General features: G+C 67.3%; 223 protein-coding genes, 4 tRNA genes and 1 pseudogene. 116 read left to right on the top strand and 112 right to left on the bottom strand.

Going from position 1 to position 221,511, the window contains the following annotated elements; translation table 11 throughout:
• Positions 1–87 precede the first annotated feature (87 nt).
• On the bottom strand, positions 88–387 hold the full coding sequence (locus BZF61_RS06880; RefSeq protein ID WP_086618288.1) for a DUF6471 domain-containing protein: 300 nt from the start codon (positions 385–387) through the stop codon (positions 88–90).
• Between the two features lie 162 nt (positions 388–549).
• Between BZF61_RS06880 and BZF61_RS06875 the strand changes: the two genes are divergently transcribed.
• Positions 550–1,629: an IS1595 family transposase gene (locus BZF61_RS06875; protein ID WP_086617977.1), complete on the top strand. Its 1,080-nt coding sequence runs from the start codon at positions 550–552 to the stop codon at positions 1,627–1,629.
• Here the strand turns inward: BZF61_RS06875 and BZF61_RS06870 are convergent.
• Together BZF61_RS06870 and BZF61_RS06865 are read right to left on the bottom strand one after the other, a co-directional pair.
• Positions 1,607–2,119, bottom strand: coding sequence for a hypothetical protein (locus tag BZF61_RS06870; protein ID WP_086617976.1), 513 nt, complete (start codon positions 2,117–2,119; stop codon positions 1,607–1,609). The two genes, BZF61_RS06875 and BZF61_RS06870, sit on opposite strands and share 23 nt — an antisense overlap.
• Positions 2,120–2,242: 123 nt before the next feature.
• Positions 2,243–2,316, bottom strand: a tRNA-Gln gene (locus BZF61_RS06865).
• 178 nt (positions 2,317–2,494) lie between these two features.
• On the opposite strand from BZF61_RS06865, the gene BZF61_RS06860 reads away from it, so the two are divergent.
• Both BZF61_RS06860 and BZF61_RS06855 read left to right on the top strand, forming a co-directional pair.
• Positions 2,495–3,745: a Ppx/GppA phosphatase family protein gene (locus BZF61_RS06860; protein ID WP_086617974.1), complete on the top strand. Its 1,251-nt coding sequence runs from the start codon at positions 2,495–2,497 to the stop codon at positions 3,743–3,745.
• On the top strand, positions 3,742–4,407 hold the full coding sequence (locus tag BZF61_RS06855; protein WP_086617972.1) for an RlmE family RNA methyltransferase: 666 nt from the start codon (positions 3,742–3,744) through the stop codon (positions 4,405–4,407). The genes BZF61_RS06860 and BZF61_RS06855 overlap by 4 nt, the downstream gene beginning before the upstream one ends.
• 131 nt (positions 4,408–4,538) lie before the next feature.
• On the opposite strand, the gene BZF61_RS06850 is transcribed toward BZF61_RS06855, so the two are convergent.
• Positions 4,539–5,231 (bottom strand): c-type cytochrome, encoded by a 693-nt coding sequence (locus BZF61_RS06850; RefSeq protein WP_086617971.1) that lies wholly within the window; start codon positions 5,229–5,231, stop codon positions 4,539–4,541.
• Between the two features lie 119 nt (positions 5,232–5,350).
• Between BZF61_RS06850 and BZF61_RS06845 the strand changes: the two genes are divergently transcribed.
• The 8 genes from BZF61_RS06845 to bla all read left to right on the top strand — a co-directional run bounded on the left by BZF61_RS06845 (position 5,351) and on the right by bla (position 13,554).
• Complete coding sequence (locus BZF61_RS06845; RefSeq protein WP_086617969.1) at positions 5,351–6,256, top strand: prephenate dehydratase; 906 nt, start codon at positions 5,351–5,353, stop codon at positions 6,254–6,256.
• 181 nt (positions 6,257–6,437) lie between these two features.
• Positions 6,438–7,022: a hypothetical protein gene (locus tag BZF61_RS06840; RefSeq protein ID WP_245804533.1), complete on the top strand. Its 585-nt coding sequence runs from the start codon at positions 6,438–6,440 to the stop codon at positions 7,020–7,022.
• On the top strand, positions 7,019–8,287 hold the full coding sequence (locus BZF61_RS06835) for a DUF4350 domain-containing protein (protein WP_086617966.1): 1,269 nt from the start codon (positions 7,019–7,021) through the stop codon (positions 8,285–8,287). The genes BZF61_RS06840 and BZF61_RS06835 overlap by 4 nt, the downstream gene beginning before the upstream one ends.
• A gap of 5 nt (positions 8,288–8,292) precedes the next feature.
• Positions 8,293–9,255, top strand: coding sequence for an AAA family ATPase (locus tag BZF61_RS06830; RefSeq protein ID WP_211276727.1), 963 nt, complete (start codon positions 8,293–8,295; stop codon positions 9,253–9,255).
• Positions 9,256–9,270: 15 nt separating this feature from the next.
• Entirely contained in the window at positions 9,271–10,644 is a 1,374-nt protein-coding gene (locus BZF61_RS06825) for a DUF58 domain-containing protein (RefSeq protein WP_086617965.1), read from the top strand.
• Complete coding sequence (locus tag BZF61_RS06820; RefSeq protein ID WP_086617963.1) at positions 10,641–11,708, top strand: stage II sporulation protein M; 1,068 nt, start codon at positions 10,641–10,643, stop codon at positions 11,706–11,708. Before BZF61_RS06825 ends, BZF61_RS06820 begins: the two co-directional genes overlap by 4 nt.
• A complete protein-coding gene (locus tag BZF61_RS06815; RefSeq protein WP_086617961.1) occupies positions 11,705–12,622 on the top strand; it encodes an RDD family protein in 918 nt (305 codons plus the stop codon). Before BZF61_RS06820 ends, BZF61_RS06815 begins: the two co-directional genes overlap by 4 nt.
• Entirely contained in the window at positions 12,619–13,554 is a 936-nt protein-coding gene (gene bla / locus BZF61_RS06810) for a class A beta-lactamase (RefSeq protein ID WP_086617960.1), read from the top strand. Before BZF61_RS06815 ends, bla begins: the two co-directional genes overlap by 4 nt.
• On the opposite strand, the gene BZF61_RS06805 is transcribed toward bla, so the two are convergent.
• Positions 13,555–14,619 (bottom strand): isoaspartyl peptidase/L-asparaginase family protein, encoded by a 1,065-nt coding sequence (locus BZF61_RS06805; protein WP_086617958.1) that lies wholly within the window; start codon positions 14,617–14,619, stop codon positions 13,555–13,557. It abuts the gene before it with no gap.
• Positions 14,620–14,693: 74 nt separating this feature from the next.
• Here BZF61_RS06805 and BZF61_RS06800 point away from each other — a divergent pair, with 74 nt between their 5' ends.
• Positions 14,694–15,206, top strand: a complete 513-nt coding sequence (locus BZF61_RS06800) for a GNAT family N-acetyltransferase (protein WP_086617957.1) — start codon at positions 14,694–14,696, stop codon at positions 15,204–15,206.
• Positions 15,207–15,222: 16 nt separating this feature from the next.
• Positions 15,223–16,170: an SDR family NAD(P)-dependent oxidoreductase gene (locus BZF61_RS06795; RefSeq protein WP_086617955.1), complete on the top strand. Its 948-nt coding sequence runs from the start codon at positions 15,223–15,225 to the stop codon at positions 16,168–16,170.
• Here the strand turns inward: BZF61_RS06795 and BZF61_RS06790 are convergent.
• Entirely contained in the window at positions 16,167–17,105 is a 939-nt protein-coding gene (locus tag BZF61_RS06790; RefSeq protein WP_086617954.1) for an alpha/beta hydrolase fold domain-containing protein, read from the bottom strand. The genes BZF61_RS06795 and BZF61_RS06790 overlap by 4 nt on opposite strands.
• A 212-nt stretch (positions 17,106–17,317) precedes the next feature.
• Here BZF61_RS06790 and ispG point away from each other — a divergent pair, with 212 nt between their 5' ends.
• Genes ispG through BZF61_RS06770 form a run of 4 tightly spaced genes read left to right on the top strand, consistent with a single transcriptional unit; the run spans position 17,318 to position 20,508 of the window.
• Positions 17,318–18,466 carry a flavodoxin-dependent (E)-4-hydroxy-3-methylbut-2-enyl-diphosphate synthase gene (gene ispG / locus BZF61_RS06785; RefSeq protein WP_086618021.1) on the top strand — a complete coding sequence of 383 codons (1,149 nt, stop codon included), beginning with the start codon at positions 17,318–17,320 and terminating at the stop codon, positions 18,464–18,466.
• A complete protein-coding gene (locus BZF61_RS06780; protein WP_086617952.1) occupies positions 18,463–18,966 on the top strand; it encodes a thioredoxin family protein in 504 nt (167 codons plus the stop codon). Before ispG ends, BZF61_RS06780 begins: the two co-directional genes overlap by 4 nt.
• Positions 18,963–19,508: a manganese efflux pump MntP gene (locus BZF61_RS06775; protein WP_086617950.1), complete on the top strand. Its 546-nt coding sequence runs from the start codon at positions 18,963–18,965 to the stop codon at positions 19,506–19,508. The genes BZF61_RS06780 and BZF61_RS06775 overlap by 4 nt, the downstream gene beginning before the upstream one ends.
• A gap of 37 nt (positions 19,509–19,545) precedes the next feature.
• Positions 19,546–20,508, top strand: a complete 963-nt coding sequence (locus tag BZF61_RS06770) for a histone deacetylase family protein (RefSeq protein ID WP_086618019.1) — start codon at positions 19,546–19,548, stop codon at positions 20,506–20,508.
• 119 nt (positions 20,509–20,627) lie between these two features.
• Here the strand turns inward: BZF61_RS06770 and BZF61_RS06765 are convergent, their stop codons facing one another.
• Positions 20,628–21,809 (bottom strand): acyl-CoA dehydrogenase family protein, encoded by a 1,182-nt coding sequence (locus tag BZF61_RS06765; protein WP_086617949.1) that lies wholly within the window; start codon positions 21,807–21,809, stop codon positions 20,628–20,630.
• A 150-nt stretch (positions 21,810–21,959) separates the two neighbouring features.
• Between BZF61_RS06765 and BZF61_RS06760 the strand changes: the two genes are divergently transcribed.
• Positions 21,960–22,766, top strand: coding sequence for an enoyl-CoA hydratase/isomerase family protein (locus BZF61_RS06760; RefSeq protein WP_086618018.1), 807 nt, complete (start codon positions 21,960–21,962; stop codon positions 22,764–22,766).
• Positions 22,767–22,928: 162 nt separating this feature from the next.
• Here the strand turns inward: BZF61_RS06760 and BZF61_RS06755 are convergent, their stop codons facing one another.
• Entirely contained in the window at positions 22,929–23,759 is an 831-nt protein-coding gene (locus BZF61_RS06755; protein ID WP_086617941.1) for a helix-turn-helix transcriptional regulator, read from the bottom strand.
• Between the two features lie 143 nt (positions 23,760–23,902).
• Here BZF61_RS06755 and BZF61_RS06750 point away from each other — a divergent pair, with 143 nt between their 5' ends.
• The 3 genes from BZF61_RS06750 to BZF61_RS06740 all read left to right on the top strand — a co-directional run bounded on the left by BZF61_RS06750 (position 23,903) and on the right by BZF61_RS06740 (position 28,686).
• Entirely contained in the window at positions 23,903–25,312 is a 1,410-nt protein-coding gene (locus BZF61_RS06750; protein WP_086617939.1) for a helix-turn-helix domain-containing protein, read from the top strand.
• Between the two features lie 49 nt (positions 25,313–25,361).
• Complete coding sequence (locus BZF61_RS06745; protein WP_086617938.1) at positions 25,362–26,360, top strand: protochlorophyllide reductase; 999 nt, start codon at positions 25,362–25,364, stop codon at positions 26,358–26,360.
• Between the two features lie 142 nt (positions 26,361–26,502).
• The gene (locus BZF61_RS06740; RefSeq protein ID WP_086617936.1) at positions 26,503–28,686 is read left to right on the top strand and encodes a putative bifunctional diguanylate cyclase/phosphodiesterase; all 2,184 of its coding nucleotides are present in this window, start codon (positions 26,503–26,505) and stop codon (positions 28,684–28,686) included.
• On the opposite strand, the gene BZF61_RS06735 is transcribed toward BZF61_RS06740, so the two are convergent.
• Together BZF61_RS06735 and BZF61_RS06730 are read right to left on the bottom strand one after the other, a co-directional pair.
• Positions 28,676–29,179, bottom strand: coding sequence for a DUF6702 family protein (locus tag BZF61_RS06735; protein WP_086617935.1), 504 nt, complete (start codon positions 29,177–29,179; stop codon positions 28,676–28,678). The genes BZF61_RS06740 and BZF61_RS06735 overlap by 11 nt on opposite strands.
• A complete protein-coding gene (locus tag BZF61_RS06730) occupies positions 29,176–31,608 on the bottom strand; it encodes a M1 family metallopeptidase (RefSeq protein ID WP_086617933.1) in 2,433 nt (810 codons plus the stop codon). The genes BZF61_RS06735 and BZF61_RS06730 overlap by 4 nt, the downstream gene beginning before the upstream one ends.
• A 177-nt stretch (positions 31,609–31,785) precedes the next feature.
• On the opposite strand from BZF61_RS06730, the gene BZF61_RS06725 reads away from it, so the two are divergent.
• From BZF61_RS06725 to BZF61_RS06705, 5 genes are all read left to right on the top strand, one after another.
• Positions 31,786–31,971 (top strand): C1orf53 family protein, encoded by a 186-nt coding sequence (locus BZF61_RS06725; RefSeq protein WP_086617932.1) that lies wholly within the window; start codon positions 31,786–31,788, stop codon positions 31,969–31,971.
• Between the two features lie 56 nt (positions 31,972–32,027).
• Positions 32,028–33,140 (top strand): S-(hydroxymethyl)glutathione dehydrogenase/class III alcohol dehydrogenase, encoded by a 1,113-nt coding sequence (locus BZF61_RS06720; protein ID WP_086617931.1) that lies wholly within the window; start codon positions 32,028–32,030, stop codon positions 33,138–33,140.
• A 100-nt stretch (positions 33,141–33,240) separates the two neighbouring features.
• Positions 33,241–33,465 (top strand): hypothetical protein, encoded by a 225-nt coding sequence (locus BZF61_RS06715; RefSeq protein ID WP_086617929.1) that lies wholly within the window; start codon positions 33,241–33,243, stop codon positions 33,463–33,465.
• Positions 33,458–34,954: a lipopolysaccharide biosynthesis protein gene (locus tag BZF61_RS06710; RefSeq protein WP_086617928.1), complete on the top strand. Its 1,497-nt coding sequence runs from the start codon at positions 33,458–33,460 to the stop codon at positions 34,952–34,954. The genes BZF61_RS06715 and BZF61_RS06710 overlap by 8 nt, the downstream gene beginning before the upstream one ends.
• A 64-nt stretch (positions 34,955–35,018) precedes the next feature.
• Positions 35,019–35,900, top strand: coding sequence for an alpha/beta hydrolase (locus tag BZF61_RS06705; RefSeq protein WP_086618016.1), 882 nt, complete (start codon positions 35,019–35,021; stop codon positions 35,898–35,900).
• On the opposite strand, the gene BZF61_RS06700 is transcribed toward BZF61_RS06705, so the two are convergent.
• Genes BZF61_RS06700 through BZF61_RS06615 form a run of 18 tightly spaced genes read right to left on the bottom strand, consistent with a single transcriptional unit; the run spans position 35,897 to position 51,137 of the window.
• The gene (locus tag BZF61_RS06700) at positions 35,897–36,265 is read right to left on the bottom strand and encodes a flagellar protein FliS (RefSeq protein WP_086617927.1); all 369 of its coding nucleotides are present in this window, start codon (positions 36,263–36,265) and stop codon (positions 35,897–35,899) included. The two genes, BZF61_RS06705 and BZF61_RS06700, sit on opposite strands and share 4 nt — an antisense overlap.
• 13 nt (positions 36,266–36,278) lie before the next feature.
• Positions 36,279–37,712 carry a flagellar filament capping protein FliD gene (fliD, locus tag BZF61_RS06695; protein WP_086617925.1) on the bottom strand — a complete coding sequence of 478 codons (1,434 nt, stop codon included), beginning with the start codon at positions 37,710–37,712 and terminating at the stop codon, positions 36,279–36,281.
• A 30-nt stretch (positions 37,713–37,742) separates the two neighbouring features.
• The gene (locus tag BZF61_RS06690; protein WP_086617924.1) at positions 37,743–38,879 is read right to left on the bottom strand and encodes an EscU/YscU/HrcU family type III secretion system export apparatus switch protein; all 1,137 of its coding nucleotides are present in this window, start codon (positions 38,877–38,879) and stop codon (positions 37,743–37,745) included.
• Positions 38,879–39,670 carry a flagellar biosynthetic protein FliR gene (locus BZF61_RS06685; RefSeq protein WP_086617923.1) on the bottom strand — a complete coding sequence of 264 codons (792 nt, stop codon included), beginning with the start codon at positions 39,668–39,670 and terminating at the stop codon, positions 38,879–38,881. The genes BZF61_RS06690 and BZF61_RS06685 overlap by 1 nt, the downstream gene beginning before the upstream one ends.
• A gap of 9 nt (positions 39,671–39,679) precedes the next feature.
• Positions 39,680–39,952, bottom strand: a complete 273-nt coding sequence (locus BZF61_RS06680; RefSeq protein WP_086617921.1) for a flagellar biosynthetic protein FliQ — start codon at positions 39,950–39,952, stop codon at positions 39,680–39,682.
• Positions 39,949–40,785 carry a flagellar type III secretion system pore protein FliP gene (gene fliP, locus BZF61_RS06675; RefSeq protein WP_086617920.1) on the bottom strand — a complete coding sequence of 279 codons (837 nt, stop codon included), beginning with the start codon at positions 40,783–40,785 and terminating at the stop codon, positions 39,949–39,951. Before fliP ends, BZF61_RS06680 begins: the two co-directional genes overlap by 4 nt.
• The gene (locus BZF61_RS06670) at positions 40,785–41,063 is read right to left on the bottom strand and encodes a flagellar biosynthetic protein FliO (RefSeq protein WP_086617919.1); all 279 of its coding nucleotides are present in this window, start codon (positions 41,061–41,063) and stop codon (positions 40,785–40,787) included. Before BZF61_RS06670 ends, fliP begins: the two co-directional genes overlap by 1 nt.
• Positions 41,064–41,079: 16 nt before the next feature.
• A complete protein-coding gene (locus tag BZF61_RS06665; protein WP_086617917.1) occupies positions 41,080–41,403 on the bottom strand; it encodes a FliM/FliN family flagellar motor switch protein in 324 nt (107 codons plus the stop codon).
• Positions 41,400–42,350: a FliM/FliN family flagellar motor switch protein gene (locus BZF61_RS06660; protein ID WP_086617916.1), complete on the bottom strand. Its 951-nt coding sequence runs from the start codon at positions 42,348–42,350 to the stop codon at positions 41,400–41,402. The genes BZF61_RS06665 and BZF61_RS06660 overlap by 4 nt, the downstream gene beginning before the upstream one ends.
• Positions 42,347–42,949 carry a flagellar basal body-associated FliL family protein gene (locus BZF61_RS06655; protein ID WP_086617915.1) on the bottom strand — a complete coding sequence of 201 codons (603 nt, stop codon included), beginning with the start codon at positions 42,947–42,949 and terminating at the stop codon, positions 42,347–42,349. The genes BZF61_RS06660 and BZF61_RS06655 overlap by 4 nt, the downstream gene beginning before the upstream one ends.
• Before the next feature lie 35 nt (positions 42,950–42,984).
• Positions 42,985–44,310, bottom strand: coding sequence for a hypothetical protein (locus BZF61_RS06650; RefSeq protein ID WP_086617913.1), 1,326 nt, complete (start codon positions 44,308–44,310; stop codon positions 42,985–42,987).
• Positions 44,311–44,348: 38 nt separating this feature from the next.
• Positions 44,349–44,774, bottom strand: a complete 426-nt coding sequence (locus tag BZF61_RS06645) for a hypothetical protein (protein WP_086617912.1) — start codon at positions 44,772–44,774, stop codon at positions 44,349–44,351.
• A complete protein-coding gene (locus BZF61_RS06640; protein WP_086617910.1) occupies positions 44,767–46,101 on the bottom strand; it encodes a FliI/YscN family ATPase in 1,335 nt (444 codons plus the stop codon). Before BZF61_RS06640 ends, BZF61_RS06645 begins: the two co-directional genes overlap by 8 nt.
• Positions 46,098–46,739 (bottom strand): FliH/SctL family protein, encoded by a 642-nt coding sequence (locus BZF61_RS06635; protein ID WP_086617909.1) that lies wholly within the window; start codon positions 46,737–46,739, stop codon positions 46,098–46,100. Before BZF61_RS06635 ends, BZF61_RS06640 begins: the two co-directional genes overlap by 4 nt.
• Complete coding sequence (gene fliG, locus BZF61_RS06630; RefSeq protein WP_086617907.1) at positions 46,723–47,766, bottom strand: flagellar motor switch protein FliG; 1,044 nt, start codon at positions 47,764–47,766, stop codon at positions 46,723–46,725. The genes BZF61_RS06635 and fliG overlap by 17 nt, the downstream gene beginning before the upstream one ends.
• Complete coding sequence (gene fliF, locus BZF61_RS06625) at positions 47,763–49,484, bottom strand: flagellar basal-body MS-ring/collar protein FliF (protein ID WP_086617905.1); 1,722 nt, start codon at positions 49,482–49,484, stop codon at positions 47,763–47,765. Before fliF ends, fliG begins: the two co-directional genes overlap by 4 nt.
• A gap of 4 nt (positions 49,485–49,488) precedes the next feature.
• A complete protein-coding gene (gene fliE, locus BZF61_RS06620) occupies positions 49,489–49,848 on the bottom strand; it encodes a flagellar hook-basal body complex protein FliE (RefSeq protein ID WP_086617904.1) in 360 nt (119 codons plus the stop codon).
• Positions 49,845–51,137, bottom strand: coding sequence for a sigma-54 interaction domain-containing protein (locus BZF61_RS06615; RefSeq protein WP_086617902.1), 1,293 nt, complete (start codon positions 51,135–51,137; stop codon positions 49,845–49,847). The genes fliE and BZF61_RS06615 overlap by 4 nt, the downstream gene beginning before the upstream one ends.
• 273 nt (positions 51,138–51,410) lie before the next feature.
• On the opposite strand from BZF61_RS06615, the gene BZF61_RS06610 reads away from it, so the two are divergent.
• The 3 genes from BZF61_RS06610 (at position 51,411) to BZF61_RS06595 (ending at position 54,033) form a co-directional block, all read left to right on the top strand.
• The gene (locus BZF61_RS06610; protein WP_086617901.1) at positions 51,411–52,241 is read left to right on the top strand and encodes a flagellin N-terminal helical domain-containing protein; all 831 of its coding nucleotides are present in this window, start codon (positions 51,411–51,413) and stop codon (positions 52,239–52,241) included.
• Between the two features lie 147 nt (positions 52,242–52,388).
• The gene (locus tag BZF61_RS06600; RefSeq protein ID WP_143736947.1) at positions 52,389–52,742 is read left to right on the top strand and encodes a hypothetical protein; all 354 of its coding nucleotides are present in this window, start codon (positions 52,389–52,391) and stop codon (positions 52,740–52,742) included.
• An 82-nt stretch (positions 52,743–52,824) separates the two neighbouring features.
• Positions 52,825–54,033 (top strand): hypothetical protein, encoded by a 1,209-nt coding sequence (locus tag BZF61_RS06595; protein ID WP_245804532.1) that lies wholly within the window; start codon positions 52,825–52,827, stop codon positions 54,031–54,033.
• A 3-nt stretch (positions 54,034–54,036) separates the two neighbouring features.
• Here the strand turns inward: BZF61_RS06595 and BZF61_RS06590 are convergent, their stop codons facing one another.
• Positions 54,037–54,324 carry a YciI family protein gene (locus BZF61_RS06590; RefSeq protein ID WP_245804531.1) on the bottom strand — a complete coding sequence of 96 codons (288 nt, stop codon included), beginning with the start codon at positions 54,322–54,324 and terminating at the stop codon, positions 54,037–54,039.
• Positions 54,325–54,480: 156 nt separating this feature from the next.
• Between BZF61_RS06590 and putA the strand changes: the two genes are divergently transcribed.
• From putA to BZF61_RS06570, 4 genes are all read left to right on the top strand, one after another.
• Positions 54,481–57,627: a bifunctional proline dehydrogenase/L-glutamate gamma-semialdehyde dehydrogenase PutA gene (putA, locus tag BZF61_RS06585; RefSeq protein WP_086617894.1), complete on the top strand. Its 3,147-nt coding sequence runs from the start codon at positions 54,481–54,483 to the stop codon at positions 57,625–57,627.
• A 146-nt stretch (positions 57,628–57,773) separates the two neighbouring features.
• Positions 57,774–58,313: a hypothetical protein gene (locus BZF61_RS06580; protein ID WP_086617892.1), complete on the top strand. Its 540-nt coding sequence runs from the start codon at positions 57,774–57,776 to the stop codon at positions 58,311–58,313.
• 65 nt (positions 58,314–58,378) lie between these two features.
• Entirely contained in the window at positions 58,379–58,933 is a 555-nt protein-coding gene (gene dcd / locus BZF61_RS06575) for a dCTP deaminase (RefSeq protein WP_086618015.1), read from the top strand.
• 71 nt (positions 58,934–59,004) lie between these two features.
• The gene (locus BZF61_RS06570) at positions 59,005–60,180 is read left to right on the top strand and encodes a saccharopine dehydrogenase family protein (RefSeq protein WP_086617890.1); all 1,176 of its coding nucleotides are present in this window, start codon (positions 59,005–59,007) and stop codon (positions 60,178–60,180) included.
• 70 nt (positions 60,181–60,250) lie between these two features.
• Here the strand turns inward: BZF61_RS06570 and BZF61_RS06565 are convergent, their stop codons facing one another.
• From BZF61_RS06565 to BZF61_RS06550, 4 genes are all read right to left on the bottom strand, one after another.
• Positions 60,251–62,425, bottom strand: a complete 2,175-nt coding sequence (locus BZF61_RS06565; RefSeq protein WP_086617889.1) for a TonB-dependent receptor — start codon at positions 62,423–62,425, stop codon at positions 60,251–60,253.
• Positions 62,426–62,663: 238 nt separating this feature from the next.
• Positions 62,664–63,893, bottom strand: a complete 1,230-nt coding sequence (locus BZF61_RS06560; RefSeq protein ID WP_086617887.1) for a TolC family protein — start codon at positions 63,891–63,893, stop codon at positions 62,664–62,666.
• Positions 63,890–67,000: an efflux RND transporter permease subunit gene (locus BZF61_RS06555; RefSeq protein WP_086617886.1), complete on the bottom strand. Its 3,111-nt coding sequence runs from the start codon at positions 66,998–67,000 to the stop codon at positions 63,890–63,892. Before BZF61_RS06555 ends, BZF61_RS06560 begins: the two co-directional genes overlap by 4 nt.
• A 9-nt stretch (positions 67,001–67,009) precedes the next feature.
• Positions 67,010–68,083, bottom strand: coding sequence for an efflux RND transporter periplasmic adaptor subunit (locus BZF61_RS06550; protein WP_086617884.1), 1,074 nt, complete (start codon positions 68,081–68,083; stop codon positions 67,010–67,012).
• 102 nt (positions 68,084–68,185) lie between these two features.
• Between BZF61_RS06550 and BZF61_RS06545 the strand changes: the two genes are divergently transcribed.
• On the top strand, positions 68,186–68,842 hold the full coding sequence (locus BZF61_RS06545; protein WP_086617883.1) for a response regulator transcription factor: 657 nt from the start codon (positions 68,186–68,188) through the stop codon (positions 68,840–68,842).
• A gap of 95 nt (positions 68,843–68,937) precedes the next feature.
• Complete coding sequence (locus tag BZF61_RS06540) at positions 68,938–70,200, top strand: sensor histidine kinase (RefSeq protein WP_158094070.1); 1,263 nt, start codon at positions 68,938–68,940, stop codon at positions 70,198–70,200.
• A gap of 121 nt (positions 70,201–70,321) precedes the next feature.
• Here BZF61_RS06540 and BZF61_RS06535 read toward each other — a convergent pair.
• Positions 70,322–70,408 (bottom strand) — tRNA-Leu (locus tag BZF61_RS06535).
• Between the two features lie 142 nt (positions 70,409–70,550).
• Positions 70,551–71,486 carry a zinc-ribbon domain-containing protein gene (locus BZF61_RS06530; protein WP_086617880.1) on the bottom strand — a complete coding sequence of 312 codons (936 nt, stop codon included), beginning with the start codon at positions 71,484–71,486 and terminating at the stop codon, positions 70,551–70,553.
• A gap of 168 nt (positions 71,487–71,654) precedes the next feature.
• Between BZF61_RS06530 and ftsE the strand changes: the two genes are divergently transcribed.
• The 4 genes from ftsE to BZF61_RS06510 are packed head-to-tail and all read left to right on the top strand — an operon-like array spanning position 71,655 to position 74,564.
• The gene (ftsE, locus tag BZF61_RS06525; protein WP_086617878.1) at positions 71,655–72,392 is read left to right on the top strand and encodes a cell division ATP-binding protein FtsE; all 738 of its coding nucleotides are present in this window, start codon (positions 71,655–71,657) and stop codon (positions 72,390–72,392) included.
• Positions 72,389–73,333: a cell division protein FtsX gene (locus BZF61_RS06520; protein WP_245804530.1), complete on the top strand. Its 945-nt coding sequence runs from the start codon at positions 72,389–72,391 to the stop codon at positions 73,331–73,333. Before ftsE ends, BZF61_RS06520 begins: the two co-directional genes overlap by 4 nt.
• An 8-nt stretch (positions 73,334–73,341) precedes the next feature.
• The gene (locus BZF61_RS06515; RefSeq protein WP_086617876.1) at positions 73,342–73,875 is read left to right on the top strand and encodes a YdcF family protein; all 534 of its coding nucleotides are present in this window, start codon (positions 73,342–73,344) and stop codon (positions 73,873–73,875) included.
• Entirely contained in the window at positions 73,872–74,564 is a 693-nt protein-coding gene (locus BZF61_RS06510; protein WP_245804529.1) for a lysophospholipid acyltransferase family protein, read from the top strand. Before BZF61_RS06515 ends, BZF61_RS06510 begins: the two co-directional genes overlap by 4 nt.
• A gap of 55 nt (positions 74,565–74,619) precedes the next feature.
• Here the strand turns inward: BZF61_RS06510 and BZF61_RS06505 are convergent, their stop codons facing one another.
• Together BZF61_RS06505 and BZF61_RS06500 are read right to left on the bottom strand one after the other, a co-directional pair.
• Positions 74,620–75,528 carry a prephenate/arogenate dehydrogenase family protein gene (locus BZF61_RS06505; RefSeq protein ID WP_086617875.1) on the bottom strand — a complete coding sequence of 303 codons (909 nt, stop codon included), beginning with the start codon at positions 75,526–75,528 and terminating at the stop codon, positions 74,620–74,622.
• Positions 75,525–76,622 (bottom strand): pyridoxal phosphate-dependent aminotransferase, encoded by a 1,098-nt coding sequence (locus BZF61_RS06500; protein WP_086617873.1) that lies wholly within the window; start codon positions 76,620–76,622, stop codon positions 75,525–75,527. The genes BZF61_RS06505 and BZF61_RS06500 overlap by 4 nt, the downstream gene beginning before the upstream one ends.
• A gap of 108 nt (positions 76,623–76,730) precedes the next feature.
• Between BZF61_RS06500 and metX the strand changes: the two genes are divergently transcribed.
• Positions 76,731–77,831, top strand: coding sequence for a homoserine O-acetyltransferase MetX (gene metX / locus BZF61_RS06495; RefSeq protein WP_086617871.1), 1,101 nt, complete (start codon positions 76,731–76,733; stop codon positions 77,829–77,831).
• On the top strand, positions 77,828–78,415 hold the full coding sequence (gene metW, locus BZF61_RS06490; RefSeq protein ID WP_086617870.1) for a methionine biosynthesis protein MetW: 588 nt from the start codon (positions 77,828–77,830) through the stop codon (positions 78,413–78,415). The genes metX and metW overlap by 4 nt, the downstream gene beginning before the upstream one ends.
• A 67-nt stretch (positions 78,416–78,482) precedes the next feature.
• Here metW and BZF61_RS06485 read toward each other — a convergent pair whose 3' ends face one another.
• A complete protein-coding gene (locus BZF61_RS06485; protein ID WP_086617868.1) occupies positions 78,483–78,872 on the bottom strand; it encodes a VOC family protein in 390 nt (129 codons plus the stop codon).
• 110 nt (positions 78,873–78,982) lie between these two features.
• On the opposite strand from BZF61_RS06485, the gene BZF61_RS06480 reads away from it, so the two are divergent.
• The 4 genes from BZF61_RS06480 to BZF61_RS06465 all read left to right on the top strand — a co-directional run bounded on the left by BZF61_RS06480 (position 78,983) and on the right by BZF61_RS06465 (position 82,897).
• On the top strand, positions 78,983–79,330 hold the full coding sequence (locus BZF61_RS06480; RefSeq protein WP_086617867.1) for a hypothetical protein: 348 nt from the start codon (positions 78,983–78,985) through the stop codon (positions 79,328–79,330).
• Positions 79,331–79,397: 67 nt separating this feature from the next.
• Positions 79,398–80,066, top strand: coding sequence for a glutathione S-transferase family protein (locus BZF61_RS06475; protein WP_086617866.1), 669 nt, complete (start codon positions 79,398–79,400; stop codon positions 80,064–80,066).
• Positions 80,067–80,195: 129 nt separating this feature from the next.
• The gene (msrB, locus tag BZF61_RS06470; protein ID WP_086617864.1) at positions 80,196–80,603 is read left to right on the top strand and encodes a peptide-methionine (R)-S-oxide reductase MsrB; all 408 of its coding nucleotides are present in this window, start codon (positions 80,196–80,198) and stop codon (positions 80,601–80,603) included.
• A gap of 122 nt (positions 80,604–80,725) precedes the next feature.
• On the top strand, positions 80,726–82,897 hold the full coding sequence (locus tag BZF61_RS06465) for a transglycosylase domain-containing protein (protein WP_086617863.1): 2,172 nt from the start codon (positions 80,726–80,728) through the stop codon (positions 82,895–82,897).
• A gap of 72 nt (positions 82,898–82,969) precedes the next feature.
• On the opposite strand, the gene BZF61_RS06460 is transcribed toward BZF61_RS06465, so the two are convergent.
• From BZF61_RS06460 to hflK, 3 genes are all read right to left on the bottom strand, one after another.
• Complete coding sequence (locus tag BZF61_RS06460) at positions 82,970–84,499, bottom strand: Do family serine endopeptidase (protein ID WP_086617861.1); 1,530 nt, start codon at positions 84,497–84,499, stop codon at positions 82,970–82,972.
• A gap of 176 nt (positions 84,500–84,675) precedes the next feature.
• Complete coding sequence (gene hflC, locus BZF61_RS06455) at positions 84,676–85,521, bottom strand: protease modulator HflC (protein WP_086617859.1); 846 nt, start codon at positions 85,519–85,521, stop codon at positions 84,676–84,678.
• Between the two features lie 4 nt (positions 85,522–85,525).
• Positions 85,526–86,638 (bottom strand): protease modulator HflK, encoded by a 1,113-nt coding sequence (hflK, locus tag BZF61_RS06450; protein WP_086617858.1) that lies wholly within the window; start codon positions 86,636–86,638, stop codon positions 85,526–85,528.
• A gap of 130 nt (positions 86,639–86,768) precedes the next feature.
• Here hflK and BZF61_RS06445 point away from each other — a divergent pair, with 130 nt between their 5' ends.
• The 4 genes from BZF61_RS06445 (at position 86,769) to BZF61_RS06430 (ending at position 92,671) form a co-directional block, all read left to right on the top strand.
• A complete protein-coding gene (locus tag BZF61_RS06445; protein WP_211276726.1) occupies positions 86,769–87,788 on the top strand; it encodes an Mrp/NBP35 family ATP-binding protein in 1,020 nt (339 codons plus the stop codon).
• A gap of 3 nt (positions 87,789–87,791) precedes the next feature.
• Positions 87,792–90,065, top strand: a complete 2,274-nt coding sequence (locus tag BZF61_RS06440) for a xanthine dehydrogenase family protein molybdopterin-binding subunit (RefSeq protein ID WP_086617856.1) — start codon at positions 87,792–87,794, stop codon at positions 90,063–90,065.
• 79 nt (positions 90,066–90,144) lie between these two features.
• Positions 90,145–91,179 carry a ferrochelatase gene (gene hemH / locus BZF61_RS06435; RefSeq protein ID WP_086617855.1) on the top strand — a complete coding sequence of 345 codons (1,035 nt, stop codon included), beginning with the start codon at positions 90,145–90,147 and terminating at the stop codon, positions 91,177–91,179.
• A gap of 64 nt (positions 91,180–91,243) precedes the next feature.
• Positions 91,244–92,671 (top strand): cytochrome P450, encoded by a 1,428-nt coding sequence (locus BZF61_RS06430; RefSeq protein ID WP_086617853.1) that lies wholly within the window; start codon positions 91,244–91,246, stop codon positions 92,669–92,671.
• 162 nt (positions 92,672–92,833) lie between these two features.
• Here the strand turns inward: BZF61_RS06430 and BZF61_RS06425 are convergent, their stop codons facing one another.
• Positions 92,834–92,992: a DUF1674 domain-containing protein gene (locus tag BZF61_RS06425; protein ID WP_211276725.1), complete on the bottom strand. Its 159-nt coding sequence runs from the start codon at positions 92,990–92,992 to the stop codon at positions 92,834–92,836.
• Positions 92,993–93,116: 124 nt separating this feature from the next.
• Between BZF61_RS06425 and BZF61_RS06420 the strand changes: the two genes are divergently transcribed.
• Complete coding sequence (locus BZF61_RS06420) at positions 93,117–94,367, top strand: RsmB/NOP family class I SAM-dependent RNA methyltransferase (RefSeq protein ID WP_086617850.1); 1,251 nt, start codon at positions 93,117–93,119, stop codon at positions 94,365–94,367.
• Positions 94,368–94,417: 50 nt separating this feature from the next.
• Here BZF61_RS06420 and msrA read toward each other — a convergent pair whose 3' ends face one another.
• A complete protein-coding gene (msrA, locus tag BZF61_RS06415; RefSeq protein WP_086618009.1) occupies positions 94,418–94,963 on the bottom strand; it encodes a peptide-methionine (S)-S-oxide reductase MsrA in 546 nt (181 codons plus the stop codon).
• Between the two features lie 105 nt (positions 94,964–95,068).
• Between msrA and BZF61_RS06410 the strand changes: the two genes are divergently transcribed.
• The 4 genes from BZF61_RS06410 to BZF61_RS06395 all read left to right on the top strand — a co-directional run bounded on the left by BZF61_RS06410 (position 95,069) and on the right by BZF61_RS06395 (position 97,500).
• Positions 95,069–95,959: a class I SAM-dependent methyltransferase gene (locus BZF61_RS06410; RefSeq protein WP_086617848.1), complete on the top strand. Its 891-nt coding sequence runs from the start codon at positions 95,069–95,071 to the stop codon at positions 95,957–95,959.
• A gap of 76 nt (positions 95,960–96,035) precedes the next feature.
• Positions 96,036–96,902, top strand: coding sequence for an N-carbamoylputrescine amidase (gene aguB / locus BZF61_RS06405; RefSeq protein ID WP_086617847.1), 867 nt, complete (start codon positions 96,036–96,038; stop codon positions 96,900–96,902).
• Position 96,903: 1 nt separating this feature from the next.
• Positions 96,904–97,392 carry a 2-amino-4-hydroxy-6-hydroxymethyldihydropteridine diphosphokinase gene (gene folK / locus BZF61_RS06400; RefSeq protein WP_245804528.1) on the top strand — a complete coding sequence of 163 codons (489 nt, stop codon included), beginning with the start codon at positions 96,904–96,906 and terminating at the stop codon, positions 97,390–97,392.
• 32 nt (positions 97,393–97,424) lie between these two features.
• Positions 97,425–97,500: transfer RNA gene (locus tag BZF61_RS06395), tRNA-Lys, on the top strand.
• A 77-nt stretch (positions 97,501–97,577) separates the two neighbouring features.
• Here BZF61_RS06395 and BZF61_RS06390 read toward each other — a convergent pair.
• Positions 97,578–97,955 (bottom strand): protein-tyrosine phosphatase family protein, encoded by a 378-nt coding sequence (locus BZF61_RS06390; RefSeq protein WP_086617844.1) that lies wholly within the window; start codon positions 97,953–97,955, stop codon positions 97,578–97,580.
• Positions 97,956–98,038: 83 nt separating this feature from the next.
• Between BZF61_RS06390 and BZF61_RS06385 the strand changes: the two genes are divergently transcribed.
• Entirely contained in the window at positions 98,039–98,401 is a 363-nt protein-coding gene (locus BZF61_RS06385) for a hypothetical protein (RefSeq protein ID WP_143736945.1), read from the top strand.
• A gap of 265 nt (positions 98,402–98,666) precedes the next feature.
• Here the strand turns inward: BZF61_RS06385 and BZF61_RS06380 are convergent, their stop codons facing one another.
• Positions 98,667–99,419, bottom strand: a complete 753-nt coding sequence (locus BZF61_RS06380) for a metallophosphoesterase family protein (protein WP_086617841.1) — start codon at positions 99,417–99,419, stop codon at positions 98,667–98,669.
• 10 nt (positions 99,420–99,429) lie between these two features.
• Positions 99,430–99,702, bottom strand: coding sequence for a hypothetical protein (locus BZF61_RS06375; protein ID WP_086617839.1), 273 nt, complete (start codon positions 99,700–99,702; stop codon positions 99,430–99,432).
• 226 nt (positions 99,703–99,928) lie between these two features.
• Here BZF61_RS06375 and BZF61_RS06370 point away from each other — a divergent pair, with 226 nt between their 5' ends.
• Positions 99,929–100,237: a UrcA family protein gene (locus BZF61_RS06370; RefSeq protein ID WP_086618007.1), complete on the top strand. Its 309-nt coding sequence runs from the start codon at positions 99,929–99,931 to the stop codon at positions 100,235–100,237.
• Between the two features lie 130 nt (positions 100,238–100,367).
• On the opposite strand, the pseudogene BZF61_RS06365 reads toward BZF61_RS06370, so the two are convergent.
• The 3 genes and pseudogenes from BZF61_RS06365 to fumC all read right to left on the bottom strand — a co-directional run.
• Positions 100,368–101,120 (bottom strand): annotated as a pseudogene (locus BZF61_RS06365) (LytR/AlgR family response regulator transcription factor); the annotation flags it as partial.
• Positions 101,113–102,375: a sensor histidine kinase gene (locus BZF61_RS06360; protein ID WP_086617837.1), complete on the bottom strand. Its 1,263-nt coding sequence runs from the start codon at positions 102,373–102,375 to the stop codon at positions 101,113–101,115. The pseudogene BZF61_RS06365 and the gene BZF61_RS06360, both read right to left, overlap by 8 nt.
• Positions 102,376–102,514: 139 nt before the next feature.
• Entirely contained in the window at positions 102,515–103,921 is a 1,407-nt protein-coding gene (gene fumC, locus BZF61_RS06355; RefSeq protein WP_086618006.1) for a class II fumarate hydratase, read from the bottom strand.
• Between the two features lie 229 nt (positions 103,922–104,150).
• On the opposite strand from fumC, the gene BZF61_RS06350 reads away from it, so the two are divergent.
• Genes BZF61_RS06350 through BZF61_RS06330 form a run of 5 tightly spaced genes read left to right on the top strand, consistent with a single transcriptional unit; the run spans position 104,151 to position 109,409 of the window.
• Positions 104,151–104,759 carry a protein-L-isoaspartate O-methyltransferase family protein gene (locus BZF61_RS06350; protein WP_245804527.1) on the top strand — a complete coding sequence of 203 codons (609 nt, stop codon included), beginning with the start codon at positions 104,151–104,153 and terminating at the stop codon, positions 104,757–104,759.
• A complete protein-coding gene (locus tag BZF61_RS06345; protein WP_086617835.1) occupies positions 104,756–106,231 on the top strand; it encodes a TolC family outer membrane protein in 1,476 nt (491 codons plus the stop codon). The genes BZF61_RS06350 and BZF61_RS06345 overlap by 4 nt, the downstream gene beginning before the upstream one ends.
• Before the next feature lie 42 nt (positions 106,232–106,273).
• Positions 106,274–106,792 (top strand): DUF2497 domain-containing protein, encoded by a 519-nt coding sequence (locus BZF61_RS06340; protein WP_086617834.1) that lies wholly within the window; start codon positions 106,274–106,276, stop codon positions 106,790–106,792.
• Between the two features lie 56 nt (positions 106,793–106,848).
• A complete protein-coding gene (locus BZF61_RS06335) occupies positions 106,849–108,999 on the top strand; it encodes a S9 family peptidase (protein WP_086617832.1) in 2,151 nt (716 codons plus the stop codon).
• Positions 108,996–109,409, top strand: a complete 414-nt coding sequence (locus tag BZF61_RS06330) for a (2Fe-2S) ferredoxin domain-containing protein (protein WP_086617831.1) — start codon at positions 108,996–108,998, stop codon at positions 109,407–109,409. The genes BZF61_RS06335 and BZF61_RS06330 overlap by 4 nt, the downstream gene beginning before the upstream one ends.
• On the opposite strand, the gene BZF61_RS06325 is transcribed toward BZF61_RS06330, so the two are convergent.
• Positions 109,406–109,717 carry a hypothetical protein gene (locus tag BZF61_RS06325; protein WP_086617829.1) on the bottom strand — a complete coding sequence of 104 codons (312 nt, stop codon included), beginning with the start codon at positions 109,715–109,717 and terminating at the stop codon, positions 109,406–109,408. The genes BZF61_RS06330 and BZF61_RS06325 overlap by 4 nt on opposite strands.
• A gap of 137 nt (positions 109,718–109,854) precedes the next feature.
• On the opposite strand from BZF61_RS06325, the gene BZF61_RS06320 reads away from it, so the two are divergent.
• The 3 genes from BZF61_RS06320 to xth are packed head-to-tail and all read left to right on the top strand — an operon-like array spanning position 109,855 to position 111,488.
• Positions 109,855–110,286 (top strand): CBS domain-containing protein, encoded by a 432-nt coding sequence (locus BZF61_RS06320; RefSeq protein WP_086617828.1) that lies wholly within the window; start codon positions 109,855–109,857, stop codon positions 110,284–110,286.
• A 39-nt stretch (positions 110,287–110,325) separates the two neighbouring features.
• On the top strand, positions 110,326–110,658 hold the full coding sequence (locus BZF61_RS06315; protein ID WP_086617826.1) for a HesB/IscA family protein: 333 nt from the start codon (positions 110,326–110,328) through the stop codon (positions 110,656–110,658).
• A 38-nt stretch (positions 110,659–110,696) separates the two neighbouring features.
• On the top strand, positions 110,697–111,488 hold the full coding sequence (xth, locus tag BZF61_RS06310; RefSeq protein WP_086617825.1) for an exodeoxyribonuclease III: 792 nt from the start codon (positions 110,697–110,699) through the stop codon (positions 111,486–111,488).
• Positions 111,489–111,558: 70 nt separating this feature from the next.
• Here xth and BZF61_RS06305 read toward each other — a convergent pair whose 3' ends face one another.
• The 10 genes from BZF61_RS06305 to BZF61_RS06260 form a co-directional block, all read right to left on the bottom strand.
• Positions 111,559–112,200 carry a cell wall hydrolase gene (locus BZF61_RS06305; RefSeq protein ID WP_086617823.1) on the bottom strand — a complete coding sequence of 214 codons (642 nt, stop codon included), beginning with the start codon at positions 112,198–112,200 and terminating at the stop codon, positions 111,559–111,561.
• Between the two features lie 197 nt (positions 112,201–112,397).
• A complete protein-coding gene (locus BZF61_RS06300) occupies positions 112,398–112,733 on the bottom strand; it encodes a DUF1491 family protein (protein ID WP_086617821.1) in 336 nt (111 codons plus the stop codon).
• A gap of 9 nt (positions 112,734–112,742) precedes the next feature.
• Positions 112,743–113,219, bottom strand: a complete 477-nt coding sequence (locus tag BZF61_RS06295) for a PaaI family thioesterase (RefSeq protein ID WP_086617820.1) — start codon at positions 113,217–113,219, stop codon at positions 112,743–112,745.
• Positions 113,220–113,241: 22 nt separating this feature from the next.
• Positions 113,242–113,703, bottom strand: a complete 462-nt coding sequence (locus tag BZF61_RS06290) for a PTS sugar transporter subunit IIA (protein ID WP_086617818.1) — start codon at positions 113,701–113,703, stop codon at positions 113,242–113,244.
• Between the two features lie 176 nt (positions 113,704–113,879).
• Entirely contained in the window at positions 113,880–114,446 is a 567-nt protein-coding gene (hpf, locus tag BZF61_RS06285) for a ribosome hibernation-promoting factor, HPF/YfiA family (protein ID WP_086617817.1), read from the bottom strand.
• 68 nt (positions 114,447–114,514) lie between these two features.
• Positions 114,515–115,213: a DNA polymerase III subunit epsilon gene (dnaQ, locus tag BZF61_RS06280; RefSeq protein ID WP_086617815.1), complete on the bottom strand. Its 699-nt coding sequence runs from the start codon at positions 115,211–115,213 to the stop codon at positions 114,515–114,517.
• Between the two features lie 49 nt (positions 115,214–115,262).
• Positions 115,263–115,847 carry a dephospho-CoA kinase gene (gene coaE / locus BZF61_RS06275; RefSeq protein ID WP_086617814.1) on the bottom strand — a complete coding sequence of 195 codons (585 nt, stop codon included), beginning with the start codon at positions 115,845–115,847 and terminating at the stop codon, positions 115,263–115,265.
• Positions 115,844–116,698 (bottom strand): shikimate dehydrogenase, encoded by an 855-nt coding sequence (aroE, locus tag BZF61_RS06270; protein WP_086617812.1) that lies wholly within the window; start codon positions 116,696–116,698, stop codon positions 115,844–115,846. The genes coaE and aroE overlap by 4 nt, the downstream gene beginning before the upstream one ends.
• Complete coding sequence (locus tag BZF61_RS06265; RefSeq protein WP_425429606.1) at positions 116,695–117,240, bottom strand: Maf family protein; 546 nt, start codon at positions 117,238–117,240, stop codon at positions 116,695–116,697. Before BZF61_RS06265 ends, aroE begins: the two co-directional genes overlap by 4 nt.
• Positions 117,241–117,284: 44 nt before the next feature.
• A complete protein-coding gene (locus BZF61_RS06260; RefSeq protein ID WP_086617809.1) occupies positions 117,285–118,130 on the bottom strand; it encodes a pyruvate, water dikinase regulatory protein in 846 nt (281 codons plus the stop codon).
• 326 nt (positions 118,131–118,456) lie between these two features.
• On the opposite strand from BZF61_RS06260, the gene hemE reads away from it, so the two are divergent.
• The 4 genes from hemE (at position 118,457) to BZF61_RS06240 (ending at position 121,849) form a co-directional block, all read left to right on the top strand.
• A complete protein-coding gene (hemE, locus tag BZF61_RS06255) occupies positions 118,457–119,473 on the top strand; it encodes a uroporphyrinogen decarboxylase (protein WP_086617808.1) in 1,017 nt (338 codons plus the stop codon).
• Positions 119,474–119,480: 7 nt separating this feature from the next.
• Positions 119,481–119,924 carry a CopD family protein gene (locus tag BZF61_RS06250; RefSeq protein ID WP_086617806.1) on the top strand — a complete coding sequence of 148 codons (444 nt, stop codon included), beginning with the start codon at positions 119,481–119,483 and terminating at the stop codon, positions 119,922–119,924.
• Positions 119,925–120,128: 204 nt separating this feature from the next.
• Positions 120,129–121,394, top strand: a complete 1,266-nt coding sequence (gene rho / locus BZF61_RS06245; protein WP_086617805.1) for a transcription termination factor Rho — start codon at positions 120,129–120,131, stop codon at positions 121,392–121,394.
• 62 nt (positions 121,395–121,456) lie between these two features.
• A complete protein-coding gene (locus BZF61_RS06240; RefSeq protein WP_086617803.1) occupies positions 121,457–121,849 on the top strand; it encodes a BLUF domain-containing protein in 393 nt (130 codons plus the stop codon).
• Here the strand turns inward: BZF61_RS06240 and BZF61_RS06235 are convergent.
• Both BZF61_RS06235 and BZF61_RS06230 read right to left on the bottom strand, forming a co-directional pair.
• Complete coding sequence (locus BZF61_RS06235; RefSeq protein WP_086618003.1) at positions 121,846–122,214, bottom strand: nuclear transport factor 2 family protein; 369 nt, start codon at positions 122,212–122,214, stop codon at positions 121,846–121,848. The genes BZF61_RS06240 and BZF61_RS06235 overlap by 4 nt on opposite strands.
• A 35-nt stretch (positions 122,215–122,249) precedes the next feature.
• Positions 122,250–122,948 carry a dienelactone hydrolase family protein gene (locus BZF61_RS06230; RefSeq protein WP_086617802.1) on the bottom strand — a complete coding sequence of 233 codons (699 nt, stop codon included), beginning with the start codon at positions 122,946–122,948 and terminating at the stop codon, positions 122,250–122,252.
• A 112-nt stretch (positions 122,949–123,060) separates the two neighbouring features.
• On the opposite strand from BZF61_RS06230, the gene BZF61_RS06225 reads away from it, so the two are divergent.
• The 6 genes from BZF61_RS06225 (at position 123,061) to BZF61_RS06200 (ending at position 129,029) form a co-directional block, all read left to right on the top strand.
• Positions 123,061–123,333, top strand: coding sequence for a DUF6489 family protein (locus BZF61_RS06225; protein ID WP_086617800.1), 273 nt, complete (start codon positions 123,061–123,063; stop codon positions 123,331–123,333).
• Between the two features lie 6 nt (positions 123,334–123,339).
• Positions 123,340–124,626 (top strand): tRNA uridine-5-carboxymethylaminomethyl(34) synthesis GTPase MnmE, encoded by a 1,287-nt coding sequence (mnmE, locus tag BZF61_RS06220; protein WP_086617799.1) that lies wholly within the window; start codon positions 123,340–123,342, stop codon positions 124,624–124,626.
• A gap of 141 nt (positions 124,627–124,767) precedes the next feature.
• Complete coding sequence (mnmG, locus tag BZF61_RS06215; protein ID WP_086617797.1) at positions 124,768–126,618, top strand: tRNA uridine-5-carboxymethylaminomethyl(34) synthesis enzyme MnmG; 1,851 nt, start codon at positions 124,768–124,770, stop codon at positions 126,616–126,618.
• Positions 126,615–127,241 (top strand): 16S rRNA (guanine(527)-N(7))-methyltransferase RsmG, encoded by a 627-nt coding sequence (rsmG, locus tag BZF61_RS06210; RefSeq protein ID WP_086617796.1) that lies wholly within the window; start codon positions 126,615–126,617, stop codon positions 127,239–127,241. Before mnmG ends, rsmG begins: the two co-directional genes overlap by 4 nt.
• Before the next feature lie 49 nt (positions 127,242–127,290).
• Positions 127,291–128,067: a ParA family protein gene (locus BZF61_RS06205; protein WP_086617794.1), complete on the top strand. Its 777-nt coding sequence runs from the start codon at positions 127,291–127,293 to the stop codon at positions 128,065–128,067.
• The gene (locus BZF61_RS06200; protein ID WP_086617793.1) at positions 128,064–129,029 is read left to right on the top strand and encodes a ParB/RepB/Spo0J family partition protein; all 966 of its coding nucleotides are present in this window, start codon (positions 128,064–128,066) and stop codon (positions 129,027–129,029) included. Before BZF61_RS06205 ends, BZF61_RS06200 begins: the two co-directional genes overlap by 4 nt.
• A gap of 95 nt (positions 129,030–129,124) precedes the next feature.
• On the opposite strand, the gene BZF61_RS06195 is transcribed toward BZF61_RS06200, so the two are convergent.
• Positions 129,125–129,961 (bottom strand): hypothetical protein, encoded by an 837-nt coding sequence (locus BZF61_RS06195; RefSeq protein ID WP_086617791.1) that lies wholly within the window; start codon positions 129,959–129,961, stop codon positions 129,125–129,127.
• 126 nt (positions 129,962–130,087) lie between these two features.
• Positions 130,088–130,585 (bottom strand): GAF domain-containing protein, encoded by a 498-nt coding sequence (locus BZF61_RS06190; protein ID WP_086617790.1) that lies wholly within the window; start codon positions 130,583–130,585, stop codon positions 130,088–130,090.
• A gap of 63 nt (positions 130,586–130,648) precedes the next feature.
• Between BZF61_RS06190 and BZF61_RS06185 the strand changes: the two genes are divergently transcribed.
• The gene (locus BZF61_RS06185; RefSeq protein WP_086617788.1) at positions 130,649–132,130 is read left to right on the top strand and encodes a PQQ-dependent sugar dehydrogenase; all 1,482 of its coding nucleotides are present in this window, start codon (positions 130,649–130,651) and stop codon (positions 132,128–132,130) included.
• Here BZF61_RS06185 and BZF61_RS06180 read toward each other — a convergent pair.
• Both BZF61_RS06180 and BZF61_RS06175 read right to left on the bottom strand, forming a co-directional pair.
• On the bottom strand, positions 132,127–132,942 hold the full coding sequence (locus BZF61_RS06180) for a DUF815 domain-containing protein (protein WP_086617787.1): 816 nt from the start codon (positions 132,940–132,942) through the stop codon (positions 132,127–132,129). The two genes, BZF61_RS06185 and BZF61_RS06180, sit on opposite strands and share 4 nt — an antisense overlap.
• Before the next feature lies 1 nt (position 132,943).
• On the bottom strand, positions 132,944–134,686 hold the full coding sequence (locus BZF61_RS06175) for an acyl-CoA dehydrogenase family protein (protein ID WP_086618002.1): 1,743 nt from the start codon (positions 134,684–134,686) through the stop codon (positions 132,944–132,946).
• A gap of 73 nt (positions 134,687–134,759) precedes the next feature.
• Here BZF61_RS06175 and BZF61_RS06170 point away from each other — a divergent pair, with 73 nt between their 5' ends.
• Positions 134,760–135,677: an L-threonylcarbamoyladenylate synthase gene (locus tag BZF61_RS06170; RefSeq protein ID WP_086617785.1), complete on the top strand. Its 918-nt coding sequence runs from the start codon at positions 134,760–134,762 to the stop codon at positions 135,675–135,677.
• Here BZF61_RS06170 and BZF61_RS06165 read toward each other — a convergent pair.
• The 6 genes from BZF61_RS06165 to BZF61_RS06140 all read right to left on the bottom strand — a co-directional run bounded on the left by BZF61_RS06165 (position 135,674) and on the right by BZF61_RS06140 (position 141,111).
• Complete coding sequence (locus tag BZF61_RS06165; RefSeq protein WP_086617784.1) at positions 135,674–136,006, bottom strand: hypothetical protein; 333 nt, start codon at positions 136,004–136,006, stop codon at positions 135,674–135,676. The two genes, BZF61_RS06170 and BZF61_RS06165, sit on opposite strands and share 4 nt — an antisense overlap.
• A gap of 39 nt (positions 136,007–136,045) precedes the next feature.
• On the bottom strand, positions 136,046–136,825 hold the full coding sequence (locus tag BZF61_RS06160; protein ID WP_158094069.1) for a GIN domain-containing protein: 780 nt from the start codon (positions 136,823–136,825) through the stop codon (positions 136,046–136,048).
• Between the two features lie 137 nt (positions 136,826–136,962).
• Positions 136,963–137,496, bottom strand: coding sequence for a CarD family transcriptional regulator (locus tag BZF61_RS06155; RefSeq protein ID WP_086617781.1), 534 nt, complete (start codon positions 137,494–137,496; stop codon positions 136,963–136,965).
• Between the two features lie 270 nt (positions 137,497–137,766).
• Positions 137,767–138,105: a ferredoxin FdxA gene (gene fdxA / locus BZF61_RS06150; protein WP_086617779.1), complete on the bottom strand. Its 339-nt coding sequence runs from the start codon at positions 138,103–138,105 to the stop codon at positions 137,767–137,769.
• A 10-nt stretch (positions 138,106–138,115) separates the two neighbouring features.
• A complete protein-coding gene (locus tag BZF61_RS06145; RefSeq protein WP_245804526.1) occupies positions 138,116–138,490 on the bottom strand; it encodes an RNA-binding S4 domain-containing protein in 375 nt (124 codons plus the stop codon).
• Entirely contained in the window at positions 138,487–141,111 is a 2,625-nt protein-coding gene (locus BZF61_RS06140) for a helicase-related protein (protein WP_086617999.1), read from the bottom strand. The genes BZF61_RS06145 and BZF61_RS06140 overlap by 4 nt, the downstream gene beginning before the upstream one ends.
• A gap of 292 nt (positions 141,112–141,403) precedes the next feature.
• Here BZF61_RS06140 and BZF61_RS06135 point away from each other — a divergent pair, with 292 nt between their 5' ends.
• Genes BZF61_RS06135 through BZF61_RS06115 form a run of 5 tightly spaced genes read left to right on the top strand, consistent with a single transcriptional unit; the run spans position 141,404 to position 145,613 of the window.
• Entirely contained in the window at positions 141,404–143,185 is a 1,782-nt protein-coding gene (locus BZF61_RS06135; protein ID WP_086617778.1) for a peptidoglycan DD-metalloendopeptidase family protein, read from the top strand.
• Between the two features lie 44 nt (positions 143,186–143,229).
• The gene (hemB, locus tag BZF61_RS06130) at positions 143,230–144,225 is read left to right on the top strand and encodes a porphobilinogen synthase (protein WP_086617776.1); all 996 of its coding nucleotides are present in this window, start codon (positions 143,230–143,232) and stop codon (positions 144,223–144,225) included.
• Entirely contained in the window at positions 144,218–144,769 is a 552-nt protein-coding gene (locus tag BZF61_RS06125; protein ID WP_086617775.1) for a GNAT family N-acetyltransferase, read from the top strand. The genes hemB and BZF61_RS06125 overlap by 8 nt, the downstream gene beginning before the upstream one ends.
• Positions 144,766–145,332: a gamma carbonic anhydrase family protein gene (locus BZF61_RS06120; protein WP_086617774.1), complete on the top strand. Its 567-nt coding sequence runs from the start codon at positions 144,766–144,768 to the stop codon at positions 145,330–145,332. The genes BZF61_RS06125 and BZF61_RS06120 overlap by 4 nt, the downstream gene beginning before the upstream one ends.
• A complete protein-coding gene (locus BZF61_RS06115) occupies positions 145,332–145,613 on the top strand; it encodes a DUF167 domain-containing protein (RefSeq protein ID WP_086617772.1) in 282 nt (93 codons plus the stop codon). Before BZF61_RS06120 ends, BZF61_RS06115 begins: the two co-directional genes overlap by 1 nt.
• On the opposite strand, the gene BZF61_RS06110 is transcribed toward BZF61_RS06115, so the two are convergent.
• The 3 genes from BZF61_RS06110 to BZF61_RS06100 are packed head-to-tail and all read right to left on the bottom strand — an operon-like array spanning position 145,610 to position 149,073.
• Positions 145,610–146,872, bottom strand: a complete 1,263-nt coding sequence (locus tag BZF61_RS06110; protein ID WP_086617770.1) for a SulP family inorganic anion transporter — start codon at positions 146,870–146,872, stop codon at positions 145,610–145,612. The genes BZF61_RS06115 and BZF61_RS06110 overlap by 4 nt on opposite strands.
• A gap of 47 nt (positions 146,873–146,919) precedes the next feature.
• A complete protein-coding gene (locus BZF61_RS06105) occupies positions 146,920–147,435 on the bottom strand; it encodes a DUF1993 domain-containing protein (RefSeq protein WP_086617768.1) in 516 nt (171 codons plus the stop codon).
• 39 nt (positions 147,436–147,474) lie between these two features.
• Positions 147,475–149,073, bottom strand: coding sequence for a cisplatin damage response ATP-dependent DNA ligase (locus BZF61_RS06100; RefSeq protein WP_086617767.1), 1,599 nt, complete (start codon positions 149,071–149,073; stop codon positions 147,475–147,477).
• Between the two features lie 110 nt (positions 149,074–149,183).
• On the opposite strand from BZF61_RS06100, the gene BZF61_RS06095 reads away from it, so the two are divergent.
• On the top strand, positions 149,184–149,498 hold the full coding sequence (locus BZF61_RS06095) for a hypothetical protein (RefSeq protein WP_086617765.1): 315 nt from the start codon (positions 149,184–149,186) through the stop codon (positions 149,496–149,498).
• Between the two features lie 25 nt (positions 149,499–149,523).
• Here BZF61_RS06095 and BZF61_RS06090 read toward each other — a convergent pair whose 3' ends face one another.
• The 3 genes from BZF61_RS06090 to BZF61_RS06080 form a co-directional block, all read right to left on the bottom strand.
• Positions 149,524–150,534, bottom strand: a complete 1,011-nt coding sequence (locus BZF61_RS06090) for a ligase-associated DNA damage response exonuclease (RefSeq protein WP_086617764.1) — start codon at positions 150,532–150,534, stop codon at positions 149,524–149,526.
• A gap of 111 nt (positions 150,535–150,645) precedes the next feature.
• Positions 150,646–153,000, bottom strand: a complete 2,355-nt coding sequence (gene clpA, locus BZF61_RS06085) for an ATP-dependent Clp protease ATP-binding subunit ClpA (protein ID WP_086617762.1) — start codon at positions 152,998–153,000, stop codon at positions 150,646–150,648.
• A 131-nt stretch (positions 153,001–153,131) separates the two neighbouring features.
• On the bottom strand, positions 153,132–153,335 hold the full coding sequence (locus BZF61_RS06080; RefSeq protein ID WP_086617760.1) for a DUF1192 family protein: 204 nt from the start codon (positions 153,333–153,335) through the stop codon (positions 153,132–153,134).
• Positions 153,336–153,470: 135 nt separating this feature from the next.
• Here BZF61_RS06080 and BZF61_RS06075 point away from each other — a divergent pair, with 135 nt between their 5' ends.
• From BZF61_RS06075 to BZF61_RS06050, 6 genes are all read left to right on the top strand, one after another.
• Positions 153,471–154,457: an NAD(P)H-quinone oxidoreductase gene (locus BZF61_RS06075; protein ID WP_086617997.1), complete on the top strand. Its 987-nt coding sequence runs from the start codon at positions 153,471–153,473 to the stop codon at positions 154,455–154,457.
• Positions 154,450–155,079, top strand: a complete 630-nt coding sequence (locus tag BZF61_RS06070) for a glutathione S-transferase family protein (protein ID WP_086617759.1) — start codon at positions 154,450–154,452, stop codon at positions 155,077–155,079. Before BZF61_RS06075 ends, BZF61_RS06070 begins: the two co-directional genes overlap by 8 nt.
• 109 nt (positions 155,080–155,188) lie before the next feature.
• Positions 155,189–156,103 (top strand): UDP-2,3-diacylglucosamine diphosphatase, encoded by a 915-nt coding sequence (locus BZF61_RS06065; RefSeq protein WP_086617757.1) that lies wholly within the window; start codon positions 155,189–155,191, stop codon positions 156,101–156,103.
• A 17-nt stretch (positions 156,104–156,120) separates the two neighbouring features.
• Positions 156,121–157,212 carry a glycosyltransferase family 4 protein gene (locus BZF61_RS06060; RefSeq protein ID WP_086617996.1) on the top strand — a complete coding sequence of 364 codons (1,092 nt, stop codon included), beginning with the start codon at positions 156,121–156,123 and terminating at the stop codon, positions 157,210–157,212.
• 98 nt (positions 157,213–157,310) lie between these two features.
• A complete protein-coding gene (locus BZF61_RS06055; protein ID WP_086617756.1) occupies positions 157,311–158,054 on the top strand; it encodes a DUF1013 domain-containing protein in 744 nt (247 codons plus the stop codon).
• Between the two features lie 116 nt (positions 158,055–158,170).
• On the top strand, positions 158,171–159,832 hold the full coding sequence (locus BZF61_RS06050) for an AMP-binding protein (RefSeq protein ID WP_086617754.1): 1,662 nt from the start codon (positions 158,171–158,173) through the stop codon (positions 159,830–159,832).
• A gap of 6 nt (positions 159,833–159,838) precedes the next feature.
• Here BZF61_RS06050 and BZF61_RS06045 read toward each other — a convergent pair whose 3' ends face one another.
• The gene (locus BZF61_RS06045) at positions 159,839–160,210 is read right to left on the bottom strand and encodes a bactofilin family protein (protein ID WP_425429605.1); all 372 of its coding nucleotides are present in this window, start codon (positions 160,208–160,210) and stop codon (positions 159,839–159,841) included.
• A 7-nt stretch (positions 160,211–160,217) separates the two neighbouring features.
• Positions 160,218–161,390, bottom strand: coding sequence for a peptidoglycan DD-metalloendopeptidase family protein (locus BZF61_RS06040; protein ID WP_342742795.1), 1,173 nt, complete (start codon positions 161,388–161,390; stop codon positions 160,218–160,220).
• A 255-nt stretch (positions 161,391–161,645) separates the two neighbouring features.
• On the opposite strand from BZF61_RS06040, the gene BZF61_RS06035 reads away from it, so the two are divergent.
• The 8 genes from BZF61_RS06035 (at position 161,646) to BZF61_RS06000 (ending at position 168,398) form a co-directional block, all read left to right on the top strand.
• Positions 161,646–162,935, top strand: a complete 1,290-nt coding sequence (locus tag BZF61_RS06035; RefSeq protein ID WP_086617753.1) for a glutamate-5-semialdehyde dehydrogenase — start codon at positions 161,646–161,648, stop codon at positions 162,933–162,935.
• A gap of 4 nt (positions 162,936–162,939) precedes the next feature.
• A complete protein-coding gene (locus tag BZF61_RS06030; protein WP_425429604.1) occupies positions 162,940–163,608 on the top strand; it encodes a nicotinate-nucleotide adenylyltransferase in 669 nt (222 codons plus the stop codon).
• Between the two features lie 174 nt (positions 163,609–163,782).
• Positions 163,783–164,136, top strand: coding sequence for a ribosome silencing factor (gene rsfS, locus BZF61_RS06025; protein WP_086617990.1), 354 nt, complete (start codon positions 163,783–163,785; stop codon positions 164,134–164,136).
• 132 nt (positions 164,137–164,268) lie between these two features.
• On the top strand, positions 164,269–164,691 hold the full coding sequence (locus BZF61_RS06020) for a 23S rRNA (pseudouridine(1915)-N(3))-methyltransferase RlmH (protein ID WP_086617989.1): 423 nt from the start codon (positions 164,269–164,271) through the stop codon (positions 164,689–164,691).
• Positions 164,692–164,698: 7 nt separating this feature from the next.
• Positions 164,699–165,937 carry a murein hydrolase activator EnvC family protein gene (locus tag BZF61_RS06015; RefSeq protein ID WP_086617751.1) on the top strand — a complete coding sequence of 413 codons (1,239 nt, stop codon included), beginning with the start codon at positions 164,699–164,701 and terminating at the stop codon, positions 165,935–165,937.
• 113 nt (positions 165,938–166,050) lie between these two features.
• Complete coding sequence (locus BZF61_RS06010) at positions 166,051–167,397, top strand: S41 family peptidase (protein WP_086617749.1); 1,347 nt, start codon at positions 166,051–166,053, stop codon at positions 167,395–167,397.
• Positions 167,398–167,408: 11 nt separating this feature from the next.
• Positions 167,409–167,852: a disulfide bond formation protein B gene (locus BZF61_RS06005; RefSeq protein WP_086617747.1), complete on the top strand. Its 444-nt coding sequence runs from the start codon at positions 167,409–167,411 to the stop codon at positions 167,850–167,852.
• Positions 167,853–167,873: 21 nt separating this feature from the next.
• Positions 167,874–168,398: a demethoxyubiquinone hydroxylase family protein gene (locus tag BZF61_RS06000; RefSeq protein ID WP_086617744.1), complete on the top strand. Its 525-nt coding sequence runs from the start codon at positions 167,874–167,876 to the stop codon at positions 168,396–168,398.
• Positions 168,399–168,473: 75 nt separating this feature from the next.
• Here BZF61_RS06000 and BZF61_RS05995 read toward each other — a convergent pair whose 3' ends face one another.
• Positions 168,474–169,760, bottom strand: coding sequence for a nucleotide sugar dehydrogenase (locus tag BZF61_RS05995; protein WP_086617741.1), 1,287 nt, complete (start codon positions 169,758–169,760; stop codon positions 168,474–168,476).
• A 166-nt stretch (positions 169,761–169,926) separates the two neighbouring features.
• Between BZF61_RS05995 and BZF61_RS05990 the strand changes: the two genes are divergently transcribed.
• The gene (locus BZF61_RS05990) at positions 169,927–170,508 is read left to right on the top strand and encodes a hypothetical protein (RefSeq protein WP_086617740.1); all 582 of its coding nucleotides are present in this window, start codon (positions 169,927–169,929) and stop codon (positions 170,506–170,508) included.
• A gap of 8 nt (positions 170,509–170,516) precedes the next feature.
• Here BZF61_RS05990 and BZF61_RS05985 read toward each other — a convergent pair whose 3' ends face one another.
• The 12 genes from BZF61_RS05985 to BZF61_RS05930 all read right to left on the bottom strand — a co-directional run bounded on the left by BZF61_RS05985 (position 170,517) and on the right by BZF61_RS05930 (position 185,465).
• Entirely contained in the window at positions 170,517–171,530 is a 1,014-nt protein-coding gene (locus BZF61_RS05985) for an NAD-dependent epimerase/dehydratase family protein (RefSeq protein WP_086617738.1), read from the bottom strand.
• 60 nt (positions 171,531–171,590) lie between these two features.
• Positions 171,591–172,772: a polysaccharide biosynthesis/export family protein gene (locus tag BZF61_RS05980; protein WP_086617737.1), complete on the bottom strand. Its 1,182-nt coding sequence runs from the start codon at positions 172,770–172,772 to the stop codon at positions 171,591–171,593.
• The gene (locus BZF61_RS05975) at positions 172,769–174,142 is read right to left on the bottom strand and encodes a glycosyltransferase family 4 protein (RefSeq protein WP_086617736.1); all 1,374 of its coding nucleotides are present in this window, start codon (positions 174,140–174,142) and stop codon (positions 172,769–172,771) included. The genes BZF61_RS05980 and BZF61_RS05975 overlap by 4 nt, the downstream gene beginning before the upstream one ends.
• A gap of 59 nt (positions 174,143–174,201) precedes the next feature.
• A complete protein-coding gene (locus BZF61_RS05970; protein WP_158094068.1) occupies positions 174,202–174,807 on the bottom strand; it encodes a class I SAM-dependent methyltransferase in 606 nt (201 codons plus the stop codon).
• 247 nt (positions 174,808–175,054) lie between these two features.
• The gene (locus tag BZF61_RS05965; protein ID WP_143736941.1) at positions 175,055–177,991 is read right to left on the bottom strand and encodes a glycosyltransferase family protein; all 2,937 of its coding nucleotides are present in this window, start codon (positions 177,989–177,991) and stop codon (positions 175,055–175,057) included.
• A complete protein-coding gene (locus tag BZF61_RS05960; RefSeq protein ID WP_086617731.1) occupies positions 177,981–178,913 on the bottom strand; it encodes an FkbM family methyltransferase in 933 nt (310 codons plus the stop codon). Before BZF61_RS05960 ends, BZF61_RS05965 begins: the two co-directional genes overlap by 11 nt.
• Positions 178,910–180,328, bottom strand: coding sequence for an ATP-binding cassette domain-containing protein (locus tag BZF61_RS16085; protein WP_086617730.1), 1,419 nt, complete (start codon positions 180,326–180,328; stop codon positions 178,910–178,912). The genes BZF61_RS05960 and BZF61_RS16085 overlap by 4 nt, the downstream gene beginning before the upstream one ends.
• Positions 180,325–181,122 carry an ABC transporter permease gene (locus BZF61_RS05950; protein ID WP_086617729.1) on the bottom strand — a complete coding sequence of 266 codons (798 nt, stop codon included), beginning with the start codon at positions 181,120–181,122 and terminating at the stop codon, positions 180,325–180,327. The genes BZF61_RS16085 and BZF61_RS05950 overlap by 4 nt, the downstream gene beginning before the upstream one ends.
• A gap of 2 nt (positions 181,123–181,124) precedes the next feature.
• Positions 181,125–182,297 (bottom strand): KpsE/RkpR family capsule polysaccharide export protein, encoded by a 1,173-nt coding sequence (locus BZF61_RS05945; RefSeq protein ID WP_245804525.1) that lies wholly within the window; start codon positions 182,295–182,297, stop codon positions 181,125–181,127.
• Complete coding sequence (locus tag BZF61_RS05940) at positions 182,294–183,544, bottom strand: glycosyltransferase family 4 protein (protein ID WP_086617728.1); 1,251 nt, start codon at positions 183,542–183,544, stop codon at positions 182,294–182,296. The genes BZF61_RS05945 and BZF61_RS05940 overlap by 4 nt, the downstream gene beginning before the upstream one ends.
• Positions 183,541–184,302, bottom strand: a complete 762-nt coding sequence (locus BZF61_RS05935; RefSeq protein ID WP_086617727.1) for a phosphocholine cytidylyltransferase family protein — start codon at positions 184,300–184,302, stop codon at positions 183,541–183,543. Before BZF61_RS05935 ends, BZF61_RS05940 begins: the two co-directional genes overlap by 4 nt.
• A 62-nt stretch (positions 184,303–184,364) precedes the next feature.
• Positions 184,365–185,465, bottom strand: a complete 1,101-nt coding sequence (locus BZF61_RS05930) for an inositol-3-phosphate synthase (protein WP_086617726.1) — start codon at positions 185,463–185,465, stop codon at positions 184,365–184,367.
• Between the two features lie 303 nt (positions 185,466–185,768).
• Between BZF61_RS05930 and BZF61_RS05925 the strand changes: the two genes are divergently transcribed.
• Positions 185,769–186,923: a glycosyltransferase family 4 protein gene (locus tag BZF61_RS05925; protein ID WP_086617725.1), complete on the top strand. Its 1,155-nt coding sequence runs from the start codon at positions 185,769–185,771 to the stop codon at positions 186,921–186,923.
• On the opposite strand, the gene BZF61_RS05920 is transcribed toward BZF61_RS05925, so the two are convergent.
• Positions 186,893–187,771, bottom strand: coding sequence for a CDP-alcohol phosphatidyltransferase family protein (locus tag BZF61_RS05920; RefSeq protein WP_245804524.1), 879 nt, complete (start codon positions 187,769–187,771; stop codon positions 186,893–186,895). The two genes, BZF61_RS05925 and BZF61_RS05920, sit on opposite strands and share 31 nt — an antisense overlap.
• Before the next feature lie 101 nt (positions 187,772–187,872).
• Here BZF61_RS05920 and BZF61_RS05915 point away from each other — a divergent pair, with 101 nt between their 5' ends.
• Positions 187,873–188,886: a CDP-alcohol phosphatidyltransferase family protein gene (locus tag BZF61_RS05915; protein WP_086617724.1), complete on the top strand. Its 1,014-nt coding sequence runs from the start codon at positions 187,873–187,875 to the stop codon at positions 188,884–188,886.
• On the opposite strand, the gene fabI is transcribed toward BZF61_RS05915, so the two are convergent.
• From fabI to BZF61_RS05900, 3 genes are read right to left on the bottom strand one after another with little or no spacing between them, the layout of a single operon-like run.
• A complete protein-coding gene (fabI, locus tag BZF61_RS05910) occupies positions 188,883–189,689 on the bottom strand; it encodes an enoyl-ACP reductase FabI (RefSeq protein WP_086617723.1) in 807 nt (268 codons plus the stop codon). The two genes, BZF61_RS05915 and fabI, sit on opposite strands and share 4 nt — an antisense overlap.
• A gap of 1 nt (position 189,690) precedes the next feature.
• Positions 189,691–190,563 (bottom strand): YihY/virulence factor BrkB family protein, encoded by an 873-nt coding sequence (locus tag BZF61_RS05905; RefSeq protein ID WP_086617722.1) that lies wholly within the window; start codon positions 190,561–190,563, stop codon positions 189,691–189,693.
• A gap of 23 nt (positions 190,564–190,586) precedes the next feature.
• On the bottom strand, positions 190,587–191,573 hold the full coding sequence (locus BZF61_RS05900; RefSeq protein WP_086617721.1) for a DnaJ C-terminal domain-containing protein: 987 nt from the start codon (positions 191,571–191,573) through the stop codon (positions 190,587–190,589).
• A 253-nt stretch (positions 191,574–191,826) separates the two neighbouring features.
• On the opposite strand from BZF61_RS05900, the gene pdxH reads away from it, so the two are divergent.
• Together pdxH and BZF61_RS05890 are read left to right on the top strand one after the other, a co-directional pair.
• Positions 191,827–192,489, top strand: a complete 663-nt coding sequence (pdxH, locus tag BZF61_RS05895; RefSeq protein WP_086617720.1) for a pyridoxamine 5'-phosphate oxidase — start codon at positions 191,827–191,829, stop codon at positions 192,487–192,489.
• Complete coding sequence (locus BZF61_RS05890; protein WP_169711947.1) at positions 192,489–193,304, top strand: PhzF family phenazine biosynthesis protein; 816 nt, start codon at positions 192,489–192,491, stop codon at positions 193,302–193,304. Before pdxH ends, BZF61_RS05890 begins: the two co-directional genes overlap by 1 nt.
• A 4-nt stretch (positions 193,305–193,308) precedes the next feature.
• Here BZF61_RS05890 and BZF61_RS05885 read toward each other — a convergent pair whose 3' ends face one another.
• A complete protein-coding gene (locus tag BZF61_RS05885; RefSeq protein WP_086617719.1) occupies positions 193,309–194,448 on the bottom strand; it encodes a serine hydrolase domain-containing protein in 1,140 nt (379 codons plus the stop codon).
• 35 nt (positions 194,449–194,483) lie between these two features.
• On the opposite strand from BZF61_RS05885, the gene BZF61_RS05880 reads away from it, so the two are divergent.
• A complete protein-coding gene (locus tag BZF61_RS05880) occupies positions 194,484–194,834 on the top strand; it encodes a hypothetical protein (RefSeq protein ID WP_086617718.1) in 351 nt (116 codons plus the stop codon).
• On the opposite strand, the gene mnmA is transcribed toward BZF61_RS05880, so the two are convergent.
• Positions 194,831–196,000 carry a tRNA 2-thiouridine(34) synthase MnmA gene (gene mnmA / locus BZF61_RS05875; protein WP_086617717.1) on the bottom strand — a complete coding sequence of 390 codons (1,170 nt, stop codon included), beginning with the start codon at positions 195,998–196,000 and terminating at the stop codon, positions 194,831–194,833. The genes BZF61_RS05880 and mnmA overlap by 4 nt on opposite strands.
• A 100-nt stretch (positions 196,001–196,100) precedes the next feature.
• Between mnmA and BZF61_RS05870 the strand changes: the two genes are divergently transcribed.
• The 7 genes from BZF61_RS05870 (at position 196,101) to BZF61_RS05840 (ending at position 203,990) form a co-directional block, all read left to right on the top strand.
• Entirely contained in the window at positions 196,101–196,604 is a 504-nt protein-coding gene (locus tag BZF61_RS05870; RefSeq protein WP_143736939.1) for a hypothetical protein, read from the top strand.
• On the top strand, positions 196,601–196,900 hold the full coding sequence (sciP, locus tag BZF61_RS05865; RefSeq protein WP_086617715.1) for a CtrA inhibitor SciP: 300 nt from the start codon (positions 196,601–196,603) through the stop codon (positions 196,898–196,900). The genes BZF61_RS05870 and sciP overlap by 4 nt, the downstream gene beginning before the upstream one ends.
• Before the next feature lie 119 nt (positions 196,901–197,019).
• Complete coding sequence (locus BZF61_RS05860) at positions 197,020–197,286, top strand: GlsB/YeaQ/YmgE family stress response membrane protein (RefSeq protein ID WP_086617714.1); 267 nt, start codon at positions 197,020–197,022, stop codon at positions 197,284–197,286.
• Between the two features lie 201 nt (positions 197,287–197,487).
• Positions 197,488–198,678: an efflux RND transporter periplasmic adaptor subunit gene (locus BZF61_RS05855; RefSeq protein WP_086617713.1), complete on the top strand. Its 1,191-nt coding sequence runs from the start codon at positions 197,488–197,490 to the stop codon at positions 198,676–198,678.
• A gap of 63 nt (positions 198,679–198,741) precedes the next feature.
• Positions 198,742–202,308 carry an efflux RND transporter permease subunit gene (locus tag BZF61_RS05850; protein ID WP_086617712.1) on the top strand — a complete coding sequence of 1,189 codons (3,567 nt, stop codon included), beginning with the start codon at positions 198,742–198,744 and terminating at the stop codon, positions 202,306–202,308.
• Between the two features lie 48 nt (positions 202,309–202,356).
• Positions 202,357–203,664: a DUF445 domain-containing protein gene (locus BZF61_RS05845; protein ID WP_086617711.1), complete on the top strand. Its 1,308-nt coding sequence runs from the start codon at positions 202,357–202,359 to the stop codon at positions 203,662–203,664.
• A 110-nt stretch (positions 203,665–203,774) separates the two neighbouring features.
• Positions 203,775–203,990 (top strand): hypothetical protein, encoded by a 216-nt coding sequence (locus tag BZF61_RS05840; RefSeq protein WP_086617710.1) that lies wholly within the window; start codon positions 203,775–203,777, stop codon positions 203,988–203,990.
• A 56-nt stretch (positions 203,991–204,046) separates the two neighbouring features.
• Here the strand turns inward: BZF61_RS05840 and BZF61_RS05835 are convergent, their stop codons facing one another.
• Together BZF61_RS05835 and BZF61_RS05830 are read right to left on the bottom strand one after the other, a co-directional pair.
• On the bottom strand, positions 204,047–204,976 hold the full coding sequence (locus BZF61_RS05835; protein ID WP_086617709.1) for an electron transfer flavoprotein subunit alpha/FixB family protein: 930 nt from the start codon (positions 204,974–204,976) through the stop codon (positions 204,047–204,049).
• Between the two features lie 34 nt (positions 204,977–205,010).
• The gene (locus BZF61_RS05830; RefSeq protein ID WP_086617708.1) at positions 205,011–205,757 is read right to left on the bottom strand and encodes an electron transfer flavoprotein subunit beta/FixA family protein; all 747 of its coding nucleotides are present in this window, start codon (positions 205,755–205,757) and stop codon (positions 205,011–205,013) included.
• A gap of 210 nt (positions 205,758–205,967) precedes the next feature.
• On the opposite strand from BZF61_RS05830, the gene BZF61_RS05825 reads away from it, so the two are divergent.
• The gene (locus tag BZF61_RS05825; protein WP_086617707.1) at positions 205,968–206,483 is read left to right on the top strand and encodes a DUF6265 family protein; all 516 of its coding nucleotides are present in this window, start codon (positions 205,968–205,970) and stop codon (positions 206,481–206,483) included.
• Positions 206,484–206,589: 106 nt separating this feature from the next.
• On the opposite strand, the gene sucC is transcribed toward BZF61_RS05825, so the two are convergent.
• Positions 206,590–207,789 (bottom strand): ADP-forming succinate--CoA ligase subunit beta, encoded by a 1,200-nt coding sequence (sucC, locus tag BZF61_RS05820; protein WP_086617706.1) that lies wholly within the window; start codon positions 207,787–207,789, stop codon positions 206,590–206,592.
• Between the two features lie 113 nt (positions 207,790–207,902).
• Here sucC and BZF61_RS05815 point away from each other — a divergent pair, with 113 nt between their 5' ends.
• A complete protein-coding gene (locus BZF61_RS05815) occupies positions 207,903–208,679 on the top strand; it encodes a 3'(2'),5'-bisphosphate nucleotidase CysQ (RefSeq protein WP_086617705.1) in 777 nt (258 codons plus the stop codon).
• A 175-nt stretch (positions 208,680–208,854) separates the two neighbouring features.
• Here the strand turns inward: BZF61_RS05815 and BZF61_RS05810 are convergent, their stop codons facing one another.
• Positions 208,855–209,550, bottom strand: coding sequence for a YiaD family glycine zipper/OmpA-like lipoprotein (locus BZF61_RS05810; protein WP_086617704.1), 696 nt, complete (start codon positions 209,548–209,550; stop codon positions 208,855–208,857).
• Between the two features lie 184 nt (positions 209,551–209,734).
• Here BZF61_RS05810 and BZF61_RS05805 point away from each other — a divergent pair, with 184 nt between their 5' ends.
• Positions 209,735–211,042 (top strand): hemolysin family protein, encoded by a 1,308-nt coding sequence (locus tag BZF61_RS05805; RefSeq protein WP_086617983.1) that lies wholly within the window; start codon positions 209,735–209,737, stop codon positions 211,040–211,042.
• A gap of 140 nt (positions 211,043–211,182) precedes the next feature.
• Here BZF61_RS05805 and BZF61_RS05800 read toward each other — a convergent pair whose 3' ends face one another.
• From BZF61_RS05800 to BZF61_RS05760, 9 genes are read right to left on the bottom strand one after another with little or no spacing between them, the layout of a single operon-like run.
• Positions 211,183–211,596 carry a DUF3035 domain-containing protein gene (locus BZF61_RS05800; RefSeq protein ID WP_086617703.1) on the bottom strand — a complete coding sequence of 138 codons (414 nt, stop codon included), beginning with the start codon at positions 211,594–211,596 and terminating at the stop codon, positions 211,183–211,185.
• Between the two features lies 1 nt (position 211,597).
• Positions 211,598–212,125, bottom strand: a complete 528-nt coding sequence (gene lspA / locus BZF61_RS05795; protein ID WP_086617702.1) for a signal peptidase II — start codon at positions 212,123–212,125, stop codon at positions 211,598–211,600.
• Complete coding sequence (gene ileS / locus BZF61_RS05790) at positions 212,122–215,106, bottom strand: isoleucine--tRNA ligase (protein ID WP_086617701.1); 2,985 nt, start codon at positions 215,104–215,106, stop codon at positions 212,122–212,124. Before ileS ends, lspA begins: the two co-directional genes overlap by 4 nt.
• Positions 215,099–216,040, bottom strand: a complete 942-nt coding sequence (locus BZF61_RS05785; RefSeq protein ID WP_086617700.1) for a bifunctional riboflavin kinase/FAD synthetase — start codon at positions 216,038–216,040, stop codon at positions 215,099–215,101. The genes ileS and BZF61_RS05785 overlap by 8 nt, the downstream gene beginning before the upstream one ends.
• Positions 216,040–216,546 carry a dihydrofolate reductase gene (locus tag BZF61_RS05780; protein WP_245804534.1) on the bottom strand — a complete coding sequence of 169 codons (507 nt, stop codon included), beginning with the start codon at positions 216,544–216,546 and terminating at the stop codon, positions 216,040–216,042. The genes BZF61_RS05785 and BZF61_RS05780 overlap by 1 nt, the downstream gene beginning before the upstream one ends.
• Positions 216,547–216,551: 5 nt before the next feature.
• On the bottom strand, positions 216,552–217,619 hold the full coding sequence (locus tag BZF61_RS05775; protein WP_086617699.1) for a 5-(carboxyamino)imidazole ribonucleotide synthase: 1,068 nt from the start codon (positions 217,617–217,619) through the stop codon (positions 216,552–216,554).
• Entirely contained in the window at positions 217,619–218,110 is a 492-nt protein-coding gene (gene purE / locus BZF61_RS05770; RefSeq protein ID WP_086617698.1) for a 5-(carboxyamino)imidazole ribonucleotide mutase, read from the bottom strand. The genes BZF61_RS05775 and purE overlap by 1 nt, the downstream gene beginning before the upstream one ends.
• Complete coding sequence (gene gpmA / locus BZF61_RS05765; protein ID WP_086617697.1) at positions 218,110–218,796, bottom strand: 2,3-diphosphoglycerate-dependent phosphoglycerate mutase; 687 nt, start codon at positions 218,794–218,796, stop codon at positions 218,110–218,112. The genes purE and gpmA overlap by 1 nt, the downstream gene beginning before the upstream one ends.
• Before the next feature lie 34 nt (positions 218,797–218,830).
• Positions 218,831–219,037 carry a hypothetical protein gene (locus BZF61_RS05760; RefSeq protein ID WP_086617696.1) on the bottom strand — a complete coding sequence of 69 codons (207 nt, stop codon included), beginning with the start codon at positions 219,035–219,037 and terminating at the stop codon, positions 218,831–218,833.
• A 74-nt stretch (positions 219,038–219,111) separates the two neighbouring features.
• Here BZF61_RS05760 and BZF61_RS05755 point away from each other — a divergent pair.
• From BZF61_RS05755 to tnpC, 4 genes are all read left to right on the top strand, one after another.
• Positions 219,112–219,186: transfer RNA gene (locus BZF61_RS05755), tRNA-Thr, on the top strand.
• A gap of 451 nt (positions 219,187–219,637) precedes the next feature.
• On the top strand, positions 219,638–220,015 hold the full coding sequence (tnpA, locus tag BZF61_RS05750) for an IS66-like element accessory protein TnpA (protein WP_086616937.1): 378 nt from the start codon (positions 219,638–219,640) through the stop codon (positions 220,013–220,015).
• On the top strand, positions 220,012–220,353 hold the full coding sequence (gene tnpB, locus BZF61_RS05745; protein ID WP_086616938.1) for an IS66 family insertion sequence element accessory protein TnpB: 342 nt from the start codon (positions 220,012–220,014) through the stop codon (positions 220,351–220,353). The genes tnpA and tnpB overlap by 4 nt, the downstream gene beginning before the upstream one ends.
• 60 nt (positions 220,354–220,413) lie before the next feature.
• On the top strand, positions 220,414–221,511 hold a 1,098-nt coding region (gene tnpC, locus BZF61_RS05740; protein ID WP_086617424.1), incomplete at its 3' end, for an IS66 family transposase.

The raw sequence follows: 221,511 nt of genomic DNA, 5'->3' as shown, positions 1-221,511 counted from the left end.
AAATTTAGCGTGTTGAGCGATATATATATCATTATAGTGATTATTTTGCCATGGAGAATAGCAGCCCTATTGGAATGCAATGGAATTCTAGATGGAGGTCGGCGGCGCCTTCTTTGCCAAGGACTGCGCGCCGTGCTTGCCGGCACCGTCTTCAAGATTCTTGGGGAGATGGATCCACTCTGCCCCGAGCACGTGAAGGCATTGCATTAGGAACACAGCAGTGAACCTGCCCCGGCTGACCTTGTTGCGCAGGTTGAGCTCGTTGTCCTCGACGCCAATCGCCGACAGGCGCTCTGCCAGAGCGGCATAGGATACGCCTTTGCTCATCATGGCACCCCGCAGGGTGTTCTTTGACAGCTCTTCCCAGATCTTCTCGTCACTCGACACTCTGCGCACTCCAAGCTGACTCTCTGCCTCTTGTAGGAGAGCCGACCAGAATCGCAAAGGACGCCGTCACGCAAAACGATGGCGGGCATCATCAAATTTGGATATTTCCACTGGACAAATGATTAACATCATCATATGTGATGACGTAGAGCATCACATTTCATGGCGCAGCACTTTCTCCTTTCTCCACAGGCGCGATCGGTCAGTATCCTGTCCGTTGCCTCGATGTCGGAGAAGCGCGCCTACGCCAAGCTCAAGCGGATCATGTGGGATGCGAATGGCGGCAAGCCGATCTGCCCTCACTGCGGCGGCCTCGATCACTGGGAACTCGAAGATGACAGGAAGTGGCGCTGTAAGGGATGCCGCAAGTCCTTTTCGCTCACGAGCGAGACCATTTTCAAAGATCGCAAGCTCTCCTTCCGCAAGATCCTGGCGGCCTGCGTAATCTTCGCGAATGGTGTGATGGGCGTGTCAGCCTGTCGGCTCTCTCGCGAGCTGGACATCAGCTACAAATCCGCCTGGGTGCTTTTGCAGAAGGTCAGAGACGCTCTGGGTCAGAACGAGGAAACGGCTCAGCTTGCGGGTGTCGTAGAGATCGATGGCGCGGTGTTTGGCGGCAGCATGCCGAGGCTCCCGAACAGCAAGAAATTGTGGGAGGAGTTCAAGAGGAAAAACAAGGCGGCGGCCAAGAAGCGGCAGAAGCTCATCGTCGTCATGCGCGAGAGGGATGACCCGGAGACCGGCAAGACCGGCAAACTGCGCACGTTCCTGCTCCCGAAGGAGGGAGACGCAATCCCGATCGCTCGCGACATCCTCCTGCCAGATACGATCGTCCACGCTGATATGAGCCCTCAATGGGAGCCGCTTCAGCTGCTGTTCGAGACCAAGCGGATCAACCATTCGGAGCATTTCTCGCACGATGGTGCCTGCACCAACATGGCGGAGAGCTTCTTCGAGCGGATGCGCAGCGCTGAGCGCGGCGTCCACAAACATATCTCGGGAGCGCATTTGCACCGCTACGCGATGGAACTTGCCTGGAAGGAACAGAACCGGCGTGTCTCGAATGGCGAACAGGCTGCCATGATGATTAGCGCAGTCGGAAAGGCCCCACCTTCGAAGACGCTTGTTGGCTACTGGCAGGGACGCAAGGGCAAGCCTTCAGGCAATGGCAATTCGTCAGGACCAGCAAACGACCAGGATGACGATGCGATCGCATACCTCACTGGCCGGACGGCGGTGTAGGCCGGCCATCCTGAATGATGAACCAGGTTCGGCTGTATCGCTCACCATGGTGATCGACATACTCGCCCTTCTTGGTTTTCAGGCTTGCATCGACCGCGATCTTGACCTGATCGACCAGCATTCGATCCGAAGGATCAAGACCCTTTTCTGCAACCACCAGCTCCGAAATCTCCCTCGACCCCATCGGCCGAGCTTCTCGCCGCATGACGTCGAATGCCATGCGCGTCACTTCACCTGGCTTGAAAGGTAGCTTCATCGCGTTCCTGCGGCTCGGCCGGACCGATTCCGGCCGCCAGTGTGGAGCGATTTCCTTCATGATCACCTTGGTGCTCGCGAGAAGGGCTTCGACCGTCTCAAGCCGCTCGCGCTTATCGCCCAGCGCCTCATAGGCTGCCGTCACATCTGCGATGTGCTTTTCGAGATCCTTCTGCTCGCCAAGCCAGTCGGCGAACTTTCGCTGAAGGTTTTCTTTGAGATTTGTCAGACCCATAGCCCGAGCTTAGGCGCCTAGTGTTTCCCGGATCAATCGTCCGGCCTCAGGAAAACTCCACAGATCATAGGTTCTTGTGGAAACAGGCAGAGTTAGTTCCTCAGCGCCATAATACCGAATGGCTGGATGCCCCGCAAGGATTCGAACCTTGATTGACGGAGTCAGAGTCCGCTCTCTTACCATTAGAGGACGGGGCAAGGGCCATTGCGCGGGCGGTGCCCGGGGTGTTGGCGTGGGCGCTCCCTAGTTTCATGCGCGCGCAAGGTCAAGCGCGTCTTGCGTGGCCAGCTTGCTCTGTCGCCCCGCTTGGGTTAGCTTGGCCTCAGGTGCCCTGCGCCGCTTTGCGCGCAGTGGTGATTTGGATGAACACGGAATATGGCGGAAACCACGCCGCCGGACAGAAATGCCAGGGCTGACAAGAAACGGGGCGCAAAGTCCGGCAAGGTAGCCGATTTCCGCTACACGCGCCCCCCTCAGCCCGATCCGCGCAAGCCCGGCCGCGACGGCCGGAACAATGGCGCGCGGCCTGCCCCGGCCAAGGCGCCCGTGCGGCGCGGGCAGGATCTCGACGCCATCGGCGCGCTGCGCCAGAGCCATCCGGGCGAGGCCTATGCCGCGCTCGATCTCGGCACCAACAATTGCCGGCTGCTGATCGCCCGCCCTTCGGGCCACGACTTCACCGTGATCGACGCTTTCAGCCGGGTGGTGAAGCTGGGTGAAGGGCTGGCGACGACCGGGCGATTGTCCGACAAGGCGATGGACCGCACGCTCGCCGCGCTCTCCATCTGCGCCGAAAAGCTCCAGCGCCGCAATGTCCGCCTCGCCCGCTCGGTTGCGACCGAGGCCTGCCGCCGCGCCGCCAATGGCCCTGCCTTCATCGAGCGCGTGCGCCGCGAGACCGGTATCGTGCTCGACATCATCAGCGCCGAGGAGGAAGCCCGCCTCGCGGTGCTGGGCTGCCACATCCTGCTCGAAGCCGGCGACGGCCCGGCGATGATCTTCGATATTGGCGGCGGTTCGACCGAACTGGTGCTGGTCGAAGCCGGCGGGCCCGAAGCAAGCCGCGTGCCACGCATTCTTGATTGGCAGTCGGTACCCTGGGGAGTGGTCTCGCTGACCGACACCGTCGCCGAGAGCGAGGAAGGCGAGGACGCGCGCCTCGCCCGCTATGTCAGGATGCGCGAGCTGGTGAGCAGCAGCTTTGCCCCCTTTGCCGCGCGCGTCGCCGAGGCTGCGGCGATGGACGATATCCGCCTGCTCGGCACCAGCGGCACGGTGACGACGCTTGCCAGCCTCTATCTCGAACTGCCGAGCTATGATCGGCGCGCTGTCGACGGGCTGATCGTGCCTGCGCCGGCGATGCGCGAGATTTCCGCGCGGCTCTCCGTGATGACCCCCTACGAACGCGCCAGCCTGCCCTGCATCGGGCAGGACCGCGCCGATCTGGTGGTGGCGGGCTGCGCGATCCTCGAATCGATTCTCGACCTGTGGCCCGCGCGGCGGTTGGGCGTGGCCGATCGCGGCATCCGCGAGGGTATCCTCAGAAGCCTGATGGCCGCCGAACGCCGCTCCGAGCGCAGCTTGCGCACGCTCCAGCAGCAGCGTTCCCGAAAGTCCGCCAGATGAGCCGTGCAGGCAAGACCATCTCCAGGCGCGTCAAGACCGCAAAGGGCCGCACCGCGAGCCAGGTGCGCTGGCTCGAACGCCAGCTCAACGATCCCTATGTCCGGCGGGCCAAGGCCGAGGGCTATCGCAGCCGTGCGGCCTACAAGCTGATCGAACTGGACGCAAAGTTCGGCCTGCTCAAGGGCGCCGTGCGGGTGGTCGATCTCGGCATCGCGCCGGGCGGCTGGACGCAGGTGGTGCGCGCCAAAAAGCCGGGCGCCGAAGTGGTGGGGATTGACCTGCTGCCGGTCGACCCGATCGAGGGCGTGACGATCCTGCAGATGGATTTCATGGACGACAAGGCCCCGGCCCTGCTCACCGCAGCCCTCGGCGGGCCGCCCGATCTCGTCCTGTCGGACATGGCCGCCAATACCGTCGGCCACAAGCAGACCGATCACCTGCGCACCATGGCTTTGGTCGAGGCGGCGGCGTGGTTCGCGGTGGAAAATCTCGGCGAAGGCGGGGCCTTCGTCGCCAAGGTGCTCGCGGGCGGGACCGATACCGCGCTGCTTGCCCTGCTCAAGCAGCACTTCGCTTCGGTCAAGCACGCCAAGCCACCGGCCAGCCGCAAGGATTCCTCGGAATGGTATGTGGTGGCGCAGAAATTCAAGGGGCGCGGATAGCCGCGTGCTTCAGGCTTTGCCGAGGGCCTCGCCCATGCGCGGCCGGCTGCACTGTCACCCGCTGCGGCGCTTGCGCGAGTCCGGCGCGCGGCGTGTGTGCGTCGCGGCGCGCCGGGATTGCTCCGCTCCGGTTATTCGGCGGCTACTGCCGGATCGGTGCCCGCTTGTGCCTCTGCGACCGCCTCGGCCTCGCCCTCGGCGGCGGCCGCTTCGCCTTCGGCCGCAGCAGCAGGGGCCGCTGCTGCCGGGAAGGGCAGGTTGGCGCCGATCGAGTTGAGATAGGCTGCGATCGCCGCGCGATCCTCAACCTTCGAGAGGCCTGCAAAGCTCATCTTGGTGCCCGAGACCATGGCCTTGGGGTTCTTGAGCCAGGTGTTCATCTTGTCCCAGTCCCAGGTGCCGCCCACCGCCTTGAGTTCGGGGCTGTAGGCAAAGCCGCCCTTGGCCGCGACCGGGCCGCCCATCACACCGGCCAGATTCGGACCGATGCCGTTGGCGCCGCCGGGATCGACGGTGTGGCAGCTCTGGCACTTGGAAAAGGCCTTCTGCCCGGCCGCAATCAGATCGGCCGCCGGCATGGCGTTGAGCGCATCGGCAATCGACATTTCCGCCGGGCCTGAGGATTCATCGACCGCGCCTTCGATCACGTAGCCGAGTTTTTCCGGCCGCTGCGGCTTGTCGCCGTGGAAAAACTTGCCGGAGAGGATCATGAGACCCAGCCCGAGGCCGGCCGAGAACAGCACCCAGCCCGCGGCGGTGTTGAACAGATCGCCGCCACCACTCCGGACGCCGGCTTGCCCCTGTGAAGAATTGTCCTGTGTCATCGAGCGAGGCCCATAGTGTCGCGCTCGCGGGCGCGCAAGTCACAAGGTGGCACGAATTCTTGCCCCTTTTGCAAGCGGGCTTGTGCGCCCGTGCGCCGGCCTTTAGCAGGCAGGCCGTCATGCGCTCCTTTCCCGCTCCTGCGCTCGCCATCGTCGACCGGATGCGTGCGGCTGCCGCCGCCGATCCCGCGCGCGCGATTGCCTTCCAGGGCTCGCCCGGCGCCAATTCGCACCGGGCCGCAACCGAGGCCCGCCCCGATCTCATGCCGCTGCCCTGCTTCAGCTTCGAGGATGCGCTCGACGCGGTGAAGGACGGGCGCGCCGGTCACGCGATCATCCCGATCGAGAATTCGCAACACGGGCGGGTGGCGGATATCCACTTCCTGCTGCCCGAAAGCGGGCTGAGCATCGTCGGCGAATATTTCATGCCGATCCACCATGCTCTGATGGCGCTGGGGGAGAACACGCCGGGACGCCGGTTCGAGGCGGCCTACAGCCACCCGCAGGCGCTTGGCCAATCGCGCCGCTTCCTGCGCGAACGCGGGATCGTGCCGCTCAGCCATGCCGATACCGCGGGCGCGGCGGCCTATGTCGCCGAACGCGGCGACCCGGCAGTGGCGGCGATCGCCCCCGCGATCGCGGCGGAACTCTATGGTCTCACCATCATCGAGGACAATGTCGAGGACAGCGCCGATAACATGACGCGCTTCGTGATTCTCGCGCAGGAGCCGCTCGCACCATCGGCCCTCGCGGGCAAGCCGGTGATAACCACCTTCATCTTCGAGGTGAAGAACATCCCCGCCGCGCTGTACAAGGCGCTGGGCGGCTTCGCCACCAACGGGGTCAACATGACCAAGCTGGAAAGCTACCAGCAGGGCGCAAGCTTTGCCGCGACCACCTTCTATGCCGACATCATCGGCGCGCCGGGCGATCCGGCGGTGGACCGGGCGCTGGAGGAATGCGCGTTCCATTCCAAGGAATTGCGCCTGCTGGGCACCTACGAACAGGCCCGCGCGCGCGGTTAGCGCCAAGGGCCAGCGTTTCCTGGTTGCGCGCGCACGCGCGCCATGCCACCACCGTCGCAGCATGAGTGCAGCGGTGCACAACCCTCGCATCGGATCCGCAGGGGATTCAGGCGCATCACCCGCCCCGGGCGCCGATGCGTGGCAAGCGCTGCGGGAGGATGGCGATCTCCAGTTCGCCCCGGTGGACATTCCCCCAATCAAGCCGCCCGAACCGACCTGGTTCGAGCGCATGCTGGCCGAGATGTTCGGCGCGCTGGCCGAACTGTTCGCCCCCCTCGGGCGGGTGCTGGGCGGCGCGTGGTGGTGGCTGCAATGGGTGCTGCTGGCCGCGCTGGCCGGCTTCGTGGCGCTGCTGCTGTGGCGGATGTTCGGCCCCGGCTTCCAGCGGCAGCGCAAGGCCGAGGACGCGATGGCGGAGGAATGGCGGCCCGAGACCGCCGCCGGCCTCGCGCTGCTGGAAGATGCAGACCGGCTCGCGGCCGAGGGTCGCTTCGACGAGGCGACCCGCCTGCTGCTTCAGCGCTCGGTCGGCCAGCTCGCCACTGCCCGGCCCGACTGGGTCGAACCCTCGAGCACCGCGCGCGAACTCGCCGCGCTGCCGGCCCTGCCCGACGGCGCGCGCACCGCCTTGCGCATCATCGCCGAGCGGGTCGAGCGCAGCCTGTTCGCCTTGCGCGCGCTCGACCGGGCGGATTGGGAAGCCGCTCGCGCGGCCTATGCCGATTTCGCGCTCGCCCGGCTCGACGGGCAGGGGCGCCCGGCATGAGCGGCGATCCGGCCTTCTCGCGCGGCGGCGCCTTCGGGCTGATCTTTGGCGGCTTCGCGCTGTTCCTTGCGCTGATCTGGCTGATCGGCGCGGGCGAGGGGGTCGGCGGTGGCAACAACGGCGAGGCCCATGCCGCCGCCAAGGGGTTGAACGGCTATGCCGGGCTGGTGCGGCTGGTCGCGGCGAGCGGCTATGACGCGGTCCGCTCGCGCAGCCCGGCGGGGCTGGAAACCGACGGCCTCTTGGTGCTTACCCCGCCGCCTGACGCCGATGCGCAGCAGATCGGCGCGATTCTCGAAAAGCGCGAGAACATCGGCCCGACGCTGGTGATCCTGCCGAAATGGAGCGCGCTTGGCCCGCCGCAAGTCCTGCCAAGCGCAGTGCGCGAGAGGTTCAAGCCGGGCTGGGTGATCCTCGATGACGCCTTCGCCACCGACTGGCCGAAGCTGCTGCCTGGGCCCTATGGCTTCACCCACAAGCTCGACATCCTCGATCACGATCGCCGCGCGCGCTGGAACGGGCTGGGCCTTACCGGCAGCCTGCCGACCGCAAAGGTGGCGCACGCCGTGATCGGGCAAGGCCAGACACAGCTTGTGGGCGATGGCTCGGGGCGGGTGCTGGCGATGCGGGTGGGGAACGAGGAGGGCACCGATGTCCGCGCGAACACCCATTGGACGGTGTTCCTCGCCGAACCCGATCTCGCCAATAATTACGGCCTTGCCGACAGGCAGCGCGCCGCTGCCGCGCTGGCGCTGATCGATGCCGCGACCCAAGGCGGCGCGATCGATCAGATCACCTTCGATCTCACCCTCAACGGCTTCGGACCATCCGAGAACTTGCTGACACTGGCCTTGCGCCCGCCCTTCCTCGCCGCGACCCTGTGCCTGCTGCTGGCGCTGGTCATCATCGGCTGGCGCGCCTTCAAGCGGTTTGGCGGGGCGGCGGCTGAGGGCGGTCCGGCGATTGCTTTCGGCAAAGCGCGGCTGATCGCCAATGGCGCGGGGTTGATTCTGCGCGCGCGGCGCTTCCACCTGCTGGGCGCGCCCTATGCCGCGCTCTCGGCGCGCCGGCTGGCCGAGCGGCTGGGGCTGGCGCGGCCCGATCCGGACGCGCTCGACCAAGCGCTCGCCCGCCGCCTGCCGCTGGTGGAGCCGTTCAGCCGCCGCGCCGCGCGGCTCGAAGCGGCCGGAAAGCCGGCCGACATCCTTGCCGCCGCGCAGGCGCTCGACGATCTTGTCACCAAGCTATCGCACCAGGGAAAGTGACCCCGATGACCATCAGCCTCTCCGACGTTCGCACCCTTGCCGACGCCATTCGCGCCGAAATCGCCAAGGCGATCGTCGGGCAGGACGGCATGGTCGACATGCTGCTGGTGGCGCTGCTGACGCAAGGCCATGTGCTGATCGAAGGCCCGCCGGGCACCGCCAAGACCTTCCTCGCGCAGAGCTTCGCCACCGCGCTGGGCCTCGATTTCGGACGCATCCAGTTCACCCCCGATCTGCTGCCGGGCGATATTCTCGGATCCAACCTGTTCAACTTCCAGACCAGCCAGTTCACCCTCACCCGCGGGCCGATCTTTTGCGATCTGCTGCTGGCCGACGAAATCAACCGCACCCCGCCCAAGACCCAGGCCGCGCTGCTCGAAGCGATGCAGGAACGCCGCGTGACGCTCGACGGGGAGACCTATCCGCTCGCCGACAGCTTCATGGTGGTGGCGACTCAGAACCCGATCGAGAACCAAGGCGTCTATCCCCTGCCCGAGGCCCAGCTCGACCGTTTCCTGTTCAAGCTGCTGGCGCCCTATCCGGACGAGACGGAGGAAGTGCGGATCGTGGCGCGCTACGGCCAGCGCTCCGGCCCGCAGCGCCCCGCCGATCTCGGGGTGCAGGCGGTCACCAACGCCGCCGGGATCAACGCCGCCAGCGCCGCGCTGGCGCAGGTCACAGTGGCCGACGAAATCACCGCCTATGTCGTGCGGCTGGTGCGCGCGACCCGCGATCATGCCGAGCTTGGCGTAGGCGCATCCCCGCGCGCCGCTGTGCTGCTGGCCGGAGCCGCGCGTGCCCGCGCCGCGCTGGAGGGGCGCGATTACGTCATTCCCGACGATGTGAAGGCGCTCGCCGTGCCGGTGCTGCGGCACCGCTTGACGCTTTCGCCCGCCGCCGAGATCGAAGGGCGCGACCTGGAGGCGCTGGTCGCCGAACTGGTCGAGAGCACCGAGGCGCCCAGGTAACGGCGGGCCAGCAAGATGGCCGCGCCCTTTCGCCTGCTGGCGACGCTCCTCTCGCCGCTTGCCCGCCTGGTGACGCTCGTGCCGACCGAGCGCGCGGCCTGGCTCGCCGCTGCGCTCGCCCCGGTGGCGCTGGTGATCGCGGCGACGGCGCCGGGGGCATGGGTCGCCGCGCCGGTGCTGGGCGGCGTGCTGCTGGTGCTGGTGATGGGGGATGCGCTGCTGGCCGGGCGCAATCAGGGCTGGGCGATCCATGCGCCCGCCGATGTCGAGGTCGGCCAGCCGGCCCCGCTTGCGGTGAGCGCGCAGTTTGCCGGCGGGCGGCGGCGGGTGGTCGGCGCCGCGCTCGCGACCGATCCGCGGCTGGCACCGGGCGGGCAGGTGAGCCTGACGCTCGCGCCGCAGACCGACGCCCCCGGCTGGCGCGGCGCGACGCCGATCACCGCCACCCGCCGCGGCACGGCCCGCCTGACCAAGGCGTGGCTGCGCTGGGAGGGACCGCTCGGCCTCGGCGCGCGGCAGGTGTCCTATCCGCTCGATCAGGTGGTGCGGGTATGGCCTGATCTTTCGCCGGTGCGTTCCAAGGATTTGCAATCCTTCCTGCGCAACGCCCAGACCGGCCTCATCGCGCGGCGCATCCGGGGCGAGGGCACGCAGTTCGAGGCCCTGTCCGAATACGAGCCCGGCATGGATCGCCGCCGGATCGACTGGAAGGCGAGCGCGCGTCACACCCGGCTCTACGCCCGCGAGAACGAGAGCGAGCGCAACAACCAGATCGTCTTCGCCTTCGATTGCGGGCAGGCGATGTGCGAGCCGGTGGACGGCTTGCCGCGCATCGACCGCGCCGTCAGTGCTGCGCTCACCTGCGCCTATGTCGCCTTGAAGGGCGGGGACAAGTGCGCGCTGTTCGGCTTTGCCCGCCACCCGCAGCTCTTTACCCCCTTCATCACCGATACGCGCGCCTTCCACCGCTTGCAGAGCGCCGCTGCGGGCCTCGACTACGAAGCCGCCGAGCCCAATTTCACCCTTGCCCTGGCGACCCTCACCGCCAAGCTGAAACGCCGTTCGCTGGTGGTGGTGTTTTCCGATTTCACCGATCCCACCGCGGCCGAACTGATGGTCGAAAGCCTCGGGCGGCTGGCGAACAAGCACCTGGTGCTGTTCGTCACCATGGCCGATGCCGAGATCGAGGCGCAGATCGCTGCCCCGCCCATAGATATCGCCACGCTCGCCCAAGCGGTGACTGCCGACAGCCTCAGCCAGCAGCGCCGGTTGGTGCTCCAGCGGCTGCGGCGCATGGGGATCGACGTGATCGAGGCGCCATGGGAGAAGATCGGCCCGCAGCTGATCGACCGCTATGTCCTGATCAAGAACAGCGAGGCGATCGGATGAAGGCCCCGATCCTCGCGTCATGGTTCGGCCGCGGCGCGATTGCCGCGCCGCCCGACATCGCCAGCGCCACGCTGCGTTCCGACCGCTTCCGGCTGGAGCGCGAGGGCGAATGGCGCAGGCTGGAAAAAATCGTCGCGCGGATGGAGAAAGGCGGGCTGAGGCGCATCGCCGACGCGGATCTGCTCGCCCTGCCGACGCTCTATCGCACTGCGGTATCGAGCCTTGCGGTGGCGCGCGAGACCTCGCTCGATGCCGCCACCCTCGCCTATCTCGAAGCGCTGGTGCAGCGCGCCTGGTTTCAGGTCTATGGCCCGCGGCGCGGCTTTGCCGGCTGGCTGCGCGACTTCCTGCTGGGCGGCTGGAGCCGGGCAGTGCGCGCGATCTGGCTCGACATCTGCATCGCCCTGTTCGTGATGGTGGCGGGCAGCGTGGTGGGCTGGCTGCTCGTGGCCCAGGACGAGGCGTGGTATTACCGGCTTGTCCCCGGCAGTTTCATCGACACCCGCGTGCCCGGCGCCAGCCGCGAGGAGCTGCTGCAATCGCTCGCCACCGAGGACAGCACGGCCGGCCTTTCCACCTTCGCCGCGCAGCTGTTCAGCAACAATTCGGCGGTGTGCATCCTGGCCTTCGCGCTGGGTTTTGCCTTCGGCGTCCCCACGCTGATGCTGCTGGTGCACAACATGGCGTTGCTGGGCGCGATGCTGTGGCTGTTCAACGGGCAGGGCTTGACCCTGGAACTGGCCGCGTGGCTGAGCGTGCACGGCACCACCGAGATCTTCGGCATCCTGCTCTCGGGCGCGGCGGGCCTGCATATCGGGCGCAACATGGCGTTTCCGGGCGCGCGTCCGGTGCTCGCCGCCGCTTCCGAGGCGGGGCAACGCGGGGCGGTGGTGATGGTCGGCGTGGTGATCATGATGATCATCGCCGCGCTGCTCGAAGCCTTCCCGCGCCAGCTGGTCGAGGGGGCCGGCGCGCGCTTGATGATCGGGGGGATGATGCTGACCTTCTGGCTGGCCTATTTCTTCCTCTACCGCCCGGCCCGCCAGCCCGGAGACGGCGGATGAACGCCACCGACAAGCGCGCCCGCGTGATCCTCACCCCCGAAGGTCTCGCCCTTCCGGTAAGGCTCGCCTCGCGCGGGAGCCGGGCGGGGGCGCTGATGCTCGATCTGATGCTTCTCGGCTTCGGCATGGCTTTGTTCCAGCTGCTGGTGCAAGGGATCGCGGGCGGGCTGCTCGATGGCACCGCGCTCGATCCCTCTGCCGCGCCGCGCGGGGCGCAGGAATTTCTGCTGATCGTGCTGGTGATCGTCTATTTCGCCGCGTGGTACGGCTATTTCCTGGTGCAGGAACTCGGCCCGCGCGGCGCGACGCTGGGCAAGCGCATCGTCGGCATCCGCATCGCGGCGCGCAGCGGCGGGTCGCTCGCGCCCGAAGCGGTGATCGCGCGCAACCTGATCCGCGACATCGAGCTGTTCTATCCGATCGTGCTGATCCTCACCTTGCTGGTGATGAATGCCGGCGATGAGGATATCGGCCCGCTGCCATGGGTGGCGACCGGGTGGTTCGCGCTGTTCCTGCTGCTGCCCTTTTTCAACCGCGATGCCCTGCGTGCGGGCGACATCGTCGCCGGGACATGGGTGATCGAGCGCCCCCGCGCCAAGCTCGCCGCGGCGCTCTCGGCACAGGGCGCGGCCGCCGCGCAGGGGGCGAGCGCGGTCACAGGGGCGCGCTACGCTTTCGGCGAGGCCGAGCTGTCGATCTATGGCGAGAAGGAATTGCAGACGCTCGAGCAGATGCTGCGCGATGCCCCGCCAGAGGCGCTCGCAGCCGTGCATGCGACGATCTGCCGCAAGATCGGCTGGAACCCGGGCGCGGGCGATGAAAGGGCTTTCCTCGAAGCCTTCTATGCGCAACTGCGCGCCAAGCTCGAAGGCGACATGCGCTTCGGCAAACGCAAGGCGGACAAGTTCTCATGAGAATGGATCGGCGGTTTTTCCTCGGCGGCAGCCTCGCGCTCGGCGCATCGGCCTGCATCCCGCCCGATCAGAGCCCGGCCGGGCGGCTGGCGGCGGAACTCATGATCATCGAGGCGGCGGGTAATGGCACGCTCGGGGTCGCGCTGTTCAACACCGTCACCGGCGCCTCGGTTGGCCTCAATCAGGACCGCCGCTTCGGCCATGCCTCCTCGTTCAAGTTCAGCCTCGCCGCGCTGCTGCTCCAGCGCCATGCGGCGGGCCTGATCGATGCCGACCGCGACGTGATGTGGAGCGAGGCGGATATGCTTCCCTACGCCCCCTTCACCCGCGAGCGCATGGCAAGCGGGGCCACCTTGCGCGAATTGGCGCGGGCGGCGCAGACCACTTCGGACAATCCGGCGGCCAACATCCTGCTGCGCGAACTCGGCGGTCCGGTGGCGCTGACCGCCTTCTGGCGCTCCATCGGCGACGAGGTGAGCCGGGCCGATCGCTACGAGCCGGCGCTCAACAACGTGCCCACCGGCGAGTTCCGCGACACCACCACCCCTGCCGCGATGGCGCGCAATGTCGCCCGGATCATCTATGGCGACGTGCTGCCGGAAAAGGAGCGGGCCGAGCTGAAAGGCTGGATGATCGAGACCCGGACCGGCGCACGGCGGGTGCGCGCCGGGCTGCCGCAAGGCTGGATCGCCGGCGACAAGACCGGCACCAGCGGCCTCCTCGGCACCAGCGAATACAACTATATCGACATCGGCTTTGCCGAGGGGCCGAAGGGCGAGCCGCCGATCACCTTCGCCTGCTATTTCCGCGCGCGCCAGCGTGAGGACGAGATGCTCGCCAGCGGCGAGACGACGCTGGCCCGCGTGGGCCGGGTGATCAAGGAATTCGCCGAACGCGAGCGCGGCCTGCCGCTGGTGGGCAAGCTTTACTGATCAATGATCGGGCGTGTTCGACGCCCTCTCCTCGCCCCCGAAGATCGCCACTTCTTTGACGCCCGCACTGGTTGCGCGGCCGCGATACATGCCGGTGGTGTTGAAGCTGAAGAGCGCATGACCTTCGGGCGTGACGAGGATCACCCCGCCATCGCCGCCCAGCTGCTTGACGTCGGCCATCACCGCATCGGCGATGTATTGCGCCACCTCGGCCGGCATGGCGTCATCGGCTGCGGCCGGATCGGCCATCAGCGCATCGACCTCTCTGGTCGCCCTCAGCCGCGCGCAGATCTCGTGTGCCACGCCGACGCGCAGGAAATATTCGCCCCAGCCCGTCGCCGAGACCGCGCAGGCGCGGTTGTCCGCATAGGTCCCCGCGCCGATCACCGGCGCATCGCCGACGCGGCCCCAGCGCTTGCCGGTCATCCCCCCGGTCGAGGTGCCCGCGGCAAGGTTGCCGTTCTGGTCCAATGCCACCGCGCCCACCGTGCCGAACTTCAAATCGACATCGAGCGCCGAGAGCTTCTCCGCCTTCATCCGCTCCAGCGCCTCGCGCCGCGCTGGCGTGGCGAAATATTCGGGCGGGGTGACGGCAAAGCCCTTTTCCAGCGCAAAGGCCTCGGCGCCCGCGCCGATCAGGAACACGTGCTCGCTATCGGTGCGGACCGTGTCGGCAAGCAGGATCGGGTTCTTGACCGTCTTCACCCCAGCGACTGCGCCCGCGCTGCGATCGCGCCCGTCCATGATCGAGGCGTCGAGTTCGTTGGTCCCCTCCCAGGTGAATACTGCACCTCGCCCGGCGTTGAACAGCGGCGAATCCTCCAGCGGGATGATCGCGGCCTTGACCGCATCGATCGCGCTGCCGCCCTCGGCCAGCACCTTGGCCCCGGCATCGAGCGCCTGCTGGAGCGCGGCCTCGTATTCGGCGCGGCGCTCGGGCGTCATCTGCACGGGATCGAGCGTGCCCGCGCCGCCATGGATCGCGATCGACCATTTGGGCGCTTCCCCGGCAAGGGCTGACTGGGACATGAGGGCGAGCGCGAGTGCGGCGATGGGTTTCTTCATGGGTCAAGCTGTAACGCGGCGCTGACCGTTTCGCCAGCTTAACAGCACGCACCCGAAGGACTAAGGATGGGGACATGATCTATCGCCCCGCCACGCTCGCCGATGCCCCCGCGCTTGCCGCGCTCGGCGCGCAAACCTTCATCGCCGCCTTCGGCCACCTCTACACGCCCGAAAACCTCGCCGCCTTCCTCGCGCAGGTGCACTCTCCCCGCCCCGTTGCCGAAGAGATTGCGGGTAATGAATGCACCCATCGCCTCGTCGAGCACGAAGGCAAACTCGTCGCCTATTGCAAGCTGCGCTACCCGAGCCAATACGCCGCGCTCAGCGATGCGCGGAACCCGCTCGAACTCGGCCAGCTCTATGCCCTGCCAAGCCATACCGGCCAGGGCATCGGCGCGAAGCTGATGGATTGGGCGCTGGAACAGGCGCGCGCGGGCGGGCATGATGCGATGCTGCTCAGCGTCTATTCGGAAAACTACGGCGCGCAGCGCTTCTACGAGCGCTACGGCTTCGGCAAGATCGCCGACATCACCTTCCGGGTGGGTGAGCATTACGATCCGGAATTCCTCTACGAACGGAAACTGTAAAGCGGGGCACACAGACATGGGCGCCTTCGGCTGGAGCAGCACCACCGACGAGGTGCTCGCGGACAAGGACCTGACGGGCCTGACGGTGTTCGTCACCGGGGCCAATTCGGGGCTGGGGCAGGAGACCGCGCGCGCCATGGCGGCCAAGGGCGCGCAGGTGATGATGGCGGGGCGGGATCAGGCCAAGCTCGATGCCGCACTGGCGACGATCCGCGCCCGCGTGCCCGACGCGCAGATCGACACCATCATCTGCGATCTCGGCAATCTGGCGCAGCTGCGCGCCTGCGGGGCCGAAGCCCGCGCGCGGCTGGCGAAGATCGACCTGCTCATCAACAATGCCGGGGTGATGGCCTGCCCGTTCACCCGCACCGCCGATGGGTTCGAGATGCAGCTGGGCACCAACCATCTCGGCCATTTCGCGCTGACCGCGGAGCTGCTGCCGCTAATCGAGGCGGGCAGCGCAAGACGCATCGTCAATCTCTCAAGCCGCGGCCACTTCTTTGCCCCGGTCAACCTCGATGATCCGCATTTCGAGGCCCGCCCCTATGATCCATGGGAAGGCTACGGCCGTTCCAAGACCGCCAATATCCTGTTCACGGTCGGCCTCGAAGCGCGGCTTGGGGCGCGCGGCATCCATGCCTATGCGGTGCATCCGGGCGGCATCCAGACCAATCTCGGCCGCCACTTGAGCGAGGACATGGCGGCCGCGCTGATGGCGCGGGTCACCAGCGGCGACCGTGGATTTGCCTGGAAAACCATCCCGCAGGGCGCGGCAACCAGCTGCTGGGCCGCGACCGCGCCGCAGATCGAAGGCAAGGGCGGGGTCTATTGCGAGGACTGCCACGTGGCCGAGGTTGACGACGTTTCGACCAACAGCGGAGTGCGCTCCTACGCGCTCGATCCCGTCACCGCCGACAAGCTGTGGACGCTGAGCGAGGAACTCACCGGGGCACGCTACGCCTAGCTGGCGAGAAATGCCTTCAGCAGCGCGAAAACGTCTTTCGCCTCGCGGGTCAGGGTGATCGCCATGAACACGTGCGGCGCGCCCTCGTATTCGTAGAGTTTCGCGTCGGCTCCGGCGGCGTGCAGCCTTGCGGCGAAGGTGCGCGAATCGACGATGAACAGGTCGTGCCGCCCGGTCCAGATGCGCGTGGCCGGCAGCTGTGCCAATTCGGCAAGCGGGGCGTAGAGCGGGCTGAGCTCGGCACTGGCCGGATCGCGCGGGCCCGCCACCAGCGCCCCGCAGGCGCGCAGCGTGCCGATCTTGAGCATCGGGTCATGCGGCTCGATCGCGGCAATCGCCGGATCGGCCAGCGTCAGATCGAGCCACGGGGCGAACAGCGCGAGCTTGCCCGGCAGCGGGCCACCCGAACGCACCAGCCGCAGCGCCAGCGCCAGCGCCATGTGACCGCCCGCTGAATCCCCGTTGAGGATGATCCGCGCCGGATCGTGCTTCGCGGCAAGCCCGGCATAGACCGCGTCGGCCAGTGCCTCCTGCGCGCTGTGCGGGCTTTCGGGTGCCACCGCATAAAGCGGCACGGTGACGCTGATGCCGCAGCGCGCGATCATCGCGGCGATCAGGGGCCAGTGCACCGCGAACATCGGCTGGACGAAGCCGCCGCCGTGGAAATAGAGCATGTGCCAGGGCGCGGGGCCCGATCTGGGGTGGAGCGTCACCACCTTCTGGCCTTGCACCGCCTGTTCCTCGACGATGAAGCGGCGGCGGAAACGCGCAGGCATCGGCGCGTCTTCGGGCAGTGCGCGGCCCGTCATCGCCTTGGCAAAGCCCTCGGCATCATGCGGGAACACCGGCGGGCGCTTGCCGATCAGCCATTTGACCGCCCGCAGCGCGAGGCTCGGGCTGGGGCTGCGCAGTTCGGCGGTGTTGTCGGTCAGCATGATCTTTCCCTCTTGACCGGCAGACTGGCGCGCGGCTCGGGCAAGTCAAGCCTTTCGCCAAGGGACCTGCTGCGTCCCGGCTGGCAGCGCCCAAAGCCGGCCAGCGTGGTCTTGGCCCGCTCTGCCCGACGCGCGATTCGGCAGATACAGGGTTACATCTTCCGCCGCGCGGGTGATTGCTCCGCTCCGGCCGCGCGGCTATATGCATGGCCATGTCCAGCATCCGTCCTTGGCGCAATATCGAACGCCGCAAATGCCGCCAGATCATGGTCGGCAATGTTCCGGTCGGCGGTGATGCCCCGATCACCGTCCAGACCATGACGAACACGCCGACCGAGGACGTGAAGGCGACGATCGACCAGATCCGCCGCTGCGAGGAGGTGGGGGCGGACATCATCCGCGTGTCCTGCCCGACCGAGGAGTCGACCAGGAACTTCAGGCAGATCACCCGCGCCGCGCGGATCCCGGTGGTCGCCGACATCCATTTCCACTACAAGCGCGCGCTCGAAGCGGCCGACGCGGGCGCGGCCTGCCTGCGCATCAACCCGGGCAATATCGGCTCGGCCGACCGCGTCGCCGAAGTGGTGCGCGCGGCCAAGGCCAATGGCTGCGCGATCCGCATCGGGGTCAACGCCGGCAGCCTCGAGAAGGACCTGCTGGAGAAATATGGCGAGCCCTGCCCCGAAGCGCTGATCGAAAGCGCGTTGGATCATATCAAGCTGCTGCAGGATCACGATTTTCACGAGTTCAAGGTGGCGGTGAAGGCTTCCGACGTGTTCCTTGCGGTCGCGGCCTATATGGGCCTTGCCGAAGCGGTCGATTGCCCGCTGCATCTGGGGATTACCGAGGCCGGTGGGCTGATCGGCGGCACGGTCAAGTCCTCGATCGGCATCGGCTCGCTGCTGTGGGCCGGGATCGGTGACACGATCCGCGTCAGCCTTTCCGCCGAGCCGGAGCAGGAGGTCAAGGTCGGCTTCGAGATGCTCAAGGCACTGGGCCTGAGAACCCGCGGTGTGCGGGTGGTATCCTGCCCTTCCTGCTCGCGTCAGGGCTTCGATGTGATCCGCACGGTCGAGATTCTCGAAAAGCGGCTCGAACACATCAAAACGCCGATGAGCCTCTCGGTGCTCGGCTGTGTCGTCAATGGCCCGGGCGAAGCGCGCGAGACCGATATCGGCCTCACCGGCGGCGGCAACGGCAAGCACATGGTTTACCTGTCGGGTGTGAAGGCCCACGCCATCGACGACGAGGCGATGCTCGAACACATCGTCAAACTGGTCGAGGAAAAGGCCGCAGCGATCGAGCGCGGCGAGGCAACCGCCTTCGATCCCCATGCGACCCCCGCCGAAGCAGCCGAGTGATCCGCGCCTGTCTCGCCCTGTGTCTGGCGCTTGCGCTGGCCGGCTGCGCGACGGGCGCGCCCGTGCTCAAGGCGCACGGGCCGCAGGCGCTGCGCTTTGATGCCGCGGCCAATGCCGGCGGCGAGGTCGATGCCGCCCTTGCGCGCGCTGCGGCCGAGGGCAAGCGGGTGCTGCTGGTGTTGGGCGCCAACTGGTGCCATGACAGCACCGCGCTCGCCGGATGGCTCACAACGGCGCGCTTTGCCGCGCTGGTGGCGGAAAATTATGAACTCGTCTTCGTCAATGTCGGCGTGCCGCAGACCGGCGAGGGCGTGAATCTCGACATCGCCCGCCGCTTCGGCCTTGCCGAGCTGAGGGGCACCCCGGCGCTACTGGTGCTTACGGCCGAGGGCAAGCCGGTCAACCTCGATACGGCGGCCAGCTGGCGCAACGCCGCCAGCCGCAGCGAGGAGGCGATCTACGCCGAGCTTGCCGCGCTGGCCCGGCGGCCGACGCCATGATCGAAGCGCTCCTGCTCGCACTCGCGCTGGCGATGGACGCCCTTGCCGTGGCGCTCACGCAGGGCGCCAAGTTCCGGCCCGGCTGGCGCGGCGGGCTGGCGATTGCGCTCACTTTCGGGGGGTTTCAGGCGCTGATGCCGCTCGCTGGATGGGTGGTCGGCGCGGCGGCGCAGATCTATATCGAGGCGGTCGATCACTGGATCGCCTTCGGCTTGCTGACTTTCCTCGGGGTGCGGATGCTGGGCGGCCATGGCGAGGAGGAAGAAGCCGCGCACGCCCTGACGGGCCGGGCGCTGCTGCTGGCCGGCGTCGCCACCAGCATCGATGCGCTGGCGGCGGGGATCACCCTGCCGACGCTCGCGGTGAAGCCGCTGCTGGCCGCGGCGCTGATCGGCCTCATCACCGCCGCCATGAGCGGTGCGGGGGTGGCGCTGGGTCGGATTGCAGGCGACCGCTTGGGCGAATGGGCCGAGCGCGCGGGCGGGGTGATCCTGATCGCGCTGGGCTGCAAGATCCTTGGCCAGCACACCGGATACCTCTGACGCGGCGATGCTCCACGTCGTCCACCACGCCGACTACATGGCGCCGAGGCCGGAGCGCGGCACCTTCCGCTTCGACAAATACTATCTCGTCATGGAGGAGCTGCGCCGGAGCGGAGCGCCGATCACCGAATACGCTCCCGAGCCGATGCCGCGGCAATGGCTCGAAGCGGTGCATTGCCCCGACTATGTCGATCAGGTGCTGCGCGCCGCCGTCCCGCGCGAAAAGGAGCGGCGGATCGGCTTTCCCGTCAGCCCCGCGATCGCCTCGCGCGTGCGCCATACCAATGGCGGCACATGGCTCGCCGCGCAGCTTGCCCGCGCGCACGGCTATGCCGCCAACTCCGCCGCCGGGAGCCACCATGCGCTCTACGATACCGGCGCGGGTTACTGCGTGTTCAACGATCTTGCCGTCACCGCCAATCGCCTGATCGCCGAAGGCCAGGCGGCCCGCGTGTTGATCGTCGATCTCGACGTGCATCAGGGCGACGGCACCGCCAGCCTCACCGCCGGGCGCGAGGAGATCTTTACCCTCTCGCTCCATGCCGAGAAGAATTTTCCGGTGAGGAAGGCGCGATCGAGCCGCGATGTCGGCCTGCCGGACGGGGTCGATGATGACGGCTACATGGAAGCCCTCACCCGCCACCTGCCGGAGGTTCTCGCCGATTTCGCCCCCGACTTCGTGCTCTATCAGGCGGGGGTCGATCCGCACGCCGAGGACAAGCTCGGGCGGCTGGGCCTGAGCGATGCCGGGCTGGCGCTGCGCGATCGCTTCGTCATCGCTTCGTGCCGGGCGCGTCAGCTGCCCGTCGCCAGCGCCCTGGGGGGCGGCTATGGCGATGATCCGCGCGTCGTCGCCGCACGCCATGCCGCCTCGATGCTAACGATGGCGGACGAAAATGGGCGCTGGCCTTTGCCGCAAGCATGCCGGGCCACCGCAGGTGCCAGACTCCAGCCGGCCGCGGGCGGCGGGTCGGGTACGGCGGCTTTCGACAGGCCATAGGGGTCGTCCCGGAGGCAGGCCATGCTTGCCGCCCAGGCCCGCGCAGGAAAGGCGAAGGCCCGACCGTCACATCCCCTCGCGCCATTGCCCCGGCCTCGCTGGCGGCGGAATGGCGGAGCCTATTGCCCCGCCCTCCAGTCGCGGCGCAGCTTCTTGGCGAGGCTCCACTTGTGGACCTCGGTCGGGCCATCGTAGATGCGGAAGGCGCGGATTTCGCGGAACATCGTCTCGACGATGGTCTTGTCGGTCACGCCCGTGCCGCCCATCACCTGCACGCATTTGTCGGCGACGCGCATCAGCGCCTCGGACACGGCGACCTTGGTCATCGAGCTTTCGACCGTGCCCAGCGAGCCCGTATCGAGCACGCCCGCGCACCAGTCGATCATCAGCTCGCATTGCTTGAGGTCAATCATGTTCTCGGCGAGCATGAAGCCCACGCCCTCGTGATCGATCAATTGCTTGCCAAAGGCCATGCGGCGGTTGGCGTAATCGACCGCGATCTCCTGTGCGCGGATGCAGCCGCCTAGCCAGCGCATGCAGTGCGACAGGCGCGCCGGCGACAGGCGGATCTGGGCATATTTGAACCCCTCGCCCGCCTCGCCCAGCATCTGGTCGGCGGGCACGCGCAGATTGTCGATGGTGATTTCGGCATGGCCGCCGGGCATCGAGCTGTCGATGGTGTTGGGCACGGCGGTGATCCGGATTGCGGGATCGGGCAGATCGACAAGGAACATGCAGGCCCCGCCCGCGCTGTCGGGGTCTTCGGACTTGGCCATCACGATCCCGACCTTGGCGCCCTCGGCCCCGGTGATGAAGCACTTCCTGCCGTTGATCACCCAGTGGTTGCCGTCCTTGCGGCAGGTGGTGATCATCATCGAAGGATCCGCGCCTGCGCCGTTCAGTTGCGCCGGCTCGGTCATGAAGAAGGCCGAGCGCGCGCGGCCCGCGACCAGCGGTTCGAGGAAGCGTTCCTTGAGCTCGGGACTGCCGACCTTGCCGATGAGATACATGTTGCCCTCGTCAGGGGCCTGGGTGTTGCAGGCCAGCATCCCCAAGGGCGTTAGCCCGGATTTTGTAAGGATGACCGCCGTCTCGCGCTGGTTGAAGTGGCTGCCGTCGGGGCGGATATGCGGGGTGAGCACGCCGGCCGCGCGCGCCAATTCCCGCATTTCCATCACCAGCTCGTCGGTTGGCGCGCCGTGATGATCGCGGCGGGGATCCTGTTCGTAGGGGAAGATCTTCTCCCGCACGAAAGCTTCCACCCTTGCGGCCATTTCCAGCGCCTCGGTGCTGATCGTCATTGCAATTCCGGCTCCCTTCTCGCCCTTTTGCCGACGCCGGCTAAAGCGCCTTGCCCCCGCAGATGCACCTGCGCGAATTGCTAGAGCAAGTTGTCCTTTCCTCCCGCTACAAGCACTGCAAAACAAGACCGGATCGTGGCGGAGAACAGCATGGCAGGGCAGTACAAGACGATTGCAGTGGAAAAGCGCGAGGCGGTCGACTGGCTGACGCTCAACCGGCCTGAGGCGCTCAATGCGATCACCACCGAAATGGCGGTTGAGCTCAACGACTATTTCGGCGCGCTCTATCACGACCGCGCCACCCGGATCGTGGTGATGCGCGGCGCGGGGCGGGCGTTTTGCGCGGGGCTCGACATCAAGGAGCATGGCAGCCGCGATCCGGCGGCGATCCCGTTCGGCGGGGGCTTCGGCTTTCAGGGCCTGCTGGCCGATGTCTATATCAAGATGCGCCGCTGCCCGCAGCCGATCATCGCAGCCGTGCAGGGCGCGGCCTGCGGCGGGGGTTTTGCCTTTGCGCTCGCCTCCGACATCCGCATCGCCGGGGAGAGCGCACGGATGAACGCCGCTTTCATCCGCCTCGGCCTGTCCGCCTGCGACATGGGAGTGAGCTATTTCCTGCCGCGGCTGGTGGGCGTGTCGCTCGCCTCGGAGCTGATGCTGACGGGGCGCTTCATCACCGCCCCGCGCGCGCTCGCCACGGGTCTCGTCAGCGAGGTGGTGCCGGACGACCAGCTCGAAGCCGCCGCGCAGTCCTATGTCGAGGATATGCTGCTCGCCTCGCCGATGGGCCTGAGGATGACCAAGGAAGGGCTGAACATGGCGGTCGATGCCGCCAGTCTCGAAGCCGCCATGGCGATCGAGAACCGCAACCAGCTGATGACCGCCGCCAGCCCCAATTTCGCCGAAGGGATGCGCGCTTTCCTCGAAAAGCGCCGTCCCGACTACCTTGCCGACTGAAGCCCGAAGCCGCCCATCACCCGCCGCGGCGGGCCATCGGCGCCGGCAAGGCGCGAATCTGCGCCACGTGCAGGCGGGTGATAGGCGGCGGGTGAGCGCCGCCGCAGGCCGTGCCGGAGCGGCAAGGCATACTGTCGGGCACAGCGGCGGGTGTCGGGCAGGTCAGTCCTGCCGCGCCGGGCGCGCCGCCGTCGGCCCGAGATAGCCCAGCTGGCACGCGCGGAATACCGATTGCGCCCGGTTCACCGCACCCAGCTTCGCGCAGGCGCGCGTGACATGGTAGCGCACCCCGGCGTGGCTGCAGCCAAGGATGATGCTGATCTCGAAATCGGTCTTGCCGTGGGCGACCCAGCTCAGGCACTCGATCTCGCGGCTGGTGAGCAGGCTGTCGGTGGGCAGGTAGCGCAGGTCGCGGCTGACCGCGACATAGCCCGACACAAAGCGCAAGATGGCCGCGGCCAGCGCCGCCTCGACGCGGGCGAATTCGGCCGCGAGATCGGTGCGGCCCGGATCGGTGCTGACAAGGATCGCGGTGCCGATCTGGCCGAAAGGCAGATGCACCGGCACGACGATCGCGGCGGCAAAGGGCGCGGATTCGGCGAAGTCATCAAGCGCGAACCGTTCGAGCGTGCGATCCATCAGAGGCGCATGGATGCCGTGACGATTGATCCACACGGGCCCGCCCGCAAGCCGCGCCACGCGCAGCAGGGGCGAGCGCAGCGCGCGATCGAAATTGCGCCAGCCGGTCAGTTCCGCTTCGGTCCAGCCGAACAAGCCGCTGTCGAGCGGCTGTCCCTCGGCATCGACCATCGGCTCTAGCGTGGCCAGATCGTGCCAGACCAGCATCCGCAGTCCGAGGCCGCGCGCGGCGCGTTCCAGCGCCAGCGCCGCCCCGCGAACGTCGTGTCGGTCGTGAATCCGGACCGCGTCTTCGAGCCGGTCGGGCGCGATATGTCGTTGGGGCCTGCGAAGTTCCAGAACATTGGTGGCCAAGGGCGTTCTCCCTGCACGCGATCGCTGGGACGGGCGCGGCGGCGACTCCTGCGCCCCATCAGCAGACTTGCGCAGCGGGCGCGGCCAGTCCAATGTTAATTTGCAAATTTGCAAAGATGAACTTTGCAAACAGGAGGTGGCCGATGGGCAAACGTCAAAGGATGTTCGCGGGCGCACAGCTACGCACCTTGCGCGAGCGGCGCCAGCTCCGGCAGGCCGATCTGGCGCGGCAGCTTGGGATCAGCCCGTCCTATCTCAGCCAGCTCGAACACGACGACCGCCCGCTCACGCCGCGCCTGATCGAGCAGATCGCAAGCCTGTTCCCGCTCGACTGGCAGGACTTCCCCGGCGAGGATGCCGAGCAGCTGACACTGGCCCTGCGCGAGGCCGCGAACGACCCGCTGTTCGATACCCCCCTGCCGCCCGACGCGATCGCGCGGCTCGCCGAACACCAACCCGCCTTCGCGCGGCGCTTTGTCGAACTGCATGAAGCCTACCGCCGCGCCAGCCAGCGCCTTGAGATGGTCGATGAGGCGCTGACAGTCGAGACTGGCCAGGGGGCACGGCTGCCTTGGGAGGAGGTGCGCGACTGGTTCCACCTGTCGAACAACTATGTCGATGGGATCGACCGCGCTGCCGAACGCCTTGCTCGCCTGATCGCGGGCCCGGATGCGGTGCCGACCACCGAGGCGCTGCAACGGCACCTGACCCAGGTGCACGGCATTGCCGTCGAGATCCGCCCGCTCGAAGAACTGCGCAACTTCGATGCGAAAGAGCGGGTGCTGCGGATCGATTCCGGCCAGCCGGCGAGCGGGATCCGCTTCCAGATCGCCTATCATGTCGCCGCGACCACGCTGGGCCCGGTGATCCGCGCGATTGCCGAGGGTGCCGCGCTGCGCAGCGCGGCTGCGCGCGAGCTGCTGACCATCGGGCTTGCCAATTATGCCGCCGGTGCGGTGCTGATGCCCTACGGCGCGTTCCGCACCTCGGCCCGGGCCTTCCGCCACGATGTCGATCGGCTGGCGCTGCATTACCAGACCAGCTTCGAACAGACCTGCCACCGGCTTTCGACCATGCAGCGCGAGGGCGAGCGCGGCCTGCCGATCTTCTTCTGCCGGGTCGACATGGCCGGCAACATCACCAAGCGCCACAGCGCCACCCGCCTGCAGTTCGCGCGCTTCGGCGGGGCCTGCCCGCTGTGGATCGTGCATGAAGCCGCCGCGATCCCCGACCGCATCCTCGTCCAGCTTGCCGAAACACCCGACGGGGTGCGCTACGTCTCGATCGCCAAGGGGCTGGTCAAGACGGCGGGTCGGTTCGATCGCAATCCGCGACGCTATGCCGTGGCGCTGGGGTGCGAGGCGCAGCATGCGGGCGATTTCATCTATGCCGACGGCCTCGATCTTCAATCCGAACGGGCAGTGACGCCGATCGGGGTGTCATGCCGCATTTGCCCGCGAACCGATTGCGAGCAGCGCGCCTACCCGCCAAGCGACCGGACCATCGCGGTCGATCTGTTCCGCCGCGGGGTGGTGCCCTACCAGATGCGCTGAGCGCCCGCCCTGTTGAAACCGGCATGGCCTTGCGGCAAGTCTCGCAGCCATGCGCACGACGGCACAACCGACCGCTCTGATTACCGGAGCCTCCTCGGGCGTGGGATTGTGGACCGCACAAGCCCTGGTCGCACGGGGCTGGCAGGTGATCATGGCCTGCCGCGATCTCGCCAAGGCGCAAGACGCTGCAAGCGCGGTCGGCATTGCGCCCGGCAATTGCACCTTGATGCACCTTGACCTGGCCGATTTCGACTCGGTCCGCGCCCTCGCCATCGCTGCGCGCGAACATCTGCGCGCCCGCGGCGGGGCGCTCGACGCGCTGGTGCTCAACGCCGCGGTGTACCTGCCGCGGGTCGCAGCACCGCTGCGCAACCCCGACGGCTTCGAGCTGTCGGTGGCGACCAACTACCTCGGCCATTTCCTGTTGGCCAACCTGCTGCTGCCCGACCTTCAGGCCGCCCCAGCCCCGCGGCTGGTCGCGCTCGGCACTGTCACCGCCAATTCGGAGGAGTTCGGCGGCAGGGTCCCCATCCCCGCGCCGGCCGATCTGGGCGATTTCGAAGGGCTGGAAGCCGGTTTCCGCGCACCTATTGCGATGATCGACGGCAAGCCGTTCAAACCGGGCAAGGCCTACAAGGATTCCAAGCTCGCGCTGATGATGATGAGCCGCGAGTTGCACGCGCGCTTCCACGCGGCAACGGGCATCGTCTTTGCCACTGTCTATCCCGGCTGCGTCGCCGACACGCCGCTGTTCCGCCATGCCCCGCGCGCCTTTCAGGCGATCTTCCCGTGGTTCCAGAAGAACATCACCAAGGGTTATGTCTCGCAGCCGCTTTCGGGTGAGCGCGTGGCGCAGGTGGTGGCCGATCCGGCCTTCACCGCCTCGGGCGTGCACTGGAGCTGGGGCAACCGCCAGAAGCCGGGGGCCAAGGCCTTTGCCCAGCCGCTGTCGGCCAAGGCCGAGAACCAGCGCCGCGCGGCGCGGCTATGGGATCTCAGCGCGGCGCTGGTCGGTCTGGCACAGCCCGCTCACCGCGAACCGGCCTGAGCGACCCCTTGCTTTTGGCCGGAACCGCGCAGGCGACGCGGCCGCGTCGCTTGGTGGCCGCGGTGCAGACCGGCACCGGCGGCAGGCTATACCTGGCGGACAAGATAAGACTTTTTCAGGAAACCAAGTCTATGCTGGGACGGTGAGCGATTCCGCACGCCTCGATGCCCTTCGCAGTCTCGATCTCGAGACCAGCGCCGACCGGGCGCTGTTCTCGCGCATCACGTTGCTGGCCACCACCATGCTGGGCTGCCCGATCGCGCTGCTCTCGATCGTCGAGGCGGAGCGTCAGTGGTTCCTCGGCAGCACCGGGCTGGACCTTACCGAAACCCCGCGCGATGTCTCGTTCTGCGCGATCTGCATTGCCGGCGAAGGGCCGCTGCTGGTGGCGGATGCGCGCGCCGATCCGCGGTTCCGTGACAATCCGCTGGTGACCGGTGCGCCCTTCGTCCGCTCCTATCTCGGCGTGCCGATCCGTAACGAGGGCGCAGTGACGCTGGGCGCGCTGTGCGCGATTTCGCCCGAACCCCATGCCTTCAGCGAAGCCCAGATCGCGCCGCTCGCGATGCTGGCCGAACTCGCCGAACAAAGCATCGCGCTGGGCGTGCGCACGCGCGCGCTGAGCATGGCCAATACGGCGCTCAAGCAAAGCTCGCAGATCTTCCGCCAGGCCGAGCGCGCCGCCAATGTCGGCAGCTGGCGGGTCGATCTTGCCACCAATCAGCTCCACTGGTCGGACCAGGTCTATGCCATCAACGGGATCGAGCTCGGGCGCCCGATGACCGTCGAGGAAGCGATTGCGCTTTACGAGCCCGAAGACCGGGAGATGGTGACCGCCAAGCTCCAGCAGACCATTGCCGATGGCCGACCGTTCATGTTCGAGACCGGCATCCGCAGCCGCGACGGCCGGCCGCGCCGCGTCCGGGTGGTGGGCGAGCGGGTCGATGTCGACGGCAAGCCCGACAGTGTCGCGGGGATCATCCTCGACTGCACCGAAGAACACCTGCGCAACCTCGCGCTCAAACGGGCCGCCGAGCACGACCGCCTCACCGGCCTGTTCAACCGGGCCAGCTTCGACCGCAGGTTGTCCAGAGCGATGCAGCACGCCGACCGCGAGACGGTGATGGTGGCGCTGCTGGATCTGGACGGATTCAAGGATATCAACGACACGCTCGGCCATTTGGTCGGCGACCGCGTGCTGGTGGCGATCGCGGCGCATTTCCACCAGCGTCTGGGGCAGGGGATGTTCCTGGCTCGCTGGGGCGGCGACGAATTCGCGCTGCTGTTCCCGCCGTCGATGACGCTGGCGGAGGCGCGCGCCTTTCTCGAACGGCTGATCGGCGAGCTTGATGCGGTGGTCGCGCTCGACGGCAGCGCACTCAGCGTCGGCGCAACCTGCGGTCTGGCGCGAGCCGAGCAACCCGGAAGCGCTGCGGAGATCATGCGCCGTGCCGATCTGGCGCTGTATCACGGCAAGCAACAGGGGCGCGGCCACGTGGTATGCTGGGACGCGCAGATCGAGGCGCGCCAGAGCGAGCGCCAGCGCGCCAGCGCCCGCCTGCGCACCGCGCTCAACCAGAGTCGAGCGGTGGTCGCCTACCAGCCGATCGTGGCGCTCGAAACCGGCCAGATCGTCTCGCTCGAGGCGCTCCTGCGACTGCGCGACGCGGACGGGACCCTGGTCACCGCGAGCGAGATCTTTGCCGCGCTGCTCGATCCCGAATTGTCGCGGCGGGTCTCACGCGTCATGCTCGATGCCGTGATCGCCGACGCCCCGGCGATCCTCGCGCTGCTCGGGCCGGAGATCCGGATTGCCATCAACCTGTCGGAAGCGGATCTGCGCAAGGACGATTTCGTGCGTCACCTGATCGAGGTGGTTGACGACAGCCCGCTGATGCCGCGCAACTTCACCATCGAGGTGACTGAGACCATGCTGCTCGATGCCAGCGGCCATCTGCGCGATTCGCTGGCGATGCTCGATGCCTGCGGCTTCACCATCTGCCTCGACGATTTCGGCAGCGGCTTCTCCTCGCTCACCCACTTGCGCCAGTTCCCGATCAAGAAGGTCAAGATCGACCGCGACTTCATCGCCGGGATCGCCGAGGACCATCAGTCGCGCCTGATCATCCAGGCGATCGTGCAGATGGGCCACAGCCTCGGCCTGAGGGTGGTGGTCGAAGGGGTCGAAACCGAGGAGCAGGAAACCTTCCTGCGCGCGATCGGCTGTCGCCACGTGCAGGGCTACCGCTATGGCCGGCCGATGCTGATCGATGAATTGCAAGCGTGGCTCGGCCCCGTCACCGCAGCGCTGCGCCTCAGCGCTTGAGCACACCTTCCTGCGCGCCGTCTCCGGCGGTGAAGATGAAGGTCGTCACGCGTGTGCCGCGACCGAGATTGACCCGGTTTTCCTGCCGCGCCCAGACATCGGTAAGCACCTGCGAATTGACCCGCACTCTGACATCCCCCTCGGGCGCGGGGGCTTCCTGATAGACCATCAGGCTGCCGCCCGAGATCTCGCTGCCGACATAGGCCAGCGCGAGCGGCGCGCCCTCCACCTCCAGCACGAAGCGGCTGGTGACGTAGCGGGCAAAGTCCTCGCGGCTTTTCGCGCTGCCGATGATGTCGGGCAGGCGCACGCCCTGCATTGTCAGTGCGTGTTCGGCATCATGCACCGGCACCTGATGCACGACCTCGATCATCCCGGTGCGCGGATTGACCGAGACCGAGGTGATCGTGATCTTCTGCTGGTGCGCCAGCAGCGGCCCGGCCGGATGGGCCAACAGCAGCAAGCACAACGCGAGCAGGCGCCGCAGCATCATTTGCGTCCGTCAGGCTCCGTCCCGGCGGTCTCGGCCATCAGGTCGCGATTGACGCGGGATTTCGCTTGCTCGTCCTTGAAAGCCTCGATCCGGCTCGGGATGATGCGGCGCGGATAGTGGTTGTTCTCGATATCGGCATCGCCGGTTTCCCAGTCGGGATCGATCACCACCTCGACCAGCTCCTTGCCCTTGGGAAACACCAACAGCTTGGCCACCTCGCGCGCGTTGCGGCGCCAGATTTCGGCCGGGATCTTGAGCTTTTCGGTGCTGCCGTCCTTGAACGTCAGGCCGAGAATGATCGGCATCACCAGCCCGCCCTTGTTCGAGAAATTGAGGACATAGTAGTTCGCATCCTCCTTCACCGCGCGGTCGAACACGCGCCGCTCCCAAGGCTCGAGCCCTTCGAGGAAGCTGGTGTAGTCCCTGCGGTCCTTGGGGGTGACGGTGAATTCGTCATTACGGTCGTAGAAGTCGCGCAGGCCCGGATTTTCCAGCACCCACACCGGCAGCTTCTGATCACGGTTGAGGCCGATGCCGACCGGTTCGGGTTCGACCTGGCGCTCGGCCCGGCGGCGCGGCAGATCGATGTCGGGATCCTTGGTGTCGATCCTCAGCCGGTAGATCGAATCGAGGCTGATATCGACATGATCGGTGGTGTAGAACCACCCGCGCCAGAACCAGTCGAGGTCAGTGCCGCTGGCTTCCTCGATGGTACGGAAGAAATCCGCCGGGGTCGGACGCTTGAATTTCCAGCGCCGGGCATATTCCCTGAGCGCGAAGTCGAAGCGCTCCCGCCCGATGATGGTGTCGCGCAGCAGGTGATAGGCCGCCGAGGGCTTGCCATAGGCATTGGCGCCGAGGTTGGTGACCGAATCCGACTGGGTCATGATCGGTTCCTGCTGGCTCGAGACCATGTAGGAGACCATGTCGCGCGGCAGGCTGCGGGTCCACGGCAGGGTCGGGTCCCATTCATAGCCGGCAACCGAATCCAGGAAGGAGTTGAGGCCCTCGTCCATCCACGTCCACTGACGTTCGTCCGAGTTCACCGTCATCGGGAAGTAGATGTGCCCGATCTCGTGGATCACCACACCGACGAGGAACATCTTCTCGGCCAGCGAATAGGTGCGCGTGCCGTCCTTGTTGAGCGTGGTCCGGGGTCCGTTGAAGGTGATCATCGGATATTCCATCCCGCCCACCGGCCCGTTGACGGACTGCGCAGTGGGATAGGGATAATCGAAGCTGAAGCGCGAATAGACCTTGAGCGTGTGGACCACCGCGGCGGTCGAATATTTGCGCCACAATTCCCCGCCTTCCTTGGGCCAGAAGCTCATGGCGAGCACGGTCTTATGCTCGGCACCAGGCTGCTTGACCCCTTGCGCATCCCACATGAACTTGCGGCTGGAAGCCCAGGCGAAATCGCGCACGTTCTGCGCCGAGAACCGCCAGGTCTTCTTGCCTTTGGGATTGCCCGCTTCGGCAGCCGCGGCTTCCTGGGGGGTGACGATGAACACCGGCGCGGCAGCGTTCTTCGCCGTCTCCAGCCGCTGGCGCTGGGCCGGGGTGAGCACCTGTTCCGGGTTCTGGAGCACCCCGGTCGCGGCGACGATGTGATCGTCGGGCACGGTCATCGCGACTTCATAGTCCCCGAATTCGAGCGTGAACTCGCCGCGCCCGAGGAACTCCTTGTTGTGCCAGCCTTCATAGTCCGAATAGGCGACCATGCGCGGGAGCCATTGGGCGAGGAGGAAAATGTCGTTGCCGCCCTTGCGCGGATCGTCAGGAAAATGTTCGTAGCCCGAACGCGCCACCACCGCGTCTTCCTCAACGATGTTGAAGGCCCAAGCGATGGTGAATTCAACAGTTGCTCCCGGCGCGAGCGGCTCGGGCAGGTCGATCCGCATCAGCGTGCCGACGATGGTGTGCGGCAGATCGGCCCCGGCCAGCGTCTTCACCGCACTGATTTCATAGCCATAGTCATTGTCCGCCATCGCCTGCTGGCGGCGCAGCTCGTCGAGCGAGAGCTTGGTCGGCTCGGTCGCCGAGCCGAGGCTGACCTTCGGCCCGCGCCGGCCCGGGCCACCAAAGGCATCGGTGAGTTCGGCCAGCGAATCGCGCTTGAAGATGTTCTGATCGAGCTGCATCCACAGCCATGGTAGGGTGTCGGGCGAATTGTTGGTGTAGCGCACCGTGGCACGGCCGGTCAGGCGGCGCCTGGGCTCGTCGAGCTCGGCTTGGATCCGGTAATCGACCTTCTGCTGCCAATATTCATGCCCGGGTGCGCCGCTGGCATTGCGATAGGTGTTGGGGGTGGGCAGGACTTCATCGAGCTGGCGGAACTTGTCCTCGAAACTGCCCTTGGTCTGTTGCACGCCCTGTGCGGCGGCGGGGACAGCGAAAAGCAGGGCAAGGACAAACAGAACGAAACGCAAGGGCGTTCTCCGGCAAGGCAGCTACACGGGTTCGGGTTGCGGTCACAGCGCAAAAGCCGCGCCGAGACAAGGGGCCAATCCGCCACCGCGATGATGATTTGGATCCTCATGGCAATCTTGCCAGGCGGTGCGCGCGGCGCTTGGCCTTGGCGGCGAGGCCGATTATTGCCCCGGGCCATGACGCTTCCCCCGTGGCACGCCCTGCACGAAGCCGCCTGCGCGCGAGGAGAAAGCACCTATCGCGATCCGGCCACGGGCTACATCGTGTTCACCCGCATCGCCCACCTTGCGCGCGGCAAGTGCTGCGGATCTGGCTGCCGCCATTGCCCCTATGACCACGCGGCGGTGCCCAAGCCACGCTGAGGCTTGCCATCGGGCAAGCCTGCGGGAATAGCCAGGGGACGCAAGGAGATCCGCCGATGAAAACCCGCGCCGCCGTTGCCTTCGAAGCCAAGCAGCCGCTCGAAATCGTCGAGCTTGATCTCGAAGGCCCCAAGGCCGGCGAGGTGCTGGTCGAGATCATGGCGACGGGCATTTGCCATACCGATGCCTACACGCTCGGCGGATTCGACAGCGAGGGGATTTTCCCCAGCGTGCTCGGCCATGAAGGCGCCGGAATCGTGCGCGAGGTCGGCGCGGGGGTGACCAGCGTGAAGCCGGGCGATCACGTGATCCCGCTCTACACCCCGGAATGCCGCCAGTGCAAAAGCTGCCTTTCCGGCAAGACCAACCTGTGCACCGCGATCCGCGCAACGCAGGGCAAGGGGCTGATGCCCGACGGCACGACGCGCTTTTCCTACAAGGGCAAGCCGATCTATCACTACATGGGCTGCTCGACCTTCTCGAACTTCACCGTCCTGCCCGAGATCGCCGTGGCGAAGATCCGCGAGGACGCGCCGTTCCAGTCCGCCTGCTATATCGGCTGCGGGGTTACCACCGGCATCGGCGCGGTCATCAACACGGCCAAGGTACAGGTCGGCGACAACGTGGTGGTGTTCGGCCTCGGCGGCATCGGCCTCAACGTCATTCAGGGCGCGCGGCTGGCAGGCGCGAACCTGATCATCGGGCTCGACATCAACCCGGCGCGCGAGGAATGGGGCCGGCGTTTCGGCATGACCCACTTCGTCAATCCGTCCGGCATGAGCCGCGAAGAAATCGTCGCCAGGATCGTCGAAATGACCGATGGCGGGGCGGATTACACCTTCGATGCCACCGGCAACACCGAAGTGATGCGCACCGCGCTGGAAGCCTGCCACCGCGGCTGGGGCACCAGCGTGATCATCGGTGTGGCTGAAGCGGGTAAGGAGATCGCCACCCGTCCGTTCCAGCTCGTCACCGGCCGCAACTGGCGCGGCACCGCCTTCGGCGGGGCCAAGGGCCGCACTGACGTGCCCAAGATCGTCGACATGTACATGACCGGCAAGATCGAGATCGACCCGATGATCACCCATGTCATGGGCCTCGAGGAGATCAACACCGGCTTCGAACTGATGCACCAGGGCAAGTCGATCCGTTCGGTGGTGGTATTCTGAATCCACCGCCCCGGCGCGGTGACCCGTGGTTAACCGCGTGGTTACGCCGGGCGCGCTATGGCCGCCGCGCCACATCACCCCGTGGCGCGAATGGTGAGCAATGGACGAGAGCAGGAATGCAGCCGGCCAGCTGAAGGTCACGGCGCCGCGGGGCTTCCGGCCCGAGACCGACGCGCTCGCCCGCCGCAGCCTGGCGCAGCCCGGCCGCCTGCAACGCGCGCGGCATCCGGGCGGGGCCAATCGGGTCGGCGCGGGCGAGAGCAGCCGCGGGTCGAAAACGGCACACGCGAGCGAACCGGCGAAGGGGACGCGCGCCCATGGCTGAAGCCGATCCCGCCACAGCTCGCTCCTCGCTCGCGGCGCAGGTGCGCACCGCGGTGATCTGGCGTTCGGGCAGCCAGGTCCTGACCCAGATCGTGTCCTGGTGCTCGACCCTGATCGTCATCCGCCTGCTCGCGCCGCAGGATTACGGGCTTTTCGCGATGACGCAGGTCATGTTGATGTTCCTCAGCACGATGAACGGCTGGGGGCTTGCCTCCGCGCTGATCCGCGAGGAGCATGTCAGCAAGGAACGGCTGCGCCAGACGCTGGGGATGCTGATCCTGCTCAACTGCGGCTTGGCGCTGGCCCAGTGGCTCGCCGCGCCGCTGGTCGCCTTGTGGTTCGAGCAGCCGCTGGTGACCGAACTGCTCAGGGTGCAATCGCTGCTTTATCTGGCGGTGCCCTTCTGCGCCCTGCCGCACGCCATCCTCAGCCGCCAGATGGATTTCCGTCGCCCCGCGCAGGTGCGGCTTGCCGCCGCGCTCGCTGGCGCAGCGACCGCGCTCACGGGCGCGTTGTCGGGCTGGGGCGTATGGACGCTGGTCTGCGCGCCGATGGCGATGCTTCTGGCCCAGGCCATCGGCATGACCTGGGCCGCGCGCGCGCCGATCCGCCCCTCGTTCCGCTTCTCCGGCGCAAGGCAAATCGCCGGCTTCGGCGGCGTGATGACGGCAACCCAGATCTTCTGGTTCATCCAGAGCCAGGCCGACGTGATGATCGCCGGGCGCGTGCTCGATGCCCACAGTCTCGGCGTCTATACCACGGGTCTGTTTCTGGCCCAGCTGCTCGCGGCCAAGTTCGTGCCGCCGATCAACGAGGTCGCCTATGCCGCCTATGCGCGCCAGCAGGGCGAGCAGATGGCCGATCAGGGCGCATCCGCCCTGCTCGCAACGATCCGGCTGGTGATGCTGGTGGGGCTGCCCGCCTATGCCGGCCTCGCCGTGGTCGCGCCGGTGCTGGTGCCGGTGCTGCTGGGCGAGAAGTGGGGCGAGATCGTCCCGCTCCTGCCGATCCTTGCCGGAGCGATGGCGATGCTGACGCTGCAGATCCTGTTCGCGCCTGCCACCAACGCGCGCGGCGTGCCGCAGGCGGCGTTGCGGATCACGATGATCGGCAGCCTCGTCATGCCCTGCGCCTTCCTGATCGGATCGCATTGGGGGGTAACGGGTTTTGCCTGGGGCTGGGTCGGCGGAATGGCCGTGTTGACAGCGGCGACGGTGACATTGTCAGGCAGAATCATCGGACTGACGCTGCGCGGCCTCGCCGGCGCATTGGCGCCCCTGCTGGCCGCCTCGCTGATCATGGCGGCCGGGGTGGAACTGATGCTGCGTGTGCTGCCGCCGGTGATGCCGCTGGTGGCGCTGACGGCTGCGGTGCTGCTGGGCGTGGCGCTCTATGGCGGGGCGATGCAGCTGATCGCCCCCGACCGCCTGGCCGAGGCGCTACGGTTTCTGCGCGAACGCGGCGAAAGCGCGCCGCTGCCCGCGCAATAACGCCGGGCACCCCTCACAAATTCGTGCGATTGACACTGCGGGCATGTTCCGGTTGGGCAACGCCATGCGCAACACCCGTCCCGAGCCGCTCGCCCGCACCTATCGCGTGAACGACATCGATCTGGTCGTGCACGAATGGGCACCCGTCCCCGGCAGCCCGGATGCGCCAGCGCTGGTTTTTGCCCATGCCACGGGCTTTCACGGGCGTGTGTGGGACGCAGTGGTGGAGCATTTCCCCGGCCACGCCATCCACGCCATCGACCTGCGCGGGCACGGCCTTTCGGGCGGCGGGCCGATCAGCGACTGGCGGATCATGGCGCACGACGTGGCGCAATTGCTCGAACAGGCGGGCCTGTCCCATGCGGTCGGCATCGGCCATTCGATGGGCGGGCACACGCTGGTGCAGGTCGCCGCGGACCGCCCAGGGGCCTTCAGCCGCCTCGTGCTGTTCGATCCGGTGATCCTCGCGCCGGAATTCTACGCGCTGCCCGAGCCGCTCTTCACCGCCGACAATCCCCATCCGGCGATCCGCCGCAAGCGCGACTTCGCCTCCCCTGAGGAAATGATGGCGCGGTTCCTTTCGCGTGATCCCTATCGCCTGTTCGACGCGCGGGTTTTCGCCGACTACTGCCGCCATGGCCTTGTCCCCGCCGCCTCGGGTGCGGGCATGGAACTGGCCTGCAGCCCCGAAATGGAAGCCAGCGTCTATGGCTCCAGCCGCAGCAACGGCGCCATCCTGGACGCGGCGCGGACAGTCGATATTCCGGTGCTGGTGGTGCGCGCGCAGATGACCGACCTGCAGGACTTCAAGAGCTCGCCGACCTGGCCCGAACTGGCAAACGTGCTGCCGCAGGGCACCGATCTCTACCGCCCCGATCGCACCCATTTCCACCCCTTCGAAGACCCGGCCGATGCTGCGCGGATCATCGCCGGGTTCATCGCCTAGGCGGCAGCGGCGAGCAGATCGCTGAGATCGCCGCGCACCCGCGCGATTTCTTCGGCTCTGGCGCGCACGAAATTGCCCGCGATCTGATGCGCCAGCCCGGCATAGAAGGTGACGAGGCTCTCGCGCAGCGGGTGCTCCGGCGCAACCGAGCGGGCGAGCCACATCGTGATGGCCTGCGCCCGCGCCAGCGCCGCGCGCGGGACGCTGTCGGGCGCGCGTTCGAGCGCGATCAGCGCCTGCCCGAGCGCTGCCACCGCCTCCTCGAGACAGATTCGCGTGAGATCGGCCGGGCCTGCCGCTTCGATCCGCGCATCGAGCTCGACCCGGCGATAGGCCGCGGCGGGATTGTGCGAAAGCATCCGCATCTTCCCGACCCCCTCAGCGATCGCTCTTCGACCAGATATCGACCTGCTGGCGCAGGAAGGCGAGCGTCGATTGCGAGGCCGCGACCCGCTTTTCGGAAGCAACGAATTCGCGGGTCAGGCGCTCGCGCAGGGCTTCCTGCTGCTCGGCGATCGCCGCCAGCCGCTCGTCGTTGGTGGCAAGTTGGGTCTCGAACCGGCGCAGCGAACCGCCGAGCGAGCCGGGATCGGACACGAGGCTGTTCTCGCGCGCGAAACGATCGACCGTGGCAAAGACGCCCGCAACCCCAGTGGAGAACATCGCCGCCACCGCATCCGGGGTGTCGGCCAGCGCCCGACCCAGCCGCGCGCTGTCGAGCTGGAAGGTGCCGTCACGGTTGAGCACCAGACCGAGATCGGCAAGCGTGCGCGGCTCGCCGGTTGCAGCGCCCGGCATCACCACCCGGCCCGCCAGCCCGGCAAGATCGCGGCGCAGCTCGCGCGCGCCGCTATCGTTGCCAAGCGCCCCGCCGATCGGCGCCGCAAGCTGGTTCATCTGGCCGACGATCTCGTTGAGCGCGCCCACCAGGTCGTTCATCACCCCGGAAATCGCATCGGAGTTGCTGGCGAAGGCGAGCGTGGTCGGCGCGCCGGGGTTGGTGGCGGCGAGTTCGAGCGTGAACCCGCCCGGCAGGCCGGTGACGCGGTTGGTCGCGCTGGTCATCGCCACGCTGTCGAGCGCGAAGGCGGCGTTCTGCGCGCTCTGGCGCAGCTCGCCGGCATCGCTCGCGGGATCCCAGCCCAGATAGGACAGGTCCCCCGGCGCCGCCGCGCCGCCCGCACCGGCCGCTTCCAGCACGAAGCCATTGGCCGCGCCCTCGCGGCCCTTCAATACCAGCTGCGCTCCGCCCGTGCCGGAGGCGACATAGGCGCTCACCGCCCCGCCGCTGGCCTGGTTGATCTTGGTCGCAAGCGTGGCGAGCGTATCGGTGGCGGTCACGGCAATGTCGATCGCCGGGTGGGCGACATCGGCGGTGAAGCTCGCGCCGTCGATCGTCCCGAAGCGCAGCGTCAGCGTGCCCTCGCCCACCAGCGCATCGCGGCTGGCGAAGCTCTTGCCGACCAGGGTCTGGCCGCGGGCAAGCTGGGTGACTTCGAGCGTGAAGCTGCCGCGCGGGCTGAACCCGGCAGGCACGCTGACACGCGCCACCGCGGGGTTGCCGATTTCGGCACGCGGGGCAAGGTCGCCGCCGCGAATCCGCTCGCCCAGCGCGCTGGCAAGGCCGGTCACCGCATTGCGCAGCTGCGCGGCGGCGGAGATCTGCGCCTCGAGCGCGGTGCGCCGGGTCTCGGCCGACTGGCGCTGCACCGCAAAGCTCGCAGCCGAGATATCGCTAGCGAGCTTGATGAAATCGACGCCGCTGCCTGCGCCGAGCGCGGAGATGATCGAGGAGCCGGAGGTCGTGGTCATGCCGTGCAGAACGGCCAGACGCCGCCGGTCTTAAGCGGGCATCAGGCGCCTTCCCTCGCTGTCGAAGCGCAACTCGGGCGGCACCTCCACCACCGGACGGCGCGGATGCTGGCCCCGCTTGAGCGCCATCACGAAAGCCACCAGCGCGGCGATGGCGACGTAGAGCTCCTCGCGCACCATCTGGTTGGGCTGGGTGGTGAAATAGACCGCGCGGGCGAGCTGCGGATATTCGAGCAGCGGCAGGCCCTGTTCGCGCGCGATCTCGCGCATCGCCAGTGCGGTGTCGCCCCGCCCCTTGGCAAGCACCACCGGCGCGGGCGCGAGCGCGGGATCATAGGTCAGCGCCACCGCGAAATGCAGCGGGTTGACGATCACGAACTGCGCCTCCTTCATCGCCTTGGCCACGCCCCCGCGGGCGAGATCGCGCTGGCGCTGGCGGCGGGCCGACTTCATCTCTGGCGAGCCTTCGGCCTCCTTGGTCTCATCGCGCAGTTCCTGAAGGCTCATCTTGAGCCGCTTGTCGCGCTGGAAACGCTGGAGCGGATAGTCGATCGCGGCAATGACCGCGAGACCGCCCAGCAAGGCCCCGACCAGACTGGTCAGGGCCTCGGCCGCAAGGCGCAATTGCTCGGGCAGCGGATTGCGGCCGAACAGCAGCAACCCCGGCCCGTGCGCCGCCGCCCAGAACCAGGCAATCCCGCCGAGCAGCGCGAGCTTGGCGAGGCCCTTGCCCAGCTCGATCAGCCCGTGCCAGCCGAGGATGCGCTTGAGGCCGGAGAGCGGATTGATGCGCGAGGCCTTGAACCCCGCATTGCCGGCAACGAAGCGCCCCTCGCCCGGCAGGAGTTGCGAGACAGCGGTGACCAGCGCCACCCCCAGCCCCAGCATCAGCACCGGCGGCAGCACGGCGAGCGCAGCATCGGCCATGGCCACGCCCGGTGCAAACCCGTCGAGCGCGGCGCGATCGAAGCGCAAGCCCGCGCGCGCGGTCGCGGCCATGCGCTCGGCCAGCCATGGCCCCAGACCCAGCAGCGCCAGCGCGCCGGTGCCGGTCGCGGCCAGCGTCGCCAGCTCCTTCGAGCGCAGCACATCCCCCTTCTTCGCCGCATCGGCAAGCCGCCTGGGGGTTGGCGCGAAGGTCTTTTCGCCTGCGGTTTCCTCGGCCATCAGCCCGGCCCCGGTTCAAGCAGCAGCGCAGATTGATCGAGTGCGGCCTCCAGCACGCCCTCGAACTGCTCGACCATCACCGGCAGGGCGATGATCAGCGCGGCAATCCCGGCGAGCACGCCCGCGGGCAGGCCCAGCGCGAAGAGGTTGAGCGAAGGGGCCGAGCGCGCGATGAGGCCGGTCACCACCTGGACGAGCAGCAGCACCAGCACCACCGGCAGGGCAATCGCGGCGGCCGTGGCAAGCCCGTAGCCGAAGAACAGCCCGACGCTCTCGGCCCGCCAACCTGCGAAAGCAAACTGGCCTGCAGGCAGCAGCCGGTAGCTTTCCACCAGCAGCTCGAACCACAGCAGATGCGCGCCGGTGGCGTAAAACAGCAGGCTGAGGACAAGCCCGAAGAAGGTGCCCAACGCACCCGACTGCGCCCCGCTGGCCGGATCGATCGAAGTGGCAATCGCAAGACCCATGGTGCCGGAAATCTGCTCGGCAGCGATCAGCGGAATGGCGAAGGCAAGCTGGAGCACGAAGCCGAGCGCAAGGCCGAGCGCCACTTCGTGCAGCACCGCGAGGATCGCAGCGAAGCTCAGCATTTCCGGCGCAGGCGCAAGCGGCACCCAGCTGGCGACGAAGAACCCGAGCACGATGCTCAAAAGGATGCGCAAGGGCGCGGGCACGGCCATCCCGCCCACCATCGGCGCGGCCAGCAGCGCTGCTCCGCCGCGGATCGAGAGGAACAGGATCTGCCACAGCTGCGCCTCGATGCTGGCCAAGCCGAAATCGAGCAGGTTCATGCTGCCAGCTCAGGCCGTCAGCCCGGAGACCTGCGCCATGATCTCGCGGGTGAAATCGGCGAGCAGGCCCATCATCGCCGCGCCCAGCGCCACGAACACCAGCGCCGTCACCGCCAGCTTGGGGATGAAGCTCAAGGTCTGTTCGTTGATCGAGGTGGCGGCCTGAATCACGCCCACCACCAGCCCCACCGCCAGCGTTGCCAGCAGCACCGGCCCGGCGATCAGCGCCGTGACCCACAGGGCCTGGTCGGCCAGCGACAGGAGCGCCGCGTCCGCGCTCATGTGGCGAAACTCATCGCCAGGCTGCCCATCAGCAACGCCCAGCCATCGACCAGCACGAACAGCAGCAGCTTGAACGGCAAGGAGATGATCGTCGGCGAAAGCATCATCATGCCCAGACTCATCAGCACGCTCGCCACCACCAGATCGATCACGAGGAAGGGGAGGAAAATCATGAAGCCGATCTGGAACGCGGTCTGGAGTTCGCTGGTGACGAAAGCGGGCAGCAGGATCGAGAAGGGCACATCCTCCGCGCGCGCAAAGCTGCCGCCGCCGGCGATGTCGGTGAACATCATCAGATTGGCCTCGCGCGTCTGGGCCATCATGAAGGCGTGGAAGGCTTCGCCCGCCTGCCCGATCGCGGCATCCGCGCCGATCGTTCCGGCAGCATAGGGGGCGATCGCCTGGGCGTTCACGGTGTCGAGCGTCGGGGCCATGACGAAGAGCGAGAGGAACAGCGCGAGGCCGGCCAGCACCTGCCCGGGCGGCGAGCCTTGCAGGCCGAGCGCCTGCCGCAGGATCGCCAGCACCACGAGGATGCGCAGGAAGCTCGTCATCATCAGCACCAGCGCGGGCAAGATGGTGAGCAGGCCCATCACCACCAGCAGCTGGAGCGAGAGGCTCAGCGGGCTGTCCCCCTCTGCATTGGCGCCCGTGCCGCTATCGCCCAGTGCACGCTCGATCGCCGTGCCCAGGCCTGCCGCCACCGGGTCCGGGGGTGCAAGCGGGGCTGCGCCGGCAGGGGTGGCGGCGAGCGCCGCGTCGGGCGTCGCCGGAAACAGGGTTAACGCGGCAAGGCACAGGAGGCCCACCCGCAGGATCGCCGCCGCGCGCATCACGCGCTCTCCGCCGGGGAAGCAGGGGCTTCGGCGAGCCGCACCATCCCGTGGCGCGACAGACCGAGCAGGATCTCGCGCTCGCGGAAGCGGACGACCGCCAGCTTCACGCCGGGCGCGATCAGGCTGGTCTCGACCAGCTCGAGCTGCCGCCCGCCGCCGCCCGCCACCTGCCCGGCAAGCCGGGTCTGGACGTAGCGGGTCAGCCACAGGCTCCCCCAGATCAGCCCGCCGAGCAACGGCAGCAGCAGCGCGAGGCGCAGGAGATATTCGAGCATGGCCCCTGCCCCGCCTTTACAGCGCCTCGGCGGGGTTCGCCGCCGCTGCGGGAGCTGTGGCTGGCTCGGGGGCGGGCACGTCTTGGCCGTCCTCGCCCACCAGATGGACGATGCGCAGGGCGAAACGCCCTTTCTCGGCCACCACCTCGCCGCGCGCGATCACCCGGCCATTGGCCGTGACATCGAGCAATTCGTCGGTCAGCCGGTCGAGCATCACGGTGCTGCCCTCGCCCAGCATGAGCACCTCGCGCAGCGGCAGTTCGGTGCGTCCGAGTTCGACCGCGAGGCGCACGGCAACCGCACCGAAACGGTGGAAGGCGGCGGGCGAAAAATCACTCATCGGGCAGGTCCTTCTGCAGGAAAACGGGTGAGGCGGAGCGCCATGCGATCCTCGAGCGTGCCGATGCTGCCATACGCGACCAGCTTGTCGCCCAGCATCAGCGGCACCTGGCGACCCATCGCCAGCGGCAGCATCTCGCCCGGTGCCAGCCTCTGGAGGCGGGCGAGGGAGAGGTCGATCTCGGCCAGCACGACATGGAGCGGCAGCGGCACGTCCGCAAAGGGCGCGGTGAAGGGATCGGCCGGCTGGCGGCGCGGGCGTTCGCCATCGGGGCGGGCGCGGCCTGGGGCGGGCAGGAGGCGGGCCATGCGCTCCTCGGCCAGAGCCAGCAGGCAGCGCCATTCCCGGCCTTGGTGGTTGGCAATCGCGATGTCGAACAGCAGCGCGGGCGCATCCCGATCGAAGGGCTTGAGCCGCCCGGCGCTTTCGCTGCGCACGATCACCTCGCCGCCCAGCACCGCGCCCGACATCGACGGCAGCTCGTCCAGGCTGGCCCGGGTGATGGCACCGGCAATGGTCGCGGCGATCGCGTCGACCAGCAACGCGGCCGAGCGCGGCAGCTGATCGGGCGCATCGTCCGCCAGCTTGCCGTCGCCGCCGAAGCTGCGATCGGTCAGCGCAATGGCGGTGGCAAAGTCGAAAGCGAGCAGCGCCGTCTCGCCGCCGGGGCCGACCCGCAACAGGCTGTTGGCAGCGACAGGGCCGATCCGGTCGAGCACCGCGCTGCCCGCGAGCCGCTCCGGTTCGGGCACGTTCACGGCCAGCCGGTCACCCGAAAGCAGCAGCGAAAGCTCCTCGGCCAGCAGCCGCGCCAGGTCGCGCCGCCATGCCGCCAGCAGCACCGCGCGCTCCTCCGGGCGCGGGCCGCGGCCGATGGCGTGCGCCATCAGTTCGCGGCAATGCTGCGCAGCGGGCCGGGCAGCGGCAAAATCGTGCGCCATCGTCATTGGACGAGGAACCCCCGGAAGTGCACCGCGTCGATCCCGCCGAAGCCCTCGTTCTCCTCGAGCACGCCGTTGACCGCCTTGGTCAGACGCTGGGCGAGGCGCTGCTTGCCTGCCACGTCATAGACCTCGGCCTCGGTGGTGGCGGCGAGCTGGGCGAGGATCGCCGAGCGGATCGCCAGTTCGTGGTTCTTGACCCATTGCAGCACCCGCCCGTCACGGCGAGTGGAGACCGCCAGTTCAACCTGGATCAGGCCGGGCGAATCCGCGAGGTTGGAGGTGAAGCTCTCCTCGAAGGAATAATAGGCGGTGCGATACTTGCTGCCGCCCTCGCCATAGACGGGGGCCGGGGCGTCCTGTTCCTTCCCCGCGCCAGGCAGCGGGTAGGGCTCTTCCTCGCCCTTGCGCACCAATCTGGGCTGATCGGGAGACTCATGCCCGCCCGCATCGCCGAACAGGCCCGCGGCATAGGCGCCATAGGCCCCGCCCGCGCCCAGGGCGAGCAGCAGCACCGCGCCGAGGACGAGCTTGATCATGCCGCCCTGCTTGGGCGTGCCGCCATTCTCGGCGTCCTTGTCCGCCTTGTCCTTGCCCTTGGACATGAAATCTCAACTCCCTGTTGCCGCGCCGGCGCCGATCAGGCGAACAGGCCGCGCTGGCGCTGAACCGATGTCTCGCTTTCCGGTGCTCGGGCAGCGGTGTCCGCCCCGTCTCCGGCGAGGCGCTGCTGGCGGCCCTGGGGGTTGCTGCCGGCACCCTCGTCACGCCCTCCCGAGTGCCCCAGGTATGGTGAAGACGAACCTTGCCCTGACCCCTGGGAAAACCCGTATGGGCGGTCGGAGCCGGCGCCCCAACCGCTCTGGCTGCCGGTCGTGGCGCTATCGGCCGGGGCGGCCGCCACGCCGCGCTCGGCCAAGGCTGTCTGGATCGCCGCCACAAAGCCCGGATCGCGGCTGGCCAGCACCGCGCGCCAGTCCTGCGGCGCGGCAGTTGCGCCTTCGATGCGCAGCGAGACGAGGCCGAACTCGGCATGGTGCAGGGTCAGCTCGGGCCGGACCGAGCGCAGCGCCGCACGGATCTCGCCAAGCTGGGCGATGGCGGATTCCTGCTGGGGTGCGGGAGAGCGGCCCTCGGCGTGCCCGCCCAGGGGCGGGGGGGCGGATGGCGGCGCGGAATGGGCGGTCGGGAGCGCACCCGCCTGCGGGGCGGGAGGGCTGGTGGCGGCGGCCTGCGGCGCGGCCGGCGCGCCATCCTCGGCAAGGCTTGCCGGGGCTGGTTCGGCAGGCGCATCTTTCTCGACCGGGGCAACCGGCAGAACCGGCAGAGGCGCGACCGGCCTTGGCGGAGCGCTGGCGGCAGGCGCGGCAGGGCGCACGGGACGAAGCGGGTCGGCCGCCGCACCGGCGCGCGCTGGTGCGGGAGCCGTGACAAGCGCGGGCGGGGCAGGGGTGAGCAGGGCCTGCAGCGCCGCGGCCGGGGGCGTCGCTTCGGACAACCCGGCGATCCCATCCGCTTCACCAATGCTCTCGGGGCTTGGCGGGACGAGCGCAGATGCAAGGGCAGGCGCGGGCGCCGGCTCCGGCCTCGGCAGGAGAAGGTCGCCGGGAGGCAGATCGCTGCCGCTGTCCGGCAGGCTGGTGCCGGAAGGCGGCAACGCGGCGCCGGACCGGCCAGCGCCAGCTTTGCCCTGCGCGATCGGCGCAACCGGCGGGCGCATCACCGGCGCCGGATCCAACCTCGCCGCTGGCGGCGGGCTGCGCTCCGCCGCCGCCCCGGACAGGGCCTGCGCCCCGCCCGGCAGGGCCGCGTCGAGCAGCCCGGCGAAATCGAGCGCCGGTTGCCCCCCGCCTTCGCCTTCACCCGCGCCCACGCCAGCCCCACCGGCAAACGCCTTGGCCAGCGGCGTAGCAGCAAGCGGGGCAGCGAGCGGGGCGGTCGAGAATTCGGGCAGGGAAGGGATCATCACAGGCTCCTTGGCGGACGGGGCAAGCGGTTTGCCGCTCAGGTGTGCAACTTGCGTGCCAGCGGCGCGGGTTCGGCGGCATCGCGCTTGGCCTTGCGGGCATCGACCGCGGCCCGCGCCTCGGCCTCGCGCTCGGCCAGACGGCGGGCGCGGGTCTCGGCCGCGGCGAGCGTTTCGGCCTGCCAGGCTGACTGGCGCGCGGCATCGCCGGCGGCCTCGGCGGCGGTGGCCGCCAGCCGCGCGAGGCTTGCGGCAAAACCCGAACGCGCCGCCAGCGCCGCACCACTGGTCGCGCCCGGCTGCGGCGCACTCGCGGCGGCCAGCTGGCGGCTGCGCGCGGCGATCAGCCGGCTGCGGTCTTCGGCGGCGAGCGCGTCGGCCAGCGCGCGCAAGGCCTGCCGGCGCGCCACCTGCGCCAGCAGCGCCTGCCGCCGGATCAGGGCGAGCCGGCGCGCCTCACGCACCCGCCTGCTCCATCAGCGCGGTGAGCGCGGCATGGCTGGCGGCGAGCGCTTCGCCAGCGCCCCGCTCCTGCGTGAGGAAGGCGTCGATCGCCCCCGACATCGCCAGCGCGGTATCGAGCTGCGGATCGGAGCCGGCGCGATAGGCGCCCATCAGCACCAGATCGCGGTTCGCCTCGCGCGCGGCGATCAGCGCCCTGAGGCCGCGCGCGGCGCGCGCGACCTCAGGCGTGACCAGATCGTCCATCACCCGGCTCAAGGAGGCGGGAATGTCGATCGCCGGATAGTGTCCGCGCTGCGCCAATTCGCGCGAGAGCACGATATGCCCGTCGAGGATCGCCCGGGCGGTGTCGACCACCGGATCGTTGCCGTCATCGCCATCGGCGAGCACGGTGTAGATCCCCGTCACCGCCCCGCCGCTGCGCGCGGAATTGCCCGCCCGCTCGACGAGACGGGTGATGGCCGCGAGCGCGCTGGGCGGATAGCCCCGCGCCGCGCCGGGCTCGCCCAGCACCAGCGCCAGTTCGCGCGCGGCATGGGCAACGCGGGTGAGGCTGTCGAGGATCAGCAGCACGCGCTTGCCCTGCGCCCTGAAATATTCGGCAATGGAACTCGCATATTGCGCCGCGCGCAGGCGCAGGTTGGGCGCATGGTCGGCGGGCACCGCCACCACCACGATTCCCCCGCGCCGCGCCCCGGCCATATGCCGGCCCACGAAGTCCGAGACTTCGCGCGCGCGCTCACCGATCAGCGCCACGACGGTGACATCGGCCACCGCGTGCCCGGCGATGGTATCGACCAGCACCGATTTGCCCACGCCCGATCCGGCCATAATCCCAAGTCGCTGGCCCACGCCCATCGTCGCCAGCGCATTGATCGCCCGCACCCCGCAGTCGAACGGCACGTGGACGCTCGCGCGCTCAAGCGCGCCTTCGCGGGCCCCCGCGAGCGGCCAGGCGTGCGGCAGATCGGGGCGCGGGCCGCCATCGATCGGCTCGCCCAGGGCATCGACCGCGCGGCCGAGCAAGGCCTCGCCAACCCGCACTTCGCCCGGATTTCCCAGCCCCCGCACCGCAGCGCGCGGGCGCAGCAGCATCGTGTCGCCGAGCAGCATCATCAGCGAATGGCCGGCGCGGAACCCGATCACCTCGGCAAGGCATTCGCTTGTCCCGCCGTTTTCGATCACCCCGAGCGAGCCGACCGGCAGCGGCAGGCCGGCAACCTCGATCAGCCCGCCATCGCAGGCGACCACCCGGCCCATGCGCACCGGCCCGGCATCCGGGCGTGCAGCGCGCATCCGGGCGAGATCGAGCTGCAATTGCCCGATCATCCGCGCACCGCGGCAGCAATGGCGCGGCGCCAGTCGGCAGGCCCGTCGCGCACCGCGCCGTCCGCCCCCTCGAGCAGCAGCCCGCCCGGTTCGATCGTGCTGTCGGCAATCACCGCCCAGCCCTCGAGCGCCGCTGGGCCGAGGCTTTCGATGTCGGCAGGGTGGAGATGCAGCCGCAGCCCCGCCGCCGCCCCGCCGATCCGCCGCGCGGCCTCGCGACAGCGGACGAGCAGGGCCGCGCGGTCGGCGGCATGGGCGGCGAGCACCCCGTCGCACAGCGCGATCACGGTGTCCGCGAGGTCTGCCGCGAGCACTTCGCTGGCGGCCTCGTCAAGCTTGCGGAAGGCGAGCCGCAAGGCGCGCTGGCGGTCGGCGTGCTGCTCGGCCTCGGCCAGCGCCGCGGCCCGCCCCGCCGCCTCCCCTCGCGCATAGGCCTGGGCCAGCGCATCGGCAGAAGGATCGGCGAACGGCTCGGGCGCGGGCTGCGGCATGACTTGCGGTGCATCCGGTGCGGCGGGCGCGACGATCCCCGGTGCGGTCTCGCGGAACTCCGAGGTTTCGCCGAGCAGGGTCAGCCATCCCGGTGGCGCAGCACCCGCATCGGCCAGCGCGCCGAGCCAGTCAGACGAATTCGCCACTGCCGTTTCCGATCACAATCTCGCCCGCTTCGGCAAGGCCGCGGGCAATGGCGACAATGGCCTTCTGGGCGGCGGCGACTTCGGCCTTCGACACGCGCCCGCGCAGTTCGATCTCGTCGCGCACGCCATCGGCCGCGCGGCTCGACATGGCGGCGAAGAAAGGCGCGCGCTGGTCTTCCGTGAGGCCCTTGAGCGCATCGACCAGTTTCTCGTTGTCGACATCGCGCAGCAGGCGGCCCATCGCCATCGGATCGAGCGCCAGCAGCATCTCGAAGGTGAACAGCTCCTCCTCGATCTGTGCGGCCAGTGGCCCGTCGCGCTCGGCGATGGCAGGCAGCACCGCATGGCGCAGGTCGCCGGCGGCCAGGTTGATGAGGTTCGCCGCCTCGCGCGGCCCGCCCAGCGCCAGCGCCGCCGCGCCGAAAGTGGCGGTGATGCGCTGGGTCAGCAGGGTATCGATGGTGGCGATCGCGCTGGCCGAGATCGGCCCGCTCCTCGCCACCCGTTCCACCACCGTCGCCTGCAGCGCGCGCGGCAGCGCGGCGAGCACTTCGGCGGCAGGCTCGGGCTCGATCAGCAGCAGCAGCGCGGCGATCACCTGGGGGTGTTCGTCCTCGATCAGGCGGACCAGCACCGAGGGCACCAGCCAGCGCGCCAGCTCGATGCTGCGCGGGCGCGCATCCGGCTCGATCCGCTGCATCATGCTGTCGGCCCGCACCGGGCCAAGCGCCTTGTCGAACATGCTGCGCACCCTTTCGCCGCGGCCGCGCTGGGGCAGCATCTCGCGCTCCGCCTCGCTGGCGAAGTCGGCCAGCGCCTCGGCCATGCGCGGCTGGTCGATCTCGCCCAACGCCATCATCGCCGCGCCGAGGCGTTCGAGCTCCGGCGGTGACAGGCGGCCGAGGATCGCGCTGGCCTCTTCGTCGCCAAGCAGCATCAGGAACACTGCGGCGCGATCGATCCGGCGCAGCAGGCGCTCATTGACGGCGGCGGGGGCGCTGGCTTCGGGGGCGATATCGCGGTTCATGACGCGCGCGTCTCCGGCCCGGCATCATCGGGCGTGGCGAGCATCCGCTGGAGGGCCTCGGCAGCGCGTTCGGGCTGGCTGGCGGCGAGTCTGCGCGCCAATTCGACCTGGCGCGACAGATCGCCGAGCGCCGTCGCCGCTGCCATCGCCGGGAGCACGTCGGCCGCCCCCATGCCATCGGTTTCAGGATCGGCGCGCGCGGGCAGAGCGCCCTGCCCGGTGGCCGGCGCGGCGCCCCCGTCCGCGTCCATGCCCATGCCCATGCCCTTGCCCTTGCCCATGCCCATGCCCTTGCCCTTCAGCCTGCCGATCAGCGGACGCACCGCCAAGAGCAGCACCAGCAGCACCGCGAGCAAGGCCGTGGCATAGCGCACCAGCATCGCGAACCACGGCTGCTCGTAGAAGGCGGGCGCTTCCAACCCGGCAGGCTCGAACTTGCTCGCCACCACTTCCACCTTGTCGCCGCGCGCCGGATCCGCGCCCACCGCCGCGCCCACCAGCGCCGCGAGCTGGGCAGCGGTCATCGGCGCGGCCTTGCGGAGCGCAGCATCGCTGACCGCGACCGCGACCGAGAGCCGCTGCAATCCCCCCGGACGGGTGCTGGTCACCGCCACCTCGCGTCCCAGTTCGTAGCTGCGCTCGAAAGCGCTTTCGGTGTCGGTCGCCGCCGGCGCGGGGGCGGGCGGCGCGGGTTGGGGCGGAGCATTGACCAGCTGGGCCTGCGGCGGCGGCGTGTTGGCCGCAACCCCGGGCACCCCGCCCATCGGCCCGGCCCCGCTACGGCTGGCGTTGCGCTCGCTTTCAGAGCGCACCACGCCTTCCTTCTCGTAGGTTTCGCGCGCCGAGGTCACCTCATTCGGATCGAGCGCGACCTGCACCTCGGCCGAATAATTGCCCTCCCCCAGCAGCGGCAGCAGCAGGCTGTCGATCTGCGCGCGCAGCTTCGCCTCGTGTTCGCGCTGGAGCAAGAGCGGTTCGAGATTGTCCGCGCGCGGGGAAGACAGCAGCCGCCCGTTCTGATCGACCACCCGCACCGCATCTGGACTCATTCCCGGCACCGAGGCCGCGACAAGATTGACGATCGCCTCAACCTGGCTTTGCGACAGGCTGCGCCCGCTTGCCAGCCGCACCATCACCGAGGCGGATGGCGGGTTGTTCTCGCGCACGAACACCGATCTTTCGGGCGTGGCGAGGTGGACGCGCACGGATTCGATCCCGTCGATCTCGCGGATCGTCAGCATCAACTCGCGCTCGCGCGCCAGCCGCAGGCGTTCGCCCTCGAGCGTGCGCGAGGTGCCGAGCGGCATCGCGTCGAGCATCGCCTCGGCCCCTTCGGGCGCGGCGATCCCGGCATTGCTGGCCACCAGCATCCGGGCGCGGTAGACATCGTCCTCCGCCACCGAGAGCGCGCCGGTCTGGTTGTCGATCGCATAGGCGATCCCGCCCGCTTCGAGCGTCTCGACCACCTTGGCGCGTTCGGCATCGCCAAGGCTGGTGTAGAGCACGCGGTCAGGCCCGGCGGCGAGCGTCATCCACAAGGCCCCGGCCGCGGCCAGCGCGCCGACCCCGGCCAGCATGGGCAGCGCGCGCGCGAGGGCCGGCTGAGCGATGAACCCGGCGACGGGCCCGGGCAGCAGCGTGCGCCAGGCCGCCTGCGGCGGCGCGGCGGGAAGGCCGGCGGCCGCATCGGCGGTGACGGGAAGGCTTGCTTCGCTCATCTACTCAGCCCCCCATCCGCATGATGTCCTGATAGGCGGTGAGCAGCTTGTTGCGCACCTGCAAGGTCGCCTCGAAGGCAACGCCCGCTTCCTGCCGCGCGAGCATCACTTCCGCGATGTCGGTCACTGCGCCGCGTTCATAGGCGACCTGCATGTCGGACGCGCGTTGCTGCACCGCATTGACCTGCCTCAGCGCGTTGCCGAGCGTGGCGGCAAAGCCTGCGGCAGGCGCGGGCGCGGGGCTGGCGGCATGCGGCTGTTGGCTCGCGGCGCGCACCTCCTGCAAGGCGGCACTGCGGGCGAGCACCTGGTTGCGCAGCGCCATCACGTCGGCGGGCCCGAAACCGGGGCGGATCACGCTCATGCCCGGGCTCCTGCAACCATCCCGTTCGCCCGCATCGAGGCGAGGCGGTAGCGCAGGGTGCGCTCGGAGATGCCGAGGCTGCGCGCGGTGGCGCTGCGGTTGCCGCCATGGCGGTCGAGCGCGGCAAGGATCGCCTGGGCCTCCGAGGCAAAGGCAACCTCGCAAAGCCGGCGCGCCGGGGCGGACTGCGGGGCAAGGACCGGTCCGGTCACGCTGCGCACTGCCGTGTCGAAGACGATATGTTCGGGCGCGATCACGCCGCCCTCGCCGCACAGCAGGATCGCGCGGCGGATGACGTTCTCCAGCTCGCGGACATTGCCCGGCCAGGCATGGCCTTCGAGCAGCGCGAGCGCGGCCGGATCGATCCAGCCGGGGCGACCCGGCGCAGCGGCATGGCGCAGCAGCATCCCGAAGGCGAGCGCGGCAATATCGCCGGGGCGCTCACGCAGCGCGGGGATGCGCAGGGGAAAGACGTTGAGGCGGTAGAGCAGATCCTCGCGGAACCGCCCGGCCGCAGCCTCGGCGGCAAGATCGCGGTTGGTGGCGGCGATGATCCGGACATCGACCTTGAGCGGTTTGGTCGCGCCAAGCGGGAGCACCTCGCCTTCCTGCAGCGCGCGCAGCAGCTTGGCCTGCAGGGCCAGCGGCAGTTCGCCGATCTCATCGAGCAGCAGCGTGCCCTTGTCCGCAGCGCGAAACAGCCCGTCGCCGGCCTCGGCCGCGCCGGTGAAGGCACCCTTGCGGTGGCCGAACAGCAGCGCTTCGAGCATCGCTTCGGGCATGGCCGCGCAATTGACCGCGACAAAGGGGTTCTCGCAGCGCGGCGAAAGGCGATGGATGAAGCGCGAAAGCACTTCCTTGCCGGTGCCGGTCGGACCTTCGAGCAGAACCGGAATGTCGCTGGCAGAAAGGCGTTCGGCGAGGGTCAACAGCGCCAGCGACTGTGCGTCGCCGGCAATCGGCCAGCCGCCATGGGCGGCGGCGGCGAGCAGCGCGGGCCGCGCGGCCTCGGGCGCGGCGGGATCATAGGCCAGCGTGATGCGTCCCGGGGCGGCGAGCGCCAGCTGCGGGCGATCGGCATGGGCAAGCGTGATCGCGGTCATCCCCTTGTGCGCCAGCCCGCTGGCCAGCGCCGGCGGGATCGCCTCGCCCAGCACGATCCGCTCGCGCTGCCAGGTCGCGCCCATCAGCGGCAAGGTGATGCCGGTCAGCCCATCGTGCGCGGCGCTCGCACTATCCGGCTGCGGCGCGGGCGCAAGGCGCGCGGGTGTCGAAGCTGGAATGTTCATACTGGCCCCTGTTTGTGGTCCGGACGGTGTTTGCCGGTGGCAATCCCTTGCCGCGCGGACGTCCAAGATGTTGCAAATTTAAGCCCCCGTAGCTTCCCCTAGTCGCCGGGGAGCGGTGAGGAGCAAGGCGCGCCGTGCGGCGGAGGGCGCGGGCGGCGAGGGCTTGCCGGGTCGGCGGCAAACCGGCCGCTTAAACATCCCGGCAAGCGGCCGCTCTAAGGGCCAGCAGCGACGGGCCTGTTCGTCCTGCCTGACCATTCGGGAGTTTCGACAATGAACGTGATCAACACCAATACCTCGGCCATGCGCGCTTCCAACGCCAGCACTGCCGCGGGCAAGATGCTCGGCACCGCGATGGAGCGCCTGTCGACCGGCAAGCGCATCAACAGCGGCGCCGACGATGCCGCCGGCCTCGCGATCGTCAACTCGATGACCTCGCAGATCCGCGGGATGCAGCAGGGCGTGCGCAACGCCAACGACGGCATTTCGCTCGCGCAGACCGCCGAAGGCGCGCTCAACGAAGTGACCAACATGCTCCAGCGCATCCGCGAGCTGGCGGTGCAGGCCGGCTCGGACACCTATCAGGCCACCGACCGCGACAATATCCAGGCCGAAGTTGACCAACTGACCGCGCAGATCGGCCAGGTCGTCGCCAACACCCAGTTCAACGGTGTTGCCCTGTTCGACGGCTCGGTGACCACCATCACCGTGCTCGCCGGCGCCAATGCTGCCGATACCGTCGACCTGACGCTCGACGATCTCACCACGCTCACCGCCGGCGCCGGCGCGGCCGGCTCGTTCGACGTGACCGGCGCCGACGGCTCTGCCGCCCGCTCCGCGCTGGCCGACATCGATGCCGACATCGCCAGCATCTCGACCACCCGTGCGACGCTGGGTGCCGGCCAGAACCGTCTGCAGTCGGCGGTGAACAACCTCACCAACGTCGCGACCAACCTGACCGACGCGCGCTCGCGGATCCAGGACACCGACTATTCGGCGGAAACCACCGCGCTCGCCAAGGCGCAGATCCTCGGCCAGGCAAGCACCGCGATGCTGGCCCAGGCCAACCAGTCGCAGCAGAACGTGCTCTCGCTGCTGCGCTAGGCCTCCCCGCCTCGCCTGCCGCCCGCTGCGGCGAAGGCGACCAGCAGGCCCGGAGCCTTCTCGGCTCCGGGCCTTTGCGCCTGTCCGGGCCGGTGCGCCGGGCGCGGACGCAAAAGCGGTTTGCTTCCCGCCCGATCGGGAGTAGGCTTGGCCTTCGGGGTCGATGCGCGGATTGCCGCGCCGAGGGGGAAAATGACGATCACGAAAAGGCACGTCGTCCGGAATGCGTCGGTCTTGCTCGCCGTCACAGCCATGGCGATCGCGCCGATTTCCGCGAAGAAGGCAGACTCGCGGCGCGATCTCGTCGGGGCGCGGGGCGCGCGCGCCGAGGACGTGCTGCGCGAGCGTGGCCTGCGCGTGGTCGACAGCTACGATTCGGGCCGGAAAATCCATTCGATCTGGAACAGCCTGCGCGGCCGCGAATGCGTAGAGATGACCGTGTCGAACGATCGGGTGGAGGGCATCAACGATGTCCGCGGCCACCCGCGCTGCCGCTGGTGAAGGCTAGGTCGCGCGCGGCCGTTCCATCCGCGCGTGCTGGCATTGGGGAGGTGAGAACGTCATGCGCCCTTCTGCAACAGCTGTGATTTTGCTCGGGGCAACGGGGGGCGCCGCGGCGCTGCTTTCGGCCTCCGCCCTGTCGCAATCCGCCACCCCCGGCCCGGTGCGCTATGCGATGGATGCGGCGACCATCAGCGGGATGGGCGCGATGATGGGCGGCGGTGGCGGCGGCCTCGGCGCAATGATGGGCATGTTGCGTGGCGGAGCGCCGCAGGCGGTGCGCACGCTCGAACTGCACCACGGTGCCGGCACGACCGCGCCCAAGCCCGAAGCCGATCATTTCATGCCCAAGGGTGCGGGCCTCGGCGCCTCGGTCAAGCTGCTTCCGCCTGCGCCGCAAGGCAGGGCCGAGGGCGAAATGGCGTTCGAACGGCCCAGCGGGCGGCTGCTGCTCTACTGGGGCTGCGGCGAGCGCGCGCCCAAGGGCCAGCCGGTGGTGATCGACTTTGCCAGGCTCGCCAAGGGCGAAATCCCGCCGGGCCTGTTCATGAGCGGGGTCAATCTGCCCGAGGACTGGCAGGTGGGGATCGCCAACAGCCGCACCTACACCACCTGGCCCAACGGCAAGGACAGCAAAAGCCTGCCGGCCCAGGCTTCGCTGCTCGGCGCGCACCGGATAGCGGCGAACTATTCCAAGGAGATCGCCTTCACCCTGGGCGAAGACTTCATGCCCCCCTTGCAGGCCAGCACCACCAACGCGGCAGGCGGCGGCCGCACCCTGACATGGGCGGGGCTGGACAAGGCCACCGGCTATTACGCCTGGGCGATGGGCGCCAAGGATACCGGCCGCGGCGGCACGCCGACCGAGATGGTATGGTGGGCATCCTCGCAGCAGCAGGCTTTCGGCGGCCCGCTGTGGCAGTGGATTTCGCCCGCCAGCGTGCGCAAGCTGATTGCCGCGGGAACGGTGTTGCCGCCCGAACAGCGCGATTGCACCATCCCGGCCGAGGTCATCAAGGCCAGCGGCGAGGGACTGATGATACATCTTCAGGCCTATGGTCCGCAGGCCGATTTCGCCTATCCGCCCCGCCCGGCCGACACCCGCAAGCCGTGGAGCCCGGAATGGATCGCCCGCGTGCGCTTCCGCTCCTCGACCATGCTGATCCCCGGGATGGAAGGGATGGGCGCGATCGGCAGCGCGGGCCAGTCGCAACCCGAGGCGCGGCCCCGCAAGCCCAAGTGCAAGGGCCTCAAGGGCTTGGCCGAGCGGGCCGCGGGGCTGTGCGAATAGGCGCTAGGCCCAGTCGCCCAGGAGCGGGGTGAATTCGTCGACCCGAATCGACTGCCACACCCCGCCGGTGAGATAGGGATCATCGGCGAGAATCGCGCGCGCGGCCGCCTCGTCCGCCGCCTTGACGATGAGTAACGAGCCGATGATCAGCCCGTCGGCCCGCTTGAGCGGGCCGACGATCACGAAATGTTCGGCATTGGCGTGGATGAATGCGAGATGCGCCGGGCGGTGGATCGCGCGCAGGCGGCCGCCGTCCTCGCCATCGCGGCAATGAAAGCAGAACATCCGCATGAACGTGACCCCTGTTGATCGCCCGGCAGGCTAACCGGCCCCCGCCCACCAATCAAGGCGCTGGCGCGAAGCCCGTTGCAAACACCGAACTTGAAGCGCAGCCTGATGGCGTCCAGAGGGCCGCTTTCGCTCCCGAATCGTTTCAGGTGAAACCAGATGGCCGACCATTCGCTCGCCGCCGCCCAAGCTTCTGGCATCGATCGCACCGACCTGCGGCGCGCCTATCGGCAAGAGGAGGAAGCCTGCATCGCCGAGCGGCTGGAGCAGGCCGCGCCGGCAGCACAAGGGCATGAGGCGGCAGCGCGCCTCGCGATCGCGCTCATCAAGGGCGCGCGCAGCAAGAAGGCCAGCGGGATCGACGCCTTCCTCCAGCAATATGGGCTCGACACGGAGGAGGGCATCGCGCTGATGTGCCTCGCCGAGGCGCTGCTGCGCGTGCCGGACGCGGCCACCGCCGATGCGCTTATCAAGGACAAGATCGGCGCCATCGAATGGGGTGAGCATCTGGGCGAAAGCGCCTCGACCTTCGTCAACGCGGCGACCTTCTCGCTGATGCTGACCGGCGAAGTGCTCGATCCGCCGGACGCGCGCCAGCGCGGCATGGGCGCGGTGCTCCGACGCGCGATCAGCCGGCTGGGCGAGCCGGTGATCCGCACCGCCACCGCGCAGGCGATGAAGATCCTCGGCGGACAATTCGTGTTCGGCCGCACCATCGACGAGGCGTTGAAGCGCGCCGCGCCCGAACGTGCGCGCGGGATAACGCATTCCTTCGACATGCTGGGCGAGGCGGCGATGACCTTCGCCGATGCCGAGAAGTACCGCTGCGCCTACGAGCAGGCGCTGACGCGGCTGGCGCGCGAAGCAGGCGCGGGCGTTGCCGGATCGCCGGGCATTTCGGTGAAGCTTTCGGCGCTGCATCCGAAGTATGATGTCTTCCACGCCGAGGCCGCCAAGGCCGCGATGGTGCCGGTGATCCGCGGTCTTGCCGCAAAGGCACGCGATGCCGATATCCACTTCACGATCGACGCCGAAGAGGCCGAAAGGCTCGAACTCAGCCTCGACATCATCGAGCAGCTGGTCGCCGATGACGATCTGTTCCGCCGCCCCGATGGCAGCCGCTGGGAGGGCTTCGGCTTCGCCATCCAGGCCTACCAGAAGCGCGGGCTGTGGGTGTGCGACTGGGCCGCCAAGCTCGCGCGGCGGCATGGGCGCAGGCTGTTCGTGCGACTGGTCAAGGGCGCCTACTGGGACAGCGAGATCAAGCTCGCGCAGGTGGGCGGCCATGCCGACTATCCGGTTTTCACCCGCAAGCTCGCCACTGACGTCAGCTACCTTGCCTGCGCGGCGCGGCTGTTCGCGCACAGCGACGTGATCCACCCGGCCTTCGCCACGCACAACGCCTATACGATCGGCGCGATCAAGCAGCTGGCTGGCGGCAAGCCCTTCGAGTTCCAGCGCCTGCACGGGATGGGCGAGGAAGTCTATGACGCGCTCCACGCGCTCGAGGGCAACCAGCGCACCCCGGTGCGGATCTACGCGCCGGTCGGCGGCCACAAGGAACTGCTCGCCTATCTGGTGCGCCGCCTGCTGGAGAACGGGGCCAATACCAGCTTCGTCAACCGCTTGGGCGATGCCGACATTCCCGCCGAGCAGCTGGTCTGCGATCCGGTGGCGGAACTCGCGGCGATGAACCCGCGCCGCAATCCCGCGATCCCGCTGCCCCCGGCGATCTTCGGCGCGCGGCAGAACAGCGCGGGCATCGACCTGAGCGACCCGCTGCTGCGCGAGGAGCTTCTGGCACGGCTGGCGGCGCTGGCGCAGGCCAAGTGGAGCGCCGGGCCGACCTTCACGCTCCCCGAAGCCGGGCCGGTAACGACCATCACCTGCCCGCAGGACCGCGCGCAGGCGGTCGGCACGGTCCGCGCCGCGACGCCGGCGGAAATCGCCCAGGCCTTCGACAAGGCCGCCGCGGTTCAGCCCGGCTGGGATGCGCTGGGCGGCGAAGCGCGCGCGTTGCTGCTGGAGGAAGCCGCGCGCCTGTTCGAGGCGCACACGCCCGAATTGCTCAGCCTGTGCCAGCGCGAGGCGGGCAAGACCCTGCTCGACAGCGTGCTGGAGGTGCGCGAGGCGGTCGATTTCCTGCGCTACTACGCCGCCGAGGCGCGGCGGCAGTTCACCACGCCGATCATGCTGCCGGGGCCGACCGGGGAGGAAAACAGCCTCAGCCTGCACGGGCGCGGGGTGTTCGCGACGATTGCGCCGTGGAATTTCCCGCTGGCGATCTTCATCGGCATGGCCTCGGCCGCGCTGGCGGCGGGCAACACGGTGCTTGCCAAGCCCGCGCCGCAGACCCCGCTCATCGCCGCGCTGGCGATCCGCCTGTGCCATCAGGCCGGCATCCCGCCCGAGGCGCTCCAGCTGATCCCCGGCGGCACCGAGGTGGGCGCAAGCCTCACCGCCGATCCGCGTCTTGCCGGGGTCGCCTTCACCGGATCGACCGCCACGGCCCGCGCGATCAACCGCGCGCTGGCGATGCGCGACGGCCCGATCGCCACCCTGATCGCTGAGACCGGCGGGCAGAACGCGATGATCGTCGACAGCTCGGCCCTACCCGAACAGGTGGTGCGCGACGTGATCGCGAGCGCCTTCCAGAGCGCCGGGCAACGCTGTTCTGCGCTGCGGGTGCTCTATCTTCAGGAAGATGTCGCCGACACCATGCTGGAAATGATCCGCGGCGGGTTTGCAGCCCTCACTCTGGGCGATCCGGCCGATCTTTCGACCGATGTCGGCCCGGTGATCGACGAGGCGGCGCGCGCCCGGCTCGAAGCCCACGTCGCGGACTGCACGGCCAAGGGCTACCCCGTCACCCGCCTGCCGCTGCCCGAGGCCTGTGCGAAGGGCTGCTTCGTTGCGCCGACGATCATCGAGGTGCCCTCGATTGCTGCGCTCGACGACGAGCATTTCGGCCCCGTCCTGCACGTGGCGCGCTTCCGCGCAGGCGAATTGCCGCAGGTGGTGGCGGACATCAACGCCACCGGCTTTGGCCTCACCCTCGGCCTGCACAGCCGCATCGCCGAGACCCGGCGCTTCGTGCAGGCCCACGCGCGGGTCGGCAATTTCTACGTCAACCGCAACCAGATCGGCGCGGTGGTGGAAAGCCAGCCCTTCGGCGGCGAGGGCCTGTCGGGCACCGGCCCCAAGGCCGGCGGCCCGCACTACCTGCTCCGTTTCGCCACCGAAAGGGTGATGACGATCGACACCACCGCGGCGGGCGGCAATGCCAGCCTGCTGGCCGCGGGGTAAGCGCGGGTTTACACCGCTTAGACGAGGAAGTGCGCCGCAACGGCGGTCAGCCGAGCCGGCTGGCCTGGAAAGTGATCCGGCTCAAGTGCCGATCGGCACCGCAAGGGTTGCAGCCGGGCGGGATTGCTGGAAAAAGGGGGCGGCCCATGCGCTTGTGCCTTCTCCGCCGCGCCGCGCACCTGCTGGCGATCGCTGCGCTCTGCTGCAGCTCGGCCGCCTTGGCCGAGGTGAGGATCCATTTCCATTCCTTCAACGGATCGGTGCTGTGGGGGCGCTATCCGCACGCCTTCGTGGTGATCGACGGCACGCTCGCGGCCAACGGCAAGCCGGTGAAGGAAACCTACGGCTTCACCCCCAGATCGGTCGTGGCGGCCGCCACCCAGGACTGGGTCGAGCATCTGGTCGAAGGCGAGGACGAGAAATATGTCCGCTCCACCAACCGCCATTTCTCGCTCACGCTAACCGATGCGCAATATTTCGATGTGGTGCGCGAAGTGCGCCGATGGAGCATGGAGCCGGGCAAGCGCTACAGCCTGAGCGATCGCAACTGCATCCATTTTGTCGGCGCGCTGGCCGAGCTGCTGGGCCTGAGGGTGGAATATCCGAAAGACATGATGCGCCGCCCGAAACGATGGCTCAATCACATCGTCACGCTCAACCCGCAGCTCGGGGCCAAGCCGATCTGACAAAAGAGGGGGAGTAACCGCCCGGCACGCTTGCCATGCGGCAATGCCTGTTCAATCACTCGGGCATGGCGATTCTTTCCGACAGATGGATCCGCACCCAGGCGCGCGAACACGGCATGATCGAACCCTTTGTCGAGGCCCAGCGGCGCGACGGGGTGATTTCCTACGGCCTGTCGTCCTACGGCTATGACGCGCGGGTCGCGCCGGAATTCAAGATTTTCACCAATGTCGATTCCTCGGTGGTCGACCCCAAGGCCTTCGATCCCAAGAGCTTCGTCGACCGCGAGACCGATGTCTGCATCATCCCGCCCAATTCCTTCGCGCTCGCCCGCACGGTCGAATATTTCCGCGTGCCGGAAGACGTTCTGGTGATCTGCCTCGGCAAGAGCACCTATGCGCGCTGCGGGATCATCGTCAATGTCACCCCGCTCGAGCCGGGCTGGGAAGGCCATGTGACGCTCGAATTCAGCAACACCACGCCGCTGCCGGCGAAAATCTACGCCAACGAGGGCGCGTGCCAGTTCCTGTTCCTCAAGGGCAACGAACGCTGCGAGACCAGCTACAAGGATCGCGCGGGCAAATATATGGGCCAGCGCGGGGTTACGCTGCCGCGGCTCTAGGCCCAGGCTTTGCTCCGATTCTCGACTGAGGCACCTGCCTCGCACATCACTCCGCGCAAAGGAGACCCCCTATGAACACCCGCGAATTCGACATCATCGTCTATGGCGCCACCGGCTATACCGGGCGGCTGGTGGCGGAGTATCTTGCGCACCATTACGCCGATCGCGCGGACGGGCCGAAGTGGGCGATGGCCGGACGCAGCCGCGCCAAGCTGGAGGAGGTGCGCGACCTCATCGGCGCACCGGCCACCACGCCGCTGGTGGTCGCCGATGCCGATGACCACGCCGATCTCGAAGCGATGTGCCTGCGCACCCGCGTCGTCCTTACCACGGTCGGCCCCTACCAGCTCTACGGCGACAAGCTGGTGGCGGCCTGCGTCAAGACGGGCACCGACTATGCCGACCTGTGCGGCGAACCGGCGTGGATGGCGGCCAAGATCGCCGAGCATCAGGCCGCCGCCGAAGCCAGCGGCGCGCGCATCTGCTTTTCGAGCGGGTTCGATTCGATCCCCTTCGATCTCGGGGTGATGATGACCCAGAAGGCCTGCGTCGAGCGCTTCGGCAGGCCCGCCCCGCGCATCCGCGGCCGGGTGCGGGCGATGCAGGGCACCTTCTCGGGCGGCACCGCGGCAAGCCTTGGCGCAACGATGAAAGCGGCGGCCAGGGACGTCTCGGTCATCGGCATCTTGCGCAATCCCTTCGCGCTGACGCCGGGTTTCGAGGGGCCGGCCCAGCCCTCGGGGATGATCCCCGCCTATGAGGAGGATCTCGGCAAGTGGTCCGCGCCCTTCGTGATGGCGCCGATCAACACCAAGAACGTGCACCGCACCAACTTCCTGCTCGGCCACCCCTATGGCACCGACTTCCAGTATGACGAGATGATGCTGACCAGCCCCGGCGAGGCGGGCAAGGCAGCGGCCCACGCGGCGCTCGAATTCATCAAGAACCCGTTCGGTGCCAAGCCCCCAAGGCCGGGCGAAGGGCCGAGCAAGGAGGAGCGCGAGAACGGCTTTTACGATCTCGTCTTCGTCGCCGACATGCCCGATGGCCAGCGCCTGCAATATGGCGTGAAGGGCCGCTACGATCCGGGCTATGGTTCGACCAGCCGGATGCTGAGCGAGACGGGCATCGCGCTGCTTGCCTGCACCAAGCCGGGCGGGATCGGGACGCCGGGGTCCTTCCTTGGCGAGGCATTGGTGAAACGGCTCGAAGAGCACGCCGAGCTGACCTTCGCCCTCGAAGCGTGAAACGAGAAAGGGCCGCCGGAAATAGCGGCGGCCCTTTTGCGACCCTCGCGCGGGCGCGGTTGAAGGTGCCTCAGAAACTCAGACGCACGCTCGCGCGGAAATTGCGCCCCACCAGCGGCACAAAGTCCTTGGTGAAGCTGGCATGGCGGCGGCCGTTGACATCGAAGATGTTGTCGGCAGCCAGCTGCACGGTGACATTGCGGTTGTCCGCCAGCGGCCGCCACGCGAGCACCGCGTTGACCAGCGTGAAGCCCTCGGTCGGGGTTTCGAAGGCGGTCACCTTGTTCTGATCGTCGAACCACTGCACCTCGCCGCGCAGGTCGAAGGCGTCGGTCTGGGCCTCGAGCGCGCCGAGCAGGCTGAGCGGCGGGATGCGCGGCACGGCGGTGCCGTCGGCGAGTTCGGCCTCGACATAGGAGGCGCGCAGATCGGTCAGCAGGCGGAAGCTGCCGGTGTCGACCAGCGGATAGGAGAAGTCCGCCTCGATCCCGAAGAAATCGGCATCCTGCTGGAGGTACTGGAACACCGGCAGACCGTCTTCCTCGGCCCCGGTCTCCTCAAGGAAGATGTAGTTGTCGAACCACTGCTTGAAGACGGTGAGGTTGAACGTCCCCGCGCCAATCGCGCCGCGGGCATAGGCTTCCACACCCCACGCGCTTTCGGTGGTAAGGCCCGGATCGCCGATCTCGAAGGCCTGGGTGGCGACATGCGGGCCATCGGAGAAGAGTTCCTCGGCGCTCGGCGCACGTTCGGCGTGCGAGCCGTTGATGCCGATGCGGACGCCCTCGATGCCTTCATAGACCACGCCGAGCGCGCCGGAGAAGGTGTCGTAGTCGTTCTCGATACCCAGGGTCTGGGCCTTGACCTTGGTGAATTCGGCCCGCGCGGCGGCTTCGATCTGGAACGGGCCCGCGCCCAGTTCCTGGAGGGTGAATATCGCCACCTGATCGGTGAGGTTCGGCGGGATATAGGCTTCCGCGCCCACGGCGGAGAAGTCGCGATGGGTGTATTGCAGGCCCGTCGCGCCGCGCAGCGTGCCTTGGGCGTTCTGCACCAGTTCGGCGCGGGCTTCGATGCCGGTCGAATCGAACACCGTGCCCACCGCGTCGCCTTCGAATTCGGTGTGGGTGTAGTCGGAGTAGCCGACGCGCAGCTTCAGCCGCTCGAAGGCGCCCTCGCCAAGGTAAATGTCGCCCTTGAAGTCGGCGCGAAACTGTTCGAGGCCGATGGTGACAAGCTCCTCGCCCGCCTCCTCGCCGGCGGCTTCCGCTTCGCCTTCCTCGCCATGGTGGTGGCCCGCGCCCGGTCGGGTGGGGACACCATAGCGCGAATCGTAATAGCCGAGCGATGCGCCGAAGGTGCTCTGGCCGAGGACCAGGCCGAGACCGGCGTTGACCGTCCAGCTTTCCGCCGCGCTGTTGGGCACGGTGCCGCGCACGCCGGCGGCCTCGCGCAGCTCCTCGGCATCTTCAAGCTCGCCCGCGGCCTGTTCCGCTGCCGCATCGGCGAGCAGATCGGCGCGCAGCGCCTCGGCGACCTGGAAGCCGCCGATGTCGATATCATCGCTCTCGCGCCACGAGCCGTCGAGGTGGAACACGAGGTTCGAGCCGATCCCGACATCGACGCTGGCCGCGCCGGTGCGCATGTTGGTCGCGCTGTCGATGCCGCCGAAGGCATCGATGTGGACGGCCTCGTCGGGCATCCGGGTCGGGATGCGCTTGTCGATCACGTTGACCGCGCCGCCGATCGCCTGGCTGCCGTAGAGCAGCACCGCCGGGCCGCGCAGCACCTCGATCCGCTCGACCGTGATCGGGTCGATGGTGGTGGCATGGTCGACCGAGGTGTTCGAGACGTCCGCCGTGCCCACCCCGTCGATCAGCACGCGCACGCGCTCGCCCTGCTGGCCGCGCAACACGGGGCGCGAGGAGCCGGGCGCGAAGCTGGTGGAGGACACGCCGGGGATCTTGGTCAGCAGATCGCCGATCTGTCCGGTGACCATGTCGCGCTGGATATCGCGCACTTCGAGCACGCTGGTGCCGGCAAGCACGTCAAGCTCCTTGAGGCCCGAGGCGCTGACGATGATGTTGCCGGTGCCGTCGCTCTGGCGATTGTGGAGATCGTCCTCGACCCGGGGATCGGCATCCTTGGCATTGTCCTGCGCCAGCGCCGGAGCGGCAAGACCGCCAAGACCAAGCACCGCAACAAGCGCGAGGCGGGACGGAAGGTGGCGGAAATGATGAGTCATGCTGCTTCCCAATGTTTTAATGTGATAACGTATCGCCCAGCTAGCGGGCTTGGCGCAGATTGCAAGGGCCAACAGCCGGACGGGCGAGTGGAGTCGACCAAGTGCGGCGCGACGGCGTCAACCGGCGCCCGGCGCGGGGCAAGCCCGGCGTGGCCCTGGTTCAGGGCGGCAAGGTCGACAAGTGCGGGCGCAGCATACCGATCGATGCGCTGGCGGTTTGCCAGCCGCTGGCCCGTGGTCAGTCGCCCAGCCACAGATCGTGCGCGTCGATCCGCAGCTTTGTGATCGCCCGCATCGCTTCGACGCGCGCTTCGGCCTCACGGCGGAAGGCGTCGTGAACCATGCGCTCGCCCAGCAAGAGGTCCGACAGGTCGATCTCGCCCAGCTGGTGCCCGCGCCGCAGCTTTTCGAGCGCGGCCATCTGCGCGGCCACCGCATCGCGGGCGCGCTGCCAGCTGGCAATGCGGAAGCGCGCTTCGGTGACATCGGCTTTCGCCGTTTCCGTGACATCGAAGCGCGCCAGCTGTTCGTCGGCTCGCGCTGCGGCGGCACCTGCGCTGGCTTCGCTTGCGGCGGCACGGCGATGCCCGCCGCCCAGCGGCATGCTGACGATCACGCCCGCGCCGCGTTCCCGCCCGCCGAACTCGGAGAACAGCCTGAGGCCGATGGTGGGATCGGCGATCCGCTCGGCGCGCGCGCGATCGGCGAGGGCGGCCATGCGCGCACTCTCGGCCTCGGCAGCGGCGATCTGGTGGCTGTTGATGATCACCTGATCGCCCAATTGCGAAAGGCGTGCATCGGCCATCATCGGAAGCGGCACCTCGGGCGCTTGTTGCGGCAGGGCGAGGCCGGGGAACTGGGTTTCCAGGCGCGCGCGGGCGAGCGCGGCCAGCCCGGTGGATTGTTCGAGCGTGCGGCGCGCTTCGGCGAGCGCCGCTTCGGCCTGATCGACATCGAGCTGCGCGGCATCGCGCAAATCCCGGCGCCGCTTGATCGCCGCCAGCGCCGTCTCGTAATTGCCGACCGCCGCGCGGTCGACCTCGGCCTGGGCGCAGGCCGAGAGCCAGTCGAACCAGTGCGCCGCCAACAGCAGGGCCGCTTCGTGCCGGGCGTCTTCTGCGACGTTTTCGGCCACCACAATTCCCTGCGCGCCGATCTCGCGGTCGAGCCGCGCCTTGCCCGGCAGGCGGATCGGGCGGCTCAATTGCGCATCATATTCGTCAAAGGCGGCCCCGCCGTTGACGTCTCTGCGGACATAGCTGCCCTGCACGGTGAACTCGTAATTGCCCTTGGCGCTTGCTTCGGCGCGCGCGCGCGCGGCTTCGAGGCGCGCATGAGCGGCGATCACGCTCGGGTGATCGAGCAGCGCCAATGCCACGGCTTCCTCGGGCGGCAGGCCCGGTTCGGCAGCTGCCGGCGCGGCCAGCAAGCAGGCCGCCAGCGCGAGTTTGGTGAAGCGGCAGATCATGCGCCGGCCTCCGGCATTTCGTCGGCGTGGTCGGCCGGCCCCTCGCCGAAGCGTTCGTAGAGGATCGGCAGCAGCACCAGCGTCAGCAGGGTCGCGGTCACCAGTCCGCCAATCACCACGATCGCGAGCGGTTTCTGGATTTCCGAGCCCGGCCCGGTGGCAAACAGCAGCGGGACGAGGCCGAAGGCGGCGATGCTGGCGGTCATCAGCACCGGACGCAGGCGCCGCTTGGCCCCGCGCCGCACGGCCTGGGCGAGCGGCATTCCGCCCTCGCGCAGCTGGCGGAAATAGGTCACCATCACGAGGCCGTTGAGCACCGCGATCCCCAGCAGGGCGATAAAGCCGACCGACGCCGGGACCGAGAGATACTCGCCCGACGCCGCCAAGGCGATCATCCCGCCCACGGCGGCAAAGGGGATATTGGTGAGGATCAGCAGCGAGGCACGCACCGATCCGAGGCTCAGATAGAGCACCGCAAAGATCAGCGTGATCGCCACCGGCAGCACCACCAGCAGCCGGGCCGAGGCGCGCTGCTGATTCTCGAACTGCCCGCCCCATTCGATCCGATAGCCGGGGGGCAGCGGGACATTGGCGGCGATATCGGCCCTGGCATCATCGACGTAGCTGACAATGTCGCGTCCGGTGACGAAGGCCTGCACCATCGCAAAGCGCGACCCGTTCTCGTGCTCGAGCTTGACCGGCCCCTCCGAACGGACCACCGTGGCAACGTCGCTGGCGCGCACCAGCTGACCGCTGGGCGAGCGATAGACGAGATCGGCGAATTGCTGAAAGTCGAGCTTGCCGCCGCCATCTGCGCGCAGCATGATCGGGATCCGGCGGATCCCATCGGCGACCATGCCGACGCGGATCCCTTCGATCTGGGCGCGCATCATGTCCTGCAGATCGGACACCGGCATCCCAATGCGGCCCGCTGCCACCCGGTCGATATCGACCAGCAGGTAATCGACCCGGTCATTGGCGACCGTGATCGCTTCGCTGGTGCCCTCGATGGTTTCGAGCCGGGCCTGGATCGCCCCCGCGAGCCGCGCCAGTTCGGCATTGTCGGGGCCGAACAGCTTGATCGCGAGGTCTCCGCGCGCACCGGTGAGCATTTCGGCGGTGCGCATTTCGATGGGCTGGGTGAAGGTCGGCTCGATGCCGGGGAAGCCTTTGAGCACCTTGCGCAATTCGCCCACCAGCCATTCCTTGTCCTGATACCGCCACTCCTCGCGCGGGCGCAGCTTGAGGAAGCTGTCGGTCTCGTTCGGGCTCATCGGATCAAGGCCCAGCTCGTCCGATCCGACGCGGGCGATCACCGCCTCGACTTCGGGCACTTGCGCAAGGATCGCGCGCTGCACCTTCATGTCGCCTTCGACCGAATGATCGAGCCCGATCGAGGGCAGTTTGGACAGCTGTACGATCACCGAGCCTTCATCCATCACCGGCAGGAAAGTCTTGCCGGTGATGGCGTAGGCCGCACCGGCCAGCGCGAGGCCGATGCCCGCGATGGTGAACACCCGGCGCTTGTGGGCAAAGGCCCCCTCCAGCAGCGCATGATAGCGCGGCGAGATCTGGCGCATCAGCCAGGGTTCGTGATGATGCCCGCTCGCATCGACCTTGACGTTGAGCAGGAAGAAGGCGAGCACCGGCACCAGCGTCAGCGACAGCACCATCGCCGAGGCGAGCGCCAGCACGATGGTCAGCGCCACGGGGCCGAACAGCTTGCCCTCCAGCCCTTCGAGCGTCAGCAGCGGCAGGAACACGATGGCGATGATCGCGAGGCCCGAGGCGACCGGCTTGGCGACTTCGGCGGCGGCCACGAAGACATTGTGGAGCTTGCCGGAGGCGGCGTGTTTCGGATCGGACAGGCGCTCTACCACGTTCTCCACCACCACCACCGCGCCATCAACCAGAATGCCGACCGCAATGGCCAGCCCGCCAAGGCTCATCAGATTGGCGGTAAGGCCGATCGCGCGCATGAAGATGAAGGTGAGCAGCACCGCCATCGGCAACGCCAGCGCGACGATCACCGAGGCGCGAACATCGCCGAGGAACAGCAACAGCAGGATGACGACCAGCACAGTCGCTTCGAGCAGGGCTTCCTCCACCGTGCCAACCGCGCGCGAAATGAGATCGGAGCGATCGTAGAACACATTGACGCTCATGCCGGGCGGCAGGCTGGGCCTGATCTCCTCCAGCCGCGCCTTGACACCCGCGACCACCTTCGAGGCGTCCGCACCGCGCAGACCGATCACGAGTCCCTCGACCGCCTCGCCCTTGCCGTCCTTGCTGACCGCGCCGTAGCGGGTGAGGCTGCCGGTGCGCACCTGCGCGACATCGCCCACGCGCACCACCGCCCCATTGGCCGTGCGCACCACGACCGCCGCCAGATCATCGAGGTTGCGGATCGCCCCGGTCGCGCGGACGATCAGAGCCTCCTCGCCGCTGCGCAGCCGGCCCGCCCCATCATTGCGATTGCTGGCCTGGATGGCGGCGGCCAGGTCGGCGGTGCTGAGGCCCGCTGCCGCCAGCGCCGCACTGTCAGGCGCGACCTCAAAGGTTTCGGCATAGCCCCCCAGCGAATTGACATCCGCCACCCCCGGCACCGTGCGCAGCGCCGGGCGGATCGTCCAATCGAGCACCCGGCGCTTTTCGGCCAGCGACTGCGGCCCTTCGAGGGTGAACATGAACATTTCCGACAGGGGCGTGGAGATCGGCGCGAGGCCTCCTTCCACCCCTGGCGGCAGATCGGCCATCACCGCATTGAGCCGCTCGCCCACCTGCTGGCGCGCCCAGTAGATATCGGTACCTTCGGCAAAGTCGATGGTGATGTCAGCAATCGCATATTTGGCGACCGAACGCAGCACGGCCTGATCGGGGATGCCGAGCATCTCCATTTCAATCGGCGTGACGACCCGGCTTTCCACCTCTTCCGGGGTCATGCCGGGGGCCTTGAGGATGATCTTGACCTGGGTTGTGCTGATGTCGGGGAAGGCATCGATCGGCAGATTGAGGAAGGACCATCCGCCCAGCACCATCAGCAGTCCGGCAAGTCCGATGACGGCAAGGCGCAGCTTGAGCGCAGCTTCGACGAGTTTGCTGAGCATAGCCTGCGCCTATTCCGCGTTCATCGCCTTGAGTTCAGCAACGCTGCTGCCGGCGACAATCTCGCCCGCCGCCAGCCCCTCGGAAATAACCGCCAGCCCGCCGCTGCGCGCCGCGACGCGCACCGCGCGCTTTTCCCAGCCCTTGCCGCTTCGCACGAAGACGTGATCCTTGTCGCCGATACGGGTAACGGCGCGGTCGGGCACGGCGATGCCGCGTCCCTGACCAAGAATGGTGACGGTGACATTGCGCCCCGCGATGATGCCGGGCCCAGCGCCGATGCTGGCACGCGCCATCACCGAGCGGGTCGTCGGATCGAGCGAGGGCGCGACCGCGACGATCTTCCCCCCGACCGGCTTGGCCGTATCGCCGCCCAGCGCGATCTCCACCGCCATGCCGGGGCGGACGGCCTGCGCCAGCCTTTCGGGCAATTGCAGTTCGACCTGATAGGCCCCCGCCGCCTCGACCACGAAGGGCGCGGTGACGGTATCGACCCCGCCCCCGGTCTCGACCGCGACGGCGGCGACACGTCCGGCAATCGGTGAACGCAGGGTGATTGTGCCATCGCTGCCGACCCCGCCGAGCGAGGCCATCCGCGCGAACTGGGCCACGCTGGCGCGGGCCTGCTCCAGCTCGGCCTTGGCTTCATCGGCGCGCGCCTCGGCGATGACGCCTTCGTCGGCAAGCTGTGCCAACCGCTTGGCGCGCGCCTCTGCGAGGGCGGCGGCAGAGCGGGCGCGGGCGAGATCGCCGCGAATGGCAACCGGCTCTGTCGCACGCACCAGCCCCAGCGCCTCGCCGCGCGCAACCTGCTGGCCCTCGATCACATAGACCCGCACCACCGCGCCGGCGAAGGGCGCAGTGACCGCGACCCTCGCCTCAGGCGGAAGGCTGATGGTGCCGGGCACAGAGCCAAGGGGGACGTTATCGACCTGCCTCGCTGCAACCGACTCGATCGCCAGCCCTGCCGCAGAATCGGCTTGTGCGGCCTTGTCGGCGGCCTGCTCCGAAGGGGGGGCGGAGCAGGCCGCCAGCGCGGCAAGCACAAGGAGCGGGGCAAGACGGGCGATGCGCTGCGGTGTCATGGCCGCTGCTTTGCCCTGCCAAGCTGACAGAAACTTGCCAATCTGGCAGCTTCTTGTCAGTTTTTCGCTTTAAATCCGGCCGCGCAAAGGAACCGACACGCCATGCGCATTCTCGTCGTCGAAGATGATGCCGAACTCGGTCGCCGCCTCACCGAGCGGCTGCGCGCGGCCGACTTTGCCGTGGAACTGGCCACCAGCCGTGCGGATGCCGAAGATTGGCCGGATGTCGATCGCATGGCTGCGGTCATTCTCGATCTCGGTCTGCCTGACGGCAGCGGGCTCGATCTGCTGCGACACTGGCGCGACCGGCGGGTGGAAACCCCGATCCTGATCCTTACCGCGCGGGGCAGCTGGCAGGACAAGGTCGAGGGGCTGAATGCGGGTGCGGATGATTTCGTGGTCAAGCCGGTGCGCTTTGAAGAGCTGCTCGCGCGCCTCAATGCATTGTTCCGGCGCCAGCTGGGCACGCGCGCTGCAACCATTACCGCCGGCGATCTGGCGCTCGATCCGCTCGCCCGCACGGCGATCTTGGCAGGCAAGCCGCTGCGGCTGAGCAAGCAGGAATTTCGCCTGCTCCACCTGTTCCTGCGCCGCGCCGGGCAAGTCCTGTCGCAGACCGACATCCTCGATGATCTCTATGCGCTGGATGACGAACGCGAGCGCAATACGGTTGAAGTCCTGATCGGCCGGTTGCGTCGCAAGATCGGTCGCGAACGGATTACGACCCTGCGCGGGCTGGGCTACAGGTTCGACACGTGATGCGCTGGCTAGTTCTTGGAAGCCTGAGGCTGCGTTTTCTCTTGGCGTTGAGCCTGTGGGTGCTGCTTGGCATTGCGGCAATCTGGTTGTCGGCCGTGAGCATCTTCAGCAGCCATGTGGAGCAATCCTACCACGAAGAGCTTGAGGTGCATGTGCGCGAGCTTGGCGCGCTTACCGAGATCGCCTCGGATGGTTCGATCGTGCTCACCCGCCCGCTATCCGATCCCCGCTATGCCGAGCCGCTTTCGGGGTTCTACTGGCAGGTCACTGCCAAAGGACACAAGCCGCTGCGCTCGCAGTCGATGACCCGCGGCAGCCTCGACGAAGGCATCGCCCATTCGCCGGAAATCCTCCACCGGCTCGACAACGGCCCGACCGGCCCGGCGATCACCTATGGCTTCACGCGCAAGGGGCCGGCGGGCGAGGACATCCATTTCGTGATCGCCACCGACCAGCGCGAGCTCGACCGGCTGATCGGCGGCTTCACCCGCGATCTGACGGCGTGGCTGGCGGGGCTGGCCGCGCTGCTGCTGGCGACGGGGTTTGCGATCATCTCCTTCGGCCTGAGGCCGCTCGACCGGCTGTCGCAGGCCTTCGCCCGGCTGCGGCATGGCGATAGCGACGAGCTCGAGGGCCAGTATCCGGCCGAGATCGCGCCGCTCGCCGCCGATCTCAACACCTATGCCCGCCAGAACGAAGCGATGGTGGCCCGGGCGCGGGTGCAGGCCGGCAACCTTGCCCATTCGCTGCGCACGCCCCTGGCGATCATCACCGACGAGGCCGAGCGGCTGACCGCCCGAGACGATTGCAAGGACACGGGCAAGGTGCTGCTTGATCAAGCGAGCGCGATGGAGCAGCAGATCGAATATCAGCTCGCCCGTGCGCGGTTGGGGGCGGGCCGCAAGCCAGCAGGGCGAGGCGTGGTCCTGCCCGATGTCGCGCTCCCGATCCTGCGGGCGATGGAGCGGCTGCACCCCGACAAGCGCTTCACGCTCGATACCTCAGGGCTTGAGCGAACCGTGCTGCCGCTCGACCCGGTCGATTTTGCCGAGGTGCTCTCGATCCTGCTCGACAATGCGGGCAAATGGGCCAGGCAAGAGGTCAGGCTGGCGTTTGCGTGCGACCGGGCTGGAGAAAATACGGTGACAATCGCGGATGACGGGCCGGGCATTCCCGAAGCGATGATCCCGCGCGCCTTCGACGTGGGAACCCGCTTCGATCCCGACACGGCCGGTTCTGGGCTTGGCCTTGCGATTGCACGCGATCTTTGCGACGCGATGGGTCTCGAACTCGGCTTGACGAATGGTGAGCGCGGCCTGGTCGCTACCCTCCGTATCGGCCTCGGCTCTGGGCGCTAGCCGCCGGCAGGCGCAGGAGCGGATCCTGGGCATTCCGCCGAAGCCGGAATGCCGCAGAACTTCGCCACTTTCGCGGCGCAGTCTGCCCGAAGGCGATTTCTGATTTTCGGGAAAGACTGTTTGGTGCGGTCGAGAAGACTCGAACTTCCACGGGCTTTCGCCCACAACGACCTCAACGTTGCGCGTCTACCAGTTCCGCCACGACCGCACTCGGGTTTGCCGGGGCAGCGCGCAGCTGGCCCCGTGGTAGGAGCGCGCCCCTAGCAAGGGGTGTGGCGCTGCGCAAGCGCTGTTTCAAACAGGGTGATGATGCGCGAGCGAAAAGGGCCGCTGGAGTGCTCGCGGGACGGCTAGTTGGGCGCCCAGCCGAGATCGGCCTCGTAGGCGGCGGGCGGAATATTGGCAATCGCCTCGGTCACGGCGACGCTCTCGCCCGGGGCAAGCTCGCGCTTGGCCGGAACCACCACCCAGTCACCCACCGGGCGCTGGCGCGCGTCGATGAACACCACCAGCACGTTGGGCACGGCGAGGGTTTCGCGCCCGGTGTTGCTGATCGTGCCGCGCACCCGGAAGATCTTCTCGCCATTGGGAAGCGTTTCGGAACGCTGGTCTTCGCGCGGGAAATCGAGTTCGAGCCCGGGCTTGCCGATACCGAAGGTCGGACGGCTGATCGGCAGCCACTCGGGCAGGCCATAGAGGTTGACCGCCACCACCGTCCCCACCGCCAGCGCGGCGAAGATCGCCGCAGCGATGGTCCACATCCGCAGGGTGTTGCGGCGGCGGGTGAAGGGGGCGCGGTAATCGAACTGCGACACCTGCGCGCCGTCCTCGTCCGGATCGTCCGCGAACGGAGGCTCGGGCTCGGTATCGGGGACTGCGGGGGTGGCGGGAACCTGGGTGACCGGGTCCGGGCCCGCGGCATTGTCCGCCTGCTGGGCAAGACCGCGGCGCAGGGCGCGCACCGCGATCATCGCCTCGCCATCAGCATCGGTTGCAACCGCGCTCGCCTCGGCGGTGCGCCAGTGGCTGACCGAAGGGCCTTCGCTGGGCACAGCTGCGGGCGCGGGCGTGGCTGCCGCTTGGGCCGGTGCTGGCGGCGGTGCTGACGGCGGTGCGGACAGAGGCGCGGATGCAGCCCCGCCTGCCGGTTGCCGCAGATCGGGCACGGGCGGTGTCTGGAACCAGCTGTGCTTGCACTTGGCGCAGCGCACCGTACGCCCTTCGCTGCCGATGGCAGTATCCGGCACGGCGTAGCGGGTGCCGCAGGCGGGGCAGGCGATAATCATTGCACCTTAGGCAATAGTCCCCGTGCCCGCACTGACAAGAGGCGCCGCCGGAAAGCGTGCCGTTTCGCCGCTTTTTTCCACATTGTGGCCGCCCCGGGCGGCCCTCGCGACGCGGTTTGGCGATTGTCCGGCTTTCCCTCGGCTGGCGGCGCTGATAGGTGCCCTTGCATGAACGAGCGCAGCGGCGAGATCGTGAAATTCGACAATGTCGGGCTGCGCTATGGCACCGATCCCGAGGTGCTGAGCAACCTGAGCTTCACGCTCTACCCCGGCAGCTTCTACTTCCTCACGGGCGCGAGCGGGGCGGGCAAGACCAGCCTGTTGAAGCTGCTCTACCTCGCGCAGCGGCCCTCGCGCGGGGCGATCCGGATGTTCGGGCAGGATCTGATGACAATGCCGCGCGAGCGCTTGCCCGGTCTCAGGCGACAGCTCGGCGTGGTGTTCCAGAACTTCCGGCTGGTGCCGCATCTCACCGCCTTCGATAATGTCGCGCTGCCGCTCAGGCTGGCGGGCGCGGACGAGGGACGGGTGACCAAGGCGGTCTCGGACATGCTCGAATGGGTCGGGCTCGCGCACCGCGGGCAGGCGATCCCGGCGACCATGTCGGGCGGCGAGCAGCAGCGCGTCGCCATCGCCCGCGCGGTGATCGCCCGCCCGCGAATGCTGATTGCCGACGAGCCGACCGGCAACGTCGATCCCGAAATGGCGCTGAAGCTGCTGCGCCTGTTCGAGGCGCTCAACAACCGTGTCGGAACCACGGTGGTGGTGGCGACCCATGATGTCCACCTGCTCAAGAAGGTGCCGGATTCGCTGATCATGCGGCTGAGCAAGGGCCAGCTCTCCGATCCCACCGGCGCGCTGCGCTTTCCGCCGCGTCCATCGGGCGCACCGGGAGGCAGGGCGTGAGCGTGCCGCCGCTGCCCGAGGTGCCGGCGGTCGCCGCGCCCACGCCTGCCGCCATGGTGGCCAAGCAGCCGTCCGCAGCGCCCCTGCTGCCGCGGCCCAGACGAGGCGGACTGATGCCGTGGGTGATCGCGATTCTGATCGCCCTGGTGGTGGTTGCTGCCGCAGGCGGCCTCGCGCTGCGCAATCTCGCCGCCAACGCCCGCGCCGATCTTGCTGCCGCGGTGACCGTCCAGGTGATCGAGCCGAACCCCGATCTGCGGAGCCAGCGCGGCGCGGCGGCGGTCGGGGTGCTCAGGGGCATCGATCTGGTGCGCGCCGTGCGGCTCGTGCCCGAAAGCGAACTGGCCGCGCTGCTCGAACCCTGGCTGGGCGCGGCCGCGACCAGCGGCGACGTGCCGATCCCGGTGCTGATCGATGTCACGCTGACCCGCAAGGCTTCCCCCGCCGAGATCGCCGCAATCGAGACTAGGCTGGCGGCGCGCATCCCGGGTGCGCGGGTCGAAGCGCAGAGCGAGGTGCTCAAGCCGGTCTACCGCGCGCTCGCGGCGCTGCAATGGCTGGCGCTCGGCCTGATCGTGCTGGTGGCGCTGGCGACCGCCGCTGCTGTCTGGCTTGCGGCACGCAATGCGCTGGCGCAGCACCGCGAGACGGTGGAGATCCTCCACCTGCTCGGCGGGACCGACAGCCAGATCACCCGCATCTTCCTCGCCGCCGTGCTGCGCGAGGCGGCCTTCGGCGCGATGGTAGGCACGGCGCTCGGTCTTGGCGCGGTGTGGCTGCTCGGCCAGCAGTTCGCCGCGCTCGACAGCGGGATGGCGGGCGGGGGTGCGCTCATGCTCGCCGACTGGCTGGCGATTGCCGCCGTGCCGCTCGCGGGCGTGCTGCTGGCGCTGGCGACCGCGCGCATGACCATTGCGCTGGCCCTCAAGGACATGCTCTAGGGCCCGCGATGCTGCGCCGGATCTTCTCCCTGCTATTCCTCGTCTGGGCGATCGGTTTCCTGTGGTTCGTGGTCGCGCTTCCGCGTCCGGCGCCAGACGGCGTGCGCACCGACGCGGTGATCGTGCCCACCGGCGGCCCGGGGCGGATCGCGCGCGGTCTGGAGGTGCTCGCGCAGGGGTTGGCCGAAAAGATGCTGGTCAGCGGGGTCGATCCCGAAGTCAGGCCCAGCGAGTTCGCCGCCGAATTCGCCGTCTCGCCCGAGGAGATGGCGTGCTGCGTGACGCTTGGCCATGAGGCGGTTGACACCCGTTCCAACGCCTCGGAGATCGCCAAGTGGGTCGCGCAGAACCAGATCCGCTCGCTGCGTCTCGTCACCACCGACTGGCACATGCGCCGCGCCGCCGGCGAGCTTGACCGCGCGCTGCCCGATCATGTCACCGTGATCCGCGACGCGGTGCCCTCGCAGCCGCAGCTGGGCACACTGTTCCTCGAATATCACAAGCTGATCGCAAGCCGCGCGGCGGGACTGGCTGACCTTTGAACACGCTGATCGCCGCGCTGCGCTCTTTCGCCTTTTACGTGCTGTTCTATGGTGTCACGGCGCTGCTGGTGATCGCCTCGGTGGTGGCGGTGCTGGTGCGGCGGCGATGGCTGCGCGGCATCGTCGGGCTTTGGTGCCGATGGCACCTGTGGTGCACCGAGAAACTGCTCGGCATCGCGGTGGTGCTCGAGGGTGAACTGCCCGATGGCCCGGTGCTGATCGCCATCAAGCACGAGGCCTTCTTCGAGGCGATCGACACCCCGCGCCTGTTCGACTTTCCTGCCGTCTTCGCCAAACAGGAGCTGTTCCGCATCCCCGGCTGGGGTTACTCCGCGCAGGTCTATGGGCTGATCCCGGTGGCGCGCGAGGAGGGGGCCAAGACCCTGCGGCAGATGCTGGCGCTGGCGAAGGAGCGGGTGGAACAGGGCCGCCCCTTGGTGATCTTCCCCGAAGGCACCCGCGTCGCCCCCGGCGCCCGCCCGCCGCTCCAGGCGGGATTTGCCGGGCTCTACAAGCTGCTCAGGCTGCCGGTGGTGCCGATCGCGGTGGATAGCGGGCGGCTCTATCACCACCTGATCAAGCGCCCGGGGCGGATCACCTACAAGGTCGGCGCAACGATTCCCGCGGGCCTGCCGCGCGCGGAGGTGGAGGCCCGGGTCCACGCGGCGATCAACGCGCTGAACGGCTAGGGGCGTGGGCGCGGACGAAGCGGTCCAGGCCGCTTCACAGCACGAGAAACGGCCCTCACTCGCCGTGGTCCCGCCCGAAGTCGGGGCGTTCGTCGTCCTGCCCTTGCTCGATCACCTGGCGGCGGATCGCGCGGGTGCGGGTGAACAGAGCAAACAGCGTGTCGCCGTCGCCCGATCGGATCGCGCGTTGCAGCGCGGTGAGATCCTCGGTGAAGCGGCCGAGCATCTCCAGCACCGCCTGCCTGTTGGTCAGGAACACGTCGCGCCACATCACCGGATCGCTCGCGGCGATGCGGGTGAAGTCGCGAAACCCCCCCGCGGAATATTTGATCACCTCGCTCTGGGTCACTTCCTCCAGATCGCTCGCGGTGCCGACGATGGTGTAGGCGATGAGGTGCGGGATGTGGCTGGTGACCGCCAGCACCAGATCGTGGTGGCCTGCGTCCATCAGCTCGACCTTCGAGCCGAGGCTGGTCCAGAACTGCGACAGGGCTTCGAGCCGGGCCGGATCGACGCCTTCGGGCGGGGTGATGATGCACCAGCGGCCCACGAACAGGGTGGCAAAGCCCGCGTCCGGCCCGCTCTGCTCGGTCCCGGCGACGGGGTGCGCGGGGATGATGCAGGCCCCGGGCAGCGCCTCGGCCAGCGCGGCAGCAACCGCCGCCTTGGACGAGCCGACGTCGCTGATGATCGCGTCCGGCCGGAGCCCAGGGGCGATCGCCCGTGCTGCCTCACCCATCGCGCCGACGGGGACGCACAGAATCACGAGGTCGGCATCCGCCACGGCCGCCTCGGGGGTGTCGTGGACGGTATCGACCAGCCCGCGTGTCGCGGCCCGGGCGCGCACAGCGGGGTCGCGGTCCCAGCCGGTGGTGGTGATCGGCAGGCCGCGGGCCTTGACCGCAAGCCCGATCGAGCCGCCGAGCAGGCCGAGGCCGATGATCGCGAGCGAGCGGATCGTCATGCCGCCTCTCCGCACAGCCGCCGGAGCGTGGCGATCACGTCGCTGACCGCCGCGGTGGTGCCGATGGTGATGCGTAAAGCGCATGGCAGGCCCTGCGAGGGCAGGTGGCGCACGGCATAGCCGGCGTCCGCCAGGGCCGCGAGCGCCTGCTCGGCAGTCACCGCACCCGCGAAATGGACGAGCAGGAAATTGGCCTCGCTCGGGCAAGCGGAGATGCCGTGGTTGCCGAGCATCGCAATCGCCTCGGCCAGACGGGCGCGTTCGCGCGTGTTGTGCGCGCGCGATGCGGCGACGAAGGCCTGGTCGGAAAGCGCCGCCAGCGCGGCCTTCTGTCCGCTGGCCGAGACGTTGAACGCACCGCGCAGGCGGTTGACGAGATCGACCAGGTGGGCCGGGCCGGTAACCCAGCCGATCCGCTCGGAAGCGAGGCCATAGGCCTTCGAGAAGGTGCGGCTGACGAGGACGTTCTCATGCGCTGCGGCCAGCTGGAAGGCGGCGGACTGGAAGGCCGGATCGACATATTCGCCATAGGCCTCGTCGACCACCAGCAGCACGTCGGGGGGCAGCCCGGCGTGGAGGCGGGCGACTTCGGCCGGAGGCAGGAAGCTGCCGACCGGATTGTTGGGATTGTCGAGCAGGACGACTTTGGTGCGTTCGCTGACAGCGGCCAGCAGGTTGTCGACACTCGCGCCGTAACCCTCGGGCGCGGCGAAAACGGGGGTCGCGCCGACCTTCCGGGCGAGCAGCGGATAGAGCGAGAAGGAGTAGCGCGACATGAGCACCTCGTCCCCCGGCCCGGCGAGAGCCTGCACCGCGCAGTGCAGCAGCTCGCCTGAACCGGTGCCGCACACGATCAGCGCCGGGTCGAGGCCGTGGACCTCGGCGATGGCCTGGCGCAGCGCCCGCGCATCGGGATCGGGATAGTCCGCCGCCACGTGCCGCTCGGCCAGCGCCGCCAGCGCTGCCGGGCTGGAGCCCAGCGGGTTCTCGTTCGCCGACAGCTTGACCAGGCGCTTGCCGCCCGCCGAGGTCGACGTGCCGGGAACATAGGCGTGGATCTGGGCGATCCAGGGTTTGGGTTCGGGCTTGCTCATGCGCGTGGCGCGATAGCCAGTTTGGCCGCGCGAATACAGCGCGAAAACGCGGTCGGTTGAGGGCGCGCGATTGACATGGGCGGGGGGCTACCCCAAGTCGCACGGCCAATGAACCTCGCCGCGCCTGCCTCCCCGGTCTATCGCATCCCGCACCCCCTGCCGCTCGATTGCGGGCAGGCGCTGGAGGGCTGCGAAATCGCCTACCAGACCTATGGCGCGCTCGCGCCGGACGCCGCGAACGCCGTGCTGGTGTGCCACGCGCTGACGGGGGATCAGTATCTTGCCAGCCCGCACCCGATCACCGGCAAGCCGGGGTGGTGGGAACGCATGGTCGGCCCGGGCAAGCCGATCGATACCAATCGCCACTTCGTGATCTGCGCCAACGTGATCGGCAGCTGCATGGGATCGAGCGGCCCGGCGAGCCTCGCCCCCGATGGGCGGCCCTATGCCATGCGCTTTCCCGTCATCACCATCCGCGACATGGTGCGCGGCATCATCGCGCTGCTCGAAGGGCTCGGGATCGCGCGCCTCCATGCCGTGGTCGGCGGATCGATGGGCGGAATGCAGGCGCTCAGCCTCGCCGCCAACTGGCCCGAGCGCGCGAGCCGTGTGCTGGTGATCGCCTCGACCGCGCGCCACTCGGCGCAGAACATCGCCTTCCACGAGGTCGGTCGGCAGGCGATCATGGCCGATCCCGCCTGGGCCGAGGGCGATTACTACGCGGCGGAGGCCAAGCCCGACAACGGCCTCGCCGTGGCGCGAATGGCGGCGCATATCACCTATCTGTCGGAAGCGGGGCTGACCGCGAAGTTCGGCCGCCGCTTGCAAGACCGTGAGGCCAAGGGCTTCGGCTTCGACGCCGAGTTCCAGGTCGAAAGCTATCTGCGCTATCAGGGCAGCGGCTTTACCCGCCGGTTCGACGCCAACTCCTACCTCTACATCACCCGGGCGATGGACTATTTCGACATCGCCGAGGAGCACGGCGGCAAGCTCGCGGATGCCTTTGCCGGCACGCAGGCGCGTTTCTGCATCGTCAGTTTCGATACCGACTGGCTCTACCCCACCGCCGAAAGCCGCCACATCGTTCACGCCCTGAACGCCGCCGGCGCGAAAGTCAGCTTCGTGGAACTCAGCGCGCCGCACGGGCATGACAGTTTCCTGCTCGAGCACCACCAGCTCGACCGGGTGGTGAAGGGCTTCCTCGAGTGACGCTGCGCCCTGACCTGGCCGTGATCGCCGCGCACGTGGCGCCGGGCAGCCGGGTGCTCGACATCGGCTGCGGCGACGGGGCGCTGATGGCCGCTCTGGAGAGCGCAAGCGGTTGCGACGCGCGCGGCATGGAGCTTGACGGCGAGTTGGTCGAACGCTGCGTGGCGCGCGGCCTCAGCGTGGTGCAGGGCGATGCCAATATCGACCTTGCCAATTACCCCGACAAGGCGTTCGACTACGCGATCCTCAGCCAGACGCTGCAAACCGCAACGCGGCCCGACCGGATGCTCGACGAGCTGCTGCGGGTCGGGCGGCGGGCCTTCGTCTCCTTCCCCAACTTCGCTCACTGGCGCACGCGGGCGGCGCTGATGTTCGGCGGACGGATGCCGGTGACGCGGGCGCTTCCGGTGAGCTGGTACGAGACCCAGAACATCCACCACGTGACGATCGAGGATTTCCGCGATCTCGCCCGGGCCAAGGGCGCGACCATCGAGCGGGCGTGGTTCTTCTCGGGCGAAAAGCAAATCGGCGCGCCAGCGGCAAACTGGCGCGCCGAATTCGCGGTTTTCGAGTTGAGCAGGTAGTTTGCGCCCGGCTGCGAGGGCGCAGACCCACCCGCCCCGAAGGGGCCACGCGCGTGACCCCTTCACATCAGGCGCGGTGCAACATGCACAGCTTGTGGCCGTCGAGATCGAGCACGTAGCCGAGATTGAGCGTGCCCATCGGCCCCGTGCGCGGGCCCGGCGGGTCTTCGATCGACTTGCCGCCGGCAGCGACGGCGGCATCGTGGAAGGCCTTGACCTGTTCGAGGCTGTCGCAGGCAAAGCCGATGGTCGAGCCGTTGGCGCGGGTGGCCGGCTCGCCGTTGATCGGCTCGGTGATCGCAAAGGTCCCGCCATTGTGCATCCAGAAGGCGCGCTTGTGGCCGGTGGCGGCGACATTGATGAAGCCGGGTCCGGCGCCGAGCGTGGCCAGCACCGAATCGTAGAAGGCCTTGGCGCGGTCGAAATCATTGGTTCCGACCATGATGTGACTGAACATGGGTATCTGTCTCCTCTCTCAGGACGGGTTGCGGATTAGGACGGATTTTGCACCCCCGCAATGCGAATTGCAGTAGCCACAGGTTCATCTTGCGAGGCATAGGGAAAGCCATGCCGATCTCGCATCTCGCCGCCGCACTCGCGCTCCAGGCCGCTCCGGCCCAGCCGCCACCGCTCTCGCAAGAGAACCGCGCGCTGCTGCGCTGTGCCGTCGCCTTCGCCCTGGTTTCGGGCGGGCAGGCCAGGGGCGAGGCCGAGGCGCTCAATTGGCCGCAGCTGGGCACGCGCGGGCGCGAATTCTTCGTCCGGGCGATGGCGCAGCTGATGGATGCGACCGGACGTGACCGCGCCGCCATCAGCGCGCTGGCGAACAGCGAGGCTCAGGCACTCACCGCCGGTAGCGAGGTCGGCAAGATCATGCCGTCGTGTCTTTCGATGCTTGCCGCTTCGGGGATCTGATTCGTCCCCTGTTACCGGCGCGGGATGCTGGATTCGGGCAAAGAATTGCGGCACAGGATAAGGCCATATGTGGCTTCTCCATCAATTCCCGCTGTGCCCCTTCAGCCGCAAGATCCGGCTGCTGCTGAGCGAAAAGAACATCCCCTTCGAACTCGTACGCGAAGACCCCTGGGCCGCGTCCGACATGTTCTTCAACCTCAATCCGGCCGGACGCACGCCGGTGATCGTCAATCCGGACAGGAACATCACCCTCGCCGACAGCCGGGCGATTGCGGAGTATTTCGAGGAGACGGTCGAACGCGCGCCGATGATCAACGGCACGGCCACCCAGCGCGCCGAGATCCGCCGGCTGGTCGCGCTGTTCGACGAGAACTTCTACGCCGATGTCACCGCGCCGCTTTTGTCGGAACGGATGCGCAAGCGCATCCTGCGCCAGCCGCCCGACAGCGGCGCGCTGCGCAACGCGATGAAGCTGGCGCATGGCCATCTCGACTATCTCGACTGGCTGATCGACAACCGCCCGTGGGTGGCCGGCTCGACCATGAGCCTCGCCGATCTGGCGGCGGCGGCGCAGATCTCGGTCGCGGATTACCTCGGCGGCATCGACTGGTCTGGGCATGAACAGTCGCGCGGCTGGTATGCCGTGTTCAAGAGCCGTCCGAGCTTCCGTCCGCTGCTGACCGAACGGATGGACTCCATCCAGCCGCCCGCGCATTACGCGCTGCTCGATTGCTGACAGCCGCACACCCGGCGATGGGCCAAAGCCCCGCTCGCGCGCCCGCGGGTCGCATCGCGGCGGAGGGGCGGGCAGCCTTGCGGTTCCTCGGCGATGCCCCGATATAGTGGCCGCCAGAGAGGACAGACCATGACCGACGATCCCCGCACCATCACCGATGCCGAGTGGCGCGCGCGGCTCACCCCGATGCAATATCACGTGCTGCGTGAGGCGGGGACCGAGCGCGCCTTCACCGGCGAATACGACAAGTTCTTCGAGGAGGGCGAATATCACTGCGCCGCCTGCGGCACGCAGCTGTTTTTTTCCACCGACAAGTACAACAGCGGCTGCGGCTGGCCCGCCTTCACCCGCCCGGCCGATGACGAGGTGATCGAGGAGCACCGCGACACCTCCTATGGCATGATCCGCACCGAGGTGCGCTGCGGCAAATGCGGCGGGCATCTCGGCCACGTCTTTCCCGATGGCCCGCCCGAACGCGGTGGTCTGCGTTACTGCATCAATTCGGCAGCGCTGGTCTTCACCCCGGCCGCGGACTGAACCGGCACACCGCAGCGGGGGACGATGATGCAAGGCCGGTTCACCCGCGGTTACAACTCGCCTATGCAGGCAGGCACGCGTCGTCCGTTTGCGACGGGCCTTAACGGATTGAACTGAAGTCCATGTCCAAGCGGGGTGACCGGTTACAGCACAAAGGTGCCCGCGGCAGCCGCCGGGCTGCGGCGCACCGCGCCGAGGGGCCTGCCGCGCGCAGCGGGGCGCGCGCCGGCGGCGAAGCGCCCGCGCGTTGGCGCGTCTGGCTCAGGCGCGGGGCGATTGCCGGTGGTCTGCTGGCCTTGCTGGCGGTGATATTCCTCGGCTTCGCGGTCGGCTTCGCGGCCCGCTCGCTCCCCAGCTTTGCCGAACTCCGGGCGACCCAGCCCGGCCAGACCATCATCGTGCGCGCCCGCGACGGGCGCGAGATCGTCGAGCTGGGGCCGAGCTTCGGCGAATGGCTCGATTTCGCGGAAATCCCCGAGACCATGAAAAACGCGATGGTCGCGGTCGAGGACAAGCGCTTCTATTCGCATTTCGGGGTCGATCCGGTGCGTCTGGTGGGCGCGGTGGCCGAATATGCGCTGGGCGAGCGGGCGCGGATCGGCGGCACCTCCACCATCACCCAGCAGCTCGCGCGCAACCTGTTTCTCAACAACAACCGCACCCCCGACCGCAAGGCACGCGAGGCGGTGTTGGCAATGGCGCTCGAATGGAAGTTCTCCAAGGAGGAGATCCTCGAGCTCTATCTCAACAAGGTCTATTTCGGCGGCGGCGCCTACGGCATCGATTCGGCCAGCCGCAAGTTCTTCAGCCATCCTGCCGATGAGCTGTCGGTGGGCGAGGCGGCGATCATCGCCGGCCTCGTCAAGGCGCCGAGCCGCTATTCGCCCACCGCCGATACTCAGGCCGCGGTCGATCGCGCCAAGGTGGTGCTGCGGCTGATGCGCGAGCAGGGCTATATCACGGCCGATCAGGCCTCGGTTGACGTCTCCGAGGTGCAGCTCAAGGAGCAGACGTCCCAGAACTCGGTGCGCTACTTCACCGACTGGGTGTTGCCGCAGCTCGACATCATCCTGCCCGAGACCTTCGAGCCGATCGAGGTGTGGACCACGCTCGATATCGGGATGCAGCGCGCCGCCACCGCGGCGATCGAGGCCAATACGCCGGCCAATGCCCAGGGCGCGCTGGTCAGCCTTGATCGGGACGGGGCGATCCTCGCCATGGTGGGCGGCACCGACTACGTCGCCAGCAATTACAACCGCGCCACCGCCGCGATGCGCCAGCCGGGGTCCGCGTGGAAGCTGTTCGTCTATCTCGCCGCGCTCGAGGCGGGCTACACGCCCGAGGACACGGTTACCGACGCGCCGGTGACGATCGACGGCTGGAGCCCGCGCAACTCCACCGGGCAATATATCGGCGAAACCGATGTGCGCACCGCCTTTGCCTTTTCGATCAACACCGTCGCAGCGCAGCTCGGCAACGAGGTCGGGTTCGGCACGGTCGCTTCGATGGCCAAGCGCTTCGGGATCACCTCGCCGGTGGCGACCTATCCTTCGATGGTGCTCGGCTCGTCCGAAGTCCGGCTGATCGAGCTGACGCAGGCCTTTGCGGCGATCGCAGCCAAGGGGATCAAGGTCGAGCCTTACGGCATCGCCAAGGTCACCACCGCCAGCGGCGAGGTGCTTTACCGCCACGAGACCACGAACGAGCAGGCGCTGGTGGCCGACTATGTGGTCGCCGGAATGACCGACCTGCTTCAGGCCGCGGTGCAGACCGGGACCGGCCGCGCGGCGCAGATCGGGCGGCCAGTGGCGGGCAAGACCGGCACCACCTCGTCGAACAAGGACGGTTGGTTCATTGGCTTTTCCAGCGGGATCACCACCGGCGTGTGGATGGGACGCGACGATGCCAAGGCGGTGCCCGGATTGCAGGGTGGCCGCGCCCCGGCGCGGGCCTTCGCCGCCTTCATGCGCCATGCTGTCAAGGATCGCCCCGTCGAGGCGTTCGAGACCACGGTCGAGCTGCCCGAATGGCAGATGGAGCCGGACGAGGAAGCGATGTTCGGCGCACCCGAGGATTACTACTTCATCGACGAGCAGGGCAATCTGGTCGAGCCCGTCCGGCGCGAGCCGAGCCGCAGCCCCTTCGGCCCCGATGGCGAACGCCTGCGCGATGCCCCCCCGGCGGCCAGCCAGGATTTCCTCGAAGAGGCGACCGGGGGCGAATTGCCGCGGCCCCCGCGCGAACAGCGCCGCCCGCCGCAGCCGCAGGCGACCCGTCCGCCGCCGGATCAGTAATGCGGTCTGGCCCACGAAAGAAGGCGCCGGGAACTGCCCCCGGCGCCCTTTTCGTTCGGGCTGCGCGGCAGCTTAACGCAGGCGGACCGGGACGAAGACCGGCGGCTGCCCGCGCCGCTGGTAACGCAGCAGCAGCGCCTCGCGCTTTTCGGCGGTCGCCGCCTTGACCTGCGCCAGCAGCGCCTCGACGCTGGCGACATCCTGATAATTGGCCGACAGGATGATATCGCCGCGGCGCAGGCCCTTGCGGGCGGCATCGGAATTGGGATCGACCGCACTGATCACCACGCCCTTGGTTTCCACCGGCACCCCGAGCGAGCGCGCGATCTGCGCCGTCAAGGGGATCACCTGCAGGCCGAGCCTGTCCTCAATCGTGCCGTCCGAGGTGCCCGGAGCCATCGGCTCCTCGGCATCGGGATCGAAGGTCTGGGTCTGCTGGCTCAGCTCCGCCTCGCTCGGGCGCTTGCCGAGCGTGACGTTGACGGCGATCTGCTTGCCGTCGCGCAGCAGTTCGACCGGCACCCGGGCGCCCGGCTGGAGATTGGCGACGAGGAAGGAGACGGTCTGGTCGGCGGTCACCTCCTTACCGTTGACCCGGGTGATGATGTCGCCCGGCCTGATGCCTGCACGTGCGGCCGGGCTGTCGTCCTGCACGGTCTGCACGAACTCGCCGCGGCGCTTCTCGAGGCCGAGCGAGGCGGCAAAGTCCTCGTTGATCGGAGCCAACCCGACGCCGAGATAGCCGCGCTCGATCTCGCGGCCGGCCTTGAGCTTTTCGACGATCGGAGCGGCGATTTCGGCCGGGATCGCAAAGCCGATCCCCACGCTGCCGCCCGAGGGCGAGAAGATCGCATTGTTGATGCCGATCACGTTGCCGCGCATGTCGAACAGCGGGCCGCCCGAATTGCCGCGGTTGATGCTGGCATCGGTCTGGATGTAGCGATCATAGGCACCGCCCTGGCCGGTGTTGCGATAGACCGCCGAGATGATCCCGCTGGTGACCGTGCCGCCGAGGCCGAAGGGATTGCCGATCGCCACCACCCAGTCGCCCACCCGTGCTGCGCTCGAATCCCCGAAGCGCACGAAGGGGAAGGTCTTGTTGGCGCGGATCTTGAGCACCGCGAGGTCGGAGGCGGCATCCGCGCCCACCAGAACGGCTTCGTATTCGGAGCCGTCGGCCAGAGTGACGGAGATCGATTCCAGCTTGGCGCGGGTGTCGGGCGGATTGATGACGTGGTTGTTGGTGACAACATAGCCGTCAGCCGAAATGATGAAGCCCGAACCCAGCGATTGGGCCTCGCGCGTCTGCGGCTGAACGCCGCCACGGCGGCTGAACAGGTCGGCAAAGGGCGTGCCGGCGAAGGGGTTGTTGCTGACTTCGATCCGCTGACGGGTGGAGATGTTGACCACCGCAGGCTGGAGCTGCGCGGTGAGATCGGCGAAGCTCGCGGGTGCGCCGGCGACCGGCACCACACGGTCCATCACCGCATCATCGTTCTGCGCCACCTGCGCGCCGAGAGGCTGGCCGGTGATCAGCGAGACCGTCGCGCCGCCCACCAGCAGCGCGCTCGATAGTCCATAAACGTAGCGCACTTTTTTCACGTCCTCTTGATCCTTATTCTCGTGTCCGGAATGCGCAAGGCAGCCCCGGCGTTCCTCGATCTGTCCCCATGCCGCCTGATTGCGGTCAGGCGGCCCCGATTCAGCGCTCGTCGCCTGAACGCCAATTGAACGCTCGCAGCGCTTCGCCGGACGCCAATCGTCGCCCGTCGAACGACCTACTTCTTGCCCCGGAACTGGCGGAAATATTCGCTGTCCTCCGAGAGCACCATGGTGCTCTGCCCCTCGCCGGCAAGGAAGGTCTGCCGGTAGCTCTGCATCGCGCGATAGAAATCGTAAAACTCCGGATCCTTGCCATAGGCCTCGGCATAGATCGCGGCAGCATCGGCCGAGGCCTTGGCCTGGATTATCTGGGCATCGCGCTGGCCGGCCGCACGGATCGTGGCGGCTTCCTCTTGGCGATCGGTTTCCATCCGGGTGAAGGCGGCATCGAGGGGGCGGCCTTCGGGCAGGTCCGCCGCCTTGATCCGCACGTCGAGCACCTGCGCGCCATATTCGCGCGCCTGCCGGTCGAGCGCCTTGGTGATGTTGGCCATCGCCGTCCCCCGCTCGGCGGAAATCAGCGAAGCGAACGGGCGGCGCCCGAGCTCCTGTCGCACCACCGAGGTGAGGATCGGCAGCAGCTGGCTTTCGAGCTGGCGCTCGTTCCCGGCCCGCTCGACCAGCCGCACCGGATCGATGATGCGATAGCGGGCATAGGCATCAACCTGCAGGCGCTGCTGATCGTTGGAGAGCACCTGGGTGCGCTCCATATCAAGATCGAGCACGCGGCGGTCGATCATCTGCACCTGCTCGACGAAGGGAATGCGCCAATTGATCCCCGCCCCGGTCTGGCCATAGGGCGCATCGGGCCGGAACCGGTTGAACACCCGGTCGGGCTGGCCGGTGCGGATCACCACCGCCTGGTGGGTCTCGGGCACGATCACGATGCTGGCCAGCAGCGCCACCACCACCGCAACCGTGCCGATCGCCAGCGCCTTGTAATTCTGCATCAAGCGGTTCATCGCCTCATTCTCCCTGCGGCCGCGCGGGCTGAGCCTGCGAGCGCCGCTTCACTTCGGGCAGCGGCAGGTAGGGCATGACATTGCCGGACTCGACGATGGTCTTGTCGGTCTTGGACAGGATCGATTCCATCGTCTCGTAATAGAGCCGGCGGCGGGTCACTTCGGGGGCAAGCTTGTATTGCTCGTAGATATTGTTGAACTCCGAGGCATCGCCCTGCGCCCGTGCGAGCAGCTGCTGCGCCACCGCGCGGGCGCGGTTGATCGCGGCATCGGCATCCTGCTGGGCTGAAGACACGTCCTTGAAGGCCTCTTCCACGCGCGCGGGCGGATCGGTCTTGTTGATCTCGATGCCCTGCACGGTGATGCCCGAACGATAGGCATCGAGCCGCGCCTGCATCCGCTCGCGCACGTCCTGCTCGATCTCGGCGCGGCCTTCCCCGGTGAGCACCTCGTCGAGCTTCTTGCGCGCCACGGCGGCGCGCATCGCCGCCTCACCGATTTCCAGCAGCGCGTTGCGCGGATCATCCAGCTGATACTTGTAAAGCGTGAGATCGGAGATGTTCCAGCGGATCAGGTAGCTCAGATCAACCAGATTCTGGTCGGAGGTGAGGATCAGCTTTTCGATATTGGTGCCGGGGATGTTTTCCGAGCGGATCTGCGCGACATTTTCCTTCTCCACCATGTGGATCGGCCAGGGCGCGGTGATGTTGGTGCCGGAATCGAGCGTGTCGGCATACTTGCCGCCCAGCCATGTCACCACCGCCTGCTCGCCGGGCTGGATGAAGTGGACACTGGTGACCGCGACCCAGATCAGCCCGATCGCGCCGATGATCACCGGCACCCAGCTCTTGCCGCCCGGTCGTTCGGGCAAGCGGAAGCTCGGGCCGCCAGGCCCGCCGCCTGTGCGGCGCGGGCCTGCGGGGCCACGGTTCTTGAAGATATCGTCAATGCTGGCCGAACGCCGCCTGCCGGCTTCACCGCCGCCGGGCAGCCAGGGATTGCGCGGGCCGCTCTCGCCGCCGCCGGGCTTGTCGCTGCCCGGCGCATCCGCGCGCGGTTCGTTTGCTCCGGAGCCTTCATCCGGGCCGGTCTTGCCCCAGGGATTCTTGCCAGCCATGGCAAGGCCGCGCGCGGCAGCGCCAAGACGTTCTCTCCAGCCGTCATGTCTTTGCATATTGCCCTTATAAGTATCCCTTGAGCGAAAAACAGGGGTTGGCTGACGGAATTTGATGGTAGAGGCGGGAGGCATGAACAGCCCGCCTGATCCCGGCCGCCATCCCCCGCGCGCACCTGGTGCCGAGGAAGCGACGATCCGTGCCGCCCTCAGCTCCGAAATCAACCACCGCGTCCGCTCGGCGCGGATCGTTGCCCGCCGCGCGGTGATCGTCGCGGAAGCCGGCGATCTCGCGCCCGAAGCGCGCGCCGCGCTGGAAGCCGACATCACCGCCGCGCTGGCCCCGCTGGCAGAGATCGACGAGGTCCGCGTCGCGCTGACCGGCGAGCGGCGCCGCGTCCGGCTGATTGCGGTCGGCAGCGGCAAGGGCGGGGTCGGCAAGTCCACCCTCACCACCAATCTCGCGGTCGCGCTGGCGCGGCTGGGACGCAAGGTCGGGGTGATCGATGGCGACATCTACGGCCCCTCGCAGCCCAAGCTGCTCAAGACCGAGGGCATCAAGCCTTCCGTCACGCCCGAAGGCGACAAGCTGGTGGCGATCGACAGCCCTTACGGGGTCAAGGTGCTGTCGATGGGCCACATCGTCGCGCCCGGCAAGGCGCTGGCCTGGCGCGGGCCGATGACGGGCAAGGCGCTCACCCAGCTGGTCGATGCCGACTGGGGCGATACCGAACTGCTGCTGGTCGATCTGCCGCCGGGGACGGGGGATGTGCAATTGTCGATGCTCTCGGCGCACAAGCCCGATGGCGCGGTGCTGGTTTCGACCCCGCAGGATCTTGCGCTGATCGATGCCGCGCGCGCGGGCCAGCTGTTCGAACAGGGCGAGGTGCCGATCATCGGCCTGGTGGAGAACATGGCGGGCTATTGCTGCCCCGAATGCGGCCATATCAGCGATCCCTTCGGCAGCGGCGGGGTAGAGAAATTCGCCGCCGCGCTGGAAATCCCCTTCCTCGGCCGGGTGCCGCTGACGCTGGCGACACGGATCGCGGGCGACAAGGGCGAACCGCCCGCCGCCGGCGATGACGAAACCGCCGCGCCGTTCCGCGCGATTGCGGAAAAGCTGGCAAGCTGGCTGGCTACCGGGAAGCTCTGAGCCATGCAGATCTCGCGGCGCGGATTGCTGGCAGGGGCGGCAGCAGGCGGGGGGCTGCTGGTGGCGTGGTGGCTGATACCGCGCGCCTATCGCACGCCGTTGGTCGCCGCGCGGGGCGAGCATGTGTTCGGCGCGTGGCTCAAGATCGCTTCCGATGGTGTGGTGACGGTCGCCGTGCCGCAGCTCGAGATGGGGCAGGGCATCACCACCCTGCTGCCGCAGATCGTCGCCCAGGAGCTTGGGGCGGACTGGCGCCAGATCGCGGTCGAGCCGGCGCCGGTGTCGGGGGCCTATGGCAATGTCCCGCTGGCGCAGAAGTGGATCGCATTGTGGGATCCCAGCTTTGCCGGCCTTGCGCCCGCTACCGACAGGTTGATGGCCGAACGCTTCGCCGGCGCGCAGCGCTTCAACGCCACCGCAGACGGGACGTCGCTTGCCGCCTATGAAATGCCCTGCCGCGAGGCGGCGGCCGCCGCGCGCGCGATGCTGGCCCAGGAAGCCGCCGCGCGCTGGGGCGTGGCCTGGGAGGAATGCGCGGTCGAAGGCGGGTTCGTCACGCATGGCAACCACCGTGCGCGTTTCGGCGAGCTGGCCGAGGCGGCGGCTGACCATGCCCCGCCCGATCCTCCGCCGCTGCGGCCCGAACCTCCGCGCGAGAAGCCCCTGCCCGCCGATGCCGAGGACCCGCCGGCCTTCCCGCGGCTCGATCTGCCCTCCAAGGTCGATGGCTCCTACCGCTTCGCCGGGGATGTGCGCCTGCCCGGGATGGTCTTTGCGGCAATTCGCCACGGCCCCGTCGATGGTTCGGAACTGGTCGGGTTCAACCGCGATGCCGCCGCCGGGATCAAGGGTCTGGTCGGGATCGTCGAAAGCAAACGCTGGCTCGCGGTGGCCGCCGAGACGTGGTGGAGCGCCGATACCGCGCTCGAAGCGATGAAGCCCAAATGGTCGACCGCCGCCCCGGTCAGCAGCAACGAGATCGCCGCCAAGCTCGATACCCTGCTGACCGGGGGCGAGGCCTTTCCGATTGCCGAGACCGGCTTCGGGCGCGAGGCGCTGAGGCGGGTCGACATCGGGCGGCGCTACGAAGTCGAACCGGCCTATGCCGCGCCGGTCGAGACAGCCTGCGCGGCGGCGCGCTTCGTCGACGGGCGGCTCGATCTGTGGATGGCGACCCAGGCGCCCGAACAGGCACGCATCGCTGCGGCCCGGGCGATCGGCATCTCGACCGAGGACGTGGCGCTCTATCCCATGCCCGCCGGGGGCAGCTTCGATGCGCGGCTGGAACATGATCATGCGATCGAGATCGCGCAGATCGCCAGGCAGCTGGATCGCCCGGTGCAGCTGACCTGGTCCCGCCGCGACGAGCTGATCCGCGCGCGCCCGCGCGCACCGGCGTGGCTGCTGCTCGGCGCGCAGCTATCGAAAAGCCAGGACGGGGCGATCGACGCGCTGCATGTGCGTATTGCAACCCCTTCGGCCGCAAGGCAATTCGGCCAGCGCCTGTTCGGCAATCTCACCAGCATGGCCGCAATCCGGGCGACGAACGGCGTGCCCGATCCGATGGCCTGCGAGGGGGCGGTGCCGCCCTACGCAGTGCCCGGCGTGTTCGTCGAACATGTGCCCGCCGCGATCGATCTGCCGGTCGGTCGGGTGCGCGGCAATGCCTGGGGCCCCACCACCTTTGCCATCGAGAGCTTCATCGACGAGATCGCCACCAAGTTCGGGCGCGAGCCGCTCACCTTCCGCATCGCGATGCTCGGCAAGGACATAAGGCTGGCGGCGTGCCTGCAACGCGCCGCGCAGCTCGCCGGGTGGAACGGCGGGCTCGACCAGAGCGGGCAGGGCCTGGCGGTCGCGCGGCTCGGCGAGGGGCCCGAGGCCGCGCGGATCGCCTGCGTCGCCACCGCCCGCCAGAGCGAGGGCGGGGTGCGCGTCACCGAGCTTGCCGCCGCTGTCGATATCGGCCGGATCATCAATCACGACATCGCCCGGCAGCAGATCGAGGGCGGGCTGGTGTTCGGGATCGGCATCGCGCTCGCCAACCCGCTCAGGCTGCGCGGCGGGATGCCCGAGAGCCAGGATTACGACAGGCTCGGCCTGCCGACGCTGGCCGATTGCCCGGACATGCGCATCGAATTCATGGACAGCCAGGCCCCGCCAGCCGATCCGGGCGAGCTGGGGGCGGTGGTCGCGCCGCCCGCGATTGCCAATGCGCTGTTTTCGGCTACAGGCTTGCGGCTGAGACGACTGCCCCTACTTTCGGACGGCGTATGACCCGGACAGAACATCACCTCCCGGTCCGGGCCAGGCCTGCGCGCCGGAAACCTATCGCCTGCCGATCGTTGGGGCGGCAATGACCTGGCAGACCCAGCGCCTTCCGGGCGATCACCCTCCCGTATCAAGCGGCATGATCGGCGTCTTGCTGATCAACCTCGGCACGCCCGACGGGCCCGATCCGGAATCGGTCCGCCGCTATCTCAAGCAGTTCCTGTCCGATACGCGGGTGGTCGAGATCCCGCCGATCGTGTGGCAGGTGATCCTGCGCGGCATCATCCTCAACACCCGTCCGCAGAAAAGCGCCAAGGCCTATGCCAAGATCTGGACCGAGCGCGGCTCGCCGCTGGCCGATATCACCGCGCGCCAAGCCGCGGCCATGGCAGGGCGCTTCGGCGAACATGTCGTGGTCGATTACGCCATGCGCTACGGCAATCCCTCGATCGAAAGCCGCCTCACCGCGCTGATGGATCAGGGCTGCGACCGCATCCTGATCGCGCCGATGTATCCGCAATACTGCGCCGCCACCACCGCAACCGTGTTCGACGAGGTCGCGCGCGTGCTCGCCGGGATGCGCTGGCAGCCGGCGCTGCGCTTCGTGCCGCCCTATCACGATCATCCCGGCTATATTGCCGCCCTGGCCGAGGATCTGACGCGGCAGGTGCGCGCGCTCGCCTTCACGCCGGAAGTGATGCTGATGAGCTTTCACGGGATGCCGCAACAGACGCTGCAGAAGGGCGATCCCTATTATTGTCACTGCATGAAGACCGCCCGCCTCCTGCGCGAGGCGCTGGCGCAGCGGAGCGAATTTGCCGGAGTGCGGTTCGAGACCACCTTCCAGTCGCGCTTCGGGCCTTCGGCCTGGCTCGAACCTTCCACCGATGCGACCCTGATTGCCGAAGGCGGCAAGGGCACCAGGCGGCTGGTGGTCGCTGCGCCCGGCTTTGCCGCCGACTGCGTCGAGACACTGGAGGAACTGGCGATCGAGGGACGCGAGGAATTCGTCGAGGCGGGGGGCGAGGACTATGCCGTGCTCGACTGCCTCAACACCTCGGAGCACGGGCTCGCGATGATCGAGGCCCTGCTGCAACGCGAATTGTCGGGTTGGATTTGACGCTTTAGAAACGCACATTAATGTAAGTTGCGAATCCGAACTCATCACGGAGCATCGAAACGCCATGGCCACCCTTGCCGCAGCCCCGCAGGACAACGAAACCATCGGGGGCGGCGCCCCTGCGGATGCGCCGCGTCACTGGAGCGAAAGGCGCCTGAGCGCGGCTGATCTGGCCCACATCCCGGGCGATGCCGGCTGGCCGCTGGTCGGCAACACCTTCACCATGCTGGCCGATCCGCACGCCTTTGCCGAGCGGATGATCAAGACTCACGGCAAGGTCTACAAGAACCGCGCCTTTGGCGGCTGGCAGGTCGCCCTCATCGGGGCCGAGGCGAACGAACTGCTGCTGTTCAACAAAGACAAGATCTTCTCGTCGGAGCAAGGCTGGGGCCCGGTGCTCGACCAGCTCTTCCCGCGCGGGCTGATGCTGATGGATTTCGAGCGTCACCGGATCGACCGGCGCGCGCTCTCGATTGCCTTCAAGCCCGAACCGATGCGCCACTATGCGGGCGCGCTCAATCGCGGGATCGCGCGCGAGGTCGCCACCTGGGCTGGGCCGAAGCGGTTCTACCCGGCGATCAAGAAGCTCACGCTCGATCTGGCGGCAGAGAGCTTCATCGGCCTGCCGTGGGGGCCGCAAGCCGACAGGATCAACCAGGCCTTCGTCGACATGGTGCAGGCCTCGGTTGCGCCGGTGCGCCGGCCGCTGCCCTTCACCAAGATGAAGAAGGGCGTCGATGGGCGGGCCTATCTGGTGGACTATTTTACCCGCGAAACCCTTCGCCGCCGCGCCGAGGGCGGTGGGCAGGACATGTTCAGCCAGTTCGCCACCGCCACCCGCGAGGACGGCAGCCTGCTCCCCGTGGACGAGGTGGTCGATCACATGAACTTCCTGATGATGGCGGCGCATGACACCATCACCTCTTCGGCGACATCGCTGGTCTTCCACCTCGCCTCGAACCCGGCATGGCAGGAGAAACTGCGCGAGGAGATTTTCGCGGTCACCGGCGGGCCGGATGGCGACGGCAACCCGCGCCCGCTCGACTATGACGATCTGGCCAAGCTCGAATTGACCGAAATGGCGTTCAAGGAATCGCTCCGGATGATCCCCCCGGTGCCTTCGATGCCGCGCCGCGCGCTGCGCGAATTCGAATATGGCGGCTATCGCATTCCCGCGGGCGCGATGGTGGGGATCAACATCTACTGGACGCACCATTCGGAGGAATACTGGGACAATCCCTTCACCTTCGATCCCATGCGCTTCACGCCGGAGCTGGTGAAGGCACGGCACAAATATGCCTGGGTGCCGTTCGGCGGGGGCGCGCACATGTGCCTCGGCCTGCATTTTGCCTATATGCAGGTGAAGATCCTCATGGCCCAGCTGCTCCAGCGCTACCACATCACGGTCGCGGCCGGCTACAACCCCGCATGGCAGGACTGGCCGATCCCACAGCCCAAGGACGGGCTGAAGGTGGAGTTCCGGCCGCTGTGATGTTTCACGTGAAACATCGCGCGCCCTTCGATGATCGGACGATTGACGTGCCGCTGAGATGACGGCGCGGCGGGCGGGTGCCCCCGCGCATGGCTGCCCGGTTCGAGGCTGAAGGCATTGCGAGCACGACTGCCCGGCGCTTGCCCGCGAAAAGAGAAAAGATCAGAAATCCCAGGCGATGCCGTTCTTCTCCCAATCGCCGTAGCGGGTGGGGGAAAGCTTTTCGGTGGACTCGACCGCCTTGGGAGCAGGCGGCGGTTCGTTGGTCCAGTGCGCGGGCTTCTTGAAGGTCTTGGCGGCTTCGGACTTTTGCTTGGTCATGCCCGCCAAATGCCCATGCTGGCGCTTTGTTTCAAGCAAGGTCAGGCGGCGTGTTTGTGGCCGGCGTCGCCGAGGCGCCAAAAACCGGTTCCCACTTCTTCGCGCGATGCTTTAGGGGCCGTGCATGGCCCTGCCCCCCGGACTTCCCGTGCGCCGTGCCGCGCTGCGCCTGCTCGATGCCGTGTGCCGCCGCGGCGAGACGCTCGAACAGGCGCAAGCGGCGGCGCTGGCCGACATCCGCAAGGCCCCCGACCGCGCGCTCGCCAAGGCGATTGCGAGCGAGACCTTGCGCTGGCTGACCGACCTCGATGCCCTGATCGACAGCGCCACCAGGCAGCGCCTGCCCGGCGATGCCAAGGCGCGCATGGTGCTGCGGCTGATGCTGGCGCAGGCCTTGCGGCTCGACACCCCGCCCCACGCGGTGATTGCCACCGGCCTTGCGCTGCTGGCGGGCGGGCCGCGGCGGCTGGCGCACGGGGTGTTCTCGGCGCTGGTGCAGCAGGGCGCGGCCCTGCCCGCAGCGCCGACCCTGCCCGAGCAGGTCACCGCGCGCTGGGGCGCGGACAAGGCTGCCGCGATCGCACCGGGACTTGCCTTGCCGCCCGAGCTTGACCTCGCCCTGAAACACCCCGCCCAGACCGCCGCCCGCGCCGTGGCGATGGGTGGGATCAGCCTTGCGCCCGGCCACGTCCGCTTGCCGCGCGGTGCCGCGGTGGAGAAGCTCGACGGCTTCAAGACAGGCGATTGGTGGGTGCAGGACTTGGCCGCATCGCTTCCCGCCCGGCTGCTGGGGGCGGGCGAGGGACGTTCCGCGCTCGATCTGTGCGCGGCGCCAGGCGGCAAGACGATGCAGCTGGCAGCGGCGGGATGGAAGGTGACCGCGCTCGACCTGTCCAAGCGCCGGCTAGCCCTGCTCAAGGACAATCTCAGGCGCACCGGGCTTGCGGCCTCGCCGGTGCGCGCCGATGCGCTCGCATGGCAGCCGAGGCACCGCTTCGACGCGATCCTGATCGATGCGCCCTGCACCGCCACCGGCACCTGTCGCCGCCACCCCGATGTGCTCCACCGCATCGGCAAGGCCCAGATCGCCGAGATGGCGCAATTGCAACGCGCCCTTGCGGCGAGGGCAGCGGATTGGCTCAATCCCGGCGGGGTGCTGGTTTACGCCGTATGCTCGCTCGAATCCGAAGAGGGCGAGGAGCAAGCGGCGTGGATCGACGCCGAACTGGGCCTCATTCCATCGCCGATCTCAGCGGAGGAACTTCCCGCCGGCCTCGCGCCGACCGCAGAGGGCTGGCTGCGCACCCATCCCGGGATGCTGGCCGAGCACGGCGGGCTCGACGGGTTCTTCGTGGCGCGGTGGAGCAAAGGGTAGATTCCGGTCCGTCGGCCCGGCCTGCGGGCCGGGCGGAGCGGGGCGGGGCGTCAGTCCTTCACATATTTCTGGAAGCTCTTGCGCAGCTTCATCAGCTTGGGCGGAATCACCGCCAGGCAGTAGGGATTGCGCTGGCCTTCGCCGATCCAGTAATCCTGATGGTAGTCCTCGGCCGGATACCACTGCGCTGTCTGGACGCCGCCCGACAGGCCTTCGATGGTGGTCACGGCTTGCCGGCCGTGCGCGGCATTCCAGCGCCGGATCGCGGCCTCGGCCTCGGCGCGCTGTTGCTCGGACAGCGGGAAGATCGCCGAGCGATACTGCGTGCCGATGTCGTTGCCCTGCCGGTTGAGTTGCGTCGGATCATGCGTGCCGAGGAAGACGTCGTAGATTTCGGCGAGGCTGATCATGTCCGGATCGAAGGTCACGCGGATCGCTTCGGCATGGCCGGTATGGCCGGTGCACACTTCCTTGTAGGTCGGGTTCGGCGTGGTGCCGCCGATATAGCCGCTTTCCACGCCTGTCACGCCCACCACGTCGCGGAACACCGCTTCGGTGCACCAGAAGCATCCCCCCGCCATGATCGCCGTGTCCATGTTGCTCATCGAATTCTCCATCGGTTTCTGGCACAAATAGGCTAGCCGTGTGCGCCTTGCCACGGGAACCGTGCCAAAATTTCCATCTCCCGGGAGAACTGACCCATGAAAAAGCTGATCCTTGCCCTCACCGCCGCGAGCGGCCTTTCCCTTGCCGCGCCGCTGATGGCCCAGCACCAAGGCCACGCCATGGCCGGCGGTGAGGTCGATGAGGCGCACATCAAGGACACCGCGCATTTCCTCAAGATGCACGGCGAGCAGCTTTCGGCGGCGATCAATCACCCCACCCGCGCCCAGGACAAGGCGCGCGATGCCTACCGTCATCCGGCCGAAACGCTCGCCTTCTTCCATGTCGGCCCGGAGATGAAGGTCGGCGAATATGCCCCGGGCGGCGAATGGTATTCGCGCCTGCTGGGCCATTATCTGGGCGGCGAGGGGCAGTTGGTTGGCCTGTTCTTCAATCCGCTGCTGGTTTCCAGCGATCCGGCACGTCAGCAGGGCGTGCGCGATGCCGCGGCCAAGTTTCCGCAGGATGTCGCCTCCTTCACGGGGCTGCCCGTCGAACGCTTCGCCGCGATGACGATGGACGCTGTCCCGGCCGAGCAGAAGGGCACATTTGATCGCATTCTGGTGATTCGCATGATGCACAACCTGATGCGCTGGAACATGGCCGACAGCGAAATCAAGGCGATGCGCGAGCTGCTCAAGGATGACGGGCTGCTCGGCATCGTCCAGCACCGCGCCAAGCCGGACGCGCCGTGGTCCTATGCCAACGGCACCAAGGGCTATCTGCGCGAGCAGGACGTGATCGATTTCATGCGGGTCAACGGCTTCGAACTCGTTGCCAAGAGCGAGGTCAACGCCAATCCCAAGGACAGCGCCGATCACAAGGAGGGGGTGTGGGAAATGCCCCCGGTGCTCGCCACCAAGCGCGAAGACCTCAAGGGCCTGGGCGAAAGCGACCGCATGACGCTGCTCTTCAAGAAGGCGAAGTAATCGCCCCTTTGTCGGCCGCGATTTCCAGGCCTTTCGGTGTTCCACCGAACTCGAAATCGCTATAAGGGGCGGCGGCATGACCGCAATCACCGTCGCCGCCCTGCAGCTGGCCCTCGGCTCGGATGACGAAGCCGCAAATATCGCCGCCGTGTCGGCGCTGGTGGAGGAGGCTGCGGCCAAGGGTGCGCAGCTGATCCTTCCGCCCGAGCTGTTCTCCGGACCCTATTTCTGCCGCGAAGAGGACGAAACGCTGTTCGCCCTCGCCCGCCCGACGCCCGAGCACCCCAGCGTCACCGCCATGCAGGCGCTGGCCGCGAAGCTGAAAGTGACGATCCCCACCAGCTTTTTCGAGCGTGACGGGCACCACTATTACAACACCCTTGCGATGATCGGCCCCGATGGCGGCATCATGGGCACCTATCGCAAGAGCCATATACCCGATGGGCCGGGCTATGAGGAAAAATACTATTTCCGCCCCGGCAACACCGGCTTCAAGGTGTGGGATGTGCCGGGCGAGGACGGTGCCGTGGTAAGGGTCGGCGTCGGCATCTGCTGGGATCAGTGGTATCCCGAATGCGCGCGCGCGATGGCGCTGATGGGGGCCGAAGTGCTGATGTATCCCACCGCGATCGGCTCCGAGCCATATGACCCCGATCTCGACACCAGCCGCATGTGGCGGCGCGCGATGATCGGACATAGCGTGTCGAATTGCATGCCAGTGCTCGCCGCCAACCGGATCGGCACCGAAGGCGGACAGCGCTTCTACGGCCACTCCTTCATCGCAGACGAGTGGGGCGATGTCCTTGCCGAATATGGCGCGGGCGAATCCGGCGTGCTGACCGCGCGGCTCGATCTTGCCCGCGCCGCCACCCACCGCGCCGGGATGGGCTTCTTCCGCGATCGCCGCCCGCAGCTCTATGGGCGGATTGCGCAAGACATCTGAGGTGCGCAACCTCTATCTCGTCGCGCTGGGGAGCAACCGGCGGCACCACCGGTTTGGAGCGCCCGCGGGCGTGGTGCGCGCGGCGATGGAGGAGCTGGCCGCATTGGGCACCGTTCTTGCCCGCTCGCCGGTGCTCGTCACGCCGGCGATGGGCGCGGCGCAGCGCCGCTTCGCCAACGCCGCGCTGGTGCTGGAAAGCGAGCTTGCCCCGCCGGCGCTGCTGGCCGCGCTCAAGCGCAGCGAGCGCGCGTTCGGACGGCGGCGCGGGCGGCGCTGGGGTGATCGGGTGCTCGATTGCGACATCATCTTGTGGAGCGGCGGGCGCTGGGCGAGTGCAGGCCTCACGATCCCCCACCCCGACTACCGCCACCGCACTTTCGTGCTCACGCCAGCCTGCACGATTGCCCCGGACTGGCGCGATCCGGCCAGCGGATTGCGTCTCGCTCAGGCCCATGCCCGCTTGACCCGCCGCCGCCCCCTGCCTAGGTGAGCGCGCCTGCCGCCACCGCGCGGCACAGATGTGGGCCCGTAGCTCAGTAGGTAGAGCAGCTGACTTTTAATCAGCGGGTCACAGGTTCGAATCCTGTCGGGCTCACCATTTTCGCAATGGCTTGATTTGATAATCCCGGCGCGGCTGCGTCGCCGGGTCTCGATGGGGTGCCCGTCGCCATCCAATTATGAATGGCGTCCATGGTCGTTAGGGCTTTTCGGTTTGGGTGCCTTGGAGTGGTGGATTAGCCGCTCGTACTTTGGTTCATGACGCGGCACATCACGGATCGGCAGATGCAGCCAGTCCATGTGCCGCGCCGCCACCTGCGTGCCGAGGCCCTCCACGCCCAGAGCACGCATCTCGTGCTCCTCGATCAGGGTAAGGACGGCTGCCGCACCGAAGGCTTGCACTGCATCGAGATCAATGCCGAGATCGCGGTCCCTGCCGCCTGTCATGGCCCCGGGTTGCTTCTTACCGGGGCAGAAGGTGATACCGATCTTGCCGAAGCCCTGCTGGGGCTGAATAGCGGCGATCTGCAGGGGGTGGGTGCGGCTGGTTCTCATGTGCTTTCCTCCATCGCAAAAACCGCTCTCGGCGGGCCTTTTGTGGTAAGGACGACTATCATTGGAGATGGGCCGGGTGCGGGGTGCTCGGGATTTTCCAGGCTCGCAGGAGATCAAGCGATTTGAAGCGCAAGGCAGTCGGATTTTACTGGACCCTCCCAGTGCCATGGGCAGGCTTTGCCAAGCTGCCGGAAGATATCGAGCGCGCCGCTCAGGCCAGCCGCACCATCCGGTGCCAAAGGGCCTTGATCCATCGCTACGCTGCGGAGAACGGCTTGGAGATCGTCCATGAGGCCGCCTTCCTCGAGGTCGAGCCTGACCGCGGGAGCGAGTTCATAGAAGGTGCGCTGGAGAAGGCGGCCGCCAAGTACCGGCAATATCGAGCGATGCTGCTTTTCGTCGATTTCTCGGGCGTGCTGCTTGTCGTTCTTGAATGCGGTGGTTGAAACGTCGGCTCGACCCCGCGCTGGTCTGAGCCGTCAGATTTCCTCCGGCGATAAGCAGGGTCCGGTGCCGATGAGGAGACGGACGAGTGAAGCGGAACAGGTGAACGCGCGGCTGACCCGAGCAAGAAAATGCTGGCGCTCCGTGCCATGCGGCAAGCGGTGGCTCATCGCCGGGAGGTTTTCGGGGTGAGCCAGCCTCGGGCCTGCGCGGTGCTGGGCGCGGCCTGGACCATGGTGCGTCATGTCACTCGTCGGCCTGACGATGTCAGGGCGCGCGAGCGCAAACCAGCCGCAGCTCGCTGGAGACCACCCCGCCGGGCTCGCAGGTGATCACCCGCCACGAGGCTGGCGCGCCGTGCCGCAATCGGGTGGAAAGCGTGCCCGCGCCGATCATCCGCAGCGCCCTCCCGTCCCGCACGCGGATTTCGTCGAAGGGGACATGGACATGGCCCGACATCACCGCGTGCGCACCCGCCGCCGCGATCGCGGCAAAGGCTGCATCCCCGCCGATGGTGGGATTCGCACGGTCATCCTCCTTGGCGAGCAGCGGATGGTGCGCGGTAACGATGATGGTGCGCGGATCGCCCTTCAACGCCTCCAGCCGCGCCAGCGTGTCGGCAAGGGCGGCGGAACGGATCACCCCGTCCGACCACGGAAAGCGGGTCTGCGCACGCACCGTCGTGCGCAACGGCACCAGCACCACGTCATCCGAGGCAAAACGCCGCTGCACCGCCGCGCGCAGCCGGTTGTAGCGCCGGAAGGGATCGGTGAAACGCTCCCACGGGTTGTAATAGGGCATGTCGTGATTGCCCGGCTCCAGCACCACCGGCACGCCGAGCGAGGCGAACCATTCCTGCGCGCGGGCATATTCGGCATGTTTGGCGCGCTGGGTCAGATCACCGGTGCAAACCACCGCATCGGGCCGCTCGTCCGCCACGGCGCGGGCCACGGCATCGAGCGCGGCGCGATCTTCCGCCCCGAAATGCACGTCGCTGATATGGAACAGGCGGGTGGTCATGCGCTGCGCCTCAGATCCTGCGCCCAACGATCAGCCATGCGGCGAGCGCGTTGAAGGCGGTGTAGGCGAGATAGGCCCAGGCAAAACTCGGCCACCCTCTCACCGACAGCAGCAGCGCGAAGAACAGCACCACGAATTCGGTCAGCAGCGCGGCGCGATCGCCGAGCCGCCGACTCGCTTGCGGCAAGCGCGCAAGCATCGGGTGACCGCTTTTGAACACCGCCCGGTTGAGCGCGAAGTTGCCGACGCCCAGCACAAAAATCACGATCGTCGACCATCCCATCCTCGTCAGTATGGCGCTGCGCCGGTCGATTGGAAACCGCCATTTGTCGCCCGCTTCGCGCTGTCCGTCCGGGGCCTGATCCGCCGGTCGAAGGGTAGAGCGGGGTTGATCGACCTTAGGCTGAAGCGCCGCCCGAATCGGCCTATTCCATGGTTCGGCAGCCAGCCTGGCAACCCCGGATCGGCACCCCGCCCGATCACAGGCCGCCTGCCGATGGAGGATGACCATGAAGACCCTTGCCCTTGCAGGCGCCGCGCTCGGCCTCGTCTGCGCCGCCGCCCCTGCCTTTGCCCAGCCAGTCGAGCAGATGTCGCTGCGCGTCCCGATCAGCGACATCAATCTCGCCACCGCGGCGGGCCAGAAGGCACTCGACAACCGCATCGAGCGCGCCGCACGCACCGTATGCCGCGCCGACAGCCCGGTCACCGGCTCACGCGTGCTGACCCAGGAACGCCGTGACTGCCTTGCCAAGGCCCGTGCCGATGCCCGCCAGCAGGTCGCGGTGATCACCGGAGACCGGCAGCGCGGCGGCTGAACCGCGCAATGTCCCAGGCGCACCAACTCCGCGGTGCAGCCGTTATGGCCCGAACCCTTTCAGTCCCTGGGGTTCGGGCCTTTTTTTGTAGCCGCCTTCGGTGGCGCAGGCCTCCCGCCCCCCCCCCCAACCGTCCGGCCATCGCCTTGACGCGGGCAAGATAGGTGCGGCCAATGCGCAGGGCCTTGCCGTTCTGCAGTTCCACCGACCACACCCCGAGCCCGTCGTGCCGCAGGCCGCGGATATTGTCGCGCCGCAGGATGGTGGAGCGATGGATTCGGATGAATTCCTCGGGATCGAGCCGCGCCTCCAGCCCGGCGATGGTCTGGAGCAGGAGATAGGAGCGCGGGCTATCCTCGCTGCCGACATGCAGGCGCACGTAATCGCGCTCGGCGTCGATCTGGTGCACCTCGCTCACCGCGATCCGCAGCAGTTCGGAGCGGTGCGGCACCCATAGCTCGTCGAGATAGCGGCTGGTTTTCTGGCGACGCTGGCCGCGGCGGGCGAGCGCGCGCTCGATCGCCCGTTCGAGCCGGTCGGCGGCGACAGGCTTGAGCACGTAATCGACCGCCTCGCAGTCGAAGGCCTCGACCGCGAAATGATCATGCGCGGTGACGAAAATCACCACCGGTGCCTGTTCCTGCTCGGCCAGCTTGCGGGCCACGCCGAGGCCGTCCAGCTCGGGCATGGTCATGTCGAGCAGCACCAGATCGGGTTCGAGCTTTTCGGCCAGGCGCAGGGCGGCGGCGCCGTCGCTCGCGGTGCCGACCACGCGCACGCTGGGGATCTCAGCGCAGATCACCTGCACGCGTTCGACCGCGAGCGGTTCATCATCGACAATCAGGGTTCTAAGCGCGGTGGTTTCGGTCCGGGTGTCAGTCATGGCGGGTCGTGTTTCGCGTGAGGGGAATGCGGATCTCGGTGCGGTAGCCGCCCGGCACGGGGGCCGAGGTGAAGCCGATATCGGGGCCGAAGCGCGCCTCGAGCCGGTCGCGGACATTGGCCAGGCCGATGCCGAAGCCGTGGTTGGCCCCCTGCGGCACGCCCGGGCCGTCATCACTGACAGTGATCACCAGCCGATCGAACTCCTCGCGCGCGGCCAGCCTGATGGTGACCGGACGGGCAACCGCGGAAATGGCGTATTTGACCGAATTCTCGACCAGCGGCTGGAGGATCATCCCTGGCACCCGCGCATCCTCGAGATCGCGGGGCAGATCGAAGACGCACACCAGCCGCTTGGGAAAGCGCACCGCCTCGATGTCGAGATAGAGCCTCTGGAGATCGAACTCGTCGCGCAGGGCAACGTCAGCGGTCGGCTCGTTGGCGAGGCTGTGGCGATAGAAGCGGCTGATCGTCTGGATCATCTTCTCGGCCCGCTCGACCTTGCCGGTCATCACCAGCGCCGAGAGCGAATTGAGCGTGTTGAACAGGAAATGCGGGTTCACCTGATAGCGCAGGGAGCGCAGCTCGGCCGCCTTGGCGGCGGAACGGAACTGCTCCTCGCGGCGCTGCGCCGCGCGGGCCTGCACGCCCGCGAGCAGGGCGAAATAGGTCGATGCCCAGGCCAGCAAGAGAAAGTAGCGCCCCAGCGCCACGTCGAGCAGCTTGCGCCAGAAGTCGGCATGGGTTTCCGCCGGCGCGATCACGATGCTCTGCGAACCCGCCGTCTTGTCACCGGCCCGCGCGGGCTCGCCGGCCGGACCGACCGGGCGCGCCGGCACATCGATCAGCAGGTTGCCGCTTTCATCGCGGCGCAGGTTCAGGTTGTACTTGCGGGCATAGGCCTGCTCCTGCGCCACCCCCATGTCCTTGAACACGATGTAATTGATCTGCCCGATCGCCAGCGCGATCGGCATGGCCAGCATGATCGCGGCGAAGATCTTGATCCACAGCGGGCGGCTGTCGACCAGGCGCAACAGCAGCCACAGCACCATCGTGAAGGCGATCCCGACCGCTGTCACCACCAGGCGCCGCCAGCCAAGCTCGAACTGCAACTCGAAGTCCATCACCAGGCTGCGCACCGTGGTGAGGATGAAATAGGTCGCCCACAGCACCACCATCGAGAACAGCACCGTGCGGAAGGGCACGGTCACGCCCGCCGGGGCGGGGGCGGGATCGGGGATATGCGGCGCGGTCATTATGCCGGCAAGCGATACCGCGCCGGCGGAGCGATGGCTACCGGCGCGGGCGCTTGTCGTCGGCCAGACTCGCGCCTTGGTCGAATGATGGACGGCTGTCCAGCGGCGATCGGGCCACCTGCCGCCGGCATCGGCAGCATCAATCCCGGGGCTTGATCATGTCGGTGGGCACCACCCATGCCGCGAACTGCTCTTCGGTCAGCAGGCCAAGCTCGAGCGCGGCCGCCTTGAGCGTGGTGCCTTCGGCGTGGGCCTTCTTGGCGATCTTGGCGGCGTTGTCATATCCGATGTGCGGGTTGAGCGCGGTCACCAGCATCAGGCTTTCGTTGAGCAATTGGGTGATGCGGGCCTGGTTCGCCTCGATCCCCACCACGCAATTGTCGGTGAAGGCATGGGCCGCATCGCCCATGAGCTTGATCGACTGCAGCACGTTATAAACGATCACCGGCTTGAACACATTGAGCTCGAGATGGCCATGCGATCCGGCCACGGTGACGGTGGTGTTGTTGCCCATCACCTGCGCGCAGACCATCGTCATCGCCTCGCATTGGGTGGGGTTGACCTTGCCCGGCATGATCGAGGACCCCGGCTCATTGGCCGGCAGGCTCAACTCGCCGAGGCCCGAGCGGGGGCCGGATCCGAGCAGGCGGATATCATTGGCAATCTTCATCAGGCTGACGGCGAGCACGTTCAATGCGCCCGAAATCTCGACCATCGCGTCATGCGCGGCAAGCGCCTCGAACTTGTTGGGCGCGGTGACGAAGGCATGGCCGGTCTCGGCCGCGACTTCGGCGGCGAAGGCGACATCGAAGCCGACCTTGGCGTTGATCCCGGTGCCGACGGCGGTGCCGCCCTGTGCCAGCTCGAGCACGCGCGGCAGCGTCGCCTCGACGCGGGCGATGCCGTTTTCGATTTGCTTGGCATAGCCCGAGAATTCCTGCCCCAGCGTCATCGGGGTGGCATCTTGCAGGTGGGTGCGGCCGATCTTGACGATCCCGGCGAACTCCTGCGCCTTGGCAGCGAGCGCGCCATGGAGCTTCCTGAGCGCAGGGATCAGATGGGTGATCGCCTCGTGCGCGACGGCGATATGCATCGCGGTGGGGAAGGTATCGTTGGAGGACTGCCCCATGTTGCAATGGTCATTGGGGTGGACGGGGCTCTTGCCGCCCCTCTTGCCGGTGAGAATCTCGTTCGCCCGGCTGGCGATCACCTCGTTGGCGTTCATGTTCGACTGGGTGCCCGAACCGGTCTGCCACACCACCAGCGGGAACTGGTCGGCCAGCGTGCCGTCGATCACCTCGCGCGCGGCCTGCACGATCGCCTCGCCGAGCTTGGGATCGAGCACGCCGAGCTTCATGTTGGCCTTGGCCGCCGCCAGCTTCTGGATGCCCAGCGCACGCACCAGCGCGGGCGGCATGCGTTCGCCGCCGATCGGGAAATTGACAATCGAACGCTGCGTCTGCGCACCCCAGTGGACATGCGCCGGAACCGCCACTTCCCCGAGCGAATCGGTTTCGATCCGCACATCCTGCCCGTTGCCCATCATGTCACTCATCGAACCCATCCCTGCGTAAGTCGATTAGAATCCCGCTTGCTCTTGCGCTTCCCTAAGCACCGCTGGCGAGCGAGGTCAAAGCCCGAATGATGCAGCCGCGACCGCGGACGCGAAACGTCGCAAAGACCTTGGAAGGCGCGGCGGGCGCGTCTAAGGAGGGGTTGACGGGCTGTATTGCTCAACTAATACAGCTTGCGGAGCAGAGATGACCGAACTTACCATGACCCGTGAATCCAGGATCGACTTCGGCACGGCCCGCCGGGCGATGATCGACAGCCAGTTGCGCACCAGCGGTGTCAACGAGGACTATGTGCTGGCGCGGATGCTGGCCGTCCCGCGCGAGGACTTCCTCCCTGCGGACAAGGCCGCCCTGGCCTATATCGACCGTGCGGTTGCGCTTGGCGATGCCAAGGGTTCCGGCGGCCACCTCGCCGCGCCGCTGTTCTATGGCAAGCTGCTGCTTGAAGCCCAGCCGGCCCGCGATGACCGCGTGCTGGTGGTCGAGGGCGGCACCGGCTACCTTGCCGAGCTGCTGCGCCCGCTGGTCGCCAGCCTGACGAGCATCCCCGCTGCCGAAGCCGCGACGGCGAGCGGCGCGGAAGAATACACCCTGATCGTGATCGATGGCGCGATCGAGACCCTGCCGGACAATCTCGCTGCCCGGCTGGTCGAAGGCGGACGGATCGTTTCGGGTCTGGTGCTGCGCCAGGTTACGCGGCTTGCGCGCGGCCGCAAGGTCGCCGGCAAGGTGGCGCTTCATCCGGTCGAGGAGCTGGGCATTCCGGTGCTCCACGCATTCGATGCGCCCAAGCGCTGGACCTTCGCGTGAACCGCAGGCCTGCCCCCTCATGGCTGGCCGGTTCGGCGAGCCTGCTGGCCTTCGCGCTGGCAGCCCCCGCCGGGGCCGATAACCTGCGCGAGGCGCTGGTCGAGGCATACAAAACCAACCCCACGCTCGAAGCCGCGCGCGCCAGCCAGCGCGCCACCGACGAAGGCGTGGCGATCCAGCGCGCTTCGGGCCTGCCCGCGGTGAACATCAACGCCACCCACATCGAATTTATCCGGCAGTCCGCCAACTCCTTCACCGCGCCCGAGCGCAATCTCGGCGTTCAGGCACAGCTCTTGGTTCCGGTCTATTCCGGCGGTGCGGTGCGCAACGGCGTGCGGGCCGCGAAGAACCGGGTCGAAGCCGGCCAGGCCGATCTGCGCAACACCGAAAGCACGATCTTCAGCCAGGTCGTCGCGGCCTATATGGACGTGCTGCGCACCGAAGCGCTGGCGGCGCTGGCAGCCAACAATGTCGCGGTGCTCAAGACCAATCTCGAAGCCACCAGCGACCGCTTCCAGATCGGCGATCTGACCATCACCGACGTCGCCCAGTCGCGCGCACGCCTGGCGGTGGCGGAGGGCGATCTGGAGGCCGCGCAGGCCAACCTGATTGCCGCGCGCGAAACCTATATCCGGCTGGTCGGCAAGGCCCCGGGCGAGCTCGAGGCGCCGCCGCCGCTGCCCGGACTGCCCGAAACCGTCGGCGAGGCGATCGTCGCCGCGCTAGAGAACAACCCCAACCTCATCGCCGCCAAGGAACGCGCCGCGGCCGCCGGCTTCGATACCAAGGTCGCCGGGGCGGGCCGCCTGCCGACGGTGGGCGTGTTCGTGAACGGGCAATACAGCGATTTCTTCGGCACGCTCGGCGGCCCGGTCGCAGCGCAGTTCGCGCAGAGCGAAAAGACCGCCAATGCCGGGGTGCAGGTCACCATCCCGCTGTTCCAGGGCGGGGGGCCGGCGGCGCGCCAGCGACAGGCGGGCGCGCGCGAAAGCGCCGCGCTGGAGGACGTGATCGCCGCCGAACGCCAGATCATCGCCGAAACCCGCTCGACCTGGTCGAACTGGCAGGCCGCCAAGGCGGTGATCAAGAGCGCCCAGGCCGCGGTCGAAGCGGCCGAGCTCAGCCTTGAAGGGGTGCGGGCGGAAAACTCGATCGGCAACCGCCAGATCCTCGACGTGCTCAATGCCGAACAGGAATTGCTGCAAGCGCGCGTCCAGTTGGTGACGGCACGGCGCAACGCCTATGTCGCCGGGTTCAATCTGCTGGCGCTGATGGGCCGCGCCGAAGCGCGCGATCTCAACCTCGACACGGGCGGCCCGCTCTACGATCCCGCGGTCAATTACGAGCGCGTCCATGACCGGATCTTCGACTGGGATCGCGACCCGGCCCCGCAGGCGAGATCAACCCGCACCGTTGACATTCCCGCCCCCGACGCAAGAATCGGCCCGCAACTGCTGCCGGACGAGAAGTAAATCCCGATTCGGGACAGCTTGCGGGCGCAACGAGGGCTGAACATGGGGCATGAAGGCGAAGCGTCGGTCGAGGAAATCCTCGAATCGATCAAGAAGGTGATCGCGCGCGACAACCGCGCCGTGGCGCTCGAAGCGCGGCGGCGGCGCGAATTGGGCAACGCGCGCAATGCCGCTGCGGGCTTGCCGCCCGCTGCCGCAGCGCCGCTCCAGCATCGGGTGGGCGAGGAGGAGGAAGTGCTCGATCTCGCCGACATGGAGTTCACGCCCGAAAGCGAAGCCCCGGCGGTGCCGCTCGCCAGTGCCTGCGCCACCCCGGACGAGGCGCCGCTGATCGCCGATGGGATACGCAGCGCGGTGCAGGAAAACCTCGCCGCGCTGGCGATGCTGGCCGAACCCGGCGCGAAGCCGCAGATCGTGCGCTCGGGCGAAACCTCGTTGGAAGGTCTCACCCGCGAACTGCTGCGGCCGATGCTGGCGGATTGGCTCCAGGCCAACCTGCCCGCGATGGTCGAAAAGCTGGTGCAGGCGGAAATCGCCCGGATCGTTGGCAAGAAGCCTTAAGGCATCGGCCCCGAACATCTGGCGCAGCCGCGCGCAGCAGGCTAATCCTGCGCCCCATGCGAAACCTGATTGCTCTGGGTGCGCTTGCCGCAGCCCTTTCCGCCGCTCCCCTTGCCGCCAAGCCCGGCGATCCCGTTCCGGGCGTGACGATGCCGCCGATGAGCGCGCAGGATCTCGTCACGATGCCGCGGCTCGGCGCGCCGGCGGTGAACCCGGAAGGCACGCTGGCCGTCTATGGCGTCACCACCACCGATCCGGAAACGCTGGCGCGGCAGACGACCCATTACCTGCTCGATCTGATGCGGCCCGGTGCGCAGCCGGTGGCGCTGCGCTTGGGGATCGAGGCCTCCGCGCCCGCTTTCGGCCCGGATGGTGCGCTTTATGTGCTGAGCAGCGGAAACCCGCAGGGCGAAGGGGTCGCGCCGCGCGGTCGGGTGTGGCGGATCGCGCTCGGCAAGGACGGCAAGGCCGGCCCGCCCGCGCTGGTGGCGGGCTTTCCCGATGTCGACATCGCCGGCTTCAAGCTCTCCCCCGATGGCAAGCGGATCGCGCTCTGGGCCACGGTGCCGCGCGATTGCCCGACGTTCGGCTGCGCAAGCCAGCCGGCGGCGCACCTGCCCGGCCCCGGCACCGGCCGGCTCTATGACGGCGCGGGCGGGTTCTACCGCCACTGGGACCGCTGGGCGACGCCGGGACGGCCCAACCGCGTGTTCGTCTTTGCCCTGGAAAACGGACAGGCGCAGGGCGAAGGGGTGCCGCTCGACGGCACCAACCCGGCCACCGGCCTGGTGGCCGACACGCCGACCATGCCCTTCGGCGGCGGCGAGGATATCGCCTTCGCGCCCGATGGCGAAGCGGTCTATTTCGTCGCGCGGCTGGCCGACGGGGCAGAACCGGGCTCGACCAATCTCGATATCTACCGCTCGGACCTGACCGGCTCGGCACCCGTCCTGCTGACCGCGCACAACGCCGCCACCGATACTGCGCCCGCGCCCTCGCCGGACGGCAGATATCTCGCCTGGCTGGCGATGGACCGGCCGACCTACGAGGCCGATCGGCTGTCGGTCCGCCTGCTCGATCTCACGACCGGCGCGGTGCGCAACCTGACCGCGGATACCGATCTGAGCTTCAGCAGCCTTATCTGGAGCGCCGACGGCAAGAGCCTGTTCGCCACCGCCCAGGCGGTGCTCGACACCCCGGCCTTCCGGATCGACCCGGTCAGCGGCGCGGTCGAACGGCTCGATCTGATGGCCGGCAACGAGGCGCATATCGCCAATCTCGTCAGCTTGCCGGGCGGGCGGCTGCTGTTCACCCGCGATTCGCTTGGCCATCCCGCCGAGCTGTTCCTGTCGGAGGGCGGCGCGCAGGCGCGCCCGCTTACCGATGTCGCCACCACCCGCATGGGCAGGCTCGCGAACATCGTCACCCGCCGCTTCAGTTTCACCGGTGCCAATGGCGACAGGGTATGGGGCCAGATCACCCGCCTTGCCGACCAGACCGGGCCGATCCCGGCAATCCTCTACATCCACGGCGGGCCGCAGGGGAGCTTCAACGACAGCTGGTCCTATCGCTGGAACCCGCGCGTCACCGCCAGCCAGGGCTATGCGGTGATCTCGGTCGATTTCCACGGCAGCACCGGATACGGGCAGGCCTTCACCGATGCGATCAACCGGAACTGGGGCGGCTGGCCGCTCGAAGACCTGAAGAAGGGCCTCGAGGCGGCGCTCGCGCTCGACCCGCAGATCGATCGCAAGCGCGCCTGCGCGATGGGGGCAAGCTATGGCGGCTACATGGTCAACTGGATCGCCGGCAACTGGCCCGACCGCTTCGACTGCCTCGTGCAGCACGACGGCATCTTCGACACCCGCAGCTTCTACTATGCCACCGAAGAATTGTGGTTTCCGCGCTGGGACTTCGGCGGCAGCTACAGCGAGGCGCGCGAGACCTACGAGAAGTGGAACCCGGCCAACCACGTCGACAAGTGGAAGACCCCGATGCTGGTGGTGACCGGCGAACGCGATTACCGCGTGCCCTATACGCAGGGCCTGCAAAGCTTCACCGCGCTCAAGGAACGCGGCATCCCCTCGCAATTGCTGGTATTTCCCGACGAAAACCACTGGGTGCTGGGCGCGAAGAACGCGCTGCAATGGCATAACACCGTGTTCGCATGGCTCGATCGCTGGCTCAAGCAGGACAAGCCGCAATGAGCCAGGACGATCTGCTCTGTGCGCAGCGCAACCTTGCCCGCCATTATGGCAATCCCGCGCAGGGGACCGCGATCACCCGGCATATCATGCTGTGCGCGCTTTCGGAGAAGCAGAAGTGCTGCTCGCGCGCGGCTGGCGAGGAAAGCTGGGCCTTCCTCAAGTCACGGTTGAAGGAACTGGGCCTCGTCGGCCCGCGCCGGAGCGACGAGAGCAACCGCGGGGCGGGCGGGGGCGTGCAGCGCAGCAAGGCCGATTGCCTGCAGATCTGCGCCGCGGGGCCGGTCGCGGTCGTGTGGCCCGACGGGGTGTGGTATCGCTCGTGCAGTCCGGCAGTGCTGGAACGGATCATCCAGGAACACCTGATCGGCGGGGTGCCGGTCGAGGACTTCCGGCTCACGCCGCCCGCCTAGTCCTCGGGCGAACGCCACAATTCGTCGGGCAAAGGCATGTGGTTGTCGACCGATTCGTCATGGCCGGTGCCATTGCTGAGGAAGACCAACCCCATCAGCCCCCCGCCGAGCAGCATGGTGAGGCTGATGCCGAGCGCCACGGCAATGTAGAAATGCACCGATATCATGCCCTTATGGGCAAACAGCAGGCCCATGGCGATCGCCACGGTCACCACCGTCACCAGCAAAAGCAGCTTCATGATCTGGCGATAGCGCGCCCAAGCGTGGGCCGCGTTGCGGGGATCATCGAGCGGGGACTTGTGCGCCATGCCCCCGCCATGGCCCAGGCCAGGGCGCTTGGCAACGCGCAAAAGCCGCAAGCGAGGGTTCGCCGCGTGCAAGCGGCGGATTCGCCTTTTGCCGCATTTCATGGCACCTTCTTTCAGCAGGAGAGAGGGAGTCGGCCATGACCATCGCCAGAATCATCGCCAACCGCGGCAAATCCGACATCATCGCCTGTGACGTGGCCACCTCGGTTTCGCAAGCGGTCACGATCCTGGCCACCAAGCGCATCGGCGCGCTGCCTGTGCTGCGCGACGGGCACGTGGTCGGGATCGTGTCCGAGCGCGACGTGATCTACAACCTTGCGGAAAAGGGCGCCGCGTGCCTTGATCTGCCCGTCGAGCAGATCATGACGGCGCCCGCGGTGACGGTCGGCCCCGCGACCACGATCGATGATGCTCTGGGCATGATGACCCGCCGCCGTTTCCGCCATTTTCCGGTGGTGGAGAACGGGGCGCTGGTCTCCTTCATCTCGATCGGCGATCTCGTCAAATACAAGATCGACGAGGTGCAGCACGAGGCGGAGGCGCTGCGCAACTACATCCAGGCCGGATAGGGCCTTGAGCCGCGCGCCGCGGCACCCTAGATTGCGCGCATGACCGCCGTCCCGCTGATCCTCACCCCATCCGCCGCCAAGCGCGTGGCCTTGATCGCGGCCAAGCAGTCGCGCCCCGCGATCCTGCGCCTCGCAGTGGAAGGCGGGGGCTGTTCGGGCTTCCAGTACAAGTTTGACCTTGCCGATGCGCCCGAGCCGGATGACTGCGTCTCGGAAACCGACGGCGTGAAGCTGGTGGTCGATCCGATCAGCCTCGATCTGATCGCGGGCAGCACGGTCGATTTCGTCGAATCGCTGGGCGGCGCGGCCTTCAAGGTCGAAAACCCGCAGGCGGCCGCAGGCTGCGGCTGCGGGGCGAGTTTCGGGATTTAGATTAGACCTGCGCGCTGCTTTGGGGCACAAGCGCGCGCATGAAAATCGCCACCTTCAACATCAACGGCATCAAGGCGCGGCTGCCGCGCCTCAGCGAATGGCTCGCCGAAACCCGCCCCGCGGTCGCCTGCCTGCAGGAGATCAAGACCCAGGACGAAGGCTTCCCGGCGGGTGATCTGGAGGCGCTTGGTTATGCCGCGCTCTGGCACGGGCAGAAGAGCTTCAACGGGGTGGCAATCCTTGTCGACCGGCAGGCGGGATACACCCTCACCGAGGTGCAGCGCGGGCTCGGCATCCCCGGCCCGAACGAGGGCGACGAGGAACAGGCGCGCTACCTTGAAGCGGATGTCGGCGGCATCCGCATCGCCTGCCTCTACCTCCCCAACGGCAACCCCCATCCGGGGCCGAAATTCACCTACAAGCTGGCGTGGATGGCGAAGCTGCGCGCGCGCATGGCGCAGATCTGGGCGGAGGAAGTGCCGGCGGTGGTGCTTGGCGATTTCAATGTCATCCCGCATGACGACGATGTCTGGTCCGTCACGGCGATGGCCGATGATGCGCTGATGCAGCCCGAAAGCCGCGCGGCCTATGCCCGGCTGCTGGCAGACGGCTGGACCGATGCGGTCCGCACCCACAACCCGCGCGGGGGCGTGTGGACCTATTGGGACTATCAGGCCGGCGCCTGGCAGCGCGATCACGGCTTCCGGATTGACCACATCCTGCTCTCGCCCGAATGCGCCGACCGGCTCGAGGCCTGCGGCATCGACAAGGCCTATCGCGGCCGCGAAAAGGCCAGCGACCACGCGCCTGTCTGGGTGCGGCTCCGCTAGACCGTCGTCGCGTTCTGTTCACCCGCCCGCAGCCGCTCGCCCAAGGGGAAAAGGCGGCGAGGATGAGCGATCAGCGATAGAAAATATGCGTGTCGATCTGCGCTAGGCGGGCCTTGGTGCGGCTCCAGCCGGGGCGGACATATTTGGCGTGGAAGAACACCGCGTCGCCCACTTCGGATTCCCACAGGCCCTGATGCGCGATCCGGGCGATCGCCACGGCCCTGGTCCAGGCGGACGAGGCGGTGGGGATCGCGGGCATCCGGCGGCCACGCATGAAGGAAAATTGTCCGGGCTGGGCCACCACGCCGCAATAGGAACGCGGGAAACGGCCATCCTCGGTGCGGTTGATGATCACCTGCGCCACCGCGAGCTGGCCGGCAAGCGCTTCGCCGCGCGCCTCGAAATAGACCGCGCCGGCAAGGCAGCGCAGCTCGTCGCTCACCGGCGCATCAGTATCGACCATGCTCACCAATTCGGCGAGCGTGTCGGCTTCGGTCAGCTCCGGCGCGGCCTCCGCTGCGGGCAGAGGCTGGACCACCGGCTCGGAGATCGGAGCGGGGGTGGGGGGAACCAGCTCCACGGCCGGGCGGCCTGCGGTGAGCTGATTTTCGGCCACTTCGGCCAGGGCCGCGGCGCCATCGACGCCGGGGATCGTCAGGCTGGCCATGGTCATCACGGCAAGCGCGACAAAAGTCAAAGTCTTGCGACTCATGCACTCTACAATAAGGGCGGTGAGCGCGCTCCGACGCAGGTGGAACCCTGTGCGCTTCGAACGGCACTGTCGGGGTTCGAGAGGAGACCTGCCGGCCGCTCCCCGTCTGCGTGCCGATCGAACGGCCGGATTGCCGCTGCGTCAGCCTGCGCCAGGAAGTCGGCGCGCCCTTAGCCGCGCGCCCGGCAGGGTCAAGTTCATCCGTCGATTTGCGCGATGAAGCGTTCAGGATCCGCGATATCCACCTCGATCAGCCAGATATCCGGGTCCTGGCGGCGACGGCGTGCCAGATAGTCTGAAAATTCCTGCGGGTTTTCAGGATCTTCGCTTTTCGTCGCAACAAAAGAACGCGATCCGGCGAGCGTAGGCATCCTTTCGTAAAGCCGGCCATTGCGGCCGCGACAGGTGGTTACCAGCAGGATCGTGCCGGCATCGCGCTCGCCCTTGGCCAGCACCGTTGCAAAGCCGCCTTGCGCCTCGGCGAGGCGCAGGATCGCACTGGCTTCGAGATGGGCGGGCAGGCGTTCGCCCATCGCGCGCGCTCAGGCCGGAACCGTGTAGCCCGGCAGGCTGGAAAGCGGGATGCGCGAGCGCATGAAGGTGCCAGTGCCGCGCCCGATCTCATCACCTTCCGCGTCCACCAGCCGCGCTTCGGCAACGAAGACGCGCCGCCGTCCGCTGACCCAGCGCCCCTCGGCCGTGACGATGCCCTCGCGCACCGGCTTGGTGAAATGCAGGTTGAAGCTGGTGGTGAGCAGGAAGCGATCGGTCGCCAGGGTATTGGCGGCGTAGAAGGCGGCATCGTCGAGCATCTTGAAATAGATGGTTCCGTGCGCCGCACCGGCCGCGTGGTAATCCTGCCGGGTGACGGTGAAGGTGAGCCGCGAAAGACCCTCCCCCGGGATGTGCAGCGTGCTGGCGAACTTGGCATTGACCGGCGCGGAGGCATAGAGCCGCTCGAGCGCGCGGTAGTGCCCTTCCGCCCCGGTGGCGCACGCTGCGTGATCGGATTCGCTCATTCTGGCAAGACTATCAGGGCTGTCAGGCGGCGTCTCGCTCGAACTGGTGGGTGAGCAGCGCATAGGCCGCCTCGGTCGTCGGCGCATCGGCGAGCATCTGGAGCTTGGCCTCGTCACGCGTCAGGCGCGAGATCGCGGCGAGCGCGTGGAGGTGGGTCGCCCCGGCATTCTCGGGCGAGACCAGGCCACACACCAGCGTGACGGGCAGCGCATCGGCGGCGGCAAAATCGATCGGCTGCTCAAGCCGGATTAGCGCGAGGCTCGGGCGGCGTGCGTCCTTGATGCGGCAATGCGGGATCGCCACCCCGCGCCCGAAGCCGGTGCTGCCCAGCGCTTCGCGCGCCTCGAGATTTTCCAGCACCGCGCTCTCGTCCAGCCCGTAGGCCTGCGAGAACAGCCTTGCGAGCGCCGCGAGCACCTTGGGCTTGCTGTCGATCTTGTCGAACAGAATCGCCTCCGGCGAAAGAGCGAGCGTAACATCCATTATGAGCGAATCCCGATTGAAAGTGCCAGCCTAGCGATCGAGTCCGGCCATTTCAGGGCGGCCGATGCCGCCATGATGCCGGGTCGATGCGCCCCTCCTGCTGCTGCCGTGTGAGCCTGTTGCCGATAGATGCCACCCTGCCGGGCGGCCGCTCCGTCACGATGCCGGCGCAGGCCCTATCGCGGTTCCACCCATCCGATTGAACCATCGGCGCGCCGATAAACCATATTATGCCGTCCCGTGCCAGCATTTTTGAAGAACAGCGCGGTGGTGTTCCTCAGATCCATCAGCATCACCGCATCGGCGACGGTGGCGGTGGGAATATCGACGCGGGTCTCGGCGATCACCAGCGGGGCATCGGCGACGACCTCTTCCTCCTCGTCCGCCTCGACGGCGAGGATGGTGTAGGCGGCCTCTTCTTCCTCGCGCGCGTGATCGGCCTGTTCGTGGCGATCGGTCAGGCGGCGCTTGTAGCGGCGCAGCTGCTTGTCGATCTTGGCGACGGCATCGTCGAGCGCGATGTGGGCATCATGCGCCTGCCCCTGCGCCTTGAGCACCAGCCCCTGCATCACGTGGGTGATGATATCGCAGGTGAAGGCACCGGCGGGCGCCCTGCCGAAGGTTACCTGACTGGACAGGGCCTTGTCGAAATACTTGTCGACAATCGCGCCGAGCCTTTCGCTTGCGTGTTCCTGCAGCGCCGCGCCGGTGTCCATCTGGTGGCCTGAAATGCGAATGTCCATAGATTCAATAGCCTCCCGTCCGAGATGAGGTTGCCGTGCATGGGGTGTGGTGCGGTGCGCGTCCTCCTTCAGCGCGTCCAGATCGCGTTTTCGATCCCGGCGACGAAGGCGCTGTGGCGCTCCAGCTCCGCCGCGCTGGGGGCGTGGGGGCGGGGCGGGCGCACCGGGCGCTCGGCCGGCGCCGTGCCGGTGGCGGTGATGGCGGTGGCGGGCAAGGCGGCGGCCGTCTCGCGCTCGGCGAGGCCAAGCCCGATCTGGCGTCCGCCGGTCAGCTCGACATAGACCTGCGCGAGCAGTTCGGCATCGAGCAGCGCCCCGTGCTTGACGCGGTGGCTGCGGTCGATCCCGTATCGGGTGCACAGCGCATCGAGCGAGTTCTTGGCGCCGGGGTGCTTTTTGCGGGCGAGCGCGACGGTATCGACCATCCGCTCTGCCGCGATCGGCGCACGGCCGATGCGTTCCAGTTCGGCGTTGAGGAAGCCGAAATCGAACCCGGCATTATGCGCGACCAGTAGGGAATCACCGAGGAATGCGAGCAGCTCGTCGGCCAATTCGGCAAAGCGCGGCTTGGTGGCGAGGAATTCGGCCGACAAACCATGCACCCGCTCGGCCTCGATCGGCATGTCGCGTTCGGGGTTGAAATAGGCGTGGAAGGTGCGGCCCGTTTCGACCCGGTCAACCATCTCGATACAGCCGATTTCCACCATCCGATCCCCCGTTCTGGGATCGAGCCCGGTGGTTTCGGTGTCGAAAATCACTTCCCGCATTTGCCGCACTATCGGCCCATGCCGCGCCGGTTGCAAGCGCTGCTTGCAATCAAAGCGAAGCAATCAGGTCCATCACCTGCGCGCGGGTTTGCTCGAGGCTGGTGCCGGTGTCGATGACGTGATCGGCGCGCTCGCGCTTGTGGCTGTCGTGCAGCTGAAGCCCGTGGATATGCTCGAACTTCTCGCGCGTCATGCCCGGGCGGGCGAGCACGCGCGCACGCTGCACCTCCTCCGGCGCGGAGACGACCACCACCATGTCGACCGCCTCGTGCCCGCCGCGTTCGAACAGCAGCGGAATGTCGAACACCACCGCGCGCTTGTCGCGATGGGCTTCGAGAAAGGCGGCGCGCTTGGCGGCGACCGCAGGGTGGACGATCGCCTCAAGCCGCGCCAGCGCGGCCTTGTCGGCGAAGACCTGATGGCCGAGCCGGTCACGGTCGACCCCCTCCGGGCCGGTCGATCCGGGGAAGGCGGCCTCGATCGCGGGGATGAGTTCGCCGCCCGGGCCCTGCATCGCGCGAACGGCGGCATCGGCATCGAACACAGGAATGCCCGCCTCGGCGAACATCGCCGCGACGGTGGACTTGCCCATCCCGATCGAGCCGGTGAGGCCAATGATTTTGGGACGGTTCATTGGGTCAGCAGCTCCCGCAATTCGGCATCGTGCTCGCGCGGGGCGGGCTGGCCGAAGAATCTCTCGAAGGCGACCGCCGCCTGGCCGATCAGCATGGCAAGGCCGTCGATGGTGCGGTGGCCTTTTGCACGCGCGCCTTGCAGGAAAGGCGTGTCGAGCGGGGCGGTGACGATGTCATAGGCAATGCTGCGCGGCGGCGCGTGGCTCCAGTCGAAAGCGAGCGGAGGCTGGCCCTGCATCCCGAGGCTGGAGGCGTTGACGATGAGGTCGAGGCACCCCTCGCGGTCATCGAAGGGGAAATCGGTCGGGTCGGCGAAATGGGCAAGGTCGATGGCGTGATGCGCACCCCTGCCGCCAAGTTCATCGAGCAGCGCGCGCGCCTTGGCCGGATCGCGCCCGGCGACCACCAGGGTGAAGCCTTCGCCCGCCAGCGCGGTGATGATCGCCCGCGCTGCCCCGCCGGTGCCGATGATGCGCGCCATGCGGAAATAGTGGGTCTGCGCGAGGTGCCTCGCCAGGGGTTCGAGGAAACCGGCGGCATCGGTGTTGGTCCCCGCCAGCGCCCCGTCGCCTCGCGCAAGAATGGTGTTGACCGCACCGATCGCATCGGCGGGCGGATCGATCCGGTCGAGCAGCGGCATCACCGCCTGCTTGTACGGCATAGTGACATTGCACCCGCGCCACAGCGGATCGGCGCGGCGTGCGGCGAGATAATCCGCCAAATCGCCGGGCCGGACGTGACAGGCACGATAATCGGCCGCGATCCCCAGCTTGGCGAGCCAGAAGCCATGGATCTTCGGCGATTTCGACTGCGCGATCGGATCGCCGATCACTTCTGCGTAGGGTTTCACGCGATCAGCATCCCTTCCGTGCGCAGCGCCCCGAGCAGAGGCAGCAGCGGCATGCCGAGCACGGTGAAGTGGTCACCCTCGATCGCCGAGAACAGCTGCACCCCCGGCCCCTCGATCCGGAAGGCGCCAACGGTGTGGCCGATCTCGGGCCATTCGAGGGCGAGATAGTGTTCGATGAAAGGCTCGGAAAGTGTGCGCACGTGCAGGCGGGCGATGCTGGCGTGGCGCCATACGCACCCACCCCCCCGCACCAGCGCGGCGGCGGAGTGAAGCTCCATGACCTTGCCCGAGAAGAACCGCAGATGCGCGCCCGCTTCCTCACGGCTGCGGGGTTTGTCGAAGCGGCGTCCGGCGCAGACCACCAGCGAATCCGAGCCCAGCACCAGCGCGTCCGGATGCAGCGCGGCGACCGCTGCCGCCTTGGCGACCGCCAGCGCCTCGGCCAGCGCGCCCGGCGCGGCGCCGGCCAGCCCGGCCTCGAGCGCACGCTCATCGATCGCGGCAGGGACGGCTTGATAGGCCACCCCCGCGGCATCGAGCATTGCCCGGCGCGAAGCAGATTTGCTCGCGAGAATCAATGGGATAGTCATATCGGCTTGGCCGTCCCCCCGATGCTCACCGGCTTGCGGACGCGCTCTTGCACAAGCCGGATGATCGCCGCCGCGGTCTCCTCGATCGAGCGGCGGGTGACATCGATCACCGGCCAGCCATTGTCAGCGAACATCCGCCGGGCGAATTGCAGCTCGGCCTTCACCCGCTCATTGTCGACATAGGCGGTCTCGGTCGCCTCGTTGAGCGAGAGCAGCCGGTTGCGGCGGATCTGCACCAGCCGTTCGGCGCTGGTGGTGAGGCCCACCACCAGCGGATGGCGCAGCCCGAAGAGCGCAGGCGGCGGCGGGCTTTCCGGCACCAGTGGGATATTGGCGACCTTGTAGCCCCGGTTGGCGAGATAGATCGACGTCGGCGTCTTGGACGAGCGCGACACGCCGACCAGCACGACATCAGCCTCTTCCCATTCCGCGCAGCCGATGCCGTCGTCATGGGCGATCGTGTACTGAATCGCTTCGACCCGCTTGAAATAGTCCTCGTCCATGGTGTGCTGGCGGCCGGGTCGACCATGGGCCTCCTGCCCGAGCTGGGCTTCGAGCGCGGCGGTGACCTGATCGAGCACCGGCACCGCGGGCAGTCCGAGGTGGCGGCAATGCTCCTCCAGCCGCTTGCGGGTTTCGGGATTGACCAGCGTGTAGAGCACGAGGCCCGGATGGGCAGCGAGATCGGGCACGATCCGGTCGAGATGCTGGAGCGAGCGCACCATCGGCCAGAAATGGCGGCTGACTTCGGGATCGTCGAACTGCGCCAGGGCAGCCTTGGCGATCATCTCCAGCGTCTCGCCGGTCGAATCCGATACAAGATGGAGATTGAGTCGGTTCATGCGCGAAGGGTCCGCCGCGGGCCTGTGGACAGGTGAAGGCATAAACCACGGGAACAATTGCCGGACAAGCTGCGGAGCGATTTTCCTGCCCGCTGGCAGGCTTTTCCTCGCGCGGTTTGCCCACACGTGACGCGCTGTGTCGACAGGCTGTGAAGAGTGAGGATAAAGCCTGCTTGACGTCCCATTCCAGCGGATTCGACGGGGGATTGAATCCTTTAGCCCGGGTGGGGGCAAGCGGGCAGAGACCGGCAATTCCCGCTTTCCACAGGGCCAACAGACCGCATCAGTCTCTTTTTAATTCGAATTGATTTGTTCTATGGAGCCCTATGCCCGGTCCGCTTCTCGCTACGCTCAAAGGTGTCCGCCAGGACGTTCCCCCCGTCTGGCTGATGCGCCAGGCAGGCCGCTATCTCCCTGAATACAGGGCGCTTCGTGCGCAGAAAGGGGGCTTCCTCGAACTGGTCTATGACAGCGAGGCGGCGGCCGAGATCACGGTGCAGCCGATCCGGCGTTTCGGGTTCGACGGGGCGATCCTGTTTTCCGACATCCTGATCGTGCCGCATGCAATGGGGCAGGGCCTCGCCTTCATGGCGGGCGAGGGGCCGAAGCTATCGCCGACGCTGCTGGAGGCGGGGCTGGACAGCTTCACCCCCGCCTTCGAGCGGTTCGCGCCGGTGTATGAAACCGTGCGCCTCACCCGCCAGCAGATCGGCCCGGCGGTGACGATGCTTGGCTTTGCGGGCAGCCCGTGGACGGTCGCGACCTACATGATCGCGGGTGAAGGCTCGAAGGACCATGGCCCGGCGCGGCTGCTGGCCTACCGCGATCCGGGGCAGATGCAGGCGATCATCGATGCCATCGTCGATGTTTCGGTGACCTATCTGCGCGGCCAGATCGATGCGGGGGCCGAAGCGGTGCAATTGTTCGATTCCTGGGCGGGGAGCCTTGCCCCCGACCAGTTCGAGAAGTGGGTGATCGCCCCCAATGCCGCGATCACCGCCAAGCTCAAACAGAGCCATCCCGACACGCCCGTGATCGGCTTTCCCAAGGGCGCCGGGGCGAAGCTGCCCGCCTATGCGCGCGAAACCGGGGTGGATGCGGTGGGCCTTGACGAGACGCTCGATCCCTTGTGGGCGCACCAGAGCCTGCCAGCTGGAATGCCGGTGCAGGGCAATCTCGATCCGCTGCTCTTGGAAGCCGGCGGTCCGGCGCTTGTCGAGCGGGTCAAGACCATCATCGCCGCCTTCGCGGATCGTCCGCACGTCTTCAACCTTGGTCATGGGATCGGCCAGCACACGCCGATTGCCCATGTCGAGCAATTGCTCGCAGCGCTGAGAGGGTAGGCCCGCAATGCAATCGACGCTCCTCCTGATCTATCCCTTTCTCAAGATCGGCCATGTGATCTTCATGGTGTTCTGGATGGCCGGCCTGTTCATGCTGCCGCGCCAGTGCATCTACATGCTCGATCATGCGCCGGGCTCGCCGGGCGAGGCCAAGTGGGCCACCCGGATGGGCAAATTGCGCAAGATCATCCTCACCCCCAGCCTGATCATCGTCTGGGTGCTGGGGCTGACGATGGCGATCGCGATGGGCTTCTTCAGCGAGGGCTGGTTCCACGCCAAGCTCACCTTCGTGCTGGCGATGACAGGCTTCCACGGCTGGCTGGTGGCGCAGACCAGGAAGATGGCGCGGGGCGAGCGTCCGCTTTCCGAGAGCACCTTGCGGATGATCGGCGAGCTGCCGGGTGTGCTGCTGGTGCTGATCGTGGCGCTGGTCTATCTCAAGCCATTCTGAGGGCAGGGCCAAGGCGTCCCCGCATTTCCGCGATTGACCGCGCGTGCGCGGGCTTCTATCTCGGCGAAACCTTTCCGGTAGCCGGAGCGTGATCGCGCTCCACCACGGTCTGCTTTCTCCAAGCCCGGCCCTGCCAATCGGGGCACCGCTTCACCAAGCGGGACTGACCATCCGGCCCATTCAAGACTTTCGGAACACCACCAGATGCACCTTAAAGACCTCAAGCGAAAGACCCCGGCCGAACTGGTCGCGATGGCGGAGGAACTGGGCGTGGAAGGCGCTTCAACCATGCGCCGCCAGGACCTGCTGTTCTCGATCCTGCGCGAACTGGCCGAGGACGAGGAATATGAAGAAAAGATCATGGGCATCGGCACCATCGAGGTGCTGCAGGACGGTTTCGGCTTCCTGCGTTCGCCCGAGGCGAACTATCTGGCCGGGCCGGATGATATCTACGTCTCGCCCAATCAGGTGCGCCGCTGGGGCCTGCGCACCGGCGACACGGTGGAAGGCGAAATCCGCGCGCCGCGCGATGGCGAGCGCTATTTCGCGTTGACCAGCCTGGTGAAAGTCAATTTCGACGATCCCGAAGCCTTGCGCCTGCGCACCAATTTCGACAACCTCACCCCGCTCTACCCGGACGAGAAACTGCGGCTCGACACGCTCGATCCGACGGTGAAGGACAAGAGCGCGCGTGTGATCGACATCATCGCCCCGCAGGGCAAGGGCCAACGCGCGCTGATCGTCGCCCCGCCGCGCACCGGCAAGACGGTGCTGTTGCAGAACATCGCCAAGGCGATCACCGACAACCACCCGGAAGTCTTCCTGATCGTGCTCTTGGTCGACGAGCGCCCCGAGGAAGTCACCGACATGCAGCGTTCGGTCAAGGGCGAGGTCGTCTCCTCGACCTTCGACGAACCCGCGCAGCGCCACGTGCAGGTGGCGGAAATGGTGATCGAGAAGGCCAAGCGCTTGGTCGAGCACAAGCATGACGTGGTGATCTTGCTCGACTCGATCACCCGCCTCGGCCGGGCTTACAACACGGTCGTGCCTTCCTCGGGCAAGGTGCTGACCGGCGGTGTCGATGCCAACGCGCTCCAGCGGCCCAAGCGCTTCTTCGGCGCGGCGCGCAACATCGAGGAGGGCGGCAGCCTGTCGATCATCGCCACCGCGCTGATCGACACCGGCAGCCGCATGGACGAGGTCATCTTCGAAGAGTTCAAGGGCACCGGCAACAGCGAAATCGTGCTCGATCGCAAGGTCGCCGACAAGCGCATCTTCCCGGCGCTCGATGTCGGCAAGTCCGGCACCCGCAAGGAAGAACTGCTGGTGGGCAAGGACCACCTTTCCAAGATGTGGGTGCTGCGCCGGATCCTGATGCAGATGGGCACGGTGGACGCGATGGAATTCCTGCTCGACAAGATGAAGGATTCCAAGACCAACGAAGACTTCTTCAATACGATGAACCAGTAGGTTAGCATGCGACCGGGCCATGGGATCGGCCCGCAGCGACAGGCGTTGAGGGACGGGACGACGTGCTAAGCCAATATCTCTATATCAGCACCGCACCGACCTTGCCGCGCGAGGAGGTCGATGCGATCCTTGCCACCAGTGCGCGCAACAATCCGGCGCGCGGGATCACCGGGCTGCTGCTGTTCAACGGGCGCAACTTTCTCCAGCTGCTCGAAGGCGAGGAAAGCCAGGTCAATGCGCTGATGGAAACGATCTTCGCCGATCCGCGGCACAGCGGGGTCTCGGTGCTCGATCGGCGCACGATCGCCGAGCGCACCTGCCCCGACTGGGCGATGAAGCGGGTGATGATCGCCGAAAGCATCGCCTCGCGCCGCGAGATGCTCGAACGCGAGCTGCCCGAAGGCCTCGATCCCGAGGTCCGCAAGATGATCGTCAACTTCGCGGTGCTGAATTAGGCGCCTTGGCCCTTGGCCTTGGCGAGCTGCGCGGCCATCAGCTCCCAGACCTTGTTGATCGCCTTCAGCGGTCGCACCATCACCTTGAAATCGGTGATTTTGCCCTCCGGACTCCAGCGGATGATATCCACGCCGTTGATCACGATCCCGTCGATCTCGGTGACGAATTCGAGCATCATTTCCTCGCCATCCACCAGTTCGCGGACATAGCGGAAGCTGTCATTGCCGAGCACCTGGGCGGCAGCGATCAGGTAAGCCATGACGATCGGCTTGCCGGCCTGCGGGGTGTGCACCACCGGCGAGTGGAACACGCAATCATCGGCGATGAGGGCGGAGAGCGCAGCGGCATCGCCCACGCTCTCCATATAGGCATGCCAGCGCGCGAGGTTGGCGGTGCCGGTCACGCGAGAGCTTCGGCGAAGAAGGCCGCGGTGCGGCTGTCGGCCAGGTTGGCGGCGTCTTCCACCCGGCGCTTGCCATGCTCGGTGGCAAAGCCGTGATCGAGCCCTTCGTAGTCATACAGCGTCACGCGCGGGTGATCGTCGAGCGCGCTGTGCATCGCCGCCTGCGTTTCGGGCGGGACGAAGCCGTCGGCCGTGGGGATGTGCAGCATCAGCGGCTTGGCGATGGCGTGCTTTTCGCCCAGCAGGGCGTCAATGCCGACGCCGTAGTAGCCGACACTCGCGTCGATATCGGTGCGCGCGGCGGTCATGAAGGCGAGCCGGCCGCCGAGGCAGTAGCCGACACAGCCGACCTTGGCGACGCCGAGGGTGCGGCGGATGTGGTGGATCGTCGCCTCGATGTCGCGAATGCCTGTATCCTGATCAAATTTCCCCATCCATTCAAGGGCTTCGTTAAATTCCGCCGGGACATCGGGATCGAGTTCGATACCGGGCTTGAGCCGCCAGAACAGGTCGGGCGCGACCGCCAGCCAGCCTTCGGCGGCGAGTTTGTCGCACTTCTGGCGGATGCCGGGGTTCACCCCGAAGATCTCCTGAATGACGATGATCGCACCCCTCGGCGTGCCAGCTGGGCGCGCGACATAGGCGCCGAAGCTGGCATTGCCTTCGAGGGTGGGAATGGTCTCATTGAGGCTCATGGTCTCTTTCTCCGGCTGGTTTGCGCTTGCAGGCCGCTGTCCTATCTCTTGCCTTGCGCGGCTGCCAAGCCCAAATGAGACAGGTGCGCGCGCGAGAGGAGGGCGAGGCCCGATGAAGATCACCATTGAAGTCGATTGCACGCCCGAGGAGGCCCGCAGCTTCCTCGGCCTGCCGGATGTCTCGGCGGCAAACTCGGTCTATGTCGACAAGCTCACCAAGGCGATGCAGGGCGTTTCCAATCCGGCGCAGATGGCGGAATATGCGCAGGCGCTCGCGCCGATGGGCCAGATGGGGCTCAAGCTGTTTCAGAGCTTCGTTGAAGGCGGGATGAAGGCCGCTGCGGGCGGCGCTTCCGAAGGCAGGGGGGCGAAGGCCTCCGAATAATCCCTGATGCGCCCGCCGCCGACCATCTTCGCGCTTTCGAGCGGCGCGCCGCCTGCGGGCATCGGGGTGGTGCGGGTGTCGGGGCCGCGCGCGGGCGAGGCCTTGGCGAGCCTCGTGGGCAGGCTGCCCGAACCGCGCCGCGCGGTGCTGGCGAAGTTGCGCGATGCCTCGGGAGCCTTGCTCGACGAGGCGCTGGTGCTGTGGTTTCCGGGGCCGCACAGCGCAACGGGCGAGGATCTTGCGGAACTGCATTGTCACGGCGGTCGTGCGGTGATTGCCGCGGTCGAGGCCGCGCTGGCGCTTTTGCCGAACACCCGCCGGGCCGAGCCGGGCGAGTTCACCCGGCGCGCCTTTGCCAATGGCCGGATCGATCTTGCCGAAGCCGAGGCACTGGGCGATCTGCTCGCGGCCGAGACCGAGCTTCAGCGCGCCGCCGCCCTCGCCAACGCCAGCGGGGCGCTGTCGCGGCAGGTCGAAGCCTGGCGCGAGCGGGTGCTCTTGCTGTCTGCCGAGGTGGAAGGCGTGCTCGATTTCTCCGATGAGGAGGATGCCGCCGATCTCCCCGAATGTTTCACGTGGAACATTGGCGCGCTGGCGGAGGAGCTGGGCGAATGGCTTGCCCGCCCGCGCTCCGAACGGTTGGGGGAAGGCTTTCGCGTGGTGCTCGCCGGGCCGCCCAATGCCGGCAAATCGACGCTGTTCAACGCGCTGGTCGAGAGCGAGGCGGCGATCACCTCGCCTATCGCGGGCACGACGCGCGATGTGATCGAGCGCAGTGTGGCGATCGACGGGGTGCCGTTCACCTTCGTCGATACCGCGGGCCTGCGCGCGACGGCCGAGGCGGATGCGATCGAGGCGATCGGGATTGCCCGCGCCGCCACCGAGCTGGCCCGGGCGGATGTGGTGCTGTGGCTCGGCCCCGAGGGCGAGGGGCCGGAAGCCGCATGGGAAGTGGCCGCACAATCGGACCGGGAGGGGTTTATCCCCAAGCCCGCGGCGCGCTTCACGCTGTCGGCGACGACGGGACAGGGGGTGGCGGCGCTCAAGCGGGCGCTGGTCGAGACCGCGCGCGAGGCGCTGCCGAAGCCCGGTGAGGCGGCGCTCAACGCGCGCCAACATGCGCGGTTGTCCGAAGCGGTCGCGGCGCTCGCGCGCGCCAAGGCCTTGTCCGACCCCCTGCTGGTGGCCGAAGAACTGCGCCACGCGCGCCTTGCCTTCGATCGCCTCGTCGGCCGCGCCACCACCGAGGACATGCTCGACACCCTCTTCGGACGCTTCTGCATCGGCAAGTGATCAGCGGCGCAATGTTTCACGTGAAACATTGGCGCGTGTGACCTTGCGAATGTTTCACGTGAAACATTCGCGGGCAAGCGCCGGTCGCGCGCAGCCAAATCCGCTTTGACGATCCCCGCACCAGGGCCTATCTGCGCGGCCATGCATTCCTTCGACGTGCTTGTCATCGGCGGCGGTCACGCCGGGGTGGAGGCTGCCTGCGCGGCAGCCCGCATGGGTGCACGCACCGCGCTGGTTTCGTTCGATCTCGACGCCATCGGCGCGATGAGCTGCAATCCGGCGATCGGTGGGCTGGGCAAGGGACATCTCGTGCGCGAGGTCGACGCGCTCGACGGCGTGATCGGTCTTGCGGCGGACGCGGGCGCGATTCACTACCGGATGCTCAATCGCTCCAAGGGCAGCGCGGTCTGGGGCCCGCGGGTGCAGGCGGACCGGGTGCGGTTCAAGGCGGCGGTGCAGGCGATGGTGCGCGCGCAGGCCAATCTCACCCTGGTGCAGGGCGAGGCGGCGGCGCTGGTGCTGAAGGGCGGGGCGGTGGCCGGGCTGGAACTCGCCGAGGGCACCATGCTGGAAGCGGGCCGTGTCGTGCTGTGCACCGGCACTTTCCTCGGCGGGGTGCTGTTCCGCGGCGAGGAGCGCTTCGTGGGCGGGCGCATCGGCGAGAACGCCGCCCAGCGCCTTGCCCGGCAGCTGCGCGAGGCAGCGCTGCCGATGGCCCGGCTCAAGACGGGCACGCCCCCGCGTCTCGATGGCCGGACGATCGATTGGGCGGTGCTCGAAGAGCAGCCCTCCGATGATGAGAGCTGGACCATGTCGCCGCTCACCCCCAGGCGGCGCAATCCGCAAATCTTTTGCGCGATCACCCGCACCACCCAGGCAGGGCACGACGCGATCCGCGCCAATCTCCACCGCTCGCCGCTGTTCTCAGGCGCGATTGCGGCCGCGGGGCCGCGCTATTGCCCCTCGATCGAGGACAAGATCCACCGGTTTGGCGACCGCGACGGGCATCAGGTGTTCCTCGAGCCGGAGGGGCTCGATACCCATCTGGTTTATCCCAACGGCATCAGCACCTCGCTTCCGGTCGATGTCCAGGAGACGGTGGTGCGCACCATGCCGGGCTGCGCGCGGGCGGTGATCGTGCAACCCGGCTATGCGGTGGAGTACGACCACATCGATCCGCGCGCGCTGACGCCCGATCTGCAGGTGCGGGCGATCCCCGGGCTCTATTGCGCCGGGCAGATCAACGGCACCACCGGATACGAGGAAGCGGCCGCCCAGGGCTTGGTCGCTGGGCTTGAGGCGGCCGCTGCGGCGCTCGGCAAAGAGGCCCCGCAGCTCGATCGGGCCAACAGCTATATTGCGGTGATGATTGATGATTTGACCCTTCAGGGCGTGTCCGAGCCATACCGAATGCTGACCGCGCGCGCGGAATATCGCCTGCGGCTGCGCGCCAACAATGCCGCGACCCGCCTGACGGGACTGGGTATTGCCGCGGGGTGTGTGGGTGAGGAGCGTCGGCGCTGGTGGGAGCGGCGCGAGGAGGTGCGGCAAATGTTTCACGTGAAACATTCGCAGAAGGTCCACGCCCGCGAACTCGCCGAACGCGGCCTGCCGGTGCGGCGCGATCATGGCGAAAAGCCGCTGTCCGAATGGCTGCGCCATGACGGGGTCACCCTTGACGCGCTGGCGCCCTGGCTGGCCGAGATCACCGCGCTCGACCCGCTGCTCGCCGAGGAAATGGCCGAGGATGCGGCCTATGCCCCCTACCTTGCCCGCCAGGATGCCGAATTGCGCGATCTGCGGGCGAGTGAGGCGCTGCCGCTTCCTGCGGGATTTCCCTATGCCGAGGTGCCCGGACTCTCCAACGAGATGGTCGAGCGTCTCACCAAGGCGGCGCCCCGAACGCTGGCGGCTGCCGGGCGGGTTCCCGGCGTGACGCCGGCAGCGCTCGCGGCATTGCTCGTCCATGCGCGGCGCCGGCAGGCCGGATGATTCGCACCGAAGAGGAAGCCCGAGCCTATCTCGCCGGTCTGACCGACGCGGCGGGGATGGCGCGGCTGGAAACCTTTGCTGCGCTGGTGCTGGCGGAGAACCAGCGTCAGAACCTCATCGCCAAGGCCACCGAGCCGCATGTCTGGCAGCGCCACATCGCAGATTCGGCGCAGCTGATCGAAAATGTTTCACGTGAAACATTGGGGCCGAACGCGCAGGGCCCGTGGCTCGATCTTGGCAGCGGGCCGGGTTTTCCCGGTCTGGTGATCGCGGCGCTGTGCCCCGCCATGCCGGTGGTGCTGGTCGAATCCCGTGCGCGCCGGGTGGAATTCCTCGAAACCGCGATTGCCGCGCTCGATCTGAAGAAGTGCCGGGTTGAAGGTCAACGGCTTGAGCGGGTTACACCCTTCCCCGCACGCGCCATTTCGGCACGCGCATTTGCGCCATTGCCCAAACTTCTGGCCTTGTCCGCACCCTTCTCCACAAGGCAGACCGCCTATGTGTTGCCCAAGGGACGTTCGGCGGCGCAGGAGTTGGAGGCGCTCAAGCCTTCGATTCGGGCAATGTTTCACGTGAAACATTCCTTGACCGATCCCGACGCGGGAATCATTGTGAAGGCCTGACACGCGCAAGAACTTGCGGGATCCGCACGCGGGAAGGACAGAACGGGCCATGCTGACCATCGCGATTGCCAATCAGAAGGGCGGAGTGGGCAAGACCACCACTGCGATCAATATCGCCACGGCGATGGCGGCGACGGGGTGGCGCACCTTGCTGATCGATCTTGATCCGCAGGGCAATGCCTCGACCGGCCTGGGCGTCCATGCCGCCGCGCGCGCGGTTTCGAGCTATGATCTGCTGGTCGACGGGGTTGCGCTCGAAGAGGCCATCATCCCGACCAGCATTCCGCGCCTCGACATCGTTCCGGCAACGGTCGATCTGTCGGGGGCGGAGGTCGAGTTGGTCGCGGTGGAAGAGCGCACCGCACGGCTGCGGCATGCGCTGGAGCACCACAAGGGCCACGACATTGCCTTCATCGATTGCCCGCCCTCGCTCGGCCTGCTGACGCTCAATGCGCTGTGCGCCGCGGATACGCTGCTGGTGCCGTTGCAGTGCGAATTCTTCGCGCTCGAAGGGCTTTCCCAGCTGCTCCAGACGGTCGACCAGGTGCAGCAGCGCTTCAACCCGCGTCTCGGGATCATCGGTGTGGCGCTGACCATGTTCGACCGTCGCAACCGCTTGACCGATCAGGTCTCCGAAGACGTGCGCGATTGCCTCGGCAAGCTGGTCTTCGACACGGTGATCCCGCGCAACGTCCGCCTGTCCGAGGCGCCCAGCCACGGGCTTCCCGCGCTGGTCTATGACCAGCACTGCACCGGCAGCCGCGCCTATATGTCGCTGGCGCGCGAGCTGATCGGTCGCTTTCCCGCCGAAAGACAGGCCGCATGACTGAGAATACGACACAACCGATGGAAATTTCCTCGCTTTCGCGTCCCTCGACCGAGAAGCCACGGCGGCTCGGCAAGGGCCTAGGCGCGCTTTTGGGTGAAACCCGGCGCGAAGAGCCGCTGGTGCGGCGTGAGGATGCGGCCCCAGCCCCCGGCGCGGAGGGCACGGCGCTGCGGATGCTGGCGCTGGCGACGATCAAGCCGCTGCCGGGCAACCCGCGCAAGCACTTCGATGAGGCCGCGCTCGCCGAGCTCGCGGCCTCGATCGCCACGCGCGGGGTGATTCAGCCGATCATCGTTCGTCCGCATCCTGAAGGGACCGGATACCAGCTGGTCGCGGGTGAACGGCGCTGGCGGGCGGCGCAGAAGGCGCGGCTGCACGAGATCCCGGCGCTGGTGCGCGATCTGTCCGATCGTGAAGTGATGGCGCTGGCGCTGATCGAGAACCTGCAGCGCGAGGATCTCAGCCCGGTCGAGGAAGCGCGCGCCTATCATCGGCTGGCCGAGCAGGAAGGCATGATCCAGGTCGACATCGCCAAGATGGTCGAAAAGTCGCGCAGCCATGTCGCCAACATGATGCGCCTGATGACGCTGCCGGAACGGGTGCTCGACCTGGTCGATCGCGGCCAGCTGTCGATCGGCCACGCGCGCGCCTTGATCGGTCGCGACGATGCGATCGAGCTGGCCGAAATCGCGGTGCAGCAAGGCCTGTCGGTCCGCGAAGTCGAGACATTGACCCGCGATCCGGCCAAGCGTCCCGCCGCGGCGTCCAAGCCACGCGGGCAGGAGCCGTCGGAGAATGCCGATATCCTCGCGGTCCAACAACATCTCGAGGAATTTCTTGGTCTTGGCGTGAAGATCAGGCCTGATGCCGATCCGCGCAAAGGCACGATCACGATCCGCTACACCACGCTCGACCAGCTCGATCTGGTGTGTCAGCGCCTCACCGGCGGCGAGTTCTGAGGCAGCGCGTCACGCCCTGAGGCCACCAGCCGCCGCAATCGTGCGGCGCAACGCTCTGGGGTTTGCCTCTGCCGCCGATGCGGCAGGCAAATGGCCTAGTTGCCGCCCTTGATCATCTTGGGTGAAGGCGCGCGGATGGTGCGTGCGGCGCCGGGGACGGTGTAGGTCTCCTCGCGCACGGTCTCGCGCTCGACGACCTGCTGTGGAACCTCGCTGCGCACCGCCACCATCACCATCGGCGGCGGGGCGTAGGCATAGGCATAGGCATAGGCCGGGTAGGGGTAGGCGTAGGAATATTGGGCCGGGTAGGGCGCATAGGCGATCTCGCGGCTGGCAAGGCGGTGGCCGGGCGTGCCGTACTGGCCGAGGTAGGCATCGAGCGCGGCTTCGCAGTCGTAGCGGGCATCCTCCTTGCCGTTGAACAGGCTGCCGAGCAGGCCGCCGATCAGTCCGCCGCCGCCGACGCCGAGCACGGTCCCGAGCACACGGTCGCCCGCGCCGGCGATTTCATAGCCGGCAAATCCGCCGGCCAGCGCGCCGAGCAGCCCCCCGATGATCGTGCCGGTATCATCCTTGCTGCGGCCCGCGGTGCGGCGGCGGCATTCCTCGAGCCACTGATCGCGCTCGAAAACCACCGGCGCGGGAGCATAGGCGAGCTGCGGGGCGTAGCCGCGGGGATGGCCCTGCGCAGAGGGCGCGGGTGATTCGATCCGGCGGGTGCGGGTGATGGTTTCGACCCCGTCGATGATCTCCCGCGTCTCGGTCACCGTGCTGCGGACGGGCGCGGTGCGATATTCGGGCGGAAGGCTGCGGACCTCGGCTTCGCTCAGCGGCGCGAGCGGTGGCATATCGCCCTCATCCTGCGCGCTCGCCGTCGCGGGAAGGGCGAGCGCCAGCGCGGCGAGCGAAAGAGTGGGCAGCAGTTTCGACATGGCAATTTCCCCTCGGTCAGCCGGGCGCGGCGGATGGTTGGCGTGAGCCTACCATCGAGTCGCATCACACCCAAAGCGATGGTGGACGCGCTGTCCCGTTTCGGGAAACTTGCCCTGCCGAGCTTGTCAGATCCGCGGCGAAAGCAGCGCCGCCAGAGCGGTGATCCCTTCCGTATCCGCCGTGGTGAAACGGGCCGGGGAAGGGCTGTCGAGATCGATCACCGCGATCACCGCGCCATCGCGCAGCACGGGAACCACCAGTTCCGACCGGCTCGCCGCGTCGCAGGCGATGTGGCCGGGGAAGGCGTGGACATCGGCGACAAGTTGCGCCGCGCGACTTTGCGCAGCCGTGCCGCACACGCCCTTGCCGAAGGGAATGCGGATGCAGGCGGGCCGCCCGACAAAGGGCCCGAGCACCAGTTCGCTTGCTGCGCCATCCCTGGTCGGGGCGACGCGGTAGAACCCGGCCCAGTTGAGATCGGGCAGGAACGCCCACAGGAGTGCCGCGACATTGGCCATGTTGGCCACTGCGTCGGGTTCCCCCGCGGTCAGCGCGTCGGCCGCGTCGAGCAATTCGCGGTAGCGTTCGGATGCAGTGGTAGCGGTGGGTGTGAAGTCATACATGGCACGGCCGGCCTTCGCAGCTTGTGTGTTGCCGCCGGGGCGTGGCGGCTCTATCCCTCCCTCATGGCAATCTTCCGCAAAATCGCAATCGCCCTTGGGGTCATTCTGGTGCTGGCCGCCGGGGGGTTCTGGTTCATCACCCGCGGCGACACCGCCGATCTCCCGCTCGAGGCTGTCACCGGCACCGATCCGGTGTTGCAGGAGGCCGATCCACAGTCCTTCCCGACCGTCGAGATCGCCGAGCCGGTGGGCTGGAAGGCGGGCGAGGCGCCGACTCCGGCCGAAGGGCTGGAGGTGAAACGCTTTGCCGAGGGGTTGGACCATCCGCGCGTGCTTTACGCCCTGCCCAATGGCGATGTGCTGGTGGCACTGACCCGCGCGCCCAAGGCCGAGGGTGACAGCGGCGGCGGGATCATGGCCAGGATCGAGGGCTGGATTGCCGCGCGGCTGTTCGAGAAGGCTGGCTCGGCCGGCGCATCGCCCAACCAGATCGTGCTGCTGCGCGACGAGGACGGCAACGGCTCCGCCGAAAAGCAGGCGGTGATCCTCGAGAAGGGTCTGGATTCGCCCTCGGGCATGAGCTGGCGCGACGGCACGCTCTATGTTGCCAATCACAACGCCTTGCTGGCCTTCCCCTATACCCTCGGCAGCGAGAAAGTGAGCGGCGCGCCGCGCAAGCTCATGGATCTGCCCGCAGGCGGCAACCACTGGATGCGCAACATCGAGATCGCACCCGATGGCAAGCGCCTGTTCATCGCGGTCGGCTCGGCCAGCAATATCGGCGAACGCGGCATGACGGCCGAGCAGGGCCGGGCGATGATCTGGGAATACAATCTTGAATCCGATCGCCAGCGCCCCTTCGCCATGGGCCTGCGCAATCCGAACGGGATGGATTTCAGCCCCTGGACCGGCGAGCTGTGGACCACGGTCAACGAGCGCGACATGCTCGGTTCGGATCTGGTGCCCGATTACCTCACCAATGTGCCGGTGGGCGCGCATTACGGCTGGCCGTGGATCTATTACCGGAACAATTTCGACCGCCGGGTCGAGGAGCCGATGCCCCGGTTCCTGCAGGAATACACCCGCAACCCGCAATTTGCGCTAGGGCCGCACGTGGCCGCGCTGGGCCTGGTGTTTGCCAAGCAGGGCCATGTGATGGGCAGCAGGTTTGCCCAAGGCGCCTTCATCGCCCGCCACGGTTCGTGGAACCGCAAGCCGCCTTCGGGCTATGACGTGATCTATGTCGCCTTCGACAAGTTCGGCAACCCGGTCGGCCAGCCGATCCCGGTGCTGACCGGGTTCCTCAAGGGCGATGGCACCACGCGCGGGCGTCCGACCTGGGTGGAGTGGGCCGGTGACGGGGCGCTGCTGGTGTCCGACGATACGGCGAGGATCATCTGGCGGGTGCGTTCGCCTTCGGCTTCGCCGGCTGCGGGCATCGCCCCGCTCAAGAGCGAACGCCTGCCGCCCCGGCGCGAATTGCGCGATCCGCGCGCGAGCTTCGAGGAGGATTACCTGCGCAAGAGCGCAGGGTCGATCAATTAGAGCCTGAGGCCCGCACGCCCGGCAATTTCGGTGGCGAATTGCAGCGCGGTGCGGCCCGAGCGATTGCCGCGCTGGATGGCAAAGGCCATCGCCTCCTCGACATCGAAGGCCAGCCCGAGCGGGGCGAGGTAGCTCGCCAGAATCGCGAGATAGGTGTCCTTGTCCGCCGGGTGGAAGCCCAGTGTCAGCCCGAAACGGTCAGCCAGCGCCAGCGCGTCGTCGCGCTCGTCGCGTTCGTGCAAGGCCGCGCCGGGATCCTCGCGCGTGACAATCGCGCGGCGATTGGCAGTGACGACGACCCGGACATGCGGCGGGCGCGGCACGATCCCGCCGTCGAGCAGGCTCCGCAAGGCGAGCATCTCCGCCCGTGCCTCGGCGTCGAAACCGAGGTCGTCGATAAACAGCAGGAAGACGCGGCTTTGCCCGGCCAGTTCGGCGATCAGAGCGGGAAAGGTCGGCAGGGTGCCGGGCGCGAGCTGCACGAGGGCCAGCGCGTCGGTCTCCCTTTGCACATCGGCCACCGCCGCGCGCACCAGGGCCGACTTGCCCATCCCACGCGCGCCCCACAGCAGCGCATCATGCGCCGCCGCACCGTTTGCGAGCCGGGCGCAGTTGCCCCGCAGCGCATGCTTTTGCGGCTCGATCCCGTGCAGCGCGGCCAGGGGCAGGGCATCGAGCACCGGCACTGCCCGCGCCCTTGCGCCCTCCCACAAATAGGCGGGATGTGCGCGCCAGTCGGTCGGCGCTGGGGAGGCGGGCGCGAGCCGTTCGAGCGCGGCGGCAATGCGGGCGAGTTCGCCCTCCTTCTCCATCTCAGCCGACCAGCGCCGCAGCGGGCAGGGCGTAGAGCAGATCTGCCCCCGCGGTTGCCCCCGCCTTGAGGCCCGCGGCCTCGGGCACGATCCTCTCGAGGAAGAAGCGCACCGTCACCGGCTTGGTTGCGGCGAGTTCCGGGGCTGCGCCCGCGGCGACCGCCTTGGCCTGCTTCATCAGCTGCCACCCGGCCACCGCAACCGCGGCCATGGTGCAGAACGGCACGCTGCCCGCGAGACGATCGTCAAGGCTCGCCTCGTCGCGCATCCACCGCGCGATCCGGGCGCAGTCCTGCGCCAGCGCGGCAAGCGCGGGTTCACCGCCGGCTTCGGCGCGGATGGTCTCGAACAGCCGCACCAGCGCCTCGCCGCCCTCCAGCCCCAGCTTGCGGGTGACGAGGTCGGCGGCCTGAATCCCGTTGGTGCCTTCGTAGATCGGGGCGATGCGCGAATCCCGCCAGTGCTGGGCGGCGCCGGTTTCCTCGACGAAGCCCATCCCGCCGTGGATCTGGATGCCCAGCCCCGCGACTTCAACGCCCACGTCCGTGCCCCATGCCTTGAGCATCGGCACCAGCAGCTCCGCACGGGTCTTGGCCGCCTCGTCGCCGAGGTTCCCACGGTCGACCTGTCCGGCGCAATAGTAGAGCAACGCGCGGGCGCCTTCGGTCAGCGCCTTCATCCGCAGGATCATGCGGCGCACGTCCGGGTGTTCGATGATCGCCACCGGCGTCCTGTCGGGTGAGCCGGCGCGGGCCGACTGCACGCGGGTCTGGGCATAGGCGAGCGCCTGCTGGGTCGCCCGCTCGCCGATCTGCACGCCCTGATTGCCGACATTGATGCGCGCATTGTTCATCATCGTGAACATCGCTGCGAGGCCCTTGTTGGGCGCGCCGACCAGCTCGCCGATGCATTCGCCATTGTCGCCATAGCTCATCACGCAGGTGGGTGAGGCGTTGATGCCGAGCTTGTGTTCGAGGCTGACACAGCGCAGATCGTTCCTGGGGCCGAGGCTGCCGTCGGCGTTGACGTGATACTTGGGAACCACGAAGAGCGAGATCCCGCGCGAGCCTTCCGGCGCACCCGGCAGGCGGGCGAGGACAAGGTGGATGATGTTCTCCGCCAGATCGTGCTCACCCCAGGTGATGTAGATTTTCTGGCCGTTGATCCGATATTTGCCGGCGAGGGGGCCGGCTTCGATCGGGGTTGCGGTGGATCGCAGCGCGCCGACATCGCTGCCCGCGGCAGGCTCGGTAAGGTTCATCGTGCCCGACCACTTCCCGCTGACGAGATTGGGCAAATACATCGCCTGCTGCGCCGGCGAGCCGTGATGCTCGAGCGCTTCGATCGCCCCGACGCTGAGCATCGGGAGCAGGGTGAAGGCCATGTTGGCCGCGCCGAGGTTCTCCAGCACGTTGCACGCGAGAATGAAGGGCAGCCCCTGTCCGCCATGCGCCACCGGCGAGGCGATGGCGTTCCAGCCCTGCGCGACATAGGCCTTGTAGGCGGCCTCGAAGCCTTGCGGAAGGCGCACGCGGCCATTCTCCAGCTTGGCGCCTTCGAGATCGCCGATCCGGTTGAGCGGCGCGAATTCGCCCGCCGCGAACTGGCCCACGCCTGCGACGATGGCCTCGACGAGGTCGGCTTCGGCATGGGCGAAGCGTTCGGTCTGCGCCAGCTCGTCGATTCCGGCATTGACGCGGATGGCGAGCAATTGGTCGGCGGTCGGCGGGGTGAAAGGGGTCACTTCGGGGGCGTCCTTGCGAATGGAAATTGCCCCTGCACTTGGCAGGGCGGCGAATCGAATATAGCGCCCGGGCATGAGCGGCAAGAACGTTACGGCAGTGGTGGCCGCCGGGCCTGAAGGGATCGCGCAGGCCGCGCGTTGCCTCGAAACCGGCGGGTTGGTGGCGGTGCCGACCGAGACGGTTTACGGCCTCGCGGCGCGGGCCGACCGGCCTGAGGCGGTGGCGAAGATCTACGCCGCCAAGGGGCGGCCGGACTTCAATCCGCTGATCGTCCATGTTGCGGGGCTGGAGCAGGCAGCGCGCTATGCCGAATTCTCCGATGCCGCGCGCGCGCTGGCCGAGGCGCATTGGCCCGGCCCGCTGACACTGGTGCTGCCGCGCCGCGCCGATGCCGCTCTGGCGGCGGCGGTGACTGCGGGCCTGCCGACCGTTGCGCTGCGCGCCCCAGCCCACCCGGCAATGCGCGCGCTGCTGGCGGCGGTCGAATTCCCGCTCGCCGCGCCGTCCGCCAACCGTTCAGGCTTCATCAGCCCGACTTGCGCCGCGCATGTGCTCGCCTCGCTCGACGGGCGGATCGACATGGTGCTCGATGGCGGGCCGACCACCGCTGGCGTGGAATCCACCATCGTTGCGGTGCGCGCCGACGGCAGCGTCGAGGAGCTGCGCCCCGGGCCGCTGGCGGTGGGGGTGCAGGCGATCGGCGGGAGCATCGAGGCCCCGGGCCAGCTCGCCAGCCACTATGCGCCGGGCAAGCCGCTGCGACTCAACGCGCGCGCGGCCGAAGCGGATGAATTCCTGATCGGGTTCGGCAGCGTGCGCGGTGACTGCACGCTGTCGGCGCGCGGTGACGTCAATGAGGCAGCTGCGAGGCTCTATGCGGCCCTTCACGAGGCCGCTCGCGCCCCGCAGCCCCGAATCGCGGTTGCTCCCGTGCCGGACCACGGCGTGGGACGGGCGATCAACGACCGGCTGCGGCGGGCGGCGGCCTAGTCGTCGTCCGGTTCCACCGGCACGCCCGGCATCAGCGCCTTCTGCTCGGCGCGAATCGCCTGGGCCTTGTCGCAGGCGGCGTCATCGCCGTTCCCGCAGCGCTCCATCGCCTTGGCATAATCGCGTTCGAGACGGCCGAGCCGTTCCTCGCGCTGGCGAATTTCCCGCCCGCGCTTCTCGTCTGCCTCGGACTGGCTGGTGGTTGCCGCATCGACCCCGGCACTGACGGCTTTCACCGGCAGGGTGACGACATCCACCGCGGCGCGGGCAAGACAGCCCTGGAGGGCGAGCGAGGCGAGACCAAGGGCCAGAAGCTGGGAGGTGCGCATGATCCGGCTATCTCGCGCGCCGCCTGCGATATGGCAATCCTATTCCGCAGCCTTGGCTACAGGCGCCGGCAATTCGCCGGTGGTGCCGCTTGCGGCGCTGCTGGTGGGGGTGCAGGTCAGCTTGCCCGAGCCCATCGCATTGACCGTGCATTTGGCATTGCCCGTCACCCGCACGTTGCCCGCGCCGCCGATATTGGCCTCGACCGTGCCGTCCGAGGCGAAGGCAATATCGCCCGATCCGCCGATGGTGATCGCGGCCCTGTCCGCCTTGAGGCCCGGCATTGCGATCTTGCCGCTGCCGCCGATCAGGATCTCCAGCTCCTTGGCGGTGCCGGCGCCGGTCACCGTGCCGCTGCCGCCGATATTGATCCCGAGGCTGCGCCCCTCGAACCTGCCGAATTCGACCATGCCGCTGCCGCCGATATTGATGTCTGCCTCGCTGGCGAGCGCGGGCGCCTTGATCGTGCCGGAACCGCCGATCACCAGTTCGGCAGGTGCGGGCATGGCGATCCGGATGGTGGCCTTGCTGTCGCCTTTCCAGCCATCCTCGCGGGTGATGCCGATCAGCTGCTTGTCGCGCACGAAGCGCAAGCTTTCGGTGCCCGCGCCTTCGACAGTGATCGCCAGACGATCACCCTCGCTCAGGATCACGGTGTCGTCCGAGGCGAGGAACACTTCGCTCGGCGGCGGGCCGGCCAGTTCGATTTCCGAAAGCGGCACGCCCTTCTGGCCATTGATCGTGAAATCCGCGCCGTCACACCCGCCCAGCGCCGCAGCGCAAGCGAAAAGCGCAAGAGCGGTGGCGAAAGGCTTGGTCATGCGGCGACTCCCATCCGGCGTAGCGTATTGCCGATATAATACACTAAGCCGCATCGCGCAAGCGGCGTGCTTGCCGGAACAAACAGGGCCGCCCTGACGTGGGCGGCCCTCGATGTTCACGCCGGGCGAACGCGGTTTCAGGCGTTTTCGGCGGTGTCGTAGTATTGCGGCGCGTGTTCGCGCAGCACGTCGAGAATCTTGCCGAGCGCGGTGGCTTCGTCGGTCTCCTCCATCGCCGCGAGTTCGCGGGCGAGGCGGCTCGAGGCGGCTTCGAAGATCTGGCGTTCCGAATAGGACTGCTCGGGCTGGTCTTCCGGGCGGAACAGGTCGCGGGTCACTTCGGCGATCGACACCAGATCGCCCGAGTTGATCTTCGCTTCATATTCCTGCGCGCGGCGCGACCACATGGTGCGCTTGACCTTGGGCTTGCCCTTCAAGGTTTCCATTGCCTGCTTCAGGGTCTTGTCGGAGGACAGCTTGCGCATCCCGATGGCTTCGACCTTGTTGACCGGCACGCGCAGCGTCATGCGCTCCTTCTCGAACCGCAGCACGTAGAGTTCGAGCTGCATCCCGGCGATCTCCTCCTTCTGGAGCTCGACCACCCGGCCCACGCCGTGCTTGGGATAGACAACATAATCGCCGACGGTGAATGCGTTTGCGGTGCTTGCCATGCAAGTTCCTTTCTGTGGGCCCGACCTGTCGGAGAGAGGGTCAACCATCCCGGCGGCGCGACCCTGCCCGTGACGGGCAAAGCGCCGGGAACAGATTGTCCGAGGGGTAACTGGTGCGAGGCCTTTCTGGTTTCAACGCCTGCGTCATGCCCCGCCCGAAGGCGCAGCCAACGCGGTGACCACTCTATATAACACACCCGCAAGAAAATTGCGAGTCGGGGATTGCGCAAGGCTGCGCCTCCTTGCGCATCCGCCGGTTTGCGGGAAAAATCAGTCGCCTTCGCCCGGCTCGGGGCTGAAATACTTTTCGAACTTGTCCTTTTCGCCCTTGTGCCTATCGGCATCCTCGGGCGGGGATTTCTGGCTGGTGATGTTGGGCCAGATCGCCGAATACTTGGCGTTGAGCTCGAGCCACTTTTCCAGCCCGTCCTCGGTATCCGGAAGGATCGCCTCGGCCGGGCATTCCGGTTCGCACACGCCGCAATCGATGCACTCGCTGGGATTGATCACCAGCATGTTCTCGCCTTCGTAGAAGCAGTCAACCGGGCACACTTCCACGCAGTCGGTGTATTTGCACTTGATGCAGTCTTCGGTGACGACGTAGGTCATTGCGGCTCTTTCAAGAGGGATTTCCGGGTTCGTCGCCCTGCATGTCAGCCACGACGGGCGACGGTGCTAGGGACATTTGCGCTTTAGGGTCAAGATTGTCTCCGTCAACCTCGCGATAATGGGTTCGCGCCAGCGCCGGCGATCCGCGTCGGTCGGGCAGTGCCAGCAGTTCGATGACCCGCACCCGTCCTCCCACCACCAGTGTCAGCACATCCCCGATACGCGCCTGCTCCGCGCCGCGCAGCACATGCTTTCTGTTCCGCCGCAAAGCGTGGGTTTCGATCAATCTGAGCGCCGCTGACCGGGTAGGAGCGAAACGCAGATAGACAAGCAGGCGATCGATCCGGATCGTGCTGCCCGCAGCCTTGCCCCCTGCTGCTGTCATCGCTTGAGCAGATCCGCCAGCTTGTCGAAGGCGCCGCCGGCGCGTGCCGGGCCATTGTCGATCCTGGCGGCAGGGCGCGCTTGGGGGCGGGGCTTGCCGCGCGCGGCCTCTGCTTGCCGATCCTCCCCGGGCTTGCGGCGCGGCGGGCGCTTGCCGTGCGCCGGGCGGGCCTTGTCCTTGGCGGGCCGGCGCTGCTCACCTGCGTGTTGGTCGGGCCGGCGCGGGCGCCAGTGCCAGCGATCGGGTGCCGCCGGGCCATGCGCACCTTCGGGCAGAGCGCGGGCGCGGTCGCAGCGGAAGCCGGCGCTGCCGAGCAGGCGGCGGGCATTTTCGGCTTCCAGCCCGATCGACACGGCCAGCGCCATGTCGAGCCGGAAGGCGGGGTTGCGCGCCGCCGGTTTCGCCGCCGCCACCGCCGCGCGTGCATCGAAGGCCGCGCGCAGGATCTTCTCGGCGAGGTCCACCCGGATCGCCTGCGTTCCGGCAAGCCGGTAACCGGCGGGCAGGCGGCCCTTGGCCCAGCTGCCTTCAGCCAACACCGGCAGCATCCCCTCGTTGAGCGGCCGCGGATCGAGCCCCAGTGCATGCAGCAGACGGCGCGGGGCGGGCTTGAGCAGCGGGGCGGCAAAGATATCGAGCGTGCCGAAGGTCACCCCCAGCTTGCGCAGATAGGGGCGCATCTCCTTGGGCAGGTTCTCCAGCCCCGCCTCCGCCCGGCTGATTACCCCGCGTGCCTCGATCAGGGTGATGATCAGCGCCCGCGCCTGCGAACCCGCTGCCGGATCGCGCGCAGCCTCAGCGAGCTTGCGCAGGGGTTCGAGCGGTGCGAGCTGCCGGTCGAGCCACGCCGCAAGGCCGGCCTCGAGCTTTGCTTTGGCCGGATCGGGCAGCAGCGCCAGATCGCGGGTCAGCGTCAGGCGCGGGGTGCCGAAATTGCCTGCCCCCGGATGGCCCGCAAGGGCGATCTCGGCGAGCGCGCGGCCTCCCCCCTGCCCGTTCCAGCGGATCGCGCCGGCAGCGATTTCCAGCTCGGCGATGCCCTGCGACAGCAGCCACTCGGCACGGCTTTCCAGCAGGGCGGGCAGGGCCTTCTCCCCCGCCGCCAGCAGCATCCGCCGGTCGGCTGCGCCGGCTGCGGGATCGACATGGAAACGAAAGCCCTCGAGCCGGCCGATGCTTTCGCCTTCGACCGTCAGGTGCCCGTCGGGTTCGAGCGTGACGGGCAAGGCGCCCGCGTCCTGCCCCAGCGATTTCATCAAGAGTGTCGTCCTCCGGTTGACGAAGCGCTCGGTCAGCCGCGCGTGCAGCGCATCCGAGAGTTTCGCCTCGACCGCGCGTGCCCGTGCGGCCATTTCGTCGCGCGCCAGCACCCAGTCGGGGCGCTGGCAGATGTAAGCCCAGCTGCGAATCGCCGCGATCCGCGCCTGCAGCGTGTCGATATCGCCCTGCATCCGGTCAAGCTCGGCAATGCGTGCGGCAACATAATCCGCAGCCAGATAGCCGCCGCGCAGGTCTGCCCACAGGCGCGCGACGAAGCGGGCGTGTTGTTCGACCCCAAGCGCGCGGAAGTCGGGCAGCGAACAGGCCTCCCAGAAGCGCCGGACATTGCCCGCCCCGCGAACCGTGTCCGCGATGGTGTCCGCGGCAAGGCGCTTGAGCACGGCGAGATCGATCGCCTCCGGGGCCGGTTTGAGCACGTCTATCCCGGGCCGTGCCTCGAGATCGGCGATGAGTGCGGCCAGGCTGTCGAAGCACGGCTCGGCCTCGCGCCAGAACAGGTGGGTGAGGGGCGCGAAACGGTGCTCCTCGATCGCGTAGATTTCCTCGTCGGTGAAGGCGAGCGGCGCGCTGTCGCCCTTGCCCGCGCCCGACAAGGTGCCGAAGGTGCCGTCGCGTTGGTGCCGCCCGGCGCGCCCTGCGATCTGCGCCATCTCCGATGGGGTGAGCCGACGCTTGCCGTGCCCGTCGAACTTGGAGAGCGCGGCGAAGGCGACATGATCGCAATCGAGGTTGAGCCCCATCCCGATCGCGTCGGTGGCGACGATGTAATCGACCTCGCCCGCCTGGAACATCGCCACCTGCTTGTTGCGGGTCTCGGGCGAAAGCGCGCCCATCACCACCGCCGCCCCGCCCCGCAGGCGGCGCAGCGCCTCGGCCATGGCATAGACCTGCTCGACGCTGAAGGCGACCACGGCGCTGCACTTGGGCAGGCGTGAAAGCTTGCACACCCCGGCATGGGAAAGCGTCGAGAAACGCGGGCGGCTGGTGACTTCTGCCTTGGGGATCAGCGCCCTGATCATCGGTTCGAGCGTGGCCGAGCCGAGGATCATAGTCTCCTCCCGCCCGCGCGCGTGCAGCAGCCGGTCGGTGAAGATGTGTCCGCGCTCGGGATCGGCGCCCAGTTGCGCCTCGTCGAGCGCGACGAAGGCATGTTCGCCCGCCGTGCGCGGCATGGCTTCGGCGGTGCAGAGGAAATAGCGCGCCTGCGGCGGCTCGATCCGTTCCTCCCCGGTGATCAGCGCGACCTGATGATCGCCCTTGATCGCCCGCACCCTTTCATAGACCTCGCGGGCCAGGAGGCGCAGCGGGAAGCCCATCATGCCGGAGGAATGCCCGCACATCCGCTCGATCGCCAGATGGGTCTTGCCGGTGTTGGTCGGCCCCAGCACTGCGCGCACCTGCGCGGCTTCTGCCGGGTGGGGGTAAGGCGGGAAAGTCACAGCGGAGCGGTTCTGTCAGGCTTGGCGCGGCGGAGCAAGCGGGCTGCCGTGCCATGGCGGCGGTTAAGGGAAACGCCTTATCGCAGCCGGGGCACAATTGGGCGCTGATTAACGCGGGATTTACTTTGATCGGGCAGACAAATGCGACAAGGCAGGGCCGGTCGCGCCCGTCAGGGGTGCCGCACTCGGGGCAATGATGTTGGATCATGCGCGCAATCTGAGCGATCTGCCCGCTGCAGAGGACGGCCCGGACGAGGGCGCGGCTGCGCGTGGGCGGGAACCGGCCGTGGCCCAAGCGAGCGGCGGGATCGATCCGGAAATCGCGCGCGAACTGCTGCCCTATCTGCGCAATTCCAGAAAGCTTGCCCCGCCGACCAGGGCGCAGCAGGCCAGGCGCGAGGCGGCAAGCCGCCTCTCCGACCTTGCCGAACGTTACGACGCATGGAAGCTTTCCGCCTCGCGCTGGTTTGCCGGGCTCGATCTGGCCCCCGATCTGGCCGAGGATATCGGCAGCCGCCGCTGGTTCCGCGGGCTTGGGACGATGCTGGGGCTTGGCGCGGTGGCATTGGCGTTCTGGCCCGATCTCACCCCGCTCGAAGCGCGCCCGGCGATGCCGCAGGATGAGGCGGTGCAGTCCGAACTGCGCAGCCAGATGATCATGCCGCTGGCGCTGGGCGCGGATTCGGGCCGTCGGATGGGCCCGACCGCGCACGTCATTCCCCTCAAAAGCGCGCCCGAGCGGCCGCAAATCAATCTGGTGGTGACCCTCGCGCCGGGGGACAGTTTCGTCTCGATGCTGCGCCGTGCGGGCGTGTCGGCGGGCGATATCGAGCGCGCCGCCGCGCTGGTCGGGCAGGCGGTGCCGCTTGGCGAGATCAAGCCCGGCACCCAGATGGACGTGCTGCTCGGCCGCCGCCCCGCGCCGGGCGCGCCGCGCCCGCTCGACAGCCTCGCCTTTCGCGCGCGCTTCGATCTCGAGCTTGAACTGACCCGCCCGGGCGTGGGGGAGAGCAATCCCGATGGCACCCCGGTCATCCCCAGCGGCCCGCTGGCGCTGAAACGCAATGTGATCCGCGTCGATGAGACCCCGCTGCGGGTGAGGGGGACGGTCGGGAGCAGCCTCTACCGCTCGATGCGGCAGGCGGGGGTGCCGGCCAGCGCGGTGCAGGAATATCTCAAGACCCTCGACGCGCAGATCGATATGGACCGCGAAGTCCGCGCGAGCGATGAATTCGACATCATCCTCGCCTATCGCCGCGCCGCGACCGGGGAGCGGCAGGCCGGCCAGGTGCTTTATGCCGGGATCGATCGCGGCGGACGCCCGCGCACCCAGCTGATGCGCTGGGGCCGCGACGGCCGCTTCTACGAGGCTTCGGGCGTGGGCGAGCAGCGCCGCGGGCTGCTGGCGCCGGTGCCGGGGCCGGTCACCTCGAATTTCGGGATTCGCCGCCACCCGATCCTCGGCTACATGCGGATGCACGCCGGGATCGACTTCAAGGCCCGCTACGGCACCCCGATCGTCGCGGTGAGCGACGGCCGCGTCACCTCGGCCGGCCGGGCGGGCGGTTGCGGTCAGGCGGTGCGGCTGGAGCATGGCGGCGGGCTGGCGACGCGCTATTGCCACATGAGCCGGATGGCGGTGGCGCCTGGGATGCAGGTGCGGCGCGGGCAGGTGATCGGCTATGTCGGCTCCTCCGGCCTCTCGACCGGCCCACACCTCCACTACGAAATGTATCGCGGCGGAAGGGTGATCAATCCGGCCTCGGTGTCCTTCGTCACCCGCGCCGAGCTGTCCGGCACCGAACTGATCGACTTCCGCCGTCAGCTGATCCGCCTCAAGCAGATCGAGGTCGGCGCGGCGCTCAAGGATCTCGAACCGCTGCCAAACGAGGTCAAGGAGCCGAAGCGCGAGATCGAGAAGCTCGAAACCGCCTTCGATGCGACGCGTCGCGCAGGGCAGGCCATCGCGCTGTAACCAGCGCTTGTCGTCCGGCGGGAATTGCGCCTAAGTCTCGCGCCATGACCGCAAGCTATCCCAACACCCGCCTGCGCCGCACCCGCGCCCATGCCTGGAGCCGCGCGCTCCACCGCGAGACGGTGCTGACCCCTGCCGATCTGATCTGGCCGCTGTTCGTGACGGCGGGCAAGGGCGTGGAGGAGCCGATCAAGACCCTGCCGGGCGTCTCGCGCTGGTCGGTCGATGGCATTGTCGCGCGGGCGAAAGAGGCGGTCGATCTGGGGATTGCGGTGGTCGCGCTGTTCCCCAATACCCCGCCCGCGCTGCGCAGCGACGATGGGGCCGAGGCGCACAACCCTGATAACCTGATGTGCCAGGCGATCCGCGCGATCAAGGACGCCTGCGGCAACGACATCGGCGTGCTGACCGACGTCGCGCTCGATCCCTATACCAGCCACGGGCAGGACGGGCTGATCGACGCGAGCGGCTATGTGGTGAACGACGATACGGTCGCGGTGCTGGTCGATCAGGCGGTCAATCAGGCCAATGCGGGCGCGGACATCATCGCGCCTTCCGACATGATGGATGGCCGCATCGGCGCGATCCGCCGCGCGCTGGAGATGAACGGGCACGTCAATGTCCAGATCATGTCCTACGCCGCCAAATATGCCAGCGCCTTCTACGGCCCGTTCCGCGATGCGGTGGGCAGCGGCGGGCTGCTCAAGGGCGACAAGAAGGCCTACCAGATGGATCCGGCCAATGCCGAAGAAGCGCTGCGCGAGGTGGCGCTGGACATTGCGGAAGGGGCGGATTCGGTGATGGTGAAGCCGGGCCTTGCCTATCTCGACATCATCTTTCGGGTGAAGCGGCGCTTCGATGTGCCGGTCTTTGCCTATCAGGTGTCTGGCGAATACGCGATGATCGAGGCCGCGGCTGCGGCGGGCGCGGGGGACCGCGATGCGCTCGTGCTGGAAACGCTGATTGCGTTCAAGCGCGCGGGCGTGCGCGGGGTTCTCACCTACCACGCCGCACATGCCGCTCGCCTGCTGAATGGCTGAGATCGTTCTTTCGACCCAGCGCCTGATCCTGCGCCAGATCCGCGCGGATGACCTCGATCTGCATATGGAACTGCTCAACACCCCGGCGGTGATGCGCTGGCTTGGCGGGGTGCAGCCGCGCGCCGTAATCGCCGCCAAGCACGAGGCCGCGCGCGCCAGCTTTGCCGCGCATGGCTTCGGCTTCATGATGATGGAGGAGCGCGCCAGCGGCGAGATGGTTGGCCATTGCGGTTTGCGCCGCGTCGCCCATCCGCTCGCGCCCAATCCGCAAGACCACGAGATCGGCTGGCTGGTGCGCGAGGACCGCTGGCGGATGGGCTATGCCTGCGAGGCGATGCGCACGGTGATCGACTGGGGCTTTGACGTCATTGGCGCCCCGCATATCGTCGCCTTGACCTGCGCGTCCAACCACGGCAGCTGGCGTCTGATGGAGAAACTCGGCATGGAGCGCCGCGCGGATCTGGATTTCCGCGATCCGGCCGATCCCGAACCGATCATCCAATACGCGATCACCAAAGCGCAATGGGAGGCGCAGCGAAGATGACCACTCGTCCCGGGGTCAACATCATCCCGATCCTCGGCAAGACCCCGAAAATCCACGAAACCGCCTTCATCGCGCCCGGCTGCACGATCATCGGCGACGTCGAGATCGGGGCGGGCAGTTCGATTTGGTATAATTGCGTGCTGCGCGCCGACGTGTTCTCGATCCGCATCGGGGAGCGCACCAACGTGCAGGACGGCAGCGTCCTCCATTGCGATCCGCCGCGGCCCGGTGACCCTGATGGCTGCCCGCTGGTGATCGGTGATGATGTGCTGATCGGTCACATGGCGATGGTCCACGGCTGCACGATCCATGATCGCGGCTTCGTCGGACTTGGTGCGATCGTGATGAACAAGGCGGTGATCGGCTCCGATGCCATGCTCGCCGCGGGTGCGATGCTGACCGAGCGCAAGGTGATGGGCGAGCGCGAGCTGTGGGCGGGCCGTCCGGCGGTGCGTATGAAGGAGCTGAGCGACGCGGCGATTGCCAGTATGCGCGTGGGTGTTGCGCATTATGCCGAGAACGCGAAACACCATGCCAAGGCGGTCGCCGCTGCGCTCGGCTGATGGCGCGCCCGGCTCCGTCCCTGCCCGATCCGGCGGCCTTGCGCGCGCGGATCGACGCCGGCGGCCGGCTTGCCGTCAGGGTAACTCCGGGCGCGCGCGCGGAATCGGTGACGCTGACCGGGGATGCCGTGCTGGTAAAGGTGCGCGCGCCTGCCGACAAGGGTGCGGCCAATGACGCGGTGATCGCGCTGCTGGCGCGTGCGCTCGGCCTCGCACCCTCGCGGGTGAGCCTGCTGCGGGGCGGGACTTCGCGCCAGAAGCTGCTGGCGATTGAGCTTTAGAGCTCCGGCCCCTCCCAGTCGGGCGGGTTGACGCGGTATTGGCGCAGCCGCAGCAAGAGCCCCAGTGCCACCCCCGTGCCGATGGCGACGGTCAGATCGGCGACAACGGTCAGCACCAAGGTCAGCACCAGCAACACCCGATCCTCGACCGGTGCGGCCCAGTAGCCGCGCCACTTGTGCGGCTCGCTCATGTTCCACGCGGTGACCAGCAGCAGACCGGCGAGTGCGGGCAGGGCCAAATAACCCGCCAGCGGCGCGGCGATGAGCATGATCAGCAGGATGAACACCGCGTGCAGCACGCCTGCCATCGGCGTCTTGCCTCCGGCATTGACATTGGTCGCGGTGCGGGCAATCGCGCCGGTCGCGGGCATCCCGCCGAACAGCGCCGAGCCGAGATTCGCCCAGCCCTGCGCGCTGACCTCGGCATTGGGACGGTGCTGGCTGCCGATCATCCGGTCCGCCACCATTGCCGAGAGCAGCGATTCGACCGCAGCGAGGAAGGCGATGATCAGCGCCGAGGGCAGCAGTTCGATCAGGCGCGGCACGGTGATCTGGGGGATATGCGGCCAGGGCAGGGCGCGCGGCAATTCTCCGAAGCGTCCGGCGATCGTCTCCACCGGAAGCCCGGTCAGCGCCACCCCCGCCGAGATCACCGCGATCGCCACCACCACTCCCGGAAAACGCGGAAAGGCGCAGCGCAGTGCGACGATCAGCGCGATCGCGGCGATGCCGGTGGCAAGCGCCATCGGATTGATTTGCCCCCGTGCCGCCCAGATCGCCGGGGCTTTCTCGGCGATATCGGCAGGCACGCCGCGCAGGTCGATGCCGAGCAGATCGCCCAACTGGCTGAAGGCGATGATGATCGCGATGCCGATGGTGAAGCCGTTGACCACTGCTTCGGGTATGAAAGCGATCAGCTGGCCCGCGCGCAACCACCCGGCGATGATCAGGATGATGCCCGCCATCATCGTCGCCAGCACCAGCCCGTCATAGCCGTGATCGGCAATGACCGAGAAGACCACCACGATGAAAGCGCCCGTCGGCCCGCCGATCTGCACCTGGCTGCCACCCAAGAGCGAGATCAGCAAACCGCCGACAATCGCGGTAACCAGCCCCTTGGCCGGTTCCGCGCCCCAGGCAATCGCAATGGCGATACACAGCGGGATGGCCACCATCGCCACGGTCAGCCCTGCAAGCGCATCGGCCAGCAGCAATGCCGGCGTATAGCCGCGCATTGTGGTCAGGATTTTGGGTTGCATGGTTTGCAATTGGCCCCTGCGGAATCGTACCGCAAGAGCGCCGGAGTTCAGCCTGCCGCGGGCTGCCTGAGATATTTCATCATGTAGCCGACATAATCCGCCTTGCCGATGGCGAGGCCTTCCATGCGCAGGATCGCATAGGTCGCCATCAGGTGGAAATAGAGCTGCGGGATGGCCCAGTCGCGGCAATATTCATGCGCCTGCATGGCGAAGGCCATGCCGTTGGGGAGGGTAAACTCCACCGGATCGCCGGCGGCCGGCCAGACGGCGGGATCGGTCTGCGCCACCAGATCGCGCACGGCGGCGATCCGGGTGCGGGCGATGGCAAAGGAGGTGATGTCGCTGTCATCGACGGCCAGCTCGCGCTTTCCCAGCCGCTTCAAGGCGGTCACCACCTGATCGAGGGTGAGGCGGATCTGGGTGTGGAGCGGGAACATATCCTCGACCAGCCGCGATTGCAGCAAGGCCTCGCCCTTGGCGTGGCCTTGCGCCCTGGCGACGAGATGATCGAGCGTGCCGAGCGTGTTGGCACAGGTAGCAAGCAGCGCGGTGGCGTAGGACATGGCTCTCTCCGGTTGGACTGCGCCTGAACTAGGCCGCGCTCAGTCCTTTATCAACGCCCGCAGCGCATCCACCCGGTCCGCCTCGTGCGCGGGCTTGTCCCAGCGGATGCGGTGGATGCGCGGGAAGCGCATCGCGAGGCCGCTCTTGTGCCGCTTGCTGGCATGGACCGAATCGAAGGCAATCTCGAACACCAGTTTGCGTTCCACCTCGCGCACGGGCCCGAACCTGTTCAGCGTGTGCTGGCGCACAAAGCGGTCGAGCTGCTGCAATTCGGTGTCGGTAAAGCCCGAATAGGCCTTGCCGACCGGGAGCAATTCCCCGCCCGCATCGGGATCGCCGGCCCAGCAGCCGAAGGTGTAGTCGGAATAGAAGCTGCTCCGCTTGCCGCTGCCGCGCTGGGCATACATGAGCACGCAGTCGATGAGCAGCGGATCGCGCTTCCATTTGAACCAGAGGCCCGCCTTGCGTCCGGCGACATAGGGGCTCATCCTGTGCTTGAGCATCAGCCCCTCGATCGCCGCGTCGCGCGCGGCGTCACGGATCGCGGCGAGCGCGGCGAAGTTTTCCGCCTCGACCAGCATCGAGAGATCGAAACGGCTCGCCGGCAGACGCGGCATCAGCGCCTCAAGAGTTGCGCGGCGCGACTTCCACGGGGCCTCGCGCAAGTCCTCACCCTCCAGCAGCAGGACGTCATAAAGCCGCACGAAGGCCGGGTATTCGCGCAGCATCCTTGCCGATACGCGCTTGCGTCCGAGCCTTTGCTGGAGCGCGTTGAAATGCGCCGCGCCGCCCGCCGCGCCGCCCTGGGCCGAACCGCGCACCAGCAATTCGCCGTCGAGCACCACATCGAAGGGCAGCCCATCGCGCAGTTCGGGGAAGCTCAGCGAAATATCGTCGCCCGAGCGTGAATAGACCCGCGTCTGTCCGCCGGCGCGCACCAATTGCACGCGGATGCCGTCCCACTTCCACTCGGCGGCATAGTCGGCCAGATCGACTTCCCCCTGTTCGAGCGGATGCGCCAGCATGAAGGGCCGGAAGCGCGGGACATGGGCAAGATCGAGTGCAGGCGCCGCCCCCCTCGCCCAGTCGAACAATGCGGCATAGGGCGGGGCGAGCGCGTGCCAATATTCCTCCACCGCCTCCAGCGCCACCCCAAAGGCCTGCGCAAAGGCGGTCTTCGCGAGCCGCGCTGAGACCCCGACGCGCATTGCCCCGGTGGCAAGCTTGATGAGCGCAAAGCGCCCGCGCGCGTCGAGCCGGTCGAACAGTGCGGCCAGTTCCTGCGGCGCGGTTGCACGGGTGAGGGCGGCAAGGGTGGCAACCACCTGCGCCAGCGACAAGGCCTCTTGTGGCACCCGATCCTCAGGCTCCGGCCACAGCAGGCTGGCGGTCTCGGCCGTATCCCCGACGAAATCGCGGGACAAGGCCCACAACACGGGATCGACCCGCTCGCTCATCAGCTTGCGGATGGTAGAGGCTTTCACCGCCGGGAAATCCAGCCCGCCGGTCAGGCCCGCCAGCGCCCAGCCGCGATCAGGATCGGGTGCGTGGCGCAGGTAATCCGCGATCAGCGCCAGCTTGCGGTTGCGGCTGGTGGTGAAGGCCAGCGCGTCGAGCAGGGCGGCGAACTGCTCCATCAGGGGCGCCTGCGATGATGATTGCGCGACCCTGCGGATGCTATAAAGCAGGCCGCTGACAGGGATGTCAGTCGCGCCCCTTGCGACTTTGCCAACAAGGAATGCCCCCCATGACCTTCAGCCTGCCTGCCGCCCTCTGCCTTGCCCTTTCCGGCCTTGCTGCGCCCGCCGCGGCGCTTGCCCAGGGCGAAGCGCCCGCCTCCGCGCCCGCCGCGGCCTTCTCGATCGACACGCCGATCGAGGCCCTGATGGCCGACGAGCGCGCCAAGGCCGTGCTCATAAAGCACCTGCCGGGTATCGACCAACACCCGGCCTACGAACAATTCAAGGCGCTTAGCCTGAAGGCGCTCGCCCCCTTCTCGCAGGGCCTGATCAGCGAGGAACTGCTCGGCAAGATCGATGCCGATCTGACCGCAATCAAGTAAGTCCGCGCGCGCGGGGACGGGGATCTCAGTCATCCTCGTCCTCGTAGCCCACCAGCGCGAGCGCGCGGGCGCGGCGCTGATTGAGCTGGCACCAGCGCAGCAGCGCCTCCTCGCGCCCGTGGGTGATCCAGGTCTCTTGCGGGTTCACCTCGGCGATGGTGGCGGTCAGCTCGTTCCAGTCGGCATGATCGGAAATGACCAGCGGCAGCTCGACCCCGCGCTGCCGCGCCCTTGCGCGCACCCGCATCCACCCGCTCGCCATCGCGGTGACGGGATCGGGCAGGCGGCGGCTCCAGCGATCATGGAGGGCTGAGGGCGGGGCGATCACGATGTGGCCTCGCAGCGCCTCCTTCGAGGGCGCGTCGCTCACCAGCCGCAGATCACCCAGCGCCACGCCGTGCTCCTCGTAAAGGCGGCACATGGCCTCCATCGCCCCGTGCAGCCAGATGGTGTCATGATGCCCTGACGCGCGCAGTTCGGCGATCACCCGCTGCGCCTTGCCCAGCGCATAGGCGCCGACGAGGACGCAGCTCTCGGGTTCATTATCCAGATAATTCAATAGTTTGGCGATTTCTCCCTGGATCGGCGGATGGGCAAAGACCGGCAGGCCGAAGGTCGCCTCGGTGATGAAGATATCGCAAGGGGTGACTTCGAAGGGCGCGCAGGTGGGATCGGGGGCGCGCTTGTAATCGCCGGTGATGATCACCCGCTCGCCGGCGTGTTCGAGCAGGATCTGCGCGCTGCCGAGCACGTGCCCGGCCGGCAGGAAAGTCGCCGTGACGCCTGCGCCGATGCTGACCGCTTCGCCATATTCCGCCGCCACCGCGCCCGCGCGGGTCTGATAGCGCAGCGCCATGATCGCCAGCGTCGCCGGGGTGGCGATGGTCTGGCCATGCCCGCCGCGGGCGTGATCGGCATGGCCATGCGTCACCAGCGCGCGGGGCACGGGGCGCGCGGGATCGACCCAGGCATCGGCGGGAAGGATGTGGATGCCGTGACGCTCGGGCCGGATCCATGAGAAGGGCGCGGCGGTCATGAAACGAGCAACCCGCAAGGCCGCGTGCGTGTTCCAGCGCGCGTGGCACCTGACCCGGTCAAGCGCGCCCCAGCACCCCCTCGGCCACCATTCCCGTCAACCCGAAGCGCATCAGCCCTCGTCGGTTTCGGGCGCGGGCTTCTTCGCGGCGGGCGTCTTCGCCGCCTTCTTCTTCGCCGGCTTCACCTTGGGCGGGGCCGGGGTCATCTCGAAGGCGGGCTTGCCGTCCTTGATGCTGACATGCACCTCGCCGCCGTCAGCGAGCTTGCCGAACAGCAGTTCCTCGGCGAGCGGCTGCTTGATCTTTTCCTGGATCAGGCGGGCCATGGGGCGGGCGCCGTAGAGCTTGTCGTAGCCCTTGTCAGCCAGCCAGCTGCGCGCGTCGCTGTCGAACTGGATGTGGACGTTCTGTTCGGCCAGCTGGAGTTCGAGCTGGAGGATGAACTTGTCGACCACCCGCGCGACGGTGCTCTTGCCGAGGTAGGTGAAGGGCACGATCGCATCGAGGCGGTTGCGGAATTCGGGGGTGAACATCTTTTTCACCGCTTCCTCGCCCGCGTCTTCCTTCGACACGTCGCCAAAGCCAATGCCCTGCCGCGCCATGTCGGCCGCGCCGGCATTGGTGGTCATGATCAGCACCACATTGCGGAAATCGACCGTCTTGCCGTGGTGGTCGGTGAGCCGCCCGTTGTCCATCACCTGCAACAGGATGTTGAACAGGTCGGGGTGGGCCTTCTCGATCTCGTCGAGCAGCAGCACGCAATGCGGGTTCTGGTCGACCGCATCGGTGAGCAGCCCGCCCTGATCATAGCCGACATAGCCCGGAGGCGCGCCGATCAACCGGCTGACCGAGTGGCGCTCCATGTATTCGGACATGTCGAAGCGCTTCAGCTCGATGCCCATGATGTTGGCGAGCTGGCGCGCGACCTCGGTCTTGCCGACGCCGGTCGGGCCGCTGAACAGGAAGCTGCCGATCGGCTTGTCCGGATCGCGCAGGCCCGCACGCGACAGCTTCATCGCGGTGGCGAGGCGCTCGATCGCCTCGTCCTGGCCAAAGACGACGTGCTTCAAGTCGCGCTCGAGATTTTCGAGCGCCTTCTTGTCGTCCTTGCTGACCGACTTGGGCGGGATGCGGGCCATGGTCGCGATCACCGCCTCGATTTCCTTGGCGGTGATGGTCTTCTTGCGGCGGCTGGGGGGCACCAGCATCTGCATTGCGCCGACTTCGTCGATCACGTCGATCGCCTTGTCGGGCAACTTGCGATCATTGATGTAGCGCGCCGAGAGTTCGACCGCGCTCTTGATCGCATCGGGGGTGTATTTGACCTTGTGGTGTTCCTCGAAGGCGCTGCGCAGACCCTTCAGGATCTTGATCGTGTCCTCGATGGTCGGCTCGTTCACGTCGATCTTCTGGAAGCGGCGCAGCAGCGCGCGATCCTTTTCGAAGTGGTTGCGGAACTCCTTGTAGGTGGTCGAACCGATGCAGCGGATCGCGCCGGAGGACAGCGCGGGCTTCAACAGGTTCGAGGCGTCCATCGCCCCGCCGCTGGTCGCGCCGGCCCCGATGACGGTGTGGATCTCGTCGATGAACAGCACCGCATTGGGCATTTGCTCGAGTTCCGAGACGACCTGCTTCAGCCGCTCCTCGAAGTCGCCGCGATAGCGCGTGCCGGCGAGCAGTGCGCCCATGTCGAGCGAGTAGATCACCGCGTCCTTGAGCACTTCGGGCACGTCGCCCTCGACGATCTTGCGCGCCAGGCCTTCGGCGATCGCGGTTTTGCCGACGCCGGGATCGCCGACATAGAGCGGGTTGTTCTTCGAGCGGCGGCAGAGGATCTGGATCGTCCGGTCAACCTCCGGCCCGCGCCCGATCAGCGGATCGATCTTGCCGCTTTCGGCCTTGGCGTTGAGGTTGACGGTGAACTGGTCGAGCGCGGTTTCCTTCTTGCTGCCGGCGCTTTCCTTGGTCTGCGCGGATGCTTCCTGCTTGTCGGTGCCCTGCGGGGTCTTGCTCTCGATCTGGCGGCCGCCCTTGCCGATGCCGTGGCTGATATAGCTCACCGCATCGAGCCGGCTCATGTCCTGCTGCTGGAGGAAATAGACCGCATAGGAATCGCGCTCGGAAAACAGCGCGACCAGCACGTTGGCGCCGGTGACGGTGTCCTTGCCGCTCGACTGGACATGCAGGATCGCGCGCTGGATCACCCGCTGGAAGCCCGCGGTGGGCTGGGGATCGGTGCCGTCCTCGGTCTTGAGGCTCTGGTATTCCTGATCGAGATACTGCCGCACCACCTCGCTCAGCTCCGCGAGGTCGACCCCGCAGGCGGCCATCACCTGCGCGGCGTCCTCGTCATCGATCAGCGCCAGCAAGAGGTGCTCGAGCGTGGCATATTCGTGCTTGCGCTCCGACGCGTTGCCGAGCGCGTTGTGCAATGTCCGTTCGAGGTTCTGGGCGAAGCTGGGCATGGCAAATCTCTATGACAAGGCGAAGGATGCTCCCGTAACGGGGGCGGGAAGAGTCGATTGGCGAATATATGGTATGCTACGCGGAAATTGCGAATCCGTATGCACGAGCGCCAGAGGAAAACCTTGCGGCCTCACCCACCACCCTTGCCGAATAGCGCTTCGGCAGCGGCGCGGTGCGCGGCCGCCTTGGCGCGGTGGGCGCGAACACGGGCGATTTCAGCCTCGAGCAGCGCGATACGCTCGTCCAGTTCGGCCTGTGAATAGGGGCCGAGATCCTCTGCCGCGAGGCGCGAGGCCGCATCTCCTTGGGGACGAGGGCGATCGGGTTCTTCCATCGCCCCGCAGCATCCGCCCCAAGCGGCTTGCTGTCAATCGGCAAGGCGGTTATTCGCGCCGCAGATAGGGTTAACGGCACGTTTCGGGGGGATGGACTTATGGTTGCAGGCAATGAGGCCCAGCTGCCCGCGAACATGGCTGCAATCCTTTTCGATGCGCCCGGCGGCCCGGAAGTGCTGGGCATCGGCACGGTGCCGCTGCCGCGCCTGCGCCCGGATGATGTGCTGATCAAGGTTGCCTATGCCGGGGTCAATCGCCCCGATTGCCTGCAACGCGCGGGCGCCTATCCGCCCCCGCCGGGCGCTTCGCCGCTGCTCGGGCTGGAGGTTTCCGGCGAAGTCGTGGCGGTCGGCAATGAAGTCCCGCGCGAGATGATCGGCCAGTTCGTGGCGGCGCTCACCCCGGGCGGGGGCTATGCCGAATATTGCGCGGCGCATTGGCAGCACTGCCTGCCAGTGCCCGAGAGGATGCCGCTGTCCCAAGCCGCCGCCCTGCCCGAAACCCTGTTCACCGTGTGGCACAACCTGTTCGAACGCGGACTGGCCCGTGATGGCGAGAGCGTGCTGATCCACGGCGGCACCAGCGGGATCGGCACCACCGCGATCATGCTCGCCAAGGCCTTCGGGTTGGAGGTGATCGTGACCTGCGGCGATACCGCCAAATGCGCCGCGGCGACCCGCATAGGGGCGGATCTTGCGATCAATTACCGCGAGCAGGATTTCGTCGAGGCGGTGCTGGCCCATACCGGGGGCAAGGGCGTCAACGTGGTGCTCGACATGGTCTCGGGCGATTATGTCGCGCGGAATCTCAAGTGCCTCGCCGAGGATGGTCGCCATGTCACCATCGCGGTGCTGGGCGGCGCAAAGGCAGAACTAAGCATGGCGATGGTGATGACGCGCCGCCTGACCCTCACCGGATCGACCCTGCGCCCGCGCTCCGACAGCTTCAAGGCCGCGCTCGCGGACGAGATCGCCGACAATGCCTGGCCGCTGTTCTGCGACGGGGAATTGTCCCCGGTGATGGACATGACCTTCCCCCTCGCTCAGGCCGCCGCCGCCCATGCGCGGATGGAGGCGGGCGAGCACATCGGCAAGATCGTGCTGGAGGTTGGGGGTGGCTGAGGCGCTCACCCTCCATGAAGACCCCCGCAGCGGCAACTGCTTCAAGATCAAGCTCACCGCCGCGCTGCTCGGCCTGCCGCTCGCAACCCGCGCCTATGACATCATGAAGGGCGAGACCCGCACGCCCGAGTTCCTCGCCACCGTCAACGCCAATGGCCGGATCCCGGTGTTGCAGATCGGCGATGGGCCGGACGCGCGTTTCCTGCCCGAAAGCAACGCCGCCTGCTGGTATCTCGCCCACGCCAGCCACCTGATCCCGCAGGAGCGTTTCGCGCAGTCCGATATGCTGCGCTGGATGTTCTTCGAGCAATACAGCCACGAACCCAACATCGCCACGCTGCGCTTCTGGCTGCGTTTCGTGGGCGAGGCCAATCTTTCGGCCGAGCAGCGCGCGCAGGTCATGCCCAAGCGGATCGCGGGCAGCGCCGCGCTCGATCTGATGAACCGGCATCTGGCCCGGAGCGCCTTCTTCTGCGGCGGGAGCGTCACGATCGCCGATATCGCGCTGTTCGCCTACACCCATGTCGCCGAGGAGGGCGGCTTCGGGCTTGGCGACTATCCGCACATCAATGCCTGGATCGCGCGGATCGAGGCCTTGCCCGGCTTCGTGGCAATGGACTGACCCGCAGCCGTGGGCTGATTGACCCGAAACCGTCACCGGCCTGTGAATCCCCTGTAACATTTCCGTGCCATGGCAAGGCCAGCCTCGCCGTGACCATCAGGGACTGCACATGACCGGCTCCGATCTGTCCGACCTGCTGAGCAGCAATGTCGCCAGCTTTCCGCTTTCGGCCCCGCGCACGCCCGAGCCCGAGGGGCCGGAGCATGAGCGGGCGCGCCGTTCCTACCGCACGATCTGGATCAGCGACGTCCATCTCGGCACAAGGGGCTGCAACGCCGAGATGCTCATCGATTTCCTTGATCACAGCGACAGCCAGACGATGTATCTGGTCGGCGACATCATCGACGGCTGGCGGCTGAAGAAGAGGTTCTACTGGCCCTCGACGCACAACGACATCGTCTGGCGCATCATGAAACGCGCCCGGCGCGGCACCCGGGTGATCTACATCCCCGGCAACCACGACGAGATGTTCCGCCAGTTTACCGGATTGAGCTTCGGCGGGATCGAAATCCGCCGCGCCGCCTTCCACGACACCGCCGACGGGCGCCGGCTGATGGTGCTGCACGGCGACGAGTTCGACGCGGTGATGCTTTCGCACCGCTGGCTCGCCTTTGTCGGGGATCATGCCTACCACTTCCTGATGAAGTGCAACATCGCGGTGAACACGGTGCGGCGCTGGCTGGGCAAGCCTTACTGGTCGCTCTCCAAGGCGGCCAAGCACAAGGTCAAGAACGCGGTCGAGTTCATCGGCAAGTACGAGGAAGTCGTCGCCCGCGCCGCCGGCGAGCGCGGGGTCCACGGGGTGGTGTGCGGGCACATCCACACCGCCGAGTTCCGCGCTTTCGAGCATGATGGCAAGCGGATCGAATACTGGAACGATGGCGATTGGGTGGAGGGCTGCAACGCGCTGGTCGAACATCACGACGGGCGGATGGAAATCCTCCACTGGCCCGAGGAAATCCGGCGGCGGACCGCGGGGCAAGCGCCGGCTCCCGCTGCCAGCACAGCCCGCGAGGCGGCGTGAACCGCTACAGCGCCCTGATGCCCGATGCGGCCCTTTCGTCCGCCGGCCCGGCGGCGATCGCGCCCCATTCCATCGCCATCGTCACCGATGCCTGGCACCCGCAGACCAACGGGGTGGTGCGCACGCTCTCGACCACCTGCGCGGTGCTGCGCGGCTGGGGGCATCAGGTCACGGTGATCTCGCCCAAAGGCTATCTCTCCGTGCCCGCGCCCACCTATCCCGAAATCCGGCTGGCGCTGGCTGCGCCCGGCGCGGTCGGACGGCGGCTCGCGCAGATCCAGCCGGATGCGGTTCACATCGCCACCGAAGGCCCGCTCGGCCTTGCGGCGCGGCGCTATTGCCTCAGGCGCAAGGTGCCCTTCACCACCGCCTATCACACCCAGTTTCCCGACTATGTCGCGCGCCGCACCGGCCTTCCGGCCAGCATCTTCTGGCCCTACATCCGCTGGTTCCATCGGCCGGCGCAGGCCATCATGGTCGCCACCGAGACGATCCGCGCACAGCTGCGCGAACAGGGCCTGACCCGGCTCACCCACTGGAGCCGCGGGGTCGATCTCGCCTGCTTTTCGCCCGCAGCAGCCCCGCCGCCCGAATATGCCGGGCTCGAAGGCCCGATCCTGCTCTATGTCGGCCGCATCGCGGTCGAGAAGAACCTCGAGGCCTTCCTTGCCTGCCCCTATCCCGGCACCAAGGTGGTGGTGGGCGACGGCCCCGCGCGCGCGGCGCTTGAGGCGAAGTTTCCCGAAGCGCGTTTCCTCGGCAAGAAGACCGGCACCGAACTGGCGGGCTGTTATGCGGGCGCCGACGTGTTCGTCTTCCCCTCCCGGACCGACACCTTCGGCCTCGTGATGATCGAAGCGCTCGCCTGCGGGACGCCGGTTGCCGCTTTCCCGGTGCCGGGGCCGCTCGACATCGTGACCGAGGCGGTGGGCGCCTTGTCGGACGATCTCGCGCGGGCGATCGACGCGGCGCGTTTCTGCGACCGCGCCGCCTGCGCGGCTTACGGGGCGTCCTATACGTGGGAAGCGGCAACGCGGCAGTTCCTCGCCGGGCTGGTGCCGCTGGCCGAGCGCGCGCCGATTGGCCATGAGGCGCTTGCTGCCTGCTGACTCCCTTTTCCTTGCCGTTTTCCCCTCCTTGGCCTATTTAGGGTGGCAAGGTGGCCGCTCCGGAAGGGGCGGCCCTTCTATTTTCAACGGAGATTCCCATGGCTACCAAGGATCAGCCCAAGCCGCTGATGCCGCACGCCACCGCGACGTGGCTGGTGGACAATACCGCATTGAGCTTCGAGCAGATCGCCGAGTTTTGCGGGCTGCACATTCTCGAAGTACAGGCGATGGCCGATGACCTCGCCGGCAGCAAATATACCGGCCGCGATCCGGTGCATGCGGGCGAATTGACCCAGGCCGAGATCGAGAAGGGCCAAGCCGATCCGTCCTATGTGCTCAAGATGCACAAGGCGCCGGTCGAGGTGACCCGCACCAAGGGCCCGCGCTATACCCCGGTGTCGAAGCGGCAGGACAAGCCGGATGGCATCGCCTGGATCCTGCGCCATCACCCGGAAGTCTCGGACGCGCAGATTTCCAAGCTGATCGGCACCACCCGCAACACCATCAGCGCGATCCGCGACCGTTCGCACTGGAACATCCAGAACATCACCCCCAAGGATCCGGTGACGCTCGGCCTGTGCTCGCAGCGCGAGCTCGACGCGGTGGTCGCCAAGGCCGCCAAGCGCGCCGGCCCCAGCGGCGATGCCGATCCGCCGGCCCGGTCCGAGCGCAACGAGCGCGAAAAGCTGATCGCGGAGCTGCGCGCCGAGCGCGAGGCCCAGGCCAAGGCCGCCAGCCAAGCCGCTCAGGAAGCCGAAGCCGAGGCCTGGCTTGCCCGCAAGCGCGAGGCCGAGGCCGCCGAGACGAGGATCGACCCGGAAAGCGGGTTCAGCGCGAACTGATTGCGGATCGCCGGGGTGCTCCGGGCACACCGGCACCCCCACGCGAACCTGCAAAAAGCGACGCCGCTTAAGGGTTTCGCTTGTGCGCGCGGGCGTTGTGGGCCAAGATTACTGACATGCCTGTCAGTAAACCAGCCTATCATCATCCGACGCCGCTCGAGACCAGTTTCGCGCCGATGAGCCTGCCGGCGATGTTCGAACGCACGATGCGCGCCAGCCCGGATGCGCCGTTCCTGCATTTCCTCGGGCGGACCTACAGCTACGCGCAGATCCACCAACAGGCCCGCGCCTTTGCGGCGGGGCTTCAGGCGCTCGGCATCGCCAAGGGCGACCGGGTCGGGCTGTTCCTGCCCAACGTGCCAATCTACGCCGCCGCCTATTACGGCGCGATGATGGCGGGCGCGGTGGTGGTGAACTTCTCGCCGCTCTATTCGGTCGAGGAGCTGAGCTGGCAGGTGGGCGACAGCGGCACCAAGGTGCTGGTGACGCTGGATGTGCCCGAACTCTACAAGACCGCCGCCAAGGTGCTGGCTTCCTCCGGCCTCGAAACGCTGGTGGTGGGCCGCCTTGCCGACATGCTGCCGTGGTACAAGGGGCTGGCGCTGAGGCTGCTGAAGCGCGCGCAGATCGCCGATGTGGCCTATGGGCCGAAAGTGAAGAGCTGGGCCGAGACGACGCCGGCGAGCGCATTGGCGCCGGTTGAGGTCACCTCCGCCGATCTCGCCCTGCTGCAATATACCGGCGGCACCACCGGGCGGCCCAAGGGGGCGATGCTCGGGCATGACCAGCTCTCGGTGAACGCGCAGCAGGTCGCCGCGCTCAATCCCTTCGGCGATCCGGCGGGCGAGGTGTTCATGGGCGCCTTGCCGTTCTTCCATGTCTTCGCCAACACTGCGCTGCTCAATCACGCGATGGCCACGGGCGCGGCGATCGCGATGGTGCCGCGGTTCGAGACCCGTCAGGTGCTGATGACGATCCAGCGCTACCGCTGCACCGGCTTTCCCGGCGTGCCGACGATGTTCCAGGCGATGCTCGACCATCCCGATCTGCCGAAAACCGATCTCTCCAGCCTCAAGGTCTGCATCTCCGGCGGCGCGCCGATGCCCGGGCCGGTGCATGTGCGGTTCGAGGAGGCAACCGGCGTGCGGCTGGTGGAAGGCTATGGTCTGACCGAAAGTTCAGGCGTGGTCTCGGCCAATCCCTATGCGGGCCCCCGCAAGCGCGGCACGATCGGCCAGCTGGTGCCGGGCACCGAGGCGATCCTGCTCGACAAGGAAGATCCGGCCAGGCTGGCACCCGAGGGCGAACCGGGCGAGCTGGCGGTGCACGGGCCGCAGATCATGCGCGGCTACTGGCGGCGGCCCGAAGCCGATGCCGAAACCTTCGTGGAGATCGGCGGCAAGCGTTACCTGCGCACCGGCGATGTCGCGCGGATTGACGCGGACGGGTTCCTCGAGATCGTCGATCGCATCAAGGACATGATCGCGGTGGGCGGGTTCAAGGTCTTCCCCAGCGTGGTCGAGGATGTGATCCTCGAACATCCGGCGGTGAAGGAGGCGCTGGTGATCGGCGTGCCGGAGGACTATCGCGGCGAGGTGCCGCGCGCCTATGTCACGCTCAATCAGGGCGCGTCAGCCACCGCCGAGGAGCTGGCGGACTGGCTCAACGCGCGTGTCGGCAAGCACGAGCGGGTCGATTGCGTGGTGATCCGCGCCAGCCTGCCCAAGACCATGATCGGCAAGCCCGATCGCAAGACGCTCAGGGCCGAGGTGCTCTGAGCGCGGCTACTCGGCGGCTTCGATCGTCGCGCTCGGCACGCCCTTGACCGGCTGGCGCGCATTCGGAGCGAAGCGGCCATCGACCTGTGCGCCCTGTTCGATCGTCAACGCGTCATAATGCACATCGCCCTCGATCCGCGCACTCTTGAGAATCACCAGCTCGCGCGCGGTGATCGAACCGGTCACCTTGCCTGCCAGCCGCGCGCTTTCCGCAACCACGGCGCCCTGGATGCTGCTGGTTTCGCCCTGCACCAGGCTGGCGCACTTGATGTCGCCTTCGATCATGCCGTCGACGTGGAGGTCGGCAGTGGCGGCGACATCGCCCTTGATTGCCACATCGGCGCCGATCACCGAGAAGGTCGAACCCGAAGCCATCATGCCGCTCCTAGCTGCGGGCCGCGGCGGCTGAGCGCCCTGATCGGGTGCTGCTGCGAACTTCTTTGAGAACATCGGGAGCGGTCTCCAGGAAGGGGCGCGGATTGATCGCGCGATCATTGATGCGGACTTCGAAATGCAGGTGCGGCCCGGTGGAACGCCCGCTACTGCCGAGCCCGCCCAGCCTTGCCCCGGCCGCCACCAGCTGGCCCGGCCGCACGTCGATGCGCGAGAGGTGGGCATAGCGGGTCATGATGCCGTTGGCGTGGGTCACCTCGACAGTATTGCCATAGCCGCCGCGCCAGCCGGTGAAGGTGACGCGGCCTTCGGCAGCGGCAAAGATCGGCGAGCCGATCGGGCCCTTGAAGTCGATGCCGGAGTGCATCGCCGCGCGGCCATTGAAGGGATCGCGGCGATAGCCGAAGCCCGATGTGATGTTCTCGACCGTCGCCGGGACAACCTGCGGAATCCCGTCAAGCGCGCGTTCGAGCACCGCCATGCGCGCAAGGCTGAGCCCGAGCCGTTCGAAGCGGGGATCGATATCGTCCGCACCGGCGAGCGCCTCGAACGGACCACCCATGCCCTCGCGCGCTTCGCGGCTGAGGATGCGCGGATCGAGATTGAGCTTGCGCATCGCTGCCTCTGCGCGCCTGGCCCGGGCGTCGGCGAAGCGGGTCAGGCGCTCGACCACGGCCAGCTGGCGGGCTTCGATCTCGGCCAGGCCGCGCGCCTGCGGAATGAACTGGCTGACCTTCTCCACAGTTCTGGCGGCCTCGGCGGTGGAATCGGTGACGGTGCCTCCGGCGCTTTCGGCGACGATGTCCTCGGGCAGCATCCGGGCCATTTCCTCGAGGAATTGCTGCCGTTCCTCCAGCTCGCCCACCACCCGGTCGAGATCGCCGCCATAGGCGTCGAGCCGTTCCTCGGCGCTGGCGATGCGGGCGCGTTCATCGGCAAAGGCGGCAAGATCGGCCTCGGCACGATATGTGCCCCAAGCCATCACCGCGAGCGACACCAGCCAGCCGAGCACCACCGCCAGCGCCAGCGCGGCGGCACGGATCTGGAGCTTCGAGGAGATCTTGATGAAGCGCACCTGTCCATCGGAGCGCATGAAGAATTCGCGGTCTGGGAACCAAGCGCGAAGCTGCTCGCCCCATTTGCGAAGGGAAATCTTGTCTGACACGGCCGACCCGGTTTTTATTTATGCCCCGGAAAGCTCCGCTATCAGGGCGCGCCCGAAGGGTCGAATCGCCCCTTGCCGACAAGGGTTGAATCGAAGCGGAAACGCGCCGAACGGTGCAAGCGGGCATGATCGGGAGGGCGATGGCCATGGGCCGGCGCGGCGATGCCCCGTGCTGCCCTGCCTTGTTCCCGATTCGTGCCTGCGGCTGCGCGCGCGGGCCTGACAGCCGGCGCAAGGGCTGCTAAGGCACGCGCCATGACCGAGCAAGCCGTCCTGCACCTGTCCGAAGCCGACCCGGATTGCACCGCATTGGTCGCGGCGCTGGCGCGCGCCGCGCGGCTGGCCCAGCGTCGGCTGGCCGCGATGCCAAGCACCACCCGTGCGGCGGCGCTGCGTCTGGCGGCTGACCGGCTCGTCGCGGCTACTCCCGCGATTCTCGCTGCCAATGCCAAGGATCTTGCAGCCGGAGAGGCGCGCGGGCTGTCGGGCGCGATGCTGGACCGGCTGGCGCTCGACGAGGCGCGGCTGGGGGCGATTGCCGCCGCGGTGCGCGCAGTCGCAGATCTGCCCGATCCGGTGGGGCAGGTGATCGACACCCACGCCCAGCCCAACGGATTGAAATTCCAGCGTGTCCGCGTGCCGATCGGAACCATCGGGATCATCTTCGAAAGCCGCCCCAATGTCACCGCGGATGCCGCGGCGCTGTGCGTGCGTGCCGGCAATGCGGCGCTGCTGCGCGGCGGGAGCGAGGCCGTCCAATCGAACCGCGCGATCCACGCCGCGCTGGTCGAAGGCCTGGTTGCCGGCGGCGTGCCGGCCGAGGCGGTGCAGCTTGTCCCGACGCAAGACCGCGGCGCGGTTGGCGCGATGCTGGCGGCGAGCGGCCTGATCGACATGATCGTGCCACGCGGCGGCAAGAGCCTCGTTGCCCGGGTGCAGGCCGATGCGCGGGTGCCGGTGCTGGCCCATCTCGACGGGATCAACCACACCTATGTCCACGCCGCGGCTGATCCGGCGATGGCGCGGGCGATCGTGCTCAACGCCAAGCTGCGCCGCACCGGCATCTGCGGGGCGATGGAAACGCTGCTGGTCGACGCGGCCTTCCCTGATTGCGCGGCACTCGTGGCGGCGCTGATCGAGGCGGGCTGCGAAGTGCGCGGTGACGATCGCATCCGCGCGCTCGATCCGCGCGTCATCCCGGCGAGCGCCGACGACTGGGACACCGAATATCTCGACGCGGTGCTGTCTGCGGCGATGGTCGACGGCCCCGATGCCGCGCTGGCGCACATTGCGCGCCATTCCTCGGGCCATACCGATGCGATCATCACCGATGATGAGACGGTGGCCGAACGTTTCCTCGCCGAGGTCGACAGCGCGATCGTGATGCACAATGCCTCGTCGCAATTTGCTGACGGGGGCGAGTTCGGCCTTGGCGCGGAGATTGGCATCGCCACCGGACGGCTGCACGCGCGCGGGCCGGTCGCGCTCGAAGGGCTGACCACCTATAAGTGGCGGGTGCGCGGCAGCGGGCAGACCCGGCCATAAAGCCTTGCGCGCGCACCCCCAGATCACCGGCCTGCTCGGCGGCAGCTTCAACCCGGCGCATGGCGGTCACCGCCGGATCACGCTGTTTGCCGCGGCGGCGCTTGGGCTGGACGAGACCTGGTGGCTGGTTTCGCCCGGCAATCCTCTGAAGCCCAAGGCCGACATGGCCCCGCTCGCGGCGCGGCTGCGCTCGGCCCGCGCCAAGGCCCGCCGCGCGGCGATCATCCCCACCGCGATCGAGCAGCAACTCGGCACCCGCTACACTGTCGATACGCTCGCCGCGCTCGTCCGGCGCTATCCCGCGCGCCGCTTCGTGTGGCTGATGGGGGCCGACAATCTGGCCGATTTTCATCGCTGGAAGGACTGGCGGCGGATCGCCCGGACAATGCCGATTGCGGTTATCGCCCGCCCCGGCTATGATGCCAAGGCCATGACGAGCCCCGCCATGGCCTGGCTCAGGCGCAGCTTAGTGTCTGCGGCCAGTTTTCGGAAACGGGGGCAATGGAGCGCACCGGCCCTGGTGTTATTGCGTTTCGATCCGGATCACCGCTCGGCCACGGCCATCCGCCGTGCCCATGCCGGGTGGGCCGAGGCTTTGCTCGGGCCGGATGGTGCCGCGCCGGTGCGTGATCGGCTGACATTCCGCAAAGTCCGGCCAGAGGAGGACGCATGAGGCGCGCGCCATGCGTTTCGGCTCCTTCGCTTGCCGGCCCGCTGCATGTCCGCTGTCATCGCCCCGAAGCCTGGAGATACCCGATTGCCGATGACCGAGGCTCTTTTGGGTGCCATCCCGCCCGCCCCGCTGCAGGCTGCCGCCAAGGCCGCGCAGTCGCTCGCGCAGCCTGAGATGGGTGCCGACGCGCTGCACCGTCTGGTGCTGGCTCAGCTTGACGATGATCAGGCGCAGGAGATCGTCTCGATCCCGCTTGCGGGCAAGAGCACCATTGCCGATCACATGGTGATCGCCAGCGGCCGTTCGACCCGTCAGGTTGCCGCGATGGCGCAGAAACTGGCCGAAAAGATCAAGCAGGCCGGTTTCGGCTCCGTGCGGGTCGAAGGCCTGCCGGCGGCCGACTGGGTGCTGATCGACGCGGGCGACGTGGTGGTGCACCTGTTCCGCCCGGAAGTGCGCAGCTTCTATAACCTCGAACGCATGTGGGCGTTTGAAGGCAGCGAGGCGGCCGCCTCGGGCCGGGCCTAGTTTGTTGTCCCGCGGCCCGTCCGGGCTGCGAAATCCTCGCTCATGCGGCCTGAAGGCCGCGTCGCTGCGGGCGGGCGGTCGCCCTTGCGGCCGCTGCGCGACTGTTTGGCTCCCATCTGTGAGGTCGTTCCCATTCTCCTCCATATCATCGCCCGCGGGAAGATCGGCCGTTCGCCGGAAGGCGCGCTGGTGGAGCGTTATGCCGCGCGGCTGACCTGGCCGGTCAAGCTCACCGAATGGCCCGAAACCGGCGTGGGCAAACTCGCAGAACCGCTCACCCCGTATCGCACCGTGCTGCTCGACGAGCGCGGCAAGGCCATGGCCTCCACGGATTTTGCCGCCCTGCTGGGGCGCTGGCGCGATGATGGCGTGCGCGAGGCGCGGTTCATGATCGGCGCCGCCGACGGCCATTCGGATGCCGAGCGCGCCGCCGCCGATCTGCTGCTTGCCTTCGGCCCGGCGACCTGGCCGCACATGCTCGCCCGGGCGATGCTGATGGAGCAGCTCTACCGCGCCACCACCATCCTTGCCGGGCATCCCTATCATCGGGCATGAGGGCGTCATGCGCCGACCCGTCTTGCTCACCGCGCTTGTCTGCGCCGCAGTTTGCGCCGCCTGCTTCCTCGCCCTGCCCGCGACCCGGGCGGAGCGCGCGGTGCCGCTGGTCGAGCCGGACGAGGCCAAGGCCCAGCTCGCCCGCGCCACGCGCGAAAGCCGGCGCGCCGCGCAGCGCGCCGCACGCCTCACCCGGACCGCCGAAGTCGCCACCGAGGCCGCGATCCGCACTGCCAACGAGGCCGCGGCGCTCGCCGCGCGCATCCAGCAGGCAGAGGCCGATATCGAGATCGCCCGTGCGCGCTATGCGCTGGCGCGCGCGGCCCGTGCGGCACTGACCGCCGAGCTGGCCGAGCAGCAGGAGCCTACCGCCCGCCTCGCCGCCGCGCTGCAAACCCTCGCGCGCCGCCCGCTGGCGCTTTCGGCGATGCAGCCGGGTTCTCTCAAGCAGGTGGTCTATGTCCGCGCCGCGCTCGCCAGCGCGGTGCCGCAGATCCGGGCGCGCACGGCCGGTCTGCGCGCCGCGCTCGACAAGCGGCGCGCGCTCGAGGCCGATGCCGCGCGTGCCTTGTCAGGCCTGCGCGATGGCGAGACGATGCTGCGCGCGCGCCGGGCGCAGCTCGCCGCGCTTGAGAACCGCCAGCGCATTGCTTCGCGCACGGCCCGCGGCGCGGCGCTGCGCGAGGCCGAGCGGGCACTGGCGCTGGCCGAGCAAGCGCGCGATCTCGATGGGCTGGTGACGCAGCTCGACGATGTGGCCGCGCTGCGCCGCGAGCTTGCCGCCTTGCCCGGCCCGGTGCTGCGTCCATCCGATCTGGCAGCCGCGCTGCCGGCGGCGCCTGCGCCCGGGCCTGCACCTGCGCCTGCGGCGAGCGCCCCGCCCCCGCGGGATTTGCAACTCCCGGTCAACGGCCGCACGCTCACCGGGTTCGGTGCCCGGCGCGCCAGCGGGCTGGCGAGCACGGGGCTCGAACTCGCGCCGGTTGCCGGCGCGCAGGTGGTCGCCCCGGGGCGCGGGCGGGTGGCCTTCGCCGGGCCCTATCGCGGCTTCGGGCAAATCGTCATCATCGAACACGAGGGCGGCTGGACCAGCCTGGTCACCGGACTCGCGCGCGTTGACACGGCGGTTGGCGACAGGGTGATCGGCGGCAGCCCGATGGGTGTTGCAGGGGGTGGCGCAACCCCCGTCACCTTTGCCCTGCGGCGCGACGGACGGCCAGTCAACCCTTTGCAATTCCTCCGATAATCCGGCGCCTCAGGAAAAGGCCAAGAACCGCTCCCGACCCGGGTGCAGCGTCTATCTGGCGTTCATCCCACCAAACCTATACATTGGCCTGACAAAGGAGCCTTGCACGTCCCATGAAAATCGCCGCTCTCCTGCGCAGCGCCGCGCTGGTCACCGCCGTTGCGCTGATCCCCGCCGCCACCGCCACCATGGCCCAGGTCGATGGCCGCGCCGGCCCCGAATTCGCCAAGCTGTTCGCGGTCTATCAGCGGGTCAAGGCGAGCTATGTCGAGCCGGTTGAAGACGATGTGCTGATCCGCGGTGCGATCGACGGGATGCTGGCGGCGCTCGATCCGCATTCGGCCTATCTCGATGGCCAGGATCTCCAGCGCCTCGAAACCATGATCGATGGCAATTATTCCGGTCTCGGCCTGTCGGTGGTGATGGAGGATGGCGCGGTCAAGGTGGTCTCCCCGTTCAAGGGCAGCCCGGCCGACAGGGCGGGGGTGAAGGCCGGCGATTTCATCACCCACCTCGATGGCAAGCTGATCTATGGCGGCAGCCTTGATGATGCCGTGGCGCAGATGCGCGGGCCTTCGGGCACCGCGATCAAGCTGACGATCTTTCGCCCGGGCCGCGAGGAGCCGCTCGAAGTCGAGGTGACGCGCGGGGTGATCGAGCTCGAGCCGGTCACCTACGAGATCGAGCCCGGCAATATCGGTGTGATCACCGTCAACGAGTTCTCCGCCGATGTCGGCTCGGATGTTTACAACGCCTGGGCCGAGATCAAGAAGAAGACCGGCGGCCGGGTTGCCGGACTGGTGCTCGATCTGCGCAACAACCCGGGCGGGAGCCTCGATGAATCGGTCGCGCTCGCCGATCTGTTCCTCACCGACGGGCGGATCGTCAGCCAGCGCGGCCGGGCGCGGGGCGAAACGATGCTCTACGATGCCGAGACGGTCTATCGCGGCGACATGGCCGAAGGCGTGCCGATGATCGTGCTGATCAACGCCGGATCGGCCTCGGCTTCGGAAATCGTCGCGGGCGCGCTGCAGGATCATCGCCGTGCGCTGATCATGGGCGAGCGCAGCTTCGGCAAGGGCTCGGTCCAGTCGCTCCTGCCGCTCGGCCCCAATGCCGCGCTCAAGCTGACCACCGCGCGCTACTTCACCCCCTCGGGCCGCTCGGTGCAGGAAGGCGGGATCAAGCCCGATATCGCGGTGCCGCAGATCTCCGATCAGGACTACTTGCTGCGCCAGAAGTATCAGACCCGTGAGAGCGATCTGCGCGGCCATCTGATCAACGAACTGGGCATCAAGGACGAGGAAATGGAGACCGACAGCATCGCCGATCCGCGCTTCCGGCTCACCTCGGCCGAGCTCGAGGCGCAGGGAATCAAGGACTTCCAGCTGCATTATGCGCTGGAGACCCTGCGGCGCGCCACCAAGAGCGCGGTGGCGCTGCGCCCGGCGCGCAAATAGGGCCGCAGGTCATGGACACGCTAGGCAAGGCGCGGCTGCTGGCCGTGCTGGCTCCGGCCGCGCTGCTCGGCGGCGCCTATGTGGCCCAATACGGCTTGGGTCTGCCGCCGTGCGAGATGTGCTGGTGGCAGCGTTACCCGCATTTCGCCGCGCTCGGCATCGGCCTGCTCGCCTTCGTGATCCGGCCCGCGCGGGTGTGGACCGCGCTGGCGGGTCTGGCGATCCTTACCTCGGGCCTGATTGGCGGCTACCACGCCGGGGTCGAATATGGCTGGTGGGAAGGCATCACCGCCTGCACCGCCACGGGCGCGGACGTGATGGATTTCTCGACCCCGCTGATCCGCTGCGATGTCGCACCGTGGAGCTTGTGGGGGATTTCGCTGGCTGGCTTCAATTTCCTGATTTCCTGTGCTTCGGGTGCAGCCGTTGTGGCGCTCGCCGCGTATCGCAAGTAGGATGCATCCCAAGGAGCGGACATGGTGCAGCGCGATGAACTCCACCGTATGATCCGGGTCGATCAGGCTGGCGAATTCGGCGCGACCCGGATCTATGAAGGCCAGTTGGCCGTGATGGGCGATCGTGGCCCGCATTCTGCGGAAATCCGCCACATGGCCGAGCAGGAACGCGAGCACCGCGCCAAGTTCGATGCCTTGCTGGTGAAGCGCGGGGTGCGCCCGACGGCGCTGCATCCCTTCTGGTCGGCGGCGGGCTATCTGCTTGGCGCGGGCACCGCCCTGCTCGGCCCGGAGGCGGCGATGGCCTGCACTGCGGCGGTGGAGACCGAGATCGACAAGCACTATAGCGAACAGCTTGAAAAGCTCGCGGAAAGCGGGGCCGATCCGGAGCTTGCCGAAATGATCGAGGCGTTCCGCGCGGACGAGCGCGAACATCGTGATGCGGCGCTCGCCCACGGTGCCGAACGCGCGCCGGCCTATCCGCTGCTCGCTGGCGCGATCCGGCTGGGCTGCCGGATTGCGATCAAGGTGAGCGAGAGGATTTAGCCAAAAACCGGTGAGAATGCGCTGAACCGGTCGCGTCCCGGCCGCAAGGCTGCCCCCCGCAGGCGCGTTCGCGCGTCAAAGACTCCAGTAAACCAGCCTCTCGGGCAGCCCTTCGCGGGGCAGCGCGCTCTTCACATCCACCAACACCCCGCCGGCGCGCACCCGGGCGACGAGACCGGCGGGATCGGCGCGATAGGCCGCGTGGTTCACCGCCAGCACCAGCGCATCGAGGCCGACCATCGCTTCGGGCGGGCTGAGGGTGATGCCGTAATCGTGCAGCGCTGCCTCGGGATCGGCGAGCGGATCGCTCACCATCGCGTCGATCCCGTATTCGCGCAGTTCGGCGAGGATGTCCGGCACCTTGGAATTGCGGATGTCCGGCACGTCCTGCTTGAAGGTCAGCCCCATGACCCCCACCCGCGCGCGGCAGGGGGGCGTCCCCGAGGCGATCAGCAGCTTGACCAGCTTCTGCGCGATCGCCTGCCCCATCGAGTCATTGATCCGCCGGCCGGCAAGAATGACCTCGGGCCGGTAGCCGAGCCTCTCTGCCGCGGCCGTGAGATAGAAGGGATCGACCCCGATGCAGTGACCGCCGACAAGGCCGGGGGTGAAGGGCAGGAAGTTCCATTTGGTCCCCGCCGCGGCGAGCACATCGCGCGTGGCGATGCCCATGCGGTCGAAGATCAGCGCGATTTCGTTCATCAGCGCGATGTTGAGATCGCGCTGGGTGTTCTCGATCACCTTGGCCGCTTCGGCCACCTTGATCGAGGGCGCCTCGTGCAGCCCGGCATCGACGATCGCGCCATAGACCGCGCGCATCCGCGTGAGCGCGGCCTCGCTGTCGGCGGCGATGATCTTGGTGATGGTCTCCAGCCGGTGGATGTGATCGCCGGGATTGATGCGCTCCGGACTGTAGCCGAGCGCGAAATCCGCGCCCTGGCTGAGCCCCGAGGCGGCCGCCAGCCACGGGCCGCAGATCTCCTCGGTGACACCCGGAAAGACGGTCGATTCGAACACCACCAGCGCGCCCTTGCGCAGGCGCGGGCCGATGGCTTCGCAGGCGCGCCGCAGAGGGGTGAGATCGGGGCGGCGTTCCTCGGTGATCGGGGTGGGAACCGTGACGATGATCATGCCCGCGTCTTCCAGCACGGCGGGATCGTCGCTGACTTCGAGGCGGCATGACGCCAGCCGCGCATCGCCGATTTCGCGGGTGGCATCATGCCCGGCGCGCAGCTGCGACACCCGCGCCGCGCAGATATCGTAGCCCACCACCCGCGCACGCCCCGCCAGCCGTTCGGCCAGCGCCACGGCGACGGGCAGGCCGACATAGCCCAGTCCCACGACTGCGATTGTTTCGTTCATGTCTCCCCCTAGCCTGACGGGCCACAATTTTTCGCTAAGCCTGCGGCGCCGGGGCGGCTTCACCCCCGGTTCAGCCGCTTGTAGCATAGTCGGTGCTGGACAAGTCGCCCCGGTCGGGGGCATGGCTCTTACCGCCACCTTCCGCGTCCGCAGAGGATCACGCGCCATGAAGCACCTGCCTGCCCCCGCCCTGATCGCGAGCGCCGCCGCGCTTGCCTTTGCCGCCCCGGCCTCGGCCCAGAGCGCGGACGAGAAGATCAACATGGTGATTGCCTATAACGAAAGCGAATGCCCCGTTGCCCAGCCGGGCGAGTTGGTGGTGTGCGAGATTCTGGTGGAGGAGGAGCGCTACCGGATCCCGCCGAAACTGCGCTCCAGCGACAACCCTGCCAACAAGTCGTTCGCCTTGCAGGTCGAACAGATCAAGTATGCCGGCGATTTCGGGGCGATGAGCTGCTCGCCGGCGGGCGCGGGCGGATTCACCGGGTGCACCCAGAAATTCATCGAAGCCTGGGCCGCCGATCGCAGCGAGGCCGAAGGCGTGCGCTTCGGCCAGCTGATCGAGAAGGCGCGGGCCGAGCGTCTCTCGACCATCGATGCCGAGGCCGCCGCCGAGCAGGAGCGGGTCGAGATGATCGAGCGCGAATACATGCAGCGCCTCGAACGCGAACGTGATGCCGAACTGCCCGGGGAAAGCCCGCTGCCTGCGCCCAATGCTCCGGCCAAGGACGGCGACACGCCCGAATAGGGCGCGCCTCAGACCCGGTAATAGTCCCGATACCAGGCGACGAACCGGGCCACGCCGTCGCGAAACGGGGTTTGCGGGGCATAGCCCGTAAGCGCCCTGAGCAGGCTGGCATCGGCCCGGGTCGCGGGCACGTCGCCCGGCTGGATCGGCAGATAGTTGCGCACCGCCGCACGGCCGCATTCGGCCTCGATCGCCTCGATGAAATCGAGCAGCCGCACCTTTTCGCCATTGCCGATGTTGACGACACGGAACGGCGCGACGGGCGAGAGGCTGTCGCCCGCGGCAATCTCCTCGGGGCTCTCAGGGCGCACCGGCGCGGCGTCGATCAGCAGCCGGATGCCGCGCACCAGATCGCTGACATAGGTGAAGTCGCGATACATCTCCCCGCCGTTGTAGATATCGATCGGGGTGCCTTCGAGGATTCCGCGGGTGAACTTGAACAGCGCCATGTCCGGCCGCCCCCACGGCCCATAGACCGTGAAGAAGCGGAACATCGTGACCGGCAGGTTCCACAGATGGGCGTAGGAATGCGCCATCGCCTCGTTCGCCTTCTTGGTCGCGGCGTAGAGCGTCAGCGGGGTATCGCATTTGTGCGTTTCGGCAAAGGGCATGTCGGTGTTCGCGCCATAGACCGAGCTGGTCGAAGCCATCAGCAGGTGATCGACCTGCAATTGGCGCGCACATTCCATCACGTTGAAGCTGCCGACCAGGTTCGCATCGACATAGGCGCGAGGATTTTCAAGGCTGTAGCGAACCCCCGCCTGCGCGGCGAGGTGGACGATCACCGCGGGCCTTTCCGCCAGCGCCAGCGCGTGGAGCCGGTCGAAATCCTCCAGCATCGCCTCGATGCAGGTGAAGTTCGGATGCTGGAGCAGCATCTGGTGGCGGCGCTGCTTGAGCGCCACGTCGTAGTAATCGGTCATCCCGTCATAGCCGACCACCCGGAAGCCCTCGTCGAGCAGCAGCTGCGCAAGGTGGTAGCCGATGAACCCGGCCGATCCGGTGACGAGTACGGTGCGCACGTGTTCCTGCCCCCCAAACCTGAACCCAAACCTGCCCGCGAGGGAGCTTGCACAGCCGCCTCAATTGCCGTTGTTGTTGTTAGACGTCACGACATTGCCGATGGCAATGGCAGAGAAGGCAAGGCTCGTCACCGTGGCTAGGAATTCGCGCAGTTCCGCCCCCGGCGCGGTGGCGACATAGACCACGTCCTGATCGCGGATCATGAAATCCTGCGCCACGAAGAACCCGCGCGCGTCCGACAGGTCGAGCCGGTAGACCACCGGCACCCGCCCATCCTCGGTCGCGCGCGTGGTGCCCTGCGTTTCTGGCGTCAGCGCCGCGGGGTCTTCCAGCCGGAAGATGAACACCCCGCGAATGCTGGCCTTGTCGTCGCGCAGGCCGCCCATCCGCGCCAGCGCCTGCGCCAGCGATATGCCGCGCCCCTCGAAGCGGATCTCGGCGCTCCGCGCAACTGCGCCTAAGGCGATGAAGCTGTAGGGCTGGTGCAGCACCGTCACCACGTCTTCGGGCTGCATTCGGATGTTCTGCGCCGGATCGGCGATGATCGCATCGAGCGGCATCACCGCCGAAGTGCCTGCCCGGCTGACCTGCACCGTCGTCTCGTGCACCGGCGCGCGGGTGCCGCCGGCGCTGGCGATGATATCGAGCAGGCGCTCCCCCCGCGGGCCGAGCGGCACGCGGCGGCTCTGCGCCACCTCGCCGAGGACGGTGACATTGCGCGAATCGTTCTGGACAAGGCGTACGCTCGCCTGCGGGTCATTGGCGCGGCCCGTCAGCCGGGCGACGATCGCGCGCTCGACCTCGGCCGGGGTGCGTCCGCCAACTTCGATGCGCCCGGCAAAGGGCACGGTCACCGCGCCCTCGCCATCAACCACCTGCTGCACCACGGCGCGGTTCTGCGCTCCGGCATCCAGCCCCGGGATCACCCCGCCGCCGAACAGCACGGCGGGCGGGGCTTCCCACAGGGCGATGTCGAGCACATCGCCCGGGCCGATCAGCAGCTCGCCTGCACCGCTTTCCCCCAGCCGCCGGGCGAGGCTGCGCGATGCCTCGAAGGCGGAAACGCGCTGCCAGGTTTCCGGCTCCAGATCGATCAGCGCGATCTGGCCTCCGGCATAGCCTTGGCCGTCGATCTTGCGCACCTGCCCCGACGAAGGCCCGGCCGCGCCCAATGTGGTGCAGCCCGCGGCGGCTCCGGCCAGCAGGAGAGCAAGGGCAAGGCGGGGCAGGGCACGGATCATGCGGCTTTGGCTTTCCTCGGGGGGTTCCCGGCGATGGTAGGAGCAGCTTCTGGCTCGGCAGGCGCGACCGCCGGCCCGACGCCGAGTGTCGCATAGAACGCCGCCAGCCGCTTGCGATAGGCGCTTGCGCTGAACCGTTCGGCCTGCGCGAGGCCGCGCCGCGACAATTCCCCCACGGCGCGATCATCCCCGTCGAGCGCATTGATCGCCCGGGCGATGCCGCGCACTTTCAACGGATCGACCAGCAGCGCCGCCTCGCCGGCGACTTCGGGCAATGATGAGGTGTTGCTGGTGATCACCGGCGTGCCGAGCGACATCGCCTCCAGCACAGGCAGGCCGAAGCCTTCGTAAAGCGAGGGGAACACCACCGCCCGCGCCCCCGCGATCACCGTTGCCAGCGTCTGGCGCGGCAGGTAGCCGAGCCATTTGATGCGCTTGTCGCGGTCGAGCGCGGCGAGCTGTTCGAGCAGTTTCACGTCGCGCTCGCTCCCCCAGCCTGGCGCGCCGACGATGACCAGCGGATTCCGCGACCCGCTCGCCAGATGGGCTTCGAGCAGGCGGGCGAGGTTCTTCTTGGGTTCGAGCGCGCCGAAGAACAGGTAATAGCCACGCATCTCCACGCCCAGCAGCCCTTCGACCTCGCGCGCGATCTGGGCCGGGGCCACACCCTTCACCAGCGCGGCGATATCGGTCGACTGGTAGAGATTGGTGACGCGGGTTTCCTCCACTCCGAGGATGCGGATGATATCGGCGCGGGAATGTTCGGAAACGGTGAGGATATGATCCGCCTCGCGCGCGATGCGCTGGCACAGGGCAAGGTAGGTCTTCTTCCTGTCGGCGGTGGTGTAGGGCAGGCGCAGCGGCACCAGATCGTGCAGGGTGTAGACATTGGCCGCGCCCGGCGCCTTCACCGGCAGGGGATAGGTCCAGTGGGCGAGATCCGCTCCCGGCAGCGCGACCCTGGTAAGCTGCCCGGTCACCCTGAAGGCACCATGAGCGAGGCTGTAGAGCTGCGGCGCGTTCCAGTAGCGCGCATCTTCCAGCCCCATGCCCGGCGGTAGGATGACCTCGCCTGACAGCGGTATTTCGCGCGCCCGCCGGGTGGCGAGCACGCCGCCTGCCGCTTTGGCCACCTGGCGCGGGAGAGCGAACGCACCGCGCGCGGCGGCACCCCCAAGCACTTCATCCCCTTCGGCCAGCGCGATTTCGTTGAGCAGCGGCTGCGACTTCGAATGGCCCGCGCGGGTGCCGAACAGCAGGTTGACCCCATGCCCCATCCCCGCCGCCGCCCGCGCGAGGTTGCGCGCATAGGTCGCCACCCCGGTGCCTTGCGGGCGCGCGATGTTATAGGCGTCGAGGAGGATTCTCATTGATGCGCTTAAAAAAATGTAAAAAAGTGTGTAGCATCAAGGTGTCGCTGCAGTTATCATTAGATTTTCCCAAATTTACCTGGCTCGTGTTCAGAATTCATAGGAATTATATCAACTCGGTCAAATTCAAAGAATTCCTGTGGCGAGCCTACGATAAAACTCTTTTGAAGTTCTTTCCGGTAAGTATCAGCCCACTGAACGCTTGTTGTCAAAAACAGCTTATTGGGCGCAATTGCAATAGGTACGAGAGCTCCTCCGCGGGCAAAGTACTGCGCTAAGCCAGCAGTGACGCCGCTCCATTCTACGCGGTAGATGTCGTCTAGCGCCACAATGCCACCATCACACAGAACGCTCTGAGCGATCCAAAGGTCATTGGCGGTTATGGCGCGAGTGTGTCCACCATCTATCGAGACAAATCGCTTTCCCATCTCGGCTCGGCAGAATTCGCCGCCTAAATTAAGAGAGTTCGACTTCAAGAAACGTACGTTAACGCCGCCCGCATGGCGCTCAAGATTCCGTTGGAGCGCCCCAAAATCGCCCTTACCCGACTGGTCAACGTTTTGGTCCTGCATATCAAAAAGATCAACGCCAAGTGCGTCTTCTCCTTCGTTCACGCATAAAGCGAGGAGAATGAAGAGACGACCATGATGAACGCCGATCTCCATTGCGCTCCCGATTACGCCCAAATTAGTCTGTATCTTCATTAGAGATGCAATTACGTGAGATGTAGTGTACGATAACCACCCCTCGACTGAATCTTGATCAATTAGATATCTACGGACAGGGGGGGCGTATGTGATCATTGAGAAAATCCTTCAAAATAGATAAATTTCCATTTTCGATTGACTGATTGGATATGTTGAAGGCTTTATTTTTAATCAGTAATCCCAGATAACAAGTTGCGACACAAATTCATTGATCTCTAACAGCTCTCAGCATGTTTGTTATCACGTCGAGGCGCTCGCCTGCTTGCGAATAGATTCGGTCCCGTTGATGTTTGATGCTTAACCAAAGGCGTTCATTATTCCGGACCGCCTCAAGGTAGGCATTGCGTTGGTCCCAGCCCCCGGCATAGACAGAACGCAATTCCCTGCCGATCTTGTCGCAAGCCTTCGCATCCGCATCCAATCGACTTCCGTCGTTGGACGATATGTCAACGATCTCTGCTTGACAGGCGGGATGACGCAACAAGTGACCCAGAACGCCAACCCGTCCTTGTTCCCGAAACACTTCATCGAGCAGATACAGCTCCGCTGCAAGCGGATTACGCTTCAACAGGCATATGACCGCCTCGAATAGGAAATAGTCACCGTCCAGAAGCCAAAACTCAGCAAGGCTGTATCGTTTGCGGCTGAAGTCGACAGGCCTTACGGTCGGCTTGTCGATCACAAAGACATCCGTAAGCCTCAGGCCCATTGTTGCGAGGCAGTCGCTAACAGCAGTCAATCGTTGCAGCGGATCCAACGTGTCCACAACCCGCGTGAAGTCGGGCGTTATGCCGGTCTCCATAATCCCCGACTTTAGCACGGCGCTTTGGAGAAGTTCGCCAAGCACATCGCCTCGACAAGGAAGCATCTGCACAATGTTGTAAAAGCTGCAGTCCGGTTCGATCGGATCGGTTGCGCCGTTGGTTACAAGCAGACGCCTCGTCTGGGTCTGGCGTGCCAGCAATACCTTTGCGAGTGCCGGGTCTTCCAGATCGGCAGCGACCAGTTCACGGCCTTCGTGATACAACTGCACCTGGTTGGCGAATTCAAGATTGTGCCCGGCCGCCAGCATTCGTCCGAACATCCGCAAGTTTCGCGCGAGATGATTGTCGGCAGGCTGCTCGCAAAGCGCTTCGTACTCGCCGTGAAAGCGCACAAGGTCATGCAAGTCGGGTTCGCGCTTAAGGATTGCGCGATTGGCGGCATAGAAGGTGTCGAGCTGATCTTCGAACAGCAGATCGCAGACCTCGTAGTGTTCGCGCCAGTATTGCAGGGGCAGCACAACCCGTCTGTCCGTCGCAAACCTTCGAGGATCGAGCCGCTGCAAATGAGCAATCTCTGTCATCCGCTCAGCCGTTCCTGCCGAACTCTTGAGGCCCTTGATGTCGAACTTTGAGATGTGGCCGACCCGCGCACGGAAAATTTCAAGGTCGAGATGAAGCAATTCTTCAGCGCAGGTCCGATTGACGTCAAAGAAGTTCTCCGTCCCGCTGTCGATGGCAATCTCATGTGGGCTGCAAGCCAACCGGGCCATTTCAGTTGGCATCGAATGAGCCTCCCCGTAGCGGGCGACACGCTGGGAAGCTTGCTCATAGAACTCTGACCCGCGCAGATGGGCTATCAATTGGGGCAGGTCATCATCATGCGAAAAGATGGCGAATGACCGAAGGTCAAGGAACGGATTGTGCGGTGGCACAATAACCGGGCGCCCGAAATTCATCACGAAACGAGCTGTGCCGCTATTGTTCCAGTGATCATAATCGTGTTGGGGCAGGTAGAAAAAATCTGCTTCATTAAGTCGCAAGGCGAGTTCAGAGTCGTCAACCCAGCCTGTTCCGATGTCGCACCGGATTTCTTTTTCGCTGATAAGGTTTTTCAAGATTTCGATCTGGTCGCTTGATCCTGTGGCGACCGACCCGACCAACTTCGCCTTGAGTTTTTGCGCGACATTGAACAGCGCGTCGAAGTTTTTCCCTCCCCACTGAAAGAACCCGAAAAAACCGATCGTCGGAAAATCGCGGGCGCGCGGTTCCTTAACTGGAGGCGCTGGCAACTCAATGGGCTGCATGCCGTGCTCCACCCGCGGGATATTGAAAATGCGTGCTGCAGCCTCGATTGTCGTCACTACCGGAATCGGAAACTCGAGTAACATCTGTTGGCGCGGGAACATCACTGTATTGTCGCGGTCCAGCAGAGAATGCATGAACAAGATCGGGCGCAGGTTGTGTGAAACGAAATAGCGGCGCAAGTTAGATAGCAGGTCGATCGTCGCCTCGCCTTCCGACAGTTCCGCATTATATCCGTCGAACAAACCAGGTCCGTGATTGACGATAAGCACTGCATCACGCAGGTAATCCTCGGAAAAGCCCTTAAGCTCCGCCGAAGTCCGGATAGGGTAGACCTTGAGGCCTGACATTTCGATTGACTTGGCCAGATAGCGCGAATGCTCGCCAATGCCGCAGCGCTTGAAGAAGCTGGGACACAAGACGAAGGCTACCGTAGGTTTGGTGTCGGCAAAAGTGGCAAGGATATCACGCCCTTGCTTGTAGCCATATAGCTCGAAGTGCTGTTCCGCACTTGCAACAATGCCAGACAAGACGAGGGCATTCACGTCCCCGAAGATAGTCGCATAGTTTTTCGGACAGGATGCGGCCACAGGCTTGAACCGACGCGCCGGTACGGCAGCCGAAGATCGGTTACGGCCGGTCTTGGCAGACTCCAGTTCGGCAGATGTCCAGCCATAGTTCTGTAATTCCTTGCGTGCGAACGAGTTTTCGGGTTCGCACTGCAGCGCATTGACGTAGCAGCCTACAGCTCCGAAAAGATCTCCCTTGACCTTGAGGCAATGGCCGAGTTGCAAGTGGGCGTCGCCATCTTCGGGCTCCAATGCAATGGCTCGCCGGTAGGCGTCCTCTGCCGCTGCCAATTGGGCGCTCTCCTTCAAGGCGTGGCCGTATTGCACCCAAATCGGTTGGTTCCTCGGTGATTCGGTGAGTGCCCGACCGTAATGTTCGGCCGCCTCACGCCATTTTCGCTGGTCCCGCGCCGCATCCCCTAGCGCAACGGACTTGGTTGTTCCAGCGCTCAGTGCACGGCCCAGGCCCGCGATCGAGCCCCAGAGTTGCCTGACGTTAATCTGCATCACTTTCCTCACGCAGTTCACTCATGGTCTTCCAGAGCGGCTCACCTTCCCGCTCGGCCCGCATGCTTGTCGACCCCCTAAGTTTTGCAAAATCAACACACACCAGCCAGTCCTCGCCAAGTTGCAGCGTCTCCGCCATCTCGCGGGTCAGCGGCTTCACGACGCTGTCGAAATCAAGAAAGCCGAGCGCATCGGTGCCGAAGGCGGCCACGACATCGTGCCACCAGTAGCCACGCTTGAAATTGACCTCGCACACCACCTTGGGCCGAAAGCGATCGAGCACCGGACGCAGATGGTGAAGCACCGCCAGTTCGGCGCCCTCGACGTCGATCTTTATGACATCGACCCGTTCGAAGTCATCGGGATCGATCCGGCCGAGCGCCACCTCGCTGACAGTCCCGTGGGCGGCGAGCTTCGCGGGGTCTTCCCGGTCTCCCACGAAACGGCCGTTCTTCGGTTCGCCCGCAGGTACGAAGAAGGCGCGCTTGCCGCTTTCGCCCGGGCCGGCCAGCGCAACGTTGCGCGCGCTCACGCGGGGGGTGAAACCATTGACTGCGATGCTGGCGGACAGGCGGCGGAACACCTCCGGGTTGGGTTCGATCGCCACCACACGGCCCTCCGGCCCGACCAGATCGGCCGCCAGCACCGTGTAGTAGCCGAGGTTCGCGCCGATATCGATGACCGTGTCACCGGGCCGGATCGTCTCGGCGAAATGGCGGGTCAGCCAGAATTCCCAATAGCCTTCGAAGATCATGTGCGGCGAGAAGCCGATGTCGTCGCCGATCACGAACAGCTTCAGCCCGCCCAGCACCTGGCACAGCAGCGTGCCCTTGCCGAGATATTGGCTGCGGGTGCGCGCGACAAAATACTCCTCGGCAGCCGGGCGTCCCTGGCCGAGCAGGATCTCGCGAAGCCGGCTCATGCGCCGGTGGCCTCCATCCGGTCGGGAACGGGCAGCGCCCAGCCTTCGAACCCGCCTGCCTGGCGCAGCGCCCAAAAGGGTTCGTCCCCGCGGGCCAGCGCGGCATGGAATTCTTCCTGCCGCGCCCCTGCGAGCCGTGCGAGATCCTCACTCCATTGGCGGCGCAGCGGGGCATCGCCCGGAACCACGGCAATGCTTTCGGGCAGAGGGCGCCCGGGCGAAAGCGCATCCGGCCCATCCAGCATCCCCGCCAGCACATCCTCCATTGCGTTCGTTTGGCGCAGCAGGGCGAGCGCGGCGTCGTCGGCCAGCCGCTCTCCCCGGCCCGCGAGCGCCGCAAGAACTGCCAGATCGGGATAGCCTGGGGGCTGCCGCCGCGTCTCGCCGCCATCGGGAACCGCCGCCGGAACTGAGGCGCCAGCCCCTCCGGGCTGCTCGACCGCGGCAATGAAGGGTGCCAGCAGGCGCGCCGGTTCGCCGAAGGCACAAGCGGTGCGATAGGCAATCTCGGCCCGCACAAGCCGCCCTTGTTCGCGCGCCACATGGCCCAGCTGGACCCAGTAGCTGCGTTCGTAGGGATGTAGGCTCAGCGCGGCGGCATAGCCCTTTTCGGCAGCCACCCAGTCATGCCGGTCGCGCGCGGCGTCGGCCTGCCGCACCAGTGCCATGAAATGTTCGTCCTCGTAGGCGACGCGGCGCAGCGAATCGATTGCCGCCATCCGCCGTGAAAATGGCTGGGCCACGGCGCGAACCGGCTCGCCCACCCGCATCTGGGTGAGGAAGTGGTCATGCGCGGTCTCGAAATCGTCGAAGGCGGTCAGCCGCCCCGCATCGAGCACGGCGAAGCGGTTGCAATGATCCCGCAAATAGCCCGGATCGTGCGAGATGATCATCATCGCCCGGTCGCCGCGCTTGTCGAACAGCTCGTAATTGCAGCGCTCGTGGAAACGCGCATCGCCGACCGAGGCGATTTCGTCGATCAGGAAGCAGTCGAACTCGATGATCATCGAGATCGCGAAGGCCAGCCGCGCCCGCATCCCCGACGAATAGGTCATCACCGGTTCGCGCAGATATTGTCCGAGCTCGGCGAATTCCTCGATGAAGGCGAGGTTGGCTTCCGGATCCTGGGCATAGAGGCGGCTGATGAAGCGGACATTGTCCACCCCGGTCAGCTGCGCCTGGAACGCGCCGCCGAAGGCCAGCGGCCAGGAGACCGACATGCCGCGGGTGATCCGGCCCGCTGTCGGCCGCTCCGCGCCGCTCACCAGCCGGATCAGGGTTGATTTTCCCGCCCCGTTGCGGCCCAGCACGCCCAGCCGCTCGCCTTTGTCCAGCGTGAAGCTGACATCGTCCAGCACGCGCCGAGGTCCGGTGCGGGTGCGGTAATCCTTGGAGATGCGATCGACGGTAATCATTGCGGGGTCAGCCGCCTCTCGACCCAGCGCACCAGAATCAGCGCCGTTACCGACAGCACCAGCGAGCAGGTCAGCACGTAACCGGGATCGTAGATTGCCTCGACCTTGGAGCCGAAGAAGCCCTCGCGGATCATCTCAACCCCGTGCACCACCGGGATATAGAGCACGAACTCGCGCGCGAAGGGCGGCAGGGCCGACACCAGAAAGGCTGCGCCAGACAGCGGGAACAGCAGGTAGGACATCGGGTGCCAAAACTTGTCGACCAGCTCGTATTCGTGGCTGAGCGCGCCCAGGGTGATCGCCAGCACCGCGCCGAACCAAGCGATCATCATCCAGCCGCCCGCGATGGTGAGGAAATCCTCCGGCGGTTCGAGCCAGCCGCTCAGGATGAACACCAGCGAAAGCGTGAAGAACGAGATCGTCGCCCCCGAGAACTCGATCATGATGCGAGCGATATAGATATCCAGCGCGCGGATATTGCGGTGGTACATCAGCGAGAGATTGGCCTCGAGCGCGCCGATGCAGCGACCGGGCATGTTGCGCCACAGCAGCACGCTGGAATAGCCCGTGAGCGCAAAGGCGACGATCGGCAGGCTGCTGCCGTGCGTCGATTTGGTCGCGGTCCACAGCGCTGTCACGCCGAGCGTGAACATCATCGGTTCGACGAACAGCCACAGGAAGCCGATATTGTGCCGCCCGTAGCGGGTCAGCAGCTCGCGCACGAGCAGCGCGGCCAGCACCCGGCGCTGCACCTTGAGGTTGGCAATGAGCGAGGGTTGCGCGGCGCTGGCCATGCTCACTCCTTGTGCTCGCGGATACCGACCAGCAGCATCGAGGCGACGCCCCACGCAAGCAGCCCGAGCACGAAGGTCGCGAGGATGCTGCGGATGCGGCGCGGGTAGGCCGGATCGTCGGGCAGGCTCGGGTTGGAAATGCGCTCGACATAGGCCTGCTTGCGGCGGGCTTCAGCCTGCGCGTCCTGAAAGGCCGATAGCGCGATGGCGAGCCGCTTCTCGGCATATTCCGAGGCCAGCACCAGTTCCTGATAGCGCGCCGAGGCCGCCGACAGCGAACCGCGTCCGCCAGCGAGCTGTGCCGTCTGCGCGGCGATCTCGCGTTCGAGATTGCGGATCTGGGTGCGCAGATAGGGGATCTGCGAGGCCTGCGGGGTGTAGGTCTGCATTTGCAGCAGCTGGGTCTGCGCGGCGATCAGCTGGTCCTGCAGCTTGCCGATCATCTGCAGCCCGGCGCTCGCCTGCAGCTCGGGGTCGATCACGCCCTCGCGGTCGCGAAAGGCGGCGAGCGCCAGGGCCGCCGATTGCGCCTCTTGCCGCGCCCGGCCGAGCTCGGCTTCGGCAAAGGCGATTGCATCGCGCCGCGCCCGGTCGGACAGCTCGTTGACCAGCACTTCGGAAGCCTCGAGCAGCCGCCGATTGATCGTCTGCGCGCTCTGGGCGTCGAAGGACTTGACGGTGAGCACCGTCACCATCGTGGTGGCCGAATCCTCTGCCGCGACCTTGTCGAGATAATATTCGAACAGATCCTCGGCCGTATCCGAACCGAGCCCGCCGAAGCGGTCGACGAGGAAAATCGACGCATTGCCCCAGGCGCGGGTGACATAGTCATCCTGGTTGATGGTCTGGAGCGCCTGACGCGAGCCGAGGAATTCGGTCACCGCCTCGCTTTCCTCGCTTGCCCCGACCAGCCCGCTGCCGCCCAGCACCATCCCGAGCGGAGAGAGATTGGGCTTTTCCGGACTGCGCACGATGAAGCGGCTTTCCGAGACATAGACGTCGCTGGCGAAGAAGCCGAAATAGAGGCTCGCGAGCAGGGTCGGCAGGATGACGAGCCCGGCGAACAGCGGGTTGATGGCCCTCAGCCGGGCGAGCAGTCTGCGCGGCGGGCTTGTATCGGGGCCTTCCGGCCCGTCCAGACGCAGCTGTTCGGCGATGGGATCCATTCGGGTCATTGCGCCGCTCCTGCAAAAACGGGCGGCAGAGCTGCGGCGGCGCTGTGGCCGATAGCGTCGCCGGGCAATGCGCTGCGCGCCGGTGCTGCCGGCAGTTCCGCCAGCCAGGCTTCCACCATCGCAAAGTGATCGCGCCAGTCCGGGGCCCGATAGGACCGCAGCGCGGCGAGCTGGCGCTGGCGTTCGGGGCCGTTGGCGGCGAATTCGCGGATGCGGGCCAGCCATGCTTCGGGCGCGGTGGGATCGAGGAAAGTCGGGATCTTGCCGCCGACCTCGCGGAAGGCGGGCAGGTCGCTCGCGATCACCGGCACGCCGAGCGCCAGCGCCTCGACCACCGGCAGGCCGAAGCCTTCCGCGCGCGAGGGCGCCAGCAGCGCGTTGGCGCTGCGCAGGTGACGCACGATCCCTTCATCGGGACACTCGCTGTCGATGGTCACAAAGCGCTGCAGCTGCGGATCGGCGAGATAGCGCTGCCTTACAGGCTCCGAGCCGATCCCCCAGCGACCGATCAGCACCAGCCGTGGCGCTGCCTCGCCCAGTTGTGCGATCAGCCGCTGCCACACGTCGAGCAGGAGCAGGTGGTTCTTGCGGTGTTCGATCGTTCCAAGGCAGACGAACGTGGGGTGGCGGTGCGGCACGGCGCGCGCGGGCACCGGCAGATCGGGCATGCCCAGCGGTGCGCCGAGGATCGGCGGCGGAGAAACGCCCTCGCGGCGGGCGAAGGCGGCCAGCGCCTGCGCGGTGCTGTACGAATTGGCGATGATCCCGCTTGCCGCCTCAAGCGCCCTGCGGACCCGCCCGGTATGGCGACGCGTCTTGTGCGGGGTGGTGAACTGGGGATGCTCAATCGGGATCAGATCGTGCAGCAGGTAGACTGGGCGCACGCGCGCGCGCGCCACCCAGGTGCGGTGACTGTCGAGGTCGAAATCGGTGTGCGAGACGTTCAGATAAAGCGCGCCAGCTGCTTGCGCCAGCCCGCGTCTGCTTGTGCCCAGCATCGCCGCAAGTCCGGCAAAACGGCGGCGGAAGGCGCCGCGCGGCCCTTCAAGCATGGCGAACAGGGCTTCGGACTGAGCCCGGTTCAGCACCCATGCACGGCCAAGCACCTGCACCACCGCCTGCGCGCGCGCGCCGAAATGGGCGAGATAGGCCTCGCTCACCCGATCGATCCCGGTCGGCATGCGGCCCGACCATCGATGCGCCACCAGGCGGGTGCAGTCCAGCAGCAGCGGCTGCGCGCCTGTCATGCCACGGCCCTTTCGGCAACCATGCGGCCGAGGACAGGAAGAAAGGCCGGAGCCTCCCGTTGGGCCAAGGCATGCATGCGCGGATCATCGACATCGATCCACCAAAGGCCGGTGACATCGACGGTATCGGCCGCGTCGCGCTCGGCAAGCCGCTGCATCCCGTCAGACAGGCTGCCCGCCGCGCCTTCGGAAATCGCTTCGGCAATCGCTGCGGCAAGATCGGGCGTGGCGATGAAGGCGCCGCAATCGACCGCGTCGTAACGGGCGAGGTGTTTGCCGATCCGGGCGATCCGGCCATTGGCGCGGCAGCGCACCCAAGTGGCATCATCGGGATCGATTGCCGGCCTGGTGATGTCGCGGTCGATCGCCAGCGCCGCCCCGCGGGCACGATCCATCTGTCCGACCATCCGGACGAGCAGCCCGGCGGCGAACAGGTGATCGGCCATCATCAGCAGGTAATTCCCTGAAATCCGCTCTGCGCCTGCCAGCACCGAGTAGCCGTTGGGCCGCGACCAGTCCGCCAAGCGGCAGGCCTCGAGAGTGACGCCGGTGCGGTAGGCGATGCCGGGCAGGCGCGCCTCGATCTCCTCGGCCCGATGGCCGGTTACCACCACCGCGCGGGTGATCCCCGCTGCGCCCGCCTGATGCACCGACCATTCCAGCAGGCTGCGCCCCGCGACTGTCACCAGCGGCTTGGGCGCGTTGGCTGCTGCCGCGAGGCGGCTGCCATAACCGGCGGCAAGGATGAGCGCGTTCATGGGGGAGGAGACCTGAAGCATGGGGCGGAGAGGCATGGCGGCGTACGGGTGTGCGGGCCTCCCTATTCGGCTGCGTCCAGCTGCGGCAGGGCGCGCCCTTCGATCAGCGCCAGCGCGCAATCCTCGGCCATTTGCTGGGGCGGGTGCTTGCAGAAATAGGCGCTTTCGGCGGTCAGCGCGCCGCCTTCGCCGCGATCACGGGCGAGCTTGCAGCAGCGGATCGCATCCATCACGCAGGCGGCGGCATTGGGGCTGTCCTCGACCGAGAGGCGCAGTTCGAGGTTCATCGGCACCCCGCCCCACTGCCTGCCTTCGAGCCGCACGAAGGCGATCTTGTTGTCCTTTTGCCAGGGCACGTAATCGGACGGGCCGATGCGGATGTTCTCATCCTCCAGACGCTCGGCCAGCGCGGCCTGCACGGCCTCGGTCTTGGACAGCTTCTTGTGCGTCAGCCGGTCGCGATCGAGCATGTTCATGAAGTCGGTATTGCCGCCGGTGTTGAGCTGGTAGGTCCGCTCCACCGCGACGCCGCGGGCGCAGAACAGGCTGGAGAGCATCCGGTGAATGATCGTCGCGCCCACCTGCGCCTTGATGTCGTCGCCCACGATCGGCAACCCGCGCTGGCGGAAACGCGCTTCCCAGACGGGATCGCTGGCGATGAAAACCGGTATCGCGTTGACCACCCCAACCCCGGCCTCAAGCGCGCATTCCATGTAGAACGCGCTCGCAGCCTGCGATCCGACGGGCAGGAAATTGACCAGCACGTCGACCCGCTCGTGCCTCAGCGCGGCGACGATTTCGGCCTTGTCCGGCTCGGGCAGATCGGCCGGCTGGAACCCGCGCTCGCCCGCTTCGATCATGTGCGGGGCCACCCCGTCGAGAATGCGCCCCATGATCACCTTTGCCGGCGTGGGCGGCAGATCGCGTTCGAACACCTGGGTGTTGTTGGGTGCGGCGAAGATCGCTTCGGTCAGCGGCAGGCCCACCTTGCGCCGATCGATATCGATGCCGAGCACGAATTCGACATCGCCGACGCGGTAGGGGCCGATGGCAGGGTGGATCAGCCCCGCTGTCTCGCCCGTGCGCCGGTAATAGGCCGTGCCTTGCACCAGCGAACTTGCGCAATTACCAACGCCGACAATAGCAACGCGTGCGTGGCTCATTCCTATTTCCTCACTGCTGCGCAAGGTGCATCCCTGCAAACCAAACGCCTGTCAACTCGAACGAAATTGGCGCCGGAACCCTTTGGAGCCGCGCGATTCCCGTGCCACTTTCTCCACCGGAACCGGAGATGGACTGTCACCATGCCTCGCAAAATCGGCGGATTACCGCGAGTTGGCCGGTGCGTTTCCGTATTAGTGCGTATGCGTGGCAAGGGGTTGCAGAGGCGTTGAACGGCGGCCATCGGATGCGGCGGAACGCGGGATTTTCCGGATGAACGGAAACCGAACGGATTTTGCTTGCAAATGAAAGGCGTACGCGTTCCATCCGCGCCGCGGATCGCGGTGGATTGCCGCTATGTCGGGCCGCGTCCCAGCGGCATTGGCGAATGTGTCGCAGCATTGGCGAGGCATCTGCCGGAACTCGCGCCGGACTGCGAATTCATTTTTCTGCGCAATGCTTTGCATGACAGGCCGCTGAGCGGGGCGGCGAATGTGCACGAGCGGGTGGTGGGCAGTCCTGCCAACGGGCCACTCACGCTGCTGCACCTGCCGCTGGCGGTGGACCTGCGCGGCATCGACCTGTTCCATGCCCCCGCAAACCTCCTGCCTGGCGGGCTGACCATGCCGGCCATCACCACCGTGCACGACGTGATGTGGCTGACGCATCCAAAATGGTGCAATTCTTCGCTCTGGGGCCATGTCGAGCGGCGCTTCTACGGCCACGGGATTCGCCGCGCGCTCGCCCGCTCGGCGCTGGTTGCCACGGTGAGCGAGGCGAGTCGCGCAGCGATCTGCGCCGTCGCGCCCGAGGTCGCCGGGCGGGTGGTGGTCACGCTTTCTGGCGTGGCCGAGGACTTCCGTCCCTTGCCGCGCGATGAGGCCGCGCTCGCCCGCATCGGCGTGCCGCGGGGGAAGCGCTTTGTCCTCGTGGTGGGCCAAGGCGCACCCTACAAGAACCACGAGGGCGCCTTGCGGGCCTTCGCGCTCGCCTTCGGCGCCGAGCCGGGCATCGATCTGGTTGTGGTGCGGCGGCGGGAGCGCACCCGCCCGGCGCTCGAACGGCTGGCCGATCGGCTGGGCATCGGCGGGCGCGTCCACTTTCTCCCGGCTCTCGATCGGTCGGCGCTGGTCCAGCTCTATTGCGGCGCGGCGATGCTGCTGCATCCCTCCTTCATCGAGGGCTTCGGCAATCCGCTGGCCGAGGCCATGGCCTGCGGTTGCCCGGTGGTGACCAGCGATTGTTCGGCCATGCCCGAGGTGACTGCGGGCGCGGCGCTGCTGGCCAATCCGCACGATCCGGGGGCGCTGGCAGCGGCGCTCAGGAAGGTGGCCGATGCGCCTGCGCTTGCCGCGGAACTGCGCCGGCGTGGCCTCGCGCGTGCGGCCGAGCTCGACTGGCGCGCCTTTGCCGCGGCCAATCTCGCGCTCTACCGCCGGGTGCTGGCCGGCGCCGCGTGAGCGAGCGCCGCACCAAACAGGCGGCGCACCCGCATCAGCGAGGCGAGCAGCACGCCGCCCAGCACCAGCACCTCGAACAGGAAGTAGCATTGCGGCCGACCCGCCAGCATCGCCGCCCCAACCGCCAGCGTGCGGTAATTGGCGCTGAGCGGGCTGATCGGCGCGAGCCATTCGCCCGCCTGCGCGCGCATCGCGGCCCGCAACGGCTCACGGCGGAGCGGATCGCGCACGGCCTCGAGCAAAGCGGCGCCATAGGGGACGATCCAGCCCGTGAGCCAGAGGTAATAGGCGACGAAGGGATGCCGCTGCCCGGTCTTGCCGCTCTCGGTGCTGGCCATCCATGGTGTGCCATAGACCGCCAGCTGGTATTGCCGCCGCACGCCTTCGTAATGGGCGGCCTGCACCACGCGGCTTGCGCCCGCGGCCCACATCAGCGCCCAGCCCCAGCCGCCGATCTGCGCCGAGGCGATGAACCCCATCGTCAGGTAGAGCACGATATGGCCGAGATAGTCACAGATGCCATCGACGAGCTCGCCATGCGGGGAGCTGCGCCCGGTCAGCCGCGCGAGATCGCCGTCGGCACCGTCGAGCACGTGCCAGCCCATGTGCAGGACGAGGCCCGCCGCCACGCCCCATGGCCAGGCCAGCCCGGCATAGGCCGCCGCCGCCAGGATGATCGCCACCGCGCCTGCCGCCGAGACCATGTCGGGCGTGATGCGGGTGGGCGCGAGCGCCCGTGCCAGCCGCCACGACAGCGGGTGATAGAGCCGCGCGTTGAGCCAGTCCTCCAGCTCCGCTGGGCGGGGCGGGCGCTCGGGCAGGTCGGAAGAGGAAGCGGGCTGGTTCACGCATCACCGGTTGAGAGCGGGGGCGCAGTTGCCCTCGCTTGGCGTGTCCTTGCATATAGGCGGCCGTTTTGCGCTGCAATTGCGCACCGTCACGAGGAAGCATGACAAGCCCCCTTGCATTTCGCTTCGCTTCGGCCGCCCATGCCGACCGGTTGGTTGCCGGCCTGCCCGCGGCGGCGCGGCTGGCGCGGGCGGTCCGGTCGGTCGCGGCCGATGCTCCGCTGGTGCTGGTGCTGCCCGGGGGCAGCGCCCTCGCCCCGCGCACCATGGCCGAGATCGCGCGCCTTGCCCCCGGGATCGCGGTCGAGCTTCGCACCGGCGCCGAGGGCCTCGTCGTGCCCGGCGAGACCCTGCCCGATGCCGCGGCGCTGGCCGCAATCCTTGCCGGGGCCGCGCCGGTTCCCGCCGCGTCTGCCGATCCCGCCGCCGCGCTCGATGCCGCGGGGCGCGCGATCCTGCGGGGCACGGCCAAGCCGGGCGACGGGATTGTCGCGCGGGCGATCAACCGGCCCTTGTCGCGGGCGGTTTCGGGGCTTTTGCTGCAGCTTGGCTGGGTGCGGCCGGGCCATGCCACCATGCTGACCGCGCTGACGGCGCTGGCAATGCTGGCCTGTCTCCTCGCCTTCCCCACGCCCGCAGGCCTTGCCGCAGGGGCGGCGCTGTTCCAGCTCGCCTCGGTGATCGACGGGGTTGATGGCGAGATCGCCCGCGCCACTTTGCGCAGCTCGAAGGCCGGCGCCTCGCTTGACAGCCTCGTCGATGCGCTCACCAATCTCGCCTTCCTCGCCGGGGCGGGGATAAGCTTCGCGCTGCAGGGCGGGCAGGCCGCCGCCCTGTTTGCTGCCGGGGCCTGTGCGGTGCAGGCGCTGGGCCTGGCCCTGCTCGGCCGCGCGGCATGGCAACGCGAGGGGGTGCTTCATTTCGACACGGCCAAGCGCGTGCGGCAGGGCCAGCAGGCGCAGCGCCGCAGCCTTATCGACGCCATCGCCGCGCGCGATTTCTACTGCTTCGCCTTCATGCTCGCGGCGCTTGCCGGGGTGCTCGATATCGCTCTCGGCGTGTTTCTCGCCGCGAGCCTCGTCTGGCTTGCCGAGGTGATCCGCACGCTCCGCTAGGTGAGCGCGATATCGGGCGCGTCTTCCTGCTTCATGCCGATCACGTGATAGCCGGCATCGACATGATGCACCTCGCCGGTCACGCCCGACGACAGGTCGGACAGGAAATAAAGCCCCGCCCCGCCGACATCCTCGATCGTCACGTTGCGGCGCAGCGGCGAATTCAGCTCGTTCCACTTGAGGATGTAGCGGAAATCGCCGATCCCGCTGGCCGCCAGCGTCTTGATCGGCCCGGCGCTGATCGCGTTGACGCGGATGCCCTGCGGCCCGAGATCATTGGCGAGATAGCGCACGCTGGTTTCCAACGCCGCCTTGGCCACGCCCATCACGTTGTAGTGCGGCACCACCTTTTCCGCCCCGTAATAGCTTAGGGTGAGGATGCTGCCCCCGCTTTCCGGCATCATCGCCACCGCGCGCCGGGTGACGGCGACCAGCGAATAGACCGAAACGTTCATGGTCAGCAGGAAATTGTCGAGGCTGGTATCGACGAAACGGCCGCGCAGCTCGTTCTTGTCGGAAAAGCCGATCGCGTGGACCAAGAAGTCGATCGTCTCCCAGCGGCTTTTGAGGGTCGCGAAGGCGGCATCGAGCGAGGCCATGTCCGACACGTCGCATTCGAAGGTGACGTCGCTGCCCAGTTCGGCGGCGAGCGGGATCACGCGCTTGGCGAGCGCCTCGCCCTGATAGGAAAAGGCCAGCTGCGCCCCCGCTTCGGCCAGCTTCCTGGCAATCCCCCAGGCCAACGACTTGTCGTTGGCGAGCCCCATGATCAGCCCGCGCTTACCCGCCATCAAACCGTTCATCTCATGCCTTCTCCTCGCTTGCCTCATGCGCGGCCGCGCTGCGCCCTTCGAGCGCCAGCGCCGCATTCAGTTCCGCGCCGATAACCAGACCAAGCCCGACGAGCCAGAAAAACAGCAGCGTCACCATGCTTCCGGCGAGCGAGCCGTAGGTCAGGTCATAGGTGAAGAAGGCGCGCAGCACCACCGGCAGGGCGATCGACACCGCGATCCACCACAGCGTCGTGAACAGCGCGCCCGGCCAGCGCGGGGCGCGGCGCTCGCGGTGTTCGGCCGGGGTGAGCGTGGCGAACAGCACCCACAGCGACAGCGCCAGCCCCAGCGCCGGCACGATCCGCGCGCTGGTGAGCGCCGCGAGCAATTCCGCCAGCTGCGGAAAGGCAGCAAGGATCACCTCCTGCGCCGCACCGATCACCACCTGCGCGAACAGCGACAGCATCAGCACCACCACCGCGGCGAGGATCAGGCCCGCGGAAAACAGCCGCGTCATCCAGAACGCCCTTGCAGGCGGCGCGCGATAGGCGCGGCGCAGGATGTCGCGGATGGTCTCGATCAGGCTGGAGACGGTCCACAGGCCAACCCCCGCGCCGATCCACAAGAGCCAACCCGAACGGGCATAGATCACATCCTCGGCCACCGGCGCGATGACGCTGGCGACCGAGACCGGAAGCGCCTCGGTGACGGTTTCGATCATCGCTTCGGCATTCTCGCGCCCGCCGATCAGATCGAACAACGCCGCGCCGAGGATGAAGAAGGGAAAGATCGCCAACATCGAAAGATAGGCAAGGTTGCCGGCGTGGATGAAACCGTCGTTGAAGGTGCTCACCGTCACGCGGCGGATCACCTGCATCGGCCTGCTGGCGAGGAGCGCGACCATCGCTCTGGCGCCGCGGCGGGCCGCTACAGGCCGAACTTTTCCCGCGGCCGGGCGGTATCGACCCAGCCCTCGAGCCGCTGTTCGAGCGCGGCCAGATCCGCGGGCAGCTGGATTTCGAGCGTCACCAGCTGGTCGCCGCGCTCGGGCTTGCCGTCGATCAGCTTGCCGGCCTTTTTGGTCCAGCCCTTGCCGGCGAGTCGCAGCACGGTGCCGCTGCTGGTGCCGGGCTTGATCGTCAGCATCACCGGGCCATCGACCGTCGGGCATTTGACCTTGGCCCCGCGCACCGCTTCGTCGAGCGTGATCGGCAGGTCCATGCGGATATTGTCACCCTCGCGCCGGAAGAAGGGATGGGAACCGATTTCCACCATCACGATCCCGTCGCCGCGGCCATCGGGGCCGGGGTGGCCCTTGCCCTTGAGGCGCATCATCGTGCCGTCCTCGACCCCCGCGGGCAGCTTGAGGTTGATCGCCTTGCCATCGGCCAAGGTGATCCGCTGGTCGCGCCCGGCAGCGGCTTCGACGAAGGGCACAGCGAGGCGGTATTGGATATCCGCGCCGCGCCTGGGCGGGGGTGGCGCAGACTGCTTGCCGAAAGGTCGCCGCGGGGGCGGCTGCTGCGCCTTGGCGCGGCCGCCGAACAGGCCCTCGAACAGATCGCCGAGATCGATCTCTTCACCGCCGAAGCCGCCGAAATCGCTGTCGCGGAACCCGCCCGGTCCGGCACCGTAGGTGCTGCCGGGCCGGAACCCGCCGCGCCCGCCCATCCCCGCGAAGGGATTGGCGGGATTGCCATCGGCATCGATCTCGCCGCGATCGAACTGCGCGCGTTTCGCCTTGTCGCTCAGCAGATCATAGGCGCGGGTCGCCTCGGCGAACTTCTCTGCGGCCTGGGGATTGTCCTTGTTGCGATCGGGATGCAGCTGCTTGGCGAGCTTGCGATAGGCGCTCTTGATCTCCGCTTCGGAAGCGGTGCGGGGAACGCCAAGCGTGCTATAGGGGTCGCGCATGCGTGTTAGCTAGGTGAGACAGTCGTCATGCGCAAGCGGGGAGCCGGCATCCCCAACCATCCCGCTTGGCCGCGCCCCAGACTTCACCGGCCGATCCCGCCCTGTCCTACCGCCGCCTGCGCGCCCATCACCATTGCAGCGCGCCCGGCGCATCCCTAGATGGGGCGCGCCGGATGGCCTGCTGCCAAGCAGGGGTTTTGCCCTTCTGGACAGTGTCTCATCTGTCTCCAACTTCAGCCAAAGGGCCGCGAACATGAACGAATCCCCTGTCACCCCGCTCGACGATGCTCAGCTGGCCGATAGCGTGATCCCGGCGGGCGCGGATCCCTTCGCGCTGTTCGACGAATGGTTCGCCGCCGCGCAGGGCGCCGAGCCGAACGATCCCAACGCGATGGCGCTGGCCACGGCGACGGCCGATGGCGCGCCGGCGGTGCGGATGGTGCTGCTCAAGGGCCATGGCAAGGACGAGATCGCGGGCGGCGGCTTCACCTTCTTCACCAATGCCCAAAGCCGCAAGGGTGAGCACATCCGCGCCAACAGGCAGGCCGCGCTCTTGTTCCACTGGAAGAGCCTGCGCCGCCAGATCCGCATCGAAGGGCCGCTGACCGAGGTCTCGCCCGAGCGCGCCGACGCCTATTTCCACTCGCGTCCCTACAAGAGCCAGGTCGGCAGCGCGGCCAGCGACCAGTCGCGGCCGCTGCCCATGCGCCAGATCTATCTCGAGCGCGTGCGGGAGATCTGGGCCGCACACCAGGCCGAGGGCAGGGTCCCGCGCCCGCCGCACTGGACCGGTTTCACGCTCAGCCCGCGCCGGATCGAGTTCTGGATCGACCGCGAAAACCGCCTGCACGACCGCCGCGAATTTACCCGGCCGAGCGCCGAGGCGCCGTGGTCCGATACGCTGCTCTACCCGTGATGGAGGACAAGATCAGCCAGAAGATTCCCTATTGGCACGTCGATGCCTTCGCTTCGCGGCCCTTCGGCGGCAATCAGGCGGCGGTGATGGTGCTCGACGCGTGGCTGCCGGACGACGTGCTGGTGAAGATCGGCGGAGAAAACCTGTTCGCCGAAACCGCCTTCCTGGTGCGCGATGCCACCGGAGAGGCCGACTGGGAGCTGCGCTGGTGCACGCCGACCTGTGAAATCGCATTGTGCGGCCATGCAACCCTGGCGAGCGGGCACATCCTGCTTGCGCGTGATGGCGGCGAGCGGATCACCTTCCGCACCCGCAAGGCGGGCATTCTCGAAGTGGTGAGGGCGGGGGAAGGCTATGAACTCGCGCTCCCCGCGATAGCCACCGCGCCCGACCGCACCGCCCATCAGGCCGCGGCGATCCGGCTGCTGGGGGCCGAACCGCTCGAGGTGTTCCGCTCGGAGCTCGGCTACAACATCTACCTGTTTCCGGATGAGGCCGCCGTCAGGGCGCTTGCGCCCGATATCCGCGGGCTGGAGAAGCTGGGCAAGGACCAGTTCATCGTCACCGCTCCCGGCGCGTGCACCGACATCGTCAGCCGCGTTTTCGTGCCAGGAGGCGGAGTGGACGAGGACAGCGTCACCGGCTCGGCCCATGCGGTGCTGACGCCCTTCTGGGCGGCGAGGCTTGGGCGAGACCGCCTGACCGCGCATCAGGCAAGCCCGCGCGGCGGCGATCTGAGCTTGCGGCTGGATGGCGACAAGGCGTGGCTTGGCGGGCCGTGCGTGACGGTGGTGGAGGGCAGCTTCTTCCTGTGAAGCCCTACCTCACAGGATAAAGCTCGAGCACGTCGGCGGCCTGTTGCAGCATCGCCTGTCGTTCCTCGCGCCCCGAATGGCCGAGACGCACCAGTGTCACGCCCTGCTCGGGCGAGACGAGGACATATTGGCCCATGTGGCCGATCAGGCTGAACAGGCTCTTGGGCGCACGGTCAGGGAACAGGGGCTGTTCCTCGCCCTCGGGCAGCGCGCGGTTGAGCCAGGTGTGGAAGCCGTAATTGGCGCGCACCGGGCTGGGGGTGACCATCGCCTCGACCCAGCGCTGCGGCACCAGCTGCTCGCCGCCCGGGGCGCGGCCCTTGCGGCGGAGCATCTCGCCCAGCTTGGCCCAGTCGCGCGCGGTGGCGTGCATCAGGCTGCCCCCGATCAGCGTGCCGCGCGCATCGAACTCGGGCACCATGCTCGTCATGCCGAGCGGGCCGAACAGGCGCATCTGGAGGTAATCCGCCACCGCCTTGCGCCGGGCTTCGGGCTGGTCGCTGGTGGTCAGCGCGCGCGCGGCGATGTCGGAGAGGATTACGCTGGTGTTCGAGGAATACTCGAACTTCTGGCCCGGCGCGGCCTCGAGCGGCTGTTCCTCGGCCCAGCGCGCCATGTCATCGCGCCCGTCGAGGAAGAGCATCCGCACCTCGGAGGATTCGTAGGGCGGCTCGCCGCTTTCGGTGTGGCGCAAGCCGCTGCGCATCTGGAGGAGGTGGCGCAGGGTGATCGCGCTGCGCGGATCGCCGGGGCGCTGCCACAGCGGCACCGGCGCAGGCGCGTCGAGCGCCAGCAATCCATCCGCCACCAGCATCCCGATCAGCACCGCAGTGACGGTTTTCGCCATCGACCAGCTGACGAAGCGCGTGTCCTTGTCGTAACCGGGGGCGTAGCGTTCGGCGGCGATTTTGCCATTCACCATCAGCACCACCGCGCGCGTCTCACCCACGCCGGGTGCGGTGAAAAGTTCGTCAATCTGGCGTGCGAGCTGATCCTTCGGCGCGCCCGCATCGGCGGTGACGGCGGCCTTGGCCGCATCCGAGAGCGGGGCATCGGCAGCAGGCGCGCCGCCGCAACTGGTGAGCATCAGCAGGGCTGGCGTGAGGGGCAGGGCGCGGTTAAGGACAGTATCGCGGAGGGTCATCGCGCCCTCCTTCTCCGAAGCACGAAGGCTTGGCAATGGCGAAATCGTCCACGTCCGCTTCCTCCCGCCGTCCGCGCTACGGGCTGTGGCTAATGGCGATCATCGCGCTGGTTGCGGGCGGAACGGCCTGGGCTTTTCGCGAGCCGATTGCCGGCTATGGCAGCATCGCTGCGGCCTATTCGGCGCGGGTGGGCTGTTCGTGCCGCTTCGTCGCCGGGCGCAGCCTCGAAGACTGCGCCAAGGACAAGCTGCCGGGGATGGAGGCGGTCACGCTGGTTGACGATCCCGCAGCAAAAAGCGTCACCGCCCGCTTCCCCCTGGTGGCCGAAGCAACCGCGACCTACCGCAAGGGCTTTGGCTGTGTGCTGGAGCCCTACGAGGACTAGGCTTCCACCTTCTCGGTCGCGTCGATCCAGCCGCCGCCGACCACCCGCTCTCCGGCATAAATCACCGCCGCCTGCCCGGGCGCGACCCCGAATTCGGGGGCGAGAAAGCGTATCGTGGTTGGCGCGCCGTCCCCCAGCGGGCCTTCGAGCTTGACCGGCACGGGCTTGGCGAGCGAGCGTACCTTGGCCGTCAGCGGCGCGTCGGGAAGCGGACCGATGCGGTTGGTCTCGGTCAGCCGCGCGGCGTTCACCGCCAGCATCCGCTTCGGGCCGACACGCACCTCGCGCGTCGCGGCATCGAGACCGACGACATAGAGCGGCTCGGGCTGGCCGCCGATTTCGAGGCCCTTCCTCTGGCCCACGGTGAAATGGACGATCCCCCGGTGCGCGCCCAGCACCGCGCCGGTCGCGGCATGGACGATCCGCCCCGGCGCCGCGCCTTCGGGCCGCACCCTGGTGACGATCTTGGCGTAGTTGCCATCGGGCACGAAGCAGATGTCCTGCGAATCCGGCTTGGCCGCGTTCCTCAGGCCTGCCGCCGTGGCGAGCTGCCGCACCTGCGGCTTGGCCATCCCGCCCAGCGGAAAGCGCAGGAAATCGAGCTGGGCTTCGGTGGTGCCGTAAAGGAAGTAGGACTGATCGCGCGTGGGATCGCAGGCGCGGTGCAGCTGCGGGCCGTCCGGCGTCATCACCCGCCGGACATAATGCCCGGTGGCAAGGCAATCCGCGCCGAGTTCACGCGCCATGCGCAACAGGTCGGTGAACTTCGGCCCCATGTTGCAGCGGATGCAGGGCACGGGCGTGCGCCCGGCGAGATATTCGTCGGCGAACTGTTCGACCACCTTCTCGCGAAAGGCGCTTTCATGATCGAACACGTAATGGGCGATGCCGAGCCGGTCGGCCACGGCGCGCGCGTCGCGGATGTCGTCGCCCGCGCAGCACGCGCCCTTGCGGCCGGTCGCGGCACCGTAATCATAGAGCTGGAGCGTGATGCCGATCACCTCCGCGCCGCTGGCGCGGGCGAGCGCGGCCACCACCGACGAATCGACCCCGCCGCTCATGGCGACGACAATCCGGCAGTCGCCCGCGGGGCGGGGCAGATCGAACAGCGCGGCAGCGTCGGGCCCGGCAAGCGGACCGGCCTTCAAGAGCGTCGGCGTATCCATGGGAACGCTGCGCCCTATAGCGCTGCCGGCCCGGTTTCGCCACCCCTGCGGCGCTTGCCAAGGTTCACGCTGCCTCCGGACTATTCCTAAGCTGGGGTAAATGGCGGTTTTACCCGATTTTGACGCACTGGCTCTAAAGACGGTCGTCATGTTCGAGAAAGGCGATTCCCTTACCGCTTCCCTCCGGGCGCTGCCGATGCGGCGGGCCGAGGATGGTTCGCGTCTGGATCATGGCGGTATCGGGGTGGCCTCGGGGCGTTTCGAATCCCGGTCCGCGCGGCGTGGGGGCGATGCGCTGCGGGCTGTCGAATGGAGCGAGATCACTGCCCGGCTCAACGCCGCGCGCGACCTGCGGCTGCTGTTGCGCAGCGAATCCCAGGGCCGGATCGAAGCCGTCGCGGCAAGTTTCGGCGATGCCGCGGCAAGTTACTTTGCCATGATCGAAGACAACGAACTTGCCGTTAACCATGATGCTTTAGACGGCTCTAAAGCCTTGGGCGGCACAGAATGCGCATGCGTGGCGGTCCGGCACGACGCGGTATCGGGGGGTGATGCCGAGCGCGCTGTGGATGCGCCCGGAGGCGTTGCAAGAGTAGAGCAATGATTGAGAATCAGGACATCCGCCCCGCGCAGGTTATCGGTCCCCTCGGCGAGCCGCTGACGCTTGCCGACCTGCCTGCGCCCGATACCAAGCGCTGGGTCGTGCGGCGCAAGGCCGAGGTTGTGGCGGCGGTCAATGGTGGCCTGCTCACGCTCGACGAGGCGCTGACGCGCTATGGCCTGACGCTCGAGGAGTTCGCCTCGTGGCAGCGTGCGGTCGATCGTTCGGGGATGCACGGGCTGCGCGTCACCAAGATCCAGCACTATCGCGATCTCTACCAGCGGCAGCTGAAATACTGATCCCTGCGGCCGCGCCGGCGGCATGCCAGGCCTCGTGATTGGCAATTTCCAGTCGCACCTGTTATCATCCTGCCCGAAGCGCGCGCCGCGACCGGCCCGCGTCCCGGCGGGAGATTGTAATGGGGTGGATTATCGCACTGGTTGTCGGCGGGATCGCGGGCTGGTTGGCCAGTCTGCTGATGAAGCGCGACGCTTCGATGGGCGTGTTTCTCAACATCGTGGTCGGCTGCGTCGGCTCGGTCATCGGCAATGCGATTGCCGGGCCGCTGCTCGGCATCAGCGGCAGCGTGCAGGAATTCTCGCTCACCGGCCTGCTGGTGGCGGTGCTCGGCGCGAGCGTGTTGCTCGGAATCCTCAATCTGATCAAGCGCGGCCGCTTGCGCTAGTCGCAGAGGCCGCCACTTTCGCGGCCCTTGCGGGAACCTGCACAGGCGTCCTTCGTCTGGCCTAAAAGTCGCCCGTCGAAGCAAGGATTGCTCGCGGCCTGCGTGCCGCCTATCAGGCGTTGCGCTCGGTGACTTATCGAGATAATACACTCTGGAGGCGGGGCCTGCGCGTGAGGGGGCGGCTCCGGCAAGGGAACAGGAATGAATTACGAGACCACCATCCGCGCCGAAGCCGCTGACGGGGTGACCGCCGATTTCACCGGTGCGCGCACACTGACGCGGCCGATCGTGCCGCGTTGGCTGCTTGTCGGCGGGATCGGCCTGTTCGGTCTGCTGCTGGCGATCGGGGCCTATTTCGCACTGGCCGGGGGCGAGCCGGTGCCGGCAGGGGACGACAACTCGCAGGCGCCTTCGGTCACGGTCATCACGCCGGGCAAGACCACCGTCGCCGGTATCATTGAAGCCCCCGGCACGCTCGCCGCACGGCGGCCGATGCCGGTGGGCGTGGTCGGTGAAGGCGGGCAGGTGCTGCGCGTCACCGTCGATGCGGGTGACTGGGTGGAGCAGGGCCAGGTGCTCGCCGTGATCGACCGCTCGGTGCAGGTGCAGCAGGCCGCCGCGCAGTCTGCCCAGATCGAGGTTGCGCGGGCCGATGCCAATCTCGCCCAGGCCAATCTCGATCGTGCGTTGCAGCTGGTGGCGCGCGGCTTCGTGTCCAAGGCCGACGTCGACCGCCTGACCGCCACCCGCGATGCGGCCGTGGCGCGGGTCAAGGTCGCCGAGGCCCAGCTGCGCGAACTGCGGGCACGCAATGATCGGCTCAACGTGCTGGCGCCGGCCTCGGGCTATGTGCTCCAGCGCAATGTCGAACCCGGCCAGACGGTCGGTCCGGGCAGCGGCGCGCTGTTCACCATCGCCAAGGGCGGCGAGATGGAAATGCTGGCGCAGGTGAGCGAGGAACAGCTCGCTGGCCTGTCGGTCGGTGCTCTGGCAACCGTGATCCCGACTGGCTCGAAGCGCGAATTCACCGGACAGGTGTGGCAGCTTTCGCCGGTGATCGATCAGGCAACGCGACAGGGCACGGCGCGCATCGCCTTGTCCTTCGCGCCCGAACTGCGGCCGGGCGGCTTTGCCACCGCCCGCCTTTCCAGCGGCAGCTTCACCGCGACCGTGCTGCCCGAAAGCGCGGTCTTGGCCGATGGCAAGGGCAGCTTCGTCTATGTCGTGGGCAAGGGCAACAAGGCCGAGCGCCGCACGGTCAAGACCGGCGCGGTGACCGAGCAGGGCATCGCCATCACCGAAGGTCTGTCGGGCCGCGAGCAGGTGGTGCTGCGTGCCGGCGGGTTCCTCAATCCGGGCGAGACGATCAATCCCCAACCGCTGAGGAAGTAGGATCCATCCGGACGCGCGCCTTGCGCGTAACTGGCAGGACGATAGGCAACAGGCAGGAATTCTATGGCTCTCCGCGACATCTCGGCCTGGTCGATCCGCAATCCGGTGATCCCGCTGGTGTTCTTCACCGGGCTGCTTTTCGCGGGGATCGTCAGTTTCCTGCGGATGGACGTGACCGATCAGCCGGATGTCGAGTTTCCGGCGGTGCGCGTGTCGATTGTCCAGCCCGGTGCCTCGCCGACCGAGATCGAAAACCAGATCACCCAGCGTGTCGAGAGCGCGATTCGATCGATCAACGGGGTCAACTCGATCCAGTCGACCGCGCGCGAGGGCAGTTCGCAGACCTTTGTCGAGTTCGAGATCGGCACCAACCTGATCGAGGCGGTGAACGAGGTCGAGACCGCGATCGACGGCGTGCGCGGGAGCCTGCCCGACGGCATTCTCGAACCGCAGGTCAGCAAGGTCAACGTGGTGGGCGAGCCGATCGGCTATGTCGCGGTCGAGGCGGACGACATGACGATCGAGCAGCTCAGCTGGTTCATCGACGACACTGTCGCCAAGCGCCTGTTGAAGATCGAGGGCATGGCCGAGGTCAACCGTTTCGGCGGGGTTGACCGGGAGATCGAGGTGATCCTCGATCCGGCGCGGATGCAGTCCTTCGGGGTGACTGCCTCGCAGATCAACGCGGTGCTGCGGCAGGTCAATCTCGATGCCGCGGGCGGTCTCGCCGAAATCGGCGGCACCCGCCAATCGCTGCGCGTGCTGGGCAATTCCGATGATGCCTATGCCCTCTCGCAGACCCGGATCCCGCTCGGCGCCGGGCGCACCGTGCGGCTGGGCGATATCGCCACGGTGCGCGACGGCTATTCCGAGCGCACCTCGATCAGCGAAGTGAACGGCAAGGAAGTCGTCAACTTCGCGATGAGCCGCGCGCGCGGCGCCTCGGATCTGGCCGTCTACGATGCTGCGCTCAAGGAAATGGACCAGATCGAGAAGGAGAATCCCGGGATCAAGTTCATCAAGCTCTCGACCAACACCACCTACACCCGCGACCAGTATGAAAGCTCGATCTGGGCGCTGGTCGAAGGCGCGGTGCTGGCGGTGGTGGTGGTGTTCGTGTTCCTGCGCGACTGGCGCGCGACCTTCATCTCGGCGGTGGCGATCCCACTCTCGGCGATCCCGACCTTCTGGTTCATGGATCTGCTCGGATTCAACCTCAACTTCCTCTCGCTGCTTGCGCTCGCGCTGGTGGCGGGGGTGCTGGTCGACGATGCGATCGTGGAGATCGAGAACATCGTGCGCCACATGCGCATGGGCAAGACCGCCTACCAGGCCTCGATCGATGCCGCCGACGAGATCGGCCTGCCGGTGGTCGCCACCAGCTTCTGCATCGTCGCGGTGTTCCTTCCGGTCGGCCTGATGCCGGGCGTTTCGGGCCAGTTCTTCCAGAACTTCGGGATCACGGTGGTGGTCGCGGTGCTGATGTCGCTGGCGGTGGCGCGGATGCTGACCCCGCTGATGGCGGCCTATTTCCTCAAGGCCAAGGGCCATGCCGAACATGGCGGCGGGCCGCTGATCGATGCCTATATGCGGGTGCTCGCCTGGACGCTCGACACCGGGCGCATGGCCGCAAGGCGCGCCGGAATATCCGCGCCGCGCCGCCGCGCGCTCTATGTTCCCGGCCTGCTGCTCACGGTGATCGCGCTGCTGCTGGTCACGGCGCTCACGCTGTTCGAGGCCTTCGGTGGCTCGGTCACGGGCGCGGTTGCCGCAGGCATGGGCGCTGCGCCGCCGTGGAAGGGCATTGCCGGGCTGGAAATCCCCAAGGCCGTCGCGACCGCGGTTTCGAGCGACAGCAACGGCCTCGCCTACAAGCTCGTCTTCAAGCTCTTCGATGTCGTGCAGGTGCTGCTGGTGTCGGGACTGTCGCTGCTGGCCGGCTGGCTGACCTTCAAGCTGATCGAGCGGCCGGCGAGCGGCGCGGGCCGATTTGCGCAGGGCATCCGCTGGATGACCGCGCGTTTCTATGATCACCGCGTGTGGATGCTGTCGATCGGCTGGTTCTCGTTCCTGATGACGATCCTGCTGTTCGGCCAGACCCCGCCGCAGTTCCAGCCCACGATCGACGACGAAAACAGCCGCGTCGAGATCGAGACCGTGCCGGGCACGACGCTGGCCGAGACCAAGCGCATCGTCAACGGTGTGGCCGATCGCCTGCGGCAGGAACCCGAGGTCGAACGCCTGCTCGAACGCATTCGGCTGGGCGAGACCTCGTCGATCTTCGTCAAGCTCAAGGAAGATCGGGCGCGCAGCTCGATCCAGTTCGAGCGCGAGCTGGCCCCGGTGCTCGCCCAGATCCCCGATGCGCGCGTGCGCTTCCAGTCACAGAGCGCGGGCTTCGGCTCGGGCCGCGACATGACGGTGATGCTGGCGGGCAGCGATCCGGTGCTGCTCGATCAGACCGCGACCCGGCTGGTGGAGGAGATGAAGCGGCTGCCTTCGCTGGTCGCCCCGCGGATCAGCGCCGATCTCAACCGTCCCGAGATCATCATCACCCCGCGCGACAAGATTGCCGCCGAACTCGGCGTGACGACCGCGGCGTTGTCGCAGACGATCCGCATCGCGACGCTGGGTGAGATCGAGCAGAACGCGGCGCGCTTCTCGCTGTCGGATCGCCAGATTCCGATCATGGTGCGCCTGTCAGGGGAAGCGCGCGGCGATCTGCACACCATCGAGAACCTGCCTGTGCCCACGAGCAATGGCGGATCGGTGCCCTTGAGCCGGGTTGCCGACATCACTTTCGGTTCCGGCCCGACCGCGATCCAGCGCTATAACCAGAATCGCCGCGTGCTGGTGGGTGCGGACCTTGCAGCCGGCGTGCTCAAGGGCGAGGCGCAGGCCCAGATCGATGCGCTGCCGGTGTTGCAGAACCTGCCGCTCGGCGTGATCCGCGACGCGGTTGGCGAGGAGCAATGGCAGGCCGAGCTGATCCAGAACCTCATCATCGCGATCATTTCCGGTGTGCTGCTGGTGTTTGCGGTGCTTGTGCTGCTCTACAAGCGCCTCATGAGCCCGCTGGTCAACATGACCTCGCTGGCGCTCGCGCCGCTCGGCGGGGTGCTGCTGATCTGGTTGTTCGGACAGCCGCAATCGATGCCGGTCTATATCGGCATCCTGCTGCTGCTTGGCATCGTCTCGAAGAACTCGATCCTGCTGATCGACTTCGCGATCGAGGAGATGGCCAAGGGCGTCAGCAAGCGCGAGGCGATCATGGACGCGGGGCACAAGCGCGCCCAGCCGATCGTGATGACCACCGTGGCGATGACCGCCGGAATGGTGCCGGTTGCCTTGTCGCTATCGGGCGACGGCGCGTGGCGTCAGCCGATGGGCGTGGTGGTGATCGGCGGACTGGTGCTTTCCACCCTGCTCACGCTGCTGATCGTGCCGGCCGGTTTCAGTCTCGCCGATGGCATCGAGAAACGCATCGGACCGTGGCTGCGCGAGCGGCTGCTGACCTACAGGCCGGGGGACGACAGCCGTCGGCTCGGTGCGCCCCAGCCCGATCTTCCCATGGCTGGCGGTGGGGTGCAGGGACGGGGGCTGCATCCGGGCGGCGAACCGGCCGAGTGAGCGACAAAAGCGTGACGCGGACAGGCCCCGCGGGTTAAGGCCGGAATAATGCCGACGCGTCACCCCATTCCTCTCACCTTTCGCGGCCAGCCGCTGACGGTCGACCGCGCGCGCCAGATGCGATGGACGGCGACCGGAATGCTGGCCGCGATGGCGGCGCTCTTCATCGCCACCCATGGGCTGGTCGCCGCGCATCCGGCGTGGGGCTATGTCAACGCCTTCGCCGAGGCAGCGATGGTGGGCGGGCTGGCCGACTGGTTCGCGGTCACGGCGCTGTTCCGTCACCCGCTTGGCCTGCCGATTCCGCACACCGCGATCATCCCTGAAAACAAGGATCGCATTGCCGACACCATGGCGCAGTTCCTGCGCGAGAACTTTCTCACCCCCGCCGTGGTGGCACGGCGGATGTCGGGCATGAATATTGCCAGGGCGGCGGGAGAGTTTCTCGCCGCTTCGCCCGCGCGCGGGGCAGACGGCCAGATCGACCAACGCTCGCGCATCACCTCGGGCGCGGCGGAACTGCTGGCCGAGGTGCTCGAAAGCCTCGACCCAGACCGGCTCGGCAACCAGGTGCGCGCCGGCCTCGCGGGCCAGCTCGCCAAACTCGACATTGCCCCGCTGGCGGGCCGGATGATCGAGACCGCGATGGCCGACCGTCGCCACATCCCGCTGATCGATGGCTTTGTCAGGTGGGCAGGCCTCACCATCGAGGACAATGAGGAGACCCTGCGCGAGATCATCCATCAGCGCGTTTCCGGGGTGCTGCGTTGGGCGGGCCTCGACAAGACCATCTCCTCGAGCGTGCTGGACGGGCTTTACAAGCTGCTGGCCGAGGTGCTGGTCAACCCCGATCACCCCCTGCGCGGCAAGATCGAGGAAGGTCTGGCGAAGCTCGGCCAGGACTTGCAGCACGATCCCGAGACCCGCGCCAAGGTCGAAGAGATGAAGCGCGATCTGATCGCCAATCCGGCGGTTGCGGTGTGGTGGACCGGGGTGTGGGAGCGCATCCGCCAGTCGCTGATCCGCCGCGCGCGCGATCCCGAAAGCGGGATGGGCGAGGAAATGCGCAATATGCTCGCCGAACTCGGCCACGCGCTCCAGCAGGACGCGCGGCTGCAACACCAGATCAACCGCTTCGCCCGCCGCACCATGGTGGGTGTCGCCACCCGTTATGGCGATCAGATCGTCCGGCTGGTGTCGGAAACGGTCAAGCGCTGGGACGCGACCACCATCACCGCCCGCGTCGAGGGCGCGGTGGGGCGCGACCTCCAGTTCATCCGCATCAACGGCACGCTGGTGGGCGGGCTGGTGGGGATGGGGCTGCACTTCTTCACCACGGTGCTCAACACCCAATAGCTGATGCTTTCGCCAAGATGGGGCCGCATCGCCGTGCCCTCGATATTGTGCGCGGTTCGCAGCGGATGCCCGGCATCGGCTTGCACCCGGGTCGTTTCCGCCAGCCTGCAATGGCCGCGTTGATGATGGCGCAGTCCTCCACCGTCGCTTCGGGGCTGACGCTCACCCGCGCATGGGCGATGCTCTCTTCCCGGATGGCGACATGCCAGCGTTCGGTGAAGAAATTGGCGATCCGGCAGCCGAGGGCGCGGCAATTGCGCCGGCGCGGCGCGCCTTTGGGTGCGGTTATCGACCGAAAGGGCGACCTAAAGGAAAGCCCCCGGTGAATTGCGGAAATCTACCGGAGGCTTCGCTTTTTCGGCTGTTGGTGTCCGATCGCTCGTTACAGCGCCGCGGTCAGCTCCGGCACGGCGGTGAACAGGTCCGCGACGAGGCCGATATCCGCGACCTGGAAGATCGGCGCGTCCTCGTCCTTGTTGATGGCGATGATGACCTTCGAATCCTTCATCCCCGCCAAGTGCTGGATCGCGCCCGAAATGCCGATGGCGAAATAGACTTCCGGCGCCACGATCTTGCCGGTCTGGCCCACCTGATAGTCGTTCGGCACATAGCCCGCATCGACCGCCGCGCGGCTCGCGCCGATCGCGGCGCCGAGTTTGTCGGCGAGCGGGGTGATCACGGCTTCGAAGGTTTCCGCGTCCTTGAGCGCGCGCCCGCCCGAGACGATCACCTTGGCGCTGGTCAGTTCCGGACGTTCGCTCTTGGCGATCTCCGCGCCGACGAAGCTCGAGATGCCGGCATCGCCGGGGCCGCTCACGGCTTCGATCGCGGCAGAACCGCCCTCGCTCGCCGCCTTTTCGAAAGCGGTGCCGCGCACGGTGATCACCAGCTTGGCGTCGGTGCTTTCGACCGTGGCGATGGCGTTGCCGGCGTAGATCGGGCGGGTGAAGGTCTTGGGGCCTTCGACCGAGAGGATTTCGGACACCTGCATCACGTCGAGGTGGGCAGCGACGCGCGGGGCGATGTTCTTGCCGCTCGTGGTGGCGGGGGCGAGGAAGGCGTCATGATCGGCCATCAGGCCGGCTGCGAGCGGGGCGACGTTTTCAGCGAGGCCGTGGGCATAGGCCGGATCGTCCGCGACGTGGACCTTGGCCACGCCCGCGATTTTCGCCGCGGCTTCCGCCACGCTGCCGCAATTGTGACCAGCCACCAGCAGGTGCACTTCGCCGAGCTTCGATGCCGCGGTGACCACCGGCAGCGTCGCGTCGTTCAGCTTGGTGTTGTCATGTTCGACGAGAACCAGAGTCTTCATCTCGAATCTTCCTTATCCTTGAGACGCGGCGCGCTTACGCGAGGCCGAGCGCCTTGACCTTCTCGACCAGCGCGGCGACATCGGCGACCTTTTCGCCCGCCTGGCGCACCGGCGGTTCGGCAACCTTGAGGGTCTTGAGGCGCGGGGCGATGTCGACGCCGTAATCGCCCGGAGTCTTGACGCTGAGCGGCTTTTGCTTGGCCTTCATGATGTTCGGCAGGCTGGCATAACGCGGCTCGTTGAGGCGCAGGTCGGTGGTGATGATCGCGGGCAGCGCGAGCTTGACGGTCTGCAGGCCGCCATCGACTTCGCGCTTGACCACCACGCTGTCGCCATCGACTTCGACGGTGTTGGCAAAGGTGCCCTGCGGACGGCCCATCAGCGCGGCGAGCATCTGGCCGGTCTGGTTCGAATCATCCGAGATCGACTGCTTGCCGAGGATCACCAGGCCCGGCTGTTCTTCGTCGGCAATCGCCTTGAGGATCTTGGCCACCGCCAGCGGCTCGACCTCTTCGTCGGTTTCGACGAGGATCGCACGGTCAGCCCCCATGGCCAGCGCGGTGCGCAGGGTTTCCTGGGCCTTGGCCGGGCCGATCGAGACGGCGACGATCTCGGTCGCCGCGCCCTTTTCCTTGAGGCGGATGGCTTCCTCGACCGCGATCTCGTCAAACGGGTTCATGCTCATCTTGACATTGGCCAGATCAACGCCGGTGCCATCGGCCTTGACCCGCGGCTTGACGTTGTAATCGATCACCCGCTTGACGGGGACGAGGATCTTCATGGGGCTTCCTTCCTTGCGAATGGATGGTCCGAAATAACCGGCGCGGCCTAGCTGGCCTTTACGTAAACGTCAAGCTAATCTGCCCGGCTGAACGCAAGCGCCGCGCGCCTGACACTTGCCGCCATGCCCGCACCGGTCAAGCCTTCATATCGCCAGTGATTGACCCCGCGCGCTGCCGGGCCTAGCTTTTCAGCGGGGGAGGGCGAAGCGATGCTGATAAGAAGATGGGCCGCGGTTCTGGCGCTGCTGGGCGCGCAGCCGGTGATCGCGCAGGAAACGCGGGTGGGTGAACCGGATTTCGTCTCGCCCCCTGCCACGATCGACGCGGCGACATGGCTGGTCGGCCAGTGGAGCGGCACAGGTATTGCGGGGGCTGAGGCGCACGAAGACTGGCTGCCACCCTCGGGCGACACCATGGTTGGCAGCTTCGTGCAGGAAACGCCCGAGGGCGGGATCATGTTCACCGAACACATGTATCTGATGGAGCACGAAGGCTCGCTGGTGCTGCGGCTCAAGCACTTCAACCCCGATCTGACCGGGTGGGAGGAGAAGGACGGGATGCTCAGCTTCCGTCTGCTTTCGGCGGAGCCTTGCGCACTTTATTTCAGCGCCGTGACCTATCGCTGCGATGGCGAGGGCGGGATGCTGATCGCGGTGCGGATGAAGAGCGACACGCCGAAGCCGCACGAACTGGTGTTCCGGTTCAGGCGCTTCATCCAGCCCTGACCCCGGTCGTGCCAGCGACCGCAAGCGCGCCGGCGCGCCCGCAGCGGGCCGACCAAGGCGAGGAACGGCAGCGAGGATGCCCGCCCGGGGGCGGGCGAAGCTCAGATCAAGCCGCCTTCTTCACCTCGGCCACGATCTTGCGCGCGGCGTCGCCAAGGTTGTCGGCGGGCACGATCGGGAGGCCCGAATTGGCGAGGATCGCCTTGCCTTCGGCCACGTTGGTGCCTTCGAGGCGCACCACCAGCGGCACCTGCAGGTTGACCTCCTTGGCCGCCTCCACGATGCCATTGGCGATCACGTCGCACTTCATGATCCCGCCGAAGATGTTGACGAGAATGCCCTCGACCGCCGGGTCCTTGAGGATGATCTTGAACGCCGCCGTCACCTTCTCGGTGGTGGCGCCGCCGCCCACGTCGAGGAAGTTTGCCGGGAAGGCGCCGTTCAATTTGATGATGTCCATCGTTGCCATCGCAAGGCCCGCGCCGTTGACCATGCAGCCGATGTTGCCATCGAGCTTTATGTAGGCGAGGTCATATGCGCTCGCTTCGACTTCGGCCGGGTCTTCCTCGGTCTCGTCGCGCAGGGCTTCGATCTCGGGGTGACGGTAGAGCGCGTTGCCATCGAAGCTCATCTTGGCGTCGAGCACGAGCAGCTTGCCATCTTCGCTTTCAACCAGCGGGTTGATTTCGAGCATCGCGCAGTCGGTTGCCATGAAAGCATCGTAGAGCTGCTTGGCGAGCTTCTGCGCCTGCTTGTTGAGATCGCCCTTGAGCTTGAGCGCAAAGGCCACTGCCCGGCCGTGGTGCGGCTGAAAGCCCTGCGCCGGATCGATCGTGAAAGTGGTGATCTTCTCGGGCGTGTCATGCGCCACGGTCTCGATGTCCATCCCGCCCTCGGTCGAAACGACGAAGGCCACGCGCCCGCTCGCACGGTCGACCAGCAGCGAAAGGTAGTATTCCCTGGCGATATCGACGCCATCGGTGATGTAGAGGCGGTTCACCTGCTTGCCCGCTTCGCCCGTCTGGACGGTGACCAGCGTCTTGCCGAGCATTTCCTTGGCATGGGCTTCCACTTCCTCAAGGCTCTTGGCGAGGCGGACACCGCCCTTGGCGTCCGGGCCGAGTTCCTTGAACCTTCCCTTGCCGCGTCCGCCCGCGTGGATCTGCGCCTTCACGACATAGAGCGGCCCCGGCAGCTTCTTGGCGGCTTCCACCGCTTCTGCGACGCTGAGCGCGGCATGGCCTGCGGGCACCGCGATCCCGTGCTGCGCCAGCAGTTCCTTGGCCTGATATTCGTGAACGTTCATTGCGTATCGATCCCTTTAATGCCTGTCTTCGGGAGAGGTTCGTCCACGCGGCGCCTAAGCACGGATCGACCCTCTTGAAAAGTATCCTGTGCAGGCGCAACAGCGAGCCTCTCATGATTGACAGGTTCCGCCTTGAAGAGATTGTCCGCGAGGCGGGCCGCATCGCCCATTCGCGCTGGCCGGGGGCAGGCCACGCGCTGACCAGCTGGGACAAGAGCCCCAACAACCCGGTGAGCGAGGCCGATCTCGAGGTCGACCGCTTCCTCAAGCGCGAGCTGCGCCTGCTGCTGCCTGCGGCGGGCTGGCTGTCGGAGGAAACCGCCGACGACAAGCAGCGCACTGCGAGCGGGCTTATCTGGCTGGTCGATCCGATCGACGGCACGCGCGATTTCGTGCGCGGACGCGATGGCTGGGCGGTGTCGGTGGCGCTGGTGAGCGCCAACAAGCCGCTGATCGGTATGCTCTCTGCCCCGGCGCGGGGCGAGGAATGGCTGGCCCAGGCAGGACAGGGGGCGTGGCTCAACGGTCGGCCGATCCGGGCCAGCCGGCGCACGACATTTGCCGGGGCGCGGGTGCCCGCCCACACCCTGCCCAAGGAGGACAGCGATCTCGTGGCGGTCGAGCAGCCCAATGCGATCGCGCTCAGGATCGCGATGGTGGCCGATGACCGCGCCGATCTCGTCGCTACCTTGCGCTGGGGTTACGAATGGGACATCGCCGCCGCAACCCTGATCGCGCGCGAGGCGGGGGCAGAGGTGAGCGATGCCTTCGGCCGTCCGCTCGCCTACAACAAGCACGACCCGCGCGATTTCGGGGTGCTGGTGTGCTCGCCTGCGATCCACGCCGCCGCGGTCGAGCGGCTGGCGGAGCGGGCCAAGGCGCTGCGTTGAAGCGCCAGGCGCAACCATGCGGGTGCGGAACGGAAACGGGCCAGCCCTGAGGCTGGCCCGCAAGGTCGGTTTCCAAGCCGAAGGGGCCAAGTGTAACCGCGCCCCAGGGCGATGCGGCTTTCGGGCCGGGTGAGCGAGGAAACGGGGCTGCCGAGCCGACCCCGCTCCGGAATACTCAGTTGCCGCGGGCCGCGCGCACGTCGTCCTGGCTGACTGGGATGATCTTGATTTCGACCCGGCGGTTGAGCGGTTCGTTGACGTTGTCGGCCGTCTTGACGCGCAGATAATCGTAGCTTTCCCCGAAGCCCTGTGTGGCGATGCGGGCGCGGGCGACACCGCGCGCGGCGAGGTAATCGGCTACCGCCTGCGCCCGCTGTTCCGACAGGCGCTGGTTGGTTGCCGGCGAGCCCGTGGTGTCGGTGAAGCCGTAAACATCGATCAGGCTATTGGGATACTTGATCAGCGTCTCGGCCACGCTGTTGAGCGTATCATAGAAGCCGGGGTTGATCGCTGCCGAGCCAGTGGCGAAGGTCACCCCGTCGGGCAGGCGCACGAGGATCGCGTCCTGATCGCCGATTTCCTCGACATCGACGCCGCTGCCGGCGGTCTGTTCCTTCAGCTCGCGGATCTGATCGTCATACTGCTTGCCGATGATCGCGCCCGCCGAACCGCCGATGCCGGCGCCGATGATGCGACCGGCATCGCCCCCGATCGCCCCGCCGAGGAGGTAGCCGAGCGTGCCGCCGAGGCCGGTGCCGATCGCGGTCCGCGAGATTTTCTTCTCGCCGGTATTCGGATCGGTAACACAGGCCGTGGTGCCCAGCAGTGCCAGCGCGGCGGTGCTCGAAAGCAGGATACGTGAAAAAGTCATTAGGCTTACCTCCCTCTGGTTGGTTGCAAAGGATGCCATGCCGATCAGTTGACGACAAGGAAATCCGCCGCTTGCGCCTTGCGCCTTGGGCTGCGGCAGATTGATGCAGGTTGAACGCAATGGCGCTGCCGGCCGGCGCATCACGCTGCTGGCACGGGCGCGCTTTTGTGGTAGCGCAGTGGGCGTGACACCTTTTCCATGGACCGACCTTGCGATCATCATCGGGTTGATCGTGCTCAACGGCGTCTTCGCCATGTCCGAACTCGCGATCGTCTCGGCCAAGACCAGCGCACTCGAAGCGCGGGCGGAAGCGGGTTCTGCCGGCGCGCGCACCGCGATCGCCTTGGCGGCCGACCCTGGCAAGTTCCTCTCGACGGTGCAGATCGGCATCACCCTGATCGGCATCATCGCCGGCGCCTATTCGGGCGCGAGCCTGGGCGGGCCGGTGGGCGAAAGGCTCGCATGGCTCGGCCTGCCCCGCAAGTATGCCGACGAGAGCGGGTTTGCGCTGGTGATCGCCTTAACCACCTATGTCAGCCTGATCGTCGGAGAGCTCGTCCCCAAGCAGCTGGCGCTGCGCGCGGCGGTGCCGGTGTCGCTGGTGATGGCGCGCCCGATGGCCTGGATGGCACGCGCTGCGGCGCCGCTGGTATGGCTGCTCGACAAGAGCTCGGCGGCGCTGATCGCGCTGTTCGGCCTGCGCGAACGGGGCGAAGCTTCAGTCACGGCCGAGGAATTGCAGATGATCTTCGCCGAGGCGACCCGTTCGGGGGTGATCGAGGCCGAGCAGCGCCAGATCCTCACCGGCGTCGTCCGCCTTGCCGAGCGCCCGGTGCGCGAGATGATGACCCCGCGCACAGAAGTCGATTGGATCGACGCCGATGCCGACAGGGACGAGATCCGCCAGACCATCGAGGACAGCCCGCATTCGCTGCTGCCGGTGGCCGCGGGTTCTCCCGATACGATCCTCGGTGTGGTCAAGGTGCGCGAGGTGCTGGCGGCGATGGTTGCCGGCAAGCAGATCTCGATCCGCGCGATGATGCGCCGGGTGGAGGTGGTGCCCGACCAGCTCGACGCGATGGACGCATTGCGCGTCCTGCAATCCTCCGAAGTGGCGATGGCGGTGGTGCACGATGAATATGGCCACTTCGAAGGCATCGTTACCCCGGTCGATCTGCTGACCGCGATCGTCGGCACCTTCGCCAGCGATCAGGACGAGGGCGATCTGCCGCAGGTGGTGGAGCGCGAGGACGGCTCGCTGCTGGTGGCCGGTTCCTTGTCAGCCGATGCGCTGGCAGACCGGCTGGGGCTGGAATATGGCGAGCACCGCGAGTTCGGAACGGCGGCGGGCTATGCTCTGTCGGTGCTCAAGAAGCTGCCGCAGGAAGGCGAGCATTTCATCGATCAGGGCTGGCGTTTCGAGGTGATCGACATGGACGGCCGCCGCATCGACAAGCTGCTGGTGACCCGCTTGGGCGACGCAGGGGCGTAGTACCGGCGCTCCGCCGGGTGCCGGAAAGGGCCGCGCAGCGGATTGCGCGGCAAAGGCCAAGCTGCAAGCACGTGCGCCGCCCGGCCTTGGGGGCAAGAACACGAACGGCTGATCTCGCGGGCCGGAAGACCCGGCGCAGATCAGGACGGAATTACGGTGGATGCCGCCTGACCGTCACCTTCCGGGGCGGCGATGATGTCGCGGGTAACGCGGCCCTTGGCGACGGTGTTGGTGCCGGTATCCCCGACGGTGCTGCGGATGCTCGGTGCGGCGCTGCCGGCCCGATCAATCACGCTCGCCTCGATCCGGCTGCGCGGGGCGGGGCCGCCGAACAGGGCTTCGAGGGCCTGCTCGGACGCCGTGCCCTCGTTCGGACGCGGCGCGCCGGGCGCGGGCGGGGTAAGCGTGAAATCGGGCGGCACCACCAGCGGGGCCTGGCGCTGCACCGCGAATTCGTCGGGCCGGTCGCGGTTGAAAACACCGCCACCGGCGCCGCACGCGGCCAGCATCGCCGATGCGCCGGCCAGCAGGATCACGGGTGCAAGTTTATGCATCTCAAGTCTCTCCATGGGACACATCCCCGGTTGCGGTTTCGCCCTTGTCGCGCACGAACAGGCTGCGGGCAAGGATTATGACGACCCCGATAGTGATCGCGGCGTCGGCTATGTTGAAAATCAGGAAGGGGCGGAAGGTGCCGATGTGGAAGTCGGCATAGTCGATGACATAGCCCAGATCATAGCGGTCGCGGATATTGCCCAGCGCACCGCCGAGGATCAGCGCAAGTCCTGCGATCTCGCCCATCGCCTTCTCGCGCATCATCCACACCAGCACGACCAGCGCGATCAACGCGGTCGTCGCCACCAGCATCCAGCGCATTTCCATGTCGGTCGCCTGCAGCATCCCGAGGGAGATGCCGCGGTTTTCGGTATAGGTGAGATCGAAAAAGGGCAGCAGATCGATGCGCCCCACATCACGCAGCGCCAGCGGGCCGATGATGTAGGCCTTCACCGCCTGGTCGACGATCGCCACCAGCGCCGCCAGTGCCAGCCCGATCAGCCGGTTGCGGGCGAACAAGCCGCTCATGAACCGACAACTGCTTGGCAACGGGAGCACAATGCCCCGTCATGCGCCACATCGGGCAAATGCCGCCAGCAGCGGCCGCACTTGTGGTGCGATGTCTTGGTGATGATCACACTGTCGCCCTGCCCGCGCGTGACTGTCGCGGTGATGAACAGTTCGGCCAGAGCCACGTCGCTGACGCCTTCGGGCACGGCTTTGCCGGGCACCACGACTTCGGCCTCAAGGCTGGAACGGATGGTCTTGTCGCGGCGCAACGGCTCGATCGCTTCGTTGACGCAATCGCGCAGGGCACGCAGCGAGTCCCACTTGAATGCCAGGTCATGGTCTTGCCAGCTTTTGGGCGCCTGATCGATTTCGAGGAGGTGGACGCTGTCGCCCTCGGGATGGCGGCTCAGCCATACTTCCTCGGCCGTGAATACGAGAACCGGCGCAGCATAGCGGATCAGGCGCTCGAACAGGATGTCGAGCACCGTGCGATAGGCCATGCGCCGCGTGTCTGCCGGATCGTCGCAATAGAGACAATCCTTGCGGATATCGAAGAAGAAGGCCGAAAGATCTTCGTTGCAGAACTCGGTCAGCGCGCGGACATATTCATTGAAATCATAGGATGTGATGGCGCTGTGCACGGTCACATCAAGCCGGAACAGCTTGTCGAGCACATAGCGTTCAAGCTCGGGCATCGCTGCGTAAGGGACGCGCTCTGCTTCGCTGAACCCGTCGAGCGCGCCCAAGAGGTAGCGGAAGGTGTTCCTGAGCTTGCGATACTGGTCGCCCACGCCCTTGAGGATTTCATCGCCGATCCGGTGATCCTCGGTGAAATCGACACTCAGCGCCCACAGCCGGATGATGTCCGCGCCGTAGGTCTCCATCACCTTGAGCGGATCGACCGTGTTGCCGAGGCTCTTGGACATTTTCTTGCCCAGGGCATCCATGGTGAAGCCGTGGGTCAAGACCTGGTCATAGGGTGCCCGGCCGCGCGTGGCGCTCGATTGCAGCAGCGAGGACTGGAACCAGCCGCGATGCTGGTCCGAGCCTTCGAGGTAGAGGTCCGCGGGCCAGCGCAGGTCGGGCCAGCGGCCCGACTCCAGCACGAAGGCGTGGGTGCAGCCCGAATCGAACCACACGTCGAGAATGTCGGTGACCATCTCGAATTCGGCAGGGTCGTAATCGGGGCCGAGGAAGGCCGCCTTGTTGGCGCTGTTCCACGCGTCCATCCCTTCGGCCTTCACCGCCGCGACGATGCGGGCGTTGACTTCCGGGTCTTGCAGGTAGGAGCCATCGGCCCGCACGAAGAGCGTGATCGGCACGCCCCAGGCGCGCTGGCGGCTGAGCACCCAGTCGGGCCGCCCTTCGACCATCGCGCCGATGCGGTTGCGGCCTTTTTCCGGGATGAATTTTACCCGACCGATTTCCGCCAGCGCGGTCTCGCGCAGGGTTTTGCCCTCGCTGCCGCCGACCGGGAGCATGGCTTTGCCAAAGGTCACCTTAGTCGGATCGGTCGGGGCGAGCGGCTTGTCCATCGGCACGAACCATTGCGCCGTAGCACGGAAGATCACCTTGGCCTTGGACCGCCACGAGTGGGGGTAGGAGTGCGCGTAGTCCGCGCTCGCGGCGAGCAGCGCGCCCGCTTCGCGCAGGTCCGAGCAGATCGGGCCGTCGGGCGCGTTGAACTTGGGGTTGATGACGCTCATGCGCCGCTCGTCCGCCGCGCCCAGCCAGCCCCAGTCGTCGCGGTAGCGCCCGTCCTCCATCACCGCGAAGACGGGGTTGATCCCGTGCGCCTTGCACAGCGCGAAGTCGTCCTCGCCGTGATCGGGCGCCATGTGGACGAGGCCGGTGCCGCTATCGGTGGTGACGAAGTCGCCGGGGAGCAGCGGGCGCGGGGTCGCGTAGAACCCGCCGAGATGGTGCATCGGGTGGCGGACCTTCATGCCCTCCAGTGAACCGGCAGGAAGTATCCTATCAGTCCGAAGGCCACACCTTAGTTCCGCTCCCTCTTGTTGGGGGGCAAGGCTCTTCGCTTGGCGATCAAGCCTTTTGCTGACCTCCTCAACCAAATCTTTGGCGATGATCACCCGTCGATCAGCGATATTCCCGAGCGGATGGTTGGCGAGTTCAACATCCATGCGAAGATCGCCAGTGACTGACACGCCGATCTGAATGGTGCACTCGGCATACTCAACCTCCGGCCCGTAAGCCAAAGCCTGGTTCACCGGGATCGTCCACGGCGTCGTCGTCCAGATCACCGCGTGGGCGCCGACCAGCTCGGGGATCGGGCTTTCGACAATCTCGAACGCCACGTCGATCTGGGTCGAGGTGATGTCCTCGTATTCGACCTCCGCCTCGGCCAGCGCGGTCTGTTCGACGGGGGACCACATCACCGGCTTCGAGCCGCGATAAAGGTTCCCCGCCTCGGCCAGCTTGAGCAGCTCGGCGACGATCACCGCCTCGCTCTCCTTCTGCATGGTGAGGTAGGGGTGGTCCCAATCGGCCATGATGCCGAGGCGCTTGAGCTGCGAGCGCTGCGTGTCGACCCAATGCTGGGCATAGGCGCGGCATTCGTCGCGGAAGGCCTTGACCGCCGCCTCGTCACGCCCGCTGCCTGTGAGCACGGGCTTGGCCTTCTTCTCCTTGCGGTATTGCTCCTCGACCTTCCATTCGATCGGCAACCCGTGGCAGTCCCAGCCCGGCACATAGGGCGCGTCCTTGCCCAGCAGGTTCTGGGTGCGGCAGACCATGTCCTTGAGGATGTGGTTGAGCGCATGGCCGATATGCATGTCGCCATTGGCGTAGGGCGGGCCATCGTGGAGGATGAACTTCTCGCGCCCGCGACGCGCCTTGCGCAGCGCATCATAGAGGCCGATCTGCTCCCAGCGCGCGGCGATGCCCGGCTCCTTCTGGGGCAGGCCGGCCTTCATGGGAAAATCGGTCTTCGGCAGGAAGACGGTGTCCCGGTAATCGCGCTGCATCGTCTCGTCAGTCATGGCTGGAGGCGCTTAGAAGCCGCCGCGCCTCGGCGCAATCCTTGTCCATCTGCGCAATCAGCGCCGCGAGCGAATCGAACTTCGCCTCGCCGCGCAAGTAATGGTGAAAGGCGACTTCGATCTCCTGCCCGTAGAGATCGCCGGAGAAGTCGAAGAAATAGGGCTCCAGCAGCTCCTTGGGCGGCTCGAACTGCGGGCGGATGCCGATATTGGCCGCGCCGTGGAGCACCTCGCCGGTGGCGAGAATGCGCCCGGTCACCGCGTAGATGCCGTATTTGGGGCGCAGGTAGTTGTCGATCGACACGTTGGCGGTGGGATAGCCGATGGTGCGCCCGCGCTTGTCGCCATGCTCGACGATGCCGCGAATCGCGAAAGGGCGGGACAGCAGCCGGGCGGCCAGCTGCGGATCGCCGTCGCGCAGCGCCTGCCGGATACGGCTGGAGGAGACGACCTCGCCCCCTTCCGCCACGGCCTCGACCACCCGCGATTTGAGGCCCAATTCCCCGCCAAGGGTGCGCAGCAGCGCGACATTGCCCTTCGCTTGCCTGCCGAAGGTGAAATCGCCGCCCGTCACCACCCCGTGCGCGCCGAAGCGGTCGAGGAGGATCGTCTTGATGAAATCCTCCGCACTGGTGCCGGCGAGCGCGGCATCGAAGTGGAACACCAGCATCGCGGTTGCGCCCGCCGCGAGGTAGAGTTCCTGCCGCTGTTCGAGCGTGGTCAGACGGAAGGGCGGCACATCGGGCTTGAAGAAGCGCACCGGGTGGGGATCGAAGGTGGCGATGATCGAGGGGCGGCCCTCGGCCTTGGCCCAGGCGATCGCCTCGCCCGCCACGGCCTGATGCCCGCGATGGAACCCGTCGAAATTGCCCAGCGCGATGACCGCGCCGCGCAGCGCGGGCGGAATAGGTTTGCGGTGATCGAGCCAGCGCATCAGGCAGCCCCCGCGCGCCGGAAGGTGAGGAAGGAAAACGCCGGATGCGCGCCGTCCGCCGCATGATCCTCCCGCCCGGTCAGCACCCATTCGCGGCCCGGTTCGGGCATGAAGGTATCCCCCGCGTAATCCGCGTGGATCTGCGTGAGTTCGATACGGTGGGCGAGCGGCATGAACAGGTCATAGATCGCCGCACCGCCGATCACCGCGACTTTGCCACTCTCATTGCCTTCGGCCGCGAGCGCGAGCGCCTCTTTGACCGATCCGGCCATCTCCACCCCCTGCGCCGCAAAGCCATCGTGGCGCGAGAGCACGATGTGGCGACGGCCGGGGAGCAGGCCGGGCAGGCTCTCGAAGGTCTTGCGGCCCATGATCATCGGCTTGCCCATGGTCAACGCCTTGAAACGCTTGAGATCGGCGGGCAGGCGCCAGGGCAGATCGCCCTCATAGCCGATCGCGCCATTGGCCGCGCGGGCATAGATCAGGACGATTTCGGGGTTCACCAGTGCCTTCACCTCAGCGCCTGCCCCACGCGGGTGACGTGGCCCATCTTGCGCCCCTCGCGCGCTTCGCGCTTGCCATAGAGGTGCAAGTGCGGCTCGCCCGGTTCCGACAGGATGCTGTGCGCGGTGAGCGCGTCTGCGCCGACGATGTTGCGCATGTCGATGCTGGCAAAGCGCGTCGCGGTGCCGCCCAGCGGCAGCCCGCAGATCGCGCGGATGTGGTTCTCGAACTGGCTGGTGGCCGCGCCCTCGATGGTCCAGTGGCCCGAATTGTGCACCCGCGGCGCCATTTCGTTGAACACCGGGCCGTCCTTGGTGGCGAAGAACTCGAGCGTCAGCACCCCGACATAGCCCAGCGCCTGCGCGGTCTTCGCGGCAAGCGCGCGCGCGGCGGGCACCTGCGCCTCGATCAGCGCGCCGGCGGGCAGCAGCGACTGGGCCAGCATCCCGCCCTCGTGGTGGTTGGCGGTCGAATCCCAGAACCGCAGCTCGCCTGCCGTCGAGCGCACGAGGATCACCGAGAATTCGGCCTCGAATGCCACCAGCCCCTCGTAGATGCAGGGCTTGCCGGGGAAGCGCACGCCGCTTGCCTCACGCTCGGAGGCGATGCGCCACTGGCCCTTGCCGTCATAACCGTCGCGCGCGGTCTTGAGGATGCCGGGGGTGCCGACGGTGGCGATCGCGCGGGCATAGTCCTCGTCGCTCTCGACCCGCGCATAGGGGGCCGATCTGCCGCCGAGCTGGGCGATGAAGCCCTTTTCGTTCAGCCGGTCCTGCGCCACTTCGAGTGCACGCGTCGGGCAGGCGAGCAGGTTTGCCGGAATCGCCGCGACCGCCGAGAGCGGCACGTTCTCGAATTCCCAGGTCACCACATCGCACTTCGCGGCGAAGGCGGCCAGCGCCTGACGGTCACCCCAGCCGTTCTCGAAGAAATCGGCGCAGGCATCCGCCGCGACATTGTCGCCCGGCGGCGCATAGCCAAGGCAACGGTAGCCGAGCTGCATTGCCGCCATTGCCAGCATCCGTCCCAGCTGGCCGCCGCCGAGAATCCCGATGGTGGAACCTGGGGGCAGCATCAGTCTTCCGGCATTTCGCCGACCGCCGCGCTATTGGCCGCGCGCCAGTCCTGCAGGCGTTCGGAGAGATCCTTGTCGCTCAGCGCGAGGATCGATGCGGCGAGCAATCCGGCGTTCTTCGCCCCCGCCTCGCCGATTGCCAGCGTGCCGACCGGAACCCCGCCCGGCATCTGCACGATCGACAGCAGGCTATCCATGCCCATCAGCGCCTTGGACTCCACCGGCACCCCCAGCACCGGCAGATGGGTCATGCTGGCGATCATGCCCGGCAGGTGCGCTGCGCCGCCGGCCCCGGCGATGATGACATCGAAGCCCTCGCCCTCTGCGCCCTTGGCAAAGGCGACCATGCGGTCGGGGGTGCGGTGGGCCGAGACGATCCGCGCCTCGTAGGGCACTTCGAGCTCGTCCAGCACAGCGGCGGCGGCCCTCATGGTCGGCCAGTCCGACTGGCTGCCCATCACGATCGCGACGCGTCCCCCGGCCTGTTCCATCATGAATCCTTCAGGTAGTAGCGGGCGCCCGTCACCGCGCCGCCATCGAAGTCATAGATGATCGGCTGGCCGGTGGGAATCTCGAGCTCGGTGATGTCCGCGTCGGAAATGCCCGAAAGGTGCTTGACCAGGGCGCGCAGGGAATTGCCGTGGGCGGCAATGATCACCGTCTCCCCGCTGGCGATCACCGGCAGGATGGTGCTTTCCCAATAGGGCAGCACCCGCTCGATGGTGAGCTTGAGGCTTTCGGTGTTCGGGATCGCGATGCCGGCATAGCGCGGGTCGCCGGAGAGATCGAACGCGCTGCCGGCTTCCAGCACCGGCGGGGGAATGTCGAAGCTGCGGCGCCAGATCTTCACCTGTTCATCGCCGTGCTTGGCCGCCGTCTCGGCCTTGTCGAGGCCGGTCAGTCCGCCATAGTGCCGCTCGTTCAGCCGCCAGTCCTTGACCTCCGGGATCCACAGGCGGCCCGCTGCTTCCAGCGCCAGATGCAGCGTCTTGATCGCGCGGGTCTGGAGCGAGGTGAAGGCGTAGGTCGGCAGCACGCCCTTGGCCTTGAGCAGCTCGCCGGCGGCGATGGCCTCGGCCACGCCTTGCGCGGTCAGATCGACATCCCACCAGCCGGTGAAGCGGTTTTCGAGGTTCCACTGGCTCTGGCCGTGGCGAACAAGGATGAGCTTGGGCATGGTCTGTTTCCGTCTGAGCGGTGAGGGCGGGGGGTTAGCTTTCGCGCGCAGGATTGGGAAGCGATTCTGTTGCATCCGGCGCAGCCGAATCGGCCCCCGCGCCGGCGACCGCCCGCGCCTGCGCCTTGCGCCGCCGCAAGTTCTCGCGCAGTTTCGCCGCGAGCCGTTCTTGGCGGGACATTTTCTTGCTGACATCTTCACGCATGAGAAACGCCTTGGCCTTATCGCGCCGGGCGCTCAAGTGGCAAAGCGAAAGCGCAACAAGAGCGTTGACATTGCTCCGAGGCGCGACAATAGGGCGCGCCTGTTTCCGGCGCTGCTGTAGCTCAGTGGTAGAGCGCACCCTTGGTAAGGGTGAGGTCGGGAGTTCAATCCTCCCCAGCAGCACCAGTAATTCAGCCACTTAGGTGGCAGCCCGCCCCGAGGTACGTAATGAGTACGGAAAACGGGGGGCGGAAACGTGAAGCCTAAGGCGGCTTCTTGAAGGCCCGAATTGGTCTCCCTGACAGACACGCGCCGCACAAAATTAATTGCAGTTCAGTGCAGTTTCGCTCTCTGCCTGAATGCGTCACCGCGCAGAATTAATGTCCATTCGATGCTTTCTGCTCGCTCATGGCGCGCTGGCGCGAATGATCCTAGCGACCATTGCGGCAGGTCGTTTAGGGCGATGGCAGGTCATACGCTGGTGGCGGCCGGATAGTTGGAAACGGTACACACCCTACGCGACGGATCGCAGCTTCTATTCCCCAGAATCGGGTATCCATCCGGCGGGGGCCGCCTTGCGCGGGTAGGTAGCGAGCGCTCTTTAGCGTGCTCTTTTGAGCGCGCTTAGGAGTGGTCGATGGGTCAGGTGACGGTATTTTCGGGGCCGGAGCGGCGGCGCCGGTGGAGCGAGGAAGAACGGCTGCGGATCCTTTCCGAGGCGTTCGCGCCTGGCGCCTGCGTTGCCGAGGTGTGTCGGCGGCACGATATCTCCTCGGCGCTGATCTACACTTGGCGGCGCAAGTTGCTCGATGCAGGCGCGGCGCAGGAGGCCGAGGCGCCGGATGCGCTTCCCACGCCGGTATTCGCCGAAGCGGTGATCGACGGGGACGCGGTGCCGGTCAGCGCTGCCGAGCACCCGGCGATGATCATCGACCTGCCACGCGGCAAGCGGCTGAGCGTTTTCGCTGCGGCATCGCCGGCGCTGGTCGCTGCCGCGCTGAAGGCTCTGCGATGATCCCTTCCGGCGCGCGGGTGTGGATCGCGCTGGGCCACACGGATATGAGGAAGGGCATGCAGGGCCTGGCACTGCTGGTGCAGCAGGGCCTGAAGCGTAATCCGCATGGCGGGGATCTGTTCGTATTCCGCGGCCGCGCGGGCTCGCTGATCAAGATCATATGGCACGACGGGATCGGCATGTCGCTCTACGCCAAGCGGCTCGAGAAGGGCCGGTTCGTATGGCCGTCGGCCAAGGAGGGAACGGTGTCGCTGACCCCCTCGCAGCTGGCCTGCCTGCTGGAGGGGATCGACTGGAGGAACCCCCAGTATACGTGGCGGCCGCAGAGCGCAGGATAATCGTCGCAAGGCGGTGTTTTGCCCTTGCGGCAGAGGGTGGAACATGATTCCATCTCTCCTGTGGAAGCCGCCATCTCGCCCCTGCCAGACGACGTTGAAGCGCTCAAGGCGCTGGTGGCGACGATGGCCCGCAGAGCCGAGGAGGCCGAGCAGAACGCTGCCACTGCCACGGCCAAGCTCGCCAACGCCATGGCCCACCAGAGCGCCATCGAGGCGCTGATCGCTCACCTCAAGCTGCAGATCGCCAAGCTGAAGCGCGAGCAGTATGGCCCCAGCGCCGAGCGCAGCCGACGCCTGCTGGGTCAGATGGAGCTGCAGCTCGAAGAGCTCGAGGCTGACGCCACCGAGGACGATCTGATTGCCGAGGAAGCGGCAGCGAAGACCACCACGGTCACTGCCTTCGAGCGCAAGCGCCCGGCAAGGAAGCCGTTCCCCGAGCACCTCCCCCGCGAGCGCGTGGTGGTGCCTGCCCCCTGTTCCTGCCCGGCCTGCGGTGGGGACCGGCTGTCCAAGCTCGGCGAGGACGTCACCGAGACGCTCGAGGTCATCCCGCGCTCGTGGAAGGTGATCCAGACGGTCCGGGAGAAGTTTGCGTGCCGGGACTGCGAGAAGATCGCTCAGGCCCCCGCTCCTTTCCATGTGGTGCCCCGCGGATGGGCCGGGCCCAGCTTTCTCGCCATGCTGCTGTTCGAGAAGTATGGGCAGCATCAGCCCCTCAACCGTCAGGCCGAGCGGTTCGCTCGCGAAGGCGTGCCGCTCAGTCTCTCGACCCTGGCCGATCAGGTCGGCGCCGCTGCTCACGCGCTGATGCCGATCTACAAGCTGATCGAGGCGCACGTTCTGGCTGCAGACCGCATCCACGGCGACGATACCACCGTGCCGGTCATGGCCAAGGGCAAGACCGATGTGGCCCGATTATGGGTCTACGTCCGCGATGATCGGCCGTTCGCCGGGTCTGATCCACCGGCGGCGCTGTTCCACTACTCGCGCGATCGGCGCGGCGAGCACCCGCAAGCCCATCTCGCAGGCTGGTCCGGGATCCTACAGGCCGATGCCTATAGCGGCTACAACGACCTCTATCGCGAAGGACGCGACCCCGGCCCCGTGCTCGAGGCAGGCTGCTTCGCCCATGCGAGGCGCAAGTTCTTCGAGCTGGCC

It is taken from the genome of Erythrobacter tepidarius (genome assembly GCF_002155695.1).
Classification (GTDB): Bacteria; Pseudomonadota; Alphaproteobacteria; order Sphingomonadales; family Sphingomonadaceae; genus Erythrobacter; species Erythrobacter tepidarius.
This window is presented reverse-complemented; position numbering and strand designations above follow the sequence as displayed.

Bases quoted from the DNA above. Each gene is read 5' to 3' on its own strand.
- BZF61_RS06875 (WP_086617977.1), top strand. From the start codon at position 550: ATGGCGCAGCACTTTCTCCTTTCTCCACAGGCGCGATCGGTCAGTATC.
- BZF61_RS06870 (WP_086617976.1), bottom strand. From the start codon at position 2,119: ATGGGTCTGACAAATCTCAAAGAAAACCTTCAGCGAAAGTTCGCCGAC.
- BZF61_RS06860 (WP_086617974.1), top strand. From the start codon at position 2,495: ATGGCGGAAACCACGCCGCCGGACAGAAATGCCAGGGCTGACAAGAAA.
- BZF61_RS06855 (WP_086617972.1), top strand. From the start codon at position 3,742: ATGAGCCGTGCAGGCAAGACCATCTCCAGGCGCGTCAAGACCGCAAAG.
- BZF61_RS06850 (WP_086617971.1), bottom strand. From the start codon at position 5,231: ATGACACAGGACAATTCTTCACAGGGGCAAGCCGGCGTCCGGAGTGGT.
- BZF61_RS06845 (WP_086617969.1), top strand. From the start codon at position 5,351: ATGCGCTCCTTTCCCGCTCCTGCGCTCGCCATCGTCGACCGGATGCGT.
- BZF61_RS06835 (WP_086617966.1), top strand. From the start codon at position 7,019: ATGAGCGGCGATCCGGCCTTCTCGCGCGGCGGCGCCTTCGGGCTGATC.
- BZF61_RS06830 (WP_211276727.1), top strand. From the start codon at position 8,293: ATGACCATCAGCCTCTCCGACGTTCGCACCCTTGCCGACGCCATTCGC.
- BZF61_RS06825 (WP_086617965.1), top strand. From the start codon at position 9,271: ATGGCCGCGCCCTTTCGCCTGCTGGCGACGCTCCTCTCGCCGCTTGCC.
- BZF61_RS06820 (WP_086617963.1), top strand. From the start codon at position 10,641: ATGAAGGCCCCGATCCTCGCGTCATGGTTCGGCCGCGGCGCGATTGCC.
- BZF61_RS06815 (WP_086617961.1), top strand. From the start codon at position 11,705: ATGAACGCCACCGACAAGCGCGCCCGCGTGATCCTCACCCCCGAAGGT.
- bla (WP_086617960.1), top strand. From the start codon at position 12,619: ATGAGAATGGATCGGCGGTTTTTCCTCGGCGGCAGCCTCGCGCTCGGC.
- BZF61_RS06805 (WP_086617958.1), bottom strand. From the start codon at position 14,619: ATGAAGAAACCCATCGCCGCACTCGCGCTCGCCCTCATGTCCCAGTCA.
- BZF61_RS06800 (WP_086617957.1), top strand. From the start codon at position 14,694: ATGATCTATCGCCCCGCCACGCTCGCCGATGCCCCCGCGCTTGCCGCG.
- BZF61_RS06795 (WP_086617955.1), top strand. From the start codon at position 15,223: ATGGGCGCCTTCGGCTGGAGCAGCACCACCGACGAGGTGCTCGCGGAC.
- BZF61_RS06790 (WP_086617954.1), bottom strand. From the start codon at position 17,105: ATGCTGACCGACAACACCGCCGAACTGCGCAGCCCCAGCCCGAGCCTC.
- ispG (WP_086618021.1), top strand. From the start codon at position 17,318: ATGTCCAGCATCCGTCCTTGGCGCAATATCGAACGCCGCAAATGCCGC.
- BZF61_RS06775 (WP_086617950.1), top strand. From the start codon at position 18,963: ATGATCGAAGCGCTCCTGCTCGCACTCGCGCTGGCGATGGACGCCCTT.
- BZF61_RS06770 (WP_086618019.1), top strand. From the start codon at position 19,546: ATGGCGCCGAGGCCGGAGCGCGGCACCTTCCGCTTCGACAAATACTAT.
- BZF61_RS06765 (WP_086617949.1), bottom strand. From the start codon at position 21,809: ATGACGATCAGCACCGAGGCGCTGGAAATGGCCGCAAGGGTGGAAGCT.
- BZF61_RS06760 (WP_086618018.1), top strand. From the start codon at position 21,960: ATGGCAGGGCAGTACAAGACGATTGCAGTGGAAAAGCGCGAGGCGGTC.
- BZF61_RS06750 (WP_086617939.1), top strand. From the start codon at position 23,903: ATGGGCAAACGTCAAAGGATGTTCGCGGGCGCACAGCTACGCACCTTG.
- BZF61_RS06745 (WP_086617938.1), top strand. From the start codon at position 25,362: ATGCGCACGACGGCACAACCGACCGCTCTGATTACCGGAGCCTCCTCG.
- BZF61_RS06735 (WP_086617935.1), bottom strand. From the start codon at position 29,179: ATGATGCTGCGGCGCCTGCTCGCGTTGTGCTTGCTGCTGTTGGCCCAT.
- BZF61_RS06725 (WP_086617932.1), top strand. From the start codon at position 31,786: ATGACGCTTCCCCCGTGGCACGCCCTGCACGAAGCCGCCTGCGCGCGA.
- BZF61_RS06720 (WP_086617931.1), top strand. From the start codon at position 32,028: ATGAAAACCCGCGCCGCCGTTGCCTTCGAAGCCAAGCAGCCGCTCGAA.
- BZF61_RS06715 (WP_086617929.1), top strand. From the start codon at position 33,241: ATGGACGAGAGCAGGAATGCAGCCGGCCAGCTGAAGGTCACGGCGCCG.
- BZF61_RS06710 (WP_086617928.1), top strand. From the start codon at position 33,458: ATGGCTGAAGCCGATCCCGCCACAGCTCGCTCCTCGCTCGCGGCGCAG.
- BZF61_RS06705 (WP_086618016.1), top strand. From the start codon at position 35,019: ATGCGCAACACCCGTCCCGAGCCGCTCGCCCGCACCTATCGCGTGAAC.
- BZF61_RS06700 (WP_086617927.1), bottom strand. From the start codon at position 36,265: ATGCGGATGCTTTCGCACAATCCCGCCGCGGCCTATCGCCGGGTCGAG.
- fliD (WP_086617925.1), bottom strand. From the start codon at position 37,712: ATGACCACGACCTCCGGCTCCTCGATCATCTCCGCGCTCGGCGCAGGC.
- BZF61_RS06690 (WP_086617924.1), bottom strand. From the start codon at position 38,879: ATGGCCGAGGAAACCGCAGGCGAAAAGACCTTCGCGCCAACCCCCAGG.
- BZF61_RS06685 (WP_086617923.1), bottom strand. From the start codon at position 39,670: ATGAACCTGCTCGATTTCGGCTTGGCCAGCATCGAGGCGCAGCTGTGG.
- BZF61_RS06680 (WP_086617921.1), bottom strand. From the start codon at position 39,952: ATGAGCGCGGACGCGGCGCTCCTGTCGCTGGCCGACCAGGCCCTGTGG.
- fliP (WP_086617920.1), bottom strand. From the start codon at position 40,785: ATGCGCGCGGCGGCGATCCTGCGGGTGGGCCTCCTGTGCCTTGCCGCG.
- BZF61_RS06670 (WP_086617919.1), bottom strand. From the start codon at position 41,063: ATGCTCGAATATCTCCTGCGCCTCGCGCTGCTGCTGCCGTTGCTCGGC.
- BZF61_RS06665 (WP_086617917.1), bottom strand. From the start codon at position 41,403: ATGAGTGATTTTTCGCCCGCCGCCTTCCACCGTTTCGGTGCGGTTGCC.
- BZF61_RS06660 (WP_086617916.1), bottom strand. From the start codon at position 42,350: ATGACGATGGCGCACGATTTTGCCGCTGCCCGGCCCGCTGCGCAGCAT.
- BZF61_RS06655 (WP_086617915.1), bottom strand. From the start codon at position 42,949: ATGTCCAAGGGCAAGGACAAGGCGGACAAGGACGCCGAGAATGGCGGC.
- BZF61_RS06650 (WP_086617913.1), bottom strand. From the start codon at position 44,310: ATGATCCCTTCCCTGCCCGAATTCTCGACCGCCCCGCTCGCTGCCCCG.
- BZF61_RS06640 (WP_086617910.1), bottom strand. From the start codon at position 46,101: ATGATCGGGCAATTGCAGCTCGATCTCGCCCGGATGCGCGCTGCACGC.
- fliG (WP_086617907.1), bottom strand. From the start codon at position 47,766: ATGAACCGCGATATCGCCCCCGAAGCCAGCGCCCCCGCCGCCGTCAAT.
- fliF (WP_086617905.1), bottom strand. From the start codon at position 49,484: ATGAGCGAAGCAAGCCTTCCCGTCACCGCCGATGCGGCCGCCGGCCTT.
- fliE (WP_086617904.1), bottom strand. From the start codon at position 49,848: ATGAGCGTGATCCGCCCCGGTTTCGGGCCCGCCGACGTGATGGCGCTG.
- BZF61_RS06615 (WP_086617902.1), bottom strand. From the start codon at position 51,137: ATGAACATTCCAGCTTCGACACCCGCGCGCCTTGCGCCCGCGCCGCAG.
- BZF61_RS06610 (WP_086617901.1), top strand. From the start codon at position 51,411: ATGAACGTGATCAACACCAATACCTCGGCCATGCGCGCTTCCAACGCC.
- BZF61_RS06590 (WP_245804531.1), bottom strand. From the start codon at position 54,324: ATGCGGATGTTCTGCTTTCATTGCCGCGATGGCGAGGACGGCGGCCGC.
- putA (WP_086617894.1), top strand. From the start codon at position 54,481: ATGGCCGACCATTCGCTCGCCGCCGCCCAAGCTTCTGGCATCGATCGC.
- BZF61_RS06580 (WP_086617892.1), top strand. From the start codon at position 57,774: ATGCGCTTGTGCCTTCTCCGCCGCGCCGCGCACCTGCTGGCGATCGCT.
- dcd (WP_086618015.1), top strand. From the start codon at position 58,379: ATGGCGATTCTTTCCGACAGATGGATCCGCACCCAGGCGCGCGAACAC.
- BZF61_RS06570 (WP_086617890.1), top strand. From the start codon at position 59,005: ATGAACACCCGCGAATTCGACATCATCGTCTATGGCGCCACCGGCTAT.
- BZF61_RS06565 (WP_086617889.1), bottom strand. From the start codon at position 62,425: ATGACTCATCATTTCCGCCACCTTCCGTCCCGCCTCGCGCTTGTTGCG.
- BZF61_RS06560 (WP_086617887.1), bottom strand. From the start codon at position 63,893: ATGATCTGCCGCTTCACCAAACTCGCGCTGGCGGCCTGCTTGCTGGCC.
- BZF61_RS06555 (WP_086617886.1), bottom strand. From the start codon at position 67,000: ATGCTCAGCAAACTCGTCGAAGCTGCGCTCAAGCTGCGCCTTGCCGTC.
- BZF61_RS06550 (WP_086617884.1), bottom strand. From the start codon at position 68,083: ATGACACCGCAGCGCATCGCCCGTCTTGCCCCGCTCCTTGTGCTTGCC.
- BZF61_RS06545 (WP_086617883.1), top strand. From the start codon at position 68,186: ATGCGCATTCTCGTCGTCGAAGATGATGCCGAACTCGGTCGCCGCCTC.
- BZF61_RS06530 (WP_086617880.1), bottom strand. From the start codon at position 71,486: ATGATTATCGCCTGCCCCGCCTGCGGCACCCGCTACGCCGTGCCGGAT.
- ftsE (WP_086617878.1), top strand. From the start codon at position 71,655: ATGAACGAGCGCAGCGGCGAGATCGTGAAATTCGACAATGTCGGGCTG.
- BZF61_RS06515 (WP_086617876.1), top strand. From the start codon at position 73,342: ATGCTGCGCCGGATCTTCTCCCTGCTATTCCTCGTCTGGGCGATCGGT.
- BZF61_RS06505 (WP_086617875.1), bottom strand. From the start codon at position 75,528: ATGACGATCCGCTCGCTCGCGATCATCGGCCTCGGCCTGCTCGGCGGC.
- BZF61_RS06500 (WP_086617873.1), bottom strand. From the start codon at position 76,622: ATGAGCAAGCCCGAACCCAAACCCTGGATCGCCCAGATCCACGCCTAT.
- metX (WP_086617871.1), top strand. From the start codon at position 76,731: ATGAACCTCGCCGCGCCTGCCTCCCCGGTCTATCGCATCCCGCACCCC.
- BZF61_RS06485 (WP_086617868.1), bottom strand. From the start codon at position 78,872: ATGTTCAGTCACATCATGGTCGGAACCAATGATTTCGACCGCGCCAAG.
- BZF61_RS06480 (WP_086617867.1), top strand. From the start codon at position 78,983: ATGCCGATCTCGCATCTCGCCGCCGCACTCGCGCTCCAGGCCGCTCCG.
- BZF61_RS06475 (WP_086617866.1), top strand. From the start codon at position 79,398: ATGTGGCTTCTCCATCAATTCCCGCTGTGCCCCTTCAGCCGCAAGATC.
- msrB (WP_086617864.1), top strand. From the start codon at position 80,196: ATGACCGACGATCCCCGCACCATCACCGATGCCGAGTGGCGCGCGCGG.
- BZF61_RS06465 (WP_086617863.1), top strand. From the start codon at position 80,726: ATGTCCAAGCGGGGTGACCGGTTACAGCACAAAGGTGCCCGCGGCAGC.
- hflC (WP_086617859.1), bottom strand. From the start codon at position 85,521: ATGAACCGCTTGATGCAGAATTACAAGGCGCTGGCGATCGGCACGGTT.
- hflK (WP_086617858.1), bottom strand. From the start codon at position 86,638: ATGGCTGGCAAGAATCCCTGGGGCAAGACCGGCCCGGATGAAGGCTCC.
- BZF61_RS06445 (WP_211276726.1), top strand. From the start codon at position 86,769: ATGAACAGCCCGCCTGATCCCGGCCGCCATCCCCCGCGCGCACCTGGT.
- BZF61_RS06440 (WP_086617856.1), top strand. From the start codon at position 87,792: ATGCAGATCTCGCGGCGCGGATTGCTGGCAGGGGCGGCAGCAGGCGGG.
- hemH (WP_086617855.1), top strand. From the start codon at position 90,145: ATGACCTGGCAGACCCAGCGCCTTCCGGGCGATCACCCTCCCGTATCA.
- BZF61_RS06430 (WP_086617853.1), top strand. From the start codon at position 91,244: ATGGCCACCCTTGCCGCAGCCCCGCAGGACAACGAAACCATCGGGGGC.
- BZF61_RS06425 (WP_211276725.1), bottom strand. From the start codon at position 92,992: ATGACCAAGCAAAAGTCCGAAGCCGCCAAGACCTTCAAGAAGCCCGCG.
- BZF61_RS06420 (WP_086617850.1), top strand. From the start codon at position 93,117: ATGGCCCTGCCCCCCGGACTTCCCGTGCGCCGTGCCGCGCTGCGCCTG.
- msrA (WP_086618009.1), bottom strand. From the start codon at position 94,963: ATGGACACGGCGATCATGGCGGGGGGATGCTTCTGGTGCACCGAAGCG.
- BZF61_RS06410 (WP_086617848.1), top strand. From the start codon at position 95,069: ATGAAAAAGCTGATCCTTGCCCTCACCGCCGCGAGCGGCCTTTCCCTT.
- aguB (WP_086617847.1), top strand. From the start codon at position 96,036: ATGACCGCAATCACCGTCGCCGCCCTGCAGCTGGCCCTCGGCTCGGAT.
- BZF61_RS06390 (WP_086617844.1), bottom strand. From the start codon at position 97,955: ATGAGAACCAGCCGCACCCACCCCCTGCAGATCGCCGCTATTCAGCCC.
- BZF61_RS06380 (WP_086617841.1), bottom strand. From the start codon at position 99,419: ATGACCACCCGCCTGTTCCATATCAGCGACGTGCATTTCGGGGCGGAA.
- BZF61_RS06375 (WP_086617839.1), bottom strand. From the start codon at position 99,702: ATGGGATGGTCGACGATCGTGATTTTTGTGCTGGGCGTCGGCAACTTC.
- BZF61_RS06370 (WP_086618007.1), top strand. From the start codon at position 99,929: ATGAAGACCCTTGCCCTTGCAGGCGCCGCGCTCGGCCTCGTCTGCGCC.
- BZF61_RS06360 (WP_086617837.1), bottom strand. From the start codon at position 102,375: ATGACCGCGCCGCATATCCCCGATCCCGCCCCCGCCCCGGCGGGCGTG.
- fumC (WP_086618006.1), bottom strand. From the start codon at position 103,921: ATGATGGGCAACGGGCAGGATGTGCGGATCGAAACCGATTCGCTCGGG.
- BZF61_RS06350 (WP_245804527.1), top strand. From the start codon at position 104,151: ATGACCCGTGAATCCAGGATCGACTTCGGCACGGCCCGCCGGGCGATG.
- BZF61_RS06340 (WP_086617834.1), top strand. From the start codon at position 106,274: ATGGGGCATGAAGGCGAAGCGTCGGTCGAGGAAATCCTCGAATCGATC.
- BZF61_RS06335 (WP_086617832.1), top strand. From the start codon at position 106,849: ATGCGAAACCTGATTGCTCTGGGTGCGCTTGCCGCAGCCCTTTCCGCC.
- BZF61_RS06330 (WP_086617831.1), top strand. From the start codon at position 108,996: ATGAGCCAGGACGATCTGCTCTGTGCGCAGCGCAACCTTGCCCGCCAT.
- BZF61_RS06325 (WP_086617829.1), bottom strand. From the start codon at position 109,717: ATGGCGCACAAGTCCCCGCTCGATGATCCCCGCAACGCGGCCCACGCT.
- BZF61_RS06320 (WP_086617828.1), top strand. From the start codon at position 109,855: ATGACCATCGCCAGAATCATCGCCAACCGCGGCAAATCCGACATCATC.
- BZF61_RS06315 (WP_086617826.1), top strand. From the start codon at position 110,326: ATGACCGCCGTCCCGCTGATCCTCACCCCATCCGCCGCCAAGCGCGTG.
- xth (WP_086617825.1), top strand. From the start codon at position 110,697: ATGAAAATCGCCACCTTCAACATCAACGGCATCAAGGCGCGGCTGCCG.
- BZF61_RS06305 (WP_086617823.1), bottom strand. From the start codon at position 112,200: ATGAGTCGCAAGACTTTGACTTTTGTCGCGCTTGCCGTGATGACCATG.
- BZF61_RS06300 (WP_086617821.1), bottom strand. From the start codon at position 112,733: ATGGGCGAACGCCTGCCCGCCCATCTCGAAGCCAGTGCGATCCTGCGC.
- BZF61_RS06295 (WP_086617820.1), bottom strand. From the start codon at position 113,219: ATGAGCGAATCCGATCACGCAGCGTGCGCCACCGGGGCGGAAGGGCAC.
- BZF61_RS06290 (WP_086617818.1), bottom strand. From the start codon at position 113,703: ATGGATGTTACGCTCGCTCTTTCGCCGGAGGCGATTCTGTTCGACAAG.
- hpf (WP_086617817.1), bottom strand. From the start codon at position 114,446: ATGGACATTCGCATTTCAGGCCACCAGATGGACACCGGCGCGGCGCTG.
- dnaQ (WP_086617815.1), bottom strand. From the start codon at position 115,213: ATGCGGGAAGTGATTTTCGACACCGAAACCACCGGGCTCGATCCCAGA.
- coaE (WP_086617814.1), bottom strand. From the start codon at position 115,847: ATGAACCGTCCCAAAATCATTGGCCTCACCGGCTCGATCGGGATGGGC.
- BZF61_RS06265 (WP_425429606.1), bottom strand. From the start codon at position 117,240: ATGCTCGATGCCGCGGGGGTGGCCTATCAAGCCGTCCCTGCCGCGATC.
- BZF61_RS06260 (WP_086617809.1), bottom strand. From the start codon at position 118,130: ATGAACCGACTCAATCTCCATCTTGTATCGGATTCGACCGGCGAGACG.
- hemE (WP_086617808.1), top strand. From the start codon at position 118,457: ATGCCCGGTCCGCTTCTCGCTACGCTCAAAGGTGTCCGCCAGGACGTT.
- BZF61_RS06250 (WP_086617806.1), top strand. From the start codon at position 119,481: ATGCAATCGACGCTCCTCCTGATCTATCCCTTTCTCAAGATCGGCCAT.
- rho (WP_086617805.1), top strand. From the start codon at position 120,129: ATGCACCTTAAAGACCTCAAGCGAAAGACCCCGGCCGAACTGGTCGCG.
- BZF61_RS06235 (WP_086618003.1), bottom strand. From the start codon at position 122,214: ATGGAGAGCGTGGGCGATGCCGCTGCGCTCTCCGCCCTCATCGCCGAT.
- BZF61_RS06230 (WP_086617802.1), bottom strand. From the start codon at position 122,948: ATGAGCCTCAATGAGACCATTCCCACCCTCGAAGGCAATGCCAGCTTC.
- BZF61_RS06225 (WP_086617800.1), top strand. From the start codon at position 123,061: ATGAAGATCACCATTGAAGTCGATTGCACGCCCGAGGAGGCCCGCAGC.
- mnmE (WP_086617799.1), top strand. From the start codon at position 123,340: ATGCGCCCGCCGCCGACCATCTTCGCGCTTTCGAGCGGCGCGCCGCCT.
- mnmG (WP_086617797.1), top strand. From the start codon at position 124,768: ATGCATTCCTTCGACGTGCTTGTCATCGGCGGCGGTCACGCCGGGGTG.
- rsmG (WP_086617796.1), top strand. From the start codon at position 126,615: ATGATTCGCACCGAAGAGGAAGCCCGAGCCTATCTCGCCGGTCTGACC.
- BZF61_RS06205 (WP_086617794.1), top strand. From the start codon at position 127,291: ATGCTGACCATCGCGATTGCCAATCAGAAGGGCGGAGTGGGCAAGACC.
- BZF61_RS06200 (WP_086617793.1), top strand. From the start codon at position 128,064: ATGACTGAGAATACGACACAACCGATGGAAATTTCCTCGCTTTCGCGT.
- BZF61_RS06195 (WP_086617791.1), bottom strand. From the start codon at position 129,961: ATGTCGAAACTGCTGCCCACTCTTTCGCTCGCCGCGCTGGCGCTCGCC.
- BZF61_RS06190 (WP_086617790.1), bottom strand. From the start codon at position 130,585: ATGTATGACTTCACACCCACCGCTACCACTGCATCCGAACGCTACCGC.
- BZF61_RS06185 (WP_086617788.1), top strand. From the start codon at position 130,649: ATGGCAATCTTCCGCAAAATCGCAATCGCCCTTGGGGTCATTCTGGTG.
- BZF61_RS06180 (WP_086617787.1), bottom strand. From the start codon at position 132,942: ATGGAGAAGGAGGGCGAACTCGCCCGCATTGCCGCCGCGCTCGAACGG.
- BZF61_RS06170 (WP_086617785.1), top strand. From the start codon at position 134,760: ATGAGCGGCAAGAACGTTACGGCAGTGGTGGCCGCCGGGCCTGAAGGG.
- BZF61_RS06165 (WP_086617784.1), bottom strand. From the start codon at position 136,006: ATGCGCACCTCCCAGCTTCTGGCCCTTGGTCTCGCCTCGCTCGCCCTC.
- BZF61_RS06160 (WP_158094069.1), bottom strand. From the start codon at position 136,825: ATGACCAAGCCTTTCGCCACCGCTCTTGCGCTTTTCGCTTGCGCTGCG.
- BZF61_RS06155 (WP_086617781.1), bottom strand. From the start codon at position 137,496: ATGGCAAGCACCGCAAACGCATTCACCGTCGGCGATTATGTTGTCTAT.
- fdxA (WP_086617779.1), bottom strand. From the start codon at position 138,105: ATGACCTACGTCGTCACCGAAGACTGCATCAAGTGCAAATACACCGAC.
- BZF61_RS06145 (WP_245804526.1), bottom strand. From the start codon at position 138,490: ATGACAGCAGCAGGGGGCAAGGCTGCGGGCAGCACGATCCGGATCGAT.
- BZF61_RS06140 (WP_086617999.1), bottom strand. From the start codon at position 141,111: ATGTGCGGGCATTCCTCCGGCATGATGGGCTTCCCGCTGCGCCTCCTG.
- BZF61_RS06135 (WP_086617778.1), top strand. From the start codon at position 141,404: ATGATGTTGGATCATGCGCGCAATCTGAGCGATCTGCCCGCTGCAGAG.
- hemB (WP_086617776.1), top strand. From the start codon at position 143,230: ATGACCGCAAGCTATCCCAACACCCGCCTGCGCCGCACCCGCGCCCAT.
- BZF61_RS06125 (WP_086617775.1), top strand. From the start codon at position 144,218: ATGGCTGAGATCGTTCTTTCGACCCAGCGCCTGATCCTGCGCCAGATC.
- BZF61_RS06120 (WP_086617774.1), top strand. From the start codon at position 144,766: ATGACCACTCGTCCCGGGGTCAACATCATCCCGATCCTCGGCAAGACC.
- BZF61_RS06115 (WP_086617772.1), top strand. From the start codon at position 145,332: ATGGCGCGCCCGGCTCCGTCCCTGCCCGATCCGGCGGCCTTGCGCGCG.
- BZF61_RS06110 (WP_086617770.1), bottom strand. From the start codon at position 146,872: ATGCAACCCAAAATCCTGACCACAATGCGCGGCTATACGCCGGCATTG.
- BZF61_RS06105 (WP_086617768.1), bottom strand. From the start codon at position 147,435: ATGTCCTACGCCACCGCGCTGCTTGCTACCTGTGCCAACACGCTCGGC.
- BZF61_RS06100 (WP_086617767.1), bottom strand. From the start codon at position 149,073: ATGGAGCAGTTCGCCGCCCTGCTCGACGCGCTGGCCTTCACCACCAGC.
- BZF61_RS06095 (WP_086617765.1), top strand. From the start codon at position 149,184: ATGACCTTCAGCCTGCCTGCCGCCCTCTGCCTTGCCCTTTCCGGCCTT.
- BZF61_RS06090 (WP_086617764.1), bottom strand. From the start codon at position 150,534: ATGACCGCCGCGCCCTTCTCATGGATCCGGCCCGAGCGTCACGGCATC.
- clpA (WP_086617762.1), bottom strand. From the start codon at position 153,000: ATGCCCAGCTTCGCCCAGAACCTCGAACGGACATTGCACAACGCGCTC.
- BZF61_RS06080 (WP_086617760.1), bottom strand. From the start codon at position 153,335: ATGGAAGAACCCGATCGCCCTCGTCCCCAAGGAGATGCGGCCTCGCGC.
- BZF61_RS06075 (WP_086617997.1), top strand. From the start codon at position 153,471: ATGGCTGCAATCCTTTTCGATGCGCCCGGCGGCCCGGAAGTGCTGGGC.
- BZF61_RS06065 (WP_086617757.1), top strand. From the start codon at position 155,189: ATGACCGGCTCCGATCTGTCCGACCTGCTGAGCAGCAATGTCGCCAGC.
- BZF61_RS06060 (WP_086617996.1), top strand. From the start codon at position 156,121: ATGCCCGATGCGGCCCTTTCGTCCGCCGGCCCGGCGGCGATCGCGCCC.
- BZF61_RS06055 (WP_086617756.1), top strand. From the start codon at position 157,311: ATGGCTACCAAGGATCAGCCCAAGCCGCTGATGCCGCACGCCACCGCG.
- BZF61_RS06050 (WP_086617754.1), top strand. From the start codon at position 158,171: ATGCCTGTCAGTAAACCAGCCTATCATCATCCGACGCCGCTCGAGACC.
- BZF61_RS06045 (WP_425429605.1), bottom strand. From the start codon at position 160,210: ATGATGGCTTCGGGTTCGACCTTCTCGGTGATCGGCGCCGATGTGGCA.
- BZF61_RS06035 (WP_086617753.1), top strand. From the start codon at position 161,646: ATGACCGAGCAAGCCGTCCTGCACCTGTCCGAAGCCGACCCGGATTGC.
- rsfS (WP_086617990.1), top strand. From the start codon at position 163,783: ATGGGTGCCGACGCGCTGCACCGTCTGGTGCTGGCTCAGCTTGACGAT.
- BZF61_RS06015 (WP_086617751.1), top strand. From the start codon at position 164,699: ATGCGCCGACCCGTCTTGCTCACCGCGCTTGTCTGCGCCGCAGTTTGC.
- BZF61_RS06010 (WP_086617749.1), top strand. From the start codon at position 166,051: ATGAAAATCGCCGCTCTCCTGCGCAGCGCCGCGCTGGTCACCGCCGTT.
- BZF61_RS06005 (WP_086617747.1), top strand. From the start codon at position 167,409: ATGGACACGCTAGGCAAGGCGCGGCTGCTGGCCGTGCTGGCTCCGGCC.
- BZF61_RS06000 (WP_086617744.1), top strand. From the start codon at position 167,874: ATGGTGCAGCGCGATGAACTCCACCGTATGATCCGGGTCGATCAGGCT.
- BZF61_RS05995 (WP_086617741.1), bottom strand. From the start codon at position 169,760: ATGAACGAAACAATCGCAGTCGTGGGACTGGGCTATGTCGGCCTGCCC.
- BZF61_RS05990 (WP_086617740.1), top strand. From the start codon at position 169,927: ATGAAGCACCTGCCTGCCCCCGCCCTGATCGCGAGCGCCGCCGCGCTT.
- BZF61_RS05980 (WP_086617737.1), bottom strand. From the start codon at position 172,772: ATGATCCGTGCCCTGCCCCGCCTTGCCCTTGCTCTCCTGCTGGCCGGA.
- BZF61_RS05975 (WP_086617736.1), bottom strand. From the start codon at position 174,142: ATGAGAATCCTCCTCGACGCCTATAACATCGCGCGCCCGCAAGGCACC.
- BZF61_RS05970 (WP_158094068.1), bottom strand. From the start codon at position 174,807: ATGGAGATCGGCGTTCATCATGGTCGTCTCTTCATTCTCCTCGCTTTA.
- BZF61_RS05965 (WP_143736941.1), bottom strand. From the start codon at position 177,991: ATGCAGATTAACGTCAGGCAACTCTGGGGCTCGATCGCGGGCCTGGGC.
- BZF61_RS05960 (WP_086617731.1), bottom strand. From the start codon at position 178,913: ATGAGCCGGCTTCGCGAGATCCTGCTCGGCCAGGGACGCCCGGCTGCC.
- BZF61_RS16085 (WP_086617730.1), bottom strand. From the start codon at position 180,328: ATGATTACCGTCGATCGCATCTCCAAGGATTACCGCACCCGCACCGGA.
- BZF61_RS05950 (WP_086617729.1), bottom strand. From the start codon at position 181,122: ATGGCCAGCGCCGCGCAACCCTCGCTCATTGCCAACCTCAAGGTGCAG.
- BZF61_RS05945 (WP_245804525.1), bottom strand. From the start codon at position 182,297: ATGACCCGAATGGATCCCATCGCCGAACAGCTGCGTCTGGACGGGCCG.
- BZF61_RS05940 (WP_086617728.1), bottom strand. From the start codon at position 183,544: ATGACAGGCGCGCAGCCGCTGCTGCTGGACTGCACCCGCCTGGTGGCG.
- BZF61_RS05935 (WP_086617727.1), bottom strand. From the start codon at position 184,302: ATGAACGCGCTCATCCTTGCCGCCGGTTATGGCAGCCGCCTCGCGGCA.
- BZF61_RS05930 (WP_086617726.1), bottom strand. From the start codon at position 185,465: ATGAGCCACGCACGCGTTGCTATTGTCGGCGTTGGTAATTGCGCAAGT.
- BZF61_RS05925 (WP_086617725.1), top strand. From the start codon at position 185,769: ATGAAAGGCGTACGCGTTCCATCCGCGCCGCGGATCGCGGTGGATTGC.
- BZF61_RS05915 (WP_086617724.1), top strand. From the start codon at position 187,873: ATGACAAGCCCCCTTGCATTTCGCTTCGCTTCGGCCGCCCATGCCGAC.
- fabI (WP_086617723.1), bottom strand. From the start codon at position 189,689: ATGAACGGTTTGATGGCGGGTAAGCGCGGGCTGATCATGGGGCTCGCC.
- BZF61_RS05905 (WP_086617722.1), bottom strand. From the start codon at position 190,563: ATGGTCGCGCTCCTCGCCAGCAGGCCGATGCAGGTGATCCGCCGCGTG.
- BZF61_RS05900 (WP_086617721.1), bottom strand. From the start codon at position 191,573: ATGCGCGACCCCTATAGCACGCTTGGCGTTCCCCGCACCGCTTCCGAA.
- pdxH (WP_086617720.1), top strand. From the start codon at position 191,827: ATGAACGAATCCCCTGTCACCCCGCTCGACGATGCTCAGCTGGCCGAT.
- BZF61_RS05890 (WP_169711947.1), top strand. From the start codon at position 192,489: ATGGAGGACAAGATCAGCCAGAAGATTCCCTATTGGCACGTCGATGCC.
- BZF61_RS05885 (WP_086617719.1), bottom strand. From the start codon at position 194,448: ATGACCCTCCGCGATACTGTCCTTAACCGCGCCCTGCCCCTCACGCCA.
- BZF61_RS05880 (WP_086617718.1), top strand. From the start codon at position 194,484: ATGGCGAAATCGTCCACGTCCGCTTCCTCCCGCCGTCCGCGCTACGGG.
- mnmA (WP_086617717.1), bottom strand. From the start codon at position 196,000: ATGGATACGCCGACGCTCTTGAAGGCCGGTCCGCTTGCCGGGCCCGAC.
- BZF61_RS05870 (WP_143736939.1), top strand. From the start codon at position 196,101: ATGGCGGTTTTACCCGATTTTGACGCACTGGCTCTAAAGACGGTCGTC.
- sciP (WP_086617715.1), top strand. From the start codon at position 196,601: ATGATTGAGAATCAGGACATCCGCCCCGCGCAGGTTATCGGTCCCCTC.
- BZF61_RS05860 (WP_086617714.1), top strand. From the start codon at position 197,020: ATGGGGTGGATTATCGCACTGGTTGTCGGCGGGATCGCGGGCTGGTTG.
- BZF61_RS05855 (WP_086617713.1), top strand. From the start codon at position 197,488: ATGAATTACGAGACCACCATCCGCGCCGAAGCCGCTGACGGGGTGACC.
- BZF61_RS05850 (WP_086617712.1), top strand. From the start codon at position 198,742: ATGGCTCTCCGCGACATCTCGGCCTGGTCGATCCGCAATCCGGTGATC.
- BZF61_RS05845 (WP_086617711.1), top strand. From the start codon at position 202,357: ATGCCGACGCGTCACCCCATTCCTCTCACCTTTCGCGGCCAGCCGCTG.
- BZF61_RS05840 (WP_086617710.1), top strand. From the start codon at position 203,775: ATGGCCGCGTTGATGATGGCGCAGTCCTCCACCGTCGCTTCGGGGCTG.
- BZF61_RS05835 (WP_086617709.1), bottom strand. From the start codon at position 204,976: ATGAAGACTCTGGTTCTCGTCGAACATGACAACACCAAGCTGAACGAC.
- BZF61_RS05830 (WP_086617708.1), bottom strand. From the start codon at position 205,757: ATGAAGATCCTCGTCCCCGTCAAGCGGGTGATCGATTACAACGTCAAG.
- BZF61_RS05825 (WP_086617707.1), top strand. From the start codon at position 205,968: ATGCTGATAAGAAGATGGGCCGCGGTTCTGGCGCTGCTGGGCGCGCAG.
- sucC (WP_086617706.1), bottom strand. From the start codon at position 207,789: ATGAACGTTCACGAATATCAGGCCAAGGAACTGCTGGCGCAGCACGGG.
- BZF61_RS05815 (WP_086617705.1), top strand. From the start codon at position 207,903: ATGATTGACAGGTTCCGCCTTGAAGAGATTGTCCGCGAGGCGGGCCGC.
- BZF61_RS05810 (WP_086617704.1), bottom strand. From the start codon at position 209,550: ATGACTTTTTCACGTATCCTGCTTTCGAGCACCGCCGCGCTGGCACTG.
- BZF61_RS05800 (WP_086617703.1), bottom strand. From the start codon at position 211,596: ATGCATAAACTTGCACCCGTGATCCTGCTGGCCGGCGCATCGGCGATG.
- lspA (WP_086617702.1), bottom strand. From the start codon at position 212,125: ATGAGCGGCTTGTTCGCCCGCAACCGGCTGATCGGGCTGGCACTGGCG.
- ileS (WP_086617701.1), bottom strand. From the start codon at position 215,106: ATGACTGACGAGACGATGCAGCGCGATTACCGGGACACCGTCTTCCTG.
- BZF61_RS05785 (WP_086617700.1), bottom strand. From the start codon at position 216,040: ATGCGCTGGCTCGATCACCGCAAACCTATTCCGCCCGCGCTGCGCGGC.
- BZF61_RS05775 (WP_086617699.1), bottom strand. From the start codon at position 217,619: ATGCTGCCCCCAGGTTCCACCATCGGGATTCTCGGCGGCGGCCAGCTG.
- purE (WP_086617698.1), bottom strand. From the start codon at position 218,110: ATGGAACAGGCCGGGGGACGCGTCGCGATCGTGATGGGCAGCCAGTCG.
- gpmA (WP_086617697.1), bottom strand. From the start codon at position 218,796: ATGCCCAAGCTCATCCTTGTTCGCCACGGCCAGAGCCAGTGGAACCTC.
- tnpA (WP_086616937.1), top strand. From the start codon at position 219,638: ATGGGTCAGGTGACGGTATTTTCGGGGCCGGAGCGGCGGCGCCGGTGG.
- tnpB (WP_086616938.1), top strand. From the start codon at position 220,012: ATGATCCCTTCCGGCGCGCGGGTGTGGATCGCGCTGGGCCACACGGAT.